Source organism: Streptomyces zagrosensis (genome assembly GCF_014203645.1).
Classification (GTDB): Bacteria; Actinomycetota; Actinomycetes; order Streptomycetales; family Streptomycetaceae; genus Streptomyces; species Streptomyces zagrosensis.
This window is the reverse complement of record NZ_JACHJL010000010.1, coordinates 172265-338713: the sequence shown is the minus strand read 5'-3', so window position 1 is coordinate 338713 and position 166449 is coordinate 172265. Positions and strand designations below refer to the sequence as shown.

Annotated in this window: 150 protein-coding genes and 8 pseudogenes (1 of these 158 running past the window's edge); 72 read left to right on the top strand and 86 right to left on the bottom strand. The window is 70.1% G+C overall.

Annotation, left to right across the window (positions count from 1 at the left end; genetic code table 11):
• Positions 1–96 precede the first annotated feature (96 nt).
• A complete protein-coding gene (locus FHS42_RS20635) occupies positions 97–456 on the bottom strand; it encodes an ATP-binding protein (RefSeq protein ID WP_184574003.1) in 360 nt (119 codons plus the stop codon).
• Between the two features lie 740 nt (positions 457–1196).
• Between FHS42_RS20635 and FHS42_RS39500 the strand changes: the two genes are divergently transcribed.
• From FHS42_RS39500 to FHS42_RS20585, 10 genes are all read left to right on the top strand, one after another.
• On the top strand, positions 1197–2687 hold the full coding sequence (locus tag FHS42_RS39500; RefSeq protein ID WP_184574002.1) for a helix-turn-helix domain-containing protein: 1491 nt from the start codon (positions 1197–1199) through the stop codon (positions 2685–2687).
• Positions 2684–3427 (top strand): HAD family hydrolase, encoded by a 744-nt coding sequence (locus FHS42_RS20625; protein ID WP_184574001.1) that lies wholly within the window; start codon positions 2684–2686, stop codon positions 3425–3427. Before FHS42_RS39500 ends, FHS42_RS20625 begins: the two co-directional genes overlap by 4 nt.
• Before the next feature lie 129 nt (positions 3428–3556).
• Positions 3557–4771: a methyltransferase, FxLD system gene (fxlM, locus tag FHS42_RS20620; RefSeq protein WP_184574000.1), complete on the top strand. Its 1215-nt coding sequence runs from the start codon at positions 3557–3559 to the stop codon at positions 4769–4771.
• 83 nt (positions 4772–4854) lie between these two features.
• Positions 4855–5061: a hypothetical protein gene (locus FHS42_RS20615; protein WP_184574066.1), complete on the top strand. Its 207-nt coding sequence runs from the start codon at positions 4855–4857 to the stop codon at positions 5059–5061.
• A gap of 69 nt (positions 5062–5130) precedes the next feature.
• The gene (locus tag FHS42_RS20610) at positions 5131–7983 is read left to right on the top strand and encodes a lantibiotic dehydratase (protein ID WP_184573999.1); all 2853 of its coding nucleotides are present in this window, start codon (positions 5131–5133) and stop codon (positions 7981–7983) included.
• Entirely contained in the window at positions 7980–9206 is a 1227-nt protein-coding gene (locus tag FHS42_RS20605) for a lanthionine synthetase LanC family protein (protein WP_184573998.1), read from the top strand. The genes FHS42_RS20610 and FHS42_RS20605 overlap by 4 nt, the downstream gene beginning before the upstream one ends.
• 447 nt (positions 9207–9653) lie before the next feature.
• Entirely contained in the window at positions 9654–10763 is a 1110-nt protein-coding gene (locus tag FHS42_RS20600) for a cation diffusion facilitator family transporter (RefSeq protein WP_184573997.1), read from the top strand.
• A 1-nt stretch (position 10764) separates the two neighbouring features.
• Positions 10765–10899, top strand: a complete 135-nt coding sequence (locus FHS42_RS39400) for a NucA/NucB deoxyribonuclease domain-containing protein (RefSeq protein WP_184573996.1) — start codon at positions 10765–10767, stop codon at positions 10897–10899.
• 148 nt (positions 10900–11047) lie between these two features.
• A complete protein-coding gene (locus tag FHS42_RS20590) occupies positions 11048–11704 on the top strand; it encodes a hypothetical protein (protein ID WP_184573995.1) in 657 nt (218 codons plus the stop codon).
• Positions 11705–11849: 145 nt separating this feature from the next.
• Positions 11850–12125 carry a GntR family transcriptional regulator gene (locus tag FHS42_RS20585; protein ID WP_184573994.1) on the top strand — a complete coding sequence of 92 codons (276 nt, stop codon included), beginning with the start codon at positions 11850–11852 and terminating at the stop codon, positions 12123–12125.
• Between the two features lie 784 nt (positions 12126–12909).
• Here the strand turns inward: FHS42_RS20585 and FHS42_RS20580 are convergent.
• Entirely contained in the window at positions 12910–13296 is a 387-nt protein-coding gene (locus tag FHS42_RS20580) for an ATP-binding protein (RefSeq protein WP_184573993.1), read from the bottom strand.
• A gap of 848 nt (positions 13297–14144) precedes the next feature.
• Between FHS42_RS20580 and FHS42_RS20575 the strand changes: the two are divergent.
• Positions 14145–14255: pseudogene (locus FHS42_RS20575) on the top strand (MerR family transcriptional regulator); the annotation flags it as partial.
• 477 nt (positions 14256–14732) lie between these two features.
• Here FHS42_RS20575 and FHS42_RS37300 read toward each other — a convergent pair.
• The 7 genes and pseudogenes from FHS42_RS37300 to FHS42_RS20545 form a co-directional block, all read right to left on the bottom strand.
• Positions 14733–14923, bottom strand: a pseudogene (locus FHS42_RS37300) (IS982 family transposase); the annotation flags it as partial.
• Positions 14924–15049: 126 nt separating this feature from the next.
• Entirely contained in the window at positions 15050–15367 is a 318-nt protein-coding gene (locus FHS42_RS20570) for a hypothetical protein (RefSeq protein WP_246495017.1), read from the bottom strand.
• Positions 15368–15443: 76 nt separating this feature from the next.
• Complete coding sequence (locus FHS42_RS20565; protein ID WP_184573991.1) at positions 15444–15671, bottom strand: hypothetical protein; 228 nt, start codon at positions 15669–15671, stop codon at positions 15444–15446.
• Positions 15672–15968: 297 nt separating this feature from the next.
• The gene (locus FHS42_RS20560; RefSeq protein ID WP_184573989.1) at positions 15969–16883 is read right to left on the bottom strand and encodes a cupin domain-containing protein; all 915 of its coding nucleotides are present in this window, start codon (positions 16881–16883) and stop codon (positions 15969–15971) included.
• 229 nt (positions 16884–17112) lie between these two features.
• The gene (locus FHS42_RS20555) at positions 17113–17790 is read right to left on the bottom strand and encodes a tRNA-dependent cyclodipeptide synthase (protein WP_184573987.1); all 678 of its coding nucleotides are present in this window, start codon (positions 17788–17790) and stop codon (positions 17113–17115) included.
• Between the two features lie 518 nt (positions 17791–18308).
• The gene (locus FHS42_RS20550; RefSeq protein ID WP_184573985.1) at positions 18309–18560 is read right to left on the bottom strand and encodes a hypothetical protein; all 252 of its coding nucleotides are present in this window, start codon (positions 18558–18560) and stop codon (positions 18309–18311) included.
• A gap of 238 nt (positions 18561–18798) precedes the next feature.
• On the bottom strand, positions 18799–21912 hold the full coding sequence (locus FHS42_RS20545) for an AfsR/SARP family transcriptional regulator (protein ID WP_184574060.1): 3114 nt from the start codon (positions 21910–21912) through the stop codon (positions 18799–18801).
• Here FHS42_RS20545 and FHS42_RS37295 point away from each other — a divergent pair.
• The 5 genes and pseudogenes from FHS42_RS37295 to FHS42_RS20525 all read left to right on the top strand — a co-directional run.
• A pseudogene (locus tag FHS42_RS37295) lies at positions 21805–22416 on the top strand (NADPH-dependent FMN reductase); the annotation flags it as partial. The gene FHS42_RS20545 and the pseudogene FHS42_RS37295 overlap by 108 nt on opposite strands.
• Positions 22417–22566: 150 nt before the next feature.
• A complete protein-coding gene (locus FHS42_RS37290; RefSeq protein WP_246495072.1) occupies positions 22567–23565 on the top strand; it encodes an NADP-dependent oxidoreductase in 999 nt (332 codons plus the stop codon).
• A 44-nt stretch (positions 23566–23609) separates the two neighbouring features.
• Positions 23610–23750 (top strand): hypothetical protein, encoded by a 141-nt coding sequence (locus FHS42_RS20535; protein ID WP_184573981.1) that lies wholly within the window; start codon positions 23610–23612, stop codon positions 23748–23750.
• A 152-nt stretch (positions 23751–23902) separates the two neighbouring features.
• On the top strand, positions 23903–24730 hold the full coding sequence (locus FHS42_RS20530; protein ID WP_184573979.1) for an NAD(P)H-binding protein: 828 nt from the start codon (positions 23903–23905) through the stop codon (positions 24728–24730).
• Positions 24731–25325: 595 nt separating this feature from the next.
• On the top strand, positions 25326–25664 hold the full coding sequence (locus FHS42_RS20525) for a restriction endonuclease (protein ID WP_376772643.1): 339 nt from the start codon (positions 25326–25328) through the stop codon (positions 25662–25664).
• 9 nt (positions 25665–25673) lie between these two features.
• On the opposite strand, the pseudogene FHS42_RS37285 reads toward FHS42_RS20525, so the two are convergent.
• The 6 genes and pseudogenes from FHS42_RS37285 to FHS42_RS20500 form a co-directional block, all read right to left on the bottom strand.
• Positions 25674–26305 (bottom strand): annotated as a pseudogene (locus tag FHS42_RS37285) (transposase); the annotation flags it as partial.
• Positions 26306–26308: 3 nt separating this feature from the next.
• Positions 26309–26884, bottom strand: coding sequence for a DUF4357 domain-containing protein (locus tag FHS42_RS20520; RefSeq protein ID WP_246495015.1), 576 nt, complete (start codon positions 26882–26884; stop codon positions 26309–26311).
• A gap of 67 nt (positions 26885–26951) precedes the next feature.
• Positions 26952–29456 carry an Hsp70 family protein gene (locus FHS42_RS20515; protein ID WP_184573977.1) on the bottom strand — a complete coding sequence of 835 codons (2505 nt, stop codon included), beginning with the start codon at positions 29454–29456 and terminating at the stop codon, positions 26952–26954.
• A gap of 60 nt (positions 29457–29516) precedes the next feature.
• Positions 29517–30128, bottom strand: a complete 612-nt coding sequence (grpE, locus tag FHS42_RS20510; protein ID WP_184573975.1) for a nucleotide exchange factor GrpE — start codon at positions 30126–30128, stop codon at positions 29517–29519.
• A complete protein-coding gene (locus FHS42_RS20505) occupies positions 30125–30412 on the bottom strand; it encodes a hypothetical protein (RefSeq protein ID WP_184573973.1) in 288 nt (95 codons plus the stop codon). The genes grpE and FHS42_RS20505 overlap by 4 nt, the downstream gene beginning before the upstream one ends.
• Positions 30409–32112 (bottom strand): hypothetical protein, encoded by a 1704-nt coding sequence (locus FHS42_RS20500; protein WP_184573971.1) that lies wholly within the window; start codon positions 32110–32112, stop codon positions 30409–30411. The genes FHS42_RS20505 and FHS42_RS20500 overlap by 4 nt, the downstream gene beginning before the upstream one ends.
• Positions 32113–32303: 191 nt before the next feature.
• On the opposite strand from FHS42_RS20500, the pseudogene FHS42_RS20495 reads away from it, so the two are divergent.
• The 8 genes and pseudogenes from FHS42_RS20495 to FHS42_RS20460 all read left to right on the top strand — a co-directional run bounded on the left by FHS42_RS20495 (position 32304) and on the right by FHS42_RS20460 (position 39656).
• Positions 32304–33484: pseudogene (locus FHS42_RS20495) on the top strand (IS3 family transposase).
• Positions 33485–33662: 178 nt separating this feature from the next.
• Complete coding sequence (locus FHS42_RS20490; protein WP_376772642.1) at positions 33663–34646, top strand: tyrosine-type recombinase/integrase; 984 nt, start codon at positions 33663–33665, stop codon at positions 34644–34646.
• A 118-nt stretch (positions 34647–34764) separates the two neighbouring features.
• Entirely contained in the window at positions 34765–35598 is an 834-nt protein-coding gene (locus FHS42_RS20485) for a HipA family kinase (protein ID WP_184573969.1), read from the top strand.
• The gene (locus FHS42_RS20480) at positions 35595–35990 is read left to right on the top strand and encodes a DUF3037 domain-containing protein (protein ID WP_184573967.1); all 396 of its coding nucleotides are present in this window, start codon (positions 35595–35597) and stop codon (positions 35988–35990) included. Before FHS42_RS20485 ends, FHS42_RS20480 begins: the two co-directional genes overlap by 4 nt.
• A gap of 134 nt (positions 35991–36124) precedes the next feature.
• Positions 36125–36886 (top strand): 3-oxoacyl-ACP reductase FabG, encoded by a 762-nt coding sequence (fabG, locus tag FHS42_RS20475; protein WP_184573965.1) that lies wholly within the window; start codon positions 36125–36127, stop codon positions 36884–36886.
• Between the two features lie 38 nt (positions 36887–36924).
• Positions 36925–37701 carry an SDR family oxidoreductase gene (locus tag FHS42_RS20470; protein ID WP_184573963.1) on the top strand — a complete coding sequence of 259 codons (777 nt, stop codon included), beginning with the start codon at positions 36925–36927 and terminating at the stop codon, positions 37699–37701.
• Positions 37702–37947: 246 nt separating this feature from the next.
• A complete protein-coding gene (gene ung / locus FHS42_RS20465) occupies positions 37948–38628 on the top strand; it encodes a uracil-DNA glycosylase (RefSeq protein WP_312866961.1) in 681 nt (226 codons plus the stop codon).
• A 290-nt stretch (positions 38629–38918) separates the two neighbouring features.
• Positions 38919–39656 carry a hypothetical protein gene (locus tag FHS42_RS20460; RefSeq protein WP_184573961.1) on the top strand — a complete coding sequence of 246 codons (738 nt, stop codon included), beginning with the start codon at positions 38919–38921 and terminating at the stop codon, positions 39654–39656.
• Positions 39657–39679: 23 nt separating this feature from the next.
• Here the strand turns inward: FHS42_RS20460 and FHS42_RS20455 are convergent, their stop codons facing one another.
• Positions 39680–40216: a DinB family protein gene (locus FHS42_RS20455; protein WP_184573959.1), complete on the bottom strand. Its 537-nt coding sequence runs from the start codon at positions 40214–40216 to the stop codon at positions 39680–39682.
• 311 nt (positions 40217–40527) lie between these two features.
• Between FHS42_RS20455 and FHS42_RS20450 the strand changes: the two genes are divergently transcribed.
• The gene (locus FHS42_RS20450) at positions 40528–41427 is read left to right on the top strand and encodes a Gfo/Idh/MocA family protein (RefSeq protein WP_184573957.1); all 900 of its coding nucleotides are present in this window, start codon (positions 40528–40530) and stop codon (positions 41425–41427) included.
• 209 nt (positions 41428–41636) lie between these two features.
• Here FHS42_RS20450 and FHS42_RS20445 read toward each other — a convergent pair whose 3' ends face one another.
• Positions 41637–42572 carry a LysR family transcriptional regulator gene (locus FHS42_RS20445; protein WP_184573955.1) on the bottom strand — a complete coding sequence of 312 codons (936 nt, stop codon included), beginning with the start codon at positions 42570–42572 and terminating at the stop codon, positions 41637–41639.
• Positions 42573–42697: 125 nt separating this feature from the next.
• Between FHS42_RS20445 and FHS42_RS20440 the strand changes: the two genes are divergently transcribed.
• Together FHS42_RS20440 and FHS42_RS20435 are read left to right on the top strand one after the other, a co-directional pair.
• Entirely contained in the window at positions 42698–43753 is a 1056-nt protein-coding gene (locus tag FHS42_RS20440) for a DMT family transporter (protein WP_184574056.1), read from the top strand.
• Between the two features lie 503 nt (positions 43754–44256).
• Positions 44257–44667, top strand: coding sequence for a DnaJ family domain-containing protein (locus tag FHS42_RS20435; RefSeq protein WP_184573953.1), 411 nt, complete (start codon positions 44257–44259; stop codon positions 44665–44667).
• 200 nt (positions 44668–44867) lie between these two features.
• Here FHS42_RS20435 and FHS42_RS20430 read toward each other — a convergent pair whose 3' ends face one another.
• Both FHS42_RS20430 and FHS42_RS20425 read right to left on the bottom strand, forming a co-directional pair.
• Entirely contained in the window at positions 44868–45740 is an 873-nt protein-coding gene (locus FHS42_RS20430) for an undecaprenyl-diphosphate phosphatase (RefSeq protein WP_184573951.1), read from the bottom strand.
• A 277-nt stretch (positions 45741–46017) separates the two neighbouring features.
• A complete protein-coding gene (locus FHS42_RS20425) occupies positions 46018–46827 on the bottom strand; it encodes a TVP38/TMEM64 family protein (protein WP_184573949.1) in 810 nt (269 codons plus the stop codon).
• Positions 46828–47358: 531 nt separating this feature from the next.
• On the opposite strand from FHS42_RS20425, the gene FHS42_RS20420 reads away from it, so the two are divergent.
• From FHS42_RS20420 to FHS42_RS20410, 3 genes are all read left to right on the top strand, one after another.
• On the top strand, positions 47359–48546 hold the full coding sequence (locus tag FHS42_RS20420) for an elongation factor Tu (RefSeq protein ID WP_184573947.1): 1188 nt from the start codon (positions 47359–47361) through the stop codon (positions 48544–48546).
• Positions 48547–48675: 129 nt separating this feature from the next.
• Positions 48676–49533: a spermidine synthase gene (locus FHS42_RS20415; RefSeq protein WP_312866960.1), complete on the top strand. Its 858-nt coding sequence runs from the start codon at positions 48676–48678 to the stop codon at positions 49531–49533.
• Positions 49534–49664: 131 nt separating this feature from the next.
• Positions 49665–50486, top strand: coding sequence for a class I SAM-dependent methyltransferase (locus FHS42_RS20410; protein ID WP_184573945.1), 822 nt, complete (start codon positions 49665–49667; stop codon positions 50484–50486).
• 68 nt (positions 50487–50554) lie between these two features.
• Here the strand turns inward: FHS42_RS20410 and FHS42_RS20405 are convergent, their stop codons facing one another.
• Positions 50555–51865, bottom strand: a complete 1311-nt coding sequence (locus tag FHS42_RS20405) for an MFS transporter (protein WP_184573943.1) — start codon at positions 51863–51865, stop codon at positions 50555–50557.
• Positions 51866–52125: 260 nt separating this feature from the next.
• Positions 52126–53316 (bottom strand): DUF8017 domain-containing protein, encoded by a 1191-nt coding sequence (locus tag FHS42_RS20400; protein ID WP_184573941.1) that lies wholly within the window; start codon positions 53314–53316, stop codon positions 52126–52128.
• A gap of 82 nt (positions 53317–53398) precedes the next feature.
• Here FHS42_RS20400 and FHS42_RS20395 point away from each other — a divergent pair, with 82 nt between their 5' ends.
• From FHS42_RS20395 to FHS42_RS20385, 3 genes and pseudogenes are all read left to right on the top strand, one after another.
• The gene (locus FHS42_RS20395; RefSeq protein WP_184573939.1) at positions 53399–53851 is read left to right on the top strand and encodes a DUF4442 domain-containing protein; all 453 of its coding nucleotides are present in this window, start codon (positions 53399–53401) and stop codon (positions 53849–53851) included.
• Positions 53852–54131: 280 nt separating this feature from the next.
• A complete protein-coding gene (locus FHS42_RS20390; protein WP_184573937.1) occupies positions 54132–54926 on the top strand; it encodes a DedA family protein in 795 nt (264 codons plus the stop codon).
• A 142-nt stretch (positions 54927–55068) separates the two neighbouring features.
• Positions 55069–55458 (top strand): annotated as a pseudogene (locus FHS42_RS20385) (transposase family protein); the annotation flags it as partial.
• Between the two features lie 37 nt (positions 55459–55495).
• On the opposite strand, the gene FHS42_RS20380 reads toward FHS42_RS20385, so the two are convergent.
• Positions 55496–55843 carry a VOC family protein gene (locus FHS42_RS20380; protein WP_184573935.1) on the bottom strand — a complete coding sequence of 116 codons (348 nt, stop codon included), beginning with the start codon at positions 55841–55843 and terminating at the stop codon, positions 55496–55498.
• A 665-nt stretch (positions 55844–56508) separates the two neighbouring features.
• Here FHS42_RS20380 and FHS42_RS20375 point away from each other — a divergent pair.
• The 3 genes and pseudogenes from FHS42_RS20375 to FHS42_RS20365 all read left to right on the top strand — a co-directional run.
• Positions 56509–57858 (top strand): annotated as a pseudogene (locus FHS42_RS20375) (bifunctional o-acetylhomoserine/o-acetylserine sulfhydrylase); the annotation flags it as partial.
• Between the two features lie 191 nt (positions 57859–58049).
• Entirely contained in the window at positions 58050–59198 is a 1149-nt protein-coding gene (metX, locus tag FHS42_RS20370) for a homoserine O-acetyltransferase MetX (RefSeq protein ID WP_184573931.1), read from the top strand.
• A gap of 190 nt (positions 59199–59388) precedes the next feature.
• Positions 59389–59991 carry a class I SAM-dependent methyltransferase gene (locus FHS42_RS20365; RefSeq protein WP_184573929.1) on the top strand — a complete coding sequence of 201 codons (603 nt, stop codon included), beginning with the start codon at positions 59389–59391 and terminating at the stop codon, positions 59989–59991.
• 403 nt (positions 59992–60394) lie between these two features.
• Here the strand turns inward: FHS42_RS20365 and FHS42_RS20360 are convergent, their stop codons facing one another.
• The gene (locus tag FHS42_RS20360) at positions 60395–60958 is read right to left on the bottom strand and encodes a TetR/AcrR family transcriptional regulator (protein WP_184573927.1); all 564 of its coding nucleotides are present in this window, start codon (positions 60956–60958) and stop codon (positions 60395–60397) included.
• Between the two features lie 83 nt (positions 60959–61041).
• On the opposite strand from FHS42_RS20360, the gene FHS42_RS20355 reads away from it, so the two are divergent.
• On the top strand, positions 61042–61470 hold the full coding sequence (locus tag FHS42_RS20355; protein ID WP_184573925.1) for a DoxX family protein: 429 nt from the start codon (positions 61042–61044) through the stop codon (positions 61468–61470).
• Positions 61471–61634: 164 nt separating this feature from the next.
• Here FHS42_RS20355 and FHS42_RS20350 read toward each other — a convergent pair whose 3' ends face one another.
• The 15 genes from FHS42_RS20350 to FHS42_RS20280 all read right to left on the bottom strand — a co-directional run bounded on the left by FHS42_RS20350 (position 61635) and on the right by FHS42_RS20280 (position 76956).
• Positions 61635–61883, bottom strand: a complete 249-nt coding sequence (locus FHS42_RS20350) for a hypothetical protein (protein WP_184573923.1) — start codon at positions 61881–61883, stop codon at positions 61635–61637.
• 132 nt (positions 61884–62015) lie between these two features.
• Entirely contained in the window at positions 62016–62837 is an 822-nt protein-coding gene (locus tag FHS42_RS20345) for a VOC family protein (protein WP_246495009.1), read from the bottom strand.
• A gap of 372 nt (positions 62838–63209) precedes the next feature.
• Positions 63210–64148, bottom strand: a complete 939-nt coding sequence (locus FHS42_RS20340) for a glycosyltransferase family 2 protein (protein WP_184574048.1) — start codon at positions 64146–64148, stop codon at positions 63210–63212.
• A 35-nt stretch (positions 64149–64183) separates the two neighbouring features.
• Complete coding sequence (locus FHS42_RS20335; protein ID WP_184573921.1) at positions 64184–65224, bottom strand: glycosyltransferase family 9 protein; 1041 nt, start codon at positions 65222–65224, stop codon at positions 64184–64186.
• The gene (locus FHS42_RS20330) at positions 65221–66663 is read right to left on the bottom strand and encodes a PfkB family carbohydrate kinase (protein ID WP_184573919.1); all 1443 of its coding nucleotides are present in this window, start codon (positions 66661–66663) and stop codon (positions 65221–65223) included. The genes FHS42_RS20335 and FHS42_RS20330 overlap by 4 nt, the downstream gene beginning before the upstream one ends.
• 286 nt (positions 66664–66949) lie before the next feature.
• The gene (locus FHS42_RS20325) at positions 66950–67594 is read right to left on the bottom strand and encodes a D-sedoheptulose-7-phosphate isomerase (RefSeq protein ID WP_184573917.1); all 645 of its coding nucleotides are present in this window, start codon (positions 67592–67594) and stop codon (positions 66950–66952) included.
• Between the two features lie 123 nt (positions 67595–67717).
• Positions 67718–68959, bottom strand: coding sequence for a glycosyltransferase (locus FHS42_RS20320; protein WP_184573915.1), 1242 nt, complete (start codon positions 68957–68959; stop codon positions 67718–67720).
• Positions 68956–69921, bottom strand: a complete 966-nt coding sequence (locus FHS42_RS20315) for a glycosyltransferase (RefSeq protein WP_184573913.1) — start codon at positions 69919–69921, stop codon at positions 68956–68958. The genes FHS42_RS20320 and FHS42_RS20315 overlap by 4 nt, the downstream gene beginning before the upstream one ends.
• The gene (locus FHS42_RS20310; protein ID WP_184573911.1) at positions 69918–70985 is read right to left on the bottom strand and encodes a glycosyltransferase family 9 protein; all 1068 of its coding nucleotides are present in this window, start codon (positions 70983–70985) and stop codon (positions 69918–69920) included. The genes FHS42_RS20315 and FHS42_RS20310 overlap by 4 nt, the downstream gene beginning before the upstream one ends.
• Positions 70982–71671 (bottom strand): D-glycero-alpha-D-manno-heptose-1,7-bisphosphate 7-phosphatase, encoded by a 690-nt coding sequence (locus FHS42_RS20305; RefSeq protein ID WP_184573910.1) that lies wholly within the window; start codon positions 71669–71671, stop codon positions 70982–70984. Before FHS42_RS20305 ends, FHS42_RS20310 begins: the two co-directional genes overlap by 4 nt.
• Positions 71672–71674: 3 nt before the next feature.
• Positions 71675–72730, bottom strand: a complete 1056-nt coding sequence (locus FHS42_RS20300) for a glycosyltransferase family 2 protein (RefSeq protein WP_184573908.1) — start codon at positions 72728–72730, stop codon at positions 71675–71677.
• Positions 72727–74532, bottom strand: coding sequence for a carbamoyltransferase family protein (locus FHS42_RS20295; RefSeq protein ID WP_184573906.1), 1806 nt, complete (start codon positions 74530–74532; stop codon positions 72727–72729). Before FHS42_RS20295 ends, FHS42_RS20300 begins: the two co-directional genes overlap by 4 nt.
• Before the next feature lie 135 nt (positions 74533–74667).
• A complete protein-coding gene (locus FHS42_RS20290) occupies positions 74668–75630 on the bottom strand; it encodes an NAD-dependent epimerase/dehydratase family protein (protein WP_184573904.1) in 963 nt (320 codons plus the stop codon).
• 194 nt (positions 75631–75824) lie between these two features.
• Positions 75825–76430 (bottom strand): flavodoxin family protein, encoded by a 606-nt coding sequence (locus FHS42_RS20285; RefSeq protein WP_184573902.1) that lies wholly within the window; start codon positions 76428–76430, stop codon positions 75825–75827.
• Between the two features lie 355 nt (positions 76431–76785).
• Entirely contained in the window at positions 76786–76956 is a 171-nt protein-coding gene (locus tag FHS42_RS20280) for a hypothetical protein (RefSeq protein ID WP_184574064.1), read from the bottom strand.
• Between the two features lie 307 nt (positions 76957–77263).
• Here FHS42_RS20280 and FHS42_RS20275 point away from each other — a divergent pair, with 307 nt between their 5' ends.
• Positions 77264–78625, top strand: a complete 1362-nt coding sequence (locus FHS42_RS20275) for an MFS transporter (RefSeq protein WP_246495062.1) — start codon at positions 77264–77266, stop codon at positions 78623–78625.
• A gap of 107 nt (positions 78626–78732) precedes the next feature.
• On the opposite strand, the gene FHS42_RS20270 is transcribed toward FHS42_RS20275, so the two are convergent.
• The 3 genes from FHS42_RS20270 to FHS42_RS20260 all read right to left on the bottom strand — a co-directional run bounded on the left by FHS42_RS20270 (position 78733) and on the right by FHS42_RS20260 (position 81102).
• Positions 78733–79737: a polysaccharide pyruvyl transferase family protein gene (locus tag FHS42_RS20270; protein WP_184573900.1), complete on the bottom strand. Its 1005-nt coding sequence runs from the start codon at positions 79735–79737 to the stop codon at positions 78733–78735.
• A gap of 45 nt (positions 79738–79782) precedes the next feature.
• On the bottom strand, positions 79783–80721 hold the full coding sequence (locus FHS42_RS20265; RefSeq protein ID WP_184573898.1) for a glycosyltransferase family 2 protein: 939 nt from the start codon (positions 80719–80721) through the stop codon (positions 79783–79785).
• A 153-nt stretch (positions 80722–80874) separates the two neighbouring features.
• A complete protein-coding gene (locus FHS42_RS20260) occupies positions 80875–81102 on the bottom strand; it encodes a DUF6480 family protein (protein ID WP_184573896.1) in 228 nt (75 codons plus the stop codon).
• Positions 81103–81386: 284 nt separating this feature from the next.
• On the opposite strand from FHS42_RS20260, the gene FHS42_RS20255 reads away from it, so the two are divergent.
• Positions 81387–82163 (top strand): acyltransferase, encoded by a 777-nt coding sequence (locus tag FHS42_RS20255; RefSeq protein ID WP_184573894.1) that lies wholly within the window; start codon positions 81387–81389, stop codon positions 82161–82163.
• Positions 82164–82376: 213 nt separating this feature from the next.
• Here the strand turns inward: FHS42_RS20255 and FHS42_RS20250 are convergent, their stop codons facing one another.
• Positions 82377–83243 (bottom strand): EamA family transporter, encoded by an 867-nt coding sequence (locus FHS42_RS20250; RefSeq protein ID WP_184573892.1) that lies wholly within the window; start codon positions 83241–83243, stop codon positions 82377–82379.
• A 101-nt stretch (positions 83244–83344) separates the two neighbouring features.
• On the opposite strand from FHS42_RS20250, the gene FHS42_RS20245 reads away from it, so the two are divergent.
• Together FHS42_RS20245 and FHS42_RS20240 are read left to right on the top strand one after the other, a co-directional pair.
• Positions 83345–83917 (top strand): helix-turn-helix domain-containing protein, encoded by a 573-nt coding sequence (locus FHS42_RS20245; RefSeq protein ID WP_184573890.1) that lies wholly within the window; start codon positions 83345–83347, stop codon positions 83915–83917.
• A gap of 165 nt (positions 83918–84082) precedes the next feature.
• Positions 84083–84637, top strand: a complete 555-nt coding sequence (locus FHS42_RS20240; protein ID WP_184574044.1) for a YbaK/EbsC family protein — start codon at positions 84083–84085, stop codon at positions 84635–84637.
• A 73-nt stretch (positions 84638–84710) separates the two neighbouring features.
• Here FHS42_RS20240 and FHS42_RS20235 read toward each other — a convergent pair whose 3' ends face one another.
• On the bottom strand, positions 84711–85118 hold the full coding sequence (locus FHS42_RS20235) for a CoA-binding protein (protein WP_184573888.1): 408 nt from the start codon (positions 85116–85118) through the stop codon (positions 84711–84713).
• Between the two features lie 127 nt (positions 85119–85245).
• On the opposite strand from FHS42_RS20235, the gene FHS42_RS20230 reads away from it, so the two are divergent.
• The 4 genes from FHS42_RS20230 to FHS42_RS20215 all read left to right on the top strand — a co-directional run bounded on the left by FHS42_RS20230 (position 85246) and on the right by FHS42_RS20215 (position 91804).
• Positions 85246–85920: a YigZ family protein gene (locus FHS42_RS20230; RefSeq protein WP_184573886.1), complete on the top strand. Its 675-nt coding sequence runs from the start codon at positions 85246–85248 to the stop codon at positions 85918–85920.
• A 745-nt stretch (positions 85921–86665) separates the two neighbouring features.
• Positions 86666–87955: an exonuclease SbcCD subunit D gene (locus FHS42_RS20225; protein ID WP_184573884.1), complete on the top strand. Its 1290-nt coding sequence runs from the start codon at positions 86666–86668 to the stop codon at positions 87953–87955.
• A gap of 9 nt (positions 87956–87964) precedes the next feature.
• Entirely contained in the window at positions 87965–90982 is a 3018-nt protein-coding gene (locus tag FHS42_RS20220) for an AAA family ATPase (RefSeq protein ID WP_184573882.1), read from the top strand.
• Positions 90983–91225: 243 nt separating this feature from the next.
• The gene (locus FHS42_RS20215) at positions 91226–91804 is read left to right on the top strand and encodes a hypothetical protein (protein ID WP_184573880.1); all 579 of its coding nucleotides are present in this window, start codon (positions 91226–91228) and stop codon (positions 91802–91804) included.
• 103 nt (positions 91805–91907) lie between these two features.
• Here FHS42_RS20215 and FHS42_RS20210 read toward each other — a convergent pair whose 3' ends face one another.
• Entirely contained in the window at positions 91908–93056 is a 1149-nt protein-coding gene (locus FHS42_RS20210; RefSeq protein ID WP_184573878.1) for an ABC transporter substrate-binding protein, read from the bottom strand.
• 452 nt (positions 93057–93508) lie between these two features.
• On the opposite strand from FHS42_RS20210, the gene FHS42_RS20205 reads away from it, so the two are divergent.
• From FHS42_RS20205 to FHS42_RS20195, 3 genes are all read left to right on the top strand, one after another.
• The gene (locus FHS42_RS20205) at positions 93509–94237 is read left to right on the top strand and encodes a DinB family protein (protein ID WP_184573876.1); all 729 of its coding nucleotides are present in this window, start codon (positions 93509–93511) and stop codon (positions 94235–94237) included.
• 167 nt (positions 94238–94404) lie between these two features.
• The gene (locus FHS42_RS20200) at positions 94405–95292 is read left to right on the top strand and encodes a GNAT family N-acetyltransferase (RefSeq protein ID WP_312866959.1); all 888 of its coding nucleotides are present in this window, start codon (positions 94405–94407) and stop codon (positions 95290–95292) included.
• A 300-nt stretch (positions 95293–95592) separates the two neighbouring features.
• On the top strand, positions 95593–96552 hold the full coding sequence (locus tag FHS42_RS20195; protein WP_184573874.1) for a phosphotransferase family protein: 960 nt from the start codon (positions 95593–95595) through the stop codon (positions 96550–96552).
• A 449-nt stretch (positions 96553–97001) separates the two neighbouring features.
• On the opposite strand, the gene FHS42_RS20190 is transcribed toward FHS42_RS20195, so the two are convergent.
• The 4 genes from FHS42_RS20190 to FHS42_RS20175 form a co-directional block, all read right to left on the bottom strand.
• On the bottom strand, positions 97002–98684 hold the full coding sequence (locus FHS42_RS20190) for a DUF885 domain-containing protein (protein WP_184573873.1): 1683 nt from the start codon (positions 98682–98684) through the stop codon (positions 97002–97004).
• Between the two features lie 162 nt (positions 98685–98846).
• Complete coding sequence (locus FHS42_RS20185) at positions 98847–100217, bottom strand: GNAT family N-acetyltransferase (protein ID WP_184573871.1); 1371 nt, start codon at positions 100215–100217, stop codon at positions 98847–98849.
• 179 nt (positions 100218–100396) lie between these two features.
• Complete coding sequence (locus FHS42_RS20180; protein WP_184573869.1) at positions 100397–101968, bottom strand: alkaline phosphatase D family protein; 1572 nt, start codon at positions 101966–101968, stop codon at positions 100397–100399.
• Positions 101969–102480: 512 nt separating this feature from the next.
• Positions 102481–104109, bottom strand: a complete 1629-nt coding sequence (locus tag FHS42_RS20175; RefSeq protein WP_184573867.1) for an aminotransferase-like domain-containing protein — start codon at positions 104107–104109, stop codon at positions 102481–102483.
• A 200-nt stretch (positions 104110–104309) separates the two neighbouring features.
• Between FHS42_RS20175 and FHS42_RS39395 the strand changes: the two are divergent.
• A pseudogene (locus FHS42_RS39395) lies at positions 104310–104678 on the top strand (EamA family transporter); the annotation flags it as partial.
• A gap of 699 nt (positions 104679–105377) precedes the next feature.
• On the opposite strand, the gene FHS42_RS20165 reads toward FHS42_RS39395, so the two are convergent.
• A complete protein-coding gene (locus FHS42_RS20165; RefSeq protein ID WP_184574040.1) occupies positions 105378–106280 on the bottom strand; it encodes an alpha/beta fold hydrolase in 903 nt (300 codons plus the stop codon).
• Positions 106281–106566: 286 nt separating this feature from the next.
• Between FHS42_RS20165 and FHS42_RS20160 the strand changes: the two genes are divergently transcribed.
• Positions 106567–106965, top strand: a complete 399-nt coding sequence (locus FHS42_RS20160; protein ID WP_184573866.1) for a DUF2795 domain-containing protein — start codon at positions 106567–106569, stop codon at positions 106963–106965.
• Between the two features lie 139 nt (positions 106966–107104).
• On the opposite strand, the gene FHS42_RS20155 is transcribed toward FHS42_RS20160, so the two are convergent.
• Positions 107105–107851 (bottom strand): SDR family oxidoreductase, encoded by a 747-nt coding sequence (locus FHS42_RS20155; RefSeq protein WP_184573864.1) that lies wholly within the window; start codon positions 107849–107851, stop codon positions 107105–107107.
• Between the two features lie 347 nt (positions 107852–108198).
• Between FHS42_RS20155 and FHS42_RS20150 the strand changes: the two genes are divergently transcribed.
• Positions 108199–108975, top strand: a complete 777-nt coding sequence (locus FHS42_RS20150) for a GntR family transcriptional regulator (RefSeq protein WP_184573862.1) — start codon at positions 108199–108201, stop codon at positions 108973–108975.
• A gap of 196 nt (positions 108976–109171) precedes the next feature.
• Here FHS42_RS20150 and FHS42_RS20145 read toward each other — a convergent pair whose 3' ends face one another.
• Positions 109172–110329: an ROK family transcriptional regulator gene (locus tag FHS42_RS20145; protein WP_184573860.1), complete on the bottom strand. Its 1158-nt coding sequence runs from the start codon at positions 110327–110329 to the stop codon at positions 109172–109174.
• Between the two features lie 193 nt (positions 110330–110522).
• A complete protein-coding gene (locus FHS42_RS20140) occupies positions 110523–111173 on the bottom strand; it encodes a response regulator transcription factor (protein ID WP_184573858.1) in 651 nt (216 codons plus the stop codon).
• A gap of 249 nt (positions 111174–111422) precedes the next feature.
• Here FHS42_RS20140 and FHS42_RS20135 point away from each other — a divergent pair, with 249 nt between their 5' ends.
• Positions 111423–111890, top strand: coding sequence for a hypothetical protein (locus FHS42_RS20135; RefSeq protein ID WP_184573856.1), 468 nt, complete (start codon positions 111423–111425; stop codon positions 111888–111890).
• Between the two features lie 113 nt (positions 111891–112003).
• On the opposite strand, the gene FHS42_RS20130 is transcribed toward FHS42_RS20135, so the two are convergent.
• Positions 112004–113290, bottom strand: a complete 1287-nt coding sequence (locus tag FHS42_RS20130) for a sensor histidine kinase (RefSeq protein ID WP_184574038.1) — start codon at positions 113288–113290, stop codon at positions 112004–112006.
• 116 nt (positions 113291–113406) lie between these two features.
• Between FHS42_RS20130 and FHS42_RS20125 the strand changes: the two genes are divergently transcribed.
• Both FHS42_RS20125 and FHS42_RS20120 read left to right on the top strand, forming a co-directional pair.
• Positions 113407–114336, top strand: coding sequence for an ABC transporter ATP-binding protein (locus FHS42_RS20125; protein WP_184573854.1), 930 nt, complete (start codon positions 113407–113409; stop codon positions 114334–114336).
• A gap of 4 nt (positions 114337–114340) precedes the next feature.
• Complete coding sequence (locus FHS42_RS20120; RefSeq protein ID WP_184573852.1) at positions 114341–115081, top strand: ABC transporter permease subunit; 741 nt, start codon at positions 114341–114343, stop codon at positions 115079–115081.
• 108 nt (positions 115082–115189) lie between these two features.
• On the opposite strand, the gene mug is transcribed toward FHS42_RS20120, so the two are convergent.
• The 3 genes from mug to FHS42_RS20105 form a co-directional block, all read right to left on the bottom strand.
• The gene (gene mug / locus FHS42_RS20115; RefSeq protein ID WP_184574036.1) at positions 115190–115726 is read right to left on the bottom strand and encodes a G/U mismatch-specific DNA glycosylase; all 537 of its coding nucleotides are present in this window, start codon (positions 115724–115726) and stop codon (positions 115190–115192) included.
• Positions 115723–117156 (bottom strand): adenylosuccinate lyase, encoded by a 1434-nt coding sequence (gene purB, locus FHS42_RS20110; RefSeq protein WP_184573850.1) that lies wholly within the window; start codon positions 117154–117156, stop codon positions 115723–115725. Before purB ends, mug begins: the two co-directional genes overlap by 4 nt.
• Positions 117157–117309: 153 nt before the next feature.
• On the bottom strand, positions 117310–118131 hold the full coding sequence (locus FHS42_RS20105) for an SGNH/GDSL hydrolase family protein (protein ID WP_184574034.1): 822 nt from the start codon (positions 118129–118131) through the stop codon (positions 117310–117312).
• Positions 118132–118321: 190 nt separating this feature from the next.
• Here FHS42_RS20105 and FHS42_RS39155 point away from each other — a divergent pair, with 190 nt between their 5' ends.
• Positions 118322–118855, top strand: coding sequence for a MazG-like family protein (locus tag FHS42_RS39155; protein ID WP_376772640.1), 534 nt, complete (start codon positions 118322–118324; stop codon positions 118853–118855).
• 239 nt (positions 118856–119094) lie between these two features.
• Here the strand turns inward: FHS42_RS39155 and FHS42_RS20095 are convergent, their stop codons facing one another.
• From FHS42_RS20095 to FHS42_RS20085, 3 genes are all read right to left on the bottom strand, one after another.
• Entirely contained in the window at positions 119095–120114 is a 1020-nt protein-coding gene (locus FHS42_RS20095; protein WP_184573848.1) for a hemolysin family protein, read from the bottom strand.
• The gene (locus FHS42_RS20090; RefSeq protein ID WP_246495006.1) at positions 120111–121631 is read right to left on the bottom strand and encodes a hemolysin family protein; all 1521 of its coding nucleotides are present in this window, start codon (positions 121629–121631) and stop codon (positions 120111–120113) included. Before FHS42_RS20090 ends, FHS42_RS20095 begins: the two co-directional genes overlap by 4 nt.
• Before the next feature lie 470 nt (positions 121632–122101).
• The gene (locus FHS42_RS20085) at positions 122102–122992 is read right to left on the bottom strand and encodes an LLM class F420-dependent oxidoreductase (RefSeq protein WP_184573846.1); all 891 of its coding nucleotides are present in this window, start codon (positions 122990–122992) and stop codon (positions 122102–122104) included.
• A gap of 329 nt (positions 122993–123321) precedes the next feature.
• Here FHS42_RS20085 and FHS42_RS38260 point away from each other — a divergent pair, with 329 nt between their 5' ends.
• Both FHS42_RS38260 and FHS42_RS20080 read left to right on the top strand, forming a co-directional pair.
• Complete coding sequence (locus tag FHS42_RS38260) at positions 123322–123450, top strand: hypothetical protein (RefSeq protein WP_281392812.1); 129 nt, start codon at positions 123322–123324, stop codon at positions 123448–123450.
• 88 nt (positions 123451–123538) lie between these two features.
• Positions 123539–124324, top strand: coding sequence for a thioesterase II family protein (locus FHS42_RS20080; protein WP_281392811.1), 786 nt, complete (start codon positions 123539–123541; stop codon positions 124322–124324).
• A gap of 177 nt (positions 124325–124501) precedes the next feature.
• Here FHS42_RS20080 and bioD read toward each other — a convergent pair whose 3' ends face one another.
• Genes bioD through bioB form a run of 3 tightly spaced genes read right to left on the bottom strand, consistent with a single transcriptional unit; the run spans position 124502 to position 127843 of the window.
• Entirely contained in the window at positions 124502–125221 is a 720-nt protein-coding gene (gene bioD, locus FHS42_RS20075; RefSeq protein WP_184573844.1) for a dethiobiotin synthase, read from the bottom strand.
• A 44-nt stretch (positions 125222–125265) separates the two neighbouring features.
• Positions 125266–126585, bottom strand: a complete 1320-nt coding sequence (locus FHS42_RS20070; protein WP_184573842.1) for an adenosylmethionine--8-amino-7-oxononanoate transaminase — start codon at positions 126583–126585, stop codon at positions 125266–125268.
• A complete protein-coding gene (gene bioB / locus FHS42_RS20065) occupies positions 126578–127843 on the bottom strand; it encodes a biotin synthase BioB (protein WP_184573840.1) in 1266 nt (421 codons plus the stop codon). Before bioB ends, FHS42_RS20070 begins: the two co-directional genes overlap by 8 nt.
• Positions 127844–127989: 146 nt before the next feature.
• On the opposite strand from bioB, the gene FHS42_RS20060 reads away from it, so the two are divergent.
• On the top strand, positions 127990–129159 hold the full coding sequence (locus FHS42_RS20060) for an 8-amino-7-oxononanoate synthase (RefSeq protein WP_184573838.1): 1170 nt from the start codon (positions 127990–127992) through the stop codon (positions 129157–129159).
• A 223-nt stretch (positions 129160–129382) separates the two neighbouring features.
• Positions 129383–129811: an ATP-binding protein gene (locus tag FHS42_RS20055; RefSeq protein WP_184573836.1), complete on the top strand. Its 429-nt coding sequence runs from the start codon at positions 129383–129385 to the stop codon at positions 129809–129811.
• Positions 129812–130069: 258 nt separating this feature from the next.
• Here the strand turns inward: FHS42_RS20055 and FHS42_RS20050 are convergent, their stop codons facing one another.
• The 3 genes from FHS42_RS20050 to FHS42_RS20040 all read right to left on the bottom strand — a co-directional run bounded on the left by FHS42_RS20050 (position 130070) and on the right by FHS42_RS20040 (position 131952).
• Positions 130070–130549, bottom strand: a complete 480-nt coding sequence (locus FHS42_RS20050) for a C40 family peptidase (RefSeq protein WP_184573834.1) — start codon at positions 130547–130549, stop codon at positions 130070–130072.
• A gap of 452 nt (positions 130550–131001) precedes the next feature.
• Positions 131002–131310 (bottom strand): hypothetical protein, encoded by a 309-nt coding sequence (locus tag FHS42_RS20045; protein WP_184573832.1) that lies wholly within the window; start codon positions 131308–131310, stop codon positions 131002–131004.
• Positions 131311–131316: 6 nt separating this feature from the next.
• Positions 131317–131952: an ATP-dependent Clp protease proteolytic subunit gene (locus FHS42_RS20040; protein WP_184573830.1), complete on the bottom strand. Its 636-nt coding sequence runs from the start codon at positions 131950–131952 to the stop codon at positions 131317–131319.
• Between the two features lie 94 nt (positions 131953–132046).
• On the opposite strand from FHS42_RS20040, the gene FHS42_RS20035 reads away from it, so the two are divergent.
• A complete protein-coding gene (locus FHS42_RS20035) occupies positions 132047–132349 on the top strand; it encodes a type II toxin-antitoxin system Phd/YefM family antitoxin (protein WP_184573828.1) in 303 nt (100 codons plus the stop codon).
• 279 nt (positions 132350–132628) lie between these two features.
• Here the strand turns inward: FHS42_RS20035 and FHS42_RS20030 are convergent, their stop codons facing one another.
• Entirely contained in the window at positions 132629–133585 is a 957-nt protein-coding gene (locus FHS42_RS20030; RefSeq protein WP_184573826.1) for a M28 family metallopeptidase, read from the bottom strand.
• A 472-nt stretch (positions 133586–134057) separates the two neighbouring features.
• Between FHS42_RS20030 and FHS42_RS20025 the strand changes: the two genes are divergently transcribed.
• On the top strand, positions 134058–135707 hold the full coding sequence (locus FHS42_RS20025) for an alpha/beta hydrolase (RefSeq protein ID WP_312866958.1): 1650 nt from the start codon (positions 134058–134060) through the stop codon (positions 135705–135707).
• 367 nt (positions 135708–136074) lie between these two features.
• On the opposite strand, the gene FHS42_RS20020 is transcribed toward FHS42_RS20025, so the two are convergent.
• On the bottom strand, positions 136075–137208 hold the full coding sequence (locus tag FHS42_RS20020; RefSeq protein WP_184573824.1) for an NAD-dependent epimerase/dehydratase family protein: 1134 nt from the start codon (positions 137206–137208) through the stop codon (positions 136075–136077).
• A 202-nt stretch (positions 137209–137410) separates the two neighbouring features.
• Positions 137411–137818 (bottom strand): DUF3224 domain-containing protein, encoded by a 408-nt coding sequence (locus tag FHS42_RS20015; protein WP_184573822.1) that lies wholly within the window; start codon positions 137816–137818, stop codon positions 137411–137413.
• A gap of 102 nt (positions 137819–137920) precedes the next feature.
• Between FHS42_RS20015 and FHS42_RS20010 the strand changes: the two genes are divergently transcribed.
• Positions 137921–138904 (top strand): helix-turn-helix transcriptional regulator, encoded by a 984-nt coding sequence (locus tag FHS42_RS20010; protein WP_184573820.1) that lies wholly within the window; start codon positions 137921–137923, stop codon positions 138902–138904.
• 116 nt (positions 138905–139020) lie between these two features.
• Here FHS42_RS20010 and FHS42_RS20005 read toward each other — a convergent pair whose 3' ends face one another.
• The 5 genes from FHS42_RS20005 to FHS42_RS19985 form a co-directional block, all read right to left on the bottom strand.
• Positions 139021–139179, bottom strand: coding sequence for a hypothetical protein (locus FHS42_RS20005; RefSeq protein ID WP_184573817.1), 159 nt, complete (start codon positions 139177–139179; stop codon positions 139021–139023).
• A 99-nt stretch (positions 139180–139278) separates the two neighbouring features.
• Positions 139279–140241, bottom strand: coding sequence for a cytochrome c oxidase assembly protein (locus tag FHS42_RS20000; protein ID WP_184573814.1), 963 nt, complete (start codon positions 140239–140241; stop codon positions 139279–139281).
• A gap of 243 nt (positions 140242–140484) precedes the next feature.
• Positions 140485–141510: a 6-phosphofructokinase gene (locus tag FHS42_RS19995; RefSeq protein ID WP_184573812.1), complete on the bottom strand. Its 1026-nt coding sequence runs from the start codon at positions 141508–141510 to the stop codon at positions 140485–140487.
• A gap of 107 nt (positions 141511–141617) precedes the next feature.
• Entirely contained in the window at positions 141618–142346 is a 729-nt protein-coding gene (locus tag FHS42_RS19990) for a type 1 glutamine amidotransferase (protein ID WP_184573810.1), read from the bottom strand.
• A gap of 123 nt (positions 142347–142469) precedes the next feature.
• The gene (locus FHS42_RS19985; protein ID WP_184573807.1) at positions 142470–143708 is read right to left on the bottom strand and encodes a Mur ligase family protein; all 1239 of its coding nucleotides are present in this window, start codon (positions 143706–143708) and stop codon (positions 142470–142472) included.
• A gap of 211 nt (positions 143709–143919) precedes the next feature.
• Between FHS42_RS19985 and def the strand changes: the two genes are divergently transcribed.
• Positions 143920–144471, top strand: coding sequence for a peptide deformylase (gene def, locus FHS42_RS19980; RefSeq protein ID WP_184573803.1), 552 nt, complete (start codon positions 143920–143922; stop codon positions 144469–144471).
• A 65-nt stretch (positions 144472–144536) separates the two neighbouring features.
• Here def and FHS42_RS19975 read toward each other — a convergent pair whose 3' ends face one another.
• Positions 144537–145190 (bottom strand): TetR/AcrR family transcriptional regulator, encoded by a 654-nt coding sequence (locus FHS42_RS19975; protein ID WP_184573800.1) that lies wholly within the window; start codon positions 145188–145190, stop codon positions 144537–144539.
• 160 nt (positions 145191–145350) lie between these two features.
• On the opposite strand from FHS42_RS19975, the gene FHS42_RS19970 reads away from it, so the two are divergent.
• Together FHS42_RS19970 and FHS42_RS19965 are read left to right on the top strand one after the other, a co-directional pair.
• Complete coding sequence (locus FHS42_RS19970; RefSeq protein ID WP_184573797.1) at positions 145351–146577, top strand: acyl-CoA dehydrogenase family protein; 1227 nt, start codon at positions 145351–145353, stop codon at positions 146575–146577.
• A 470-nt stretch (positions 146578–147047) separates the two neighbouring features.
• Positions 147048–148034, top strand: coding sequence for a PRC and DUF2382 domain-containing protein (locus FHS42_RS19965; protein WP_184573794.1), 987 nt, complete (start codon positions 147048–147050; stop codon positions 148032–148034).
• 232 nt (positions 148035–148266) lie between these two features.
• On the opposite strand, the gene ligD is transcribed toward FHS42_RS19965, so the two are convergent.
• Positions 148267–149178, bottom strand: coding sequence for a non-homologous end-joining DNA ligase (gene ligD, locus FHS42_RS19960; RefSeq protein WP_184573792.1), 912 nt, complete (start codon positions 149176–149178; stop codon positions 148267–148269).
• An 84-nt stretch (positions 149179–149262) separates the two neighbouring features.
• Here ligD and FHS42_RS19955 point away from each other — a divergent pair, with 84 nt between their 5' ends.
• From FHS42_RS19955 to FHS42_RS19945, 3 genes are all read left to right on the top strand, one after another.
• Complete coding sequence (locus FHS42_RS19955; protein WP_184573790.1) at positions 149263–149793, top strand: GNAT family N-acetyltransferase; 531 nt, start codon at positions 149263–149265, stop codon at positions 149791–149793.
• Positions 149794–150182: 389 nt separating this feature from the next.
• Positions 150183–150653, top strand: coding sequence for a cation:proton antiporter regulatory subunit (locus FHS42_RS19950; RefSeq protein WP_184573787.1), 471 nt, complete (start codon positions 150183–150185; stop codon positions 150651–150653).
• 5 nt (positions 150654–150658) lie between these two features.
• Positions 150659–152023: a cation:proton antiporter gene (locus tag FHS42_RS19945; RefSeq protein WP_184573784.1), complete on the top strand. Its 1365-nt coding sequence runs from the start codon at positions 150659–150661 to the stop codon at positions 152021–152023.
• A gap of 95 nt (positions 152024–152118) precedes the next feature.
• Here the strand turns inward: FHS42_RS19945 and thyX are convergent, their stop codons facing one another.
• Complete coding sequence (gene thyX, locus FHS42_RS19940; protein ID WP_246495004.1) at positions 152119–152913, bottom strand: FAD-dependent thymidylate synthase; 795 nt, start codon at positions 152911–152913, stop codon at positions 152119–152121.
• Between the two features lie 283 nt (positions 152914–153196).
• Positions 153197–154507, bottom strand: a complete 1311-nt coding sequence (locus FHS42_RS19935) for a pyroglutamyl-peptidase I (RefSeq protein WP_184573778.1) — start codon at positions 154505–154507, stop codon at positions 153197–153199.
• Between the two features lie 329 nt (positions 154508–154836).
• On the opposite strand from FHS42_RS19935, the gene FHS42_RS19930 reads away from it, so the two are divergent.
• On the top strand, positions 154837–155628 hold the full coding sequence (locus FHS42_RS19930) for a thioesterase II family protein (RefSeq protein WP_184573776.1): 792 nt from the start codon (positions 154837–154839) through the stop codon (positions 155626–155628).
• Positions 155629–155688: 60 nt separating this feature from the next.
• On the opposite strand, the gene FHS42_RS19925 is transcribed toward FHS42_RS19930, so the two are convergent.
• Together FHS42_RS19925 and FHS42_RS19920 are read right to left on the bottom strand one after the other, a co-directional pair.
• Positions 155689–156204, bottom strand: coding sequence for a GNAT family N-acetyltransferase (locus tag FHS42_RS19925; RefSeq protein ID WP_184573773.1), 516 nt, complete (start codon positions 156202–156204; stop codon positions 155689–155691).
• Entirely contained in the window at positions 156195–156809 is a 615-nt protein-coding gene (locus FHS42_RS19920; protein WP_184573770.1) for a hypothetical protein, read from the bottom strand. Before FHS42_RS19920 ends, FHS42_RS19925 begins: the two co-directional genes overlap by 10 nt.
• Positions 156810–157183: 374 nt before the next feature.
• Here FHS42_RS19920 and FHS42_RS19915 point away from each other — a divergent pair, with 374 nt between their 5' ends.
• Complete coding sequence (locus tag FHS42_RS19915; protein ID WP_312866957.1) at positions 157184–157666, top strand: Fur family transcriptional regulator; 483 nt, start codon at positions 157184–157186, stop codon at positions 157664–157666.
• Positions 157667–157806: 140 nt separating this feature from the next.
• On the opposite strand, the gene FHS42_RS19910 is transcribed toward FHS42_RS19915, so the two are convergent.
• The 6 genes from FHS42_RS19910 to FHS42_RS19885 form a co-directional block, all read right to left on the bottom strand.
• Complete coding sequence (locus tag FHS42_RS19910) at positions 157807–158298, bottom strand: pyridoxamine 5'-phosphate oxidase family protein (protein WP_184573767.1); 492 nt, start codon at positions 158296–158298, stop codon at positions 157807–157809.
• A 180-nt stretch (positions 158299–158478) separates the two neighbouring features.
• Positions 158479–160572, bottom strand: coding sequence for a xanthine dehydrogenase family protein molybdopterin-binding subunit (locus FHS42_RS19905; RefSeq protein WP_184573764.1), 2094 nt, complete (start codon positions 160570–160572; stop codon positions 158479–158481).
• A gap of 10 nt (positions 160573–160582) precedes the next feature.
• Positions 160583–161587 (bottom strand): FAD binding domain-containing protein, encoded by a 1005-nt coding sequence (locus FHS42_RS19900; RefSeq protein ID WP_184573761.1) that lies wholly within the window; start codon positions 161585–161587, stop codon positions 160583–160585.
• Positions 161584–162153 (bottom strand): 2Fe-2S iron-sulfur cluster-binding protein, encoded by a 570-nt coding sequence (locus FHS42_RS19895; RefSeq protein ID WP_184573759.1) that lies wholly within the window; start codon positions 162151–162153, stop codon positions 161584–161586. The genes FHS42_RS19900 and FHS42_RS19895 overlap by 4 nt, the downstream gene beginning before the upstream one ends.
• Positions 162154–162290: 137 nt before the next feature.
• A complete protein-coding gene (locus FHS42_RS19890; RefSeq protein ID WP_184573757.1) occupies positions 162291–162863 on the bottom strand; it encodes a hypothetical protein in 573 nt (190 codons plus the stop codon).
• A complete protein-coding gene (locus FHS42_RS19885) occupies positions 162860–163396 on the bottom strand; it encodes a nucleoside/nucleotide kinase family protein (RefSeq protein WP_184574026.1) in 537 nt (178 codons plus the stop codon). The genes FHS42_RS19890 and FHS42_RS19885 overlap by 4 nt, the downstream gene beginning before the upstream one ends.
• 330 nt (positions 163397–163726) lie before the next feature.
• Between FHS42_RS19885 and FHS42_RS19880 the strand changes: the two genes are divergently transcribed.
• Together FHS42_RS19880 and FHS42_RS19875 are read left to right on the top strand one after the other, a co-directional pair.
• Positions 163727–164647, top strand: a complete 921-nt coding sequence (locus FHS42_RS19880) for a phosphatidylinositol-specific phospholipase C (RefSeq protein WP_246494999.1) — start codon at positions 163727–163729, stop codon at positions 164645–164647.
• A gap of 67 nt (positions 164648–164714) precedes the next feature.
• A complete protein-coding gene (locus FHS42_RS19875) occupies positions 164715–165377 on the top strand; it encodes a class I SAM-dependent DNA methyltransferase (RefSeq protein WP_221476691.1) in 663 nt (220 codons plus the stop codon).
• 24 nt (positions 165378–165401) lie between these two features.
• Here FHS42_RS19875 and FHS42_RS19870 read toward each other — a convergent pair whose 3' ends face one another.
• Positions 165402–166449: the 3' portion of a glycine C-acetyltransferase gene (locus tag FHS42_RS19870; RefSeq protein ID WP_184573754.1), read on the bottom strand. Its footprint extends 137 nt past the window's final position; 1048 of the gene's 1185 nt are visible here — the last part of the coding sequence; the start codon falls outside the window, past its right edge — the gene reads right to left on this strand; its stop codon occupies positions 165402–165404.

Here is a 166449-nt window from a genome sequence, read left to right as displayed (position 1 = left end):
CATCCCCCAGGATGCCGCCCTCGGTCAGCACCACGTCGCAGGGCCGACACGACAGAAGACCCGGCAGGTCAGCACGGTGAGCACCAGGGGCCCGGGTCACGCCGCCTCCCCGTAGGCCACTTCGGCCCAGACCCGCTTGCCCGGACCTGGATCAGCGTGGTCGTAGCCCCACCGCGTGGCCACCGCTTCCACCAAGAGCAGCCCCCGGCCGCACTGCGCCGTGTCACTCGCCTGCCGCAGGCACGGGGCCGAGTCGGACGTATCCAGGACATCGATGTGCACCTGGGTCGCCTGGCACCACACAGCAACGGTTACCCCCGAGTGCAGCAGATCGCCCGTGCCATGTCTGATGGCGTTGGTGACCACCTCACTGGTTACCAAGGCGGCGGCATCAATTGCCTCCGGGTGACCCGCACTGATCAGGCACTCGGCCACATGGCGACGGGCCTCAGCCACTGAACTCTCAACAGCCCGCAAAGCGCACACTCCTGTACCGCGTCCCACCGGCCGAGGGCCTGCCGGCCGAGGGCCTGCTGCGGGCAGGCCACCGTGGACGCTGGAGACAAAAGCACCGTGACGCTCCAGCCACACGACCATTTCTTCGCGCTCACTGGCCGTCCACCACAGCATCACGGGCGACCACGTCACAACACCCCTCGCCAGTCCCAACTCGACCAGCGCCTGCGCGTTCGTCCACCCAGGCCGACAGGCGTACTCGTCCCCGGCCGCCACATCCTCGAACTGCGCGACCGCGCGATAACCGCGCCTCCGCAGGTGGCGTTTCACCTGCCATGCCCATGGGCGCGATCCGGCCGACTGCCCCGGTGACCAGCAGACGTAGACCACTACAGGCGTGGTGCCCGAGGAAGACGATGTGAAGGGACCCGCAGCCAGACCGTGGGCGAACGGTGCAGCCGCGGTAGCGGGTGGTGGAGTAGTTCGGGCCATGGCGTTCCTCATCAGTGAGTGTCCAGGCGAAGGCCCCCGCTGTTCTTGTCGTCGTCTGCGGATTATTCGAACGTTCGTGTTCGACGCATACGGGGGCAACCGCCGAAGTGGCGGCCGGGTGAGCTGTGCGCATAAGTGTGGGGGCGGCCGGATCAGATATTGATCGCTGGTGCGATATCGCAACTGCGATATCGGCTGTGGGCTAGGCTGTTGATCTCTCCACCGTCGGGCCGGAGAAAGCGACACACATGAGAAACACTCGCGTTTGCGATCAGTGCGGAAGCGCGCTGAGCCAGTACAACCCTTCTCTGATCTGCACTCTCTGTTCTCGTACCGGCATAGTTGCTCAGGTGCCGGACAGGGCTTGGCGCGACGATCGAGTCCAACGCGCCCTGCGTGAATGGGACTTCGGCGAGCTTCTGCGTCACCTGCGCCGCCGTTCGGGGTTGACTCAGATGGCCATGTGCTCTCTTGCAGGGTTCACACAGTCGTACGTGTCCGACCTGGAACGAGGGCGCAAAGAACTGAGCGGACCATCCGCGATTATCGATCTCCTAAACGGGTTAGGACTTCCTGCGGACTTACGTCCGCTATTGCTCGCCCCCTTACACGGGAGGGCACGCCAGTCCGATATGCACCGTGATGACCCCGCCCTGCCCTGGACGCCCGACCGTATGGTGACCTCACTGGAGATCGCTGTCGGAGGTGCCATGAAACGGCGCGGCGTCCTGGCTCTTAGCGGAGCTGGGCTCATGCATTACGTCCTGCAATCGTCTATTGCTCCCGCAAGCGCGGTAGCCTCACCACCGCTAGAGCCAGACGGCGTGCAGGTGTCAGGTTCTCTGATTGATTCGCTGCAAGCGACCACCGATGCACTGCGACACATGGACGCCACCAAGGGCAGCGGGACGCTGGTGCCGACCGCAACGAACCACCTGAAGATGTTGCTGAACCTGGTGAAGCAGTCGAGCCACGACGACCGCACCCGGCGCCGCCTCGCGGCGGTCACTGCCGATACCGCGATGCAGACAGGTTGGTACACCTTCGACGGCGGAGCACACGCAGAGGGGCAACGGTTCTTCCTTGCAGCCCTGCGCGCCGCTCACGCCTCTGGCGACCCACGCCTCCGCGCCGGGGCCCTCGCCTTCCTGGCCATCCATGCGTACTCCGTTGGCGATCCGCGGGACGCCGTCACCGCCGCTCTCGCTGCTCGTCAGAGCATCGGCATGCACGATGCGCCCGCGCTTCACGCCATGCTGGCGACACGGCAAGCGCGCGGTCATGCTCGCCTTCGCGAGGCACGGCAGGCTGAGGCCGCATTGGACGAAGCACGAAGCCTGTGCGCCGAGGGAAGAGGCGAACACGACCCGCACTGGCTGTACTGGATCAACCCAGGCGAGATTCTTGGGCAAACCGGCAGTTGTTACCTCGAACTAGGTCAGCCTGCGAAAGCAGCAGTGGCCTTCAAGTCCGCGCGAAGTTGCCTCAACCGGAAGGAAGCCCGTACACACGCACAATTTCTCTCCCGTGCAGCGACCGCACAGTTGCAGGCCGGTGATGTCGATGGCGGATGCGTGATCGGTCAAGAGGTCCTCACCCTCGCCGAAGACATCCGCTCAGCCCGGCTCGATGAGCACCTTCGGTCCATGCTCGCGCAAGCCTGCCAATCTGACTCCCTTCCCTCCCGCGAGCTGGTGGAGCGCGGCACCGCCTCCCTCACCGAACGGGTCGCCTCGTGATCTTGGTGCTATGGGACATCGACCGTACGTTGCTCTACGTCGGTGACACCGACCGACTGGTCTACCGCGAGGTCTTCCGCGACACCGTGGGACGCGAGGCGACAAAGCTCCCTGCCCGCGGCACGGGCCTGACGATGCCGTTGGCCGTGCGCGAACTACTCCTTACCAACGACGTGCCCTTTACCGACGTGGACGCGCTCACGAAGCACATCGTGCAACAGCTGCCTGACCGTCTCGCCCATCACCACCAGGCCCTAAGCGCTAACGGGCACCTCATGCCCGGAGCCGTCCAAGCGCTCAGCGCAGTGCGAGGCGCCCCGCATCTAATCCCATCCATCGTCACCGGCAACCTCAAGGCGAGCGCTGAGATCAAGCTGACCGCGTTCGGTCTCGATGCCTTCGTGGAGATAGCCCTCGGCGGGTACGCATCAGATGACCCACACCGCCCCCACCTGGTTTCCATCGCTCAACAGCGAGCTACAGCGGCTTATCGACGCGCCTTCGACCGGCGTAACACTGTGATCGTCGGCGATTCGTTACAGGACGTCAGCACAGGGCGAGAAGGTGGCGCGCATGTCATCGGTGTCGCCTCTGGCACCACCTCGCGAGAGGCGCTGATCGAAGCGGGGGCTGACCACGTCATTCCAGACCTGACGGACACCCGACGACTGCTGAAGCTGATTGCTGAAACGGGGAACCATACGAGCCCTTGCATCACACCCACGGGCTGGCAGCAATGACGTCAGGCCACACGTCCACTTTGGCTGGAGTGCGTTGGTTGGGGGTCCATCGCGGCATTGCGCCGTGCTTACATAGCGGCTTACCCCAGATATCAAGGCCCTGCGCTATGCGGGCAGAGGACGGTGTGCGTGCCGAAGACGGGTGTTGGTGTGCTCGCGCATGCGGATCTGCGGGAGCGGATGGTGACCGACCTGCGGGCGCGGGGGGCGATCTGCTCGCCTGAGGTCGAGGCAGCTTTTCGCGTGGTGCCTCGACATGCGTTCGCACCCGAGGTGAGTGCTGGGGAGGTCTACGGGGCACCGGAGGCGATCTTCACGAAGCACAACGCCGCGGGTAGACCAGTGAGTTCGCTTTCCGCGCCCTGGTTGCACGCGCGGATGCTGGAAGCTGCCCAGGTAGCGCCGGGGATGACGGTGCTGGAAATCGGTTCGGGGGGATGCAACGCCGCGCTGCTGGCTGAGCTGACGCAAGACCAGTCCTTGGTGACATCGACCGATATCGATCCGGACATCACCGAGCGTGCCCGCACGCTGCTGGACCAGGCCGGGTACGGCCGGGTGCGGGTGCGGCAGGCCGACGGCGCGCAGCCGTTGCCGGGCGCGCCGACACGGGGGTTCGATCGCATTTTGGTCACTGTCGGCGCCGCCGATGTGCCTGTGGCCTGGTGTGACCAACTCGCGGCAGATGGGCGGCTGGTGGTTCCGCTGCGCTTTCGCGGCATGTCGCGCACCATTGCCTTCGGCCGCGAGGAAGCGCATCTGCGCAGTGACGCGCTGATCGTCAGTGGCTTCGTGGCCATGCAGGGCAGTAGCGCGCACGCTCCCCGCGTCGTGCAGCTGGCCGGCCGCGAGGTGCGGTTGACGGTGGATGAGGACCAGGTGGCCGACGAGAAATCACTGGTCACGGCTTTCACCGGCCCCAAGCATGAGCAGTGGACGGGGGTGGAGCTGGGGGCGGCGGGCGGTGTGTTGCCGCGGTTGGAGGTGTGGCTGGCGGGCGCGGTCGCCCCGTACGGCAGGCTGCGCGCGACACAGGAGGCGGCCGAGCAGGGCCTGGTCGGCTGGGTGCTGGGCACAGGGATGCCCGCGGTGTGGAACGAGGACTCGCTGGCCTATCTCACGCTGCGGCAGGTGCCGCAGGTGCGCCCTGAGCGGTACGAGTTGGGGGTGATCGCCCACGGGCCCGGCCGTGAGCAGCTTGCCACCTACCTCTGCGAAGCGGTGCGCTGTTTCGACCGGCACGCCACCAAGGAGCCGGTGGTGCGTGCCTACCGTTCCGGCGACCGGCGCACCCCGGGCGGGGTCATGGTGGACAAACCCAGCGTGCGCCTGTCCATCACCTGACATGGCGGGGCCGCCGGTAGCCAGGGGGCCAACTTCGCTTCTCTGGGCGGCGTGCCCGGAGGGTAGAGGAAAGGGGAATGGGGATGGCAGCACCGCAATCCGCGCACTTACGACCGGTCGAGGAGATGGGCGAGTCTTCGTCGGCGCTGGCCGATGCTTTCGAGTTGGACCCCACCGGGTGTGACACCGGACGGCTGCTTGTCTGGCTCGGGGGTGGTGAGGAGGAGGGCGACACCACGGGAGACGGCTGCGGGGAGTCTCCGCCGCAGGGCCCGACGACCGGCTGCTGACACAGCCCCGGGGCCGGGCACGGTGGTGCCCGGCCTCTCCGGTCGGCGTGAGGGAAAGGGAAGAACCAGGTGCGCGGTGTCTTCGTTCACAGCCCGATGGCGATGGCCCGTATCCCCCTGCGGCCAGGCGCCGGTGGCGAAGAGGCTGATGGCGAGGCGTTGCTGGAGGAAGGCATGTTCTTAGCCAGCCGCAGCGCCGAGCAAGCCCAGGCCACCGAGCGTGGCCGCGTTACGCGACGAGCCTACGATCTGCGCTCGCGTACCCGCACGACCCCGCACGGGATATTCGCGGCAGTCGCCGCTGCCCCGCTGACCGCCTCCACCTCCGTGCTGCGTCTGGGGGACGCGCACCGGGCCGTGACCGTGCCCAGCCCAGCCCTCCTGGCCGAAGTCGCCAACCGGGCGCTGCGGGTGGAGCCGGAGTTGCTTTTTGCCCTGACCTTGACCGCCGCCCCGTGGGCCGCCACGCGCGGGGACCGGCTGGAGGCGGGATGCCCCGCCCCCGGAGGGATGCAGCCGGCGAGCGTGCGCGCCACCACGGTCTCGCTGTGGCTGCTGAGCGCCAGCCGCGACGGCATCGCGGCCACCGACTTGATCGCCACGCTGATGCGCCGCCATCCTCGCGCCGCCGAACAGCACGCCCGGCGCGCGGTACTCGACATGATCGACACCGGTCTGCTGCTGACCGACCTGGTCCCGGCCAACGCAGGCACCCATCCTTTGCGGCACCTGCTGGCCAAGATGCCGGCCACCGCCGCCGTACGGCCGGCCCTGGACCGATTGGATCAGATCCTGGCCCGCTGCGACGAGCTGGCGCCCGGCGCCATGGCACGGCGGGCGCTGCTGGCACAGGCCCGCGAGGTAGCCGACGCCCTCTATCCCACACACCGGCCGCTGGTCGTGGACACCGTGGCCGACGCGGAGATCGCCCTGCCGCCGAAGGTGGGGGAGAAAGCCGCCCAAGCTGCGGGCGTGCTGTGGCGCATCGGCCACCGGCACGGTCCCCTGATCGACTACCACCGGCGCTTTTGTACCGTCTACGGTCGCCACCGGCTCGTACCGCTGCGCGAAGTCCTCGACTCCGTCACCGGCCTGGGTCCCCCCGGCCCCGCCGACGCACTCGGCAGACAGGAAGAGCCCAGGCAACAGCGCACCGCTGCGCTCGCCCGCCTCCTAGCCGACGCTGTCTCCTCGCCTGACGGTGAACTAGTCCTCGGTGAAGAGGACATCGACCAGCTCGCCAACCCCTCTGTGCTCCCTCCACCGCGCACAGCCGAGATCCATGTCCAACTCCTGCGCGCTCAAGGCGGCGTGCGGATCGCGGTGCGCCCGGGCACCGGTTCGCAGACGGCCGGCGCAGCTCCCGGGCGGTGGATACGCCACCTCCCCCACCTAGCACCCCGCCAGGACCGCGATGTCGGCAGCGGGACGATGACCGCGGAGATCGTCTGCCGCCCGGGCACCGGCCCGGCCAGCGCCCTGTCCGCCGAGACCGGCGCCGCCCCCTGGCGCATCCCGCTCGGCGTCCCCGCCCGCCCCGGCGACCTCATGCTCGACGACCTCGCGCTGACCACCAACGGCACCCACCTGATCTTGTGGTCCACCGTCCACCACCGGCCGGTCGCCTCCGTGCTCTACAACCGCCTCGCACCCCAACACCTGCCTCCGGCCGCCTACCTGCTCCACCTCCTTGGCCACGCCGATGCCCGGCCGTGGCACCCATGGTCCTGGTACCCGCTCACCTACTGGCCCGCCACCCCGCGCGTGCGCTACCGCGACATCCTCCTCGCGCCCGCACGCTGGCGCATACCCGAGCCCCTGGCCGCAGCCGCCGCTCACCGCGCCGCCTTCGACGCACACTTGACCGCCTGGCACACCCATACCCGCCCGGCGCCACCGCCTGTCCTCGTCGCAGAGGAGGCCGACCGTCACCTCCCCCTGGATCTGCGCCACGCCGATCAACGGGAACTGCTGCGACGCAGCATCCACCGCGGCACTCGCACCCTGGCCGAGCCCATGGCCCCCCTCGCGGAACAGACCGTAGTCGAAGGCCCCAACGGCGCCCGCCACTTGCTCGACCTCGTCGTCCCCCTCACCCGGCGCCACGCCCCACCGCCCGCGCTCCCCGATCCGCGAGCCGCACTGCGCACCCCGGGCAGCGGCGCCTACCTGCCCGGCAGCCAGTGGCTCTCCGCCACCCTCACCGCGCCCGCCCGCCTCCACGACACCGTCTTGAGCGAACTCACCCCGCTGCTCACCCACCTTGCGCCACAGGTGAACCGCTGGTTCTGGTTGCGCTACACCACCCCCGCCCTGGGCCCCCACCTGCGCCTGCGCTGGCACGCCGACCCCCAGACCCTCGCCGGCCTCGTACAACCACAACTCGCCGAGGACACCGACCGGCTCCACCGCCGCGGCCTCCTGCCCACAGGCGCCCTGCGCCTGGAGCCCTACGCGCCGGAGATCGAACGCTGGGGCGGCCCGCACGCCATCACCGCCGCCGAGCACCTCTTTTGCGCCGACAGCCGCCTCGCACTGGCCGCCCTCGTCCACACCGAAGATCAACGCCTCCTGCTGGCCGCCATCAGCGCCGCCGACATCGCCCGCACCCTCGCGCCCGACCACGCCCACCTCGCCCTGGCCCCTGGCCGCCTCACCCCGCTCCAGCGCCGCCGCCGCGACACGCTCCGCCCCCAACTGACCCAGGCCACGACCACCTTGCTCACCGAAGCCGACTTGGCCACCGCACACACCGAACGCCACACTGCGCTCACCACCTACCGCGACACCCTCGCGCCACCGCACGCCGCGCGGTGCGCCAGCGACGTCATCCACCTACACGCCAACCGCATGCTCACCACCGACCCCGGGCACGAACACCTCATGCGGAGCCTGGCCGCCGACCTCCTCCACCGACCATGACCACCACCGATCTGCGTGCTCGTGCCGCTCAGCGAGCGCTGGAAATCGCACGCGACCTCCGCGACCCCGAGACCATCACCGCCGCACTCACCCCACGGGCCGCCCACACCCTGTGCTACGGCCTGGCCGGTACCGCTCTGCTGCACGCCTGCCTCGCCGAAGCCGAACCCGGTTCGACGGCCACGGCCACGGCCCACTGGGACGCGGCGGCCCGCCACCTGGGCACCGCGCCCGCAGACGGCATCTACACCGGACCCGGAGCGCTCGCCGCCTCATTGATCATCGGAACCGGCTACCTGCCACCCCACGACCCCCACCACGCCCTGCTGCCCCGAGCCACCACCTGGCTCGCCGCACGCGCCATCGCCCTCGCCGACCACCACCACCGTCGCGCCGCCCACCAACAGGCCACACCCTGGGCCATCTACGACGTCATCAAGGGCCTGACCGGCATCGGCCGCGTCCTGCTGGCCGCCCACCACCGCGGGCACCACCACCAGGCCCAACCCGGACTGCACGCCGCCCTCACCGCCCTGACACACCTGACCCTCACACCCCAGGGACAGCGCCCGGGATGGTGGCTGCCCGCCGAGCTCCACCCATCCACCGTCCGCGCCCCGGCCAGCGGCGCGGCAACCACCGGACTCGCCCACGGCATCGCCGGCCCCCTGGCACTGCTGGCCACCGCCCACCCCGCCGGACACACCGTCGCCGGACAGGTCGAGGCCGTCCACACCGCCGCCCAGTGGCTCCTCACCTGGCGCAGCCCCAACCTCACCTGGCCACCCCACATCAGCGGCGACGCCCTTGCCCGCGACGAACAGCCCGCAGGCACCCCCAGGGGGCGCACTACCGCCTGGTGCTACGGAGTCCCCGGCATCACCACCGCCCTGGCCACCGCCCATCAGGCACTCGCCAAGCCCGAACTCCACCAAACGGCGCACGCCGCCATGCGAGCGCTCGCCGAACGCCCAGCGATCCACTGGGACACCGAAGGCTCCGCCTTGTGCCACGGCACGGCCGGAGTCCTCCAGTGCGCCCGACGCCTCCCCTGCCCCGCAGTGACCGACCGCGCCGCCCCCACCACCGTGGACGCCCCGCCCCGCCGCCGAACACCCGGCTTCCTCACCGGGCGAACCGGAACAGCACTGGCCCTGGCCGACCTCGCAGGCATCCTCCCCGCACCACCCGACGCCTGGGACAGCCTCCTCCTGCTGTCCTGACGACGGCGACGGCGCTAACCGACCTCGGCGGTCGGCGATTGCCGGGCTGGTGGGCCCCGACCGGAGCCACGAGCCGGCTGCCCCGGCACCCATCACCGAGCGCGGCGGTTTCGATCGAGTGTCTTGCGCGCCCTCGCGTCAGCGCCGCCCTCGGCCTCGGCGCGGCCGGCCTTCCCGGCATCTGAGCCGATCGCACGTACCGGCCGGGTGTCGGCAGAGACCACGGTGTCCGGGGGTTGCTGAGCGACCCGGGCGCAGAGCAGATCCTTCCCGTCGCACACCTGCCGGGAATCCGTCCCGTCCCGGTGGGCGCCCGGGGCAGGAGGGGTGTGAGCTGGTGGTTGTCGGCCAGATGCCCGGCGTGCGCTGTTGCGAGAGCATCGCACCTGGTCAGGGTGGGTATGACGGCTGTAGCTGCAATCGAATCCGTGTGCCACGGTGAGATTTATGGAGGGGAATCGGCACACTCACACGCACGACCACCACCACGACCACGACCACGGGCGCGGGTCTGCGCAGACGGCGCACCGGCACGGGCTTTCGCTGCCGGCCCGGCTGCGGCACCAACTCGCGCACCTGGTGGCCCCGCACAGTCACGAGGCCGTCGACAAGGTCGACGCGGCGATGGAGACTTCCCGGGAGGGGATGCGCACACTGTGGATCTCCCTGGCCATCCTGGGGATCACCACCGTCGTCCAGGCGGTGATCGTCGCCCTGTCGGGGTCGGTGGCGCTGCTCGGCGACACGATCCACAACGCCGCTGATGCGCTGACCGCGATCCCGCTCGGGATCGCGTTCGTCCTGGGGAGGCGGGCGGCGAACCGCCGCTACACCTACGGCTACGGCCGGGCCGAGGACCTGGCCGGCATCCTGATCGTGGCGACCATCGCTGCATCGGCGGCATTGGCCGCCTGGGTGGCCGTCGACCGACTGATGAACCCCCGCGATATCACCCACCTGTGGGCCGTCTCGGCGGCCGCGCTGACGGGGTTCGTAGGCAACGAGTGGGTGGCCCGCTACCGCATCCGCACCGGGCGGAAGATCGGTTCTGCCGCGCTGGTCGCGGACGGGCTGCACGCCCGTACCGACGGCTTCACTTCCCTGGCCGTCTTGCTGGGTGCCGGCGGCGCCGCGGTGGGTTGGCAGGCGGCCGACCCGGTCGTTGGCCTGCTGATCACCGCCGCGATCCTGCTGGTTCTCAAGGACGCCGCCCGTGAGGTCTACCGCCGCCTGATGGACAGCGTCGACCCCGCCCTGGTCACCACCGCCGAGCAGACCCTGCGCGGCGTGCAGGGAGTACGGGGCATCGGGCCGTTGCGGATGCGGTGGATCGGGCACGCCCTGCGCGCCGAGGCCGACATCGTCGTCGACGCGCACCTGACCGTGGTCGAGGCCCACGAACTCGCGGTCGCCGCCGAGCACGCCCTGATCCACGCGGTCCCGCGGCTGACCGCCGCGACCGTCCACACCGACTACCTCCCCGCCCCCGGCCACGACCCGCACCAGGCCCTGGCCCATCACGGCGATCGCCCCGCGGGCGTTGTCAGTGGCGGCTGAGATGAAGCCCGGTAAGGGAAAGTCCTGCGATGAGTACCCCTTCGCTCGCACGCACGAGGGCGGCACGAAGCTTCCAAGGAGAGCCGTGGTGTCGCAGCCGTGCCCAGGGGTGAGCAGGACCAACGAGGCGGCATGACCACCGCCTTCAACCTCAAACAGCGCGTGCTGGAACGCGAGGCATTCTGGGTCTTCGTCTGATCTGCGCACCACCCGTAGCACGCCGCGGTCCCTGTTCTCGATGATGAGAACAGGGACCGCGGCGCCACGCCTAGGAAAGAGAAACGATGTCCGACCAAAGGGACATGCGGATCAGCATGTCGCACTCCCAGTACGTCCTGTACGGAGCGCACGCCGAGCCTGTGGAGCTGACAGCGGAAGACCTCACAGGCGGCAACGGCTTGGTCTCGGTCAACTCCGCCGGCACCTACATCAGCGTCATGACCGGTACGTCCTGGGGCAACGTGGACCTCACCATCCAGGTGACGAAAGAAGAACCAGCGCAGCACGTGGACGGCTGGAACGAGATCGTAGACGTCAGCATGCACGTGCCCCTTGGCGAACTCAACATCGGCGATGTGACCGCCGACTGCATCGAAGAGCTTTGCCTACCGACCGGCAACGAGCCCCGATGGTGGCGAGTGCGCGTCCATGCACGCGGCCGTGACGCAGCAGCAGAAGAAGGAGACATGTGGGCGGAAGAGGGAGACACAGTCCTGGAACAGCACCTGCTGCAGCTTTGGCCAGCGCCGCCAGCCCCAGAGGTCCGCCACAAGCTCACCGACGAAGTCGGGGCCAACGTACGCAACCCCGACCTCGACCAGCACACCCCGGCCAAGGCAGCAAAAGCACAAGCCGCCCCACCCGAGCAGCCACGCTCTTACCCGCTGCCGCACCACACAGTGACCACCAGCCTGCACACGCACGACTCCTGCGAACAATGAGGACACGGGCTACGGATCATCCGCGAACCTCGGGCGGGGCCAGGGGGCTGGCGGTGATGTCGTACAGCATCGGGTGTTCCTCCAAGCTGGCAGGCGAGGTCGGGTCACGGCGCCGGTGGCGTCACACCCAGAGGTGAACCGGGCGATGAGCGTCCTGGCGGCCAAGGGACTGGTGCGGCCCCGGCAGGGGCGCGGAACGGTCGTAACCCGGCTCCCGCCGGTCTCCCATTCGGCCACCGCGGGGCACGACCCGGCTGATCAGATTCTGGCGCTGGGGCTGGAGCCCCGGTACGAGGTCGTTGTCCAGCGGGCCGAGCCGCCAGACGATATCGCTGACGTCCTGGGCGTCGAACCCGGACAAGCCAGCTATCTCGTGCGCAGGAGTCGGCTGCTCGCCAGACCACAAGCTGGTTCCCCCTGACGGTCGCGCAGAACACCGTGCTGGAAGAGCCGGTCCCGCTCACTCCGGGCGCTGCGAGGGCCGTCTTGATCGGTCTGGGCTTCGCGCAGACCCATCTCGACGAGCGGACCACCCCCAGCCGCCTGCCTACGGAGGCCGAGACCCGCGCACTGGAAATCTCTCCGGAGCGCAGGGTGACCGACATCCGGCGCACCGGCCGGACCGCTGACGGGCGTGCCGTCGAGATCACCACCATCATCACCCCGGCCCACTACCTCGGAGCGACGGCCTCGGCAATCCCAGGGCATTCGAGTCCCACAACAGGTGGCTGGTCGGCCCTCGGGCCCGCAACCTCGGCTCACTGCACGCGGACATCTGGCGCGGATCGGCGGCCGAACTCGCCGACTGCGGCACGCTCGCCGTCTACCCCGTCGGAGGCTGGTGGAAGGCGAACAGGCGCAACGACCGCATCGGCCTGCCCGTCAGCTACGCCTCCTGATCTCCCTGCGCACCCCAGAGGTCTCCACCGACCTGTACGCGCCCATCGCCACCCAGCTCGGCGTGTCGATCGGGGTGGCTCCACACGCCCAGACCGAACGAAATCGTGGACGGCATCCCGATTCAGATGGAATTCGGCTGGTAGCTTCCCAGGCGGGTTCATCTGTGACACCGAGCCCCGCCCCTCGCAGTAACGCCCCGGCCCGACATCGCAGCTTCGGTTCTTCGTCGGCAGGTGCAGGCACCGGAACGCCCGAAGTTGCGCCACAGCAAAGCGGGAGAGCCGGTGGGCGTCGGCGCCCGGACGCTACCGAGCGAGGAGGGCACTTACGGTTTTGCCGTCCGCCTGGCGGTTCACGGCGGTGGCGCGCGCCAGGCGGTTGACCATGGGCCAGCCGAAGCCTCCGGTTTCGCCGCTCAGGTCGGGGGTGCGCATGCGCGGGGCCTGCGGACTGGGGTCGTGTACGGCCACCTCGATGGTACCCGGGTGCCCGGTCAGCTCCAGGGTGCAGGTCTCGCCGCCGTGACGCAGGGCGTTGGTGACGAGCTCCGAGACGACCAGCACCGCGGCGTCGGAGGCTTCGGCCGCAATCGCCGGTACGAGCCCGTCGAGGAAGTCCCGGGTGCTCTCGCGTGCGCCGGCGACGGAGGTCGCGGAGCGGAGGGTTGCGACGTTGACGCTCATCGTGTCCATCAGGTTCCCCCGGTCTCTGGATCGTCAATGCCCGGTCCTGTGCGTCTGGGGCTTGTGCCCCGGACGCGGCCCGTCAACCCGGTTCGCTCCCCCCTTCACCACTGTTCGAGGTCGATTACCTCACCACCGAATACTCGGAAATCTATGTCGGCTGGAGTAGACATTAGCCAGTGGTGTGGTTATGGTTTCTCTCGTAGCTGAGATCGACAAGGCCCGGCAGAGGCGAACTGCCGGGCAGCAGTACCGAAGTTGCAGTTCGCAGGACGGTCCGGTGGTGGAGTACCGAAGCCAGCGTTGTCGCAGGACGGCGACGGGACTGACGACCGGACTGGATGGCCCGCAGTGATTAGAGGCCGTCGTGAGCAGTACCGCAGTTCGGTAGGTGCAGTTCGCAGTACCCAGCAGTGAAGTCGAGTGAGCAGCACCTCGGTGAAGGCGTCGGCTGTGGACGCGCGCACCGGGAGGTTCGGCAGTGGGGTTCTAAGCCAGAGCAGATGCAGGACGGGCGACGGGGCTGGCTGCCGAAGAGTGGCGCTGTGTAGGCCACAGAGCAGTACGCATCACCAGCAGTAAGCAAGTGATTGACCCCAGAGGGAAGAACGGAGGAGCCAGGCGCCATCAGGATCGCCCGGGCGGAAGTCGCGAGCCCGGGTACCGCAGGACATCGATAGTGAGGTGGTCTCCGGTCGAGCAACCGCGATCCCCGCAATCCCGACAGCATCTTGATCGGGTCTGCGGAAACAGAAGGCCGGCGCAGTCTCAGGGCCGGCAGATGGTGTAGCAGTTCCTTCGGGGCCCTGGTGCCAATGGCACCAGGGCCCCTCCAGCGTGTTCCACAGAGAGGTGCGATGACAGCAGACGACTCGTTCGACTGCCTTGACGACTACGACCACCCCGCCTACACCATGGGCCGGGCCGCCGACACGCTCGGCACCACACGGGGCTTCCTCCGCGCCGTCGACTGATCGCTCATCACCCCGCGCCGCCGACCGCGAAGCTACCGGACCATCCCCCGCTGTGGACGCGAGCGGCGTGCGAGGCGATCAGTCGATGCGGTCGCTCAGGCCCAGCACCTTCGGGTCGTCGCTGGGAAGTTCCTGGGCATGCCCGGCACGTCGATGGTGCGCCCGTACACGCCAGCCAAAACTCGACAACACCGACTGGGAACTCGATCCAGTCGGCGTTGTCCGTGCGGACGACCACCGGCCATGCGTCCAGCTCCGCAGGGCTCGTCCTCCAGTAGAAGGCGTCCCCCGAATAGGACGACGCTCAGGAGATCAGACCTCCCGGCTGCGGGTAGGAAACGTAATCCTCGGTGTCTCCCATCTCGTACAGATCCTGAAGAATCTCGTCGTCCCTGGACCTAGATGAATGAGTCCAAGGGGTGTCGTTGCGGTCAGTGACCGCTTGATCGGTTGTCCGGTTTTGTCGTTGTGTCAGATTGCTGCTGTGAGCGCGAGGATTCGGCACAGGACGCGGGCCGCCGCCCGGCCGGGCTTTTGCCTCGGTGTCGTTCCAGGTCGAGCTGTCCTTTGAGGGTCTGGTTGATCGATTCGATGACCTGCCGCAGTGGTTTGAATAGGTGAGCCCCGGCCCTCTTGGCTTCCTCTTTGTGGGCCGGCCGCACAGAACGGGCGGCCATGGCGTCACGCGCCAGGCTTGCACTCGGCTCTATTTTGGCGTGCGGGGAGTAGCGGAGCAGGGATGATCGCTGCGGCGTTCAGTTTGCTGAACAAAGGAGTGCTTGTGGGTGTCAGCGTTTGATGCGGCTGCGGATGGCGAGTGCTGCCAGGGCGAGCAGGATGGGCTCGGTGAAGCGGCTGGCCATCTCTGTATAGGTGCCCCAGGTGGTGAGGTCCTGGCCGCTGGAGCGGAACACAACCGAGTTCAGCGTGACGTTGAGCGCCTTCTCGGCCCGCTTGCTGGTGAAGCGGTCGCCGGTCGGGTTCTTCGGGCCCGGTTCGGCGACGACAGCCTTCCATCCGCCATCGACCCGCTCTCGGACGATCTCCTGCTTCGGTGACTCGTTCGGCAGCCCGAGGCCCATTATCAGCAGGACCGTGGTCATCATCGCGAGAGCCAGCCAGCCGAGGGCCCGAGAGGCGCGCAGGCCGTAACCGAATACCAGCCAGTACGCCCACAGCAGCCTACGCTCGCTCCAGGCGGGATGGGTCGAGGTGGAAGGCCCCGGAGAACAGGCAGTCGGTCAGGTCGGTGTCGGTTAGGACCAGGTGCGCGGCGTCCACTTCGCGTACCGAGACCACCCGCACGCTGCTCTTGGCGCCTGCCCCGGCCAGCAGGCTTTCGTCCACCGCCTTGCCGAGGCTGGTGAAGGGAGCAGGGTGGGCGGTGACCGCCACGGGGAAGGACAGCACCGCGTGACTGAGGTCTGCGGTGGCGTAGCGCTAGCGTAAGGTCGCCGTTGACTCACACCGGGTCCTCTCGCAGCGCACCGCGCCCGCCGCGATTTCCAGCGTCACCGGTACATCGAACCCCGCACCGGACAGATCGACCGTCCCCGCACACACCAATGGCCCGAACGACGACATCACCGCAAACTGCGCCTGGCCGAAGTGGGCGTGTTGGGAGAACCGGTGACAGTGGAATACGCGAGCCGCCAGTAGCTGTACCGCTGTGCCCAGCGCCGCCGATCTACCTTGTTCCTGCGGTGTTCACCAGCGGGCGGCGACGTCGACGAGTGCCTTGCGCAGGGCGGTCCAGGACAGGTCGGAGTAGGTTTCGAAGATGCTCTCCATGTGGGTGTGTTCGTGGATGTAATGAAATTTATCCCGGGAGAGAACCGAGGGTTCGTAGGCGTCCAGGGTGAGTTCGTCCTCGTTGAGGTAGACGTGGAAGCTGGCGGCGAAGTCACCGGTGTCGTTGAGCAGCGGGGTGGGCTGCGGGCCGCCGTCCATGGGGCAGAACACTTTGTGGACGGCGTAGGTCTCCTTGGTTAGCCAGGCACAGCGGCCGGGGGTGAGAGTGGCCAGGCCGCGTTTTTCGGCGTCCCAGGACAGGTGGCTGTAGGACATGACGTCCAGTTGTCCGGCGAGGCAGTGGATGATGCCGGTGGTCTGTCCGTGGGAGTGCATCGGGGAGTAGTGCTGGGCGGGCCAGATTTCTAGCACTACAGGGGAGCCGACCAGGTCGGCGTCGGTGTCGGTGTCGTGGCCGAAGGCGCGTGCCCTGTCGTCGTACAGGCCGCGGCCTGTGCAGGCCACGCGGATGTAGGGCGGGTGGCTGGGGTCGGCTGCGGCCTTCGCGATGAGGATCTCGCGCAGCAGGCGGGGGCGTTCGGACCGGTCCTCCGAGCCCGTGCCGGGGTCAAGGAGTTCGCGGATGGCCTGGACCTCCCAGGTGGCCAGGCGGATCCCGGATGCCTTGCGGGCCAGGTCCATCACCGCGGGCGGCACCATCAGCTGGCGGGTGTACTCATCGAAGGACGATGGCTGATCGATGACCAGTGACGGAGACAACCGCTCGGCCTTCATGCGAAGCCGCCGCTCTTCCTGCCTGGTGATGTAGAAGGGAGGGGCCGGCTTCGTCGCGGACCGCGCGGCCCGGTCAAGGGTGGTTGTCGAAGTCATATGCCCAGGGTCTACGACGGTGCGACGGGCCGGCTGACGCCACGAGGCGCGCCTCACCCGATGGGCCGCACTGCTTCCCCGAACGCCGCCCGGCAGCCGTTCGTCCGGCGGCCGGCAGCGTGGCTCAGGTCTTCGCGGTGGCTCCTCACGGCACAGCCAGTCATCGGGCCGCATCCGGCGAGCCCTGCCGCGTACACCTCAGCTCAACGGCTTGCACTGGTGGGGCACCCTATGCGCGTACTCGCAGCCCGATGTATCCCTGGCCGGGAAAGGCACGGAATGCGGAGCCGTCGGTGAAGAAGTACCTAGCCTGTGACGCCGGCCGGCTGTAAGCGACGACCGCTTCTGGTACAGCGAGGATTCCTGCGGCGTTGATGGTAAATGGCAGCGCCTTCTCGCTGTGCAGGAGTCCGGTGTCGATCTGTTCTTCGGTCGGCTCCCAGCCCTTGGGCATCCGGGCCTTGAGGGCTTCGCGGGTGCCCTGGCGGTAGAGCGGCCGGTAATCGGGATGGTGGATCGCTCGCTGGATGTAGGCGTGTGCCCGGCGGTACTCAGGATGGTAAGCCCAGTCTCCGAACTCGCTGACACGAATGTCCCAGCCTTTTACGGATTCCCGGGCACGGCGAATACGCGAAGCCATCTGTCTGACGTCCGCCCGCGCCTTCCTGCACGCTTCCCTGCGCGGACGTCCCTGGCCGAGGTAGGTGGCTGTGGTCATCTGCAGATCGGACATCACCACGTCGGCGCCCTTCATCTCCTCAACGGCCCACCGCAACAGGACGGTCAAACGGGCAGCCGAGAAGTAGGGGTTGCCGGGGCTGACCATCAAGACGATGTGCTCCCGTCCGGCCAGGATGCGGGCGCAGTTGTCACTGCACGGTTCCACCTCGACCAGAGCGCAACCCATCGCATTGCCTCCCGTTGCTTCCGACCCCCTCCACCGCACCACGAAAACACCGAGATCAGCGTTGCTGACGCATTCGGGGGTCTTCGGCTCGGCGAAGAAGAATCAGTGTCAATACGCGGTGCAGAACCTGGCATCCGCGCGCCAGTCCGCCTCACCGCGCCGAGCTGGTCCAGCACCAGCCAGAGGGCTACCGCAGCCCCCACGGCCATGGCCGACGAATCCGTTTCGCTGCAGCCCGAGCGCCCGCATCGGCAGGGCTGGGCTATGTACCTCGGGCCGGCACTGAAAGCGAACCGGTTGCGGATGACTGCCCGAGACGGTGAAGAGCGATGGCGGCAAGATTGGGCCAGGCTGCGCTTGACGTACGCCGCACCTCTCGGCCGGGGTTCAGGACCGGAGAGTAGAAAGGTGCCACGAACGGCGCCGAAAGCGTCGGCGCGGCGTGCTCCTGGTCGTCGTCGCCTCAGTACGTCACCGAGATGACGTACGGGTGCGAGCGAAGCCGCCAGGCGGGTCGCTCATTCAGCAATGTCGATGTGGGCGTTCTCCGCGGGCTGTTCAGCCTTGTCTTCCTTGGGCAAGCCCAGGTCGCCGCACTGGTTGGCCGGCGCGGAAAACGGCAGGGCGAGGAGATTGGACACCACACCGCCGGACGTGTGCTGTGCGCTGGCGACGTGGGCCGAGCCGCTGTTGGCACACTGGTTGTCGTTCGTGCTGTCGCCGAAGCCGATGACCGACGTGGCATCCGCCGCGGTGGCGGTGAACGCCACCAGCCCAACCGCAGCTACAGCTACCGCGGTCCCTCGGACGGTCACGGTGAGCAGGACCTTGGCGCGGCCCGCGCGGACCTGGTCGAGGGCGGCCTGCAGCTGCCGGTGAAGCTGAGGGCAGCCCGATCGCGGAGACGCGCGGGAGGGCGGTAAGCAGCCCTGACAACGACACGTCCCGTGGCGGCAACAAGATGGAGATGGTCTTCGACGGCGGTCCGGCCGGGGGCCTGTACATGCGCTAGCCGGCCCTGGTCGGCATTGCGCTGAAAGGAAGTTCTGCTGGACCGAGATCGGCGCCTTCGGTGTAGTGGACGGCGTAGGCATTCTCCCCCAGGATGCTGCGGGCTCGGGCGGAGATGCGGTCTGTGTCGCCGCGTTCTGCTGGGGGCAGTGGAGCTCCGATGGATTCGCGGAGTGTGGTCGCCATTCCGAGGAGGCGGGCTGTTTCGGCGGCGGCCGTTTGGGCACCGGCCATGCCTTCGAGGGCCAGCGCGATCGCTCGTGGGTCGTCGATCTTGCGGGCTGCGGCGAGGCCTTCCTGGTGGAGCGAGCGGGCGCGGGGGAGGTCGCCGCGGAGTTCGGCGATGAAGCCGAGTTCGGCGAGGAGCAGGGTGACGCCGTAGAAAGGGACGCCGAAGTCGGCTTCGAGGCGCCGGTTCCATGCCAGCGAGTCGCGGAGTTGGGTCTCGGCCAGGTCGAGGTCGCCTTGGCGGCGGGCGCCGAGGGCGAGGCCGACTCGGGCGAACTCTTCGGCGAACTGGTTGGACTGCTCTGCGGCCAGGCGCATGCCGCGCTCGTGGAACTCCTTGGATCTGGCGAAGTCGCCGGTGAGCAGCGTGATCCGGCCGAGGCTGGAAAGCCGGTAGGAGACGTCCGTCCACAGGTGGAGTTCCTCGGCGATGCGCAGGCCCTCGCGATGCAGCCGGGACGCGCGGTCGTAGTCGCCGGTCACCTCGGCCAGGTAGCCGAGCATGTCCGAGGCTTGAAGCAGACCCCAGCGGTCGCCGATGTCCTCGAAGAGGGCGATGCTCTGGGTGCCGTCGCGTTCGGCCGCCGGAAGGTCGCCTCGGAACATGGCCAGCTTGGCCCGGCCGGCCAGTGCGGCGGCCACTCCCCAGCGGTCGTCCAGCGCCCGGAAGGTCGTCAGCGCCTTGCCGATCAGATCGGCGCCGGTGGCCACGTCGCCGAAATGCAGATGGGCCAGGCCCAGGAACCATTCCGCACGTGCCCGGTGCTCGGGGGCGCCGACTCCATCGAAGGCGCTCAAGGCCGTGCGGCTGTGCTGGCCGAGGTCGGTGCCGTCACCGACGAGGATCGCGAATCCGGCGTGCCAGGCGCGGGTCACGGGATCTTCGGAGCCGGCCAGGGTCAGCGACCTGTGCGCCTCCCGGTGGCGTCCGCGCAGGAACCAGTACCAGGACGCCGCGTTGACCAGGCGCACGGCGAGCTCCGTCTGCGCCGCGCCCTGCAGGTTGGCGGCCTCGGCGTCCAGCAACCGCAGCCATCTGCGCTGGTCGCGGCCCCGCAGGTGCGGCTCGGCCTCTTCGGCGAGCTCGGTGTAGAAAGTGGCGTGCCGCAGCTGGATCAGATCGAACTCGCCAACCTCTTGGAGACGTTCGCGGCAGTAGGCCGCCACCGATTCGAGCAGCCGATAGCGACCGCCGGCGAAGACGACCAGCGAACGGTCGACCAGCCGGGTCAGCAGGTCCAGGACGTCCAAATCAGGTCCGGCGCACACCTGCTCGGCGGCTTCCAACGTGCAGCCGCCCGCATGGACGGCCAGCCGCCGCAACACGATGTGCTCCGGTTCGGTGAGCAGCTCCCAGCTCCAGTCGATCACCGCCCGGAGGGTCTGCTGGCGGTCTGGGCCGCCACGTTTGCCGGTCAGCACCTTGAACCGGTCGTCCAACCGCGAGGACAGCTTCTGCACCCCCAAAGCCCGGACTTTGGTCGCGGCCAGCTCCAAAGCCAGCGGAAGACCGTCCAGCCGACGGCAGATCGAGGCGATCGCGAGAGAGTCCTCAGCGTCGGGCGTGAAGCCCGACGCACGCGCGATGAACAGCTCCGCGGCAGCGGCCTCGGGCAGCGAAGGAACCACTTCGAGGTACTCACCGGTGATGGCGAGTGCCTCTTGGCTGGTGGCCAGGATGCGGAGCCCAGGAACCCGCTGCAGCAGCAGCTCGGCCAGCTCGGCCACCGCATCGATCACATGCTCGCAGTTGTCCAGGACGAGCAGCAGTTCCTGGCCACCCAGCGCGTCCGCCAGCCGCTCGCCCAGCGAGGCAGGTGCCACCCCAGGACGTGACCCGGTCGCGGTGTCATCGCGAATCCCGAGCACGGCGGCCACGACTTCGGCGACGTCCAGGGTCTGCCCGGCCAGCTCGACCAGCCACACCCCGTCCGAGAAGCTCATCTGCCCGGCGGTCTCCAGCGCTAGCCGGGTCTTGCCGACTCCACCGGGCCCGGTCAGCGTGACCAGCCGGGCCTCGTCCAGCAACTTGCGCACCCGCGCCACTGACCCCTCCCGGCCGATCAGCGAGGTGACCGGTGCGGGCAGGTTGGTCCGAGGCCGGGCCGCCGACGTGGCCGGAGCGGGCACCGGAGCCAGTGCCGGGTCCTGTTCCAGGATCGCCTGGTGTAGCGCGGCAAGGTCAGGGCAGGGCTCCAGGCCCAGCTCCCCGGCCAGCTGCTCCCGAAGATCACTGAAGCTGGCGAGCGCCTCGTTCTGCCGTCCCGCACGGTAGAGGGCACGCAGGTGCGCCGCTCGCAGCCGCTCCCTGAGCGGATGCTGCGCGACCAGATCACCGAGCTCGTCGGCGAGCATGCCGTGTTCGCCGAGCTCAAGCCGTACCTCTGCCTGCTCTTCGAGACACGTCAGCCGCTGCTCTTCCAGCAACGCGATCGCGGCCTGACTGAACTCCTCGTCCCGGAAGTCGGCGAATGCCGGGCCCCGCCAGAGCACGAGCGCGTCGGCCAGCAGCCCTGCTCTGGCCTGAGCGTCCTCGGTCGACCGGGCCTGCGCCGTCAGAGCGGCGAACCTGCCCACGTCCAGCGCGTCCGGTGCAATCTCCATCAGATAGCCCGCCGGTCGGAGCGCCACAAGATCACGACTCCCGGGCTCCGCCTTCTCCAGCGCCCGCCGCAGCTGGGAGACCTTGGTCTGCAGGGTGTTGGACGGGTTCCCGGGTGGCTCCTCACCCCATAGATCATCGACGAGCCGGTCTGCAGAAACCGGCCTTCCCTGATGCATGAGCAGGTCGGCCAGCAACGCCCTGACCTTAAGTTCAGGGACTCTCACCGGCTTTCCGTCACTCGTCCAGACGGCCAGCGGACCAAGCACCCCGAATCGTATCCGAGCCACGATATCGGACCGTGCGAATACCCCCAGCGGATCGTGCGCGGTCCTCGGCACAGTGGTGCCCACGAGGTCGAGAGGGGGTTGGAAATGAGCAAGGACAGCCTGCGGGTAGCGATCATCATCGGGCAGGACGGAGTCGGCACTACCGCGGCCGTGTGGTTCGCCGGCCAGGCCGGTCAGCGCGATGACATCGAGGTCGACATCATCGATTTGGCCGAGGCCTGCCTGCCGGAGGCACTACCTGTGATCGGCGGCCGGGTGCCGCAGTCGGTGCAAGATCTGGCGCCGTGGCTGGCGGAGGCCGACGCCTTCGTCATCGTGACGCCCAACCGCAGCTTCCCGGCCTCCCTGAAGAACGCCATCGACTGGTATCGGGACGAATGGAAGGCCAAGCCGGTCGCCTTCGTCTCCTACGGCGACGAGTCCGGCGGCCTGCGGGCGGTCGAGCAACTCCGTTTGGTCTTCGCCGACCTGCAGGCGATGACCGTCCGCGACACCGTCATTTTCCACGACCACCGCGGCTGCTTCACCGAAGCCGGCCGTCCCCTTGAACCAGAGCGCTGCAGCACGGCCGCTCGAAACCTGCTCGACCAACTCGTCTGGTGGGCCCGTGCGCTGAAGAGCGCCAGAACTCAGGAGGAAGAAATCATGTCCGTGAACCGCGAAATCCACCTCGTCTCCCGTCCCGCCGGAGAGCCCGCACTGTCTGACTTCAAGCTGGTCGAAACCGCGATCCCGGAGCCGGGAGAAGGGCAGGTCCTGGTACGTAACACCTGGCTCTCGGTGGACCCGTACATGCGGGGCCGGATGGACGACGTCGAGTCCTACATCCCGCCGTTCCCGCTCGGTGCGGCGCTGGACGGCAGCGCGGTCGGTGAAGTCGTCGAGTCCCGCTCGGCGGACATTCCGGTCGGTGCGACGGTCGTCCACTTCCTGGGCTGGCGGGAGTACGCGGTGGTGGACGCCGCTGCCGCCACGGTCATCGACCCGACGCTCGTTCCCGCCCAGGCCTTCCTGGGAGCGCTGGGCACGACGGGCCTCACCGCCTACACGGCGCTCACCCAGGTGGCCCCGGTCAAGGAAGGCGACGTGGTCTTCATCTCCGGTGCGGCCGGGGCGGTCGGCAGCATCGCCGGGCAGATCGCCCGCAAGCTCGGCGCGAGCCGGGTGATCGGCTCGGCAGGCGGGCCGGAGAAGGGCAAGCGGCTCATCGCCGACTTCGGTTACGACGCGGCGATCGACTACAAGGCCGGGGCGCTGCCCGCGCAACTCGCCGAAGCCGCTCCCGAGGGCATCGACGTCTACCTCGACAATGTCGGCGGCTCGCACCTGGAGGCGGCGATCGGTGCGGCCCGTCCTGGCGGACGGATCGCGCTGGTCGGCGCGATCAGCGGCTACAACGAGCCGGTGCCCGGGCCCGGCAACCTCTTCCAGGCCTACACCAAGGAACTCAACCTGCGCGGCATGCTCATCACCTCCTACCTCCACCTGTTCGGCGAGTACATCCCCCAGGCGATCAGCTGGCTCGCCGACGGCTCCCTGTACACCGAGGAGACGGTGATCGAAGGCATCGACCAGGCGCCCGCCGCCTTCCTGGCCCTGCTGCGCGGTGCCAACACCGGCAAGATGCTCGTCCGCCTCGCGTAGAACCGTCCTCGCTGACCGATCTCCCATCCGAAGGAAACCAGATCATGCACGCACTCGTCGTCTCCGCGCACCCCGAGTTCTGCGGCATCACCGACGCCACCGTTCATCTGGTGTACGACACCCTCGCCGAGCCCCACTTGGCAGGAGTGGACGAGGCGGTATCGCCCACTGCCGTCGCGGCCTAAGGCCAAGTAGCCCTCGCGCCAGAGGACATGGCAAGGCCACAGAGGCATGGCGTCGGATTGCCCGCGAGTCGAACTCATCGCGGTGACCCGGCGCCATGCCCGCGCAAAGCGAATCTTCGATCAACCATTCAGCTTGAGAAGGACCGATCAACATGACCCGAACCGTCTTTGTCACCGGAGCCCGCGGAAAGACCGGCCGCGAAGTGGTGGCGCAACTCGCCGAACGCGGTGACACCGAGGTCCGCGGCGGGTCCTCGCAGAACTCACTGGAGCCGACAACGGTCGCCTTCGACTGGCGGGACCAGTCGAACTGGTACAAGGCGCTGGACGGGGTGGATGCGATCTACCTCGGACGCCCGGACGTCCAGGACGCCCCTGAGCTGATCACGCAGCTCATCGCCGCCGCACCGGGCGCTCACGTTGTCCTCGTCTCCGAGCAGGGCGCGGAGCGGGTCGCTGCCGACGGCTGGGTGCGGCGGGTCGAAGCCGCCGTCACCGGCAACGCGAGCCTCTGGACGATCCTCCGCCCGTCGTGGTTTCAGCAGGTGCTGACCGATCCACGCTACTTCCTCAACGCGATCCGCCTCGAGCGGACGATCGGCCTGTCCACTGACGGCGCGCCGATCGCCTGGGCCGACACCCGCGACATCGCGGCCGTCGCCGTGCAGGCGATCGTGGACCCCGCCACCCACCACGGCAAGGCCTACACCGTGACCGGCCCGGAGGCGGTCACCACCATCGCCATCGCGGCGGACATCTCCGCCGCGATCAGCGCCGAGGTCACCGCCGTGATCCCGCCGCTGTCGGAGACCCTCACCGGAGCCGATCCGTGGCTGGCCGAGGTCGTCGGCGACATGTTCGGCCGGGTGCACGACGGGACGTTCGCCGCGGTTAGCGACACCGTCGAGAAGGTCACGGGGCGTTCGCCGCGCACGATCAAGGAGTTCATCGCCGAGCACGCCGACCAGTGGCGCGTCTGAGACGCGCACAACCCGCACACATGAGGATCGGACACAGCACGAAAGCCCTCGTTCACAACCAAGTCGGCAAGCACATGCTGACCATGGACAGCGCGCCAGCCCCGGGGCCCGGCCCATCGCAAGCACTCATCCAAGTCGTCGCGTTCTCCTTCAATGTGTAGCGGGTGACATATCGCCACGTCGCTGATCTGGCAAACGTGCAGGTCAGGAGGGGCTCGACTCTTCGGAGTCGGGCCCATTAATTTTTTACCGTGCTGGATAGGTGCTGACTTTTCTGACCTCTCGTCACCTGTCATCACCCCTCATATCCGTACCGTGCTGGATTCGTGCTGGATGCCGACGGGACGCGCGTATGCCGGGCGCAGTCCACGGCTCCCGACCGCTCCTGTCGCCTTGTCGCGAAGCTCGCTCATGGCCTGACCGACCGACCGGCCTGACCGACCGACCGGCCTGACCGACCGGCCTGGCCGCTGGCGAAATCGGAAGACCCGGACAGTCGAAGAAACCCTGGTTGCGGTCCTTGGAGAGATCGAGATGCGAGCGGCACAAGACGCTCGGCGTAGGCAGGACGAGCAGCAGGTCCACTTTCCGGATCATGCTCGCGGAGTTCGAGGTCATGGATGACCGTCGCTTCGAGTGTGCCCTGCGGGATCTGCTGGTTCGCGACGGCGGGTCGGCCCGGGGAGTGGGCGGCGGTGGCGAGCGGGCCGTCGATGTCTTCGGTGACCATCTGTGGCGCGGCCGGATCGTGGTGCAGGCCAAGCAGACCCCCGTTGGCGGGCAGGCGGACTCGTCGGTGATGTACGCCGTGAAAGGGACGGTCGGACGTCAGCGAAGCCGATCATGCTGTCGTCGTCACCAACGAGTTTCCCCCGCGATGCCATGGCGTGGGGTATCCGGCACGGCGTCCACTGGATCGACAGGGAGAAGCTGAAACGTCGCTTCAGTTGGTGAGTCTGCGGTAGCTGTTGAGGGCTGCGGCTATGCCAACGTAAGCGAGGAACTCGGCCTTGCGTTCGTAGCGGGGGTGCAGGCGACGGTATCCGGCCAGCCAGGACACTGTTCTCTCGGTCTAGCGATGGCGGCCCAGCCGCTGTGAGAATTTGATGCCTTTGCGGGCGGTGCGGTGGCGAATGCCCTGCCTGCCTAGCCATCGGCGCAGGTGGTCGTACTCGTATCCCTTGTCGGCGTGAGGCTTAGATGGTCTGCGGCGACGCGGGTCGCGTCGGGAACGGATCGGCGGGGTGCGGCGCACCAGTGGCTTCAGGCCGAGGCTGTCGTGCATGTTGGCGCAGGGGATACCCGGCGACAAGGGCAGATCGTTCCGGTCCGTGATCAGGTGGATTTCGGTCCGTTCTTGCGGCGGTCGGTCGTATTCGGTTCGGTCAGTGGCTCCCTATTTGTGGCCCTAGGGCTGACGGGTTTGATGGCGGACCGCGACCAGTTCAGCTCGCCGCGAGCGCCGAGTTCGTCGAGAAGGATGCGATGGAGCCTGGTCCACACCAGGTCCGGGCTCCGCCGGGCGCAACTCCGGTAGACCGTTGGCCAGACCAGGCCGAGCGCTGAAGGCGACTGGCGTCAGGCTCGCGCGGAGCAGACATATCGTCTCGCCACGCATGTGTCTGCGGGACCGGAACACCTCCGCTCGCGCGGAGCGGACTTGTGGGGAAATCCCGAACAAAGCGAGCGCGGCGGAACACCTCCGCTCGCGCGGGGCGGACAGCCGCGCACCAGCCATGCCTTGCGCGAGGCACGCCAACCGGTGGAGAGATAGTCAGCGAGCGGGTGACCCTCCGCGGTGCGCCACGACTCCGGGCCGGAGGCATCGTAGCCGTACACGAGCGCGGCGGCGGCTGAGGGGGAGTTGCACTCGATGTCCCGGGTCGCCCTGAACCGTCGTTGGTCCGGTGGCAGGTTGGGGTCGGCCGTCACGTCGGCGAGGCCGCCGCTCGCGCGCAGATCCGCGCGGTTGCGGCGGGCGTGGTCGCCGAGTCCGGGCCAGGTCTCGGCGGCCACCAGGCAGCCCTCCCGCAGCAGGAACTTGTGCGTGCCGTTGCCGCCGAACTCGGCCAGCAGATGCCCGCGCGCCTCACCGCCCTTGGGGAGCTTGATGCGCAACTCAGGAGTGCCGGGAAGGAACTCGGGGTGCGACATGCCTCTACTCTGCCTGTTGACACCGTCAATGGACTCTGGGTTGGTGAACAACGGCTTTCGAGAGCCGTCACCGCTTCGTCGGCAGCACGCTTCCCACAGACGGTGGGGTGGTCACGTCCGCGAACTGGCCGCTGCCTGCCTTGGCGAGGCCCACGAGCCGCACGAGCTGTGCGTCCTGAGCCGCCTGATCGCCACGTTCCACCGCACTGCGCAGCTCGTCGCGGGCGGTCACGATCTCCTTTCGCAGGGTCGCCGGGTAGGCGTTCTGTTCGGCCAGCCGGATGGTCACGAGGGAGGTCCGGACCTCTGGATCGATGCCGGTCCAGAGGTCCTCCAAGCGGTCGGTGTTCGCCCGCATGGCGTCGAGGTCCATGGCCTTACGTGCGTCCATGACCGCTTCGGCGGCTTCCCGCAGTTCTTCCAGGAGCGGCGGCGGCAGCAGCCCGCGCCCGCTCCGAGGAGCGATGCTCGCCTGCGCGTAGGCACTTCGGGCCCGTGTGCACAGGTCCAAGGTGGTACGGGCGGATTTTAGGAGCCCGTCCAGGGAACGACCCACGGTCTCTCCCTTGGCCAGCGCCGCCAAGTCGGCCTGGGCCTCGGTGAGGGCGTCGAGTTCGGCGGTGGCCAGACCGTGCTTGAAGTCGGCCAGGAAGCGCGCGTACCGGTTGTGGAGTTCGGCTGCCTTCCTGCCTGCACCTGTGGAGACCAAGCTGCGGCGGAGCTCCGCGCCTCGCCAGTCGCCGGAGCCGAGGCGATACTGCAAGGCGATGGTCCGGTCGGCATCGAGCCTCGCCTGAACGGTGAGCGGCACCTCTCCGCGGAGTCCCTCGGTGCGTTCGTCAACGAAGCTCCCGCAGAACTCGTTGCGCTGCGCCGAGCGCAGGTGCGGTCCTTCCCAGAGTTGGAAGCGCACGGATGCGCCGTTGTCGCTGCGTACCGCGAGGTCGTCGATCCGGTGCCATTCGGTCGGGTAGTGGGTGCCGCCGGGGAAGAGGACCTTGAGGGCGCCGTCGTCCAGCTCAAGGCCGATGTGCTGGGCCGTGACCTGCTGGGGAAGCGCGGTGCCGAAGTCGCCGCCGCAGAACGAGCAGTTGCTGAGACCGGGGACGTTGACCATGGCGCAGCCGGGGCATTTCAGTCCTCCCACGTCCAGTGGCGTGTCGCAGTCGAGGCACACGGTCGCGGAGGCGGGATTGTCCGCGCGACCGCATTCCGGGCACTCCGTGCGGACGGCCGCTGGGGTGACCGCCCGCAGCCCGGACAGATCCGTCGTGCATACGGGACAGACGGTGGTGAGTTCGGCGGCGGGGACGTGGCAGCCCGGGCAGTCCACCATGGCGGCGCCGAGGAGCGGGGCGTCACAGGACGGGCAGGCGTCCTCGGCCACGGGGATGCCATCGATCGTGCAACTCTCGGCAGGGCAGTCGAGACTGTCGAGGAGACCGGCCTCCACGGCGGCCCCATGGGCGACGGCCATCATGGGGTCCACCGCGTCCGAGACCGTGTCCTCACCGAAGAGCGTCTGAAGGTCACGCCGGACGGCGGGGATGCGAGTGGAGCCGCCGACCAGGAGGACTCGCTGGATGTCCTCGGGCAGCGAGCCGCTGTCCGTCAGCACCGACCCGACCGTGTCCCGCATCCTGCTCAGGTGCTCGGTGAGGAGCTCCTCGAAGTCGGTGCGCCGTACCGTCCCTGACCAGGATCCGCCCTGGGTACCGAGCGGTGCGAGCGTCACGTCGTAGGCGTCCTGCGCGGACAGTTCGACCTTCACGCGCTCGGCGGCGGCCCGGATGCGGGAGGAGTCACCTTCGCCGCTGTGATCGCGCCCGTCGAGCCGCGCACGAAGGTAGGAGTCCAGCAGTGCGTCGAAGTCCGCACCGCCGAGGAGATTGTCCCCGCCCAGCTTGTCCACCGAGAAGTAGCCGGGGCCGATCGTCAGCAGGGATACGTCGAAGGTGCCGCCGCCCAGGTCGAAGACGAGCAAGGTGGCGTAGTCCGGGGTCCCGTTCTCGCCCGACCTGATACCGAAGGCGTGTGCGGCGGCGGTTGGTTCCTCCACGATCCGCGCTACGTGGAAACCGGCCAGCCGCCCGGCTTCCCGCACCGCATGGGTCTGCGGCTCGGCGAAGTACGCCGGCACTGTGATCACCGCACGCTGGAACGGCACTCCCGCCGAGTCCTCGGCATCCTTCTTGAGTCGTCGCAGCAGGATGGCGGAGACCTGCACGGGGGAGAGGTAGTGCTCGCCGAGCCGGATCTCCACCGAGCCGTCGGCTCCGGCCCGCACCGGCGGCGCGTCGCCCGGACGCGTGACGAGCGCTTGTTGTACGAGGTCGTCGTCCCAGCGCCGCCCGATCAGCCGCTTGACCTCGGTAATGACGGAACGCGGGTCCCCCGCACGCCAGTTGAGGGCCTCCTGTCCCACCAGCAAGGCGCCTCGGGAGTCGATTCCAAGGGCGGACGGGGTGGCCGGATCACCGTGCCGGTTGGGCAGGACGGCGGGGACGCCGTCGTGCAGCCAGGCCGTGACGGAGTTGGTGGTGCCGAGGTCGATACCGAGAGTCCGGTGCATGGCAGAGTGCTTCCTGATCGTCATGGAGCGTCGGAGGCGAACGGGGCGGTACGGCGCCCGTCAGGTACGGCGGGAGCGGCGTCCGTGCCCGGCCGAGGGCTTGCGTGGCAGGCCGCGTCGTTGAGAGCGGGTGGTGCGCTGCGGCTGCGCCCGCCTGCTTCCTGAGGCGGCGATCGTGACCGAGGATTCGGGCTCGGGTTCCGGTGCCTGTCCAGGCACGGCGATGACCACCCGCGGGGCCCGCAGGACGGCGCCGCCCAGGCGGAAGCCGGTGAGCTTCTCCCCGAGTACCGTGCCTTCCGGCCAGGTCGGGTGCGGTTCCGTGCCGACGACGCACATCTCCGCCGGATCGACGACCCGGCCCACCACGTCCACCGGGATAACGTCGTGCTGGGCCAACTCGCGGCGCAGCATCCGGTGCGCCGCGTCGGCCTGCTCACTCAGCGCGATCGCTGCCGAGACCGACTCACGCGGGGACCGCACCTCGTGCAGGGCACCGGCTCGTCGGCTTGTGTCGGTGAGGACATCGTCCAGTGGCAGCAGCGCGGTCAGCAGGTCGCGCAATCGGGCCTCAGCCTCGTCGCGCTTGCGGGACAACGCCTCGACCCGGCGCCGCAGCTTGTCGAGTTCGGACGGCGGGCCGGTGGCCGCGGCCGGTGCGGGCTCGGTCACGGACGCTCCTTGGAGGCTTGCGGGGGCAAGGGCGGGGTGAGCATTTCGGCGACGAGTGCGGCGACGGGACCGCGAGAGGCTTGGTCGGCGCGCTTGATGAGCCCGTGCCTGAGCGAATCCTGTCGGGCCTTGGCCAGTGCTTGTGCCGCCTGTCTGCGCAGGGGCAGGGGGCGGGTGCCTGGCGCGATGCCGGGCACGAGTTCGTGAAGCGTGGGGCCGAGCCAGGGGATCGGGGGGAGCGCACTGTCACCACCGTTCGGGGTGGCGGATGTGTTGGTGGTCAAAAGAGAGCTTCCTGTTCGGTGTCGTCATGACCGTGCCTGGCGGAGCGAGGCCCGGGGCTCGGGCCGAAGAGCAGTCCCTGGGCGGGCAACCTGGCGCCGATCCGCTTAGCGCACACCCGGTCGCGCTGCGCCCCACCCGGATCGCCGACCTGCTCGCGCTCCCGGGCGCGGTTTAGGTAGGCGGATTCCACGGTCTGATCGAAACGGGCACTCACACCGGTCCGCATAAGATCCCGGAGAAACAGCTCGATGACGTCCGAGGGGGACGCAGTGGCTTCCAAGTTCTCCGCGAGCAGGAGAACGGCGGTGTCCAGCTGCTCTCTGACCTGACTGGTCCGGGCAGCGCCCGCGATGTCCACGGCCATGCTCAGTAGTTCGACACGGCGCTCCAGGGTGGTGCGGGTGCCGTCGGTGTCGGGGGCGGAGGTGGCGGTCATCGCCAGTTCCGCGTAGTGGTCCCCGAGCCACTTCCGGGCAGGTACGCACTCCGGGTGGCGTCCGAGCAGACCCTGCACATCGGCGGCACAGAGCTTGTCCCCCCGATCGAGGTCCGCTCTCAGGTGGTCGTCAAGGCCCGACCGGGCGCCCGGGTCCCCGGGCGTCACGTCCAGGGCGCGCGCGAAACGCCGACGGCTCTGCGCCGGGTCGCTCTTGAAGACCTGCTGGCCCTGACTCACCAGCTCGGCAGTCAACTCGGCCGCCACAGAAGTGTGCTGTGGCAGGAGGGCATGGGCCAGGTCGAGGCCCTGGATCCGAGTGACGGTTGAGTTACCGCGACCGGTGAAAGTCCGCCCCACGTTCGCTGCGGCGCGCAGTACGGCCTCCTGCTCCTTGGCCCCGAGGCTGCGTCCGAGCCGCGCCGCCGTGCTGAAGTCCGAGAGCGCCGAGATCCACTCACCGGCCCGTTCCCGGTCCTGGGCCCGCCCCGCCAGAGCCTGGGCCAGCGCGTCGGCGCAAGCACGGTGGTCGGGGGCGTCCACGGTCCAAGCGGTCGTGTCGGGATGGCGCGCGGTGTAGGCATCGAGGAGGTCGATACGGCGGCCATGCCGTACGAGATGAGCGGCGGCGAGCCCGAGGGGGATGAGACCGTCGGGGGCGGCGGCCGAGGGGACGACGACAGGGCCGAGTCCGTCGCACTCGGCCTCCCAGGCCGTCCTCCAGGCGGCGAGGGCGTCGCGGCCGGCTCGGACGTCCAAGGCGTGCAGCAGGTCGGTGACGCGTCCGTGCAGATGGTGGCGGGCTTCCTCCCAGAGCTCCTCGGGTATGGGGGTGTCGCGCCGTTGGCTGAGGAGCCCGTGGAACTCGCCCAGATTCTCCTCGTCCAGGAGGTGTGCCCACAGGACGATAGCGAGCGCGGCGGTATTGGCTTCGGCGTGCCGCTCCTCTTCGCTCAGCCTACGCAGGGCACTCACCGCAAGGGAGTGGACGACGCCGGTGTCCGCACAGTCCAGGTCGTCTCGGTCAGGGCACCATCGGGCTGCCTCCGGCCAGTTCCCCGCACGAGCGGCCAGTGCGGCGCGGAGTACGGCGTAACGCATCGTGGTGTCGTCGGTGTCGGAGGTGCCGAACTCATTCTTGAACCGCTGGAGAAGCGGCCGTACGAGACGGAACTCCGCACACAGAAAGGCGTCCTCAGCATCGAGCAGCAGGCCGCGCGCTGTGACGGTCCGGCCGGGTTCGCCGGTGTCTTTCCGCTGCACGGTCTGTCATCCCCCATGTTCCCCCGCCCTACAAGAAACCACCGTAAGGAGGCGTGTTGGCAACGTCAACGCGTGATCAGGCGGGTTGGCTGGTTCTCGTCGGGGTGTCTCTCAGGCCGGACGGGCGCTACCCCTTGATCGTGGACACCCTGATCTTTGGATCGTGAAGATCCATAGGACAGGAGTTCCCGTTGGGGACGTCGAAGTACTCATCTGAGTTCCGAGCCGATGGCGTCGCGATGTACCACGCCAGCCTGGGTGGGACGTACGCGTCGGTGGCCAAGGACGTGGGCGTCGCCCACGAGAGGCTGCGTACGTGGGTGCGGGACGCCGAGTAGGCCGCCCCGGCCCGGGGCCGTGGAGGCCACCGCGATGGAGAAGGAGAACCGGCAGCTGCGGGCGCGGGTGAAGGAACTTGAGCTCGGGCGGGAGATCCTGCGGAGGGCCGCCAAGTATTTTGCGGCCGAGACCAGCTGGTGAGCAGCCGCTTCCAGTTCGTCGACGATCATCGTGGCGCCTTCGGCGTCAAGCGGCTGTGCCGGATGCTGAAGTCTCGCGTTCCGGCTTCTACCGGCACCTGGCCGGCGCGCAAGCGCAGCCGGCCGGGCACGGGGCGATGCCGAGCTCGCCGAGCGGATCACCGAAATCCACCTGGAGTCTGACGGCTCCTACGGGGCTCTGCGCGTCACCGCCGAGCTCCGGGACTGCGGCGAGCGCGTCAATCACAAGCGGGTGGCACGCGTCATGCGGAAGTTCCACATCGTCGGGTTCCACCTGCGCAAGAAGGTCCGCACCACCGCCCCCGAGCCCTCGGCGACACCGGTGCAAGATCGCCTGCAGCGCGACTCCACCGCGACCACACCGAACAGCCGCTACGTCGGCGACATAACTTACCTCCCGGTGGGCAACGGCCAATTCCTGTATCTGGCAACGGTGTTGGACCTGTGCTCCAAACGCCTGGCGGGCTGGTCGATTGCCGGCCACATGCGCACGGAACTGGTCACCGACGCGCTCAAGGCCGCGGGCCTCGGCCCGGGGGGCCGGCGGCCTGCGCGGGGCCTTCTTCCACAGCGACAACGGGGCGCAATACGTCTCGAAGGAGTTCGCCCAGGTCTACGGGGACCTCGGCGTGATCAGATCGCGCGGCGCGGTGGGCACGAGCGCGGACAACGCCGCTGCGGAATCGCTCAACGCGACCATGAAACGCGAGACGCTCCAGGGCAGGCAACGGTGGAACGGGGCCTACGAGGCCCGGCTCGCCGTCTTCCGATGGGCGACTCGCCACCACACCCGCCGAAGGCACTCCCGCCTCGGCCAGATCAGCCCGATCGCTTACGAACAGCGATCAACTACGCCGGCCACCGCCGCATAGCAACCGGTGTTCACGATCAAGGGTGAAGCCCCGTCGCGGGTATCCCCGGAATCCGGGATCGTTCCTTCGAGATCCTGGAGGACGCCAAAGCTTGGCTTCGCCGGGCTGCCACAGACGAGGAGCGCGGGGAGTTCGCGACCCGCGTGACGGATCCATCACGCGGGCCGATTACATCGCATTGGACTGGGCGCCGGGCAGGGGAGGTGCTCCGAAGACCCAGCAGAGCCAGGAGCGGAGAGCCCGGCTTCACATCGTCCCGCATCTGGGCCAACTATCGCTTAAGAGCGTTACGCCGGCAGAGCTGCGCGCGTACATAGCGAAGTTGGAGGTCACCGTATCCTCGGTCGACTACCGGCGGGGCATCTTGTCCGAGCTGTCCAGCATTCTAGAGGCGGCCTTTGATGACAAGCGGCTCGCCAGGAACCCCATGCGTGCCAAGTCGGTGCGGTGGCCCAAGGCGTCGCAGGAACGTCGAGAGGCGTGGTTGCTGGCGACGGCCGTTCGGGTCCGGGAAGTGATCAGCCCACGGAATCGGATAGCCGTCGTGCTCGGACTGGGGTGCGGCCTTCGGCAGGGCGAAGTGTTCGGCCTTAGCCCGGAGGGCATCGACTATGCGAGGGGCGTGCTTCATGTCCGCCGCCGGGCGCAGACAGTCAGCGGGAGATCGTACTTCGCCCTGCCGAAGGGCGCGAAGACGCGCGTAGTTGACATGCCCTCATCGGTCGCTGAGGAGCTGAAGCGTCACGGCAAGGAGTTCCCGCCCGTCGAGGTGGAGCTTCCATGGGAGAGGCCGGGGGCGGGCAGACCGACAAGGACGTCTTCCCTCGTGCTCACCACGCGCTTCAGCAACGCCATCGCCGTGAACACGTGGAACACCTACACGTGGAAGCCCGCGCTTGCCGCGGCCGGCATCATCCCGCCGCGCGCCGAGGGCGCGAAGCCGTGGCAGTGGGAAGCGGCACCGAAGGACGGCTTCCATGTGCCGCGTCACACCTACGCCTCAATCATGTTGGAGGCGGGAGAGTCCGTGGTGACGTTGGCGCGGTGGCTCGGGCACTCCTCGCCGACTGTCACACTCAGTTACTATGCTCACTTCATGCTGGATGCCGGGAGCAAGGGGCGTACCGCGATCGACGGACTGCTCGGGAGGCAGGGCGATTAGCGTGACAATCGAAACTCCCCAGATTCTCCCCGGGGCTGATCGTGGCCGGGTCTCCCGCGCGAGCGTTCTTGGAGTTGACCGTGGTTTGTAAAGCTAAAGTGTCGGGTGGCCTGGGAAAATGCTGACAGAAGTCACCGCGACCCGCTATGTCACACCCTTGCGTGAGGGTGGCTCGCTCCCCGGGATCGTCGAGGCCGACGATCTCGGTACGTACGTCATGAAGTTCACCGGCGCCGGACAGGGCCGTAAGACGTTGATCGCCGAGGTGATCTGCGGTCAGCTCGGTAGGCGTCTGGGGTTGCGTGTTCCGGAGCTGGTGCAGATGCAGCTCGATCCGGTGATCGGCCTGGCCGAGCCGGACCAGGAGGTGCAGGAACTCCTCAAGGCCAGTGGTGGGCTGAACCTGGGCATGGACTATCTGCCTGGCTCGATCGGTTTCGACCCGCTCGCCTTCGCGGTGGACCCGGTGGATGCTGGGCGCGTGGTGTGGTTCGACGCGCTGATCAGCAACGTCGATCGCTCCTGGCGCAACCCCAATCTCCTGGTCTGGCACGGAGAGCTGTGGCTCATCGACCACGGGGCGACCATGATCTGGCAGCACAACTGGCCCACCGCCGGGCGGGCCGCGGCCAAGCCCTACGACGCGTCCGACCACGTCCTGGCCCCCTTCGGCCCCGACATCACGGCTGCGGCGAAGACGCTCGCCCCCAAGGTCACCCGGGACCTGTTGACCGAGGTTGCCGCTGATGTGCCCGACGTGTGGCTGCTTGATGAGCCGGGCTTCGAGGGGTCGGATGGGCCCGACCGGTTGCGTGCCGCGTATGTGGAGAGCCTGCTCGGACGGGTGGAGAACCTTCACGAACGGATCACGCTCGGTCCGCCGACCGCGCAGGCAGCCACTCAGGCACCCGCTTGGCTGCGCGTGTGGACCGAAGGGAAGGCCGCGAAGTGACTGGTCTGCACAACGGTCGCGATGTCTTCGAGTACGCACTGCTGCGTATCGTGCCCCGGATGGAGCGCGGCGAGTCGATCAACGCGGGCGTCGTCCTGTACTGCCACGCACGCTCGTTGGTTGCGGCGCGGACCCATCTCGATGAGGACCGACTGCGGGCGCTGGACCCGGCGGTGGACGTCGAAGGCGTGCGGGCCGCCCTACGCGCCGTCGAGAGCGTCTGCCACGGCGGTGCGCAGGCCGGGCAGGCGGCGGGTGATGCTGCCGGGCGCCGATTCCGATGGCTAGTCGCGCCGCGCAGTACGGTCGTCCAGCCCGGCCCGGTACACACCGGGCTGACCGTGGACGCGGAGGCGGAGGCCGACCGGCTGCTCGACCTGCTGGTGCGCTGATCGGGCACCCCGTTGACAGGCGGTGGCCAGGCTTCTAGCGTCTCGTCTACTGAGGCTACTAAGCGGTTGCTCAGCTTTCGGGTCGGGGGCCGGCACCGGACGCGGGCGACGCTTCCGAGGCGAGGAGAACCCGCATGTCCACCACCGAGCAGCGCGTCGCCATCGTGACGGGCGCGGCCCGCGGCATCGGCGCGGCCACCGCTGTGCGCCTGGCCGCCGATGGCCGCGCCGTCGCCGTACTCGACCTCGATGCGTCGGCCTGCCAGGGCACTGTGGAGACGATCACGGCAGCGGGCGGCACGGCGCTGGCCGTCAGTTGTGACGTCTCCGACTCGGCCCAGGTGGAAGCCGCTGTGGGGCGGGTCGCCGAGGAGCTCGGCGCCCCGGTGATCTTGGTGAACAATGCGGGCGTGCTACGCGACAACCTGCTGTTCAAGATGAGCGACACCGACTGGGACACGGTCATGAACGTGCATCTGCGGGGCGCGTTCTTGATGTCGCGCGCCTGCCAGAAGCACATGGTGGATGCGAAGTTCGGCCGTATCGTCAACCTCTCCAGCAGTTCCGCGCTCGGCAACCGGGGCCAGGCCAACTACTCGGCGGTCAAGGCCGGTTTGCAGGGCTTCACCAAGACCCTCGCCATCGAACTGGGCAAGTTCGGCGTCACCGCCAACGCCGTCGCCCCCGGCTTCATCGCGACCGACATGACCGTTGAGACGGCCGCCCGAGTCGGCATGGACTTCGAGGACTTCCAGGCCGCCGCGGCCACCCAAATTCCGGTGCAGCGGGTGGGCGAGCCCGGTGACATCGCGAACGCCATCGCGTTCTTCACCGGTGAGCAGGCAGGGTTCGTCTCGGGCCAGGTCCTGTACGTGGCCGGCGGCCCGCTCAACTGACCGGGAAAGTGCGAGGCAAACGTGAGGGAAGGCAGCTCATGACGACAGCGGACAGCGGCAAGGTCGCCCTAATCACGGGTGGCAGCCGTGGCATTGGCTACGGCGTGGCCGAGGCCCTGGTGGCGCGTGGCGATCGAGTGTGTGTCACGGGGCGCAACGAGGGCGCGCTCCAGGAGGCCGTCGAGGCGCTGGGTGCCGCGGCGCCCGGAGGCGAGGGCGCGAGCCGGGTGATCGGCGTTGCGGGCAAGGCCCACGACGAGGCGCATCAGGCCGTTGCCGTGGCGCGCGTGATGGAGACGTTCGGCCGGGTTGACTTCCTGGTCAACAACGCCGGCACCAACCCGGTCTTCGGGCCGATCGCCGAACTCGATCTCGGAGTGGTGCGGAAGGTTTTCGAGACCAACGTGATCTCAGCCCTGGGCTTCGCTCAGCAGACGTACAAGGCATGGCAGAAGGAGAACGGCGGCGCGATCGTGAACATCGCGTCCATCGCCGGCGTTGCGCCGTCCCCTTTCATCGGCGCGTACGGCATGAGCAAGGCCGCGATGGTCAACCTCACGCTGCAACTCGCGCACGAGATGGCGCCGCTGGTACGGGTGAATTCCATCGCCCCCGCGGTGGTTAAGACGAAGTTCGCCGCCGCGCTGTACGAGGGCCGTGAGGAAGAGGCTGCGGCGGCCTACCCGCTGGGGCGGCTCGGCGTGCCGAAGGACATCGGGGGCGCTGCCGCCTTCCTGTTGTCGGACGACTCGGCCTGGGTCACCGGCCAGACGCTGATCGTGGACGGTGGCCTGTTCCTCAACGCGGGCGTCTGACGCGCGGTGCCCAGACGCCGGCCGGCGCGTTGAGTACGGTCCGCGAAAGCGGTGATGGCGGAGTTACCCCGGGCGCTGGTTCGCACGAACCAGCGCCCGGGCCTCCCGCGTTGGACGCGGTTGAGCGTACGAGCGGGGGCGCGGGCAGCGAGGCGCTGGGCGAGGGAGCGGTGCGCGGCGGCCAATGTCAGTGGCCGGGGGTACGTTCGTAACCGTCAAGCCCGAACGGACCAAAGGAACACCCAAGTGACCGACATGCTGCCCGAGTCCTGGCAAGACGCCCTGGGCGACGAGCTGCTCAAACCGTACTTCCCGCAGCTCACCGAGTTCGTCGAGGAGGAGCGGGCGCGCGGCCCCGTGTACCCGCCGCGCGATGAGGTGTTCGCCGCGCTGGATGCCACCCCGTACGACCAGGTGAAGGTGCTGATCCTCGGACAGGACCCGTACCACGGTGAGGGGCAGGGACACGGGCTGTGCTTTTCGGTGCGCCCAGGCGTCAAGACCCCGCCCTCGCTGCGGAACATCTACAAGGAAATGCACGATGAGCTTGGCCACCCCATTCCCGACAACGGCTATTTGATGCCTTGGGCCCAGCAGGGCGTGCTGCTGTTGAACGCGGTGCTGACGGTGCGGTCAGGTGAGGCCAACTCCCATAAGGGCAAGGGGTGGGAGACCTTCACCGATGCGGTGATCCGGGCCGTGAACGCCCGGCCCGACCCGGCCGTCTTTGTGCTCTGGGGGAACTACGCCAAGAAGAAGCTGCCGCTGATCGACACCGAGCGGCACGCCGTGGTGCAGGGCGCGCACCCCTCGCCGCTGTCCGCTCGGCTGTTCTTCGGCTCCAAACCGTTCACACAGATCAACGGTGCGGTCGCGGCGCAGGGCCACCAGCCGATCGACTGGCGGATACCCCATCTGGGCGCGTAGCTAGCGGACGCTCGTGCGGGGTGCGGGGTGCGGGGTGCGGGGTGCGGGGTGCAGGGTCCGGGGTGCCGCGGGCCGCTCCTTATCCGGCGGCGGAGCCGCCCGGACGTGGCCGATGCCTGGGCCCGAGGGCTACTCGGCTCGGGCCCGGGACTGCATTCGGCCGCGTGTTCGCCGGTCGGGTCGGCTCCTGGCCCATCCCGGCCTCTCGCTGGCGCCTGAGCCGGATCGCTGGTGGCTGCGGTTAGCGTCGGGCCGACCACGGGGAACATCGGGGCGACAGATGGGAGGCCATGGTGGCCAAGCAGCAGGAGGAGGCGTCGTCGGACGCCATGCTGACCCGGATCGGGCAGGCGGTGATGCTGCACAGAGGCGGTGACCGCGAAGAGGCGAGGAACCGCCTCGGGGAGCTATGGCAGGAGATCGGCGCGGACGGCGATGCGCTGCACCACTGCACGTTGGCGCACTATCTGGCCGACACCCAGGACGACCCGGCCGACGAACTGGCCTGGGACCTACGGGCCTTGACCGCCGCTGATCGGCTGATGAGGGGGCGAGGCGAGGAAGCGAGCACATCGGAAGAAGCAGTGGGCGAAGGGCACGCAGCGCGCTCGGGTGACGCGGCGGAGCGTGCCGCGCGGCCCGTAGCCGAGCCCGAACTGCACCTGCCGACAGACCACGCCGGGGCGCCGCTGGGGGAGGCGCTGGGGCCGACTGGCGATGCGGGGGCGCCCGGTGAGGAAGGCGGCCAACTGGGCGAGGAGCAGGCGCAAGCCATGCGGCAGGAGAGAGTAGCGGCGGTGCGCGGGTTCTACCCATCGCTGCACCTCAACCTTGCCGCCGACTACGTCAAACTCGGCCGCCCGGACGCGGCCCGGGCCCAACTCGACTTGGCCAAGGCGGCGTCTGGGGTGCTAGCGGACGACCCGTACGGCAACGGGGTGCGCGCGGCGATCGGGCGGATGGAACTGCGGCTGTCCGGTGCACCGGACGAACACGCGCCGCCGCCGGAGCATCGGCCGCGGCCGTGACATGGCCACGACCAGCCGTGACCCTACTCGCCAGTCGCGCCGTCGATCCGCTGCCGGATCAGGTCCGCGTGGCCGTTGTGCCGCGCGTACTCCTCGATCATGTGGATGTAGATCCAGCGCAGGCTGAACGTCTCATCCCGTCGAGAAGCGGTGTCATCGAGGGTGCGGCCCGCAGCCGCCTCTCGGGCGAGCGTTATCTCGGCACGCCAGGCGGCCATGCTCTCCTGGGGATCGGCATCGGCCACCTCGAAATCGCCGTCCGGGGCCTCGGTGGACCAATACAGCGGCGGGGCGTCCTCGGCGGACAGGACGCGGCGAAACCAGTTGCGTTCCACATCGGTCATATGCCGTACGAGGCCGAGCAGTGAGAGGTCGGAGGGCGGCGTGGACGCCTCGCGCAACTGGGCCGTGGTCAGGCCCTCGCACTTGAGGGCCAGCGTCTCCCGGTGATAGTCGAGCCAACCCTCCAGCATGCTGCGTTCCTCCGCGATCAGCGGGGGTTCGCGGCGGTCCGCGCGGGCTACGGAGGAGGCGGTCGCAGAGATATCGGTCGTAGTCATAGCGGCCATCATGGTCCGCCGGTACGCGGCGGGCCACGCATTATCCGCCTTTCGCGGCGGTGCGGGAGGGACACACGGCCAGTGGCCCGAGGCGGCCCCCGGGGCGCAGCCGCAGCGCGCGAGGGGCCCGGTCGGTGCCCCGCGACAGGGGTGATGCGCTGGTCAGCGGTCTGCCCCCAGCACGTATGCTGCCCGAGCACAGCGGCACAGCAGTAACAGCGGTACCGGATGCTGTCGCCGCAGGGGCACGGGAGCGCCGCCATACCGGCGCAGGCGAGGCGCGCGGTGGGCGCGTGGATGAGGGAGGGTCTGTGAAGGTTGGCTGCATTGGCCTGGGAGACATCGCGCGCAAGGCGTATCTACCGGTCATCGCCGCTCAGCCGGGTGTCGAGCCGCATCTGACGACGCGTACCCCAGCCACCTTGCACAGCGTCGGCGACGCGCTGCGTATCCCCGCCGCGCAGCGCCATCCGCATCTGGACTCATTGTTGGCGGCCGGACTTGACGCGGCGTTCGTGCACGCACCGACCGGCGCACACGCCGAGATCGTCACGCGCCTGGTCGAGGCCGGGGTGCCCACGTACGTGGACAAGCCGATCGCCTACGAACTTGCCGACAGCCAGCGCATCGTTGCTCTCGCGGCGAAGCGCGCAGTCAGCCTGATGGTGGGCTTCAACCGCCGTTACGCGCCCGGTTACGCCCAGTGTGCCGACCATCCGCGCGATCTGATCCTGATGCAGAAGAACCGGGTCGGCCTCGCCGAGGACCCGCGCACATTGGTACTGGACGACTTCATCCATGTCGTTGACACCCTGCGCTTCCTGGCGCCTGGGCCGATCGAGCACATCGACGTTCGCGCGAAGATCCGGAACGGGCTGATGCACCATGTGCTGCTTCAGCTCTCCGGCGACGGTTTCTCAGCGGTTGGCACCATGAACCGGATGAGCGGCTCCACCGAAGAGATCCTGGAGGTCTCCGGCGAGGGCACCAAGCGCCAGGTGCTCAACCTCGCCGACATCGTGGACCACAAGGGTCAGCCGAGCGTGCGCCGCCGGGGCGACTGGGTGCCGGTCGCACGGCAGCGGGGCATTGAGCAGATCACCCTGTCCTTCCTGGACGCCGTGCGCGCCGGGCGGTTTCTCGACGCGCAGGACGCACTGCGCACGCACGAACTGTGCGAGCGCGTCGTCACCCAGGCACTGGTCACGTAGCAGCACTGGCTCCGTACCAACGCTGGCCACGTAGCGGCACTGGCCACGTAGCAACGCTGACCGCGCAGTCACGCCCCAGGTGGCGTACCCGCGAGGGGCGTGCCGGCCTGGCGCTCCTGGGCCGTGGGGGAGCGTGCGGGCCTGTGGGGTCCCCCGGCGGCGACCTGGCGTCGCCACCGACCCATGGGTTGACCTGGTGCAGCGTGTGGCTAGTTGGCGCTGGCTTCCGGCGTGCAGGGCTGCCCGGTGAGGTGGGGTGTGCTGGCGGCGGCGCGTAGCGCGTCCAGCAGGCCGTGCAGCGCGGGCTGGGCCAGTGATACCTCTCGTACTGCGGCGTAGATCGCCCGTACCGGTTCCGGGTTGCGAACCGGGCGCACCGTGACGCCCGGGTGGCGGTTTCGCAGCCCCATGCGCGGCATCAGCCCAACGCCAAGGCCCGCGGCGACGAAGCCCTGAGCGGTGGCGTAGTCCTCGCTCTCCACCACGAAGTCCGGGCTGAATCCGGCGGCGGCACAGGCGTCGAGCACCGGCTCAAGACAGGGACCGGGCGGCTCGCTGCCCACCCACGGATCATCGGCGAGCTTGGCGAGGTCGAGTACGGGTTCGGCCGCCAGCGGGTGCCCGATGGGCAGCACCGCGTCGTACGGGTCGTCAAGGAGCCGCACCAGGCGGACGCCGTCGCGGAGCCGATCGCGCGGTCGCACCACGATGGCCAGATCGGCGCTGCCCTGCTCCACCTCGGGCAGCGGATCATCAGGTTCGATGAGCTTCAACTCGATCCGCACACCTGGGTGTTCGCGGCGCAGTTCAGCCAGGGCGGGCGCGACGAGCACGGCGCCCGCGGTGGCGAAGTAGCGGACGATCAGCCGGCCGGTACGTCCGGCTCGCAGATCGGCCAGCGCCGTCTCCGCCTCGGCGAGGTTCTTGCTGATGATGGCCGCGTGCTCGGTCAGTAGCCGGCCGGCGGCCGTAGGCCGCACGCCGCGGCCCACGCGTTCCAAAAGGGCGGTCCCTGCCTGCTTCTCCAGGGCCGCGACCTGCTGACTGACGGCGGACGGGGTGTACCCGAGGTTGGCCGCCGCCGCGGTGACCGATCCGCTGGTGACCACCGCGCGAAGCACCTGCATACGTCTCACATCCAACATGTAGGACAGCTTAATGGTACGTGTTCAACTTTGCGCTTGTCCTGTCGTATTGGGTGCGGGATCGTTTCTTACGAACGACGGCGACCGGACGGAGGAGATGCAGGGTGAGCAGCGGTGAACGCGGGATGAGTTGGGCGGGTGCACGCGTCGGTGTGCTGGCCCTGTTGTGGGGATCGACCTTCTTGTGGATCAAGCTGGCGCTGGAGGGGCTGTCGCCCGTCCAGGTCACGCTGACCCGCTGCGCGCTGGGGGCGCTTCTGCTCCTGGGGCTGTGTGCCTCGATGCGCGTGCGGCTGCCGCGCGGCCGGACGATATGGCGACACCTGTTCGTCGCGGCGTTCTTTTGCAATGCGCTGCCGTTCGCCCTGTTCAGCCTGGGCCAGCAGACCATCGATTCGGGCCTGGCCGGGGTGCTGAATGCGACCACTCCGCTATGGTCCCTGCTGATCGGCGTGACCATCGGCACCGAGCGCGGGCTGCGGCCGGTGCGGCTGGGCGGGCTGTTGCTCGGCTTCGCCGGCATTGTGCTGATCTTCGCACCGTGGCGGCAAGCGGGGCTTGTGAGCTGGGGCGCACTGGCCATCCTTGGGGCCGCCGCGAGCTACGCCATCGCCTTCACCTACATGGGGCGCCACCTCGTCGGCAAGGGCACACCTACCCTCGCGCTGTCCACGGCGCAGCTCATCGCGGCCACCGGTCTGACGGTGCTCACCGTGCCGACGGGCGGCCTGGAGCATCTTGAGTTGGCCCCGAAGGCGCTGGTCGCGGCCGTGGTGCTGGGGGTCGTCGCCACCGGCGTCACCTTCCACCTCACGTACCGCATCATCGCCGACGAAGGCGCCACCAACGCGGCCACCGTGGGCTATCTGCTGCCGGTGGTCTCGGTCGGCCTTGGAGCGGTTGTCCTGGATGAACCCTTGAGCGTACGGGTGATCGCGGGCATGGCAGTCGTGCTGGTCGGCGTGGGCATGACGCGCCGGGGCAAGGCCACGACCGCTGCGGCGCCGCAGCCATCGATACTGCCCGCAGCGCTCTCGCCGGCACCGTCAACGCCGCCAACAGCGCTGGCGGCGCCCGCCCCTCGCGTGACTCTCCACCACCCGCCCACCCCGGCTCCCGTGGGGCAGCCGGCCCCTGTGGCGCATCAGGACCCCACGGTGGTTGCCGCGCCCCGCTGCTGACGCACCGGACCACCCGGCGGCCCGGTGCCCGCTGTGCGCAGCGCCCGGCCGCCGGCCACCGCACCGGCGATGACCAGCGCGGCCATCGCTGTGTACCGCGGCCAGTCACCAAGCCGTGGCACGCTGATCTGGGGCCCGAGTCATCAAGGTCGAGCGGCCGGGCGGTGACTTCGCGCGACGACAACCGGGCGATGTCGAGCTCACCTAGATTCTGTCTGTCTGTCTGTCTGTCTGCCTGCCTGCCTCGCCGAGTTCACCGCCCATGCGCTGCTGGCGCATGCGGATGGGCGCGGCACAGGCGCTCGGCCAGCACACGGGCGCGATCCGGGCGGAGCTCGCGGAGTGGTGACCGTGGAAGCGGCATCCGGTGGGGTTTCTGGGTGAAGGTGCGGATGCGGCGCTTTCCCTGCCCGGCTGCCGGCGGCCGGTGGGCATCTCTTACCCTCGGTTGTGCGTCTGGTAGTACGCCACCCGCCGTGGCCCGGATGAGGGAGAGCCGCACCATGACAGAGCGTAAGCCGCCCGGTGTCAGCTTCGAGAGCTTTGTCGATAAACAGATCCGAGAGGCTGCCGAGCGCGGGGAGTTCGAGAAACTGCCTGGCTTCGGAAAGCCGCTCGACCGCCCGACCGCGCCCTACGACGAGTCCTGGTGGATCAAGGAGAAGATGGCGCGCGAACACATCTCCTTCCTGCCACCCAGCCTGGTGCTGCGCAAGGAGGTGGAGGACGCGCTGGAGGCGGCGGCCAAGGCCCCGTCCGAGCGCGTGGTGCGGCGGATCATCACGGAGATCAACGAGAAGATTCGCGGGGCACTGGCCCGACCGCCCGAGGGCCCGCCGCTCAACCTAGTTCCCCTCGACCCCGAGCACGTGGTCGCGGACTGGCGCACCGGACGCGAGCGACACGGGGTCTGAGCCTGCCCCGCGCCACCGCCGGCGGGAAACGGCACAACGGCCCGCAATGCGGCACGCCCCGCACCGTCGCCTCATGGCGCGGGGCGGGGCGATTTTCGCGCGGCCGGTTCTTTGCCCAGCGGGCGGGGGGTGGGACAGGGGGCGCGGTCAGTATGGGCCAAACCCGGCACACCCCCGGCCAATTCCGCCTCACCGGGCGACTAGTCGCCCGACTCGCCCGCGTGCGGGCTCAGTGCGTCGGAGCCGACCAGGGCGAAGATCACCAGGCCGAGCAGCACGCGGTAGTAGACGAACGGCATGAAGCTCTTTGTTGAGATGAACTTCATGAACCATGCGATCACCGCGTATCCCACGATAAACGCGATGATCGTGGCGAAAATCGTCGGACCCCAGGACACATGACCCTCACTCGCGTCCTTGAGCTCGAACGCACCGGAGGCCAGCACGGCCGGGATGGCGAGCAGGAAGGAGTAGCGTGCCGCGGCTTCGCGGGTGTAGCCGAGGAAGAGGCCACCACTGATGGTGGCACCTGAGCGGGACACCCCGGGCACCAGCGCCATGGCCTGACAGATGCCGAACAGCAGACCGTCCTTGGTGGTCAACGCGTTGAGGTCCTTGCGGTGCTTGACCGCCCGATGGCGACCGCCCGTCTCGTCCCTGGCCGCGAGTCGGTCCGCGATGGCGAGCACCACGCCCAGCACGATGAGCGTCGTCGCGATCAGTCGCAGATCGCGGAACGGGCCATCGATCGCATCTTGCAGCGTCAGCCCGAGCACGCCGATCGGGATCGAGCCGACGATCACCAGCCAGCCCATCTTGGCGTCGTGATCGCTGCGTAGCTGCTTGTTGACCAACGACCGTGCCCAGGCGGAGATGATCCGCGCAATGTCCTTGCGGAAATAAATGATCACTGCGGCCTCGGTGCCGATCTGAGTGATCGCGGTGAAGGCCGGCCCGGGATCGCTCCACCCGGCGAATGCCGCCGTCAGCCGCAAATGGGCACTGGAGGAGATCGGCAGAAACTCGGTCAAGCCCTGGACGAGTCCGAGGATGAAGGATTCAAACCAAGACATCGATATCTATGCCATCCAAATGCTGATCACGTTCTGACCAGCAACATTGCAGGCCAAAGGCGGTTTCTGGGCAGGCTTGCGGTGCGTGTGTGCGGTCATACGGAATCTGGTCTGGCCGGACTCATGCTGACTTTCGCTGAGTGAGCTGACGGGACACTAGTGAGCTGCGCGGCGCTAGGGCCACGGCCCGACCACGATCATCCACCAGTCAGGGGCAGCGTAGCGCCCGTTCGTGAAGGAGCGGACAGAGCCCTCGGTTACGGGCGTATGCGGGCTGTCATGGACCTGGCGTTGCCGTGTGTTCCAGCAGGGCTTGCTTGTCTTGCCTTGTGCTTCCTATGCAGCCCTCTTGCTTGTCATCTTGCTTGTCATCTTGCGCTGGCGCGGTCTCGCCGCGCAGCCGCGCGCGCTTGCGCCAGGCAACCAGCACGGCCATGAGGCCCGTGACGGCGATGAAGGCCATGGCGGCGATGAAGACGGGCGAGGTGGGGGACGAGGCGCGGCTGCCCGCGATCACATAGGCGGCCGTGTTGGGCACGCTGCCAAGGCCCGTCGCCAACAAGAACGGCAGCCAACCCATCCGCGAGATCGCCGCGCAGTAGTTCGCGGCGGCGAAGGGCACCCCCGGAAACAGCCGCAGCGCGAGCATCGAGCGGAACCCATGATTGCTCAGTTGCCGATCGGCCGCCGCAAGGAACTTGGCCCGCAGCAGCGGCCGTAGCGCGTCCTGCCCGAGCAGCCGCCCGAGCCCGAAGGCGATGCCGGCGCCGATGACGGTCCCGGCCACGGCGGCAGGCAACCCCGCCTGGCTGCCGAACAACGCGCCCGCCGCGAGGTTGAGCAGCGGCCTTGGCACCAGGGCCGAGGTGCACACCCCGTACACCGCTGCGAACACCATCACGGCGGCGGCGCCTGACATCTGCGGGGGCCACCCCGTGCTCAGCAGCCGCTGCGGCTCGAAGACCAGCACCATCGCGCCCGCGCCGGCCAGCAGCATGATGAGCAGGCCGAGCCGGGCGCGTGGCGACAGCAGCACCCGGACACACCGCGCGGCGAGACCAGGGGACTGCATGGCAGGTTCGAACATCGGTGGAGCGTAACCGACCCCGGTGTGAACCGGGTGTCCTGTGGACGCCCGGGAACGAAACCCTGGCGGGCCCGGGGCACCCGCCGAAGCCCGGTCCTGAGCGGCGCCGCAGATCACGGGCCGTGGCGAGGGTGGGACGGGGGAGCGAAAACCGCTCGACCGGGCAACGGGCGAGAGCCATGATCAGGCACATGGTCCGGTATGCCCCGCTCACGCCCATGCCCCCAGCTGCCGCCGCCGCTCCGGTGCTAGCCACTCCAACCGTCCCGACCGACGGCATAGGTCGCTGACCCTCCCCGAACATTCGGCGGACCCCACAGGGGGCCGGTCCGGCTCGGGGCCCGCGCGAGCCGGTTGACTCGCGCGGCACCCGGCACCCCGGGCCCGTCCCCTCGCCGACTCGCCCCCTCGCCCCCCTCGCTTCACCCGGGCCACGCCGGGTCGGCCGCGTTGCCCCAGCTCGCTGCTCACGTGCCGTTTCAGAGGGCCCGAAGCTCCCAAGGCCCCCGCCGTATCCCAAGGAAGGAACCCATGTCTCGGCAGGCGTACGCCCGCACCAAGCCACACCTCAACATCGGCACCATGGGCCACGTTGGTCACGGCAAGACCATCCTGACCACCGCTATGGCACGGCTGCTCAGGATGCGGGGCGCGAGAACCCTCGTACCGCTCGCCCGAAGTGACCGGGCGACCAAGAAGGTCGCACCTGGCACCGTCGTCAACGTCGCGGGCGTGGAAGCCGCGCACGTGGAGTACGAGACCGAGACCCGTCACTACGCCCATCTGGACCTGCCGGGACACGCCGACTCCATCCGGCACTTGATCATCGGGACCGCGCAACTCGACGGGGCCATCCTCGTCGTTTCCGCACTCGATGGCGTCGAGCCGCAGACCGTCGAGCATCTGCTGCTGGCCCGCCAGGCCGGCGTCCACCACCTGGTCGTCGCCCTCAGCAAGGCGGACGCCGGTGGCGCAGACCTGATGGAGCTGATCGAGTTGGAGATCCGCGACCTCCTGACCGCACACGGCTATCCGGGCGACACCACCCCCATCGTCCGGGTCTCCGGGCTGCGGGCGCTGGAAGGCGACCCACGGTGGATCGGCGCCATCGAGGCGCTGCTCGACGCCGTGGACACCTGCCTACCGACCCCGGTACGCCACCTGGGCGCGCCCTTTTTGCTGCCCATCGCGCAGGCCGTGGTCACCACCGGCCGCGGAACGGGCGTCACCGGAACCGTCGAGCGAGGCACGGTACGCATCGGGGACCGGGTGCAGATCATCGGACCAGGCATCGAGGCGATGGTGAAGGGTCTGGAGACCTTCGCCGCGCCGGTGGCGTCCGCCGAGGCGGGGGATCGCGTGACGCTGCTGCTCCGTGGCGTGCCGCGCGGCGCGATACGCCGTGGCGACGTTGTCGCCGCCCCCGGCAGCCTGACGTCACGACGGCGTTTTTCGGCCCGCATCCGGGCGCTCTCGGTAGCGGAGGGTGGCCCGCGCGCGCCGTTGCTCACTGGCTGCCGCCCGCGCTTCCACCTGCGTACGGCCGAGGTCACCGGCGAGATCGACCTCGGCGAGGTGAACATGGTCCGGCCAGGCGACACCCTTACCCTGCGAGTCGAGCTGAGCCGCGCGACCCCCCTGCAACCCGGCCTTGACTTCGCGATGCGCGAAGGTGGCCGGACGGTGGGCGTGGGCAGGGTCCGCACGGTCGAGGACTGAGCGCGCGCCCACAGCCGGCCGGCCACACCGAGGCGAGCGGAGCGCGGCGGGCGTTCCCGCAGGTCCTGCCCCGATGCTCGGTCTCCCGAAGAGGTAGGGGCGGGCACTCGCCGGCCGCACAATGGGGGAGTGGATGACCGGATACCCGTAAGCCGAGCCGTGGATTTCGGCACCGCAAAGCTGATGCCCGACGTGGACAGGCCACGTGGCTGGCTGCTGACGGTGGACGGCGCCCCGCAGTCCTATGTGGACCTCGACGATCCGTTGCACCTGGAGTTCGAGTACACGCGGCGGCTCGGGCATGTGCTGGACACCGCGGGGCCGACCGGTGCGCAGGCGCCCGAGCCCCTGGAGGTCTTGCACCTCGGCGGCGGAGCGCTGACCTTGCCGCGCTATGTCGCGGCCACCCGGCCCGGCTCGCGGCAGCGGGTGATCGAGGCCGACCGCGGGTTGCTCGGCCTCGTGACGGAGGTGCTGCCGGTGCCTTCCACGGTCTTGGCCGAGGTGAGCGCGGCGGATGCGCGGGCCGCGCTCCAAAAGTCCCCCGACGCATCGGCCGACGTGATCATCGCCGATGTTTTCGGGGGCTCGCGCGTGCCCGCACATTTGACCTCGGTCGAGTGCGCACGCCACGCCGCACGAGTGCTGCGCCCCACGGGGCGGTACGCGGCGAACCTCGCTGACGGTGCTCCATTCGACTTTCTGCGCTCCCAGCTGGCCACCCTCGGCGCCGTCTTCGACCAACTGTGCCTGATCGCGGAGCCCGGCATGCTGCGAGGCCGGCGGTTTGGCAACGCGATCCTGGTGGCCTCGCACGGCGCGCTGCCCGTTGCCGCGCTGGCGCGCCGTGCCGCCGCCGACCCGTTCCCGGCGCGCGTCGCGGACGGCGCGGCCCTGGAACGCTTCGTGGCGGGTGCCGAGCCGGTGTGGGACGCGGCGGCGGTGCCATCGCCGCCGCCGCCGGACGGCGCGTTCAGCCTCAGCTGAGGGTCGGCCACCGCGCCTTGGTGTGCCCCTGCCTGAAGTGGAGCCCGACGAGGGCGGGCGCTGGCCAAAACCGATGTCCGATGGGAGGGCGGGCTTGCGATGTGGGGCGTTGATCCCCTAATCACAGGTCAATGAGGGATCGCCTGTTCACCGATGCAAGCGTGGCCGTGCTGTACGACGCGCTGTGCGCGGGGCGACAGGACTTCGACTTCTACTTGCCCCTGGTGATGTCCGCGGGGTCGGTGCTCGACGTCGGCTGTGGCACGGGGGAACTGCTCTGCCGGGCTCGGCAGGCCGGGCACCAGGGGCGGTTGTGCGGGCTCGACCCGGCGGACGCCATGTTGGAGCAGGCGTACGCGAAGACGCAGGCGTACGCGAAGACGCAGGCGTACGGGCAGGCACGGGCGTACGCGACAGGGCACGCGCACGCGAAGGCGGGCAGTGGGCAGACCGCCATCGAGTGGGTTCTCGGTGATCTTTCAGCGGTGTCTTGGGAGCGGGAGTTCGACCTGGCGGTGATGACGGGGAACGCCTTCCAGGAGTTCGTGGCGGATGACGCGCTGCGTGTCGCGCTCGCCGCGATTCGGTCCGCCCTTGTGGACGGTGGTCGCTTCGCCTTTGAGACCCGCAACCCTGCGGCGCGAGCGTGGGAGGAGTGGACCGCGGAGCACGCGGTCGAGGTCCTTGACGCCACCGGTGCGGTCGTACGGGTCGCGCACGACGTCGAGACGCCCTGCGACGGCGACACCGTGCACTTCACCACGACGTTCACCAGCCCGGACTGGGACCGACCGCAAGCCAGCCGGAGCACGGTGCGGTTCCGCGGCGCGGTCGAGGTCGCCTCGTTCCTGGCAGGGGCCGGCCTGGTGGTCGAGGAACAGTACGGGGGCTGGCTCAGACAGCCGCTGACCGACACCAGCCCGGACATCATCACCATCGCTCGCCGACGCTGAGCCCCGCCAGCCGGCATGGCGCCACCCAACGGCCCGCCTGGAGCACCCGCTGCTGCCGTTGCTTCCCGTCAACTGGTCTGCTTGCTGGAGCCGGCAGCGCCCGCGGGTTCCTCCGCTGCGACATCCACGGGGGCTTCCTGGAACGGTCGGCCGCGCCGTTCCAGGCGCCGTACGTCTGGGACGGCGAGCACCACGGCGGTCAGCAACACGACCAGCGCCGAGCAGCCCCACAGCGCGGTGTCGCGGCCAACGAGGTTCTCGGCGGGGCCGGCGAGCGCTGTCGCCACCGGGAGCATGGCCACCGAGCCGAACCAGTCGTACGCGGAGACTCGCGAGAACTTGTCCTCCGGAATCTCCTGGTGCAGCGCCATCATCCAGGAGACCCCGAAGATCTCCACGGCGATCCCGCTGAGGACCATCACCGTGAGCAGGCCCGTCAGTGGCAGCGGCACGGCGAGCGCGGCCGACGGCAGGGCGAGCGGAAAGACGCACAGCGTGCCCACGAGCAGCAGCCGGCGCGGGCGCCAACGCGTCATCAGCAGTCCACCGACGACGGTGCCCACCCCGAACCCGGCGAGGGCGATGCCCCAGGGTCTGGCCCCGCCGAGTTGGTCCTCGGCGACTTGCGGGCCGTACACCGACTCCGCCGCCGCGATCACGGCGTTGACCACCGCGAACTGTCCCACGATGCTCCACAGCCAGGGCCGCCCGGCGACCTCGCGCCAGCCCTCGCGTAGATCACGCAGCAATCCGCCGCTCGGCGCACGCTTGGGCACGTGGCTGACGTCCAAAAAGACGCGTAGCACGCCGGCGAGAGCGAACGCGGCGGCGTCGATGGCCAACACCCAGCCGGGCCCCACGGTGGCGATCAGCGCGCCGCCGAGCGCTGCGCCGCCGATGTTCGCGCCGTTCACGCCCATGCGGAAGAAGGCGAAGGCTCGGCTGGCCTGTGTCCCGGTGACCGATGACAGCACCATGCCCTCAGCGGCTGGGGCGAAGAACGCCTGCCCGGTGCCGCCCAGCGCGGCGAGCACGGCCATCTGCCACAGCCGGGCCTCGCCCGTGAGGACCAGGACCGCGAAGGCGGCCTGCGAGAGGCAGTTGAGGGTGTTCGCCGCGACCATCACCCGGTGGCGCGGCAGCCGGTCCGCCACCGCCCCGCCTATCAGGAGGAACAGTACGAGGGGTGCGGTGCGGGCGGCGGCCACAAGGCCGACGTCCGTGCCGTCGCCACCCGCGTCCAGGACCGCGAACGCCGCCGCGATGAGAGCCCCGGCGTTACCGAGGCCCGCCACCACGGCGGCAGCGGTCAGGAGCGTGTAGTTACGGCTGGCCCAGGCCGGGCGGCGACGGTGCGGCGAAGCCGGGGGAGTGGTCACGGACGAACTATCCCCGGGGCGGGACCCGCCGCCAAACCCATTACCCGCCGCCCGGACCAGGGCGGACGGTGCGCGGCCTGGTCCGGTCCGTGGCTCGCTGGCGCGGGGCGGCGGGGGCCGCGGGTCCCGCTCAGCCTTTCTTGTCGCCCTCGCGTGCAGTGCGGGTGCTGCGCGGCCGTGACGGGACGCTGGCCCCCGCCCCTCGCGCCCGCAGACCGCGGCTGGCCACGATCTTGCGAGTGCTCAGGGCACCCAGCGGTTCAGCTGCCTGACTTCAGCGGGCGCAGGCTGCTCTTGATCTTTTCGATGGTCTCGTTCGGCAGCTCGCCCTCGGTACCGGTGGCCGCGTGCAGGACCCACAGCGCGTAGTCGCCGTTGACATCCGTGTACGCCACCGTGAACGCCTTGCCGTTGGTGGTGCACTTGTTGTCCTTCTTCACCCCGGTGACCGTGGCCGACGCGGCGTAGCCCTTGAGCCCGTGCTCGCTTTGAAACGGCTTGGCCTTGGTGACCTTGCGCTCGCCGGTCTGCTTTTGGTCATAGCCGGCGAACACCCAGTTCTCGGCCTCGACCTCGGCCGCACTGCCCTCGCTCTTGGCCCCCAGCGCGCCCTTGGTGCCTACGCCGCCCAGGTCGCTGGTGTCGGGCTCGGTGCTGCCCTCGACCTTCACCGAGCATGCGTCCTGCTTGTACTTGGCGGGGCTGGACATGATGACCAGCGGCTTGCCCTTGTCGCTCTCGAAGCCGATCGACAGGCTCGACGATTCAACCTTCCAGTCCTCGGTGGCCGGGACGTCGAAGGCGACATGGCGCTTGGCGCTGATGACCGTCTTCCAGCCGGGGATGACGGGCTTGGCGGCGGGGTCGGCGGCCCGCGGGTTCTCCGAGTCGCCCCCGCGAGGGTTGTCCGGTGCGCTGGGCTTTTGCGTACTTGGCTGCCCGGACGACGCCGATGCCGATGGGTTGGTGGATTCCTGGGCTGTGTTCTTTTTGTCGTCCTTGTCGTCACCGGAGAAGACCACGACGCCGACAACGATGGCGGCGGCGACCACGGCCGTTGCCGTCACGATCGCGATCGTCTTCTTCCGCTTGTCGCCGCCGCCTTGCGGGGGCTGCGGAGCGCCCGGCGTCGCCGGCGTGTTCCACGTCTGCGGCGCCTGGTTGTGCTGTGGATAACCCGGTTGTTGTTGATACGGGTTGGGCTGCGGGGGGCCCTGTTGCGGCGCGCCGTGCTGGGGGGCGCCGGACGGTGGGCCACCCGGCGGCCCGGTCTGTGCTCCCGGCGGTGGAGGCGGCGGTCCGGGCTGCTGGTACGGATTGGGCTGTCCCGGCGCCGGTGTTTGGTAAGGGTTGGGCTGCCCCGGCCCAGGCTGTTGGTGCCCCGGTTGCTGGTACGGGTTCTGGTCTTGCGGGTTCTGCTCGCCCCCGGGCGGCTGCTGTCCTGGCCACATGGCGAGTAACCATAGAGGGGCCGGGGGCGGGCTGCTACGTCCGCCCTTCCCGCAAGTCGCTACTCGCTGGTAACTTTTGGGTATGTCAGAGACCCTGCCGTCGATCGGCGAGATGCTCACGGCCAGCGTGCCAATGGTCCGTACCCTCAACCTTGAGTTCATCGAGACGAGCGCCGAACGCTCCGTGCTGCGCCTGCCGGACCAGCCCGACTACCACAACCACGTCCAGGGACCGCACGCGGGTGCGATGTTCACCTTGGCCGAATCTGCGAGCGGGGCCATCGTGCTGGCCGCCTTCGGCGACCAGCTCACCCGGGCTGTGCCGCTCGCGGTGCGGGCCGAGATCGGATACAAGAAGCTCGCCAAGGGAGCCGTCACCGCGACCGCGGAACTTGGCCGTCCGATCGCCGATGTGGTCGCGGAGTTGGATGCCGGCGGGCGGCCCGAATTCCCGGTGAACATCGTGATCACCCGCGAAGACGGAGCGGCCAGCGGAGAAATGTCGATCATCTGGACTCTTCGCCCCAACGCCTGACGCACCGGGTCGAGCCGGCGCGCCGCGAGGTGGCGGCGCCCGGCTCGATCGGCAGGGTCTACCGCCAGCGGACTCGGTGGGATGCCCGGCCTCGATAGCGCCGCCTGCCACGACTGCCCGTGGTTGGCGCGCTGGTCCGACCGCCCGTGGTTGCTGCGCTGTCGCCGGGTCGCCGGGTCGCCACTGGTCACCGGGCGTTTGCGTAGTCCAGTAGGCTGCCCGGCGCGCAGGGCAGGGCCGTGCGCGGTCATCTGCACGGGTTTGCGGGAAGGAAACGGCGTTGCACATCCAGGAGTGGTTGGAGACCGTGCCGGCGGTCAGCATTTATCTGCTGGTGGGTTTGGTGATCGGTCTGGAAAGCCTGGGCATTCCGCTCCCCGGAGAGATCGTTTTGGTCAGCGCCGCGCTGCTGGCCGGCACACAGGACCACATCGACCCCGTCATTCTCGGTGCGTCCGCCACCGTGGGCGCGATCGTCGGTGACTCCATCGGCTACCTCATCGGTCGCAAGGGTGGCCAGCCGCTGCTGAACTGGCTCGGCGGCAAGTTCCCCAAGCACTTCGGCCCCCGCCAGGTGGCGTCCGCAGAGCGGTCGTTCCAAAAGTGGGGGATGTGGGCGGTGTTCTTCGGCCGCTTCGTCGCGCTACTGCGTATTTTCGCCGGGCCGCTCGCGGGCGTGCTGCGCATGCCGTACTGGAAGTTCGCGATCGCCAACGTCCTCGGTGGAATCGTCTGGGCCGGCGGCACGACCGCGGTCATCTACTACCTCGGCGTGGTGGCGGAGGACTGGCTCAAGCGGTTCTCCTGGCTGGGCCTCGTCATCGCGCTCGCCATCGGCCTGGTGTCGATGCTGGTGATGAAGCGCAAGGCCCGGCATGAGGCGCAGAGCGCAGAGCCGGAGCCGGAGCCGGCTGCCGAGGCCCCGGCCGAGCCCGCGGCCGACGCCCCAGCCGCCGACGCCGGTCCTACCGAGGCCACCGTCGATGGAGCGGCTGGCGCCGAGCCCGATGCCGGGCGTGACGGTGCCGGCGAGCGGACCGACCCGGCGCTCGGTGCGGAACCCGCCGCCGTATAGCCGCAGCCCGCTGTGGCTCACGGGGAGTCTCCCCAGCAGCCCTCGGGCGCCGCGACACCACGCACGATGGCTGTGAGTAGCTTCCGGGCGCACCGTCTTGCCACCAACGGTGCGCCCGCCGCATTTACGCCGGCGGACCGTGGCCGGGCAGCGCGAGGGTTCCCCGCAGTTCGAACCGGTCCTGGAGCGTATGCGCGTGCCCCGGCAGGGGATCGGCCGCTCACGCAAACGGCCCGACAAGATGCGTGCCGAAAAAGCGTACGGCTCTTGGAAGAACCGCGCCTACCTGCCCAGACGCGGAATCTTCTGCACGATCCCGGAGAAGAAGGACCAGATCCGCAACTGCAAGAAGCTCGGCTCTCGCGGAGGGCGCCCGCCGATATTCGACCTGATCGACTACCGCGAGCGCCACACGGTGGAGTGCGGGATCAACCGCCTGAAAAGACGCCGAGCCGTGGCGACGAGATACGACAAGCTGGCTGTCCGCTACGAAGCGACCGTCCTGGTCGCGGCCATCAACGAGTGGCTGTGACCAGCACTTTCACCAAGGGTGCGGGAGGCAGAGGCCGTCAGCGGTGGCCCAGCACATTGATCACCCGTCCGCTGGGATCGCGGACGAAGAACCGCCGCACGCCCCACTCCTCATCCTGCAAGGGGTGCACGATCTCCGCGCCGTTCTCCCGCATGACCGCATAAGCCGCATCCACGTCGTCCACCTCGACGCTCATGTCGGGGGTGACAGGCGCGGTCTTGTCACTGGTCATGACGCTGATCTGCGCTGTCGGGACGGACGGAGAGGCGAGCGTCATGATCCAGCCGTGGTTCATAACCTCCTCGAAGCCCAGCAGGCCATAGAACTCCCGGCTCTCCTGCGCCGCCTCCGACTGGATATTGGGCACGACACGGCGAACGGTCATTGACGACTCCAAGTGAGAACAAACGTGTCCTTATGTCTCCCCAGGAGTACTACGCCACGTCCACCGCCGCACACACTTTCGCAACACGCCCCATTACACGCCGCCTTTGGCGCGCCCCCGCGCCCCTGCCCCGCTCCCGATCGGTGCCGCCGCTCCGTCCTGTGGCCGCCGTTCGCCGTGGCCACCGCGTGTTCTGGCGGACGCTCGCCCTGACGGCAGTCGGAAGTCCGGGGTCGCGTACGCAGTATCGCGGCAGTCGGAAGAAGTCCGAGCCGCGTGCGCAACATCGCAGCAGTGGGAAGTCTGGGCCGCGTGCGCAGCATCACCACGCATTGGCGGTCGCCGCTCCCTGTGTGAGTACACAGCGCTCCGTCCGCGCGCAGCGCGCCACAGACGGGCGAGCGCGGAGGCGGGCGTGCACGGTCCATGCCGGGCCTTTGTTGCTCGCGTATTGCACGTGTATGGCCATTCCCATCCCCCGCTTCCGCTCGCCGACCTGCCACCTCTACCGTCCGTGTGCAGCCCGTCTCCGTTCGCCGGCCCAACAGCGCCCGGTGTCGTGTTGCTCGATGCCTGGCCGGCCCGCCACGTCGTTCTCACTGCTCCGCTCTCACTGCTCCGTTCTCATCGCCCGTTCCCACCGAACCACTGTGCGAGGACCCGATATGAGCCAGCCCGTTGACTCCGTCATCGCAGGACACACGCCCGCCGATGCCGCTCGTGCTGGCGAAGGGAGCGGCTGGTCCTTCGAGACCCAGCAAATCCACGCAGGCGCCGCACCCGACCCGACGACCGGTGCCCGCGCGGTGCCGATCTACCAGACGACCTCCTTTGTCTTTCGAGACACCGCGCACGCCGCCGCTGTCTTCTCGCTCGCCGAGCCCGGCAACATCTACACGCGGATTCACAACCCCACGCAGGACGTACTGGAGCAGCGGGTCGCCGCCTTGGAGGGTGGAGTTGCGGCCGTGGCCCTGTCTTCCGGGCAGGCGGCCGAGACGTTGGCGATCCTGACCCTGGCGAGGGCTGGCGACCACATCGTCTCGGCCGCTTCGCTCTACGGCGGCACGTACAACCTCTTCCGGCACACGCTGCCGCGTCTGGGCATCGAGGTGTCCTTCATCGACGACCCGGACGACACCGACGCCTGGCGCGCGGCTGTGCGACCCACCACCAAGGCGCTGTTCGCGGAGTCCCTCGGCAACCCGCGCGGCAACGTCTTGGACGTACGGGCGGTGGCCGATGTGGCACACGAGGTGGGTGTGCCGCTGATCGTGGACAACACGGTGCCTACGCCCTACCTGTTGCGTCCCATCGAGCACGGGGCCGACATCGTGGTGCATTCGGCGACGAAGTTCCTCGGTGGGCACGGCACGACCATCGGCGGGGTGGTGGTCGATGGTGGAACCTTCGACTTCGGCGCGCACGCCGAGCGCTTCCCCGAGTTCACCGCGCCCGACCCGAGCTACCACGGGTTGCGCTACTGGCCCGATCTGGGTGCCGGGGCGTTCGCCGTGAAGCTACGCGTCCAACTGCTGCGTGACATCGGCCCGGCGCTCGCCCCGCACTCCGCGTTCTTGCTGCTCCAGGGCGTAGAGACGCTGAGTCTGCGCCTGGAGCGGCACACCGCCAACGCGTTGGAGTTGGCTCGGTGGTTGGAGCAGCGGGACGAGGTGGCGGTGGTGCACTATCCGGGTCTGGAGTCCAGCCGCTGGTACGACGCGGCCCGCCGCTACCTGCCGAGCGGGGCCGGTGCTGTTCTCTCCTTCGAATTGCGAGCCGGTGCGGAGGCCGGGAAGCGGTTCGTGGACGCGGTGTCACTGTTTAGCCATCTTGCGAACATCGGCGACGTCCGGAGCCTGATCATCCACCCCGCCTCCACCACCCACAGCCAACTCGACGAGGAGCAGCTGGCGGCCACCGGCGCCGCCCCCGGTCTGGTCCGGCTGTCCGTGGGTCTGGAGCACGTGGACGACCTGAAGGCCGACCTGGAGGCTGGGTTTCGTGGGGCCAAGGCCGAAACGGCCGCACATGACGCACCCAGCACCCCGGGTTCGCCTGACGCAGACGCAGATGGCGCAGGCGTTCATGGCGCAGACCCTCATGGCACGGGCGCCGATGGGTCGGGCACTGATGGCACGGCGGCCGGTGGCGCCGGTGATACGGCCCCTGCCCCCGCCGCCACCGCGCGAGATGCGTCCTGAACATGCGCACGCCCCCGGCCGTGTCCCTCCCGCCAGCCACCGGTGGCTGGCGGGAGGGACAGCCGGTCGGACGCCGCCGCTGGGTGACGCTGGAGCGTCCGCTGTCGCTGGAGGCGGGCGGTGTGCTGCCCGGCGTGCGCATCGCGTACGAAACCTGGGGCAAGCTGGCGCCGGACGGTGGCAATGCCGTGCTGGTGCTGCACGCGCTGACCGGCGATAGCCATGTCGCGGGCCCCGCCGAGCCCGGGCACCCCACCCCCGGCTGGTGGGACGCCCTGATCGGCCCGGGCCGCCCGGTGGACACCGAGCGGTGGTATGTGGTGGCGCCGAACGTGCTGGGCGGCTGCCAGGGCAGCACGGGCCCTGCGTCACCGCGCCCGGACGGCCGCCCGTGGGGGCCCTCGTTTCCGTATCTGACCCAGCGAGACCAGGTGGCCGCGGAGGCGGCGCTCGCCGACGCCTTGGGCGTTGCCCGCTGGGCGGCGGTGATCGGCGGTTCGATGGGTGGCATGCGGGCCCTGGAATGGGCCGTGGGGCGGCCGGAGCGTACCGGCTCGCTGCTGGTCCTGGCCTGCCCTGCCGCCGCGTCCGCCGAACAGATCGCATGGGGGTCCGTCCAGATCGCGGCGATTCGCGGCGACCCGGGCTGGCAGGACGGGCATTATCACGACGCGCCGCCGGGCGGGGGCCCGCACCGCGGCCTTGGCACCGCCCGGCGCATCGCCCATGTGACGTACCGCAGCGAGCCCGAGTTGGCCACGCGGTTCGCCCGAAGGCCACAGCGGGGCGAGGACCCTTGGCGGGGCGGCCGTTACGCGGTCGAGTCGTACCTGGACCACCATGCGGCAAAACTGGCTCGCCGCTTCGATGCGGGCAGTTACGTCGTTCTCACCGAGGCCATGAACGGGCACGACATCGGCCGGGGCCGCGGCGGCGCGGCCCCGGCTCTGCGGCGGATCACCATGCCCACGCTGGTCGCGGGTGTGGCATCCGACCGTCTCTATCCGCCGAGCCAGCAAGACGAGTTGGCCGCCGCGATCCCCGGCGCCGATCGACCGCGGGTCATCGATTCACCGTACGGACATGACGGCTTCCTCATCGAGACGGAGCAAGTCGGGTCGCTGGTGAGGGAGTTGTTGGCCGGGGCGTGAGCATCGTGCGACTGGTCCGATCACGTGGTGACCGACAAGGGCTACGGTTTCCGCCAATCCGGGTTGTGGTACCGATGTGGCGTACGGCACCACGTACGTGAGGTTTGTCGCAACGGACTTGCTGCTGGACGGTTGCTGGCAAGCTCGGCGGTGTCCACAAGCAGGATCTACGCCTGGGCAGGATGAACCTATGACGGTGAAGAACGGCAGGCGATGGAACCACAACATCCATTACCACCCTCGTATCCTCCGCGCTGTCCCCGACGATGCCGAGCGCGCCCTCGACGTCGGCTGTGGCGAGGGCATGCTGGCCCGTGCACTTCAGCGGACCGTGCCGCACGTTACCGCCATCGACCTCGACGCCCCCAGCATCGATGAAGGGCGCGCATACGCGGACGATGTTGACTACGTCCATGGCGATTTCCTGACCCACCCCTTCGAGCCCGCCTCGTTCGACGTCATCGCGTCGGTGGCCACCTTGCATCACCTGGACGCCGCCACCGGGCTGGCCCGCATGCGTGACCTGCTGCGACCCGGCGGCGTCTTGGCCATCGTCGGTCTCGCTCGGATGACCATGCCGCATGACCTGCCGCGTATCGTCGCTGGTGTCGCTGTCGATACTGTCCACCGCGCTACGAAAGGGACCTGGCAACACCCGTCCCCCATCGTGTGGCCGCCGCCCCTGACATACCCGCAGATGCGAGCACTGGCAGCCGATATGCTGCCTGGCTCGCTGTACCGCTATCACCTCCTGTGGCGGTACAGCATCATCTGGCGCAAGCCGTGGGACTGAGCGGGCCTCAGCCCCTACGGCGGTCATCCCTACGGTCTAGGCTCAAGCGCCTCGTGCGCAGGATCGCCGAGTTGACGATGTCATTCACCCAACTTCGGTTTGCCCGGGGCCTTTGGTCGAGGGGGTGACCGTCCCCGAGATCGCGGCGAAAGCTCACGATCAGATGGCGAACAACGCGGGTAGGTCACCATCGGCTGCCTCGCTGCCTCGCTGCCTCGCTGCCTCGCTGCCTCGCTGCCTCGGCCACCCTCAGTTTTGCTGTACCTCGACTCGGTGATGATCATCGAACGTCAGCGGCCAACGCGACATGGGGGCAACCGTCACACGCGAATGCGCCCCTGTCGCTCGGCGGCGTGCCCGGCGGTCCGTACGTCCGGACGGTTGGTCCGGGCGCCGTACCGTGTCAGGGCTGGTCGAAGAGCTGGCCGAGGACGTTCTTGGCCAGGGGCTCGGGATCGAGGTCCGGTGCGGTGGGCAGGGCGCCGCTGAGCCATAGGGCGGCGAAGCCGTGCGCCATGGACCATGCGGCCAGCTCTGCCGTTTCGCTGTCCTGGCCGGGTGGCTGGCCCGGGCGGGCGGACAGCGCGATGGTGAGGGACCTGCCCGCTCGATCGCGCGCGGCGGCGACCTGCGGGTCGTCGCGGTGGTAGAGCCCTGGTTGGAACATGACCTCGAAGTGGGCCCGGTGTTCGATGGCGAACCGTACGTAGGCCACCCCGCTCTCCAGCAGATCGTCACCCGCGCCGCCGAGTGCGTCGGCGAGCAGCGTGTAGCCCTCGGCGGCGAGCGCCGTGAGCAGTCCCGTCTTGTCGCCGAAGTGGTGGGTGGGCGCGGCGTGTGACACACCCGCGCGGCGTGCTAGGTCACGCAGGCTTAGGGCCGCTGGCCCCTTTTCCGTGATCGCCGTGGCGGCGGCGGTGAGCAGGGCGCTGCGCAGGTTCCCGTGGTGATAGGGCCGGTCAGTCATGCCGCCAGTCTATCTTGCCATTGACAAGATAGAGGGTGGGAGGTGTATCTTTACAGTGGAAAGTTCGTTCAATGGAGGTCATCATGGAACCTCTTGTAGCCCTGATCGTTGGATTCCTCTCGGCGCGCCTGGCCGGACTGATCGGTGTCGAGGCACTCGACGGCTGGCATCCCGCACTGCGCGTAGGGCTGGCGCTGCTGTTTGTGCTCACCGGCATCTCGCACTTTCACCCGCGGCTCCGCCCCGACATCGTGGGCATGGTCCCGCCCCGGCTGCCTCGGCCCGACCTGCTCGTCACCGTCACTGGTGCGCTCGAACTGCTCGGCGCCATCGGACTGCTGATCCCGGGACTCGTCTCGTGGGCGGCTGTGGGGCTGGCCCTGTTGATGGTCGGTATGTTCCCGGCCAATGTCTCCGCGGCCCGCCGCCAGGTTGCCCAGGGCGACCCGCTCGGCTGGCGCACGGTGCTGCAACTCGTGTACATCGCAGCGGCAGTTCTTGTGGCGCTGTGAGGGGGCCCGCGGGTCGATCCTGCGGACGGCGTACGCCTCGTGAAGCGGAGAGCAAGAGGCGTACGCCGTCCGTGGAGCACGGCGCGGGTGAACGTCAGCTCTCGGTCCGCCCGTTGAAGGTGTCACGGTGCCGGGCGAGGTCGAGGTGGACTCCGCGTTGAGCGTCATGCCCGCGCGCTCCTGAAGGGTGCTTCCGGCGCCGAGCGCGATGGGACCGCAGCCCGCGCGTAGGACAGCATTAGCCCGCGTGCAGGGCAGCGTTGGTCCGCGCGTAGGAGCGCGTTCTGCCACACGCTCGGCCCGGCAGCCAGCGTCACATCACCCAGCACCACCGACGAGAGGGCGGTGAACACCTCGGCGCCGATACGCGGTTCCCTGCCGCCGAACGCCGCGATCAGTGCTTGCTCGGCCATCGGATCTCTCCACCGCGTACTCGGGGCGCGCTCACCGCACGGTATGCCGCGCACTCGGCGCGCGAGACCCCCAGCCCTGGCTCCCGACCTCGTGAGGACGCCGCGGTATAGCAGGGCCCGCTTGGCGGGCCGTCACACCGGGGCGCAGGGCTCCGCCGGTCGGCTGCGGGAGGTGGTCACGGTGAACAGTCCGCCGTCCGGATCGCGGAGGGTGGCCTCGTAACCCAGCGCGGAGGCCGCCGGAGGGGAGACCACCGAGCCTCCGCCGGCGACGGCGGCCTTCATCGACGTCTCGACATCGGAACAGTGGAAGTACACATGCCAGCGCGGCCTGATGGTGGGATCGGGGGCCGCCTCCACGGCACCGCCGCACAGCCCGGCGACGGTGTGCGTCCCGTCGCCGACCACCACCTGCCCCTGCGTGTAGTCCACGTCGCATCCCGACTCGTCGGGGGTGGCCCACCTCAGGACCTCCCCGTAGAAGATCGCGGCGTCGAACGCGTTGCGGGTGCGCAACTCAAGCCAGGCGGGCGCGCTGCCGCGCCCCACCGACCAGCGCAGCACCGCGCCCTCCCATAGGCCGAAGACCGCGCCGTCGCGGTCGGAGACGAGGGCCGCGCGCCCACGGCCGAACCGCAGCGGCCCGACCGCGACCGTGGCACCCCGCTCCCTGACCCGGGCCGCCGCCTCATCGGCGCTCGCCACGGCGAAGTACGGTGTCCAGGAGACCGAGACGTGCAGCGTGTCGGCGAGCGCCCCGAGCCCCGCGACCGGCTGGCCGTCGAGCAGGGCAACCGAGAACTCGCTGCCCAGCGTGCCCTGCCGAAAGGTCCAGCCCAAAACGGCGCCGTAGAAGTCCTGGGCGGCCGTGAGGTCACGGGCCATCAGGCTCACCCAGCACGGCGCACCGGGCACCAAGTGCCGAGCGGCCGGCTCGTGCGCGGAGACCGACATGGGATTCTCGCCTCACTCCTGTTCCCGGTGGACCCGTTCCCCGGAAACCCGATCGCTACGGACAACCTTCGTCCGCCCCCGCCGGTCACCTTGCCAGCTAAGCCGAGGCGGCGCATGTCGGCTCGCCCACACGTCGCTGCCCCGGCCATGCGGACGCCTATGGGGCGGCCCGCACGCGCCGGCCCGCGCGCACATCCGCAGGCCCGGGCACGGCGCGGCCCGGCGGGGGATGGGCACGCCGTGCCCGGACGGTACGAGTGCCCATGGCCATCCGTCTCAGACGGGCCAGGGCACATCCGGCGGGCCACCCGCGAGGCACACGCCCTGGGGCGGGCGTGCCGGGCTGGGGCCCGCTGCGTACGACCTCGCGCTTCATCGACCGCGCTCCAGTAGCCGTACTCGGCGCTCCACCCGAGGTGGCAGCCGGCGGCGGCGGGCGAGCGCCGCGGGCAGCCGCTGGGCGGCCTCCCGCAGCGCCGCCCTCGCCTCCGCGTCCCGGCGGCAGTCCGCCATCAGCCTCGCCGTCTGCCCGACGGCATGCCGCAGCGGGCGCCGCAGCCACGCCGTCAGCACCTCGTTGCGGCGCACCCGCACCGTGCGTCCCAGGCGGGGCTGCTCGTCCGGGTGGTGCCGGGCGATGACGTCGGGGCAGTGTGCGACGCCCCAGTGGCGCGCGTCGAGATCGAGGGCGAGCAGCGTCTCCTCGGCGCCGAAGTGCAGCACCGGATGGAAGCCGCCCACGCTGAGGAACGCCGTACGCCGCAGCACGGCCGCGCAGGCCAAAAAGCCGAGCACGCCGGGGCCTGGCAGGTCCGGGTCGCGGCCGAGCGGCGAGTTCAGCAGGGCGTCGTTGAGCGGGTCGGGAAGCCCGTGCGGGCCCACCCGGGTGGCGGCGGCGATCAACGCCAACCGCGGGTGGGCATCGAGTAGGTCGGCCGCCCTGCGCAGCGCGCCAGGCTCCCACCAGGAGTCGTCGTCGCTGAAGGCCACATAGGGGGTGGTGAGCGCGGCGGCGCCGTGGGTACGGCCCACGGCGCCGAGGTTGCGCCCCGGGCACACCAGGCGCACCTGCGGAAAGTCGCGCCGTACGGCGTCGGCGGTGCCATCTGTTGAGCCGTTGTCCACCACGACCACCGGCGGCCGTTCGGGCAGTTCCCGCAACTGCCGCAGGGTGCCGAGCAGGCTCGCCCGACGGTTGCGGGTGATCACGACCACGCCTACCCGGGGGGCCTCTCCCCTCGCGTGTTCCCTCGTGGGCTTCGTCGCGTTCTGCGCCGTGCTTGCTGGCGGGGGCTGTGTCGCGGGCTTCATCGCGCCGGCTGTGCTCGGTGGTGTGGCGTCGTGCGTCATGGTGCCGCCTGCGGTACGAGGGGACGGTGTGGGCCGCTGGCGCGCGAGAGCGCGCGTACCGCGTCGATCACCTCGTCCGAGTTGATCCGCAGCAGTCGCTCATCTGGCCGCTCGCCGTGTGCGTCGCCGGGCCGGGCCGGGTCGGTGGAGCCCGGGGCGCCCCCGGGGAGGTCGGGATGCCACAGGGCCCGGTGGCGCGGCGAGCGCGGCGGTCCCCACAGCCGGGGCGCGACGGGGCCGAACAGCACGACGGACGGCGTACCCAGCGCGGTGGCCAGGTGGGCTAGGCCCGTGTCGCCGACGACGACCGCGTGGGCGGCGGCCACCAATGCGGCGAGGTGGTCGAACGGCACGTCTGCGGCCCCGCCGAACACCGCGTCCGGCGCGAGGCCCGCTCGCGCGGCGACCTCCGCGGCGAGCGGCGCCTCGCCCGCGCCCGCGGTGATGACGACGCGATGGCCGTCCGCGCACAGCGCGCGGGCGACGGCCGCGAACCGATCCGGCGGCCAGCGGCGGGCCGCGGCGTCCGCCCCGGGGTGCACCACCACCGCACCGGCGGCCGGCGAGGGGATGGAGGGCGCGGGCAGTGACAGGTCGTCGGGGTCGGCAGGGAACCCGTACCAGGCCAGCAGCCTGCACCAGCGGTGCCGTTCGTGCTCGTCGGGCCGCCATTCAGGGCCGCGGAGATGTGGCGTTTGGGGGTGCGCGTACGCGAGGAGTCGGCCCGGGCGCAATCGATCGAGCAGGAGATGGCTGGGCGGGCCATTGCCGTGCAGATCGACCGCGACATCGGGCGGCGGCCCGCTCCAGTCGAGGCGGCAGGGCACCGCACGGCCGGCCGCGGTGGTGGGCAGCAGGTGATCGACGAGCCCGGTGGCGGTGGCCGCGTCGGCCAGTCGGGCGGGTGCGGCGAGCACCAGGTCATGGTCGGGTAGGCCCCGCCGCAGCGCCCGTAGCGCGGGGATAGCGGTCAACAGATCACCGAAACCCAGGGCGCGCAGCACCAGCACCCGGTCCCGGTCGCCGGGCCCGGTCATCGGCGGCGCTCTCCCACGTCGGCGCGGGCGGCTGACTCGCCGGCTGACCGCGCGGCCCATCGGGCGGCTGACCGGGCAGCCCGATCCGCGAGTGAGGTGGTGGAGCGGCCGTTGAGATAGGGCAGCACCAGCGCCTGACCGCCCCATTCGCGCAGCGCGGCGGCCTCGGGGAGGGCATCGACCGAGTAGTCGCCGCCCTTGACCCACACATCGGGCCGCAGTTTGCGCAGCAGCGGCTCGGGAGTGTGCTCACCGAACACGGCGACGGCGTCCACGCTGCCAAGCCCCGACAGCACCCGCACCCGATCGGCTACGGGCGTCAGCGGGCGCCCCGGGCCCTTGAGTTGGGCGATGGACTCATCGGAGTTGACGCACACAATGAGGCAGTCTCCTATCCTGCGTGCGCTCTCCAAGAGCCCCACGTGTCCGGCATGCAGCAGGTCGAAGCAGCCGCCCGTGGCGACCACCGTGCCGCCGGCGGCACGTACGGAAGCTGCCAACGCGAAGGCGTCCATGGCCTCCGACGCGGGAACAGCGGGCGCCGGCGCGGCCCGCCACAGGGCGCGGTCGCCCGCGCCACCCGCGGCGACGAATGCCGCCGCCTCCGCGACTCCTCGCTGTACGGCTTCTTCCGGAAGGGCGCCGTCCGCGAGCGCGGCGGCCGTAGAGGCCGCGAAGCGGTCGCCGGCCCCACAGGGATCGCCGCTGGCCCGGTACGGAGCGGGCACCAGCATCGGCCGCTCGCTGCCCGCCTGGACCAAGAGCGCCCCGCGGTCGCCGAGCGTGATGGCCACGGCCGCCGCGTGCCAGCGGTTCGCCAGCCAAGCGCCCCGCGCGGCGTCGGCGCGCAGCGACGCGTCATCGTGGGGGCTGAGCGCACGGGCCTCTGCCGCGTTGGGCGTCACCAACCGCGCCCCGGGGACGGGCGCCGCGCCGCGCGGATGCGGGTCCCACAGCAGCGGCGCCCGGAACGCGGCCTGGCCCAGTTCGCGGCGTACGGCATCGGCGGTGCCCCGGCCGTAGTCGGCGACCAGCAGGGTGTGGCCGCTGGCCAGTACGGAGCGCACCGCCTCATCGGGCGCCCCGCAACTGCCTCCGCCCCGGTCGATCCGTACCAGCGGACGCCCGGCCGCGCGCACCCGGGTCTTGACCGGAAGCGTTCCGTGCAGGGGGAGCTCCACCAACTGGACCCGGTCGGCGAGGGCCGCTCGTACGGTGTCGCTGGCCGGGTCGTCGCCGAGCGCGGTGACCAGCACGACCTCCCGGCCATCGCGGGCGGCCAGGATCGCGGCGAGACCGGCCCCACCGGGATGGCTGTGGTCATCGTGCACCTCGACCACGGGTGCCGGGGCGTCCGGGGCCAGTCGGTGGGCGTCGCCGTCCACGTCCTGGTCGAGCAGGACGTCACCGACGACGACGAGCGGCTGACGCGTGTTCACGAATACCTCCCTAGCGCTGTGCTGAGGTAGCCGGCACTCGGGCCGGAACCGCCACTGTGGTGCCATAGTGGCCTTATTTGTTGCGTTTTGCCCGATGTGTGCGGGACTGTCGGCGTCACCATGGGGCTCGCGACAGCGCGCGGGCGCCGCGGCTGGGTCCTCACACAGGCCCCCAGAAGGGCCCCCACGAAGGCCCCCAGAACGGCCCCCACAAGGGCCCCCGCGAAGGCCCTCAAGGCGGCCCTCCAGACGGCCGCCGCGGTGCTGGTCGAAGGGGCCGTCGGCGTCACAACGGGTGCTCCCGCCGGGCCCTGGCCGCTTCCAGAGCGGAGCCCGCGGTGGTCGTGGTAGCGCGGGGCGTACGCAGGGCATCGAAGCTCTCGCACAGCAGATGCACCGCCACCAAATGGGCCTCCTGCACCGTCGCGGTGTTGTCCGCCTCCACGCATATGGCCTCGTGCGCGGCGCTGGCCAGCGGGTTCGGCGCCGGGCCCGTCAGCGCCCACACCCGCAACCCCGCGGCCCGGCCGGTCTCTGCCGCGGTCAGCAGGTTGCGGCTGCGGCCCGATGTGGACAGCAGCAACAGCACATCACCCGGGCGGCCGTGCGCCGCGACCTGCCGCGCGAAGATCCGCTCGAAGCCGTAGTCGTTGCCGATGGCGGTGACACTGGAGGTGTCGGCGTGCAGCGCGATGGCGGAGTAGGCGGGGCGCTCCTGCCGATAGCGGCCCACCAGTTCGGCGGTCAGATGCTGCGCCTGGGCGGCGCTGCCGCCGTTTCCCGCGGCCAGCAGCCGCCCGCCGATCGGCAGGACGGTGGCGAGTTGACTGCCCCAGTTGGCGACGTCCCTGATGCCGCTGCGCCGAAAGCGGCGCAGCGCGTCCTGGAGGGACTGGCAGTGGTGGTGTGCGGCATCGTGCACATCGCTCATGGCGGGTCGGGCGGTCGCGCGTGGTGGACGGCGACTTCGCCCGCGCCTCCCTTCGCTCTCGTAACTTCGCTCGTGGTGCTGCATCGCCACTCGGCGGGCGCGGAAAAGTCCAGTTCAGCCAGGTCAGGCCGGTTCGGTGACGGCCGCCGGGCGCCGCGCCACGACCTCTTGGTAAACCGCCTCGGTGGATGCGGCCACCCGGCCCCAGCCGTACCGGGTCAGCACCCGGCGTCGCCCGGCTGCCCCGCAAGCGGCACGCTGGGCGGGGTTCTCCAGCAGTGCGGCGGTAGCGCGCGCCAGCGCCGCCGGGTCGCTCGGCGGTACGAGGCGACCGGTTCCCGGGTCGGCCACGGTGTCGAGTTGGCCGCCGACGGCGCTGGCCACCACCGGCGTGCCGCACCCCATGGCCTCCAACGGCACGATGCCAAACGGCTCATAGTCCGCCGGGCACAGCACCACATCGGCGGCGCGCAGCAGCGGGGGCACCTCTTCGCAGGGGACACCGCCAAGGAAGCGCACCCGATCCCCGACCCCGGCCGCGCGGGCCAGTGCCCGCAGCCGGCGCACCTCCGGTTCCTGGTCGATCAGTTCGGGGGGTGGGCCGCCGGCGATGAGGAGTTCGGCATCCGGCAGCCAGGGCAGTGCGGCAATGGAGACGGCGGCACCCTTGCGCGGCACCAGGCGGCCCACCTGGAGCAGCAGTTGGCGGCACCCGCCGCGGTCGGCGGCCCGTCCCCAGGGGGCGAAGCGGTCGGTGTCCACACCACAGGGCACCACCGTCACCCGGTGTGCGGGTACGCCCATCTCCGCGAGTTCGGCGACTTCGTCCCGGCAGGTGGCGATGACCCGGTCACAGCGCTCGCCGACCTCGGTCTCGCAACTGATGCGCTCCGCCGGGCTGGTGTCGGAGCTGCGTTGGTGGCGGCGCTTGACGGTGCCGAGCGCATGGTACGTATGCGCCAGCGGGAGGTCCAGCTCGCGGCAGGCGGACAGGGCGGCCACCCCGGACATCCAAAAGTGGGAGTGCACCACGTCCGGTGGTCGAGCCTGCCACTCGCCCACCAGGAAGCGGCCGAACTCGGCCATGTACGGCAGGAGTTCGTCCTTGGGGAGCTGCCAGGTGGGTCCGGCCGGAACGTGCCGCACCTCGACGCCTGGGCGTGAGACGACCCGGTCGGGAAGGTCGGGCGCGTCCTTGCGGGTGTAGACGGTGACCCGGTGGCCCCGCTGGGCGAGGGCCGCCGCCAGATGGGCGACGTGGACGTTTTGGCCGCCGGCGTCCACGCCACCGAGCACCGCGAGGGGACTCGCATGCTCCGAGACGAGCGCGATGGACAGCCCACTGGCCTGCTTCACGATGGTCATCCCGCCACCTCCGCTATCAGGCGCTCCCAGTCGTAGAGGAAACGCTTGAGTCCGTACCGTGCGAGCGCTGCCCGCCGGGCGCGCGCCCCGTCCTCGGCCGCCGCGGTGGGGTCCGCGAGATAGGCGCGGGCCGCATCGGCCAGTTCCGCCGGCCGGGTGGACAGCGTCCCGGCCCCCGGCGGCACCGCCTCACATGCCTCGGTGGTGGCCAGCGCCACCACGGGCATGCCCAGGTGCATGGCCTCAAGGAGCGAGAGGCCAAGCGAGGTCCAACGCACCGGATGCAGATACAGGCGGCACGCCGCCATCGCGTCATGCAACTCGCCCTGCGGGAGATCGGCGGTGCGGCAGCGGTCGTACGACAGCCCGAGATGGGCGGCGAGCCCGTCGGTGCGCATGCCGAAGACGCTCAGCGGTGCCTTCTCGGACAGGGCAGGCAGCAGGTCCGTGCCGGTGGTGCGCCCGCGGCGGATGGGCTCGTTGACGACGACGGCGGCTCGCTCGATGTGGCCGCTGTAGCGGTGGCCGGGATCGACGATGCCGTGCTCGATGACGGTGCTACGGGTGCCCCCGCTGTCCCAGAACAACTGGTTGAAGTGGGTGACATGCACCAGGGTCAGATCATCCCGATCGGCACACGGGTGCCGAGTGTTCGGCACATCGCCGTGCGGCGCGTTGTGCTCCAGGTAGATGGCGGGAACGTCCCGGCCGGGCCGGCGCCCGCCGAGCCAGCTCTCGGCCAGCCGCGCCTCGTGCGGGCGTTGCAGGATCACCAGGTCCACGGGGTCGTCCCGAAGCTGCTCCGGAGTGCGTTCGCGCACCGTAAGGGGCCAGGGGAAGGTTTGCGCCCGGCCGAGCCCATCGGGCCCGCGGTCCTCGGTGACAGGCACCAGATAGGTGTGCGGCCCCTGTACGAACGCGGTGGTCCACGAACCGTGTACATGCCACAACAGGATGTTCATACGGTCGCCCCTCGATCGGATGCGGTGGCCCGGTCGCCGGTCGCCTGGGCCCGGCGGCCGGACACCGCCGCGACGGCGGACAGCACGGCGGCATCGCTCACCCCGTCCAAACAGGGGTGACCGCGCACCGGACACCGGCGTGCCCGGGTACCCGCACACGGTGCGTCCTGCTGCCCGAGCAGCACATGCGGCACTCCGTAAGGCCGCCACAGCGGTGCGGGCACCACGGGCGCGAACAGGCAGACGACGGGCGTGCCGACCGCGGCGGCCAGATGCGCGGGCCCGGTGTTGCCGACGACGGCGACCTGCGCCCCGGCCAGCACTCCGGCCAGTTGCCGCAAGTCCGTGCGGCCACCGAGGTCGAGCGAGTGGTCCCCCGCGACCCGAGCGGTCAGCGCCTTCTCGCCCGGACCACCGGTGACCACCAGCCGGTGCCCGGCCGCGGCCAGCGCGGCGGCGGCCCGCGCGGCGCGCTCAGGGCCGAACGCCCGGGCCGGCACCGCGGCGCCGGGATGGAAGACCACATAGGGCCGGGTGCCGGTGAGCGACGCGGTGGCGGGCGGCGTCGTGACGCGTAGGCCACCGTCGTCCCCGGGCGGCAGCCGAAAACCCGCCGCGCGGGCCAGCTCAAGCGCCGCCGCCGCCTCATGCCGCTGCGGCGCCCGGTGGTGGCGCAGATCAAGGAGCGCGCCCGGATAGTCCACGCTGTCCGCCGCCGTCCACCCCACGCCCGCCAGCCGCAGCAGCAGCGCGGCGGGCAGCGGACTTTGGTGGTACGAGACGAGGATTAGCGCCCGGTCGAAGCGGCGCGCGGCCAGCGCATCCACCAGGCCATCCGTGGCCCGCCTGGACACCGGTGGCGGGTCCAGGCCCACCCAGGGCGCATCGTGCACCAAGACCTCATCAACGCCGGGCAGCAGGCGCGCGGCCTGCTCTCCTTGGGGGCCGCACAGCAGCGCCGTATGCGCGGAACCGGCCGCAGCGGCCCGTACCGCGGGCCCGGCCAGCAAAACGTCTCCGGCGCTGTCCAGCCGGACGATGACGGTGCGGGGGGCGGCCGTCATACGGGCCCTCCCGGGGTCTGCGCCGAGCAGACGAGCAGCCGTACCGCCGCCAACACGTCGCTCGCCCGCTCGTTGGCCGCTGCCGTCTCGGCCGGCAGCGTGACGGGGTTGGGCACCAAGATGCCGCGTGCCCCGGCGGCGTGGGCCGCCGCCAAGTCCGCGCCGATGTCCCCGATCACCACCGCGTGAGCGGGGTCGGCCCCCAGCCGCTCGCAGGCGGCCAGCACCAGGCCGGGGGCGGGCTTACGACACGCACAGCCGTCACCCGGCCCATGCGGGCACACCGCCCACACATCGAACGGGCCAAGGAACTCCTCCACCCGCTCCTGCACCGCCGCCACCTGCGCGCGCGTCAGCAGCCCGCGCGCCACGCCCGACTGGTTGCTGACCACCCCCACCGGGACGCCGAGGGCACGCACGGTGTCCACGGCGGCGCGGGCGCCCGGCATCGGGCGTACCTGCTGCGGATCGCCGTTGTAGGGCACATCGACCACCAGGGTGCCGTCCCGATCGAACAGCACCGCCTGCGGTAGTCGGCTGCCACCTTCCTTTGGTTTCTGTGGTTCTTGTGGTTCCTGACGCGGCGGGCGGGTGGGCGGCACCTCCGCGCGGGTGGTGATCCAGGGCCCGGCGGCCGATGGCGGCGTGCGGCCCGCCCCGTTTGATGTGCGCGTGTGGGCGTCCATCGGCTACACCCGCTCGATGAGGGGCTCGGTGGGCTCGTACGCGGCGGTGGGCGGCCGGCCCGGGGGCAGCGGTCGCACCTCGCGATGTCGCACGAGACCACGCAGCCAGTGCCAACTGGCCAGCGGCGGAATGAGCGGGCTGGTCAACACCATCGTGGCCAACTCCGCGCGCGAGCGCGGCCCGGGCGCGACGCGGGCCCACGCGAACTCGGCGGTTCCGGCCGCCCACAGGGCCGCGCACCCGGCCGCCGCGCGACCTCGCCCCGCCAGGGCGCAGGCCACCGAGGCCACCGCCGCGCCGGTCACCGCGAGATGAGCGGGGCGCCTGCCGCGCGGCGCATCCGCCCGATACCACCAGGAGCGGCCGTGCCGGCGAGTCATCAACACGTCGTCGGCGTTGCCGGCCTGCGCACGCACCGACACCCAGCGGTCGGCGGGGCGTACCGGATGCGTGGTCAGCCGGCGGCCGGCGGCCATTTCCCATCCCGCCGCGAGCAACCGCAGGGCCAGATCCGCGTCCTCCCGAAAGGCGCGCCGAAAAGCCTCGTCGAAGCCGTTGACGGCGTCCAGGGCGGCCGTGCGGCAAGCCATGTCGGCGGTGATCCAGCGCGCCGTGGCCAGCCCGGCCGTGCCGCGCTCCCAGTCGGTCGGCCTGCGGTCGGCGGGCAGCGGCACGGCGATGCGGGCCGTGACCGCCGCCGTGCGCGGGCCGGCCGCCGCCAGATCGGCGGCGAGGGCTGCGGCCCAGCCGGGGGAGGGGATGACGTCGTCGTCGAGAAAGACCACCCAGGGCTCATGGACGGCCCGCCAGCCGGTGTTACGCGCTGCGGCCGGCCCCTGGCCGCAGCTGAACGCGATCTCCACTCGGTCACGGAGCGCGTCGGGCACGGCCACCGGGAGCGGTGCGCAGTCCTGGAGCGGACGGTCATCGACGAGGACGACACGACGCGGCCCCGGCTCGCCCGCTTCGGCCAGCGCCCGCAGACAGGCCGTGAGGCTGGGCCGCCCCAGGGTGGGGATGACGACCGCGTACTGCGCTGGGGCATCGGTGGCGTTCATCGGCTGTCTCCCCGGTGGGCACGGGTGGTGTAGGTGGCGGGGCGGTGCGCCATCGGGTCGGGATCGGTGGGCGGCACGTCGGCGAAGGGCATCGCTTGCCTGCCATCGGCGGTGGGGGCGTACGCACCCGGGTCCACCGAGGTCGCCGCGTCGGGCTGCTGGCCGGCGAAGAAGTCACCGCGGCGAACGATGAACGGCCCGATCGCCAGCAGATCAACCGGCGCGGACCCAAAGCACTCCAGCGCGTCGCGCGGGTCATCGACCATGGGCCGCCCCGCTGTGTTGAGGCTGGTGTTGACCACCACGGGCAGTCCCGTGTAGCGCTCGAACTCGGTGAGCATCCGGGCCACCAGCGGCTCGGTGGCCGCATCGACGGTCTGGATACGGGCGGTGCCATCCACGTGCACCACAGCGGGGATGTGCTCCCGCCACTGCGGCGCCACCTCGTGCACGAAGAGCATGTACGGGCTGGGCAACGGGCCTTCGAAAATCTCACCCGCACGCTCGGCGAGCACCATCGGTGCGACCGGCCTGAACTGCTCGCGACCCTTCACATCGTTGAGCCGCTCCAGGTTTCCCGCGTGCCCGGGGTGCGCCAGCAAGGAGCGATGCCCCAGCGCCCTGGGCCCGTACTCCGAACGGCCCTGGAACCAGGCGACGATGGCATTGTCGGCGAGGGCTTCGGCGACGGTGGCCGCGAGGTCGTCGGGGCGCTCATAGGGCACGGCCGCCGTCTTCAACCGGGCCTCAAGCTCCGCGTCCGACCAGCCGCGGCCCAGCGCGGCGCTGGCCATCGGCGCCGGCTCATCGCCGCGTTCGGCGGCCAGCAGCAACGCGCTGCCCAACGCCGTCCCGGCGTCACCCGCGGCCGGCTGGACCCACACCGAGCCGAACGGGCCCTCGCGGGCGATACGGGTATTGGCGACGCAGTTCAGGGCCACGCCGCCGGCGAGCGTGAGCACATCGTCGTGCGTGCGCCCGTGCAGCCAGCGCACCAGGTCAAGCAGCGTCTCCTCCAGACACTCCTGCGCGCTGGCGGCTGCGTCCGCGTGCTCCTGGGTCCACGCCTCATCCCGGCCGCGGGGCGGGCACAACTCGCTCCAGGGCACGCCTGCCGCGCGGAACCCGCCATCGCCGGTGGGGTGCACGTACCGGCGCAGTTCGCTGAGCATCCGCGGCCGGCCGTGCGAGGCGAGCGCCATCACCTTGAACTCGTCCGACGAGCGCAGAAAGCCGAGGTGTTCGGTCAACTCCTCATAGACCAGGCCAAGGGAGTGCGGCAACTCCTGCCCGTACAAGGGTTCAAGGAGGTCGCCGACGCGGCGCGCGGCCAGGTGCGAGGTCCGCTCTCCACGGCCGTCGAGGACCAGGACGGAAGACGATTCGGCGCCCGGAGCGCCGAACGCGCTGGAGGCCGCGTGCGCCATGTGGTGCGGGACGAACTGCACGATGTCCGGGTCGAGTCCGGGCAGTGCCGTGTGCAAGAAGTTCGGTGCCTCGCGGGCGTAGGCCAGCCGCAGGTGGTCCCACGGGTCGTCGAGCCCCAGCGTGTCGGCGGGACGGGCCAAGGACGGGTCGAACGAGTAGGCCACCGCGTCCAGGTCCTGTGGTCGCAGCCCAGCCTGCGTCAGGCACCAGGCGGCGGCCTGCCCCGGCATCTCCCACGCCGCGAAGGGCACCGGCCGCTTGCCGTGCTTGCGCCGCGAAAAGCGTTCCTCCTCGGCTGCCGCAACGGTGTGGCCGTCGATCACAAGGGCTGCCGCGGGGTCGTGGAAGAGTGCGTTGATTCCCAGAACACGCATAGGAGGTGGGCCTTTCGGCGAATGCGAGGCGGTGAACGGAAGACGGGGCGGGGATACGGGGCCGGTCGCGGAAGCGGCCAACGGGCCACAAGCGGGGGAGGTGAGGGGCCGGCGGGCCCGGCCAGCCAAGCGCGTTCAGGCGGCGAGCCGCCGGCGGAACCAGCCGATGGTGCGGCCAAGACCCTCCCTGGCGGTGATGCCGGGCTCCCACTGGAGCTTGCCGCGTGCCAGGGTGATGTCGGGGCAGCGCACGGCCGGGTCGTCGGTGGGCCGTTCGATGAAGCGGACGGTGGAGCGCGAATCGGCCAACTCCACGACGAGCTCGGCGAGTTCGAGCATGGTGATCTCGACCGGATTGCCGAGGTTGACCGGGCCGCGCAGATCGGACGCGGCGGCGGCGAGGATGCCGCGCACCGTGTCGTCCACGTAACACAGCGAACGCGTCTGCCGCCCGTCGCCGGTGACCGTGAGCGGCTCACCGGCAAGTGCCTGCCGGACAAAGGTGGGCACGGCACGGCCGTCATGGCCACGCATCCGAGGGCCATAGGTGTTGAACAGCCGGACAATGCCGGTGTCGGTGCCGTTCTCCCCTGCCTCGGCGGTGGTGAGTGCCTCACCGAACCGCTTGGCCTCGTCATACACGCTGCGCGGGCCCACGGGGTTGACGTTGCCCCAATAGTCCTCGCTCTGCGGGTGCTGCTGGGGATCGCCGTAGACCTCGGACGTCGAGGCCAGTATGAAGCGCGCCTCGTGGGTACGGGCCAAGGCGAGTGCGTTGCGCGTGCCAAGGCTGCCGGTTTCCAGCGTGTGCAGGGGCAGCCGTAGGTAGTCCGCGGGGGATGCGGGCGAGGCGAAGTGCAGCACCAGGTCCACCGGGCGCTCGACGTTCAACGGCTGGCAGGCGCTGGCCCGTTGGAAGGTGAACCCCGGGCTGCCGAGGAAGGGGGCGATGTTCTCCTGTGCCCCGGTGCTGAGGTCATCGACGCAGGTGACGTCCGTGCCGTGGTCGAGGAGTGCGGCACACAGATGTGAACCGACAAAGCCTGCCCCGCCGGTGACGACGGCGTGGCGCCAGTGGGGTGCGACAGAGGTGTTCATGCGGCCTCCTTGGGGTGCCCCTGGGCAACCGGCCGGTGGCTGTTGGCCGGGCCGGGCTGGGTGCTCGTGGTGCCTGTGCCTCCGCTCGAAGTTCCCGAATAGACCGGGACCAAACGGTCATCATCGTGGCACGGTTGGACGCGGCTCGCGACATCGCCAAGGGTGGGCCCCTCGGCTGCGCGGGCGGCGGGGGGTTACGAGGGCGGCGCGCCCAGTGGTCGTGCGGCCAGCGCCTCGGCTACTCCGATCAGGTTCGCGGCCATGGCCTTACCGGTCGAGCGCGACCAGTCGTGGCCGCGCTCGTCATCCAGGAAGTCGGGCCCGGGGCCTGGACCCAGATGCCAGTACGTCCACGCCTGGCCGGGCACCGTGAACCCGATGTCTCCCAGCGCCCCGTTGATCTCGCTGATCACGTGGTGGGCGCCGTCCTCGTTTCCCGTCACCACGACCCCGGCGACCCGGTTGAACGCCACCGGGCGGCCCTCGTCGTCGGTCTCGCTCAGCATGGCGTCCATCCGCTCCAGGACCCGCTGGGCCACCGATGAGGGGCGCCCGAGCCAGGTCGGCGAGGCGATGATGAGGATTTCGGATTCAAGGATCTTTCGGTGCACGGCCGGCCATTCGTCGCCGCCGCCCATGTCCGATTCGACGCCGGGTGTCAGTTGCAGGTCAACCGCACGTACGACGTCGGAAGTGGCGCCCCGGCGGGCGAGCTCAGCGACGACGACGGCGGCGAGGGCCTCGGTGTTCGAGGGCTCGGGGGTCGGCTTGAGGGTGCAGTTGATCACGAGAGCGCGCATAAGAGGCGGAGTACCCGCGTCACACGATTCACACGGGGCGAGTGGGTGAGTCACTCGGTGCACGGCCTCGTACGCGGCGCGTGTACGCGTGTGCGCGCGGCCGTGTGGGGAGGCTGCGGTTACGCGGCGGTCTGGTGGGGCGGGGCATCACCGCGGCGGTCTGGTGCGGAGTGGGTGAGCGGAGCCGATCGCGGGCTCGGGGTGCTGGTGTACGGCGCCGGCCATCGGCCCCGAGGAGCCTCCCGCGCGCTCGATTGAGGCCCTGTGAGCAGCCCTGTGAGCAAGGGCACGCAGTCGGCACAGCCCTTGGGGCGCAAGGCATTCAGCGCTACCGCCTACGAGAGGGAGGCCCCCGTCACAGCGTCCGGCCGCAGCCGTCTGTGACGATGGGGCCCTTGCTGAGCGCGGTGGACCCGATGACGTCCCTCTGCCGGCCCAGTAGCGAGGGCCCGGCTGCGGCCATGACCGCCTGGTGCGGGCACTCCTCCTCACTGAGTCCGTTTTCCGAGCCTGCTGGGCTCTTCACGAAACGTGTCGCTTTGCCTTTTTCGCTGTCTGTCCTGAACCGCGTGCCCGCGCCAGCCCCGGCGCCCGACGTGGCCCCCGCCCCCGGCTCCACGATCACCCCGGAGCCCACCGCTACTGCGGGAAGTACCGCTACTGCGGGAAGTACCGCTACCGCGGAAAGCACCGCCGCCACTGAGTCCGCCACCGCTGCCCCGGCCGTTCCCGCCCAGGGCATCACGCGCGCTCTGGGCTGGATCACGCCGCGCCGCCGCAAGGCCGCCGCGGACAGCGACCGCGCGCCGTGGCGCTGCCTGCGCTACCCGAGCATGCGCTGGTGGTCGCTGGCCAACCTGGTCTCCAACGCCGGTACCTGGATGCAGCTCACGGTGCAAAACCTGCTGGTACTCCAGATCACCGGCTCCGCCGTCGCCACCGGTCTCTCCCTTTCGGCGCAGGCCGGGCCCGGGCTCTTGCTCGGCCTGTTCGGCGGTGCGGCGGTGGACCGCTGGCCGCGGAAGGTCACCGCGGGCATCAGCCAGGCCGTGCTGGGCGCCGTGGCCTTCGCCACCGCGGCACTGGTCGCCTTCGACCAGCTCAACATGGGTCTGCTGCTCGGTCTCGCGGTCGTCACCGGCCTCATCGCCACCATCGACGGCCCGGCGACCGCCCTGCTCGGCAATGACCTCGTCGCAACCAAGGACGTACCTTCCGCCATCGCGCTCGGGTCGGTGGTGCACAGCGTCGGCCGCCTCGCGGGTACGGCAGCGGCCGGTGTGGCGATCGGCGTCTTCGGTACGGCGGCGGCCTATGTGACCAACGGTCTGTCGTTCCTCTTCGTCGCCACCGTCATCCCCTTCCTGCGCTTCGCGCCGACCGAGTCCCGCGTGGTCACCGGCGCGGCGAGCGGGCAGCAGACGGCCCAGGCCGTGGCTACGGAGGATGCGACGGCTGCGGAAGCCGCGGCCCAGGAGCGTGCGGCGGCCGGCATGAGCGCCCGCGAAGGGCTGTCCTTCTTCCTGCGCCGGCCGCGCCTGGTGGCGCTGGCCGCGATCACCGGCCTCGGCGCGATCTTCGGCCGTAACTACGGTCTGACCCTCGCGGTGCTCGTCACTGGCGCGCTCCACGGCAGCGCTGCCGAGTTCGGGACGGTTTCCACCGTCCTCGCCGTTGGCGGCATCGCGGGCGCGGTGCTGGCTGGGCGGCTGCGCAACCCCTCCGTACGGCTCGTCGGCATCTTGACGGCCGCCGGTGCGCTGCTCCAGGTCGCCGCGGGGCTGTCGCCCTCGCTGTTGTGGCTGCTCCTGCTGGTGCTGCCGATGGCCGTGGTGGAGTCCGTATCGGACACCGCCGGCACCACCGTCTTGCAGACCGACCCCCCGGCGTACATGCGCGGTCGGGTGCTGGGCGTGTGGCGTAGCGCCAGCACCGGCTGGGGTCTGGTGGGCCCGCCACTGCTCGGCCTGCTCATGGAGTTCGCCGGTGCGCGGGGCGCGCTCGTCGTCGGCGGACTGATCGTCGCTGGTGCGGTGGGGGCCGGCAGGCTGCTGAGCCCGCGTCTGTTGCGGACGGCGGCGGCCCGCCCGACGGCGGCCCAGGCCACGGAGCCGTACGTCCCGACGCCCCTGGCGCCGGCCGCTGTGGAGGCCCGTCCGGTGGCAGCCGACCCGGTGCTGGTGCCGGCCGCCTGAGCGCGCCGGCCGGGGCGGGCCAGCCGCCCGCCCCGGCCCTATGGCCCTCCCGCGCGGGCCCTGGCCCGGCCCTGCTGCCGGCCGCCCTTGCCGATCAACCCTGTCGATCACCCCTCCCGACCGGCGGCGGCGTCCGCATGCCCCAGGTGCCGCAACAGGTCGGCCAGCAATCCAGCTCCACCCGGCCGGTCGGCCAGCAGCTCAGCCCCGCCCGACCGGGCGGTGGCATGCCTGGCCTGCCGGGCGGCGACCTCGCGGGCCCGTTCGCGGCCCTGCGAGGTGAGGCACCACGCCAGGGCCCGGTCCAGCTCCGCTGGTCGGGCGTCTTCGCTCGGCAGCACCATGGGCCAGTCAAGGGCGGACGCCTGAGCGCTGACCTTCGCGCCGCCCGCCACCGGATCGACGGCCAGCACGGGGGTTTCGGCCCGCAGCGCGAGCACCAGACCGTGCAGCCGAGTGGTCACCACGGCATCGAGCCGGGAGAAGACGGCGTGCAACTGGTCGGGTGTGGCGGGCAGCCGCCAGTCACGCGTGTCGAGCCGGGTGTCGAGCGGCAACCGGGCGGCGTCTAGCCCGCCCAGCCATTCCTGTACGGTCTGCGCCACCTCGCCATGTCGACGCCGGGTGCCGTACTCGTGCTGGCCCTCGGTCAGCACGACGCCGAGCAGCGGCACGGCGCCGGGTGGCGGCGCGCGCAGGCTTAGATCGGGAGCGCTCACCGACTGCCCGGCCCCGTCCCGGGCCAGCAGCACATCGAACCCGGTGACGGCTGGATCGGCCGGGTCGATCACGGAGACCCCCACGGCGATTCGGCGGCAGTTCGCGAAGCGGCGGTGCAGCTCGCACAGCGGAGCGCCGGCCTCGTGCCCGGGAGGACGCCGGGAGTGTATGGGGCCACAGGCGAATACCAGATGCGTGTACGCGGCGGGATCGGTGTTCTCCAGGCGCAGCCCGTCCGGCCGGAAGACCGGTGACCAGGCGGTGTCGCAGGGGATCGACGCGCTGCGCAACGCGTCTCGCACGGCGTCGGCGGCCAGCATGTCGCCCGCGGTGACCTCGCCGTGCAAAAAACTGAACCAGCCGGTGAGCAGGACACGAGTCACGTGGGTCATCTCCTGTCGGCCGCTGGGGGCCGTGCTGCGGGGGTGGGGGGTCGCTCAGCCGACGTAGCGGCGAGCCGACGAGGCGTTCTGCGGCGCCTCCAGGAGCGCCAGGCGGTGCTCGACCGCGGACGGCAGCGGGCGGCGCTCGCGTACCACCCAGGGCAGCCCCGCGATGGCCTCCGCGAAGGCCCGCACGGACGTCACATCGCGTGGCACCGTGGCCGCGAGATGGACGGTACGGCGCAACGCGGCCGGGCCCGAGCGGCGCAACCAGTTGAACCACAGGGTGTTGCGGATGCCGTGGCGGCGGCGTAGCTGCGCGTCCCTGCTGGGAGACGGCCGGTGGTGGATCGTCAGCTCGTCGGCGTAACTGAGCCACCAGCCCTGTGCCGCGAGGTCGGCGGCGAGCAACTCCTCTTCGCCGCCGAGCCACAACCGTGGCGAGAAGCCGCCGGCTGCGCGGAAGGCGTCGGCGCGCAGCACGGTGGCCGCGGCGAGAAAGGAGCCGAGTGCCGGGCCTGGCAGCCACTCGGGGCCCGTCAGCGGCGAGTCGCGCAGCTCCCGGACGATGGGGTCCTCGAAGGGCACGTCCGGTGGCTGCGACCCGCCACCCAGCGTCGTGAGCGGCGGCGTGTGCACGACGATGCGCGCGGTGACCGAGGCGAGCCGCGGATGCGCGTCCAGTAGGTCTGCGGCGACCGACAAGGAGCCGGGTTCCCACCAGGAGTCGTCGTCACAGAAGGCCAGATGCGGTGTGGTGACCAGGCGGGCGGCGAGATTGCGGCCGACCGCGCCCAGGTTGCGGCCGGGCGTCAGCAGCCGTACCCCCGGGTGGTGGGCCCGTACCGCCGCCGCCGTGCCGTCGGTTGACGCGTTATCGACCACGATCACCGGTGGCCGCTCCGGCAGCGCGGCGAGCCGTTGCAATGTGTGCAGCAGCTCGGCGCGGCGATTGTGGGTGATCACGACGACGGTGGTACGAGGATCGCTCATGGCGGGTCCTTAAGCGTCTGGGGTGCCTCTCGGATGCGTCTTGAGGTACGTCGGTGAGTACGGCTTGCTGCCCTTCGGTCGCGGCAGCAAGCCGTAAGCCGCAGTCTCACGGCGGCGGCAAGCGCAGTCTCACGGTGGCGGCCGGGCGCGGTGTCACAGCAGCACGATCCGGGCGATGAAGTAGATCACCGCCGCAAGGGCCAGCAGACCGATGATGAACACCGGGGCCTTGGCCCAACCGGTCGTCGGGTTGTGCGTCTCCTCTGGGCCCGCGTCGGGGGTGCTGCCCTCGGCGGGCGGTGTCTCACCTGGCGGCACCGACCCACCGGGTTCAAGGCCCGTTGTCCGGTCCGGGTCCGGGTCCGGGTTCTTGTTGTCCATGCCCTACGAGTAGACGGGCCGGGCGATTTTCACACCTGTCCCTCGATGTCCCTTGCGCACGCCCACCGCACACCGGCCGAAACGGCTCGCCGCGGGCTTCTTCGGGCGCTCGTACGGGCCTATGGCGCATAGCCCCATCCGGCCGGTTTCGGCCGGACCCGGACGCCGCGGCCGAATGAGCCCCCCGCGCGTGCCAGGCGCCCGGTAGCTCCGTCGCCCGGCGTGCGGGAAAGATCACAGGGGGCGACCCGAACGAGGTGGCTACCGGTGAGTACCGTGGGCGGGTGCCGATACCTCACAACGTGTTCTCCTCGCTCGGCGCCTGGCGGCGGCGCGCCACCTCACGCGCGGTCCACCGCGGGTGGCGCTGGGTGCAGCAGTCCGGCGCGGTGACCGCGGACCGCCCCGGCCCCTACCGATTCCGCCGGATCGGCCCCGGCACCCGGCTGGCGTTTCCGCTCGGCACGGTGTTCGGCGAGGAATGGATCGAACTGGGCGACCACTGCGTGATCGGCGAGGGCGTCACGCTGGCCGCGGGCATGCTGCCGGGCCTGGACCTGGGACCCGAGACGGTGCTGCGGGTGGGGCACGGCGTGGTCCTTGGCCGGGGCACGCACGTGGTGGCATCGGTGCCGGTGGAGTTCGGGCGCGACGTCTTTTGCGGTCCGTACGTCTATGTCACCAGCGACAACCACGCCTACGACGACCCGGCGCAACCGATAGGCAAACAGTGGCCGCGCAGCGCGCCGGTTTCCATCGGGGCGGGGAGCTGGCTCGGCGCCGGGGCGGTGATCTTGCCGGGTGCCCGCCTCGGCCGCAACGTGGTGGTCGCAGCCGGCGCGGTGGTACGGGGCGAAGTGCCCGATCATGCGGTGGTGGCCGGCGCGCCCGCCAAGGTCGTACGCCGCTGGGACGCGGATGCGGGCTGGCAGCCGCCGCTGCGTACGCCCGCTCCGATGCCGGTCCCGGAGGGGGTCACCCACGAGCAACTGCTGGCGCTCGGCGTCCTGCCGCCTGCGACCGCGCCGCCCGGCACACTGGACCTGACGGCGGACCGCTGAGCACACACCGTCCGGGAGCGCGCTGCTCATGGCGGACCGCCCTCGGGGGATTGATCGCCGTGCGCGGTGCGTCGAGGGAGGCCATGAGGTGAAGCAGCGTCAGTTGCGCGTGGTGCTCGCCATCGCCGTGGCGCTGAACGGCATTGCGCTGCTGGTCTGGTACCTGCGGCAGGGCTGAGGCGGCGGCCCGGCGCGGTCCCAGCCGGCCCGACCCTAACCGCTGGTCAGCAGTATCGTGCCGATCAGCGCGAGCCCCGCGCCCGCCGTTTGCGACACATGCATGCGTTCGCGCAGCAGTCCCCGGGCCGCGAGTGCGGTCACCACCGGATAGAGCGAGGCCAGCACGGCGGCGACCGTGACAGGGCCATGCTGGGCGGCGATGGCGTAGGTGCCGTTGGCCGCTACATCGGCGAGCCCGACGAAGGCCAGCGCGGGCAGCGACGCGTAGATCGCATGCCTGCCGCCCTCGGGAAGCGCCTTGCCTCCCCGACGTACGGAGACCGCCAGTGCGGCACCGCCGATCAGCACGTTGCACACCCGCTGGACGAACAGGGCGAGAAAGAGCCCGGTGACGGTGGTGGACGCCGCGGCGATCAGTGTCATCACCGAGCCGAAGCCGAATGCGGCGATAAGGGTCAAGAGCAGTGTCTGGCGTTGCACTGCCGCGCCGCCCAGCCGAGGGTCGGAGGCGAGTACGACCCCGGCGATGGCCACCGCGATGCCCGTGAACTGGAGCGGGCCCGGCCGCTCACCAAGGGCGAGGCCCACCCCGAGCGGGACGCAGACCTGGCCGAGGGCGCCGACCGAGGAGACCACGCCCATCGGGCCGATGGCGAGGGCGCGGTAGAAGCAGAGCATGCCGATGGGGCCGATGACGCCGGCCGCCACCGCAAACCACAACCGTGGCCCGGCCTCCGACCAGCCGCCGGTGGCGATCACGATCGCGCCCAGTACCCCAACCGCGAGCCCCTGAGAGACGACCACCACGGTGAGGGCGGCGATGCGCCGGGTGAGCAGTCCGCCGCCGAAGTCGGCCAGTCCCCACATGAGGCTGGTGGCCAGCGCGAAGAGAGCGGTCATGGGGAACCTCGCAGTACCGTGGAGTGAACAGTGAAGTGCAGTGCACGGTAGTGCAACATAATGAACTCTGTCATTCAAAATAATAGACGGTTGGATAGGTTGTGACGGATCTCGATCAGCTCACGCAGTCACTCGCGCGCAACCTCAAGCGCTGGCGAGGGGAGCGCGGCTTTACCTTGGACGCCCTCGCGGCCCGTGCCGGAGTCAGCCGCGGCATGATCATTCAGATCGAGCAGGCCCGTACGAACCCCAGCGTCGGCACGACCGTGAAGCTGGCGGACGCGCTCGGCATCAGCATCACCACCCTGCTCGACCACGACCAAGGGCCGCAGGTCCGCATCGTGCCCCCGGACCAGGCGGTCCGCATGTGGTCCACCGAAGCGGGCAGTTACACAGCGCTGCTGGTGGGCACCGAGAAGCGCGGGCCGCTGGAGATGTGGGAATGGCGGCTGATGCCGGGGGAGAGCAGCGCGTCCGATCCGCATCCGCCGGGCACGGTCGAACTGCTCCATGTGACAGCCGGCGCACTGACCTTGGAGGTGGACGGCCAGTCGCATCGGCTGCCCACCGGGACGTCGGCGACATTCGAGGCCAACGTGGCACACGCGTACCGCAACGAGGGCGCCGACACCGTCGAGATGGTGATGATGGTGGCGATCCCACCGGTGGGCTGACGTCCGGCCTGCATCGGCCCGCTGTATCGGCCCGCTGCATCGCCCCGCAGCATCGGCACAGCCGCTCCATCGCGCGCTGCCCCGTCGCGCGTTGCCTGGCCTCGCCGCTCGGGTGGACACCCGACTCGCTGCCGGCACCCGGCTGTTAGCTTGGCGCGCATGAGCATGCGTACGCCCCAGGAAGCCTTTGCCGATGTCCGCCCCGTAATCGAGTGCCTGGACCTGCTGGCGCGCCCCGTCGCCGATGCGGTGCGCGGCTGGAGCGGTCCGGTGCCTGTCCGTGAACTGCTGTACGTGGACACCGACCCGGACCGGGCCGATACGGCCGTACTCGTCGAGAGCTACGGCGCCTGGCTTCTCGACGTCTCGGCGAACTGCGTCGTGGTGGCGGGCAAGCGCGGCGGCGTCGTCACCCTCGCCGCCTGTGTGGTGCTCTCCACCACACGCGTCGATGTCAACGGTGCCGCACGGCGTGAACTGGGCGCGCGCAAGGCGTCGTTCGCCGCCATGGACACGGCCATTGGCGAGAGCGGCATGGAGTTCGGCGGCATCACCCCAATCGGGCTGCCCGCCGACTGGCCGCTCCTGGTGGACGCCGCCGTCGCCGACACCCCGTACGTGCTCCTGGGCAGCGGCAGCCGTCGGGGCAAGCTCATCGTCCCGGGCAAGGCGCTGGCCGGGCTCGCCGGAGCGCAGGTGGTGGAGGGACTCGGCGTCTGAGCGCGCTGGCCACGGCCCCACACGGGGGAGCGGGGTGCGGGCGAGGTCAGGCTGAGACGCGCAGCGTCCGCGCTCAGCCCAACAGGGGTATCTCGATCGCCGGGCAGCGGTCCATGACCATGGCCACACCCGCCGCACGCGTGCGCTCGTACGCCTCCTCGTCGATGACGCCGAGCTGGAACCAGACCGCCTTGGCGCCGATGCCCACCGCCTCGTCCGCGACGGGCCCGGCCCACTGGGAGTTCACGAAGACATCCACCACATCGACCGGGAAGGGGATGTCGGACAAGGTGGCGTAACCACGCTCACCGTGCACCGTTTCCGCCTTCGGATGAACCGGCACCACGCGCTTGCCGAAGCGCTGCAACACCCGCGCCACACCGTAGGCGGCCCGGCGCTCATTGGAGGACAAGCCCACCACCGCCCAGGTGTCGCCGCTGTCCCGCAAGATTGCGCGGATCGTCTCCTCGTCTGCGTACATGCACCACTCAACCCACCGCGCCCGCCTCTCATTCCCCGCCCTCACCTGCCCGCTCCCCGCCGGCCAAGCCCCGGCCGGTCGCCGACCGCTGGCCGGACGTGCGCGGCGTGCCGCATAGGCTGGCGAGATGGCAGAGCAGTACCGCACGGTCGCCCGCGAAGGCGTGCACGAGACCGAGATCAACAAGTCCCGCTTTCGCTGTGCGCTGGCGCCCGCCGCGACCGAGCACGAGGCACAGGCGTTCATCCAGCGCATCCGCCGCGAGCACCCGACCGCCAGCCACAACTGCTTCGCCTACGTCATCGGCGCCGATGGTGGCGTACAAAAGGCCAGCGACGACGGAGAGCCCGGTGGAACCGCCGGGGCACCGATGCTTCAGATGCTGGTGCGCCGCGAGGTGCGGTACGCCGTGGCAGTCGTCACCCGCTATTACGGCGGCGTCAAGCTGGGCGCGGGCGGGCTGATCCGGGCGTACGGCGGGGTCGTCGGTGCGGCCCTGGACGCGCTTGGCACCGTCGTGCGGCAGCGGTTCCGGCTGGTCACGGTCGTCACCGACCACCAGCGGGCGGGCAAGTTGGAGAACGACCTGCGGGCCATGGGCCGAGCCGTACGAGAGGTGCGGTACGGCGAGGGCGTCACCATCGAAATCGGGCTGCCCAACGCCGAGGTGGAGGCGTTTCGGGCCTGGCTCGCGGACAGCACCGCGGGCACCGCGCGGCTAGACATCGGCGGCGAGGCATACGGCGAGGCACGCGGCGGCTCGTCGGCGGGCGGGGCTGGTGGCGCACGCGACGGCTCGTGAGCCGGTGTGCCCCGCGGTGGGGAAGGCGGCTCGGGCGCGGGGGAGCCCATCGCCGTGACCGTCCGGGCGAGGCCGTCTCCTAACCATCTCCCCAGCACGCACGCCCCCACCGCGGTCGCCGCTGCGACCCCCGCTCACCTGGGGACTCAACAGTCAACAAAAAACTCTGTGGAAAACGCACCGCCGGCGGAGCCTTGCCGGGGGCGTCGTGGCAGGCCAGGGTTCAGGGCGATCTACGCGCTACCACCGAGCCGCGCGGATGCGAGGCAGCGCGCGCACCTACGGGCTCCGGCCCCGGGGCGGAACCTGGCGCCCTGCGCGGAGCCGCGCCTTGCACGCGTACCGCCGTGCAACGCTGCACCACCAAACGAGCGCCCCGTGCCGACCACCCCCCCGCACGGGGCGCTCAATGTGTCGGCCCGATAGCGGGCCCGCCCACCGCTCGCCGCCCGAACGCCGCTGCGATCAACCGACTGCCGTTTCCCGCCAAGGCTCGCCAAGCGGCCCCGCCGAGTGCCCCCGCCGAGTGCCCCCGCGGCCGGGCCTGCGCCGCGCCTCGTCGCTCCCGCGCCGCCCGGCCGTCCGCAACCACCCGACCTCCTGTCACCTCCTCCGCCGGCTGATGGAAAACTGAGGGCCGTGAGGGGTCAGATACGCAGCGGCGTTAGCGTGGTCGCTGCGGGTCGCCGGGCCGTACCGGGTCCGGGGCAGGCGGGAGGGACAACATGCGGGGTGGAACGAGCCGTTGAGAATGCTGCATACGTCGGACTGGCATCTAGGGCGCTCCTTTCACCGGGTGAGCATGCTCGAGGCCCAGCGCGAGTTCATCGAGCATCTGGTCCGTACCGTCCACGAACGCGAGGTGGAGGCGGTCCTTGTCGCGGGTGACATCTATGACCGTGCCGTGCCGCCGCTCGCCGCGATCGAGTTGTTCGACGATGCCCTGCACCAGCTCGCGCACTGCGGCGTGCCCACCATCTTGATCTCAGGCAACCATGACTCGGCCCGGCGCGTCGGCGTCGCCTCCGGGCTGATCCAACAGGCCGGAATCCATCTGCGCACCGATCCGACGCAGTGCGGCTCACCGGTCGTGGTGCCCGACGCGCACGGCGACGTCGCCTTCTACGGGCTGCCCTACCTGGAGCCCTCCCTCGCACGCGCCGCCGTGGGCGCCAAGCGCGGCGGGCACACGGCCGTCCTTGGGGCGGCCATGGACCGCGTACGGGCCGACCTGGCCACCCGCCCCGCCGGAACCAGGTCCGTCGTCCTCGCACATGCCTTCGTCGCCGGTGGCGCCGGCAGCGACAGCGAGCGCGACATCACCGTCGGCGGCGTCGCTGCCGTGCCGGCATCGGTCTTCGACGGCGTGGACTACGTTGCCCTCGGGCACCTGCACGGCTGCCAGCGCATCTCGGAGCGGGTCCGCTACTCCGGCTCCCCACTGGCGTACTCGTTCTCCGAGACCACGCACCGCAAGTCCATGTGGCTCATCGACCTCGACGCCGACGCCGGCGTGCGAGCGGAGCGCCTGGACTGCCCCGTGCCACGCCCGCTCGCCCGCATCACGGGCCGCCTCGATGACCTGCTCAGTGACTCCCGGTACGACCCATACGAGGAGTCGTGGGTGGAGGCGACGCTCACCGACCCCGCCCGGCCGCACGAGCCGATGGCCCGTCTCACCCGCCGCTTCCCGCACGTCCTCAGCCTCGCCTTCGTACCCGAGCGCACCGAGGAAGCCTCCCACTCCTCGTACGCCCAGCGGCTGCGCGGACGTACCGATCAGCAGATCGCGGAGGACTTCGTGACCCATGTGCGCGCAGGACGGGACGCGGACGCCGCCGAGTGCGCCGTGCTCAGCGGCGCCTTCGACGACGTGCGCGCCGCAGCCGTGGGCGAGGCACTGCCCGATGGCGACACGGCCGACCGCCGCGGCGGTCGGCGCCGGGTACCCGGCATGCGCGCGGCAGGCCCCGGGGCCGGAACCGGTGGTAAAACGCCGGGTGCCGGTGTCCGCTCAGCCCATCAAGAAAGGTAGGGCCGCCCGATGAGGCTGCACCGGCTCACCGTCACCGCCTTCGGCCCCTTCGGTGGCACCCAAGAGATCGACTTCGACGCCCTGTCCGCCGCCGGTCTCTTCCTGCTGCACGGGCCGACCGGCGCGGGCAAGACCTCCGTCCTGGACGCCGTCTGCTACGGGTTGTACGGGGCCGTCCCCGGCGCCCGCCAGGGCAGCACGCTCAGCCTGCGCAGTCACCACGCCGCACCGCACACCCCCACCAGCGTCCTGCTCGAACTGACCGTCGCCGGGCGGCGCCTGGAGATCACCCGCAACCCGGAACAACTGCGCCCGAAGAAGCGCGGCGACGGCACGACCCGGGACAAGGCGCAAACGCTGCTGCGTGAGTACGTCGCGGACGGGCCACAGGGACCCGAGTGGAAGCCCCTCAGCCGTTCCCACCAGGAAGTCGGCGAGGAGATCGGCCAGTTGCTCGGAATGAGCAGGGAGCAGTTTTGCCAGGTGGTGCTGCTGCCGCAGGGCGACTTCGCGCGCTTCTTGCGCGCCGACGACCAGGCACGAGGCCAACTCCTCGGCAAGCTCTTCGACACCGGCCGGTTCGCCGCCGTCGAGGAGCGGCTCGCCGAACTGCGCCGCGGCTCCCAGCGGCGCGTCATCAGCGGCGACGAGGAACTGCTGCGCCTCGCCCACCGGATCGCGCAGGAGGCCGGCGACAGCCCCGACGCGCGCGACTACCCGCTACCCCACCTCACCCCCGGCGAAGCCGGCGTGACAGGGGCCGTACTGGAGTGGGCCGCCGTGGCCCGTAGCGGTGCCCGCGAACGGCTGGACGTGGCGCTGGCCGCCGTACATGCCACCGAGTCCGCGCACCTCGCCGCGCGGCGGCACGCCGAAGAAGCCGCCGAACTCGACCGTCGTCAGCGGCGATACGCCCAGGCCCGCGACCGCTCCGAGGCGCTTGCCGCGCGCGCCCCGGAGCGTGCACAGGTGCGTGAGCGGCTGCGGCGCGCCCATGACGCCGAGTCCGTCGCCCCCGCCATCGACCTACACGAGGCCGCCGACCGGGATCGCCAGGCGGCCCGCGCCGCGGAACAGCGCTGCCGTGCCCTGCTGCCTCCGCAGCTGACCGACACGAGCCGCAACCAACTCGCCGCGCTGGAACGCGAACTGCGCCAGGAACTGGGCGGTCTGGCCGCCGCGCGGCGAGCAGAGCGGCGCGCCCTGGCCATCGGCACCGAACTCGCCAGCCTTGACCAGGAGTCCCGCGCCGACGAGGAGACCATCGCGGAGGCCGCCGAATGGCTCACCGGCTGGACCGAGCGCCGCCTCGCCCACCAGCGCCTCATCGACGACTGCCAGGACGCCGCCACCCGCGCCGAACACCTCGCGGTGCGCCTGGACCCCGCGATGCGTGCCCTGGAGGCGGCCCAACTGCGCGACCAGCTCACCGGGCAGGTCGAGGCACTGCGCACCGAGCGGCTGCGCGCCGCCGAAGAGGCCACCACCGCCCAGACCCACTGGCTCGACCTCAAGGAACGGCGGCTGCGCGGCATCGCCGCCGAACTCGCCGCCGCGCTGCGCCCCGGCGAACCCTGCGCGGTGTGTGGTGGCACCGACCACCCACAGCCGGCACGCGCAGGTGATGACCATGTGGGCCGCACGGCGGAAGAAGTCGCGCACGCCGCGTACCAAGATGCCGACGCACTACGTGCGGAAGCCGACCAGCGGCTCGGCGAGCTCCGCGAAAAGCTGGCCGCCGCCACCGCGGGCGCGGGTGAGACCCCGGCCGCTGAACTCGCCGCCTGCGTACGCGAACTCCAGCGTGAGCATGCCGCCGCCCAGGCCACCGGGGCCGGCACGCATGCCGCGCGGGAGAAGCTGACGCATGCGGAACGCGAGTACGAGCAGCGCCGCACCCAGCACGAGGACGCCGCACGCCGAGCCGCGGCCCGCACCTCACACCGAGACGCGCTGGCCCGTGAACTATCCGCATTGCAGGACGAGTTGGCCGAGGCCACGCGCGGCGCGGCCTCCGTCGCCGCCCGGGTGGCCCGCCTGGAGCGACAGGTGACGCTGCTGTCCGAGGCGGCGGAAGCGGCAGCCACCCACGCGGCGGCGGCCGAACGGCTAGCGGACGCGGACGCGCGCGTAGCGGATGCCGCATCGCGTGCCGGTTTCTCGTCCCCCCAGGCCGCGGCCGACGCCGTACTCCCCGAACCCGAGCGCAGCAAACTCCAGCACACACTTGACCAGTGGCAGGCCGAGGAAGCCGCGGTGGCCGCCGAACTTGCCGACCCTCAGAGTCAGTTGGCCGCTGCCCGTCCCCCCGCCCACCTTGCGGTAGCCGAGGAGGCGGTGGAGGCCGCCACCTCGGCCCTGCGCGCGGCATCGGCCCGCGACGCCGCCGCCCGCGAACGGTGCATCCAACTCGATCAGCTCTCCGCCCAGGCGACCCGCGCGGCTCGCACCCTTGGGCCATTGCGCGCCGAACACGACCGAGTTGCCGCGCTGGCCTCTTTGGCCGCCGGTACGTCAGCGGACAACGAGCGCAAGATGCGGCTTGAGTCCTATGTGCTGGCCGCGCGTTTGGAACAGGTCGCCGCCGCCGCGAGTGCCCGCCTCGGCCATATGTCCGCAGGACGCTACACCCTGGTCCACTCCGACGCCCGAACCAGCGGCCGGGGCAGGGCGGGCCTTGGGCTGCATGTCATCGACGCCTGGACCGGCAGCGAGCGCGATACCGCGACCCTCTCCGGCGGCGAGACGTTCTTCGCCTCGCTCGCCCTCGCCCTCGGCCTTGCCGATGTGGTCACCGACGAGGCGGGCGGCGTACGGCTGGACACCCTCTTCATCGACGAGGGGTTCGGCAGCCTCGACGAGCAAACCCTGGACGAGGTGCTGGACGTCCTCGACTCGCTTCGCGAACGCGACCGTACGGTCGGCATCGTCAGCCACGTCGCCGACCTGCGCCAGCGCGTCCCGGCCCAACTGGAGGTCGTCAAGAGCCGATCAGGATCGGCGGTGCGGCACCGTATCGACGTCTAGGCCGTACGCCTGTGACCGGAGCAAGAGGCGACTCGACGTCGATGAGGCACCACAAGCGGCAGTCCGCTTGCTCGCACCCACGTCTGCCGCGGTGGCCGCGGTGGAGCACAGGCGGCGTACTTCAGGAGTCCACACGTCGCGGTGGATTCTCCCCGGACACCTGCGACGAGCCCGCACGCTCGCTAGGGTGGTTACGCACAAGTGCCAAGCAACTACACGTAGTTGTGCGATGAGGGGACCATTATGGCGTGGGTCACGGAGGAGTTCGGGGCATCCCACGAGGGTCGGGCGCAGGCCCTGCTCGCGGACGGCAGCGAACCGAAACCGGTGTACTTCGATGTCGGGAGCGGGGGGTACGTTCCGTCGCTCGACACCTGGTCGGTCTACGACGGCATGTATGGCAGGCCGTTGGCGAAGCACGTGCAGGGCTCGTGCTCGTGCGGGTGGCGGGGCGAGCGTCGCTACCTCCTGGACTGGTCCGAGGACGAAGACGGGGAACGGTACGCCGCGGAAGAAGAGCCCGGGCCGCGCGTGGACTGGCAAGAGCATGTCCACCAAGTCGAGGCCGCGTCGGTTCCGCTGCCCGAGGACGTACGGCACCTTCTGGAGCAGGTGGCCAAGCGCTTGAGCGCGTTGGCTGACGACGCACCGCTGGCGGCCGTGAAGGCCGTCGCCGCGCTGGAGCGAACCGCTGACCACCTCGCGAAGGAGGCCGCTTTCAACACCATGGCGGACGAACTGCCGTGGGAGGACATCGCCACGGGCCTCGGCCTGACGGAACAGGACGCCCGCTCACGCCTGATGGACTACGGGCGCCGATGACCCGCAGAGCCCGAGGTAAGAGCTACCGCCAGGCGCCCACCCGGACATGCGCCGACTCCCGCACCCGCCGTTCCCGCCTCACCCCAGTGGCGGGCGACTGACGTCACCAGATCTGGGTAGTCGCGGCCCCCGTGCCCTCCCAGGTGGTGTGCAGGACGCGGAAGCGGTCGGGTCCTGCCGGGTCCCGGTCTACGACCTGGGTGGGCGGCCAGGCCCATTGCCACACGCCGATGCCGGGCACGCGAGAGAACCGGATCTGCCCGCGGGTGCCTTCGACTGCAACGCGCGACCACGATTGGGCGATGCGCGCCCGATCCGGGCCGTGCGAACGCAGCATGTCGGCGAGGACCGCGACCGTGTCGTAGCCCTCGAACGCGACAAAGGAGGGCGCTTGTGCTAGCCGTGCGCGCAGGGCAGCCTCGACTCGTACACCAAGTGGGCTGAGGCGCTGGGGCAGGTAGCGCAAGAACGGAATCGCGACGCTGTCGTCACCCAGCAACGCCGCCCATTCGGCGAACTCCGGTTGCCCGGCCGGAGCGCCGATCATGAGCTCGGCAAGGCGCTGGTCGCGGCGGACAGAGGTGACGATCGACACCGCCGGCTCCGGGAAGCCGGTCAGCAAAAGGAGCGCTGTCGCGCGGTTGTTGACGAGTTCGTCGCACACGGCCGTAGGGGCGAGCGTGCGCACATCGAGTTCGACCACGGTGCCGCCGCGTGGGGCCAGGTAGTCCCGAAGGATGCGGGTCCCTGACGCCCAGTACACACTCGGTTCGGTTGCTACGGCGATTCGCCTGTGGCCCGCACCGAGGAGGAAGTCCGCGTAGCTGCGCCAGCCGTGGGACTGCGCCGGGGCCAGCCGCGCGACCCAGTCCGTCGGTTCCTCGGTGAGCGCGTCGAGCACCGCTGACGAGCACAAGAACGGCAGACCGAGCGCGTCGGCCTTGGCGGCAGCGGCGCGAGCGACGACGCTGTGGTACTCCCCGGCCACGGCAGCCACACCCAGGTGAGCCAATTCGGCCACGGCCGCCGCGGCCCTTTGCGGATCGGCCGCAGTGTCTCGGACCACCAGCTCAAGTGGCCTTCCGGCAATCCCGCCGGCGTCATTGACTTCGCCAACGGCCAGCTCAAGCCCAGCGAGCAAGTGTCGGCCCGCCTCGACCCAACCAGGCCGAGTGAGCGGAACGAGAGCGCCGATCCGCACGGTTGAGCCGTCAGCCCGCTCCGCGTCAGGCGACGATGGTGGTGCATACATGCGTTGGCGTCTTCCTGTGTTGACGATTCGACTGCCGTCAGGCCAGACCCAGCGTCGCAGCTCGACGCTGTGCGCGATGTCGATGCCGAGCGGGCCGCCCCCGGTGAGGCGCGCGCCTAAGACTCGTTCCCCTTGCGGGTCCGTTCCCTTATGGTCCGTTCGCCTATGGTCCGTTCTCTTACGGTCCGTTCCCTTGAGGTCGCCCGCCGCAGCTATACGCGGTGGACGAAGGGCCCCGGTCATGAGCACGCATGGTAGCCAGCTTCTTCTCCCACGCGTTGCCGGTGTCGTCCGCTCGCGGCCTCGCTGATCACCCAGCGGACGTGGGACCACGACGCCGACGCCCCGTGCTGCTCCATGGGCGGGGAAATCGGTGGCGCCTGATGGGGTGAGCCGTTAGCTTCCGCCTGAGCGCAGTGAGGTACGAGATGCTGCGGTGAGGGGAGTCAAGCATGGCGATTACGGGCGCGCGGATCGACCGTTTGGGCTTGCTGCTCGACCAGTTCGACCATGCCAGGGAGCTGGCCCAGGTGCGGCTGGCGGGGCTGAGCGACGAGGAGTACCTGTGGGAACCGGTGGCCGGTTGCTGGTCGATTCGGCGCCGGGGCGCCGCGGTGACACCCAGGGCCTTTGGACCTGGCGAGTGGGTGCTCGACTTGGGCGCCCCGGACATCCCAGCCAACGAGTATGCCGAAATCGCACGGCAGGCCGCCGGCGGCATGACCGTCGCCAAGATCGCCGATGACTGGAGCGTGAGTGTCGAGCGGGTCGAGCAGGTCCTCGCCCACACCGGTGCGCCGGAGCCTGACGAAACGCCGATCACCACCATCGCGTGGCGGCTGGGGCACCTGCACTTCTGTTTCGCAGGCGGGTGGGAGTGGACCTTCGGCGAACGGCGGCAGGAGCCGAAACTGCTGACCGACTTCACGCCCTCCGCCCCCGTGGCACTCGATCGGTTTTGGGCGCTGATCGACCGGTGGCGCGATAGCGTCGCCGCTGTCACCGACGAGCAACTCGATACGGTCGGTTTCTCGCAGTACCCGTACGGCTCCGACCCTGATGACCCCTTCGTCACCGTGCTGTCGGGGACCAATCTCGAATTCATCCACCACATGGCCGAGATCGCGCTGCTCCGCGACCTGTGGCAGGCCCGTTTCGCCACGCCCGGGCAAGCGCTGTAGCAACGGGCACGCGGCGAAAGAGTCTTCGACGGTGTTGGCGATCTGCCCGCCAGTGAGCGGGTAGTAACTGGTACCGCGAGCACGCGTGGTGGGCTGTTGACTGCCGCGATCAGCGACCCCGAAAAACGGTTCGACGGCTTCGCGGGGCCCTGGCACAGTGGCGCACCGTGACGAATTGCGAGCTTTTGGCCGCGGCGGATGTGCAGCTCATGCAGGGTTTGGCGCAGCGTGTCACCGCCACCCGTCCGGATCTGGTGAACAGCGACGCGTCGTTCGGCGAGCTGGCCTGGAACTGGGGCAAGGGGCACGCCAGCGACGGGGCAAGCTGGCCGTGTCGGCTGTGGTTCTCCGGCGGGGACGTGGTGGCGTGGGGCTGGGCCCAGCTTCCGCGCCAGGTGAGGCGGCGTGACGGGTCGGTGCATAACGTCACCGGTGCCTATCTGGCGTATCAGGTCCATCCCGACAGCGCCGAGCTGGTTGACGAGGTGATCGACTGGTACGACGGTACGGCGGGGGACGTCGAACGTACGGTGATACCAAGCGCCGCCGACGAGTTCGCCCTCAAGCGATGGGCGGCGCACGGCTATGAGACCGACCCGGCCTCGCTCGGTGCCGCCGGCTCCTGGACCCAGCTCAACGAGCGGGACCTCATCGACGTAGAACAGCCGGTACTGCCAGCCGGGTTCCGGTTCCGCACCGCCGACGAGGCCGGGCCGCAGGCCGCGGTCCAGGCCCATCGGGACGCCTGGGCTCGCTCGACGTACACGGCCGAGGCCTACGAGGGCGTGCGGCAGACGACGGCGTACCGCGGTGACCTGCACATCCTGGTAGAGGCGCCGGACGGAACCATGGCATCCTCGACGATCATGTGGCTCGACGAAGCCAACAACACGGCTGAGTTCGAGCCGGTCGGCACGCATCCGCGCTACCGCCGGTTGGGGCTGGGCAGAGCGATGCTTCTGCACGGGATGCATCGGGCGCGAGCGGCTGGGGCCACTCACGTGACGGTCGCCTGCCTGGGCGCACCGGGGCACCCCCAGGCGCGCGGGCTGTAAGACAGCGTCGGGTTCCGGGAGTTCACGCGCGATGCGCCACTCATCAACACCACGACCGCGGGCTGAGGGCTGCTCGTCACCACGTTGCCCCGAGTATGAGGATCGCGGGTGCCACCCGCCAACGCACTGGTCAGCGTGGCGCACATGGACGCGTCGCCGCAGCGGGCCGCCGCGTACATCATGATCACGGCGCGGCGTCACCCTCCCCCCCTGGACCGACGCCCCGGCGAGCACTGCCGGTGCCCGCTGGCCAACGAAAAACCTTTGCGTGTGCCGTCGTCCGGATGGTGAGGTGACACGGTGACCAACCACGATGAGGTGGCTGTCCGACCATTGACGCTGGCTTGGGTGAGCCGGCACCTAGGGGACGGCGAACGGACCGTAGAAACCGAGGTGCTGCACGGCGGCACCACCGCCGAAATGCGCAGGCTGACCATCAGCACGGGGGACGGGAACACCCGTGACCTGGTGCTGCGGAGCTTTAGCGACCCGTTCTACGTGGGGCACGCCGAGGACTGGCTGCACCGGGAGGCCGGCGCCCTGAGCCTGCTCACGGAGACCGGCGTGCCGGCACCTGGGCTGGTGGCGGTTGATCCGACTGCCGCGCATTGCGAGTATCCGTCGCTCTTGATGACGCACCTGCCAGGCCGGACCGTCCTCGACGATGAGGGATTGGAAACGCGCGTCCCTTTGCTGGCTCGTCAGCTCGTGGCGATCCACGCGTTGAGTCCCGCCGAGCGGCCCCGGAAGTATGTGACGTTGACGACCGCCGACACCGTTGTCGTTCCGAAGGGCGCCGACGCGGCGGCATGGGCCGCGGCGATCGACGTGATCCGTAAGCCCGCGCCGCCTTATGAAGGGCGATTCCTGCACCGGGACTTCCAACCCGGCAACGTGCTGTTCGACGTGCCGCCCTCAAGGCCGACAGACGCCCAGATCACCGGCGTCGTCGACTGGGCAGTGACCTCCTGGGGCCCGGCGGATCTCGATGTGGCGCACTGCTCCACCAATCTCGCGCTGCTGCACGGCCCGAAGTGGGGCCTGCGGTTCGCTGAGGCGTACGAAGAGGCCGGCGGGGTGCTGGCCCCGCTTCCGAGCGAGCGGCTGTACTGGCAGGTGCGGGACGGGCTGGCGAGCTCCGAAGAAGTGCAGTTGGTGGCGCAGTCATGGCGGGAGGCGGGCAGGACAGAGCTGACGACGCGCGTCGTGGAACAGCGGCTGGCTGCCTATGTCACCGCCCTGGTGGACACGCTGGGCTGAGCCGGCGGTCCGGGGCGCGGTCACGACGGTGAACCGCCACTAGGCCAGCGATGGTCAAGGCCCGGTGTGCGGCGTACTCACCACAAGCGGCGGTCCGTTGGCCCAGGCGCAGGGTGTTCGATACGGCTTCACGGTCATGGAGGTACGCGATCCTCGGCGCGCCTCAGCGCTGCGCCGGGGTCAGGAGGCCCACGCCGGCACCGGCACATGGATGACTACCTTCGCCCAGTCGCAGGCCAATTGTGCGCGGCTGTGTGCGTCATGGCGCCCCGCCCCGCCTCGCCGCACCGTCACCCGCACCCCACCGTCACCCGCACCCCACCCCACCGCCCCGCACCCATCGCGCTCCGCCGCACCCATCGCGCCCCCGGCCGGACGCCTACGGGCGTCCGGCCGGGCCGCGTCGCGCCCATCGCGCGTGTAGGCCACCGCGGCGAAGGCGGCTCAGCTCATAGCGCCGACAGCTCAGCGACCAGGTCGTCCAGGCCGAGCGAGCCTTGGGACAGCGCCGCCATATGCCACTTCTTGGCGTCGAACGACTCGCCGTGCGCCGCGCGGGCCGCGTCCCGGCCCGTGAGCCAGGCCCGTTCGCCGAGCTTGTAGCCGATCGCCTGGCCGGGCAGGCCCAAGTAACGCACCAGTTCGCTCTCGACGAAGTCGGCGGGCCGACCGCTGTGCAGCCCGAAGAACTCCTGGGCGAGCTCGGGGGTCCAGCGCTCGCCCGGGTGGAACGGCGAATGGTCGGGAATCTCCAGCTCCACATGCATCCCGATGTCGACGATGACCCGCAACGAACGCATCATCTGCGCATCCAGGTAGCCCAGCCTGCGCTCGGGGTCGGTGAGATATCCCAACTCGTCCATCAGTCGCTCTGCGTAGAGTGCCCAGCCCTCGCAGTTGGCGCTGACCTGCCCCACCGTGGCCTGGTAGCGGGAGAGTTGATCGGCCACGTGCACCCACTGGGCGAGTTGGAGATGATGGCCTGGTACCCCCTCGTGGTACCAGGTGGTGACGAGGTCGTACAGGGGGAATCGAGTCTCGCCCATGGTCGGCAGCCAGGTGCGCCCGGGCCGGGAGAAGTCCATCGATGGCGACGTGTAATAGGGGGCCGCGGCGGAACCGGGCGGCGCGAGCATCGACTCGACCTGCTTGATGCGGTCGGCGAGTTCGAAGTGGGTGCCGTCCAGCGCGGCGATGGTGTCGTCCATCAGCTTTTGTAGCCACACCCGGGTCGCCTCGGCGCCCTCGACCGCCTCACCGTGGGTGTCCAGATGGCGCAGCGTCTCCCACGGAGTCGCCCCGGGAAGGATCTTGGCCGCCTCGGTGCGCATCTCGTCGTGGATGCGGTGGTACTCGGACCAGCCGTACGCGTATGCCTCATCCAGATCCAGGTCGGTGCCGTTCCACTGGCGGCTCCAGCGCCGATAGCGGTCGCGGCCCACGACGTTGGGCGCGCCCGCGATGCCGGGTGCGTACACGTCCCGTAGCCAGTCCCGCAGCACGACCAGGGCACCGTTCGCAGCGACGGCCGACGCGTCCAGTTCGGCGCGCAGCGACTGTGGCCCCTCCTTGGTGAAGGCGGCGAACCAGCCGCCATCGGTGCCGATCCATTCGCCCAACTGCCCGATGACGGTGGCAACCTGACGGGGTCCGGCGGGCAACTGGCGCTCAAGGCCGGTGGCGAGCGAGGCCCGGTAGCCGTCAAGTGCGGCGGGCACGGCCCGCAGTCGAGCCGCGATGTCGTTCCAGTGCGCGTCGGTCTCGGTGGGCATCAAGGTGAAGCAGTCGCGTACCGAATGCAACGGCGACGAAAGGTTGCTGACGGTCCGTAGATGTTCCTGGGCCTCATGGATGGCGAGGTCGGCCGTCAGCCGCTCGCGCAGCAGTCGGGCGCAGCGCCGTTCCACGTCGCTGTCGGCGCCGGGCCGGTCTTCGGCCGCATCGAGCCGGGTCAGCGTGGCGCGAGCCAACTCCGCCAGCGCCTCCTGCCCGGCCGGCGAGAAGTCAGGCAGCAGTGGGGCGCTCTCCGGCACGCCGAGGTAGGTGCCGGTGATCGGGTCGAGGGCGACGAGGGCATCGACATAGGCGTCGGCGACCTGGCGCGGTAGCGGTGCATTGATGATCTCGGACATGTGGTCATCCTCGTACGCCGGACGCTGCCGCGTCACTAGCCATCGAGGGAACGTTGCTGACCGGCAGCGGCCCACGCGTACGCGCCCGGCCCCGACCGGAACCGCACCGCTGCCACGGTGACAGGGCGCGGTCCAGGGCCCACTTCGGCCCGGGTCAGGTGTTCAGCCGTTTTCGCCGCGCGGCCCCGTTGGCAGGGCCGCCGCAGCGAGTCGGGCGGTGATGACCAGCGTGCCCTCCTCGATCTGGTAGTCGAGCGGCAGTCGAAGGCCGCGCATGGCGGCGACCATGCCGGTGTTGGTGGACTGGGTGACGGCGTAGACATAGCCGCAGTCGGTTTCGGCGGCCATCTCGACCAGTTGCCGCAGCAGCCGGGCACCGATGCCGCGGCGCTGCCAGGCGTCCTCCACGAGCAGCGCGACCTCGGTCTCGTCGCCGTCCCACAGCAGGTGGCCGAGCGCCACCAGCCGCCCGGACGTCGTCTGCACGGCGAGCGTACGACCGTAGCGGGGGCTGAGCAGGTGCTCCAGATAGCGGTCGGCGTCACCGACCGGCCCGTGGTAGCGCAGCGCCAGCGTTGCCTGCGAGCACCGTCCGTGCAACTCGCGGGCGGCCTCCAGATCGGAGATGTCGGCGCGGCGCACGATGATCTCGTTGCCCTCGGGCAGCGTGGCTGGGCTCTTGTTGGCCCTGTCGGCTGTGTTGGGCTTGTTGGCCGTGTTGGACTTGTTGGTCCTGTCGGCCTCACGGGCTTGGTCGGCCGCGTTGTGCGGGACGCGCGGGCCGAGCCGGGTGCCCAACTCGATCAACGCTCGCGCGCGGGCGAATTCGGTCGGAGTGAAGCGAAGATACGGGCGCTCGATCGTGACGGAACCACCGGCGGGATCACGCAGTCGCATGATCGTTTCCTCCAACACTCCTTCGGCGGGCACCCGATCCGCGGGCTCTTGCTGCCCGTCCGGAGGTCGGTCCGGGTGCGAGCGGATCGTGCAGCGGCCTAGCAACTGACGTAGCGCCAGAGGCAGCTCGGAGGTGTCCAACGCGGTGCGGGTGGCCAGGCCAAGGACGTGGGTCGGGGTGTCTACCAGGTCATGCGCGTCGGCCCGCTCCACCCAGGTGTCCCACCCGCCGCCGGCGGTAGCGGCGCTGGTCAGCGCCTGCGCACTCAACTCGATTGGGGCACGCACCAGCATCTCGTCCGCGGTGCCGGCACCGAGCGGATGGGTTTGCAGCGTCAGGAGGTCCACCCGCAGCACCGCGAGAGCTGTGCACAGCGCCGCCAAGGTGCCCGGCTCGTCTCCTACGGTCGTACGCATCCGCCACAGTGCCGTAGCGCCCCCGCCGTGCGCTGACGAGCGGGCCAGTGCAGCCCTTGGCGCCATGGCACCGGTATCGGCGTCCGGCTCCGCGGGCGGGGCGTGGCTATGCCGTCCTGGCCCCCAAGGGAGGCCGTGGGGCGTGGCGATGCGTTCCGCGAGACGCTGCCGCCATGTGTTGCGGATTCGAGCACGCTTCGTCAGGGTCGTGTCACTCATAGCTCCACTGTGCGGGAGCGGTGTTGCGTGATCACGAACGGTATGTGACTGATGAGTTAAGGCAGGTTCTGGACGCTTATCGCCCGATTCTGTTCGATGCTCAACCACGTGATGTCCCAGTCCCTTTGTCGCCTACTACCGGCGCGTTGTCTCGGCGGTGCGCCGCAGTCGGCCTGTTCTCACTGACCGACCAGGCCTGGCCGCAGCGCCTTGGTGAAGAGGACCGCGCCTCCCTCCTCACGTAGTCGGACGGTCAGCTCCGCGCTGCCACCATCAATCTCCACTTCGCCGTAATACTGTCCACCCTCGGACGGCGGTGTGTTCGGCTTGGTCGGAGCTTTGACGAAGGCTTGCTCGGGGCCGAAGGTGCCATCCAGTTTCAGCGCCGGGAAGCCACCCGCGTGCAGCGGTCCTGACACGAACTCCCAAAAGGGCTCAAAGTCCGTGAACGCGGCCCGCGACGGCACGTATCGCTGTGCCGACGTGTAGTGAACGTCGGCCGTAAGCCACACTGTTCCCGTTATGCGCCGGTGTTTGATGTGCCGCAGCAGATCGGCGATTTGCAGCTCGCGCCCCAGCGGCGCTCCCGGGTCGCCCTGCGCCACGGCCTCGAAGTTCGTCGCCCCATCGGTGACCACGAGCCCCAGCGGCAGGTCGGCGGCGATCACCTTCCACACGGCGCGGGAGCGCGAGAGCTCTCGCTTGAGCCAGGCCAGTTGCTCGACGCCGAGGATGCCGGCGCTGTCATCGGGCTGCTGGCCTGGCGAGTTGGCGTTGCGGTAGGTGCGCATGTCCAGCACGAACACATCGAGCAGCGGCCCGTGCCGCTGCACCCGATAGACCCGTCCCGACCCATCGGGACGCGGCGTCGAAAGGGGGAAGTATTCGCTCCACGCCCGCCGCGCCCGTGCCGCCAGCACATCCACGTTCTTCTCGGTATACCGAGGGTCATCCAGAATCTGCCCCGGGTACCAGTTGTTGCGTACCTCGTGGTCGTCCCACTGGGTGATGGACGGTACTTGAGCGTTGAACGCCCGCAGATGGGTGTCGAGCAGGTTGTACCGGAAGTTGCCCCGGTACTCCGCCAGCGTCTCGGCGACCTTCGACTTCTCCTCGGTGGTGATGTTCCGCCAGATACGGCCGTCAGGCAGCGTGACGCTGGCTGGTATCGGGGCGTCCGCGTAGATGCTGTCCCCGCTGCACAGAAAGAAGTCGGGGTCCAGGCGGCGCATCTCCGAAAAGATCCGGAACCCGCCCCGGTCCGGGTTGATGCCCCAGCCCTGCCCCGCCAGATCGCCCGACCACAGGAACCGCACATCGGCCCGCCGGACCGGGGCCGTGCGGAAGGTGCCGTAGACCGGCTCACCGGTGCGCCGCGGATCGTCCGGGTCGGCGAGCGTGACGCGGTAGTAAATCTGTTCGCCGGGCGGCAGACCGCGCAACGCGGTGCGGCCGGTGAAGTCCGTCCCCGGGCCCAGCAGGGGGCCGTGCCAGCGGCGCGCCCGGCGGAAGGATTCGGTCGCCGAGGTTTCCACGAGCATGCGCGCACGCCGGTCCGAGCGCGCCCACACCAGCCCCGATGACGTCGTGATGTCGCCGGCTTGGATGCCCCAGCGTGCCTGCGGGCGCCCGGACAGCGCCAGCGCCGGTGCCGCGGCCACTGACGAGGGCAGTACGAGCGCGGCGGAGGCGACCGCCGATCCCCGCAGCACTGTGCGCCGCTCGATCGCGTTTTTGGGGTCCCGACTCATGCGTAACCTCCTGTTGTTCCCGTTCCGCACGTACTTCACGCCTGCCACCGCAGTATCGCCCGCGGTCTTCCTGGTGGTACGGATGGAGCCGAAACGCAAGGTGAATAACTAGCCAGCACGAAATGGGGCATCTGGCCGCGGGTCGCCGCCTGCATGCTCGCACCGTTCTCGCCGTATTCCATCGGCTGCCACCGGCATGTGGGCCGTTGTGACAGGACATTGACGAATCCCGTACTGGATATGTACGCGGCGTTCCTGCGAAGAGCGATCCAGGGGTACGCGTGCGGCGCGGCCCGGTAGCCGCGCCGGGCGTGCTGGAGGTACGCGTGGGCGCCGAAGGGACCGCCCCGCCTCGGTTGCCCGCTGAAGTGAGCCGCCCCCTACGCTTGCCGCGGGAGGCTCCGCGCCGAACGGCGGCAGGCAGCGGTGGGGCGTGGCGGATTGGGCGCGGCAGGCGGGACAGCGCGCCGCCGGATAGTGCGGCGTGCGGGGCCCGCGCGGGTGGCCGGCCGTCAGCGCTGGGCTTGGCGCAACTGTCGTACGGCCGCCGCGATCCGCCCCGGTGCCAGATGGGCGTAGCCGAGCACCAGCCGAATTCCCGGCCGGGTGGTGGTGCCCGGGCCAGTGCCCGGCCCGGCTCCGGTCATTGGGGCGGTGCCGCACGCGTACGCGCTCAGCGGGGCGAGCGCCACGCCAGCGCGGCGAGCCCGCTCCAAAAACCGCTCCTGCGGGCCGTACTGCTCGGGCAGCCGCGCGATCACGTGCAGCCCCGCCGCGATGCCGGTCACCTCGGTGCCGGGGAAGTGCTCGGCCAGCGCCGCGACCAGCGCGTCACGCCGCTCCCGGTAGGCACGCTGGCAGCGTCGCAGCTGCCGGTCGTAGTCGCCGCGCTCGATGAGGTCGGCGAACACCGCCTGATCCAGTACGGGATGGCCGAGATCCATTGTCCGCTTGCGCTCCACCAACTCGGCCACCAGCGGCTGCGGCACCACCATCCAGCCCAGCCGCAGCCCAGGGGCCAGCGATTTGCTGACCGATCCGGCATAGGCGACCCGGGCCGGGTCGAGCCCCTGCAAGGCGCCCACAGGGGCCCTGTCATACCGAAAATCGCCGTCGTAGTCGTCCTCGATGAGCAGTCCGTCCGCGGCGCGCGCCCAGTCGAGCAGCGCGGATCGGCGCCGCGCCGAGTAGGCGATTCCGGACGGGAACTGATGCGAGGGCGTGAGCACTGCCCCGCGCACGCCGGCGGCGGTCAGCGCCGTCGGGTCGAGCCCCTCCGCGCCCACCGGCAGCGGCAGCGTATCCACCCCCACGGCCGCGAACAGCCCCTTGTACGCGGCGGTGCCCGGGTCCTCCAGGGCCACGCGAACGGCCGGCACCAGCTCCCCACCGGGTATCCGCGCGCCGCCCGCGGTGCCGTCGAGTGGGCGAGCGTTCGTGCGGTCCGAGCGGCGGTGCGCGAAGCTCGCTCCGGCCCACCGCCCGCCCTCGCGGTCCGCGCCCAACGGATCGTCGGCCGCCGCGCTGCCCGTGGGGTCTTCGTCCGGGTCGAGCAGCGGACCCGCACCACGTCCGGCGAGCACGAAGCCGAGCAGCGTCAGCGCCTGGGCCACGCCCGAGCAGACGATGATTCGCTCCGGGTCGGCGACCACACCGCGCCGCCGGGTGAGCAGGCCGGCCAGTGCCTCCCGCAGCTCGGGCAACCCGCGGGGGTCGGGATAACCGAGTGCGCTGTGCGGCAGTTTGGCCAGCGCCCTGCGGTGCGCGGCCGACCACGCCGTGCGAGGGAAGAGCGACAGGTCGGGGATGCCGGGTACGAACCCGGTGTCTGGCTCATCGGCGCTGGATGCTTCCGGGCGTGCGGCGGGCACGGCGCAGCGCACGGCGCCGCTGACCCAGGTGCCCGCGCCTCGGCCGCTGCGTAGATAGCCCTCGGCGGTCAACTGCTCGTACGCGTCGGTGATCAGGCCGCGTGAAACTCCGAGGTCGGTGGCGAGCTCGCGGCTGGCCGGCAGCCGCGTCCCGCCCGCGATCTGCCCCGATGTGATGGCGTCACGCAGCGCACACTGCAACGCCCGACCGCGCTGCCTCGGCGGCAGGGCGACGCTGGGCAGCAGCAACTCCCAGGCGGGGGTGGCCATCCGATGAGTGGAACGGGCGGCCTGAGTGGCCTGGGCACGGGCAGGCGAGCGGTGGGTGGTGGCCGGGGGCGCAGGGGGACGGCTGGCCGGCCGCGGGGGAGTGGGGGCCCCGCTGCTGGGGGCCGTGGTCGAAGTGGTCCGCGAATCGCTCATCACATTGGACCTTAAGACGTACCGCCTTGCTGCCTAGCGTCGCCCACATGGATCGCAGTAACTCCTCCCAGCAGCGGCGTGGTGCCCTGCTCGCCGCCGTTGCCTGTGTGCTCGTCGGCGGCTCCTTCACCGCCAACAGCGTGCTCGGTGACTTCCCGCACGCCGGCGGGCAGGCCCTTCGCTACGCGGTGGCCTGCCTCTTGTTGGTGCCGCTCACCGGACGCGGCGGCCTTGCGCCATTGCGCGCGCTGACCGCGCGGCAATGGGTACGCCTCGCCCTGCTCGCGGGGGTCGGAATGGTCGGCTTCAACATGGCGGTGCTCGCGGCGGAGCGCACCTCCGAACCCGCCGTGCCCGGTGTCTTCGTGGGGTGTGCGCCCGTGGTGGTGGCGGTGATCGCCCCCGCGCTCGACGGCCGCCGCCCCACCCGTGCGGTGTGTTGCGGCGCGCTGTTCGTCGCGATGGGTGCCTTCACCGTCCAGGGCTGGGGGCGGGCGGACGCCAGCGGGATCGCCTGGTCCGTGGCGGCGCTTTGCGGCGAGGTCGGGTTCGCTGTCCTCGCCGTGCCGGTGTTGCGCACGATCGGCCCCGTCCTGCTGTCGGCCGCCGCGTGCGGCCTTGGGGCCGTGGAAGCGCTGGGGCTCGCCTTGTTGGTGGACGGAGGAGGATGGCTGCGCATGCCGGACTCGGGTGAGGCGGTCGCCCTGCTGTGGCAGGCCCTGATCGTCACCGTGATCGGCTTTGTGTGCTGGTACCGGGGGCTTCAGCGCATCGGTCCCGAACGGGCCACGCTCTTCTCCGGCTTGATCCCGGTCGCTGCTGCCGCGACGGCGCCGATCGTCGGAGTCGGCGGCTACGGCCCCGCGCAGGCGGCGGGCAGCCTGCTGGTCGGCGCGGGTGTGGCCGTGGGCGCCGGGGTACTGGGCAGGCGGTGGCGGGACGCGGCACCCAGCAGCGGCACGCCGGAGGTAGCCATGACCGAGCCGCCCGCCGGCACAGCGGCATCGGGGCCTGCGGCGCCCGGTCGGGCGTCCGCATCGGCCGGTGTGGCGGGGCCCGACTCCCTGCCCGTACGTCCCACCGCGGCCCCCGCCGACGCTGCGACGGCTTGTTCGTCAGGCGGAGGCGCTGGCGCTGGCGCAGGCGCTGAGCGCTTTGGCGCCGCTACTGCGTGTGGCGCCGGCCGTGGGCCTGGTGGCGTCGAGGACGACGCGGGAGACCAGCGCGGGGTCGTCGTTCATCGGCACATGGCCGCAACCAGGCAGGCGGATGAGCCGGGCCCCGGGGATGACGCGCTTGGCGCGGATTCCCTGCCGGGGTAGCAGCAGCCGGTCCGCGGCGCCCCAGGCGATGGTGACCGGCACATTCGGTATGTCCTGCGTGTAGCGAACGGTTCGGCCGGCGGCGAGGGTCGGCGTGAAGCCGACGCCGTGCCGCATCGCCTGGGCCTCGGCCACGACGCTCTCCGGTGCCCGCTTGCCGGGGCGGGCGTAGATGGCGCCGACGAGTGCGGCGCGGCCCGCGGCGGTGCGTGCCACCTGGGCGACGAACGGTTCCGGCATGGCCCGGGCGGCGTGGTACATCATGCGGAGCACGCCGAAGCCGTAGCGCCGCTCGGACTCATTCCAAAATCCCGCGGGGGACAGCGTGGTGACGGTGCGCGCATGTCCAGTGCGGGCGAGTTCGAGCGCCAGCAGCCCACCCAGCGAGTTGCCCACCACATGCGGTCGCTCAAGGCCCAAGGTGCGAAAGAGCTGGGCCAGTACGGGCACCACGCCGTGCGTGTCGTAGCCGACTCCGGCGGGCAGCGCGCCCGACGCGCCGAAGCCTGGCAGATCGACGGCGAACACCTCGCGCTCGGCAGCCAGGATGTTCAGTACGGGCTCCCACGCCTGCCAGTGATGCGCGACGCCGTGCAGCAGTACCACTGGTTCTCCCGCCCCCCGCCTTTCGTAGGCGATGTCGATCGGCACGGTGCCGGCGGCGACGTCATGGGCGAAGGAGATCGTTTCGGTCATGGGGGGCTCCGTCTCTTCCGGGGCGAGGGTCTTGTTGGACAGCATGTCAGCAAGGGTTACCGCTGGGTAGACCTTGGCTGGTCGCAATCGACACAGCGCCGTCTGTCGGGAGCCTGAGCCGGCCGGCCGCTGCCGACCCCGCCCCCTACCTCGGCTGACCACGGGCGGGTCGGCGGCGTGTCGCTCGTGCCGGGCGGGGAACCCGAAGGGGGCACACGGGCGGACCGGCCGGTACAGCGCGACCGGTCAGGCGCCTGACCAGGCATCGGACCACCGAGGAAGCCTCATGAACGCTCACGAGAACAAGACCGGGCCCCTGCACGACGACGAGCTGAAAAAGCGCATGCAGGGTGAGCTGAAGAGCGGCCACTCGACCCGCGCCCGGGAGGAGCGCGAGCCGGAGCCGCCGGGCGAGGACCAGCCCGCTGCGAGCCGCTCGCCCTACACCCCGCTGTCTGGCGCGACGCCGCCGGGCATGACCCCCGAGGACGTGCAACTGCGCACCGAACTGGCCCAGCACCTCGGGCGCAGCGTCTACCCGGCCGACCGCGCGAGGGTGCTCGACACGCTGCGCGAGCACCATGCCCCAGACCGGCTCATCGATACGGCGGCGGAGCTTCCCGAAGGGCAGAAGTACGGCAACGTACAGGACATCGTCCGAACGCTCGGGCGCGGCGGCGAGTAGCGGACTCCGGGCCGTGCGGCTGGCACCCCGCCTTCGGCCCCGCCTCCGGCCCGGCCCGCGGCCCGGGGCGCGGGCCGGGCGGCTGCTGACACTGTTGGTACAGGGCGCCTGCTGCCCGGCCCCGAGCGTGGAGCTGTGCTCAAAGGCCCCCGGCGACGCGCAGTACCGCGCCGGTGGCGTACGAGGCGTCGGCCGACATGAGCCAGGCGATGGCGCCCGCGATCTCCTCCGGTTCACCGGGACGGCCCATCGGCACCCGGTCCGGATTGCGCCACGGCCGCTCGGGATCGCCCATCGTGGCGTGGATATCGGTCACGGTCATTCCGGGCTGTACGCAATTGACGCGAATGCCCTCGACGGCAAGCTCCTTGGAGAGCCCCACCGTCATCGCGTCCACGGCGGCCTTGCTCGCCGCGTAATGCACATACTCGCCGGGGCTGCCGGTGGTGGAGCTGGCCGATGACACGTTCACTATCGCCCCGCCCGTGCCACCGCGCCGGGTGGACATGTCGCGAGCCGCACGGCGGGCGCACAACAGCGCGCCCGTCACATTCACGTCGATCACCCGCCGCATGGCCTCGGGCGAAGTGTCGGTGAAGCGGCCGAGTAGGCCCGTAATTCCGGCGTTGTTCACCAGCCCGGTGACTACGCCCAGTTTCTGCCTCGTAGTGTCGAACAGGTCATCCACTTGACCTGCGTCGCTCGTGTCGGCCCGTACCGTCACACACCGCACACCCTCCGCGCGGACCTTCATCGCCGTGGCCTGCGCGGCGTCGGCGGCGCGCTCGTACCCGATGGCGATGTGGTGGCCGGCTCGGGCCAGCCGGATGGCGACGGCTGCGCCGATGCCTCTGCTACCGCCCGTGACGACCGTGACCTGATCCACTGCCCCGCTCCCTGCTGTCGTGTCCGGCGCCCTCGGGCCCCGTGCGGGCCTGCGGGACGCTTCCGTTCTTGCGCCGTGTCGCCGCAGGGGCGGCCCGGCCCGTCAGGACCGTAAGGCCCGTCGGCCCTGACGCTACCGGAGGCCCGCAGAAGGCCGACGCGTGGATTGGTCTTGACCAAGGTGACGTACCGTCCTATCGTCACACCCATACTGAAACAACCTTTAATAAAGAAGCGCGCATAACTCAATACGCGGTGCGGCGCGAGCCCGCACCGTAGTGCGCTTGATCCAGTCGGACGCGCGGCCGGTGCGAGACCGGCCCGGACACGGTGATCGTGGAGGACAGGGTGGGGACCACGCAGCTCAATACGGTGCCGGAGCCGAAGTATTGGCACCTGAAGACGGTGCTCAGCACCGCGCTCGACTCGGAATTCGCGGTGGGTGAGATCCTGCCCAACGAGCGCGAACTCGCGGCGCGGTTCGGCGTCGCACGCGCCACGCTGCGGCAGGCCCTTGAGCAGTTGGAGCTGGAGGGCAGACTCCAGCGCCGCCGAGGTGTCGGCACCACCGTGGCACCGCCCCGGATGGGCGTGGCGGTCGGGGACAGCAAGCACGTGTGGCCCGGTGCGGTTGCCGACCCGTGGCAGGCGTTGGACAGCACGCAGGGCGAGGTGCCCGCCGCCGTGGCCCAGTTCCTTGGCGCCTCGCCCGACGAGCTCGTGTACACCGTGCGGCGGGCGCTGACCACAGCTGGTCAGCCGGTCGCCGCCGAATTGCTGTACGTGCCGGCCGGCTCCGTGCCCGCACTGAACCCCAGCGAGGTCGCCGCCGTCCCGGCCGGGGTCAGCGTGGTCCCGGCGGCGAGCGGGCCGACTCGCGCCCGTACCGTGCTGCGGGAACTACACCGGATGGAACTCGAAGGCCAGGAGCGGGCGGTAGAGCTCGGCTCGGCCCGCGCGGACGATGCGAGGGCCCTCGATCGGCTGCCCGGTGCGCCGGTGCTGGTCGTCACCACCCGCTACCTGGCCGAGGGCCGCACGGCAGCCGTCAGCGTGGCGACGTACCGCGCCGACACCTGCCGCCTCACCTTCGGCGACACCGGCCCCGACCTGCTGGCGGGCTGAACCCCTCCCGCGCCCGCGGCCGTTCCGCCTGCCCTCGGGCCTCGTGCTCCTACGAGCCGTCGCTGACGGCCGTGGCCGCACGGAGCGCGATGGCCAGCAGCCGGCACCAGTCGTAGTGACCCCCGCCCTGCCGCACACCGCGGGGCGGGGGGCACCGCGCGCGGCGGGGAAACCACGATCCACCCGCGCACCGGCACTACCGACGGGCCGTCACCGTGCTCTCCACCGCGAACAGTTCCGCTTCCACATGGTCAAGCGCCAAGCGCAGCGCACCCGTGGCGATGGCTGCCTCACCGAGCACGGACTGGGCGACCAGCGGCGGACGCAGGCAGTAGCGGGCCAATTCGCCTCGCAGCGGGTCGAGTACGCCATCGAGCCCGGCCGCCCAGCCGCCGACGACGACCAGTTCGGGATCGAGCGCGAGCGCCAGCGCCGCCACATGGTGCACCAGCCGACGGATGAACCGGGCCTCCGCCGCCTGGGCCCGGCTATCGCCCGCCCTGGCCAGCGCGAAAACCCTGGCCACCTGCTCCTCGTCCAGTGGGTGCAACGGCTCCCCGGTGGTGGAAAGCACCTCCTCGGGCGGCGCCTCGCCACCCAGCAGATGCAGCGCCCCGATCTCCCCGGCCGCGCCGCCGAAGCCCCGGTGCAGTCGCCCGCCGATCAGCGCACCGGCCCCCGGGCTCAGCCCGGCCAGCACGAAGACGACGTCATCGGAGTGGGTCGCCGCGCCCTTCCAGTGCTCGGCGACGGCCGCGGTGTTCGCGTCGTTCTCCACCAGGACCGGGCACCGAAACGAGCGGCGCAACCGGTCACCGAGCGGCAATCCGGTCCAGCCCGGTAGGGCCGTACCCAGCCGTACGGTTCCTTCGGCGTCCACGATGCCCGGGCTGCCCACGCCGACCGCGCGCAGCGAACTACGGGCCACCCCCGCCCGCTTCAAAAGATCCGCGATGGCCCCGCGCAACCGCTCCAGCCGCTCGTCCGCCGATGCCGCCACCGAAACGTCCCTGGACACCGAGCCGAGGAGTTGGCCATCCAGGTCGGAGAGCAGCGCCGCGACACGGTGCGGGCCGATCTCGATGCCGCACAGATGCCCCGCCTCCGCCCGAAAGCGGAACTTGCGCGCTGGGCGCCCCTGACGGCGGGTCTCGCCCTCTTCCGCGGGCGTCTCCACCACCAGGCCGCTGTCCGTGAGTCCCTCGATGACGCCCTCGACGGTCGGCCGGGAGAGCCCGGTGACCCGCACGAGATCCGTGAGGGTCGCGGAGTCAGCCGATCGCAGCGCGTGCAGCACCACAGCGGAGTTGATCCGCCGCAGCAATGACGGGTCCCCGCCGGTGAGCCGCCCCAATCCGGTCTCCCTACCTGTGCGTGTTTGCCGGATCGTATCCGCTACCGCTGGTCCCGGCGACTCTCGCCTTCCGCTTCTTTTCCCCTCTTCCTTAATCTTCTTCAATCTTTTTTGATCTTCTTCGCTCTGTGGCTCTTCGCCCCGCGCTCGTCGCTCCGCACCGGTCCGCCTTCCCCGTAAGAGCCAAGGACACTCAGCGCGGTGAGACGAACCCTGACTCGTACGCGGCGATGACCGCCTGAGTGCGATCGCGCGCGCCAAGCTTCGCGAGCACCGCACTGACGTGGCTCTTCACCGTCTCCGTGCCGACCACAAGGTGTTCGGCGATCTCTGCGTTGGATAGGCCGCGCGCCATCAGCCGCAGCACCTCCGCTTCACGGCCGGTCAGCGCCGCACGCTCCAGCACAGCGCGCGCCCGCGCGTTACCGTGGGCCGCCGCTAGCGATCGTACGGCGGCTGGGAAGAGCAGCGACTCGCCCTCGGCCACCAGTCGCACGGCATGCACGATCTCGGCCGGACGCGCGCGCTTGAGAAGAAAGCCGGCGGCGCCCGCGCGCAGCGCTTCGTAGACGTAACTGTCGTTCTCAAACGTCGTCACCACAAGAATCTTCGGCGGCTGTGGTACCGACCGCAGCACGGCGCGCGTCGCCTCGATGCCGTCGATGAGGGGCATGCGCACGTCCATGGCGACCACATCGGGGCGCAACTGCCGTACCAACGGCACCACTGACGCCCCATCGGCGGCCTCTCCGACCACCTTGATGTCGGGCTGGTCCTCAAGGATCGCGCGCAGCCCAGCCCGTACGAGCTGTTCGTCATCGACGAGAAGGACGGTTACCGGCATCTGATCACTCTAGTGAGGGCAGGGCACAGGCCAGCGCGCGGAGCGTCATCCCACCGATGCGGACGTCATGAGTGCCGCTCCGCCCGCGGGCGTTGACCTAGCGGTGGCAGCTCACGTAGGGGCGCGACCGAGCAGCATTGATCCGGGCGATGGTCTCGGCGCTTGCGCGGGGCCACGAGGCAAGCGCGCGCCGGCACTCATCGGTGAACGCGTGCCACTTGGCGGCACGCAGCCTGCCATGCTGCCCGCATGAGAACCCTCACCGCCATCGCCGTGGCTGGTGCGCTCGTCCTTGCCGTGTCGGCCTGCGGTGGCTCCGACGTCGGCGACGGCAAGGCCGAGCCCCAGCCCGGCACGTCGAAGGCCTCGATCAGCCAAGTCACCACGCCCAGCCAGGCACCCGCCGGAGAACCGGGCACGCCTCCGCTTTCCACGCACTACGAAGGCATGGCCGCGGCCCCTTCGGACATGAGTGATCGCGCCAAGCAGGACCTCCTGGGCCTCAAGACGCTCGAACTACAGGTCGCCTTGCGGGAGATCGATCCATCACTCGGCGCCCCCGCGGACGTCAACAAGGCAGTGCAGCAATGTGTACGCCTCCGAAGCGACAACGATTCCAAGGACGCGGCACAACGATTCAGCTCCCCGCACCACCAGGTGACCGAGGCTGACGGCAAGCGCATCAATGCGATGCTGCGCGAGCGCTTTTGCCCCTAGAAAGCAGAGCCCAGTGTGACGCGGGTGCCATCGTGCAGCGAGGGCCGGAGCCGTGCCCGGGAGCTCCACGCCCAACCGGCGCACGGCCCAGCGGGCCCGCTCCCGGGCGAAGGTCAGCAGAGCCGGTCCAGTGGCAGGCAGACGTGCACCCGCCACTGGCCGCCTTCGGGCCCAGTCCGCGCATCGCCGCCGAGCAGGGTGGCCCGTTCCCGGATGTTACGCAGCCCACTGCCGCGGTCCACCAGGCCGCTGCCACCGTCCGCCGGGTGGTCGGCGGGGGTGGGCAGCGGATTGCGGACGTCCAGTTCCAGGCCGGTGCCCGAGACGGCGACGCGTACCGCGACCGGAACCGGCCCAGCGTGTCGCAGTACGTTCGTCAGCGACTCCTGCACGATGCGATACCCCTCCCGGGATAGCGGCCCCGGCAGCTGCTCGACCGCGCCGGTCACCTCGGCATCGACCGGAGCCCCGGCGGCCCGGGCCGACTCCAGGAGGCGTTCCACGTCGGTGAGGGCCGGTCGCCGCTCGATGTCCTGCGGGCCCACCGCACTGTCCTGGCGCAGCAACCGCAGCACCCGCTCCAGATCGCCCAGGGCCCGCCGGCCGGTGTCCTCGATGGCGACCAGCGCACGCTCGGTGAACTCCGCAGAGCCCGCCAAACGCGCCGCACCCGCCTGCACCACGGCGATGGTTAGCGCGTGCCCGATCGAGTCGTGCAACTCGCGGGCCAGCCGGTTGTGCTCAAGCAGCCGCTCCGTACGCTCCTCGACCACCGCCAGCCGCTCATCGGCGGACGGGGCGAGCAGCCAGCGCGCCACCTGGGCCAGCGTGGCCCCGGCCACCACCACCAGCGCGGCCAACGCGGCCAGCGGAAGGGGAACAAGGAGGACGAACCAGCCTCCGGGCCCGGCGATCAGCACCCCCGAAAGCACCGGCAGCCACACCGTAGCCATCAGCACCGCCGTCCCGGCCAGCACCCGCACCAGCAGCCACAGCACGGTCCGTCCCCGGTCAGCCCAGGTGCGCGCGGGCGCAAGGGAGATATCCGACTCGGTCAGCCCGTACCGACCGTGGCCCGCGGCGGCACCGTGCCGGTCCACCGACGCTGGCAAGCCCGGCCGCTCTTGCCACGCCGCGTCGTCCTGCGGCTGGGCCGACCGGCCCGGCATGAGCATCAGCCGCGCCTGCACGCCCTCCGCCAGTCGTACCACCGGCACCAGGCCCAGCACGATCAACAGCGGCACCGGCAGCATGAGGAAACCCGCCCAGCTCAACGGGCCCTGCGCCGACACACCAGGAAAGACAAACAGGCAGATCGCCGCGAAGACCCCGCCGACCAGCATATGCAGCCAGCGGGTGTAGGTGACGGCCTGCGTAAGCGGTCTGAACAGGGAGTTCATCGAGTACACGGCCACATCGTGCCAGGGCGAGCCGCCCGACGGCTCCCCCGCCCGGGGGAGGAGGAACCCGCGCGTGGGGGAGGCGGCGACCTCGCCCACGGCGGCAGCCTGACGGCATGACCTCGATCGATGTACGGGAACTTCGCAAGACATACGGCTCCGTTCGCGCCGTGGACGGGGTCACCTGCACCGTGGAACCGGGCCGGGTGACGGGCTTCCTCGGCCCCAACGGGGCGGGCAAGTCCTCGACCATGCGCATCGCGCTCGGCCTCGACCGACCCACCGCCGGCCGGGTGACCATCGGCGGCCGTCCCTACCGCGCCGCTACCCGCCCCCTGCGGCTGGTCGGCGCGCTCCTTGACGCCGGTGCCGCATCCGGTGCCCGTACCGCCCAAGACCATCTGCGCTGCCTCGCATACAGCAATGACCTCCCGCTCGGCCGGGTCGCTGCGGTGCTGGCCGAGACCGGGCTTGAGACCGTCGCACGGCGGCGCGTCGGCACCTTCTCACTCGGCATGCGACAACGGCTCGGCGTCGCCGCCGCGCTGCTCGGCGACCCACCCGTGCTGATGCTGGACGAGCCGACCAACGGCCTCGATCCCGAGGGCATCATCTGGATACGGGACCTGATGCGCCAACTGGCCGCCGAGGGCCGCACCGTGCTGGTCTCCAGCCATCTGATGAGCGAGACCGCCCGTACCGCCGACCACCTGATCGTCCTGGGCCGCGGGCGGCTGCTCGCCGACACCTCGATGGCCGCCTTCATCGCCGAGCACAGCAGCTCGCGGGTGTGGCTGCGCACCACCGAACCGGAGCGGCTGCGTGACCTGCTGACCGCGGCGGGGCTCGCAGGCTCTCCCAACGGAGACGGCCGGTGGCAGGTGGACGGTGCGTCGGCGGCGCAGATCGGTGCGCTCGCCGCGGCCCAGGGCCTTCCGCTACTCGAACTCACCGATGACCAAGCCTCCTTGGAAGAGGCATACCTAAAGCTGACGGCCAGTGCCACGGAGTACGCCTCCGCGCCAGCTGCCGCGAAGGGAACGTAAAGCCATGACCGTCACCTCGGTTCTGCGCTCGGAGTGGGCCAAGGTCCACACCGTGCACGCCCCCCTCATCTCGCTCGCCTGTGTCCTGCTGACCACGGTCGGCATCTCGGCCCTGGCCTGCGCCACCTATAGCCCCGACGACGCTGCGGACGACTTCGACCCGGTCTTCTATTCCTTCTTCGGCCTCTCCTTCGGGCAGTTGGCCGCGCTGTGCTTCGGCGTGCTGGTGGTGACGGGGGAGTACAAGGGCGGCGCCCTGAGCATCTCGCTGGCTGCGGTGCCACGCCGCGGACTGCTCTACGGTTGCAAGCTCGCGGTCATCGGTGGTCTCGGCCTCACGGTCGGCCTGGTGACGGGCTTCGCATCCTTCCTCGGTGGCCAGGCGCTGCTCGGTGACCGCGGGGTCGGCCTCGGCGAGGAGGGCGCGCTGCGCGCCGCCCTGGGCTGCGGGCTCTACCTGGGCCTGATCGCGGTATTGGCGGCGGGCGTTGCCACCTTGCTGCGCGGCCCGGTCGCGGCGCTCGGCCTGCTGATCCCGGTGCTGACCTTCGTACAGCCCGTCCTTGGCGCCACATCGGCGGTGTACGACGTGACCCGGTTTCTTCCGGATGCGGCGGGCCAGAGCATCCTGCACGCCACACCTGAGCAGGGCCTCGGCCCCTGGACGGGCCTGGCGGTTCTCGCGCTCTGGACGGCGGCGCTGGCGGTAGCGGGCTGGTCGGCCCTGGAGCGGCGCGACGCGTAGCCGGCCGCGGGGCGCCGATGGCGGGCGTGCGGGCCGCTCGCGGGGTTGCGCCCCGCAACGCCGGATGACGGCGCCCGGGCCCGGGCCGGCGCCCGGCCCCGTACCGGCTCAGTCCGTCGCAGCGGCGCGCAGCCGCCCGTACTCCGCGGCCATCGCGTCCAGGCTCCAATGGGCATTCAGCCCACTGGGGTTGGGCAGTACCCACACGCGGGTGTCGCCCAGCGGGGTGTCCTGTGGGCCGATGCGGGCCTTGCGGTCGGCGAAGGCGACGCGGTACGCGGTGACGCCGACGACCGCGAGCCAGGCCGGACGCAGCCGCGTCACCTTCTCGCGCAGTATCCGCCCGCCCTCGCGGTACTCCTCATCGCTGAGCTCATCAGCCCGCGCGCTGGCCCGCGCGACGACGTTGGTGATACCGAGCCCGTAGGCGAGCAACTCCTGCTCTTCGTCGGGCCGCAGCCGCCGCGGCGTGAACCCGGAGGCGTGCAACACCGGCCAAAAGCGATTGCCGGGGCGGGCGAAGTGGTGGCCGGTGGCCGCCGACATCAACCCTGGGTTGATGCCACAGAACAGGACATGCAACCCCTCCGCGACCACGTCGGGTACGACGCGGTCGCGGGCGGCTGCCAGCTCATCGGGGGTCAGAGGATCGCCCCCGGGGCGTAACCGGCGGCCTGCGGATGCTGCTTGGTGATCTCCTCGACGCGGGCCACGACGGAGGCCACCTGGCTGCCGGCGGCGCCGGTGAAGGACAACTTGTCGGCCATCAGGGCATCCAGCGCCGCCCGGTCCAGCGGCAGGCGCTCATCCGCGGCCAGCGTGTCCAAAAGCTCGTTGCGCTCGGCGCCCTGCTCACGCATGGCCAGCGCCGCGGCTACCGCGTTCTCCTTGATCGCCTCATGCGCCTCCTCGCGTCCGACGCCGGCACGCACGGCGCCCATCAGCACCTTGGTCGTGGCCAGGAACGGCAGATAGCGGTCCAGCTCACGGGCGACGACGGCGGGGAAGGCGCCGAATTCGTCCAACACCGTCAGGAACGTCTCCAGGAGTCCATCGAGCGCGAAGAACGCGTCCGGCAGTGCGACACGGCGCACCACCGAGCAGGACACATCACCCTCGTTCCACTGGTCACCGGAGAGCTCGCCGACCATCGACGCGTAGCCGCGCAGGATCACCATCAGGCCGTTCACCCGCTCACAAGAACGCGTGTTCATCTTGTGGGGCATCGCGGACGAGCCGACCTGGCCCGGTTTGAAGCCCTCGGTGACCAATTCGTGCCCGGCCATCAGTCGAATCGTCTTGGCGATCGAGGAGGGGGCGGCGGCCAGCTGGACCAGGGAGGTGACCACCTCGTAGTCCAGCGAGCGCGGGTAGACCTGGCCGACCGAGGTGAAGACCTGGCCGAAACCGAGGTGCCCGGCGATCCGCTGCTCAAGGTCCGCCAGCTTCCCCGCGTCGCCGCCGAGTAGATCGAGCATGTCCTGCGCGGTGCCGACCGGGCCCTTGATGCCGCGCAGCGGGTAGCGGTCCAGCAGTTCCGCAAGGCGCGCGAAGGCGACGAGTAGTTCATCGGCGCCGGTGGCGAAGCGCTTGCCGAGCGTCGTGGTCTGGGCAGCGACATTGTGCGAGCGCCCGGCCATGACCAGCTCGGCGTGCTCGGCGGCCAGGCGTGCGAGCCGTGCGAGCACCGCGATCGTGCGGTCGCGCATCAGCTCAAGCGAGAGCCGTACCTGCAACTGCTCGACGTTCTCGGTCAGGTCCCGGGACGTCATGCCCTTGTGTACCTGCTCGTGCCCGGCGAGTGCGTTGAACTCCTCGATACGGGCCTTCACATCGTGCCGGGTGACCTTCTCGCGCTCGGCGATCGACTCCAGGTCCACGGTGTCCAGGACCCGCTCGTAGTCGGCGATGGCGGAGTCCGGCACCTCGATGCCGAGATCCTTTTGGGCGCGCAGCACGGCCAGCCACAGCCGCCTCTCCAGCGTCACCTTGTACTCGGGGGACCACAGGACAGCCAGCTCCGCCGAGGCGTAGCGGCTGGCCAGGACGTTCGGGATGCGCGGCTTAGCAGTCACGGGCGCACAGTCTACTGGCGATACCCGCAGGCCAGCGCCGCGCCCCGGAGGGCACCGCGTCGATGCTGGCCAGGGCGGGGCGGGCAGGGCCACCGGACGGGGCCGGGCAGCAGGGCGAAACGGCGGGCCGGCTCTGGAGGAACAGCGGCTTGGTCAACTGCCTGGGGCCGGTCGGGGAGCGGGCGCCTCCTTCGCGGCCTCGCCCGGCAGCAGGAGAGGCAGCAACTCGGCACGCTTGGGGGAGCGGCCGTCACCGGAGGAACGGCCGGTCAGCCGCCGACCGATCCATGGCCCGAGATGCTGCCGGGCGAACCGCACATCCGCGCCGCGCCGGGTCCGCCAACCCGGCAGCACCGGCGGCGGCAGCGCCTCGTTCCAGTCGTACGAAGGCGCGAGCCCGATCGCCTGCCACACGGCCTCCGCTACCCGGCGGTGCCCTTCCGCGTTCAGATGCAGCCGGTCATCCGCCCACATCCGCCCATCGCCAAGGACCGGCGAGCCGAGCAGGTCCACGACCACCGCGCCATGCCGCGCAGCGAGGGCGTCGATGTGCGCGAACAGCCGCTCCATGCGCGGCCTGCCCCGCTCAAGCAGCGGGCCGCGCCGTCCCGGGCTGTGCATCAGCACGAGCTGGCGACAGCTGGGCGCCAGGCGCTCCACGGCCTCCTCCAGCCGTGCGCCGACCCGCGCCATGTCGCACGTGGGACGCAGGACGTCGTTGAGCCCGCCCACCAGCGTCACCAGGTCCGCGCGCATCGCCGCCGCCGGCGCGACCTGCTCATCGACGATCTGGCCGATCAGCTTGCCGCGCACCGCGAGGTTGGCGTACCGGAAGTCGGAGGTGTGGGCGGCGAGCCGCGTGGCCAGGAGGTCGGCCCAGCCTCGGTAGGTGCCATCGGGCAGCGCATCGGACATGCCCTCGGTAAAAGAGTCGCCGACCGCGACAAAACTGGAGTATGTGGCGTTGATCTGCATGGCGGTAGCGATCATATCGTCAGGTTGTGTCCGGCCACCGGGCCCGGTCACTGCTCTGTGCCCCTTCTCGTTGCGTCTCACTTTTTGTGTCATTTCTGTCGTCTGTGCCGCTTCGACAGTTCCTGTCGTTCTCGTTGTACTCGCCGTTTCCGTCAGTGACCCGACATCCGTCCCATGAGGAGATCGTCCAATGACCGAGCGCCTGAGCGCCGACCAGATCAGGGCCGACCAACTCGACGCCTTGCACGAGCTAGAGGCCCGCGCCACAACCGAGGCCCGCCCCGGCTCAGCCGCGCCCGCCGTCCTGGAGGGGCCCGCCGTACTCGCCGCACATGACAGCGGGCAGGCGCCAGCTGCCCCGCAGGGCCAGGCCACGGAGGCAGGGCCGCCGGGGGTGGCGCTGTGGGAGGTGGCTCGCCAGTCCGTGGCCTGGCTGGATGCCGCCAACGCCGCACGCGGCCGTGCCGAGGAGACGGCGCTGCGACTGCTGAAGATCGCTGAGGAGTCGGGCGAGGTGATGCAGGCGTATATCGGGCTCACTGGTCAAAACCCGCGCAAGGGCGTCACCCACCGGCGCGCGGACGTCGCTGCCGAGCTCTGCGATGTGATCCTCACGGCCGCCGTCGCCCTGCACGATTTCAGCGACGATCCGGCCGCCACCCTGGATGCCCACGTCCGAAACGTCGCCCACCGGTTGCGAGCGCACACCGAGGACCCGACATGATCCACCGGCCGCTGTCCCTGCTGCGCCGCGCGCCTCCCGCTCGATGCGCAGCCCGCGTCCGCGCGGAGCGCAACCGCCGGCCGTCCGGCTCCGCCCACCGGAGCCCGGTCGTCCGCCGCGGCCAGCAAACCGGAGCGAAGTCGTCCGAGTAGACGCGAGGCCGGTGCCCGTGGCCCGCACTGGCGAGCCACGGACACCGGCGACAAACCCCGCGGGGCCTGGACGGGAAAGCGACGGGCTTACGCGCTGGGCGCCGGGCCCACCAGTTCCCGTAGGACGTCCTCCATGGTGACGAGCCCGGCCAGCCGGCTGTGCTCGTCGATGACGGCCGCGAGATGGGTGCTCGTGCCCCGCATGGCGGTCAGCACGTCATCGAGCGGCGTCGCGGCCCGCACCCGGGCGATGGGCCGCAACTGCTCCGGTCGGAACGCCACGTCGCGCGGCCGGGCGTCCAGCGCGTCCTTCACGTGCAGATAGCCCAGGATGCGCCCGCTGCCATCGACGACGGGAAAGCGCGAGAACCCGGAGGTGGCCGACAAGCTCTCCAGCCCCTCGGGGGAGACCCCGAGCCTGGCCGTGACGACCCGATCGACCGAAAGCACCACATCGCGCACCGGACGGCGACCCAGCTCCAAGGCGTCTCGCAACCGCTCGGTGGCCCGGTCATCCAGCAGTCCTGCCTCGCTGGAGTCGGCGACCATCCGGGCCAGGTCGGCATCCGAGAACGATGCGGTCACCTCGTCCTTGGTCTCCACCCGCAACAGCCTGAGCAGCGTGTTCGCGAACGCGTTCACCGTGAAGATCACCGGGCGCAGCGCACGCGACATGGCCACCAGCGGCGGGCCAAGAAGCAGCGCGGAGCGTACGGGCTCGGCGAGTGCGATGTTCTTCGGCACCATCTCGCCGAAGAGCATGTGGAGATACGTGGCCACCGCCAGCGCGATGACGAAGGCGATCGGATGGGTCAGCCCATCAGGCACGCCCACCGCGTGGAACACCGGCTCCAGCAGGTGCGCGATGGCCGGCTCGGCGACGATGCCGAGCACCAGCGTGCACAGCGTGATGCCCAGTTGCGCCGCCGCCATCAGGGCCGAGACGTGTTCGAGCCCCCACAGCACGCTGCGGGCCCGCCGATCGCCCTGCTCGGCGTGCGGCTCGATCTGGCTGCGTCGCACCGAGATCAGCGCGAACTCAGCTCCCACGAAAAACGCGTTGACCACCAGCGTCAGCAGACCGATCAGCAGTTGGATCGCGGTCATCGGTGGGTCTCCTTTCGCTGTCGGGCCGCATCGACGGGAGCGGTGTCCCGCCCGCGGCGCCATCGGTGGGCGCGGCCGTCATCGGCCGGCGCAGCGGGCCCGGGGCCCGCGCCGGTGGCACTGGTGGCAGGGGTGGCACTGGTTCCGTTGGTAGTGCGGGTGGTGCGGGTGGTGCGCGTAGTGCCGGCTGTGCGAGCGTCGTCCGCCGCGCTGACCAGCGGTGACTGAAGCCGTATGCTCGCGGCGCGGCGCCCCGACGCGTCCGTCACCTCAAGCCGCCAGCCCTCGACCTCCAATGTGTCGCCCTGGACCGGGATGCGCCCCAGCTCGCTGGCGATCAGCCCGGCCAGCGTCTCGTACGGGCCCTCCGGCGCCCGCAGCCCGATCGACCGCAACTGGTCGATGCGGGCCGAGCCGTCCGCGTCGTACAGCGCGCGGCCCTGCGGGTCGGTGCCGCGCGGCGCCAGGTCCGGCGTCTCCTGCGGGTCGTGTTCGTCGCGTACCTCGCCGACGACCTCCTCGACGATGTCCTCCAGGGTGACCACACCGGCCGTGCCGCCGTACTCGTCGATGACGACGGCCATGGTGCGCTTGCCGGAGAGTCGGTCCAAGAGCCGGTCCACGGTCAGTGACTCGGGGACGAGTAGCGGGTCGCGCAACAACTCGGAGATCGGATGCCGGTGCCGGCGCTCGGCGGGCACGGCCAGGACGTCCTTGATGTGGGCGACACCGACGACCGTGTCGAGGCTGCCCCGATAGACAGGGAAGCGGGACAGACCGGTGGCCCGGGTGGCGTTGGCCACATCCTCGGCGGTGGCCTGCACATCGAGCGCCATCACCTGGACCCGTGGCGTCATCACGTTCTCCGCCGAGAGCTCGGCCAGGTTCAGTGTGCGCACGAACAGCTCCGCGGTGTCCCGGTCGAGGGCGCCCGCCCGCGCGGAGTGGCGGGCGAGTGCGACCAGCTCCTGCGGGCCGCGCGCCGAGGCCAGCTCCTCCGCGGGTTCGAGGCCGAAGCGCCGCACCACGCGGTTGGCGGTGTTGTTGAGATGGGAGATGAACGGGCGAAAGGCCGCGCTGAAGATGCGCTGCGGGGTGGCGACCCGCTTGGCCACCGGCAGCGGCTTGGAGATCGCCCAGTTCTTGGGAACCAGCTCGCCGACCACCATCAGGACCAACGTGGACAGCACGGTGCCCACCACCAGCGCGACGGAGCCCACAGCGGAGGCGGGCACCCCCGCGGCCTTGAGCGGCCCGCCCAGCAGTGCGGCGATCGATGGCTTGGCGAGCATGCCGACGATCAGATTCGTGACGGTGATGCCGAGCTGGGCGCCAGAGAGCTGGAAGGTGAGGCTGCGTACCGCCTTCAACGCGCTCTCGGCGCCGCGCTCGCCCCGATCAACGGCCCGCTCCAGTTCGGCACGCTCGACCGTGGTCAGCGAGAACTCCGCCGCTACGAAGGCGCCACAGGCCAACGACAGAAGGAGCGCCAGCGCGAGAAGAAGCACTTCAATCATCGGTTCACCTCCGTCCCAAGGTCGGGCAGGGACAGGGGCAACGCGCGGTAGCGGCTACTGGGAGGCTCGCCCATGGACGGACGCTCACACCTTTCACAGGGAAGAAGAAGGATCGATCACTCAATCGTAAAGGATGGGCAAAGCGCCAGTCGGGGTGGCGGCGAGGAGCGCGGCGGAACGGCGTTCCTTGCCGCTGCCGACGGCCTGCCGCGCAGCTCGCACGGGGCGGCGGCGCCCGTTGGTGAACGGCCTCGTGCGGACTGCTCGGCTACGCCTTCGCACTCGCCCGTACGCATCCAGGCGCACATCGGCGGGCCGAGGCCGAACGCCTCGATACCCACTCCTGTACTCCGCGGTCACAAGTCAGGCGAGTACCCGCCCCGCCCGGCACCATGCGGCGCTGCCGGCACCGAATCGTTGACCTGGGGCGCCTGCCGCCACGCCGCCCCGTACGCGCCTCGGCGGCCCGCTCAGCTCTCGCGCAGCTCCGCGATCACCGCTCCGAACGCCTCCAGGCAGGGATCGAGCACGGTGAAGTAGGTGAAGCCGAAGCGCTCGCGGTGTGCCCGCACCTGCTCGGCGATCTGCGTAACGGTGCCGACCAGCAGCGCCGGATGCTCCAGCAACTGGTCTTCGGTCAGTCCGCCCGCATGCTGGGCGAACTCCGCGGCAGCGGCCCGCCGGTCGTCCGAGATCACTACCCGCTGCACCAGATAGTTCAGTTCGGCGGGTGCTTCTCGGTCGGCGGCGAACGACTGGTACGCGTTCACCCGCTCCTCCAGCGCGTCCGCGCTGATCATCGACAACGTGCCTTCGGGCGCGCCGGGCGACTGCCTACCACCGGTGAACGCCGCGATCTCGGCATGCCGTGCGGCGAGGCGCAGCACACGGTTGCCGTTGCCGCCGAGCAGCACCGGCGGTCGGGGCGACTGGGCAGGGCGCGGCTGGTGCTCGGGGTCGGTGAGGAGCCGATGCAACTCGATCAGTGTCCGCTCCAGGTGATCGACGCGCTCCCGCGGGGAGCCCCAGGGCAGGCCCGCGGTGTCGTGCTCGGCCTTGACGTAACCGGTGCCAAGGCCCAGCTCCAGCCGACCGCCGGTGAGTTGATCGCAGGTGGCCACCTCGCGGGCGAGGAGCGCGGGGTTCCAAAACCCGGCATTGAGGACGAAGGTGCCCACGCGCGGGCGGGTGGTCGCCTCGGCGGCGGCGACCAGTGCGGGAAAGGGGGCGGGCATGCCCAAATGGTCAGGTACGTGCAGCACGTCGTAGCCAAGTGCCTCGGCACGGCGGCATTTCTCGCGCCACGCCTCGCCCGTTTCTATGGTGAGCATGTTGACGCCGAAGCGGAACGGTCTGGTCACGGCGGCCTCCCTGAGCATGGATAGCGGCAACCTACCCCGGCCGCGTGCCGTTTGAAGCGGGTGGGCCAGCCGCTCAGGAAGGGCACGGGGCGGGGCTCCCCGCGGGTGCTTGAGCGCCGCGCCGGTGCGCGATCCGCCCCCCCCATTCCGGTGAGAGTGGAGTAGGGCGATTACGCCCGAGTGGTAGCGGTTTGTGTCGAGTGTCGGCAACTCGTACTGCGGTGGAGATGCTTATGGGGGTGGCCACGGCGAGTTACGGGTGGCGTGCAGCAAGACAGGGGTTGGCGGGCGCGTTGGTACGGGTGAGGGTGGTGTGAAGTGCGTCGGCGATGCCGTACGCCAGCGGCGCGGACGAGACCGACCCCGCGCCGTATGCGCTGGTCGCGACGGCCCGTACGGCCCGGTGCCGACACCGCGTCACCGTCATGGCCCGGCTGTCCCGTTGCGGCGATGGCTGATGAGATAGGGAGCGTCCGCTGACCCGTTGTGGTGTCGGCGGGTGGCAACCCTCACGGAACGCAGCACGACGAAGGAGCGAGGATAGCTATGAGCACCACGGAATCCACGACCGACGACCTGTGGGTCCGGCGCTTCCATCCCGTAGCCGACAGTCCGCACCGCGTGGTGCTCCTGCCGCACGCAGGAGGGTCCGCTTCCTTCTTCTTCCCCTTCTCCAAGGCCCTGGCCGAGACCACCGACGTGCTCTCGGTGCAGTACCCGGGCCGCCAGGACCGGCGGGCAGAACCGGGGATGGGGAGCGTTGGGGAACTGGCGGACGCCATTTACGAGGCGCTGCAACCCTGGGCGGACCGTCCGCTGGTGCTCTTCGGGCACAGCATGGGTGCGGTGCTCGGCTTCGAGTTGGCGCGCCGCTTCGAGCGGGCGGGGAGCACTCAGTTGGGTGGCCTGATCGCGTCGGGGCGCCGGGCGCCGATCACCTATCGGGAGGAGAACGTCCACCAGCGCGGCGACGATGCGCTGATCGCCGAGATCCGCGCGCTCAGCGGCACCGACAGCGGGGTGTTGGCCGATGAGGAACTGCTGCGGATGGTGTTGCCCGCGATCCGCGCCGACTACAAGGCCATTGAGACCTACCGCTGCGACGTGGACGGCAGCGCGCCCGTACTGCGCTGCCCGATTAGCGTGCTGACCGGCGAGTCGGACCCGCGGGTCTCCTTTGACGAGGCCAAGGCGTGGTCTCGGTTGACCACGGGCGGCTTCACGTTCCGCAGCTTCCCCGGTGGCCACTTCTACCTCACGCCGCAGCAGGACCAGGTGGTGGCGGCCATCGGCGAGGACGTCGCCGCGTTCGCCAACTTGGCCATCGGCTAACTACGCGAGGGCCCCACATCAAGGGCCCCTCCCACAACGGGCGCCGGGCGGCGGCCGGAGCCAGCGGGCTTCGACCGCCGCCCGGTGGCATGCGCCGTGGCGTCATGCCGCCACTTCGCTGGGTGTTCACCGCCGGCGAAATCCGTACATTGCGGGCATTCATTACGCGCAGCGCCGCTACGCGTCGTGAAGCGAAGCCGCGAACGTCGCGGCGTCCCAGGTGCCACCGAGCGCCGGAGCCAGCCAACCGGCCGCCGCCATGCGGAAGTCCGCCGGTGATCGCGCACCAGCGCCTGCCGGGATGGCCCCAAGAAGCGGGACACCGGAGGCGTCCGGCATGTCGGAGAGGTTGCAGCGGGTGGCGAGGTCGGGGGCGGCGGGGAAGCTGCCGAACACCACCCCAAGACAGGTGACGCCGCGAGTTTGCAGTGCCTCCGTGGTCAGCGCCGCAGCGTTGAGCGTGCCAAGCCCCGCGCGCGCCACCACCAGAACCGGCGCGTTGAGGAGTTGCGCCACGTCCGCCAGCGACGAGCCCGCCTCGTCGAAGCGTACGAGCAGGCCGCCCGCGCCCTCGACCAGCACCAGGTCATGGTTGCCGGCCAGGGTGCGCGCCGCCCGCTCCACCTCGCGCGGGCGCACCGGCGCGCGCCCGGCGCGGCGAGCCGCGGTCGCCGGGGCCAACGGGTCGGGGAAGCGGGCGAGTTCGGAGCCGGTGACCTCGCCGGCGAGCCGCTGTACCTCGGCGATGTCGCCCGGTTCGTCCTTTTGCACGCCGGTCTGGGCGGGCTTGAGTACGGCTACGGTACGGCCCTGAGCCAGGGCAACGGCCGCCATTGCCGCGGTCGTCACGGTCTTGCCGATCTCCGTGTCAGTGCCGGTGACGATCACCGTGCTCATCTGCGGTCCATGCCTTTCTCGTGAAGTGGTGCTCGTGACCGCGGTCAGCCCTCGCTCGCCCTGGTGGCGGCGCACATCGCCGCCGTGATGCGGGCTAGATCCTGGTCGCCGGTGATGTACGGGGGCATCGTGTAGATCAGGTCGCGGAACGGGCGGAGCCACACGCCGCTGCGGATGGCCGCATCGGACGCCGCCGCCATGCGTGCCTCGTCCAGCGGTCGCTCCAACTGGATGGCGCCGATCGCGCCGAGCACCCGTACCGACGCCACCCCCGGCAGCGTGGCAGCCTCACTGAGACCGTCGATGAGCCCCGTCTCGATCCGCTTCACCTCGGCCTGCCAGTCGTGGGACAGCAGCAGGTCGATGGAGGCGTTGGCGACGGCAGTGGCCAGCGGGTTGCCCATGAAGGTCGGCCCATGGGCGAGGACGGGCACATCGCCACCCGAAATCCCCTGAGCCACCTCGGTGGTGCACAGAGCAGCCGCCAAGGTCAGATAGCCGCCGGTGATCGCCTTGCCCACACACATCACATCGGGGGCGACATTGGCGTGGTCGGCGGCGAACAGGGCCCCGGTGCGACCGAAGCCGGTGGCGATCTCGTCGAAGATCAGCAGCACTCCGTACGCGTCACACGCCTGCCGCAGTGCGCGCAGATAGCCGGGGGAGTGGAAGCGCATGCCGCCCGCGTTTTGCACCACCGGCTCGACGATGACCGCCGCCAACTCGTCGGCGTGCAGCGCTATCAACTCGTGCAGCTCGCGCACGTACGCGGCGTCGGGCTCGGCGTCGAAGCCGGCGGGCGGCTGGTCGGCGAAGACCTGCCGGGGCAGCGCGCCCTGCCAGATGTGGTGCATCCCGCCATCGGGGTCGCATACCGACATCGGCTGCCAGGTGTCACCGTGGTAGCCGCCGCGCCAGGTCAGCAGGCGCTGCTTGGCGGGCTTGCCGGCCGAGCGCCAGTATTGGAGGCACATCTTGATGGCCACCTCGACCGACACCGACCCGGAGTCCGCCAAGAAGACGTGCTGAAGCGGCTCGGGGGTAATCTCCACCAGCTTGGTGGCGAGCCGAATGGCGGGCTCATGGGTGAGCCCGCCGAACATCACATGGCTCATCCGCCCCAACTGGCTGTGCGCGGCCTCGTTGAGCACCGGGTGGTTGTAGCCATGGATGGCCGACCACCATGACGCCATGCCGTCGATCAACTCGCTGACACCGGCCACCGGTTCCGCCAGTTGAAGCCTGACGCCGGCCGCCGATTCCACGAGGAGGGGGCGGTTGCGCCCCGGCATCGGCCCGTAGGGATGCCACACATGCTGCTGGTCGAGTTCGAGCAGCCGTGCGGGGCTCATCGGTTCAGGCATTGGGCGGCAGGTCCGTTCCCGCGCCACGGCGGCGTACCGCGACCGGGCCGGCGTGCGATGGCCTGGACGGCGCTGCGGCTGCGACTGCCGTGGCCGGCTGCGGGTCCTTCGCCAGGTCACCGGCCACCCCGTCGCGCACCGTGTCATCACCACAGGGGCCGCAGCCACCACCGCCGTGCGAACCGCAACTCCCGGCGGCCGGCGCGTCGTGTCCGGTGAGCGGGCCGTGGCCGCCGGCGGCGGCGAGCGCGTCCGCCCGGTGCTGGGGCAGCGTCGTGGTGTCGGCGCCCTCCACCTCGAACCCGGCGTCGGCGATCATCGCCAGATCAACCTGGCCCGCCTGCCCCTCGCTGGTCAGGTAGTCACCCAGGAAGATGGAGTTGACCAGGTGCAGCGCCAGCGGCTGCATCGACCGCAGGTGCACCTCGCGCCCGCCGGCCAGCCGTACCTCCACATCGGGGCATACGAACCGCGTCATGGCCAAGATGCGCAGACAGCGCTGCGGGGTGAGGTTCCACTCCTTGGCCAGCGGCGTCCCCTCAAAGGGGATGAGGAAGTTGACCGGTACCGAGTCCGGGTTGAGTTCGCGCAACGAGAAGACCACATCGATCAAATCCGCATCGCTCTCGCCCATGCCCGCGATCAGACCCGAGCAGGCGGACATGCCCGCAGCCTGGGCCTGCTGCACGGTCTCCACCCGGTCCGCGTAAGTGTGCGTGGACGTGATGGCGCCATAGGTCGCCTCGGAGGTGTTCAGATTGTGGTTGTACGCATCGGCGCCCGCCTCCCGCAGCCGCGTCGCCTGCCCATCGGAGAGCAGCCCAAGGCACGCACACACCTCGACGCCCTCGTTTTGCTCCTTGATGGCCGCGATGGTCTGCGAGACCCGGTCCACGTCACGGTCGGTCGGCCCGCGCCCGCTGGCGACCAGGCAAACGCGCTTCGCGCCACCCGCCACACCGGCCGCGGCGGCCTGCGACGCCTCGTCAGGCTTGAGCCAGGTGTACTTCAGAATCTCGGCCTTCGAACCGAGCCGCTGTGAGCAATACGAACAGTCCTCGGGGCACAGCCCCGACTTGAGGTTGACGAGGTAGTTGAGCTTGACCCGGCGCCCGAACCACTGGCGGCGCACCCGCCCGGCGGCGGCCACCACATCCAGCAGTTCTTCGTCGGACGTCGCCAGCACGGCGAGCGCCTCATCCCGGGTCGGCAACTCGCGCCGCAACCCCTTGTCTACCAGCGTCTTCAGCAGGTCCATGGCGCTGATCCTGTCTCATGGCGGCGCTCGCGGCCAAGGAGAGATCGCACAACGAGTAGAGCTGGAGGTGTGTGCATCACCACACCCTGTCCGGGCTGGTGGCCGGTTACGTTCTATGCGAACCCCACAGAACCCAGGGATGGCCGATGCCTCAGCACTCTTCGCCCGCTGCCGCCGGACAGGACCCGTTCGGCTGGCTCGATGTGCGGCGCGAGGAACGCGAGCGCGCCGGACTCGTCCGATCCCTACGGCCTAGGCAGGCCACCTCGCCGCTGCTCGATCTGGCCAGTAACGACTATCTCGGACTCGCGAGACACCCCGAGGTCACGGCAGCCGCCGCGGCGGCTGCACGCCGTTGGGGTGCCGGTTCGACCGGCTCTCGGCTGGTCACCGGAACCACCGCGCTGCATGCCGAACTGGAGGCGGAACTAGCCGCTTTCTGTGGCTTTGAGGCGGCCTTGGTGTTCTCGTCCGGCTATGCGGCTAATCTCGCCGCCGTCACCGCGCTCAGCTCCCGCGCCTCGCTCATCGTCTCCGACGCCGACAACCACGCCTCACTCATCGACGGCTGCCGGCTTTCGCGCGCGTGCACGCTGGTCGCCCCGCACGCCGATCCGCAGGCGGTTGACAAGCTGCTCGATCAGCCGCCGGGGAGCTACGCATCGGCGCTGACCGTCACCGACGCGCTGTTCTCCGTGGACGGGGACGCCGCTCCCTTGCGCGATCTGGCCGCCGTCTGCCGCGAGCGGGGTGCGGGGCTCCTCATCGACGATGCGCATGGCCTTGGCGTGATCGGCGCCGGCGGGCGGGGTGCGGCGCATGCCGCAGGACTCGCCGGAGAGCCCGACGTGGTCGCCACCGTGACCCTCTCGAAGTCCCTGGGCAGCCAGGGCGGTGCGGTCCTGGGCCCGGCCCGGGTCATCGAGCATCTGATCAACACGGCCCGCACCTTCATCTTCGACACCGGCCTCAACCCGGCCGCCGCCGGCGCCGCACTGACTGCTTTGCGGTTGCTACGGGGTGAACCTCAGCGTGCCGACCGGGTCCGCACCGTCGCCCGCGATCTGTACCAGCGACTGACCGCCGAGAAACTCACGGTCGTGCCCCCGGATGCCGCCGTGGTCTCCGTCCGGGCGCCCTCCCCCGAGCGCGCCCTAGCCTGGGCAGCGCGATGCCGTGCGGCAGGTCTGGTGGTCGGTTGCTTCCGGCCGCCGTCGGTGCCGGACGGGATCTCCCGGCTGCGGCTCACGGCCCGTGCCGACCTGACGGACGAACAGGTGGCGGTGGCCGTGCGGACGATCGTGGACACGGCCTGACGCCGGCGGGCCCCATTTATCGGTTCGGCACCCCAAGCGCAGCCCTCAAGCGAAGAGTTCACCGCTTCGAGCGATAGATATTCGGGTATACCCGTGGATCGCTCACCGCCCTCCCACCTGGATGACACCCTGACGCGCAGACCCGTAGCAGGCCCGGTACGACTTGATGCACGGCGCGCACGCGCCGGGTCGGTCCTCGCGGTGGGAAAGGGACATCGTCGCCATGGCAGACCACAAGGAAGCATCCGTCACGCTGCCGAGCATTGCCGCGTCGGTTGCCGCCGCCCGAAGACACGTCAGCTCGGTGCTCACGGACTGGGGATTGCCGTCCGATGCGGAGGTCGCCGACAAGGTCCGTCTGATCGTGTCGGAACTCGCCACCAACGCCGTCCAACACACCCGCGGCATGTCGCCCACCTTCACCGTAGAGGTGGTACTCGACCGTGATGAGCGGTTACGTATCGGTGTCACCGACAGCCATCCGCGCTTTCCGCGCCGACTGCCCGCCGCGGTTCAACAGGACAACGGCCGGGGCATGATCATCATCCGCTGTCTGATGGCGGAGTCGGGTGGGCGGCTGTCGGTAACGCCGACAGCCGAGGGCGGCAAGACCGTATGGATCGCGTTACCTTGGCCCGCGCCGGTGCATTAGTACGCTGCGCCCGCCTGGTCGGTTCGCGACCTGGCGGGCGCTCGTCTGCGCCTAGCCCAACGGACCGGCGGTCGGGGGCCGCCGCCTGGTGCGGACCGGGTAGCCGGTGACCTGCTCGGCCCACGCGAGCGCGCCACGCGAGCGCGCCGCGAGGCGGCGTGGGCGCGCCCCACGGCTCTCGTCGGGCGCAGCCCATGGCCTGGGCCACCGTCGCCCCGTACGCACGCTGCTCGTCTTGCTCCGTGTGTTCGGCCCCAGCTAGTGCACCCGCCCGTAGCTGATGTTGTTGCTCCAAATCCGTTCCAGTCGCACTACCGCACCTGTCTTGGGGGCGTGCCAGATTCTGCCGCGGCCGGCGTAGATGCCGACGTGGTAGATGGACCGGGAGGACCGGAAGAACACCAGGTCCCCTCGGGTGCGTGCGGACGGTGACACCTGGCGGGCCCGGTTGTACTGGGCGGCGGCCGTGCGCGGCAACCGCTTGCCCGCCTGCTTGAACGAATAGAGCGTCAGGCCCGAACAGTCGAAGCGGTGCGGCCCGGTGGCCCCCCACTTGTACGGGGCGCCCTCCTTGGAGGCTGCGACCCGTAGGGCCTTGGAGCCGGGGGATGCCGCCTTGGCCTCCGGCGTTGCCCACGGTGTCAGCAGAGTGGTGCCTATGGCGGCGGCCGTCAGTGCCGAGGCGGCGCCGAGTCGGGAGAAGAGGGGCGAGACAGTGACTCGTTTGCGCGTGTTCATGCGCAACCCTTCGTCAGCCGCTTGCGGAGGAGAGGACCTACAGGTCCCGAACCCCGGCCGCAGGGCCGATGGCATTCCTCCACTCCCGCCGGTCCACAACCGTGGCCCAGGCGCCCGGAGCGACGGCGGGATCAGGCGTCCGCCCGGGCCGCCCCGCCACCGTTGGCGGGGGCTTGTCGTCCCAGGGATCGTCACGCACAACACCGGTAAATCCGAGTTGAAAAGGCGCTATGTGACGTTCCTCACTTTAGGGTCATTTGAGTGAATAGTGCGTCGTGTTCCCCATTTTGGGCCATGCTCGGCCTCGGCGTCGATGCCAGGACCAGGCGAAGATCGCGCGGGCAGTTACGCGGCGGGCGCGCATTCCGCAAATCGGGCCCATCCCGCACGTCGCGTCGCATTACGCCGATGGAAGGAGCCCAATCGGGGGACGGGGGTGCGCGGAGCGCGTTTCAACCTGCCGGTTTTGGAGGCACGGCCACCCGCCCCGCGCGCCGTTCGCCATCCAGTACGCGCATCGCGCGCGCCAGCGTGTCGGCGTGTACCTCGGTTTCGCCCCGGTCATGCATGAGCGTCAGCGCGTCCCGCAGTGCACTGGCCTTGGCGACCAGGGCCTGCGCCGCGCGAAGGCCGCCGTAGGTGTCCCGACCGCGCGCAGGGTTAATCCGCCCCAGCAGGTCAATGACCTCCAGATAGCAGTCAACGAGGTCTGCTTCGGCCCGCGTCAGCGCGGGCAGCGGCGGCAACTCCGGCGGTAGCACGGCCGGTTACCGCAGGCCAAGCGGTACGGAAGCGCGCTTGCGGCTGGTGGTCAGACGATCCACCAGGCCGTACGCCAGGGCGCCCTCGGCGTCGAAGATCTTGTCGCGCTCGATGTCACTGCGTACGCGCTCGATGGGCTGCCCGGTGTGCTCGGCGAGCATCTCCTCCAGCAACTGCCGGGTGCGCAACATCTCGGTGGCCTGGATCTGTAGGTCCGATGTCTGGCCGTGGACCGGCTCGTTGAGCGAGGGCTGGTGGATGAGGACCCGCGCACCAGGCAGTGCCATGCGCTTGCCGTGCGTCCCGGCCGCAAGCAGCACCGCGGCGGCGGACGCGGCCTGGCCCAGGCACACCGTCTCGATGTCGCAGGTGACAAAGCGCATCGTGTCGTAGACGGCCGTCATGGCCGTGAAGGAGCCGCCAGGCGAGTTGATGTAGAGCGAGATGTCCTGATCGGGCGCTGCGTGCTCCAGGTACATGAACTGGGCCATGAGGTCATTGGCCGAGATGTCGTCGATGGGCGTGCCAAGGAAGATAATGCGCTGTTCAAGGAGCTTGGAGTACGGGTCCATCGTGCGCACCCCGGAACTGGTGCGCTCCGTGAACTCGGGCAGGACATAGCGGGCGGTGGGCATTTCCATCGCGGCACCTCTCGTCGTCTCTTCCAGCGGCTTCGCCGGGGGCGCCCCATACGTAAAAAATGTACAGGACGTACATCCCGTTATGATGGGGAGCATGGCCTACGAGATTCCGGTGACGCAAGCCCGAGCAGAGCTCGCCGAGCTGATCAACCGTGTGGTGTACGGCGGTGAGCGCGTGGTCGTCACCCGGCACGGCAAGCCGCTCGTGGCCCTGGTGTCCGCCGCTGACCTGCGACGACTCGATGAGGAAGAGGTGGCGGCAGAGGAGCAGGTGATCAGCACCGTGTCCACGCTGCGCTCGGGGACGTCCGCTGCGGGCGAACGGCGCCGCTTCGGCATCGCGGCCGAACACCGCAGTCCGGACACCGGTGGGCGGCGACCGATGAGCGAGGAGTGAGGTTCCGGGGCGCGCCTGTCTCCTGTGCCCTGTGCTTCGGTCGCCCCAGCTTCCGCGTCAGAATGCGCAGCGGGCGCGGGGCTGGGGTGCGCTGGGGCCTCGCGTGCTCGGGCGGCTGGTGCTTGTCCGCTTCGTTCGGACAGTTCCGTACCGGATGAGCCTGTTGGGTACGGAAAAGGCAACGGCCGCCCGGCGTGGACCGGGCGGCCGTTGTTTTCTTCCGAGGTGCGTGCCGTGGCCATCAGGCGGCCTGGCAGCGCGGGGGCGCCTGACGGGCGATTAGGCGCTCAGGTCCCAGATCGCGCTGGCGATGGCGTCGCTGTTGTAGTCCAGGGCCGTGTCATCGAGGTTCTTCGTGGTGTCGCAGGAGGAGTGGTAGCACGGGTCGAAGGACTCGCCCGCCGTGCCGCCCCAGTTTCGGGCCTGCTCCTGGGTCTTCTTGGTCTCGGCTCCGGTGAACAGGCCGCCCACGCGTACACCGCGCTCCTTGAACGGTGCATGGTCGGAGCGGCCGTCGCCCTCGGTCTCCGGCTCGGTGGCGATGTCCTTCGCCGCGTACCAGTCCTTGAACACCTTCTCCAACTCCGGATCGTCGTCGTAGACGAAGTAGCCGGGGTTGGGCGACCCGATCATGTCGAAGTTCAGATACGAGTCGATCTTCGACAGGCCGCCGGAGCCCAGTTTGCCGACGTAGTGCGTGGAGCCGACCATGCCGTACTCCTCGGCACCCCACCACGCGAAGCGGAGCTGCTTGGCGGGCTTGAGGTCGGCCTTCGCGACGGCGAGCGCGACCTCCAAGATGCCGGCGGAGCCGGACCCGTTGTCATTGATGCCGGGGCCACGGCCGACCGAGTCCAGGTGCGCACCGGCCATCACGACCTGGTCGGCGCTGCTACCCGGCCAATCGGCGATGAGGTTGTAGCCGGTGGAGCCGTTGAAGTCGAACTCCTGGATGGCGGTGGTGAAACCGGCGGCGTCCAGCTTGCCCTTGATGTAGTCAAGGGACGCCTTGTAACCGGGTTGGCCGTGTGCCCGGTTTCCGCCGTTGCTGTCGGCGATGGACTGCAACTCGTTCAGATGTCCCTTGACGGCGGCAACGTCGATGTCCGGGGCGGCGACCTGGGTGGGGGAGGTGGTCGCCTGGGCGCCGGCGGCCCCGCTGAGCAGGACGGCGGCGAGCGCGGTGCAGGTTCCGGCGGCGATGGCGCTACGGCGCAGCGATGCGTTTCGGTACACGATGGCTCCGTTACTGATGTGGGGGGTGGTGCGGGAGCGAATGACGCGGACATGAGAATTGATGCTTTCTTGCTCATCGTCAAGAGCGATTATCGGACGAGTATCTCCGGGAAGCGGTGTCGCGAACTCTCCGCACCGGGCGATGCCGGCGTTGACGCGGGAGAAGGGCCACGGAAGCCTGGTCAGGAGGGCCGTAACACTCATGAGCATGCGAAGCGACCGTCACTATGGGAGGCGCATCCCGTTCGTGAGGCCGGCCGGCGCGCTGGCGTTACGGGGCACATCCGCCGTGTCGGGGTCGCGGTGAACCGGCGTCGCGCCGGGCGTACGCCGTCTGCCCCAGCCCGCGGTGCAGCTTACGTCTTGGTAAAGAACACTTGTGTGACCTGTTCCGATGGTGAAGGAGACGTAAAGATCCTCCTGACCACCAGCGTCGTTGACCGACGGCGACCCAAGTAGGGGGAGTACCTACGTGAAAAGAACAGCGATATTCGGCGCGGCGGGCACCGTGCTGACCGGCGTCCTCGTCGCCGGGTCCTTGACCAGCCCGGTAGCCAATGCGGGTGAGCGGTCAAGCCACCGCTCCGCAGTGTCCGCGGAGCAGCGCGCCGCCATCGGCGTCAAGATCGCCGCCGCCCGGGCCGCAACGACCGGCATCCACTGGAAGGACTGTCCGGCCGACTGGGGCCTGGAGAAGCCGATCCAGTGTGGGTACGTCACCGTTCCGCTCGACTACGCCAAGCCGCACGGCCGTACGATCAAGATCGCGGTGGACCGGGTGGGCAACACCGGCACCGCCAGCGAACGCCAGGGCGCGCTGCTGTACAACCCCGGCGGTCCCGGCGGCTCCGGGATGCGCTTCCCCAGGCGGGTCACGACCAAGGCCCCGCTGTGGCAGAAGACCGCCAAGGCGTACGACTTCGTCGGGTTCGACCCGCGCGGTGTCGGCCGCTCAGCGCCGATTTCCTGCGTGGACCCGCAGGAGTTCGTCAAGGGCCCCAAGCTCGACCCGGTGCCCGACAGCGAGGCCGACAAGCGCGTTCAGCGCAAGCTGGCCGCCAAATACGCGCGGGGCTGCGCCGAGCGCAGCGGCGACATGCTCCCCCACATGACGACGCCGAACACCGCCCGCGACCTGGATGTCATCCGTGCCGCGCTCGGGGAGAAGCGCCTCAACTTCATCGGCGTCTCCTACGGCACCTACCTCGGTGGCGTCTACGCCACGCTGTTCCCCACGCATGTGCGCCGCATGGTCGTGGACAGCGTCGTGAACCCCTCGCAGGAGAAGATCTGGTACCAGGCCAACCTGGACCAGGACGTCGCCTTCGAGATGCGCTGGACCGACTGGAAGAAGTGGGTCGCGCGTTACGACTCCGTCTACCACATCGGCAACACCCCGGCGAAGGTCCAGCGGCAGTGGGAGAAGCTGCGCGCGACCGCGAAGAAGAACCCGATCGGTGGGGCCGTCGGCCCGGCCGAGCTGCTCGGTTTCTTCCAGAGCGCCCCGTACTACGACTCGGCATGGACCGAGGTCGCCTCGGTGTGGAGCGCCTACCTCGCCGGTGACCACAAGCCGCTCATTGAGGCAGCCGGCCCCGATATGTCCAACATCAAGGGCAACATCGCCTCGGAGAACGGCAACGCGGTCTACACGGCCGTGGAGTGCGCCGACGCCAAGTGGCCCACGAGCTGGCGCAAGTGGGATCGGGACAACACCAAGTTGCACCGCGACCACCCGTTCCTGACCTGGTCCAACGCCTGGATGAACCTGCCCTGCGCGACCTGGGAAGGCCCGCAGTACAACCCCGTTAACGTCGCGTCCCACCGTGGGCTCGGCAAGGTCTTGATCGTGCAGAGCACCCGCGACGCTGCCACCCCCTACGAGGGCGCCGTGGAGTTGCACAAGCGCCTCAAGGGCTCGCGCCTGATCACCGAGAAGGACGCCGGCTCGCACGGCGTCACCACCGAGCTCAACCCGTGCATCAACAAGCGGGTGGACGCCTACCTGCTGCACGGCACCGTGGACGCCAAGGACGTGGTCTGCGGCCCGCACGCCACCCCGAAGCCGGAGGGCACTGCCAAGGCGAAGGCGCCGCTGGCAGCCGAGCGGGTCGTGCGCTGACACCCCCGACCGGCCCCTGCCTGACCGGCACCTGCCCGACCGGCACCTGCCTGAGCGGCAGGCCTGCGCGGCGGGCCTGACGGGCCTGCAACACCGGGCCCGCCAGGCTCCCTTGCGGCCGGGACGGCACGACGAACACTGAGGGGCGACCGGATACCGGTCGCCCCTCAGTGTGCCGTCACTTTCCCTGAACCTGCCCCGGACCCCGGCTGCTGCACGCAACTGCCGTACGCAACCGGCTCACGCAACCGCCGGCGCGAAGGTGATCCGCGCCGAGGGGGCTTGGCGGCGTTGCAGCATGGTGCACACCACACGTGCGAGGCGGCCGGCGAAACGATGCGCCGCTGCCGATGCGCGAAATGCCGCCCTACGGGGCCACGGGTCGGCCCGCCGCGAGCCACGCGTCCTCGGCCGCATAGTCGAAGAGGCCCTCGCCGTAGCTTTTGACCATCGTGGGGAACGCCGTTCGCCAGTCGCTGCCCTCCAGTTGGCGGGCGATCCAGCCGACCGTGGCGGGCAGCGTCTCCGCATAGGTGGCCACCGGGCGGTACCCCAACTCCCGCTCGGCCGCCGACATGTCGTACACCACGGGCCGGGACCCGCTCCACGGCGTCATCCCGACGCCGTCCGCAGCGGGCACCCCGTCCGCCAGGACCAGTTCGCTCTCCACACCCAGCACCGCGTCCACGGCGGTGGCGATCTCCGCGACGGTCGGCGTCTGCGGATCGCCCGCATTGAGCACCCGGGCGCCCGGCCTGCGGGCCGCGAGGCGCACCAACTCGGCGATGTTGTTGACGTGCACCGGGTGGAAGCGGCTCTCACCTCGGTGGGCGAGGACCCGCACCGGCCGCCCGTCGAGAGCGCGCCCCACGAAGTACAGCTCCCGCGGCGAACGACAGTGCAGGCCGTGGATGGCGCCGGCGCGCAGCAACGTCGTCGGCAACCGGTCTGCGACTGCGAGCAGCGCCTGCTCCAGAGCCACCTTGCGGGCGCTGTAGCTCTGGTCGCCAGGTGCCAGCGTATGGTGCGTTTCGGGCACGGGGACCGGCAGCTTGGGGAAGCCGTCCGGCTCGCCTTGGGTATCGAAGGTGCGCCCCTGGGCGTCCTTGTACACCGAGCCGGTGGAAATGACGACGGCGGAACCGATCCGGTCCGCGAACGACGCCAACTGGGCGGCGTGTGCCGCGCCGTAGGCGACACAGTCCAGCAACACATCGCAGCCGTCGCCGAGCGCCGCGGCCAGCGCCGCATCGTCGTTCCGGTCCACAGCGAGTGCCGTCACCTCACCCGCTCCAGTTGGCCAGTCCTCAGCCCTGTTGCCGCTGAGCGAGGCCGCCCGGACCTGCCAGCCATCGGCGGCCAGTGCGCGCACTGCCGCCCGGCCGATCTGCCCGTTCGCCCCAAGGACGAGCGCCGTTCCGCGATTTCGCCCCGGCGCCTGCCCTTCCGCGGCTGCCGCCACCTCCGCTGTCTTCTCTGGTCCCGCCGTTCCTGTGATCATGGCCGGGACGCTACGGGGCAGCCGCCGCGGCTGAACAGGGCCGTTCGCCATCCGCGGATTCGCCGTCAGCACAATGGTGCCGGGGGTGGGGCGGGTGGCACGGGGCGCGAACTGGGGCAGGCGCCGACAACTGCCCCGAAGACTGCCCGCCGGGCCCGGGCGCGAAACCGCAGCAGGAAGGCCGCCGTGGCCCGCGGCGGGCTCACCCCAGGGTGTAGTCGAAGGTGTAGGCGATGGCGGGCTCACCTCGCTTGACGGTGAAGCTTCCGGTGCCGCGTAGCCCGGTCAGCTCTTCGGTGCCGGTTCCCGGCACCACCTCGAAGGTGCAGCGCACGGTCCCTTCGGCGTCGAACCCGCCGCGCTCCTCGACAACGAAGGTGCCCTTGCGCCCGTCGAGCCGGCCAGCCAACACCTCCATGCCCGTGTAGGTGCCGGTCTCGTCGGTGGCGTAGACGATGGTGTATTCGCAGGTGGTGTCGGCGGCCTCGATGCCGCCCACGAAGGTGTTGGTGACACAGGCGTGGGCAAGCTTCGGGCTCGCCTCCTCCGCCGTGATGGCGCGCTCCTCCCAGTTGGCGTAGGTGAAGTGGCCGGTGGTGTGCGTAGGCATGGAGGTCCTTCCGATCGACCGCTCGGGCACGTCCCGCGGCGTGTGATGAGTCTGTCGGCCGTACCTGACACCTTCTGTCAGGTACGGCGGGAGAATGCCCCCATGCGTGCCGACCGGCTTCTTTCTCTGCTGCTACTCCTCCAAAACCGTGGGCGGCTGACCGCTCCCGAGCTCGCCGCGGAGCTGGAGGTGTCGATTCGCACGGTGTACCGGGACATCGAGGCGCTCAGTGCCTCGGGAATCCCGGTCTGCGCCGACCGCGGGCCGGCCGGTGGCTACCGCCTCCTCGACGGTTACCGCACGCGGCTGACCGGGCTCACCGACGCCGAGGCCAGCTCGCTCTTTCTCGCCGGAGCACCAGGGCCGGCGCACGATCTTGGCCTCGGCGCGGTCCTGGCAACCGCTCAGCTCAAGCTGCGGGCCGCGCTCCCGGCCGCACTGGCGGAGCGGACCCAGCACGTTCAAGACCGCTTCCACCTGGACGCGCCGGCATGGTTCAGGGACGCAGACCCGGTTCCTCATCTGGCGCTGGTCGCGCAGGCGGTATGGGAACAGCGGGTGCTGCGCGCGCACTACCGGCGATGGCGCGGCGAGGTACACCGGGAGCTACGCCCGCTCGGCATCGTCCTCAAGGGCGGCATTTGGTACCTGGTGGCGTTGGTGGACGAGGCCGTACGCACCTATCGCATAGCGCGGTTACTGGCCGTGGACCTGGCGGACGACACCTTCCAACGACCGACCGGATTCGATCTGGCCGCCTCCTGGGCGGAGTCCTCGCGGAGTCTGGAGGCCGCGCGCTACCAGGGAACGGCGTGGCTGCGGGTCTCTCCCCAGGCGCTGAAACTGCTGCCCATGCAGTTCGGTGCGGCGGGCGTGGGGGCCGTGGACAGCGCCGGACCGCCGGACGATGAAGGCTGGGTGTCGGTGCAGCTGCCGGTGGAGGCCCAGGCCGTCGCGGTGAGCGATCTGCTCAGGCTGGGCGCCGAGGCGGAGGTGCTGGCACCCGTCGCGTTGCGGCTGGCCGTCGCGGAGGCTGTGGCGGCCATGGCGAACCGGTACGCGGCGCCCTGGGCAACGGCGCCCTGAGTTCGCGAAAGCCGCGGCGCTCTGTGGTGAGCGGTGGCGCCTCAAAGACCGGTTCGGGGCTCGGGTGGCCGCCAAAGAGGTGATCTCCGAGTTAAGGCAGCCATCGCGGCCTGCCTTCAGGTGCCCCGTGCGGCCACCACACCCACGGTCAGCAGACCGAGCACGACCCAGCCGAACCACAGCCAGCCATTGCTTCCCAGCGCCACGGTGTAGGCGGTCACCATGACCAGGCCGCCCACCGTGAATATCGCCATCGCCTTCGCAGATCCGGGCATCCCCGCAACCTCCTCATGGCGGCCGAGGCGCACGCCCCGACCACGGCCAGGAGGCCATCGTCTCTCGGGCAGGGGCGTTGCCGCTAGCGCTCGGTCCGGCTATCGGCTCCGGGTCTGCAACGACGCCAGGTAGTCGTTGTAGGCGTTCAGCTCCTTGTCGCCGTCCCGGTCGGCGACCCGGTCTGCCCGGCGAGCGGTGCGCTGCTCGGTCTTGTACCACTGGAAGATCAGCGCGATGAGCACCAGAACAGAGGGAATCTCGCTGAAGGCCCAGGCGATGCCGCCCGCCGCGTTCTGGTCCGAGAGCGCGTCGATGTTCAGTGAGCTAGGAGGGTTCTTGTAGGTGCCCACCATCGGCTCGGACGCCATCATCAGTGCGATGCCGAAGAAGGCATGGAACGGCATCCCGGCAAACAGCTCCAGCATCCGCATGACGTAGCCAGGCCGGTGCGGGCCGGGGTCCACGCCCATGATCGGCCAGAAGAAGATCAGGCCGACCGCGAGGAAGTGCACCATCATCGCGATATGGCCCGTCGTGCTCTCCATGAGGAAATCGAAGATCGGCGAGAAATACAGCCCGTACAGGCTCGCGATGAACAGCGGGATCGTGAAGGCCGGATGCGTGATGATCTGCATGTAGCGGCTGTGCAGCAGGGACACGAGCAGTTCGCGCGGTCCCGGGCCGCCCCGCCCAGCGCGCCCCCGCCCGGCAGGCAGCGCTCGTAGAGCTAGCGTCACCGGCGCGCCGAGCAGCAGCAAAATGGGCGACAGCATGCTGATCACCATGTGCTGCACCATGTGCACGCTGAACATGACCATGCCGTAGTCATTGAGCTTGGTGCACATCACCAGCGCGACGCTGAGCACGCCGATGGTGAAGGCGGCGGTGCGCATGATCGACCAACTGTCGCCGCGCCGCTGTAGTCGCCATACGCCCCACCCGTAAAGGACCAGGCCCAGCACGCAGCCGATCAGAAAGAACGGCTCGCTGCTGTACTCCAACCCGCGAGCCAGGGTGAACGGCGGCAAATTCATGTCCATGCCGTGCCCGCCGTGATCCATCCGCTCTCTCCTCATTTGGCCGCAAACGCTCACACCAGACTAGAGCCGCCCCCGGCCGCGTCGTGGGCCGGGGGCGGTCGGCGCGCGGACGGCGGAGCAACCGGGCGCGAGGGCCGCCCCGAGGCGGCCGAAAGGAAGCGGGAGGATGGAAGGACGGAGGGGACGGAGGGGACGGGAGGGACAGGAGGACGTGAGGGTACAGACGAGCGAGACGAGCGCCAGAGGGCGCGAGCGAAGCTCAGCTCACAGCACGCACTCCGCCTCCGCGTACCGCTCCATGGGCACCGTCTTGAGATGCTCCACGGCCTCGGCCAGCGAGGTCAGGACGATCTGGGTGCCGCGCAGCGCCGTCATCATGCCGAAGTCGCCCCGGTGCGCCGCCTCCACCGCGTGCCAGCCGAACCGGGTGGCAAGCACGCGGTCGTACGCGGTAGGCGTGCCGCCGCGCTGCACATGGCCGAGAATCACCGGGCGCGCCTCCTTGCCCAGCCGCTCCTCCAGTTCCAGGGAAAGCTGCCTGGCCACCCCGGCGAATCGCTCATGGCCGTAGACGTCCTTGCCGCCGATGTCGAACTCCATGGAGCCCTCGCGCGGCTTGGCGCCCTCAGCGACCACGACGATCGCGAACCTCTTACCGGCCTGGAAGCGTCGGCCCACCAACTCGGCCAGTTCACCGATGTCGAACGGGCGCTCTGGCACGACGATGGCGTGCGCACCGGCGGCCATTCCCGAATGCAGCGCGATCCAGCCGGTGTGCCGCCCCATGACCTCGACGATGAGCACCCGCTGGTGTGACTCGGCGGTCGTCTTGAGCCGGTCCAGGGCCTCGGTGGCGACCCCGACCGCCGTGTCGAAGCCGAACGTCACATCGGTCGAGGCGATGTCGTTGTCGATGGTCTTGGGTACGCCGACGATGGGCAGTCCCGCGTCCGACAGCAGGCGGGCCGCCTTGAGGGTGCCCTCGCCGCCGATCGGAATGATCGCGTCGAGCCCAAGGTCGGCGACGTGGCCGCGGGCCCGTTCGACCCCGTCCCGCAAGTGCTCGGGCCGTACGCGCGAGGAGCCAAGGATGGTGCCGCCGAGGGCGAGGATGCCGCCGACCGCGTCGAGGTCGAGTTTGCGGTAGTCAGCTTCGAGAAGGCCCCGCCAGCCGTCGTGGAACCCCACGACCTCATCGCCGTGGTCGGCAACCGCCCGATGGACGATCGACCTGATGACGGCGTTGAGACCGGGGCAGTCACCGCCGGAAGTGAGCACACCAATACGCATGGTCCGTGATACCTCTGCAACTCAACCGGACGACGACCGGACCCCGTCGTCCGGTTGGATCGCGGCCAGCCTACAAGCGCGCGGCGGTCTTCAGGGGCGAGTGTCCGTCATGCGGTCTGAGTCGCCGCGGCCGTACGCTCGCTGCGCAGCGCCTCATACCACCGATCGTCCACTGGCGGCAGCGCGTTGACATCGAGTGCCAGCTTCAGCAGCAGGTCGGCGATCTGCGGATTGCGGGCGAGCACCGGGCCGTGCATGTAGGTGCCGAACACCGTGTCGTTCCAGGCGCCTTCAGTGCCGTCACCGGTGCCATTGCCCTTGCCAAGTCGTACGCGGGCGAAGGGCCGGGCGGTGGGGCCCATGTGCGTGACGCCCTGGTGGTTTTCGAAGCCGGTCAGCGGCGGCAGCCCGAGCCGGTCGTCGATGTCGCCGAGCACATCGCCCACGCACCGCTCACCCTCGCCACGGGTGCTGATCACATCCAGCAGACCGAGCCCCTGCTCGCGCTGTCCGAGGTCGTTGACGAACTCGTGGCCGAGGATCTGGTAGCCGGCGCACACCGAGAAGACGATCGCGCCGTTGGACACCGCGCGGTTGATGCCCCCGTCGCGGCGCAGCCGCTCGGCCGCGAGCCGCTGCGGCCTGTCTTCGCCGCCGCCGATCAGATAGATGTCCCCGGAGGTGGGGATCGGCTGGTCGGAGCGTACGTCAACGCGCGACACGTTCAGGTGGCGCTGACGGGCACGCCGCTCTACGACCAGTGCGTTGCCCTGGTCTCCGTACGTGCTCAGCAGGTCGGGGTAGACCCACACCAGGCGCAGACTGTTCTGGCTCATCCTCGGCATCCTTTGTGCTTCAGCGGTTCGGTGGCGTTGCGGCGTCGGATCTGCGCTGCGGCGGACCGACCCCCGCGCCGGCGCTCGCGGCGCGGGGAGGAGAGCGATCCGCTGCGAGTGGCGCTAGTTGCCGACGCGGCGGCGCAGATCCTGGAAGGCGGTGTAGTTGGCGATGACTTCGATCCGACCAGGCGGGGCCATCCGTACCGCCTCGTCCGTGTTCTCACAGACCCGGAAGTCGAGCCCGGCGACCTCAAGGCGCACCGCGAGGTCCAGTTTCCGGTCACCGATCACCATGATCGGATGGCCGGCGAGCCGGGTGTAGTCCACGTCCCACAGCCACGAGGTATCGGTGCCGTCCGCGCCGCGCGCGTTGACCGACAAGATCACCGGCGTCGGTGGCGGGTCGATGAGCGAGAAGGTTTCCAGCCAGCCAGCCGGGTTCTTGGCGAGCAGCAGCCGAAGTTGACGGTCGAGGAAGGTGACGACGTCGTAGCGGCCGGCGATCGCCTGCACCGCGTACATCCGCTCCAGCGCGACCTGCGGCGGCACCCCGAAGGTAGCGGCGACGGCGGCGGAGGTGGCCGCGTTCGCCTTGTTGGCGCGGCCGGGGAGTTGGAGGTGGATGGGCCATGCCGAGCCCTGCGGGTCAAGGACGTAGTCACCGTTCAAGGCCCAGGTGGCGTGCGGGCGGCGGAAGCCGCAGTCGGCACAGCCCCAGTCGTCGCCGGGGCGCTGGAGCACGCCACCACAGGACGGGCAGGACCAGGCGTCGTCCTTCCACTCCTGACCGGCCGCAACCCACACCACGTTCGGGCTTGAGGAGGCCGCCCAGACGATGAGCGGGTCATCCGCGTTGGCGATGATCGTGGCCTTCGTGCCGGCCAGACCCTCGCGCCACTTCTCGGCGAGCATCCGGGTCTCGGCGGCCCGGTCCAACTGGTCGCGCGAGAGGTTCAGCAGCGCTATGGCCTTCGGCGTGGTGTCCCTGGCGACACCGGCCAGGTACTTCTCGTCCACCTCAATGACGCCGTACCTGGCGTCGGAACCGCCGGCGAGGGCTGAGGTGATGCCGGCGGGCATGTTGGCGCCCAGCGCATTGGAGACGACCGGGCCGCTGGCCCGCAGCGCCTCGGCGATCAGCCGGGTGGTGGTCGTCTTGCCGTTCGTCGCGGAGACGAGGATCACGTCCAGATGCCGCGCCAGCCGGGCCAGCAGGTCTGGGTCGAGTCTGAGGGAGACCTTCCCCCCGATCACCGATCCGCTGCCGCGACCAGCGACCCGCGACACCGCCGCTGCTGCCTTACCCGCCGTCACGGCCAGTTTGGCGCGCGGCGGCAGCGGCTCCGTGTTGCCTGCCATCGTCCTTGTTCCTCCTTGCGTCCGGCACGGTGCCCGCCCCCGGGGCTGCCGGTGAAACGCCCCCTTGGTGCCGGATCGCCAGCCGGGAGGCTACGGTCGAGGTTCAGCCTATCGAGATCCGGACGCTGGCCCGAACCCCGCCACCTGCGCACGGCGTAAGCGTCCGCAGGCTGGAGCCTGGTCACCGGTGGTGAACCGTACCCTTGTGCGCATGCGAACTGGTGCGATCCCCGGCAGCTCGGGGCGGGTACGGCCGCTGCGGCTACTGGGGGACCCGCAGCTGGCTGAGCCGTGTGTAGAGGTGACGGAGTTCGGATTCGACCTCGCCCGGCTCATCGAGGACATGTACGCAACGATGTACGCGGCAGCAGGCGTCGGCCTCGCGGCCAATCAGATCGGCGTTGCGCTGCGGGTGTTCGTCTACGACTGCCCCGACGACGAGGACCAGCGACAGTTGGGATACCTCGTCAACCCCCGTCTTGTGGACCTGGACGGACTGATCATCCGGGGCCCCGAGGGGTGTCTGTCGCTGCCGGGGATCGAGGCCGGCACGCCCCGTTGTGACTACGCCGCGGTGGAGGGCGTCAACGCGGACGGCGATCCGCTACGCGTCGAGGGCAGCGGCTTCTTCGCCCGCTGCCTCCAGCATGAGTGCGATCACCTGGACGGCAAGCTGTTCACCGACCGGCTCGACGACCGCCGCAGGCGCCGTGCGCTGCGCGCGGCGGCTCGGGCGCCGTGGGCGACCCCAGCACCCGAGTAACGAGCCAGGCGCGCGGCCGGGCCGGTTGGCGCCGGGGAGTTGCGGTGCGGCCGTGCGCTGGCCGCCTAGAACGCCGGGCCGCCCACCCGGTCGCCCGCGACGGCGAGCTGTCCCCACAACAGATCCGTCAGGTGGCTGACCAACTGCTCGCGGGGCAAGGGGCGTTCCCCAAGCCACCAGTCGCCCGCGGCGTGCATCATGCCGACGATGCCATGCCCCCATACCCGGGCCTTTTCGTCGCTGCCGGGACCGAGATCCACCCGCTCGGCGATCACCTGGGCCAACTCCTCGCCGAGCCTGCGCAGCAGCGGGGCGGTGTGCCGCCCGACGTCGAAGCCGCCTTCGGGCTGTTGGCCCTCGCTCTGGTCGTCGGCCGGGTGCATGAGGAAGCGGTAGACCTGCGGCCGGGCCTCGATCGCCGCGAGGTAGGTGTCCAAGGTGGCCTCGACCCGGGCCCGGCGGCGAGCCGGGGCGTCCAGGGCCGCACGCAGGGCGGCGAGCAGGGCATCGGTGTGTCGGACGGCGAGCGCACGGTACAAGCCGCCCTTGTCGCCGAAGTGCCGGTAGAGGATCGGCTTGGTGATCCCGGCCTCGGCAGCGATGGCGTTCATCGAGGCTCCGGGGCCCTCGCGCAACACCACTCTGTCTGCGGCCTCCAGCAGTTCGCGTCTGCGCGCCTCGGTGGCGCGCTGCTGCTCATCGCGCTGTGTGGTGTCCATGGTCGTGCCTCCCACCCCCGGTGTTCCGTACCGCCCGCGAAACGTAACACTCCGCCTGGGACGGGTGCCGGGAACCGGCCCTGCGACCAGGGAGTTGACACCAGCTACTGATGAGTAACAGACTCCTGTTACCGTAGGTAATGAACGGCTGGAGGGGATCATGCCGGAGTTCTCTTTCGAACTCAACGATGAACAGAAGTCCGTACGCGATTGGATTCACGGATTCGCGCAGGACGTCATGCGCCCGGCTGCCGCTGAGTGGGATGAGCGCGAGGAGACCCCTTGGCCGATCATCCAAGAGGCCGCCAAGATCGGCCTGTATTCGTTGGATTTCTACGCCCAGCAGTTCTTCGATCCCACCGGTCTTGGCATCCCCATGACCATGGAGGAACTTTTTTGGGGTGACGCGGGCATCGCCCTGTCCATCGTCGGTACCGGGCTTGCCGCCGTAGGTGTGCTGGCCAACGGCACCGAGGAGCAGATCGGCACCTGGGTGCCGCAGATGTACGGCGATGCGTCCGACGTCAAGGTCGGTGCCTTTTGCTCATCGGAGCCCGACGCCGGCTCGGACGTGGGCGCGATGCGCACGCGCGCCGTCTACGACGAGGCCAAGGACGAGTGGGTGCTCAACGGCACCAAGACCTGGGCGACCAACGGTGGCATCGCCACCATCCATGTCGTGGTCGCCGTCGTGGACCCCGAGTTGGGCTCGAAGGGACACGCCTCCTTCATCATCCCGCCGAACACCCCGGGCCTGTCGCAGGGGCAGAAGTTCCTCAAGCACGGCATCCGCGCCTCGCACACGGCCGAGGTGGTCCTGGAGGACGTCCGCATCCCCGGCAGTTGCCTGCTCGGCGGCAAGAGCAAGCTGGACGAGCGGCTGGCCCGGGCCAAGGAGAAGGCCAGGTCTGGGGGTGAGCGGGTGAAGAACGCGGCCATGGCCACCTTTGAGGCCTCGCGCCCGGCGGTCGGTGCGATGGCGGTCGGCACGGCGCGTGCCGCGTACGAGGAAGCCCTGGAGTACGCCAAGACCCGCACCCAGTTCGGCCGCCCGATCATCGACAACCAAGGCGTCGCCTTCCAACTCGCCGACATGCGTACCCAGATCGACGCGGCCCGGCTGCTGGTGTGGCGCGCCTCCTGGATGGCATCGGCCGGCAAGCCGTTCACCTCAGCCGAGGGCTCCATGTCGAAGCTGTTCGCCAGCGAGACCGCCAAGAAGGTCACGGCCCAGGCGATACAGATCTTCGGTGGCAACGGCTACACCCGCGAGTACCCGGTCGAGCGCATGCACCGCGACAGCGCGATCTACACCATTTTCGAGGGGACCAGCGAGATCCAGCGCCTGGTCATCGCTCGCACCCTGGCCGGGATGCCCATCCGCTGACGCGGCGGCGCCGTAGCCGCCCACCGCTGCCAGCGGGCGGGTCACGGCGCTGTCACCGCGCCCCACCGCCGGTCGGCGGCCGGACCGTTTCACCCCTACCGCGCGGCGTGGGGGCGGCGCCCCGCACGGGCGCCGCCCCCACGCCGTTTGGTCTTCCACCTGCGCGGCCTGCAACCGCGCACTGCTCCCTTGCCCCGCCGCCTCCTATCTGCTCCGTGGTGCGCTGCGAGCGACACGTCCAACAATGCCCCATAAGTCGCGCCATGCGTTCACTCGAACGGAGTACGTCTCAATTTCCTGGATCGCCCCGGTATGGAGCGCTCATAGAGCCCCGAGACGCGTCCCGGCGAGGTGGTGGCCGGCGTCGTGAGGGGCGCCTGCGGTCGCCGTGCGCTTGCTGGACGCGCGCAATGGAGAGAAGCACGCCCAGCCGTGTTGGCGCGTGCTTCGCGCGAAAGGAGACAGTGGCGATGACTGCACCCCAGGGCGACACCCCGCAGGAGCTGTCAGGCATGCACGTGGTTGACCCGGATGGCCAAAAGGTCGGATCGGTGCAGCAGGTGTACAGCGATGACATCACCGGCGTTCCGGAATGGATAACGGTTCGTACCGGACTCTTCGGCATGAAGGAGACCTTCGTCCCGCTCGCGGGCGCCCAGCACTCGGGCGGTGACCTGCGGGTTCCGTACAGCAAGGACGAAATCAAGGACGCTCCGCGCATCGATGCCGCAGGGCACCTGTCGCCGGAGGAGGAAACGGAGCTCTACCGACACTACGGCCTCAAGCAGCCAGGGCGGCGGACCACGGGCCAAGGGCAAGCCGCGGGCACCGCAGGCGGCACCGGCACTGCCATGGGCAGCGACGCCAACGCCGCCAGCAGCGGCGTCGCCGGGGCTGCCGGATACGGAATGGGAAACTCCGGCCAGCGCGCCGAGGCTCAGGGCCCCAAGCTCGTCGGCGCCGGCGCCGGGCGCAGCGCCGAAGGGGGCGAGGAAACCGGGAAGTCCGCTCGGGACGCCAGGGCAGCCCGCGAGGCCAAGGAAGGCGTCCAGGAGATGATCCTGTCCGAGGAACAGCTCCGGGTCGGCACAGAGGAGCACGAGACCGGCCGCGCCCGGCTACGTAAGCACGTGGTCACCGAGGACGTGACCCGCACCGTGCCCCTGAGCCACGAAGAGGTCCACCTCACCCGTGAGCCGATTTCCGCCGAGGACGCGGGACGGCACAGTCGCGCGGGGCGGATCGAGGCCGGGCAGGTGGAAATCACGCTGCACGGGGAGCAGGCCGTGGTCCGCAAGGAGACCGTGCCGGTGGAGCGCGTCCGGTTGGAGACCGAGCGGGTCACCGAGCAGGAGGAGATCTCGGCGCAGCTCCGCAAGGAGGAGGTCGAGTACGAAGGTGGCGAGGGCACCGAGCGCGCTCGCCGCGGCAAGGGGGGGCCCGAGGGCCTGCGATGACCCGGCCGTCCCTCCGCTAAGGAACTCCCCGACCAACGGGCCAACCAGTAAGTACATGACCCAGCGACCGCCCGATGGTCTCCGCCGCACCCCGACAGCGGCGGAGACCTCGGCGTGCGCGGCGCAGGCCGCGGACGCGGGTGGCCGTTCACGCCGCGGCCCTCGCCGTGCGTGAGCCGCAGCCGTCTCGTGGGGGCACCAGGCGGCCGTGTGGTGCCCACCTGGCGACCCTTCAGTCGTCAGGCAGTGGTGCGCGTGCCGACTTATCGGTGAGCGGTGCCAGCGGATCGGGGCCGGGCCCGTCGATGCGCTCCAGCACCTCATCGGGCCCGAAGCGCAACACGGCGGACTGCTCGCACGAGGCGACCTCGTCCCAGTCGATCGGCGTCGCAACGCCCGGGCGGTCGCGGACGCGCAGTGTGTACGGCGCGGCCGTGGTCTTCGCCGAGGTGTTCTGCGACCAGTCGATGAACACCTTGCCGTGCCGCGCGGCGCGCGCCATCGTCGCCACCGCGAGATCCGGCAACTGCGCGCGCATCCGCCCGGCCATCCGCTTGGCATAGGCCACCGCGGCGTCGCCAGGGGTCGGCTCCAGCGGCACGTACAGGTGCAGGCCCTTGGAACCGGAGGTGACCGCACAGGCCGTCAGACCGTCGGCGGCGAGCGCGTCACGCAGCGGAAGCGCTACGCGGCAGCAGTCGGTGACATCGGTGCCGGGGCCCGGATCGAGGTCGAAGACGATGCGGTCGTGCACATCGGGCCCGGTGCTGGTCGTCCACTGCGGCACATGCACCTCATACGCCCCGAGGTTGGCCATCGCCACCAAGGTCGCGGTCGAGTCCACGACGACATACGGAGCTGGGCCCTCCGTGCCGGGCACTGAGGTGATGGTCACCCACTCGGGAGCGCCCGGCGGCGGATTCTTCGCGTACCAGCGCTCGCCCTCCACGCCGTCCGGGGCCCGCACGAAGGACGCCGCCCGGTCAGTGGTGTGTGGCAGCATCAGCTCCGCGATGCGTGCGTAGTAGTGCAAGAGCTCGGCCTTGGTGTGCTCCGAGGCCGGGAAGAGCGTCTTACGGAGATGGGTCAGGGCCAGCCGATGGCCGTCCACCTGCACGGCCTGCCGGTCGGGGGCTGCGGACATGGTGTGGACCCTCCCACGCACGCCCGCGAACTATGCCGACGCGCGCGCCGCGGATCGATGGCTGGACGGCAACTGGGGGATGGCATGAGGGCGGACGACAGACAGGCCGCGGGCGGCAGGCGCGGCGGGCAGCCGCATAGCGCGCAGCGCGGGCAGGGCCGGCAACCGGAGATCCGGCGCGCCGACGATGGTGACGCGCTGGCTGCGGCCGATGTGTGGCTGCGTTCCTACGCCGCCGCGCTGCCCGCGGTGCGCCGTGCCCACAGCGATGACGAGGTCAGGGGCTGGTTTCGGGCGGTGGTGATCCCCAACCACGAGACCTGGGTTGCGGTCGCCGATGGCGCCGTCGTCGGCCTGCTGGTGCTCGCGGAGGCCGAACTGGAGCAGTTGTACCTCGACCCCGGATGGCGCGGGCAGGGGCTTGGTGACCAGTTTGTGCACCTGGCGAAGCGCCGTCGCCCGGACGGGCTCACGCTGGTCACGTTCCAGGTCAACGCCCCGGCCCAGCGGTTCTACGAGCGGCACGGCTTCACCGAAGTGGCCCGTACCGACGGCTCGGCCAACGAGGAACACGAGCCGGACATCCGCTACGCCTGGCGGCCCACAGACCGCTAGCGACACCGCACGCCGCCGTATCCCGGCTGTCTCCTCGCCGTGCTGTCTCCTCACCGTGCTGTGCCGTGCCGTGTTGCGCCGTGCTGTGCTGTGTTGCGCTGTGCTGCGTCGTGCTGTCGTGTTGTGCCCGTCTCGTATCCAGGGCATGGCACTGCACTGCACCCGGCGTCCGCGCGCACCTGCCGGCACCGCATCTGCCGGCTGTACCTACCGGCACCACACCGTGGCCGTGTGCGTTCCGCCACGGTGTGCGCCGCGGTCAGGCGGGAAACGCGCGGGGACACACCAGGTCGCACCACAAGGGGTCGGAGCCTGTCGTTCCGGCGGTCACCTTCGGTCATATAACGTTAAAGAAACCGTTCTGACCACGTGCGTCCCAGGAGGCAACCATGGGCACACGGCGTACAACGCTGCCCGGTGTCGGTACCCAGTACGACTTCACGACGCACGCAGGACAACATCTGTCCGTCGTCGTCCACCAAGACGGCCGCCGCTTTATCGGCTTCTACTCCGACGACGACCCCGACTCCTGCCAGGCATCGATCCCGCTCTCTCCTGAGGAGGCCACCGCGGTCGCCCACCTCATCGACACGGCGCCGATCGATGCGGTCCGCACGGACGGCATCGATCTGGTCACCGAGCACATACCGGTCGGCAGACGCTCACCGTACGCGGGGCGACTGCTCGGCGACACCGGAGCCCGGACCCGCACCGGAGCCTCCATCGTCGCGGTACTGCGGCGCACCAGCGCCCACCCGTCGCCCGGCCCGGACTTCCGGTTCGCCATGGGCGACACGCTCGTCGCGGTCGGCACTAGGGAGGGCGTTGACGCGCTCACCACGATCATCGCGGAGGGCTGACCGGCGTGCATGACACCACCACGCTCCTGATAGAACTCGGGGCCGTCATCTTGGGACTCGGCCTCATAGGCCGTATGGCGCTGCGCTTCGGCCTGTCCCCGATACCGCTGTACCTGCTGGCCGGGCTCGCCTTCGGGCAGGGCGGGCTGCTGCCGCTCAAGGCCAGCGAGGACTTCGTCGGAGTCGGCGCGGAGATCGGCGTCATCTTGCTGTTGCTCCTGCTCGGCCTGGAGTACAGCGCATCGGAGCTCGTCACCAGCCTCAAGACCCAGTACCCGTCTGGGGCAGTGGACTTCGTCCTCAACGCCACCCCGGGCGCGGTCGCCGCGCTGCTGCTCGGCTGGGGGCCGGTGGGCGCGGTGGCCCTCGCCGGTGTCACCTGGATCTCCTCATCGGGCGTCATCGCCAAGGTCCTCACCGATCTGGGACGGCTGGGCAACCGTGAGACGCCGGTCATCTTGAGCGTGCTGGTCATCGAGGATCTATCGATGGCGGTCTATCTGCCCCTGCTGACCGCCCTGCTGGCCGGGGCCGGGCTCGCGGGCGGCAGCGTGACGTTGCTGATCGCGCTCGGCACCGTAGGCGTCGTTCTCTATCTCGCCCTACGGCACGGGCGGTTGATCAGCCGTGCGGTCTCGTCGGACAACCCCGAGATGTTGCTGCTGGTCGTCCTGGGCCTGACGTTGCTCGTCGCCGGGGTCGCTCAGGAGCTTCAGGTCTCCGCCGCCGTCGGCGCCTTCCTGGTGGGCATCGCACTGTCCGGCGAGGTGGCCAAGGGCGCGGAGCGGCTGCTGACACCGCTGCGGGACCTGTTCGCCGCCGTCTTCTTCGTCTTCTTCGGGCTCTCGACCGACCCGACCGAAATCCCCCCGGTGCTGCTGCCCGCGCTGCTGCTCGCCGCCGTCACGGCGATCACCAAGGTCGGCACCGGCTGGTACGCGGCACGCCGCGCCGGCATCGGCTCCCGGGGGCGGCTGCGGGCCGGCGGTGCGCTGGTCGCACGCGGTGAGTTCTCCATCGTCATCGCGGGGCTCGCGGTGGGCACCGAGCCCAGGATCGGCCCCCTCGCCACCGCGTACGTCCTGATCCTGGTCATCGTCGGCCCGCTGGCCGCTCGCTACACCGAACCCGTCGTACGCCGGCTAGGCGCCTGGCAGGGGGCCCGCTCGGCCAGCGCCAAGCCGCACGCCCCCGAGGCTGAGTCCGCAGTCGGTGCGCCCGCGCCGCGCCCGGTCGAAGGCGCCGCAGCGGAGCACGACGGGCCTACGGCCTCAAGGCCGGTACCTGAGCCCGGCCCGCGGGCCGCACCGCCGAGCGATGACGAGCCGCCGCTGCCCTCCCACCGTGGTGGCCCACAACCTCTTCCGTAGCGGGTGGGCCACCCCGGTTCTGGGGACGGGGACATCGCAGATCTGAGGGCTTGTGTGCCTGTGTGCTTGCGGTGTTGCGGTGTTGCGGTGTTGCGTTAGACCTTGCGCCAGCCGGGTATCCACGCGCCGTCATCGATGGTGTAGTCGCCGAACAGGGCCGGGGCCTCCTTGGTCAGCAACTCGCCGACCTTGCCGAACAGTAGCCGGATCTCCTCCTCGGCGCCGGGCGCCGTTCGGCTCTCGATGACATGGCGCAAGGTACGCACATTGGCCGTCCACACCAGGCCGGTGGCCACGCCCTCGGGGGCGAAGCGTCGCATGAACGAGGTCTTGGCCTTCTTCTCGGCGAACGGCACGCCCTTCTCGTCCAGCCCGAAGTGCTCGGCCATCCACAGTTGGAACTCTTCCATCCGCGTGAGCAGTTCCGTGGCCCGTTCCATGAGCTCCGGGTCGCCCTCGGCCCAGTCCGGGAACCAGAAGGGCAGGTCGTCCAGGCGTACGAAGCGCAGCGACTCCTGCGATACGGCGGTGCCCGCGCGATGGCGTACCAACTCGTGGGTGGCGACCCGGCTGACGTGGTGGAGCACGAGGGAGAAGCTCACGTGCTCAAGCACCGAGCCGTGCGCGCTGGCCAAAATGTTGTGCAGGTACTTTTCCTGGTCAGTACGGATGCGGGTGACATTCGGGTTGAGGCCCGGCTCCCAGGAGCGATAGCACACGCGCCCGGCGAACTCCGCCAGGTTCTGCGCGTCGTCCAGGTCCCCCCGGTCGATGCGCTCCAGCCAGTTCTCACCGCCCACCTCGGCGAGGTATCCAGCGACCTCGTCGTAGTCCAGTTGGGGGCGGGCGATGAGACGGACTTCGGGTTCAACGCGACGCAACGTGACCATCCTTCGGTAGCTCTGGGAAACGCGCGGGCCGAGTCTGTCACGTCCGCTCACCAGCCCCGACGCGTGGTCTCCCGAGGCGCCAGGCGCCCGGAGGAGGGCACTGGAGACGACGCTGCCCCGGCCACTTCGCGTGGCCGGGGCAGCGTCGTTCCGCCGCTGGCGCCGGGTGTGCCCAACAGTCGGGCTGCGAGCCCAATCGGTCCGCCGGCGCCCCGGTTGGTGTGCCCGCCGTGCCGGTCAGCGCAGCGTGCCTGGGGTGCCTGGGATGTCTACCGTGCCGAGGTCAGCGCAGCGTGCCTGCCGCCACCGTCAACACCGCGCGTATCTGCGCCGTGATGGCGAGCCGGTTACGGACGAACTGCGGGTCGGTGACCTTGCCCGTGGTCGGATCGGCGTTGTCGGCGCCGAAGGTGAGGACCGGGGTGTGCAGGTGCCCGCCGGGCGCGTTGAGGTGCACCGCGTCACGCAGCAGCGTCGCGCGATAGGCGATCTCGTTGGAGAGGTAGTTACCGCCGCCGCCGGCGCGCGCCGTCGAGCCGGGCGTGGGGCCGTTGGGCCGCTGCACGGGCTCGGTGCCACCGGCCGGGATCTCGGTCACGGCCGTGTTGTCGCGTACCGGAAAGGGACCGGTGTCCGCCGCGACGATCCGCTGATACGGCAGCGAGGTCGTCGTCCACTGAGGCTGCGGGCTCGGTGTCGGCACGCCCGGCGAGATGGGCACCGTGCCGGTGCGGGACACGTTCGCGTTGTCACCGTAGCCCCCGCGCCAGGCCCCGTTGGTGCGCTCCACATCGAACCGGCCCGGGCTGCCCTGACTGATGGTCGTGAACAGATCCGCCTGCCGCGGCCCTGGCCGGAAGTGCGGCAGCAGCGTGCGTTCGACCACACCGCTGGCGAAGTCGTCCCAACGGACCGGGAAGACGGCCGTCTCGATGCGCGCCGGGCCCGAGGAGGTACGGATCGTGGTGCCGTCCAGCGCGAGCGCCGCGGCGCCGGAGGGGTTGCTGCGCCGCGGATCGGAGTCGAGTTGGAACGGGTCGAACCCGGTCACCACGATCCGCTTGATGCCCTTCCCCGCCGGCAGCCGCATGGTGTCCTGCCCGCGCGAGGAGCGCTCAAGGCCGTCAAGCAGCGCGGTCCTGCGCGCGTCCGACAGGGGAAAGGACGGCTTCCAGTCGGCCAGTGCCCGGGTCATGCCGAGCCGCGCCCAGTACAGCGGGCGGTCGTCGTCCCGACTCAGATCGCCGCCCGCGGGGCCGCGGCCTTGCGCCCGGTCCACCGCGCGGTCCCACACCCGCTGCCCGTGCCGCTCCACCAGTCGCTCAGCCGCCGTTGCCGAGCGCGCGCCCACCAGCGCACGAGCGAAGCGAGGCGCCACGTCGTCGAACCCGCTGCGGCGCAAAATCTCGCGCGGCACGGGCAGATCCAACCGCTTCTCCTCGACGGTGGGCCCATCGAAGGCGCCGCGGTCGGCCGTGGCACGTGCCCCGGCAGCAACCGGCGCATCGGCGGCGACGGGGGCGGCCATGGCCAACGGCGCGGCGGCCACCAGCGCAGTGACAAGTCCTCCAAGGCGGATACGGAGCGGTTTCATGTGGGGTCCTTCGATACAGGGAAGAAACGTACAAGGTCGGACGAATTACGGGTCGCGATGGGGGTAAAACCGTGCAGCGCGGGATGGTGGGCTGGTGAGGGCGTACCGCACGGCCACCGCTTCCGGTAGCCGTTCGGTGTGCCCGCCATCGAACCCGACCACCGCCTGCCACGCCACCCCCAAAGGCCGGGTGTTTTCGTCCGCCGGGCATCGGCAGCCGGGGGCGCGGGTCCGCAGGGCGCCCCTCGCTCGATGGGGGAGACTGCCAGGGCAGGGCCGCCGGTCTCCTCGTGCGCGGTGGCACCGCCTACGACCGAACGGAGATGACCGTGACGACCGCGCCCGTGTCCCCGTGGCTACGCCGCCCCGTGCCGCGGCCCGACGCCACCACCACCGTGCTATGTCTGCCGCACGCGGGCGGCAACGCCGGATTCTTCATCCCCTGGGCCCGGATGCTGCCGCCGAACATGGAGCTCCTTGCGGTCCAATATCCGGGACGTCAGGACCGGCTCCTTGAGGAGCCATTGGTCGAGATGGCCGCGCTCGCCGACGCGCTCACCGCCGAGCTGACCCGTACACCGCTACTGCGCGGACGCGACCTGGTGCTGTTCGGCCACAGCATGGGCGCGTCGGTGGCCTGGGAGGTGGCGCTGCGCCTGGAACGGGAGGCGGGCCTGCGGCCCCGGCGGCTGTGCGTCTCGGGGCGCCCCGGCCCGCGCCGACTGCGGCCCACTGACACCTACCGTCTGAGCGAGGCGGAACTCGCTGATGAGCTGCGGCGGTTGGGCGGCACCGACAACGCACTGCTCGACGATCCGGAGATGCGGGAACTGCTGTTGCCCGCAATCCGTGCCGACTACCAACTCATCGGCACGTACGCTCCCGACCTCGATGCCCGGGTGAGCTGTCCGATCGACGCATTCACGGGTGACGCGGACGACGAGGCCACCCCGGAGATGGTCGAAGACTGGTCGCTGGCCACCAGCGGCGGCTTTTCGCTGACGGTGCTGCCGGGAGATCACTTCTTCCTGTGGCCGCAGAGCGAGCGGATGATCGCGGCGTTGAGCACGAAGGCAACGCCCAAGGCATCGCGCTACGCGGCTGTGGAGAATGCGGACTGAGTCACAGGCAAATGCGGGCTAAGCCGTAGCTGCTATGACCAGGGATGGCTCATTCGAGTCCTAAGGCCGCAGCCGCTTCACCATGATCGCGAAGATGGGAGAGTCCTCGAACGGCTTTTGCTCCCCTACCTTTTCGTAGCCCCATCTCTCATAGAGAGCTGAAACCTTGGTGTGCTCCGTGTCCACGAGTAGTGTCGCCACGTCACTTCCACGACTGTTGATAACAGCATCATGAAGGCGGGCCGACACTCCGGTCTTTCGCCATGACTGTACGACCGTCAGGTCTGACAGGCCAAACACCGTGGCGTCCGGTCCCACTGTCCCGGGCCGTTCGGAGCCTTGCCACCACCCGCCGGAATCGAAGGATGAACCGTAGGCGAAGCCGACCGGAGAACTATCCACAAAGCCGACTACACATGACCACTCAACTTTGCTGCTCCAGTGGTCGAAAAATTCGCTGAAGCGCTCGCGGGAGTGGAACGTGTCGCTCTCGTCTCTGTACGCCGCGTCGTGCATATCGAGAATCATCTCTCGGATATTTACAGCATCAGCGTGCGAGTAACGCTTCACGTCCATGTTTCGGCCCTTTCTGCCCATTCTCGAACATGGGGATCTTTGGAGTGAGACCCTGCCACGATGGTGCGAACTTCCGTGCGGCTGGAGGAAGTCCGCGCCGACTTGACGTCACAAGCCAGGTGATACAGCGCCGTGCGTGTCTTCGTAGATGATCGTCCTGTTGCGAGTGCCGACTTGATCTGTGTAGCGAGCTCGATGGAGTGGCTCTCCACGTCCTGACTGCCGCCCAGCGTCTGGTCTTTATTGACGATTCTGGTGTGTTCGGCCCGGAAGCGGCCCACGTCGGCTCGTCCAACAGAGGGAGCAATTGGGCCTATGGCGGTAGAAACGACGGTGCCCGTGGCGGCAGTGCAGAAGAAGCGGCGCTGCAAGGGGTCCTCCTCGGCAGGCAGCTTGGCCCGAGGCTTGAACCCTAGTTCGAGCGCTGGCCGTCCGAGAATCCTCTCCAGCGCGATGCGTTGGACAGGGTGCGGCCACTGAACCTCACCTCTGAGCCAGCGACGTACCTGACGATCAGTCAATTGCCCCTGGTGACCAGTCAGCCGTCTCATCTCGTCGTCTAACTTGCGCGCCAACTCGGCTTGAAAGACGTCTTGGTCTTCCATGGCTGCGCTAAGGCCACATTTTTCTCCATTGACTCAGCGTAGCCGTTTAGGCGTCTAGCGTGACGGCATTGATGGGGTGAAAGGCCCGGGGGCAACCGTCAGCGCTTCAAGGTCTCGCCCTGTCGTAGGTCGGGCAGCATGAGCCATCTTGGGGCTTCGAACCAAGGTGAGGAGGTATGAAGTGGACACGCCACCTGGAGGTCAACAGGGGGGCCGCGTCACCGTCCCTCCTCCCCTGCGGGCCTGCCTCGCCGCGACCGCTAGGGGCCTATGCGCCAAGCTGCGGTTGTGTACGCCCCCTCGCGCCCCCAGAGCCTCGGGCCGTGCCCCGAACCACCCTGGACGTGGAAATCATTGTCATCTAGCGTGTGGGTGTGAGCCACACGCTGTCGAGCTGCGGTGGAGGGCCAATGATCGTGGGCGGTGGGCTGCCCGGGGAGGTGGCGGACGCGGTGCGTGACGTCCCGTCGGGGCGGTCCACGCCGCAGCGCGCCGCCGTGCTGCGGGTCCTTGCGGCCTGCCCCGACTTCGTATCGGCGCAGGAACTCCACGCGCGGCTGGCCGCTGACGGGGTGTCCATCGGGCTGACCACGGTCTACCGCAGTGTCCAGGCCCTGGAGCGCGCCGGGCTGCTGGATGTTGTACGCGATGACGCGGAGGGCCGGCTGTATCGGCGGCGCCCCGCCGCCGGGCACCGGCACTACCTCATCTGCCGCGACTGCGGCAGGAGCCAGTCGGTGGACGCCGATGTGGTCGAGGAGTGGGCGGAGCGAGTGGGGGAGTGCACCGGGTTCTCCGCTGTGGAGCACATCCTGGAGCTCACCGGAGTATGTGCCAGATGTCGTGTCGGCTCCTGACGGGACGACAGCGGCCGTCCCGTCGGGAGGCACACGGCTCGTATCGCCTGCGGCCGGCACCGACGATTGCCGGAGCGCGACACCGGCGCCACCCCGTGGGCGCCCCCGCGCGCAGCGGCCGGGGGCCGGCGGCGACCCGGCTACTCCGTCCGCTGCCAGGTCAAAATGTCGCCCCCCTTGCCGGCCATCAGCGTCCCCGGCATCACCCGCAGTCGCCACGGAGTGAGCTTCAAGGCGGTGAACCCGGGCGACTCGGGCGTCTGCCAGTCGGGGACGCCAATGCCCCCGGGGTCGTAGCCCAGCGGCTCGGGGGCCGACTTGAGCAGATTCCACACCCGGGTGCGGGTCTCCACGTCATCGGCCCACTCGGCCGCGCACTCCGCGACACAGGTGTCGTGCCCGGGAGCCCAGTAGTTGACCGAGGCATACGGGCTATGGGCCAGATGGGCGCGCTTGGCCGGGGTGGGACCCGTGCCCACCCAGCCGGTGAGCACGCCGTCCTCCCAGGTCCAGATCGGGTGCAACACCCTGCTGCGCGGCCGGCCAGACCGGTCCACGGTGGCGACCGACGCCCACACGATGCGGTGCGCCATCTCCACGAAGGCAGGCGCAATCGTCGCGAGATCCTGCATAGGGCAACACGTCCTTCCGGTCACGAGAAAACCCGGACGTACCCTATCCGCGCGCCACGCCCTGCCACGGGCGTGGGGTGGCATCGCAGGCTCCCGCGCGGAATGCAGGCGCGAGCCGGTACCGGGCGCGCCCCGTGGCTGGGTGGCGGGCCCACCCCGCCGGTACCGGTGCCCGCCGGGTCAGTTGAGGTGGGCCAGCACCTTGTCCGGGGTCATCGGCAGCTCCCGCAGCCGTACGCCCGTCGCGTGGTGCACGGCGTTGCCGATCGCCGCGGCCGTGCCCACGATGCCGATCTCTCCGATGCCCTTGCTGCCCATCGGGTTGAGGTGCCGGTCGTCCTCGTCGATCCAGTGCGCCTCCATAGCGGGAGTGTCGGCGCAGGTGGGCACGTGGTACGAGGCCAGGTCGCGCTCGGCGAAGTCACCGAAAGACGGGTCCATGGTGCTGCCCTCCAGCAGCGCCATGCCGAGCCCCATGACCATTCCGCCGATGAACTGGCTATGGCCGGTGCGGGAGTTGAGGATGCGACCGGCGGCGTAGACGCCCAGTAGTCGCCGTACTCGCGTCTCGCCGGTGTCCGCGTCCACCGCGACCTCGGCGAAATGCGCGCCAAAGGCGTGCCGGGCGTAGGGGGATTCGGCGTCCGCCTCTCCGGAGGTGTCCGCGAAGGCGCGCAGCGTGGTGGTCGGGGTTTCCGCGCCCCCCGCCTCCATGACCAGTGCCCGCAGCCTGCGGCACGCGTGATGCACCGCCCAACCCCAAGACGCGGTGCCGGACGAGCCGCCGGCCAGGGGCGCCGCGGGCAGATCGCTGCGGCCGATGTCGATCAGCACATGGTCCACGGGCACCCCGAGCGCGTCCGCGGCGACCTGGGCGAGCACCGTACGAGCGCCGGTGCCGATGTCGGTCGCGTTGACCCGTACCCGATAGCCGCCGCCGGGCACGGTGCACGCCTCGGCCATGGAGGGCGAGACGAGAACCGGATAGGTGGCGGAGGCGACGCCCGTACCGATCAGCAGGCTTCCCTCGCGACGGCTGCGCGGCCGTGGATCACGTTCTTCCCAACCGAACCGGCGGGCGCCCTCGCGCAGGCACTCCACCAGATGCCGGCTGCTGAACGGCTTTCCGGTATCCGGCTCGATGGCCGGGTCGTTGCGTACCCGCAGTTCAACCGGGTCCATGCCAAGGGCGACCGCCAACTCGTCCATGGCCGACTCCAGCGCGTACATCCCCGACGCCTCGCCTGGCGCGCGCATCCACGACGGCGTTGGGACATCCAACGCGGCCACCTGGTGCGTGGTACGACTGTTGGGCGCCGTGTACATGGTGCGTGAGGGCGTCGCTGCCTGCTCCACGAACTCCCTGACCGTCGAGGTGTGGGTGATGATCTCGTGCCCGAGCGCGCTGATCCCACCCTTTCGGTCCGCGCCGATCCGCAGCCGCTGCACCGTGGGGGCCCGGTGGCCGACGACGGCAGCGAGTTGATTGCGGGGCAGCGCCAGCTTGACCGGGCGGCGAAGCTGACGGGCGGCCATCGCGGCGAGTACCACCTGCGGACGCGGCGTGCCCTTGGAGCCGAAGCCGCCACCGACGTGCTCGGAGACCACGGTCACCTGCTCGGGGCGCAACTCGAACAGCGTCGCCAGCGCGTCCCGGACCTTGGTCGAGCCCTGGTTCGAGTCGTACACCGTCAGCCGGTCACCGTCCCACTCGGCGGTGGAGGCGTGCGGCTCCATGGGGTGGTTGTGCTGCGCCGCCATGGTGTACGTCGCATCCACGCGCACCGCTGCACTGGCGTACGCGGCATCGAAATCGCCGTGCTCACGGCGGGCCGGATGGCCGCCGTTGGCCAACTCCGGCTCGTACAGCCTCGCATGGCCCTCGGTGAGGACCACGTCGTGCTCATCGGCCGCATAGTCGATGTGCAGTGCTGCGGCCATGCCGCGCGCCGCCTCTAGGGACTCGGCGATGGCCAGAGCCACGTACCAGCCGCGGTGCGGGACGTGTGCGTTCTGTAGGACGCTAAGCACCGGGTCATCGGCCGGGGTGACACGCGGCGCGTTGTGGTGGCTGAGTACCGCGAGCGCGCCGGGCATCGCGAGCGCATCGGTGTCGTGTACGGCGGTCACCGTGCCGCGGGCGATGGTCGCCGGCACCGGCCAGGCGTATGCCGTGCCGCGCGGCGTGTACTCCGCGGCATAGCGCGCGGCGCCGGTGACCTTCAGCTGTCCTTCGAGGCGGCCCAGCGGGGCCCCAGGCTCGGGGTGGCTCATGGGTGCCTCCTCAACTGCCTAGTTGCGGCATGTGGTTGGCGTCGGCGAGCGAGGCCAGCACGCGGACCGCCAGATTGCGGGCGAGCGGGACCTTGAAGCCGTTGTCGCGCAGCGGCCTGGCCGCCGCCAACTCGGCGTCGGCCGCATGCCGGAAGGATTCCTCGGTCGCGGGCGCGCCGAGCAGCGCCTGCTCGGCGACCGTGGCCCGCCACGGCTTGTGGGCCAGACCACCGAATGCGAGGCGCACCTCGCGCACCGTGCCGCCTTGGACGTCGAGCACGGCGGCGACGGAGGCGAGCGCGAAGGCGTACGAGGCGCGGTCTCGGGCCTTGCGGTAGGCGGAGCGGCCCGGCGGCGGGGCGGGCAGTTCGACGGCCGTCAGCAGTTCGTCGTGAGCGATGACGGTGTCCCGCTCCGGCAGGTCCGCGGGGAGCCGGTGAAATGCGGTGGCGGCAACCGTGCGCTCGCCGTCCGGGCCGCGGAGCACGACGCTGGCGTCGAGCGCGGCGAGCGCGACGGCCAGGTCGGAAGGGTTGGTCGCAACGCAGTGCTCGGAGTGGCCGAGGACCGCTAGGTCCCGGTGGATGCCCTCGCGGGCTGGGCAACCGCTGCCAGGGGCGCGCTTGTTACAGGGCTTGCTGACGTCCTGGAAGTACAGGCACCGAGTGCGCTGGAGCAGATTGCCCCCGGTGGTGGCGGCATTGCGCAGCTGGCCGGAGGCGCCCGCGAGCAGCGCCTGGGAGAGCACCGGATAGCGGGCGCGGATCAGTGGATGGGCGGCGAGGTCGCTGTTGCGTACGTTCGCGCCGATCCGCAGCTTGCCGTCGCCGACCGGATCGATGCCGGTCAGCGGCAACCTGCTGACGTCCACGAGCAGCCCCGGGCGCTCCACGCCCAGCTTCATCAGGTCCACCAAATTGGTGCCGCCGCCCAGGAACCGGGCGTCGGGCTCGGTGGCGACGGTGGCGATCGCCGTTTCGACGTCGTCGGCTCGTACGTAGCCGAACGGCCTCACGGCGCCACCTCCTCGATGGCGTCCACGATGTTCGTGTACGCGCCGCACCGGCACAGGTTGCCGCTCATCCGCTCGCGGATCTCGCTCGACGTCAGCGGCACCGGGGAGCCCGGCGGCGGCGCCCCTGAGCCGGTCCCCGGCAACGGCGTGACGTGCGAGGGGTGCCCATCGGCGGCCTCGGCGAGCACTCCGATCGCGGAGCACAACTGGCCCGGGGTGCAGTAGCCGCATTGGAAGCCGTCGTGATCGAGAAAGGCCCGCTGGAGCGGGTGCGGCTGCTCACCATCGGACAGCCCCTCCACGGTGGTGATCTGCGCGCCGTCCGCCGCCACGGCCAGGGTCAGACAACTGTTGATCCGATGGCCGTCGATGAGCACGGTGCACGCACCGCACTGGCCGTGATCGCAGCCTTTCTTCGCCCCGATCAGGCCAAGGTGCTCGCGGAGCGCATCGAGCACGGTGGTGCGGTGGTCAACGGTCAGCCGATGGGCGGCCCCGTTGACCCGCAAGGTGATCTGCGATGCGGTCGGTCGGTGCTCGACGGGAGGTGTCGAGGTCGTTGCCATGGCGTCACGGCCCTTCGCTGGTGTGCTGCTGCCCCGTGATCGCGTCCCCGTCCACCACTCGGACAAACCGTAAAATATTAGCCAGTCACTCGCATGGCGCACCGACCCCGCACGGTCGGTGGCTCCGCAAGCGCGGGTCAGCCGGTGGCGCGGTGGTTGGGGGCGGTGCAGGTCGGCGCGGGCGGCTTGCCGTCCGGCCACGCCAGCGTCTCGAACCGGGCCGCCTTGGTCCGTGCGTCGGGTGTCACGATGGCCACTGCCTTGTTGTACGCGTTGCCGTACCGGTCCAGGCAGATCCAGTCGCTGGCGCCCTCCAGCTTGCTTTGGCCGTGCAGCCGGAGCCAGCCGTCCGCAACCTGAGTGAGTTCGGGCATCTTCACCGCGCCGACCGTGCTGTTGCGGATGGCGGCGATGGCCGTGGTGAGGGAGTCGTAGGTGATGACGGCCCGCGAGTCGGTGAGGGAGACCTGGCCGATGGCCGCGCTGCGGCCGGTGCCGAACTCGCGCACCAGGTCACTGAACTGTCGATACGCGGCCGGGGAGCCGCCCGTCTTGGGGGCATTGGGGCCGCTCCACGCGTCCGGATGCGCGAGCGATGCGTACCGTACGGTGATGCCGCTGCCCCGAGACAGCGCCTCCCAGCCGAACGCGCGGAACACGGCGAGTGTGGATGCGTGCGAACCGCTGACGACCGTGTAGTGCTTGCTCACGCATGATCGATTGCCCAGCCGGTTGCCGCGACCACGTCCCTGGCGATGTCCGGCACCGATCTGCCGTCCGTCGCCACCCGTACGGTGCCCGCCGGCGCGTGCTCCGCGAGGTGCCGCGCCATGACGGCGCTGCGCTGGACGTGCGGCTCCCACTGCGAACCGATCTCGCGACCCGCCAGCCGCTCGGCTGCGGTGGTGTCCTGCGCGGTCAGCAGGAGCGGCACGAGCCGTACGGGCTCGCCCAGCACCCGCCGGAACATCGCGCCCTCCAGGATGCTCACCGTGTTCGTATAGACCAGCCGGCGCTGCCCCAACGCGGCGTAATTGGCCCAGACCGCCGCGAGGTTCCGCTCGGTGATCGCCGAGCGGTCCGGGTCGTCGGGCGGTGCCGGGTGTATCTGGTCCATCAGGTCGCCCTCGATCAGACAGTGCGCCGTCCCCGCCGCCTGCAACAGCGCGGAGACCTCCCAGGCCACGGTTGACTTGCCGACGCCCGAGCGTCCGCCGATAAGCAGTACGTCACTACACTCCACAGCATCCACGCCCGGACCCTCGCAGAGGGTCGCGCCCCGGGGCATCCGGTTTTCTCGGCGAGCCGAGCACCGCCGCGGTGCGCAAGCGGGTCGGGGGAGCGGGCCCGGGAGCGGACCGGGCCGGCGAGAGGAGTCGGCGGACCCGGTGGGTTTGCGCCACGTCGCGCAGGTGGACACACGGGCCGTACGGGGGCAAAGCCCGTCACATATCCGCGGTGTCCAGGCCGATGGGCCGAATGAGTCCCGTGGTAGGTGGCCGAAGCTGTTACCGTGCGCCCCGTCTCCACGGAACACTCGACGGGCCATGAGATGGCCACGAGAGGACGCGACATGAGCTTGGACCGGCGCGGCTTCCTGTTCGGCGCGGCGACTATAACCGCGGGTGGGCTCGCGGGGTACGCGGGCGGGCACCCGGCCGCGGCGAGCAGTGGGCCCCTCACCGCACCGCCGCGTACCCCCCGACCCACCACCCAGGACTGGCTCGCCCAGATCGCCGACGACCTGCCAGTGGCGCGTCTGAGCCTGCCCGGGACGCATCACTCGGGCGTTCGTCTAGGCGGCGCGCAGGTCGCCTGCCAGCGCCGCACCATCGCCGAGCAACTGAATGCCGGCATCCGCTTCCTGGACATCCGGTGCCGGTCCTTTCACTCGGCCTTCGTCGTCCACCACGCGGCCCTGTCCCAGAAGTTGCTGTTCGGGGATGTGCTGCTGGCATGTGAGGCGTTCTTGCGCGCCCATCCGACAGAGACTGTCTTGATGCGTCTGCGGCAGGAGCACTCCACGGTGCCCGACGCCGAGTTCCGCCGCGTTTTCGATCTGTATCTGGCGGGCTTTCGCCCCCTGTTTCGGCTCGACGCGACGCTGCCCACACTCGGGGAGGCCCGCGGCAAGGTCGTCCTGCTCGCCGACAACGCCAAACTGCCGGGCATCCCGTACGGCGACCCGAAACTGCTGGACATCCAGAACGACGAGCCGGCCACCCTCGCTGCCAAGTACCGCGCGGTGGAACGGCACTTCCGTAAGGCCGCCGCACGGCCCGGCAAGCTCTACGTGAACTACGTCAGCACCTCCGCAGCAGGCTCCCCGCTGACGGGCGCCCAATACCTCAACCCCCGCGTCCGCCACTTCCTGACTGGCCCGAACGGCCGCTTCCTGACCGGGCTCGGCCTGGTGGCCATGGACTTTCCCGACGCGACACCGGGCCTCATCGAGACCGTGATCCGCCACAACCCGGTGGGCCGCGGCGCCTAGCGCACCGCGTCATCCAGCTGGCCGATACGGTCTTTACGCACCCGCATGGCTGGGGTAGGAACTTCGGGTGAGCGACGACGCCAGCGAGACTGACGAGGCCGACCAGGTCGGCGTGGACCATCCCATCTTGCGCCGGATGTACTCCCTCAGCGGAGACGTCGAAGAGCGCACCGGCATCTACGACGACTGGGCGCGGGACTACGAGCGGGACACGGCGAACCTGGGCTATGTGGGGCCCGCGCTCGCCGCCGCTCGGGTTGCCGAACTGGTCCCGCCGGACACCGAGGTGCTGGACGCCGCCTGCGGCACCGGGCTGGTCGGCGTTGAGTTGGCGCAGCGCGAGTTCACCGCCGTCGATGGCGTTGACCTCTCCTCGGGGATGCTCGACGTGGCCAGGCAGAAGGGCATCTACCGACATCTCGCCATCGCCGACATCACCCGGCCGCTACCGGCGCACCAGGGCGGCTACGGCGCCGTCGTCTGCGCCGGGACGTTCACCGCGGGGCACGTCGGCCCGGAGGGCATCGACTCGCTCGTCGCGGCGGCCAGGCCCGGCGGATACACGGTGCTGACCGTGCTGTCACACATCTGGGACGCCAGGGGATTCCCGGCCCACATCGCGGAGCTGACCCAGCGCGGCGCGGCCCGCCTCGTAGATCAGCGGGCCGGCCAGACCTACCACACCAAAGAGCCGCTCACCTGCTGGGTCGTGGTCCTCCAAACACCTTGAGCGCGCGCCGCCGGTGCCCGTCAGCTACTGCGCGGCCAACTCGTTCCGTACCGCACGGAACGCGGCCACCGCCCGGCGTACGTCGTCCGTCGAGTGCGCGGCCGAGAGCTGGACGCGGATGCGGGCCTTGCCCTGGGGTACCACCGGGTAGGAGAACGCGATCACATAGATGCCCCGTTCGAGCAGGGCCGCGGCCATCGTGGCGGCCAGGGCCGCGTCACCGACCATCACCGGGGCGATGGCGTGCTCGCCGGGCAGCACATCGAATCCGGCCGCTGTCATCTCCGTGCGAAACAGCGCCGTGTTCGTACGCAACTGCTCACGCTGCTCATCCGATGCGGCCAGCAGGTCGAGCACCTTCAGCGAGGCGCCGACGATGGAGGGGGCGAGCGAGTTGGAGAACAGGTACGGACGCGAGCGCTGGCGCAGCAACTCGACGATCTCGGCGCGGGCGGCGACATAGCCACCGCTGGCGCCACCGAGCGCCTTGCCGAGCGTGCCGGTGATGATGTCGATCCGCTCGCTGACCCCGTACAACTCGGGTGTGCCACGGCCGTGCGCGCCGACGAAGCCAACGGCGTGCGAGTCATCCACCATCACCATGGCGCCGTACCGCTCGGCCAGGTCGCAGATCTCGTCCAGCGGCGCGATGTAGCCGTCCATGGAAAAGACGCCGTCGGTCACGATGAGCTTGCGGCGCGCCCCTGACGCCTCCTTCAGGCAGCGCTCCAAGTCGGCCAGGTCACGGTTGCGGTAGCGGAAGCGGGCCGCCTTGGACAGCCGGATGCCGTCGATGATGCTGGCGTGGTTGAGCTCGTCGGAGATCACCGCGTCCGCTTCGGACAGCAGCGTTTCAAAGACCCCGCCGTTGGCGTCGAAGCAGGAGCTGTAGAGGATCGTGTCCTCAGTGCCGAGGAACTCCGAGAGCCGTCGCTCCAACTCCTTGTGCGGCTCCTGGGTGCCGCAGATGAACCGCACCGAGGCCATGCCGAAGCCCCAGTCGTCCAGCGCCTGCTTGGCCGCGGCGATCACCTCGGGGTGATCCGCGAGGTCGAGGTAGTTGTTGGAGCAG

Bases quoted from the DNA above. Each gene is read 5' to 3' on its own strand.
- FHS42_RS39500 (WP_184574002.1), top strand. From the start codon at position 1,197: ATGAGAAACACTCGCGTTTGCGATCAGTGCGGAAGCGCGCTGAGCCAG.
- FHS42_RS20615 (WP_184574066.1), top strand. From the start codon at position 4,855: ATGGCAGCACCGCAATCCGCGCACTTACGACCGGTCGAGGAGATGGGC.
- FHS42_RS20605 (WP_184573998.1), top strand. From the start codon at position 7,980: ATGACCACCACCGATCTGCGTGCTCGTGCCGCTCAGCGAGCGCTGGAA.
- FHS42_RS20600 (WP_184573997.1), top strand. From the start codon at position 9,654: ATGGAGGGGAATCGGCACACTCACACGCACGACCACCACCACGACCAC.
- FHS42_RS39400 (WP_184573996.1), top strand. From the start codon at position 10,765: ATGAAGCCCGGTAAGGGAAAGTCCTGCGATGAGTACCCCTTCGCTCGC.
- FHS42_RS20590 (WP_184573995.1), top strand. From the start codon at position 11,048: ATGTCCGACCAAAGGGACATGCGGATCAGCATGTCGCACTCCCAGTAC.
- FHS42_RS20585 (WP_184573994.1), top strand. From the start codon at position 11,850: ATGAGCGTCCTGGCGGCCAAGGGACTGGTGCGGCCCCGGCAGGGGCGC.
- FHS42_RS20580 (WP_184573993.1), bottom strand. From the start codon at position 13,296: ATGGACACGATGAGCGTCAACGTCGCAACCCTCCGCTCCGCGACCTCC.
- FHS42_RS20570 (WP_246495017.1), bottom strand. From the start codon at position 15,367: ATGATGACCACGGTCCTGCTGATAATGGGCCTCGGGCTGCCGAACGAG.
- FHS42_RS20560 (WP_184573989.1), bottom strand. From the start codon at position 16,883: ATGACTTCGACAACCACCCTTGACCGGGCCGCGCGGTCCGCGACGAAG.
- FHS42_RS20555 (WP_184573987.1), bottom strand. From the start codon at position 17,790: ATGGGTTGCGCTCTGGTCGAGGTGGAACCGTGCAGTGACAACTGCGCC.
- FHS42_RS37290 (WP_246495072.1), top strand. From the start codon at position 22,567: ATGTCCGTGAACCGCGAAATCCACCTCGTCTCCCGTCCCGCCGGAGAG.
- FHS42_RS20535 (WP_184573981.1), top strand. From the start codon at position 23,610: ATGCACGCACTCGTCGTCTCCGCGCACCCCGAGTTCTGCGGCATCACC.
- FHS42_RS20530 (WP_184573979.1), top strand. From the start codon at position 23,903: ATGACCCGAACCGTCTTTGTCACCGGAGCCCGCGGAAAGACCGGCCGC.
- FHS42_RS20525 (WP_376772643.1), top strand. From the start codon at position 25,326: ATGCTCGCGGAGTTCGAGGTCATGGATGACCGTCGCTTCGAGTGTGCC.
- FHS42_RS20520 (WP_246495015.1), bottom strand. From the start codon at position 26,884: ATGTCGCACCCCGAGTTCCTTCCCGGCACTCCTGAGTTGCGCATCAAG.
- FHS42_RS20515 (WP_184573977.1), bottom strand. From the start codon at position 29,456: ATGCACCGGACTCTCGGTATCGACCTCGGCACCACCAACTCCGTCACG.
- FHS42_RS20485 (WP_184573969.1), top strand. From the start codon at position 34,765: ATGCTGACAGAAGTCACCGCGACCCGCTATGTCACACCCTTGCGTGAG.
- fabG (WP_184573965.1), top strand. From the start codon at position 36,125: ATGTCCACCACCGAGCAGCGCGTCGCCATCGTGACGGGCGCGGCCCGC.
- FHS42_RS20470 (WP_184573963.1), top strand. From the start codon at position 36,925: ATGACGACAGCGGACAGCGGCAAGGTCGCCCTAATCACGGGTGGCAGC.
- FHS42_RS20460 (WP_184573961.1), top strand. From the start codon at position 38,919: ATGGTGGCCAAGCAGCAGGAGGAGGCGTCGTCGGACGCCATGCTGACC.
- FHS42_RS20455 (WP_184573959.1), bottom strand. From the start codon at position 40,216: ATGACTACGACCGATATCTCTGCGACCGCCTCCTCCGTAGCCCGCGCG.
- FHS42_RS20445 (WP_184573955.1), bottom strand. From the start codon at position 42,572: ATGTTGGATGTGAGACGTATGCAGGTGCTTCGCGCGGTGGTCACCAGC.
- FHS42_RS20440 (WP_184574056.1), top strand. From the start codon at position 42,698: ATGAGTTGGGCGGGTGCACGCGTCGGTGTGCTGGCCCTGTTGTGGGGA.
- FHS42_RS20435 (WP_184573953.1), top strand. From the start codon at position 44,257: ATGACAGAGCGTAAGCCGCCCGGTGTCAGCTTCGAGAGCTTTGTCGAT.
- FHS42_RS20430 (WP_184573951.1), bottom strand. From the start codon at position 45,740: ATGTCTTGGTTTGAATCCTTCATCCTCGGACTCGTCCAGGGCTTGACC.
- FHS42_RS20425 (WP_184573949.1), bottom strand. From the start codon at position 46,827: ATGTTCGAACCTGCCATGCAGTCCCCTGGTCTCGCCGCGCGGTGTGTC.
- FHS42_RS20420 (WP_184573947.1), top strand. From the start codon at position 47,359: ATGTCTCGGCAGGCGTACGCCCGCACCAAGCCACACCTCAACATCGGC.
- FHS42_RS20410 (WP_184573945.1), top strand. From the start codon at position 49,665: ATGAGGGATCGCCTGTTCACCGATGCAAGCGTGGCCGTGCTGTACGAC.
- FHS42_RS20400 (WP_184573941.1), bottom strand. From the start codon at position 53,316: ATGTGGCCAGGACAGCAGCCGCCCGGGGGCGAGCAGAACCCGCAAGAC.
- FHS42_RS20395 (WP_184573939.1), top strand. From the start codon at position 53,399: ATGTCAGAGACCCTGCCGTCGATCGGCGAGATGCTCACGGCCAGCGTG.
- FHS42_RS20380 (WP_184573935.1), bottom strand. From the start codon at position 55,843: ATGACCGTTCGCCGTGTCGTGCCCAATATCCAGTCGGAGGCGGCGCAG.
- metX (WP_184573931.1), top strand. From the start codon at position 58,050: ATGCGCACGCCCCCGGCCGTGTCCCTCCCGCCAGCCACCGGTGGCTGG.
- FHS42_RS20365 (WP_184573929.1), top strand. From the start codon at position 59,389: ATGACGGTGAAGAACGGCAGGCGATGGAACCACAACATCCATTACCAC.
- FHS42_RS20360 (WP_184573927.1), bottom strand. From the start codon at position 60,958: ATGACTGACCGGCCCTATCACCACGGGAACCTGCGCAGCGCCCTGCTC.
- FHS42_RS20355 (WP_184573925.1), top strand. From the start codon at position 61,042: ATGGAACCTCTTGTAGCCCTGATCGTTGGATTCCTCTCGGCGCGCCTG.
- FHS42_RS20350 (WP_184573923.1), bottom strand. From the start codon at position 61,883: ATGGCCGAGCAAGCACTGATCGCGGCGTTCGGCGGCAGGGAACCGCGT.
- FHS42_RS20345 (WP_246495009.1), bottom strand. From the start codon at position 62,837: ATGTCGGTCTCCGCGCACGAGCCGGCCGCTCGGCACTTGGTGCCCGGT.
- FHS42_RS20340 (WP_184574048.1), bottom strand. From the start codon at position 64,148: ATGAAGCCCGCGACACAGCCCCCGCCAGCAAGCACGGCGCAGAACGCG.
- FHS42_RS20335 (WP_184573921.1), bottom strand. From the start codon at position 65,224: ATGACCGGGCCCGGCGACCGGGACCGGGTGCTGGTGCTGCGCGCCCTG.
- FHS42_RS20325 (WP_184573917.1), bottom strand. From the start codon at position 67,594: ATGAGCGATGTGCACGATGCCGCACACCACCACTGCCAGTCCCTCCAG.
- FHS42_RS20320 (WP_184573915.1), bottom strand. From the start codon at position 68,959: ATGACCATCGTGAAGCAGGCCAGTGGGCTGTCCATCGCGCTCGTCTCG.
- FHS42_RS20315 (WP_184573913.1), bottom strand. From the start codon at position 69,921: ATGAACATCCTGTTGTGGCATGTACACGGTTCGTGGACCACCGCGTTC.
- FHS42_RS20310 (WP_184573911.1), bottom strand. From the start codon at position 70,985: ATGACGGCCGCCCCCCGCACCGTCATCGTCCGGCTGGACAGCGCCGGA.
- FHS42_RS20305 (WP_184573910.1), bottom strand. From the start codon at position 71,671: ATGGACGCCCACACGCGCACATCAAACGGGGCGGGCCGCACGCCGCCA.
- FHS42_RS20300 (WP_184573908.1), bottom strand. From the start codon at position 72,730: ATGAACGCCACCGATGCCCCAGCGCAGTACGCGGTCGTCATCCCCACC.
- FHS42_RS20295 (WP_184573906.1), bottom strand. From the start codon at position 74,532: ATGCGTGTTCTGGGAATCAACGCACTCTTCCACGACCCCGCGGCAGCC.
- FHS42_RS20290 (WP_184573904.1), bottom strand. From the start codon at position 75,630: ATGAACACCTCTGTCGCACCCCACTGGCGCCACGCCGTCGTCACCGGC.
- FHS42_RS20285 (WP_184573902.1), bottom strand. From the start codon at position 76,430: ATGCGCGCTCTCGTGATCAACTGCACCCTCAAGCCGACCCCCGAGCCC.
- FHS42_RS20275 (WP_246495062.1), top strand. From the start codon at position 77,264: ATGCGCTGGTGGTCGCTGGCCAACCTGGTCTCCAACGCCGGTACCTGG.
- FHS42_RS20270 (WP_184573900.1), bottom strand. From the start codon at position 79,737: ATGACCCACGTGACTCGTGTCCTGCTCACCGGCTGGTTCAGTTTTTTG.
- FHS42_RS20265 (WP_184573898.1), bottom strand. From the start codon at position 80,721: ATGAGCGATCCTCGTACCACCGTCGTCGTGATCACCCACAATCGCCGC.
- FHS42_RS20260 (WP_184573896.1), bottom strand. From the start codon at position 81,102: ATGGACAACAAGAACCCGGACCCGGACCCGGACCGGACAACGGGCCTT.
- FHS42_RS20250 (WP_184573892.1), bottom strand. From the start codon at position 83,243: ATGACCGCTCTCTTCGCGCTGGCCACCAGCCTCATGTGGGGACTGGCC.
- FHS42_RS20240 (WP_184574044.1), top strand. From the start codon at position 84,083: ATGCGTACGCCCCAGGAAGCCTTTGCCGATGTCCGCCCCGTAATCGAG.
- FHS42_RS20235 (WP_184573888.1), bottom strand. From the start codon at position 85,118: ATGTACGCAGACGAGGAGACGATCCGCGCAATCTTGCGGGACAGCGGC.
- FHS42_RS20230 (WP_184573886.1), top strand. From the start codon at position 85,246: ATGGCAGAGCAGTACCGCACGGTCGCCCGCGAAGGCGTGCACGAGACC.
- FHS42_RS20220 (WP_184573882.1), top strand. From the start codon at position 87,965: ATGAGGCTGCACCGGCTCACCGTCACCGCCTTCGGCCCCTTCGGTGGC.
- FHS42_RS20215 (WP_184573880.1), top strand. From the start codon at position 91,226: ATGGCGTGGGTCACGGAGGAGTTCGGGGCATCCCACGAGGGTCGGGCG.
- FHS42_RS20210 (WP_184573878.1), bottom strand. From the start codon at position 93,056: ATGTATGCACCACCATCGTCGCCTGACGCGGAGCGGGCTGACGGCTCA.
- FHS42_RS20205 (WP_184573876.1), top strand. From the start codon at position 93,509: ATGGCGATTACGGGCGCGCGGATCGACCGTTTGGGCTTGCTGCTCGAC.
- FHS42_RS20190 (WP_184573873.1), bottom strand. From the start codon at position 98,684: ATGTCCGAGATCATCAATGCACCGCTACCGCGCCAGGTCGCCGACGCC.
- FHS42_RS20185 (WP_184573871.1), bottom strand. From the start codon at position 100,217: ATGAGTGACACGACCCTGACGAAGCGTGCTCGAATCCGCAACACATGG.
- FHS42_RS20180 (WP_184573869.1), bottom strand. From the start codon at position 101,968: ATGAGTCGGGACCCCAAAAACGCGATCGAGCGGCGCACAGTGCTGCGG.
- FHS42_RS20175 (WP_184573867.1), bottom strand. From the start codon at position 104,109: ATGGCCACCCCCGCCTGGGAGTTGCTGCTGCCCAGCGTCGCCCTGCCG.
- FHS42_RS20165 (WP_184574040.1), bottom strand. From the start codon at position 106,280: ATGACCGAAACGATCTCCTTCGCCCATGACGTCGCCGCCGGCACCGTG.
- FHS42_RS20160 (WP_184573866.1), top strand. From the start codon at position 106,567: ATGAACGCTCACGAGAACAAGACCGGGCCCCTGCACGACGACGAGCTG.
- FHS42_RS20140 (WP_184573858.1), bottom strand. From the start codon at position 111,173: ATGCCGGTAACCGTCCTTCTCGTCGATGACGAACAGCTCGTACGGGCT.
- FHS42_RS20135 (WP_184573856.1), top strand. From the start codon at position 111,423: ATGAGAACCCTCACCGCCATCGCCGTGGCTGGTGCGCTCGTCCTTGCC.
- FHS42_RS20130 (WP_184574038.1), bottom strand. From the start codon at position 113,290: ATGAACTCCCTGTTCAGACCGCTTACGCAGGCCGTCACCTACACCCGC.
- FHS42_RS20125 (WP_184573854.1), top strand. From the start codon at position 113,407: ATGACCTCGATCGATGTACGGGAACTTCGCAAGACATACGGCTCCGTT.
- FHS42_RS20120 (WP_184573852.1), top strand. From the start codon at position 114,341: ATGACCGTCACCTCGGTTCTGCGCTCGGAGTGGGCCAAGGTCCACACC.
- FHS42_RS20105 (WP_184574034.1), bottom strand. From the start codon at position 118,131: ATGCAGATCAACGCCACATACTCCAGTTTTGTCGCGGTCGGCGACTCT.
- FHS42_RS39155 (WP_376772640.1), top strand. From the start codon at position 118,322: ATGACCGAGCGCCTGAGCGCCGACCAGATCAGGGCCGACCAACTCGAC.
- FHS42_RS20095 (WP_184573848.1), bottom strand. From the start codon at position 120,114: ATGACCGCGATCCAACTGCTGATCGGTCTGCTGACGCTGGTGGTCAAC.
- FHS42_RS20090 (WP_246495006.1), bottom strand. From the start codon at position 121,631: ATGATTGAAGTGCTTCTTCTCGCGCTGGCGCTCCTTCTGTCGTTGGCC.
- FHS42_RS38260 (WP_281392812.1), top strand. From the start codon at position 123,322: ATGCCGTACGCCAGCGGCGCGGACGAGACCGACCCCGCGCCGTATGCG.
- FHS42_RS20080 (WP_281392811.1), top strand. From the start codon at position 123,539: ATGAGCACCACGGAATCCACGACCGACGACCTGTGGGTCCGGCGCTTC.
- bioD (WP_184573844.1), bottom strand. From the start codon at position 125,221: ATGAGCACGGTGATCGTCACCGGCACTGACACGGAGATCGGCAAGACC.
- FHS42_RS20070 (WP_184573842.1), bottom strand. From the start codon at position 126,585: ATGCCTGAACCGATGAGCCCCGCACGGCTGCTCGAACTCGACCAGCAG.
- bioB (WP_184573840.1), bottom strand. From the start codon at position 127,843: ATGGACCTGCTGAAGACGCTGGTAGACAAGGGGTTGCGGCGCGAGTTG.
- FHS42_RS20060 (WP_184573838.1), top strand. From the start codon at position 127,990: ATGCCTCAGCACTCTTCGCCCGCTGCCGCCGGACAGGACCCGTTCGGC.
- FHS42_RS20055 (WP_184573836.1), top strand. From the start codon at position 129,383: ATGGCAGACCACAAGGAAGCATCCGTCACGCTGCCGAGCATTGCCGCG.
- FHS42_RS20050 (WP_184573834.1), bottom strand. From the start codon at position 130,549: ATGAACACGCGCAAACGAGTCACTGTCTCGCCCCTCTTCTCCCGACTC.
- FHS42_RS20040 (WP_184573830.1), bottom strand. From the start codon at position 131,952: ATGGAAATGCCCACCGCCCGCTATGTCCTGCCCGAGTTCACGGAGCGC.
- FHS42_RS20035 (WP_184573828.1), top strand. From the start codon at position 132,047: ATGGCCTACGAGATTCCGGTGACGCAAGCCCGAGCAGAGCTCGCCGAG.
- FHS42_RS20020 (WP_184573824.1), bottom strand. From the start codon at position 137,208: ATGATCACAGGAACGGCGGGACCAGAGAAGACAGCGGAGGTGGCGGCA.
- FHS42_RS20015 (WP_184573822.1), bottom strand. From the start codon at position 137,818: ATGCCTACGCACACCACCGGCCACTTCACCTACGCCAACTGGGAGGAG.
- FHS42_RS20010 (WP_184573820.1), top strand. From the start codon at position 137,921: ATGCGTGCCGACCGGCTTCTTTCTCTGCTGCTACTCCTCCAAAACCGT.
- FHS42_RS20005 (WP_184573817.1), bottom strand. From the start codon at position 139,179: ATGCCCGGATCTGCGAAGGCGATGGCGATATTCACGGTGGGCGGCCTG.
- FHS42_RS20000 (WP_184573814.1), bottom strand. From the start codon at position 140,241: ATGGATCACGGCGGGCACGGCATGGACATGAATTTGCCGCCGTTCACC.
- FHS42_RS19995 (WP_184573812.1), bottom strand. From the start codon at position 141,510: ATGCGTATTGGTGTGCTCACTTCCGGCGGTGACTGCCCCGGTCTCAAC.
- FHS42_RS19990 (WP_184573810.1), bottom strand. From the start codon at position 142,346: ATGAGCCAGAACAGTCTGCGCCTGGTGTGGGTCTACCCCGACCTGCTG.
- FHS42_RS19985 (WP_184573807.1), bottom strand. From the start codon at position 143,708: ATGGCAGGCAACACGGAGCCGCTGCCGCCGCGCGCCAAACTGGCCGTG.
- def (WP_184573803.1), top strand. From the start codon at position 143,920: ATGCGAACTGGTGCGATCCCCGGCAGCTCGGGGCGGGTACGGCCGCTG.
- FHS42_RS19975 (WP_184573800.1), bottom strand. From the start codon at position 145,190: ATGGACACCACACAGCGCGATGAGCAGCAGCGCGCCACCGAGGCGCGC.
- FHS42_RS19970 (WP_184573797.1), top strand. From the start codon at position 145,351: ATGCCGGAGTTCTCTTTCGAACTCAACGATGAACAGAAGTCCGTACGC.
- FHS42_RS19965 (WP_184573794.1), top strand. From the start codon at position 147,048: ATGACTGCACCCCAGGGCGACACCCCGCAGGAGCTGTCAGGCATGCAC.
- ligD (WP_184573792.1), bottom strand. From the start codon at position 149,178: ATGTCCGCAGCCCCCGACCGGCAGGCCGTGCAGGTGGACGGCCATCGG.
- FHS42_RS19955 (WP_184573790.1), top strand. From the start codon at position 149,263: ATGAGGGCGGACGACAGACAGGCCGCGGGCGGCAGGCGCGGCGGGCAG.
- FHS42_RS19950 (WP_184573787.1), top strand. From the start codon at position 150,183: ATGGGCACACGGCGTACAACGCTGCCCGGTGTCGGTACCCAGTACGAC.
- thyX (WP_246495004.1), bottom strand. From the start codon at position 152,913: ATGGTCACGTTGCGTCGCGTTGAACCCGAAGTCCGTCTCATCGCCCGC.
- FHS42_RS19935 (WP_184573778.1), bottom strand. From the start codon at position 154,507: ATGAAACCGCTCCGTATCCGCCTTGGAGGACTTGTCACTGCGCTGGTG.
- FHS42_RS19925 (WP_184573773.1), bottom strand. From the start codon at position 156,204: ATGGACGTGAAGCGTTACTCGCACGCTGATGCTGTAAATATCCGAGAG.
- FHS42_RS19920 (WP_184573770.1), bottom strand. From the start codon at position 156,809: ATGGAAGACCAAGACGTCTTTCAAGCCGAGTTGGCGCGCAAGTTAGAC.
- FHS42_RS19910 (WP_184573767.1), bottom strand. From the start codon at position 158,298: ATGCAGGATCTCGCGACGATTGCGCCTGCCTTCGTGGAGATGGCGCAC.
- FHS42_RS19905 (WP_184573764.1), bottom strand. From the start codon at position 160,572: ATGAGCCACCCCGAGCCTGGGGCCCCGCTGGGCCGCCTCGAAGGACAG.
- FHS42_RS19895 (WP_184573759.1), bottom strand. From the start codon at position 162,153: ATGGCAACGACCTCGACACCTCCCGTCGAGCACCGACCGACCGCATCG.
- FHS42_RS19880 (WP_246494999.1), top strand. From the start codon at position 163,727: ATGAGCTTGGACCGGCGCGGCTTCCTGTTCGGCGCGGCGACTATAACC.